Genomic DNA, 206187 nt, shown 5'->3' with positions numbered 1-206187 from the left:
AGCGCGCGAAGATCGCCGTCGGCAGCAGCAGTCCGCGCGCTTCCTCGCGCACCGCGAGTTCGCCGCATTCGACCTTGCCGGGGAGGTCGGCGAACAGCTGTGCGAGCAGCTCGCCGATCGCGAGCGCCGACATGCGCACGGCATAGACGGTCAGGAATAGCGCGCGGCTGTCGGCGTCGAGCAATTGCCGGCAGTCGGCGAGCAGCGGCGCCAGCCCCTCCTCCAGCTGCCAGCGTTCGCCGCCCGGGCCGCGGCCGAACTTGGGCGGGTCGAGCAGAATGGCATCGTAGCGCCGCCTGCGCCGCACCTCGCGCGCAGTGAACTTGCCGGCATCGTCGACGATCCAGCGGACGGGCAAGTCCGCCAGCCCCGCGAGCGCGGCATTCTCGCGCGCCTGCGCCACCGATTTCTTCGACGCGTCGACATGGGTGACCGATGCGCCCGCGGCGGCGAGCGCCTGGCTGCCGACGCCGGTATAGCCGAAGAGGTTGAGGAAGGCGGGGTCGGGCTTGCCGGCGACCGTCCCCCGCAGCCAGTCCCACACCGGCGCCATGTCGGGAAAGAAGCCGAGATGGCGGAAGGGCGTGCAACTCGCGGTGAAGCGCGTCTCGCGCCAGCCGAGCGGCCAGCCCTCGGCGGGGACCGGCTTGTTGAAATACCAGCGGCCGCCGCCGTCGTCGTCGGAGGCGGGGATGAATTCGCCGTCGGCAGCCTCCCATTCGCTGTCGGCAGCGCGGGCGCCCACATCGCCTGCGGTTCGGGGCGGATGAAGCGGTAGGGGCCATAGCGTTCGAGCTTGCGCCCGCCGCCGCTGTCGATCAGCCCGTAATCGTCCCACGCCTCGCCGATCAGCGTGACCAGCGGCGCGAGGTCAGCCACGCGCCGCTTCCGCGAGGATATAGGCCTTCACCGCGTCATAGTCGCCCGGCAGCTTTTGATAGCGCTCCTCGCGCTCGAAGATGTTGCCGAGGCGGGCGGGCAGCGCCGGGCGCACGCCGGTCGCGCGTTCGACCGCGTCGCGGAACTTCGCCGGATGCGCGGTCGCGAGAGTGACCACCGGCACGTCGGCGTCGATCTCCAGCCCGCGCGCGGCGGCGAGACCGACCGCGCTGTGCGGGTCGATGATCTGGCCGCCATGCTCCTGCGCCCAGCGCAGCGCGAGCGCCATGCCGTCGCCGTCGATGCGCGCGCTGGAAAAGAGATCGCGTGCGCCCGACAGCATGTCCGCGGGAATAGTCATCGCGCGGCTGCGGTCGAACTCGGCCATCATGCCGGCGATCGCCGCGCCGTCGCGGCCCGCGAGGTCGAAGAGCAGCCGTTCGAAATTGCTGCTGACCTGGATGTCCATGCTCGGCGTCGCGGTGGGGGTGACGCCGCCCGCGCTGTAGTCGCCGCTGGTCAGCGCGCGGTGGAGGATGTCGTTGACGTTGGTCGCGACGACCAGCCGCGCGACGGGCAGGCCCATACGCGCCGCGACATAACCCGCGAACACGTCGCCGAAATTGCCGGTGGGAACGCTGAAGGCGACGGCGCGCTGCGGCGCGCCGAGGCGGACGGCGGCGTAGAAATAATAGACGATCTGGGCCATCAGCCGCGCCCAGTTGATGCTGTTCACCGCCGACAGGGTCAGCGCATCGCGCGCCTCTGCGTCGCCGAACAGCCGCTTCACCATCGCCTGCGCGTCGTCGAAGCTGCCGTCGATCGCGATATTGTGGACGTTGGGGGCGAGCACGGTCGTCATCTGGCGGCGCTGCACGTCGCTGACCCGTCCGCGCGGGTGGAGCATGAAGATGTCGATCCCCTCGCGTCCCGCCACCGCGTCGATCGCGGCCGAACCGGTATCGCCGCTGGTCGCGCCGATGATCGTGAGGTGCCGGTCGGTGCCGGTCAGGAAGGTTTCGAACAACAGGCCGAGCAGCTGTAGCGCGACATCCTTGAACGCGAGCGTCGGGCCGTGAAACAGCTCGAGCAGGAAATGGCGATGGTCGAGCTGGACGAGCGGGGTCACCGCCGCGTGGCTGAACCGGCCATAGGCGCGGGCGCACAGGTCGCGCAGCTCCGCCTCGTTCAGGCTGCCGGCGACGAACGGCGCCATCACCCGCACCGCCGTCTCGACATAGGAAAGGCCGCGCATCGCGGCGATCTGGTCGGCGGTGAAGCGCGGCCATTCGACCGGAACATAAAGGCCGCCATCGCGCGCCAGCCCGGCGAGCGTGACGTCACGGAAATCGAGTTCGGGCGCGGCCCCCCGCGTGCTCTGGTAGCGCATGGCTGGCGGAGTTAGCCGCGCGACCGCGCGTGAGCAAGAAAGTCTAGCTTTGCGGCGATTCCGCGCGCCGTGCGCGCCAGCGCAACGCGAGCAGATAGATGACGCTGGCGACTGCCGCGAACAGGAACCACTGGATCGCATAGGCGAGATGATTGTTGGGGATCGATGCGGGATCGGGCCGCGCGCTTTCGGCGAGGCCCGGCGCCGGCGTTTCGGCGACGAGCATGAGCGGGCGCGGCGGGCGCTTGCCGAACAGCCCCGCAAGCAGCGGCGTCGCGTCGGGCGCATGGGTGATCGTGCCGGTCACCTGTCCGCCCTTCCAGATCGGCGTCGCACCCGGCGCCGTGCTGACGCCCATGTCGACCAGCACCGTCAGCGCCTCGACACCCTGGCGGCACCGCGCCAGATGGCGCCAGCCCGACTGGCCGTTTTCGGCCCGCCCCGCACCCTCCTGCCATCCGGCCACGGTGACGCACATCAGGCTCGCGCGGCGGAACAGATACTGGTCGCCGACCGGTGGATTGGGAAAGGCCATCGCCGGCAGCGACTGGTTGCCCGCATAATGGGCGAGCGCGGCGCCCTTTTCGGCGCGACGCTCCAGCTGCCAGATGCCGAGGCCGATCATCAGCGCGACCGCCGCCAGAACGACAAGGGTGGGCAGCACCGGCATCCTCATGGGCGGTCCTTCAGTCGCCCTTCGCGCGCGGCATTGCGATATTCGAGCGCGATCAGCGCGCCCTTTGCCCAGCGCAGCGAGAAGATGACGAGCGCCAGGGTGAGCGGCGGCCAGATCAGCAGATGGACCCAGACCGGCGGGCTGGCCGACAGTTCGAGCGCGATCGACAGGACGACGATGATGGTGCCGATGATGAGGGTCAGGAACGCGGCCGGCCCATCGCCGACATTGAACGCGGCGAGGTCGAGACCGCAATTCGGGCAGCGCGGCGCGAATTTCACCCAGCCGGCAAACAGCGAGGGCGCGCCGCATTGCGGACACGCCCCCTTGAATGCCGAATCGGTGACCGGAACCGGCGTGGGTTCACCCATGACCGGTTCCCGTCGCTCAGCCGCCGTGAACCGGCGCGCCCGAGCTGCCCCAGACATAGACGACCACGAACAGGAACAGCCAGACGACATCGACGAAATGCCAGTACCAGGCCGCCGCCTCGAACCCGAAATGCTGGCGCGGGGTGAAGTCGCCCCTATAGGCGCGCAGCAGGCAGACCATCAGGAAGATGGTGCCGACGATGACGTGGAAGCCATGGAATCCGGTCGCCATGTAAAAGGCCGAGGAATAGTTCGACTTTCCGAACACGAACGGTGCGTGGCTATATTCATAGGCCTGGATGCTGCTGAAGGTCAGGCCCAGGATGATCGTGAGCCACAGGCCCTTCTTCACGACGTCATTCTCACCGACGCCGATAAAGCCCCACAGCCCCTTCATCTCGCCGCCGCGCTGATTGTGGATCAGCCCGTGATGCGCCCAGGTGACGGTGGTGCCGGACAGGAGCAGGATAAAGGTGTTGAGAAGCGGCAGTTCGAATGCGTTCAGCACTTCCATGCCCTTGGGCGGAAAGGTCGCGACGGCGTTCTGCAACACCTCGACCACGCTGGCATGTTCGCCGCTGACCGAGATGGCGGCGGGAAACAGCGCGAAATCAAACCATGCCCAGAACCAGCCGACGAAGAACATGACCTCCGACGCGATGAAGAGGATCATGCCATAGCGCAGATGCAGCTGGACCACCGGGGTGTGATCGCCGGAATTCGCTTCCTTGATCACATCGACCCACCAGGAGGCCATGCAGAACAGCACCGCGGCCAGACCCGCAAGCGCGACCCAGCCGCCATGCGCGGCGCCCTTCATATACATGATGCCGCCGGCGGCGAGCAGCAGCGCGGCGAGCGAGCTCAGCATCGGCCACGGGCTGGGCGGGAGAATATGGTAGTCGTGGTTCTTGGCGCCGGCCATCGTCCGTCCCTGTTCTTATGGCGTGTTCCCAACGTCGCCTTAAGCGGTGAGCGGGGTGGGCGCAATGGTGGTTTGGCGCGCCCTTGCGCGCCGCGCCGGACAGGTGCGAAGCCCTGACGGCCGCGTCAGCCCGCGGGCTTGGCCTGATCGGCGGGGTAGAAGGTGTAGGAAAGCGTGATCTTCTGAACGTCCCGGGTATCGGGATCGTCCAGGATCTTGGGATCGACATAGTAGATCACCGGCATGCGGACGGTCTCACCGGGCTGGAGCGTCTGCTGGGTGAAGCAGAAACACTGGATCTTGGTGAAATACTTCCCCGCCTGCTCAGGCGTCACGTTGAACGTGGCGGTGCCGGTCATCGCCGTCTTGCCCGCATTGGTGGCGACGAAGAACGCCATGTCGCGCGCGCCGATCGCGATCCGGTCAGACGGCACTTCCGGCCTGAACTGCCAGGGCAGCCTGGGGCTGACATTGCTGTCGAACGAGACCGTCACCTGCCGGTCGGTCGCGCCCGGTGCGGTATCGGCGCGCTGCGTCGTCCCGCCAAAGCCGGTCACCTGGCAGAACAGGCGGTAGAGCGGCACGCTGGCAAAGGCGACCCCGGTCATCGCCGCGACGATCACCACGCCAAGCAGCGCGGTGCGCAGCTTCGGGTCGATCCGCGCGAGCGCGTTCACGATGCGCGCAGCGGCATGCCCGCCTGAATCTTGACGATGCTGATCGCAAAGACGAGCACCACGAACGCGAGCAGCAGCACCGCCATCAGCCGGGCGCGCGATTTCTGCCGCGCGCGGATCGTTTCTTCTTCCTCCGGGGTCATGCCAGCAACCTATCGGCGGCGACCGCGCCGAACAAGATGAAGAGATAGGAGATGGAATAGGCGAACAAGCGCTTTTCCGGCTTCATCGCATCGTCCGTACCGGCCATGCGGGTCGCCACCCGCAGCGCAAGCAGGGCGAACAGCGCGGTGGTGACGAGCGCGGTGGCGCCATAGAGCGCGCCGGTCAGTCCCAGCGGCCAGGGTGCGATCGCGGCCACCGCCATGGGGATGGTGTACAGGCCGATCTGCACCCGCGTCGCGCGCTCGCCGGCGACGACCGGAAGCATCGGCACGCCGGCATTGGCGTAATCGGTCTTCACGAACAGCGCGAGCGCCCAGAAATGCGGCGGCGTCCACAGGAAGACGAGGCCGAACAGCAGCACCGGCAACAGCGCGACGTCACCGGTCGCCGCCGCCCATCCGATCAGCGGCGGAAACGCGCCGGCCGCGCCGCCGATGACGATGTTCTGGGGCGTGCGGCGTTTCAGCCAGACGGTATAGACCAGCACATAGAACAGGATCGAAAGCAACAGGATGCCGGCGGCGACATAATTGACCGCCAGGCCCATCAGAATCACCGAAAAGGCGGCGACGCCGACTCCGAAATGCAGCGCCGATTGCCGGTCCATACGGCCCGCCGGCAGTGGGCGGCCGCGCGTCCGCTTCATCTGCGCATCCAGATCGGCTTCATACCACTGGTTGAGCGCGCCCGCCGCGCCGGCCCCCAGCGCGATGCACAGGATCGCGGTGAACCCGATCACCGGATGGATCGGCGCGGGCGCGGCGAGCATGCCGCACAGGCCGGTGAAGACGACGAGCGTCATCACCCGCGGCTTCGTCAGCGCAAGGAAATCGCGCCAGTCGGCGGGCAGGATCAGGGCGTGATTGGCGACGGACATCTGCGCGCGCCTATAGCGGGGCGTCCGCGTCGGGGAAAGGGCCGGAGCGGTCAGTCGCGTGCGGCGCGCTCGATCGGATCGATCAGCAGCGCGAACGCAAGCGCCACCGCGGCCGCCGCCCAGAGCGCGGAGAGGCCGAATCGGCCATGCGTCAGCCCGCCGGTCACCCCGCCACCGATCAGCCCCAGCCACAGCAGCGCGTGCGGCACCCATCCCCAGCGCGGGCCGCCGGTGAGCGCGGCGGCGATTCGCTGTCCCACCTTGACCAGCGTGCCGGTCATATAGGTGAGGCCGACCGTGTCCCCGCCCTCGGCAAAGACGCCGTTTTCCGCCCCCATCGCGCATGCGGCGAACGCGAGCGTCAGGGTCACCGGAACGATGCCTGCGCTCACCGCCGCCGCCGCGAGCAAGGCCGATACCAGCAGCAGCACCCGCATCCGCCGGCGCGGCCGGCCGGCCGGTGCGACCAGCGTCGCCAGAACGACCCCGGACAGGAATGCGCCGATCAGCGCGAGCGCGATGCCGATCACCTGCCCGCCGGCGATCGCCACGCCCAGCCGGGTCGAGTTGCCGCTCATGAACGAGGCGAAATAGCCGCCCGAGGCGATGAAACCCACCGAATCGACATAGCCGGCAAGCGCCGAAAGCAGCACCGCGATCATCTGCCGGCGGCGATCGAGCCGGGTCACCGCAGCGCCCCCGCGCGCGGGCCGGCGCACGCCCCCCGATGCGACGAAGCGCCCCGGTTTCCCGGAGCGCTTCGCCTGTGTTCGCGATGCCGCGACTCAGTGATGCTTGTCGTCCTCGATCACCGGCAGCGTTTCGAACTGGTGGAACGGCGGCGGGCTGGACAGCGTCCATTCCAGCGTCGTCGCGCCTTCGCCCCAGGGATTGTCCGGAGCCTTCTTGCCCGCGAGCAGCGACCAGATGATATTCACGAAGAAGAAGCCCATGCCGACCAGCATGATCGCATAGCCCACGCTGGAGATGTGGTTCCAATAGGCATAGGCATCCGGATAATCGGGGTAGCGGCGCGGCATGCCCTGAAGGCCCAGGAAGTGCTGCGGGAAGAACAGCACGTTCACGCCGACGAAGAACACCCAGAAGTGCAGCTGGCCCAGCAGTTCGCTGTACATCCGGCCCGACATCTTCGGGAACCAGTAGTAAAAGCCCGCGAACAGGCCGAACACCGCGCCCAGGCTGAGCACATAGTGGAAGTGGGCGACGACGTAATAGGTGTCGTGCATGTAGTCATCGACGCCGCCATTGGCGAGCACGACGCCGGTGACGCCGCCGACCGTGAACATGAAGATGAAGCCGATCGCCCAGACCATCGGGGTCTTGAACGTCATCGATCCACCCCACATGGTGGCGATCCAGCTGAAAATCTTGATGCCGGTCGGCACCGCGATGATCATCGTCGCGGCGGTGAAGTACATCTTCACGTTCACGCTCATGCCGGTCGTGAACATGTGGTGCGCCCACACGACGAATCCGACCACGCCGATCGCGACCATGGCATAGGCCATGCCGAGATAGCCGAACACCGGCTTGCGGCTGAACGTCGCGACGATCTGGCTGATGATGCCGAAGCCCGGCAGGATCATGATATACACTTCAGGGTGACCGAAGAACCAGAACAGATGCTGGTACAGGATCGGATCGCCGCCACCGGCCGGATCGTAGAAGGTGGTGCCGAAATTGCGGTCCGTCAGCAGCATGGTGATCGCCGCGGCCAGCACCGGCAGCGCGAGCAGCAGCAGGAAGGCCGTGATCAGCACCGACCATACGAACAGCGGCATCTTGTGCAGCGTCATGCCCGGCGCGCGCATGTTGAAAATGGTGGTGATGAAGTTGATCGCGCCGAGGATCGACGACGCGCCGGCGAGGTGGAGCGACAGGATCGCCATGTCCACGCTCGGCCCCGGCTCGCCATAGGTCGAGAGCGGCGCATAGACCGTCCAGCCGGTGCCGGCACCGCCCCCGAAAAAGGGTGAGGCGAGCAACAGCAGGAACGCCGGGATCAGCAGCCAGAAGGACAGGTTGTTCATGCGCGGGAACGCCATGTCCGGCGCACCGATCATGATCGGCACGAACCAGTTGCCGAAGCCGCCGATCATCGCCGGCATCACCATGAAGAACACCATGATGAGGCCGTGCGCGGTGATCAGCACGTTCCAGAAATGGAGCGATTCGTCGAAGCTCTGTTCGTTGCCATGCACGAAGCTGGCGATCGCGCCGAGATACTGGATCCCCGGCTGCGCCAGTTCGAGGCGCATGATGCCGGAAATGCCGCCGCCGATGATCCCCGCGACGATCGCGAAGATCAGGTACAGCGTGCCGATGTCCTTGTGGTTGGTGGACAGGAACCAGCGCGCGAAAAAGCCGGGATGGTGATCGCCGTGCGCGTCGTGGTGGTCATGATGCGCTTCAAATGCGGAAGCGTCGCGAGCTACGTCGGTCATGGCTGCTTATTCCGTAGTGCCGGTGGCGGCTTGATTGGTGGTCGCGGCCTCGACGGTCGCGTTGGTGACGGGGCCGAGGCCCGTGGCCGGGGTCGAGGTGGCGTCCGCCTTGTCGCTGCCCGGCTGAGCCGGCGCGGCGTCGGACGGCTTGCCCGGGGCGGGCATCTTGCCGCCCTTCGCCGCGACCCACTGCGCGAACACCGCCGGTTCCACGGCCTCGACCGCGATCGGCATGAAGCCGTGGCGCGCGCCGCACAGTTCGGAACACTGGCCGAAATACACGCCCGGCTTTTCGATGGTGAAGCTGGTTTCGTTGAGGCGGCCGGGGACCGCGTCCATCTTGATCCAGAAGGCCGGGATCGCCCAGCTGTGGATCACGTCGTTCGACGTCGCGATCAGGCGGATCGGCACGCCGACCGGCAGCACGATGCGGTTGTCGACCGCGAGCAGGCGGGGACCGTCGGCGTCGGTGCGGAACCGCTGCCCCGCCGGAACCTGATCCTTTTCCTTCAGCATGTTCGCGGTGATCGCGATGCCGCCATGATCGGGATATTCGTACGACCAGTACCACTGGTTGCCGATCGCCTTGATCGTCACGGCATTGTCGGGCGCCGGCTTGAACTGCTTGGCGAGCAGCGAGATCGACGGCCAGGCGATGAAGGCGAGGATGAGGACGGGGAACAGCGTCCACACGATCTCGATCGCGGTGTTGTGGCTGGTTTTCGACGGGGTCGGGTTCGCCCCGCGCCGATAGCGGACGATCGTCCAGGCCAGCAGGATCAGCACGAAGATCGAGATGACCGTGATGATCGGCAGCAGGATGTGGTTGTGGAAGCCGGCGGCGCGCTCACCCAGCTTCGTCACCTGGGGCTGGACGCCGATATGGCCAAGGGTCGGCATGCCGATGCCAGCGACCGGCGCGACCTTTTGCGAGCCGTCGGGGTTGAGCGTGGGATCGGCGACCGTCGCCGCAGCGGCAGCCGGCGCGGCTTGCGTGCCGGGCGCGGTCGCGGCGGCGGGCGTCGCCACAGCCACCGGCGCGGGCGTTGCCGGTGCGGCCGGCGCGGTCTGGCCCTGTGCGATGCCACCCGCGAGCGCGAGGCCCGCGGCAAGGACGATCGCCTTCAATCCATGCATACGCATCGTGTCGTTCAACCCCATGTTTCCCTGCCCCTGTGCGGGACGCGCCGGGTTTCCGGTCGCGCAGGCGCATTTCACCCGTTCGCGCTGGCCTATAGCACCAACAACGCGCGTCTCAAGCACGTCGGTTGCTCTTTTTGGTGCGCGGTTGCGGCACACGGGCCACACGCCTAGATGCGAACGCGACACGACGGGCCGGGAGGAAAGCGTGACCGACGAGGAGGTTCTGGACGAATTCCGCGCGGCGGAGGCGCTGCTGGAGGGGCATTTCATCCTGTCCTCGGGTCTTCGCAGCCCCCGCTACCTGCAATGCGCGCGCGTCCTGATGAACCCCGCCCGCGCGGCGCGGCTGGCTCAGGCGGTGGCGGCAACCATCCCCGCGGAGCTGCGCGCGCGGATCAGCGCGGTGGTCTCGCCCGCGATGGGCGGGGTGATCGCCGGACAGGAGGTCGCCCGCGCGCTCAATGTCGATGCGATGTTCGTCGAGCGCCCGACCGGCACCTTCGAATTGCGGCGCGGCTTTCGCCTGGCGCCGGGGCAGGAGGTGCTGATGATGGAGGATGTCGTCACCACCGGCCTGTCGAGCCGCGAGGCGATCCGGGCGATCGCGGACGCCGGTGGCACGGTGATCGCTGCCGCCAGCCTGGTCGATCGGTCGAACGGCACGGCGGATCTGGGCGTTCCCTTCTTCCCGCTGATCCGGCTCGACGTGCCGAGCTACGAACCCGATTCGCTCCCGCCCGAACTGGCGTCGATCCCGGCGATCAAGCCGGGCAGCCGGGCCGCAGCCTGATGGGCGATCTGCGCCTTGGCGTGAACATCGATCATGTCGCGACGGTGCGGAACGCGCGCGGAAGCGGCTATCCCGACCCTGTGCGTGCGGCATTGCTGGCGGCGCAGGCGGGGGCGGACGGCATCACCGCGCATCTGCGCGAGGATCGCCGGCACATCACCGACGACGATATCGCGCGCCTTTCCGCCGAACTGCCGGTGCCGTTGAACCTCGAAATGGCGGCGACCGACGAGATGCTGGGGATCGCCCTGCGCCACCGGCCGCACGCCGCGTGCATTGTCCCGGAAAAGCGCGAGGAACGCACGACCGAGGGGGGGCTGGACGCCGCCGGGCTGCATAACATGCTCGCCCCGATGGTGGCCGAGTTGCGCAATGCCCGCATCCGCGTGTCGCTGTTCATCGAACCCGATCCGCGCCAGATCGAGGCGGCGATGAAGCTTGGCGCGCCGGTCGTCGAAATCCATACCGGCCGCTATTGCGAGCTGGAGGGCGAGGCGCGGACGGCCGAGCTGCGCCGCATCGCCGACGCCGCCGCGCTGGCCGCGAAGAACGGGATCGAGGTGCATGCCGGCCACGGCCTCACCTTCGACAATGTCGTGCCGATCGCCGCAATCCCGCAGCTGCGCGAGCTGAATATCGGCCACTTCCTGATCGGCGAGGCGATCTTCGACGGGTTGGCCCCGGTGGTGACGCGGATGCGCGAATTGATGGACGCGGCGCGGTGAGCGTTTTCGCGCCCGACGGCAGTGCGGCACCGGCCCGCGCCCCGACATGGTCACCCATTTCAGAATATCCTGCCGATGGGTGGCCGGGTGGGGGCGCGGGCCGGTGCCGCACTGCCGATCGCCGGATCGGGAGAAACGCGGCATGATCATCGGGATCGGCTCGGACCTCTGCAATATCGAGCGGATCCAGGCGTCGCTCGACAGGTTCGGTCTGCGGTTCGAACGGCGCGTGTTCACCGATGTCGAACTGCGCAAGGCGGCGAAGCGGCCGCTCAACTATGCCGCGACGCTCGCCAAACGCTTCGCTGCCAAGGAGGCGTTTTCGAAGGCGGTGGGGACCGGATTCAAGGCCGGTGTCTTCATGCGGGACATCGGCGTGGTCAACGCCCCCTCGGGCGCGCCGACATTGGCGCTGACCGGCGGGGCCAGGGCGCGGCTTGACGCGATGACGCCGGCGGGTCACCTCGTAAAGGTGCATCTGACGCTCACCGACGACTTTCCCTGGGCTCAGGCGTTCGTGATCATCGAGGCCCTGGTCGAGCAATAGGGCCTGATGCGAGAGGAAGCGTAATGGCCGAGGAGTTGGCGTTGGAGGCAGGTGAAGCGGAGGCCGGGCGCGGCACCGACTGGTGGGGCGAGGTGAAGGGCATCTTCTGGCTCGTCATCGCGGTGCTGGGTTTTCACAGCCTGGTCGCCAAGCCGTTCTACATCCCGTCCGAATCGATGATGCCGACGCTGCTGGTCGGCGACCGGCTGGTCGTGAGCAAATATCCCTATGGCTATTCCTACGTCACCCCCACCTTTCACGTGCTGCCGTTCATCCACGGGCGGCTGTTCGGGCATCTGCCCGAGCGCGGCGACATCGTCATCGTCACGCCGACCGATGCGCGCAGCGACTATATCAAGCGCGTGATCGGCCTGCCGGGCGAGGTGGTCGAGATGCATGGCGGCATCGTCTATATCAACGGCCGCCCCGTCACCCGCGAGAAGCTGGGGACCCGCGCGCTGAAGGTTGACGTCAACCTTCCCTGCGACGGCACCCACTATCCCGGCATGCTGGGCCGCGATGCCGCCGGCGATCTGGTCTGCAACGTGCCGATCGTCCGCGAAACGCTGCCCGGCGGCGCCAGCTATGACACGATCGACATCGGCTCCACCACCGCCGACAATTTCGCGCCGGTGCGGATTCCCGCCGGCCATGTCTGGCTGATGGGCGACAATCGCGACAACAGCGCCGACAGCCGGGTGAGCCTGGCGGAGCAGGGGCTGGGCGGGCCGGTGCCGATCGAGAATATCGGCGGACGCGCGGAGTTCATCACCTTCAGCCTCGACGGCACCGCCGGCTGGAATCCGCTGACCTGGTCGCAATCCTTCCGTTCGGGCCGCGCCGGAACGTCGCTGCATCCCGACCGCGCGGGGGCCAAGATCCGATGAGCGAGGACCATGTCTCCGTCGTCCATGAACCCGGCCCCAACGAGCTACGCGACCCGCTGGTCCGTGCCGAGATGCGGCGGGCGTCGGTATGGTTCGGCATGGCGATCGCGGCGGCGCTCGTCGTCCTGCTGATCCAGCCGCTGCTGCTGATCTTTGCGGGGCTGGTCGTCGCGTCGATGCTGGACGGCGGCACCCGCCTGATCCGGCGCGCGCTGCCGATCCCGCGCGGGGTGGCGCTGCTGATCGTCGTGCTGCTGGTCGTCGCCTTCGTCGCCGGGGTCTTCTACCTGACCGGGGTCGAGATCGCGAGCCAGGCCGAACAGCTTCGCGCCACGCTGGAGGCGCAATCGGTGCGCGTCACCGCCTGGCTCAGCCAGCTTGGCGTCATGCCCGAAGCGTCCGACCTGACCGGCCTCGCCCAGCAGGCGCTGGGGTCGGTGGGTAAGGTGACGTCGTTCATCGGCGGCGCGATCGGTGCGATCGGCAGCTTTTTCCTGGTGATGGTGATCGGCCTGTTCGTGGCCATGGAGCCGCGCCTGTACGAGCGCGGGTTGCAGTGGATGGTGCCGATGGGATCGCGCGACCAGTTCGCGATCACCCTCGCCCGGATGGCCCGCACCATGCGCATCCTGCTGGCCGGACGGCTGGCGGGCATGGTGTTCGAGGGGGCGCTGACCTGGATCCTGCTCTCGGTCGCCGGGGTGCCGATGGCGTTGCTGCTCGGCATCCTGACCGGCATGCTGGCGTTCATCCCCAATATCGGCGCGTTCATTTCGGGCGTGCTGATGGTCGCGGTGGGGTTCAGCGCCGGCGCGAATGAAGGGCTGTGGGCGATCGCGATCTATTTCGGGGTCCAGACGTTCGACGGTTATGTGCTGCTTCCGCTGGTCGCGAAGCATACGGTCGATATGCCGCCGGCGCTCACCATGTCGTCGCAGATCCTGATGAGCACGCTGTTCGGATTTCTGGGCCTCGCGCTGGCCGATCCGATCGTCGCGATGATCAAGGTGGCGCTGGAGCGCAGCGCGGAACAGGCCAAGGCGGCAGGCGTCGCCCGGGACGCCGCCACCGCGAAACGGCGGCGCGTGCGCGGGAAAGCGGCATCATGATCCTTTACGACTATTTCCGGTCGTCGGCCGCCTATCGCGTGCGAATCGCGCTCAATCTCAAACAGGTCGAACATGAACGGGTGCAGGTCCATCTGGTGAAGGGGGATCAACGCGAGGCCGACTATCTGGCACGCAATCCCCAGGGGCTGGTGCCGGCGCTCGACATCGGCGGCGGGGTGGTGCTGACGCAGAGCCTGGCGATCATCGAATGGTTGGATGCGACCTATCCGGCGCCGCGCCTCATCCCGGCGGAGCCGCTGGCGCGCGCGCGCGCGATGGCACAGGCGCTCACGATCGCGGCCGACATCCACCCGATCGACAATCTGCGCGTGCTGCGCCGGCTGAAATCGCAGTTCGGCGCGGACGAGGACGCGACCGGCGAATGGTATCGCCACTGGATCGCGCTCGGCTTCGCGGCGCTGGAAACGATGGCCGGCAGCGGCGCGGGACCGTTTCTGGGCGGTGAGGCGCCCGGAATCGCCGACGTCATGCTCGTCCCGCAGATGTTCAACGCCCGACGATACGATCTGCCGCTCGACGCCTATCCGCGCCTGGTCGCCGCCGATGCGGCGGCGCGCGCGCTCGAACCGTTCGCCGCCGCCAGCCCCGACCGGTCCGCGCCCGAATGAGGGCGCTGGCCCGCCTGCTGATCCTCACCCCGCTTCCCGCCCTTGCGCAGGAGATCGTCGTCACCGGCCGCGGGCTGGATCCCGTGCCGGGCGAGGATGCCTATGCCGTCGCACAGATCGACCGCGATCAGATCGCGGCGAGCGCGAGCGCGCGGCTGGAAGACCTTCTGGACGAGGTTGCCGGCACCGCCCAGTTCCGCCGCGCCGATTCGCGGTCCGCCCACCCGACCGCCCAGGGAATCACCCTGCGCGGGCTGGGCGGGAACGCGTCGAGCCGGGCGCTGCTGCTGCTCGACGGCGTGCCGCAGGCCGATCCGTTCGGCGGGTGGGTGCCGTTTCCCGCCTATCTTCCCCAGCGGCTGGCCGGGATCCGCGTGACGCGCGGTGGCGGCAGCGGACTGGCCGGCCCCGGCGCGCTGGCGGGGACCATCGACCTCACCAGCGCGGACGCCGCGATGATGGGACCGCTGACCCTCGACGCGGCGCTGGGCAGTCGCGACTCGGTCGATCTGGTCGCGACAGGTGGCGCGACGCTGGGCGCAGGCAGCGTCGCGCTGGCGGGGCAACTCGCGCGCGGCGCCGGTTTCATCCCGATCGTCGCCGAAGATCGCGGCCCAGTCGATCGTCCCGCGCCGTATCGCCAGGCGAGCGTGGCGATGCGCGCGGTGTTCCCGGTCGGCGAGACAACCGAATTGCAGGCGAGCCTGTCCGGGTTCGATGACCGGCGCGCGCGTGGCACGCCCTTTACCGATATCCGCAGCCAGGGCGCCGATGCCAGCCTGCGCGCGGTCGGGCGCGGCGCGTGGCGATGGTCGGCGCTCGCCTATCTGCAACAGCGCGCCTTTGCCAGCGGCTTTGCCAGCATCGACGCCCAACGGATCACCGCGTCCCCGGTGCTCGATCAGCAGCTTCCCTCCACCGGCACCGGCGCGCGGATCGAGGTGCAGCCCCCGTTGAGCGCCGGCTTCACCCTGCGCGTCGGAGGCGATCTGCGCCATGTGAGCGGACACACGCAGGAACGCTACAGCTTCGTCGCGGGCAGCCCGACGCGGGGGCGCCGGGCGGGCGGGAGCGCGCTGACCGCAGGCCTGTTCGCCGACCTCAGTCGCGCGGCGGGTCCGCTGACGCTCGACGTCGGGGGCCGGATCGACCGCTGGCGCCTGAGCGATGGCACGCTGTTCGAAGCCGCGCTGGCGGGCGGCGCGCCGATCACGGACACCCGCTTTCCGGACCGGAGCGGGTGGGAAGCGACCGGCCGGGTCGGCGCGGCGCTGAAGGCATCGGCCGCCATTACCCTGCGGACCGCCGCCTATCTCGGCTGGCGACTCCCCACCCTCAACGAACTGTATCGCCCGTTCCGTGCCGGCGCGGACGCGACCGCCGCCAATGCGGGATTGGCGCCCGAACGCCTGCGCGGCGCGGAAGTGGGGATCGACCTGGCGCCGGCCCGCACGCTGACGCTGCGTACGACCGCCTATTGGAGCCGGATCCAGGGCGCGATCGCCAATGTCACCCTGGCGACCGGTCCGGGCAATTTCCCCGGGGTCGGCTTTGTCGGGGCGACCGGCGCCTATCGTCAGCGACGCAATCTGGATGGGGTGCGCGCGCGCGGGATCGAGGTCGATCTGCGCTGGAGGTCCGGGCCGTGGCGTGCGAACGCGTCCTGGGCGTTGACCGATGCGCGGGTCGATGCGTCGGGCGTGGCGGCGCCGCTGAATGGATTGCGACCGGCGCAGACGCCCCGGCACCAGCTGTCCCTGGGCGGGGGATGGACCCGGCGGGGAACAGCGATCGCCGTCGCCGCGCGCTATGTCGGCCGGCAGTTCGAAGACGATCGCAACAGCCAGGCGCTGGCGGACGCGCTGACGTTCGACGCGCGGATGGCGGTTCCACTGACGGGGTCGGTCACGATCGAGGCGCGCGGCGAGAATCTGGCCGATGCACGGGTCGAAACGGCGATCACCGGCGCGGGGACCGTCGAACGAGCGACCCCGCGCACGCTGTGGATCGGGCTGCGCTATCGCCCGCGCTGAACGACGCATTCGTCGAACAGCGCCAGATAGGCCGTCACCGGATCGGCACCGGTTTCGACCAGCGGTTCGGGCCGCGACCGCCCCGGCGCCAGCCAGTGGTTCAGCGCCGTCACGAGTCGCGCACGATCGCCCGGTGGCACCACGGTGCCACGTTCGTCGCTGTCGATCAGTTCGCCGATGGCGACGCTCGAATCGGTCGCGACCACCGGCGCGCCGAGCGCCAGCGCTTCGCGAACCACACCGGGAACGCCTTCAAATTCGGAGGTGAGCGCCACCACGCTGGCACGCGCGATCGCCGGCAACGGATCGAGCACATGGCCCGGCATCGACACGCGCGCGCCCAGATCGAGTCGGTCGATCAAACGCGTGAGGGCATCGCGCTCCGCCCCTTCGCCGAGGATCACCAGCCTGACCTCGGGATCATGCAGTCGCGGCATCGCCGAGATCAGCCGGTCCCAGCGCTTCTGGGGCGCCAGCCGGCCGACGCCGAGGATGAACCGGCCCTCCGGCAAGGGCGGCGGGGGGGCGCCGGGAATCGGCAGCGCCGGTGGATTGGGAATCACCCGCAACCGCGCGGGCGGCATGCGCATCGCGGCGGCCGCTTCGCGCGCCATGCCGGGCGTCATCGCCACCGCGACGTCGAGGAAGGTGGGATGCATGCGCAGCCACAGGCGATAGGCACCCCCGGCGCCACGCGGCAGATCGGGGCGGTCCAGCGCATTCGATACCTTGCCGACGATCGGCGGGCAGGCGCGCCCCAGACGGCGTCGCAGCCACCAGGCCGCAGCGCTATAGTGGTTGCCCGGGCAAAAGATGATGTCCGGCGCGGCCCGGCGGACGAGATGCGGCAGGCCAAGCAGCGCCCGGTACGCGGCGTCGCCAAGGTCGTGCAGATCGACCCCCTCCGGCAACTCGTCCGCCAGCGCGCCGCGCGCGTCCCCGACGATCAGCGTGACCCGCCGGCCCGCCCGCGCCCAGCCGCCCGCCATGCGCAGCATCGCGCGCTCGACGCCACCACCGCGCAGCGTCTGTGCGAAGCTCAGAATATGGGCGGCGGGGGGTGGCATGAAATCGGACATGGGGTTGCAGCCTGCCTTGCTAAAGCCCAAATCCGCCCGCGAATAGGCCGATATCTATCGATAACTGCGTCCCGATGTTAAAGGGTGCGCCGCAACACTTGGTAATCTGGCCGCAACGTTTCCCGGAGAAGGGCGAATTTGCTTGGCCTATATTGAACAGCCGGGAGCGAAGGCTTCAGTGAATATGACCGTGGCCGACGCCCCCCCGCTCGGCGGGGACCTGGCGGGATTGGAACCCATCCAGAAGATCAGGCGACGCTGGCCGATGCTGCTCGGCGCGGCGGTGTCGCTGCTGCTGGTCGCGGGACTGGCGCATGAACTGTTCGACAAGGGGCTGGCCGGCCTGTCGCGGACGGCGCCGGGAAACTGGCTGTTCTATCTGTTCTTTCTGCTCTTCTACCTTGGCCCGCCGACCTTCGACTATGTGATCTTCCGCAAGCTCTGGCAGATCCCGCTGTCGGGGATGATCGCGCTCCATCGCAAGCGGATCGCGAACGAGGTCGTGCTGGGCTATTCGGGGGAAGCCTATTTCTATGCCTGGGCGCGGCAGCGGACGAAGATGGTGGCGGCCCCGTTCGGCGCGGTGAAGGACGTGTCGATCCTGTCGGCGATCGCGGGCAATGCGATCACGCTGGCGATGCTGATGCTGGCCCTGCCGCTGTCCACCCGGCTGCTGACCCCTGCGCAATATGACACCGCGCTGGTCTCGATCGGCATTCTGGTGGCGATGTCGGTCCCCTTCCTGATCTTTTCCAAGCGCGTGTTTTCGTTGCCGCGCGGGACCTTGTGGTGGATTTTCGGCGTCCACGCGCTGCGCATCGTGCTCGGCTCGGTACTGGTCGCCTGTGCCTGGCACTTCGCGATGCCGGGCGTGTCGCTGGGCATGTGGCTGATCCTGGCCGCCGCGCGCATGCTGGTGTCGCGCCTGCCGTTCGTGCCGAACAAGGATCTTCTCTTCGCCAATTTCGCGATCCTGCTGATCGGCCAGGGGGCCGCGCTGTCGGAGCTGCTGGCGTTCACCGCCGCGCTCACGCTGCTCGTCCATGTCGCGATCATCGCCGTGTTCACCGTCGTCGGCCTGGTCCGGAAGGAGCTTTGACCGTGTCCCGCCTTGCCTATCTTCTCGCCGCCGCAGCGATGGTCGCGGCGGCGCCTGCCTCTGCCCAGATCTGGACCGATGGCGACGCGGCCTGCACCGCCGGCAGCCCGGCGGTGCGGGTCAACGTCACCGGCCTGAAGGACCGCAGTGGCCGGCTGAAACTCGAACTCTACCCGGCGACCGAGGATGATTTCCTGAAGGACGATCGCGACCTGAAGAAGGAGGGCAAGTTCTTTGCCCGCATCTGGTCGCCCACGCCGAAATCGGGACCGGTGACATTGTGCATCCGCGCGCCGCGCCCCGGCCGCTATGCGCTGCTGTTCACCCATGACCGCGACGGCAAGAACAAGTTCAATTTCTGGAAGGACGGCGCGGGCTTTGCAAGCAACCGCAATCTGGGCCGCAGCCGCCCCAAGCTGAACGAGGCGGTGATCACCGTCGGCGCGACCGGCGCGACGGTGTCGATCCGCGCGCAATATCTGCGCGGCCTGTCGGGCTTCGCGCCCTATGACGGGAATTGAGCTGCGATGCGCATCGTCGATGTCAACGAATATTATTCGCCGACCGGCGGGGGCGTGCGCACCTATCTCGACCGCAAGATGCGGATCATGGCGGAGCTGGGCCACGAGCTGATCGTGATCGCCCCCTTTGACGAGGACCGGATCGAGGACCGACCCGATGGCGGGCGCATCTTCTGGGTGAAATCGCCCCCGCTGGTCGTCGATCGCAACTATTGGCTGTTCAACAATCCGGGCGCGGTGACCCGCCTGCTCGACGAGCTCGATCCCGATGTGGTCGAGACCAGTTCGCCATGGCGGCCGGCATGGTTCATCGGTGCATGGCAGGGCCGCGCGCTCAAGGTCTTTTTCGCGCACAACGACAATATCGGCGCCTATCCGCAGCGCTGGCTGGCGCCGTTTGCAAGCGCCGAGCGGATCGAACGGATGTTCGGGTGGTACACGCGTTACATGAACCGGTTCCTCGAACGCTATGACGCGTTCGTGACCAACGGGCCGGCGCTGGCGAAACGCTATCGCCGACGCGGCACCCATGTCGATGCCGCGATGCCGCTGGGCATCGACACCGCGCGATTTTCACCCGATCTGCGCGACGAGGGGCTGCGCGCGTCGATGCTGGCGCAGCTCGATCTGCCGCCGGAGGGCCATCTGCTGATCGGTCTTGGCCGCCACCATCGCGAGAAGCGCTGGCCGGTGGTGATCGACGCGGTGGAAAAGGCCGGCGCGGACATGCCGGTCGGCCTGATGCTGCTGGGCGACGGGATGCAGCGCGCCCAGCTGGAACGACAGATCGCCGGAAACCGTCACATCCGCCTGTACCGCCCGGTCTATGACCGCGAGCGCTTCACCCGCATCCTGGCGAGCGCAGACGCGCTGATCCACGGATCGGATCAGGAACCGTTCGGGCTGGTCGCGTCGGAGGCGCTGGCATCGGGCCTGCCGCTGATCGTGCCGAATGACGGCGGCTGTGCCGAAGTGGCCGATCCGCTGTTCGCCGAAACCTATCAGGGGGGCGATTCGCGGTCCGCGGCGGCGGCCATTCGCCGCCTGTTCGCGCGCGAGCCCGCCATCCTGCGGGCGGCGGCGCGGCACGCGGCGGGGCAAGTGCTGTCCGACCATGACCATGCGGCGGCGCTGGTGGACCTTTATTCCGAGATGCTGGCCGATCGCGCCGGCGGGGTCGCACGCCGCCAAAGGGCATAGCGTTCGTTGCCGAGCGGCAGGATCGCGACCGGACGATAGCCCCAGCGAAGCCCGCGCAGCATGCGCGCGCGCACCTCTGGCCGTTCGCCGCGATAGGGCTTTCGCATCACCACCCATTCGGGTCGCCGCGCAAGGATGCGGTCGATCTCCGCATCCTGATCGACGCCGATCGCGCCGCGCTCCCGCACGCGGCTGAGATGGCTGGGGAACATCCATCGGGTGACCGCGCAGCGGCCGGTCATCGGATAGAGCATCACCGACCCGGAATAGACGTGAAGGCAGCCCGGCCCCGTACCGATCGCGCGCGCGATCGCGGCGATCTGTTCAGGCGTGCCGCGCGTCGCCCGCTTCGCCACGAGCGTCGCCTGCCCGCCGAGAAAGACCAGCGCCAGGATCGCGATCGCGAAGCGGCGGTGCCGCATCCAGAAGCCGGCCGCACAGATCGCGAGCGGCGGCACCAGCGGCAGCGCGTAATGATCGAAATAGGAGCCGAAAACGAGCAGCCCGCCCAGCGCCGCCGCGCACCAGGCGAACAGGAAGCGCGCGGCGATCCCGGTATCGCCCACCCGCTCGCCCCGGCGCCACGCCAACACCGCCGAAGCGAGCAGCGGCGAGAGGATCAGCACGATGATCGCCAGATTGCCCGCCTGTTCCGCCAGCGAATCGGGCCTGCGGTCAAGGATCGAGAGGAAATTGGCGTAGAGCCAGGCCGGTCCCTGGCCCGCCATCGCATAGGCGGCCCATGCGGCCGCGGTCGGCAGCAGCGCGACACCGGCCCAGCACAGCGCCATCGCCGCAATCCCGGCAATCGGAGTGCGCGCGCGCCATTCGCGCGCGATCAGCCACAGGCCCAGAAAGCCTCCTTCGAACACCACCGAATATTTGATCTGTAGCGCCAGCCCGACCAGCGCCATTGCCGTGATCCCGCCCAGGAAGCGGCGGCCGCACCGATCCTCCCATTCGCCGCGCAGGACCAGCGCGGCGGCGGCGATCATCGCCAGATCGTAGAAAATGGGCGCCTGTCCGCCCTGTCCGTCGATCAGGTTCGGCCAGAGGATGACCGCGAGCCCGGTGAAGAGGGCGCCGTCCCGCCACCCCGCCCGGTCGGCCAGCCGCGCGGCGAGCGTCGCGGTGGCGACCAGGCCGGCAAGCGCCATCGCCTGATACGCCCAGATGCCGAGCGGATAGCCAAGGGCGCCGGCGGGGGCGTAGAGCAGGAACAGCCCGATCGGCTTGCGGTCCCAGATATCGACGAACGGCACCGCCCCGCCGGTCATCGCGCGGGCGAGCGTGAAATAGAATTCCTCATCGACGTGCAGGATCGGATTGCCGAAGGTGATCGCCCGCGCGACCAGCGCGACGGCGAGCAGGATCGCCCAGCGTGGGACCCGCTCAAGCGGCCAGCTGCGCGCGTGCGTCAAATTCGATCCTCCCGACCTGATACCGGGCGCATCCGGTGGCGACCCCGCCCCCATCGATCGCGTCGCGTCGTCGCACCGTTCACACAGGCGCGCGGAAGCGACCTGCGGACCGGCGTCACACCTTGTCCGGATAGACGGGCAGGATATCGACCGGAATGTTCGTCATCGAACCGATCACCGACCTGGCATGATCGTCGAGCACCGCCCATTTGGTCATGAACGCCTTTACCCCCGCATAATCGCCATTGCCCTGAAGCACGATCATGTCGCGCAACAGATCGCGCAGCCCATTTTCGAACTTCGCATCGTCGATGCGATAGCGGCCGGCCTGGTCGTCCCAGGTGAAGGCGCCCTTTGCCTTGAGGTATCCGAACTGCATCGCCGCGCCGCGGCCATGCGCTTCCTCGATCCCGAACCGCATCGCGCGGAAGGTGCCGGCAAGATAGGTGGCGAACAGCTGCTGCTTCTCCGCGGCGGGCAATTCCCCCTTCTGCATCATGAAGAGGATGTTCCAGGCGCCCATGACGTCCGCCTTGGCCTCCTCGATCGCCGAATATTGATCCTTCAGCGCTTCGCCGACCGTCGTCTGCTTGCCGTTCAGCGTGATCGTTCCCGGCCCCAGGCTGTGCGACAGTTCGTGGAACAGCGTTTCGAGCTGCATATATTTCTTCGCCACCAGCTTCGCCTGGTCCGGGACCAGGACCAACGGCGCCATCGGTGAGAGAATGCGATCATATTTCGCGCCCAGGACGTTGGAGAGGATCACCTTCTTCGCGCCCTTCGCCTCGCGCACGCGTTCGTCATTGGGCAGGTTGAAGGCGATGGTCTGGACGCCCGGCACATTATCGCCGCCGCCATGGACCTGTTCGGCCACCGCGATCGGCGATTCGAAGCCGCGCTTGAAGTTCTTGTATTTCTCATCGACCGGAAGGTTCGCCTCCATGTCGCGCAGATAATGTTTGTATTTGGCGAGCGCGGCCGATTCCTTGGGATCCTTCAGCGTCACGAAGCTCTCGAACGCGGTCTTCTGGCCGTACAGCTTGTCGGTATAGGTCTCGTACGGACCGATCGCGACCTCGATCGGGGTGTCCTTGAGGTCCATCCACGCCAGCTCGCTCTGGAAATAATCGTCGGTCAGGAATGCCTTGGCGCGCAGCGACAGGAACTTCTTGAGGCTTGCATTGGTGGTGATCGACGCCGCCTTGTTCAGCAGATCGGCGGCGCGGGTCAGCTGATCCCTGTACGCGACCGAATAGGGGATCGCCTCGAGCGCGTCGCCATCGCGTACCACGACCGTATAGGGGCTGAGCAACGCCTGTTTCTGCTCGGGATGGCTGGCGATATAGGCGTCGAGCTGCTCACGCGTCAGGTCGGTGGGATAGAATCCGCCGCCCTCGGGCATCTTGCCGGTTCCCCAGAACGGATGGAGTTCGGCGAGTTCGTCCCACGGGCCGTAATAACGGTCATACATTTCGAGCTTGAGGGTATCGCCCTCCTTCTCGATCGCGGCGCGGGTCTGCTTCCAGTTGGCGTCGCGTTGCGCGCGGTAGATTTCCGACATCACGTCCGACGCCTGGATCAGCAGGTTGACCACCTGACGCTCCTCGGCGGTGAGGAAGCTGACATCGGGCTTCATGTCGATCACCGCCAGCTTCGCCTTTTGCGCGGCGAGATCGTAGCTTCCGGTTTCGGCGGCGGCCGGCGCGGCGACGTTCGAGGCATTGTCGCCCCCTGGCGCCGCGGTGCAGGCCGCAGTGGCGAGGAGCAGGGCGATGACGGCGGGCTTGCGCATGGAGCACTCCGAAAAAACACAGGATTGCGCGACGGTCTAACGGTGCGAAGATGAACTGTCACGAACCCGTCGCACGGCGGGCGCAGACGCAGAAGGAGGAGGAGAGGGCCGTCATGACGATCCGTATCGACCGCCGGTCGCTGGTGCTGACCGGGACGCTGGGGCTTGGCGCATATGCCGTCCCCGGATTCGCGCGCACCCCGCAACTGGCCGGCGCGCGCGGTTTCAGCCACGGCGTCGCCAGCGGCGAACCGGCGGCGACATCGTTGTTGTGCTGGACCCGGTTCGTCGGATCGGGCGACACGGCGCGCGTGACGCTTCAGATTTCCACGAGCGCGGACTTCGCCAGGCCGGTCGCGGCGGGGGAACAGGTCACCGGTCCATGGCGCGACTGGACGGTGAAGATCACGCCGACCGGCCTCAATCCCGGCACGCGCTATCATTATCGCTTCGTCGGACCCGATGGCAGCTTTTCGCCGGTGGGACAGGGCAGGACCCTGCCCGAGGGTAATGTGGAACGGTTCCGCATCGCGGTCTTTTCCTGCTCGAACATCGGCTTTGGCTATTTCAACGCCTATGCCCATGCCGCCGCGCGCGGGGACATCGATCTGGCGCTGCATCTGGGCGACTATTTCTACGAATATCGCAACGGAACCTATCCCGATCGCGGAGAGACGATCGATGGACGCTTCCCGCTCCCGGCGAGCGAGGCGATCTCGCTCGCCGATTATCGGCTGCGCTATGCCAGCTATCGCAGCGATCCCGATCTTCAGGCGCTGCACGCGGCGGTGCCGCTGATCGCCAGCTGGGACGACCATGAATCCGCCAATGACAGCTGGGAAGGCGGCGCCGAAAATCACGACCCGGCGACCGAAGGGGCCTGGAGCACGCGCAAGGCCGCGGCGATGCAGGCATGGCGCGAGTGGATGCCGGTGTCGGACGCGCCGTGGGAAGCCTATTCGATCGGCACGCTCGCGACGCTGTTCCGAACCGAGACCCGGCTGCTCGCGCGATCACGCCAGCCATCCTTCCAGAGCCTGGCGATGGCCGCCGACCCGGGCCAGGCGATCCGCGCCTTTCGCGATGGCAGCTGGCGCGATCCGGCGATGACGATGATGGGGAGTGCGCAGGAAGCCTGGATCGCCGACGAAATGGCACGATCGGTCCGGGCGGGGGTCCGCTGGCAGCTTGCCGGCGTCGGCACGGTGATGGGCGCGATGAAGGCGCCGGGGATCGCGGCAAGCTGGCTGAAGCCGGATGCCAGCGCGCTGGCGCAGGCGCGGGTCAAGGCGGCGGTGCTGCTCGGCAGCCTGGGCCTGCCGCTCAATCCGGACAATTGGGGCGGCTATCCGGCGGCACGCGAACGCTTCCTGGATGCGGCGCAGCGTGCGAACGCGAACCTGATCGTGCTGTCGGGGGACAGCCACAATGGCTGGGCGTTCGATCTGGCCAATCGCGGCATGCCCGCCGGCGTCGAATTTGCCGGTCATGCGGTGACGTCGACCGGGTTCGAGACGGCGTTCGCGCCCGATCCCCGCGTCATCGCCGCAACGATGGTGGCGACGAACCCCGAGCTCAAATGGTGCGACACGTCTCGCCGGGGCTATATGGCGCTGACGCTGACGCCGGACACGGCGACCAACGAATGGATGTTCGTCGATACCGTGGCGCGGCGCGTGCCATCGGCGGCGGTCGGCCATGTCGCGACGGTCGCGCGCGGACGCAACGCGATGGCTTAACCCTCCAGGCTCTTGCCGACCTGTTCGGTCATGTCCTTGCTGAGGCCCGGCGTCGCGAGAATCCGCGCGAGTTCCGCGCGCATCTTCGCGGCACGATCGGCATCGTAGCGTTTCCAGCGGCCCAGCGGCGGCACCAGCTTGGCGGCGGTCTGGGGGTTGAGCTTGTCCAGCGCGATCAGCTGGTCCGCGACAAACCGGTAACCGCGCCCGTCGGCGACGTGGAATCCGCGCTGATTGACCGCGAAGGCCCCGACCAGCGCACGGGCGCGATTGGGGTTCGCCAGCGTGAAATCCGGATGCGCCGCCAGTTCCTCGACCGCATCCACCGTGTCGGCGCGGGTCGATAGCGCCTGGGTCTGGAACCATTTGTCGAGCACCAGCGCATTGTCGGCATAGCGATGATAGAAGATATCGAGCGCGGCGATCCGCTTGTCCGACGCGCTGTTGACCAGGCTGGAGAGCGCGCCCTGCCGGTCGGTCATATTGTCGGCATGTTCGAACTGGCTGAAGGCGAGATCGGGGCCGTCGGTCGCGCCGCTGGCGTTGATATAGCCGAGCGCGACGTTCTTGAGCCGGCGCGCGCCCTTGCCCGCGGGCGAATATTCGAACCGGTTTGCCTTCACCGCGTCATAGGCGTCGCGCCACTGATCCTCCAGCGTGCGGCCGAGATCGCGACGCAGCGCTTCCCGCTTCTGGAAGATGAGCTCGGGATCGACCACCGGCAACTGATCGCCGATGAAACTGTCCGACGGGAGCAGCACCGCTTCACCGACGAATGCGCGGTCCAGCGCGGGATCGGCGAGCGTATTGCGCACCGCATCGATCACCGGGCCGTGATCCGCATGGCCATGGGTGACCGCCGCGACGAGCGTGTCGAGCATCAGCTGCTGCATCGCCTCGTACCGCGCAAAGGGATCGTCGTCATGGGCGGAGAGGAAGGCGAGATCGGCGGCGCTGCGATTGCTGTCGATGATCACCGGCGCCGAGAAGCCGCGATTGATCGACAGCACGGGGCGTTCGCTCACCGCGTCGAAGGCGATCTCCGCCTCTGCGTCCGACAGCAGCACCAGCCGTTCCCCGGCGATCGGCGTGCCGGTTTCCGCGCCAAACAGCTTGATCCGCAGCGGCAGCACCATCGGCGCCTTTTCCGGCTGGCCCGGCGTGGGCGGCACCAGCTGGGACAGGGACAGATGCGCGCGATCGTCCCCCATATGATGGGTGAGGGTGGCGGTAACGCGCGGCGTGCCGGCCTGTGAATACCACAGGCGGAATTGCGCGAGATCGACGTCGCCGGCCTCTTCCATGCAGGCGACGAAATCCTCGCACGTCGCGGCGGTGCCGTCGAACCGGCGAAAATAGAGATCGGTCGCGGCGCGGAATTTCTGGGGTCCCAGGATCGTCGCCATCATCCGGATGACCTCCGCGCCCTTGTTATAGATGGTCGCGGTGTAGAAGTTGCTGATTTCGAGATATTCGTCGGGACGCACCGGATGCGCGAGCGGGCCGGCATCCTCAGGAAACTGGGCCGCGCGCAGGCCGCGAACATCCTCGATCCGCTTGACCGCAGCGGATCCCTGATCGGCGGAAAACCCCTGGTCGCGATAGACGGTGAAGCCTTCCTTGAGGCTCAGCTGGAACCAGTCGCGACAGGTGATGCGGTTCCCGGACCAGTTGTGGAAATATTCGTGCGCGACCACGGCGGCGATCGCGTCATAGTCGTAATCGGTCGCGGTGTCGGGATCGGCCAGGATGTAGCGGCTGTTGAAGATGTTCAGCCCCTTATTCTCCATCGCGCCGAAATTGAAATCATCGACCGCGACGATGTTGAACACGTCGAGATCATATTCGCGGCCATAGACCTGTTCGTCCCACGCCATGCTGAGCTTGAGCGCATGGAGCGCGTGGTCGGTCTTGGGCAGATCCCGTTCGCGGACCCAGATGCCCAGCTGAACCTCGCGCCCCGACCGGGTGGTGAAGGTGGCGCGATTGGCGGCAAGGTCGCCGGCGACCATCGCGAACAGGTAACAGGGTTTGGGGAACGGGTCGTTCCATTCGGCCCAGTGGCGCCCCCCGCCCACGTCACCCGAGGCGACTGGATCGCCATTGGCGAGCAGGACGGGGTAGCGCCCCTTGTCCGCCGTCATCCGCACGCGATAGCGGCTGAGCACATCGGGCCGGTCGGGGAAGAAGGTGATGCGGCGAAATCCCTGCGCCTCGCATTGTGTGCAGAGGTTGCCGCCCGAGGCATAGAGACCCATCAGCTGGGTATTGCGCTCCGGCTCGACCTCGACCTCGGTCTCGACGCGGTGCGCATCGCCGGGCAGCGCAACGACCAGCACGCCGCCATCCATCGTCCAGGCGGCGTCCACGCCATCCACGCGCACCGCAAGCGGGGTCAGGCCGTCGCCGTCGAGCCGAAGCGGCGCGTCATGCGCTCCGTTGCGTTCGACCGTCAGCGTGGCGCGCACCCGGGTCTTTGCCGGATCGAGGTCGAGGTCGAGCGCGATGTCGGGAACCAGCCAGTCGGGTGGGCGATAGTCCGCGCGGCGTGTGACGGTGGGGGTGGCGGCGAGTACGTCGATCATCGGACGGCCTTAGACGGGGTAGGGGGCGGGAGCATCCCAAAAATGCGTTGCGGCATATGGTTGCAATGCTACGCCTCGGCGCAGCTTTTGTTCAACTGAAGGTCCGTCCATGTTGCGTCCCGCGTTCGCCCTTGCCCTGCTGAGCCTGACGACAGCGCTCGCCGCCCAGGAAGCGCCGCCAGCGAAGGCGGGCGCGGAAAGCGCGACGGACGTCAACCGGCGGGTCAACGCGCCGCTGCCCGCCGCCGAAGCGGCGATGAAGGCGCATGTGATGTTCCTGGCGAGCGACGCGATGCGCGGGCGCGAGGCCGGATCGCCCGAATATGACATCGCCGCGCAATATGTGGCATCGCAATTCTATGCCGCCGGCCTGCGCCCCGCGGGCGACGAGGGCGGCTATCTACAGAAGGTGCCGCTGCTGAGCTATCGCGTGGCCGAGCCGGGAACGATGACGGTGACGCGTGGCGGCAAGCCGGTCAATCTGGTGTTCGGTGAGGACTATGTTCCGACCGGCAACCCCGAACGTGCCAGCACGCTGATCGAAGCGCCGGTGGTGTTCGCCGGATATGGCATCGTCGCCCCGCAATATGCGCGCGACGATTACAAGGGCATCGATGCGAAGGGGAAGATCGTCGCCTTCCTCGCCGGCGCGCCGGGTCAGTTCGACGGCGAAGAGCGCGCCCATTTCGGCAGCAACGCCAACAAGGCGGCGATCGCCGCGAACAAGGGCGCGGCCGGGGTCATCATCGTCGAAACGCCGACATCGGCACGGGTGCGATCCTTTGCGCGGCAGGCGGACGGCTATGACAGCTGGCGCATGACCTGGGCCGATGCGCAGGGGAACGGGCATCTGATCGCACGCGGCACGCCGACGCTGGGAACGATCAGCGCGGCGGGCGCGGACAAGCTGTTCGCCGGCGACAAGGGATGGGCGCTCGCGGCGAAGGCGGTCGAGGGCGGCAAGGCGAGCGTTCCCGCCTTCGCCGCCGGGACGACGCTGACCGTCGCGATCCGCACCGAGCGCAAGACGGTGATGAGTTCGAACGTCGCCGGCATCATCCCGGGCAGCGACCCGCGGATCGGCAGCGAAGTCGTGGTGCTGTCCGCGCATCTCGACCATGTCGGGGTCGGCCGGCCCGACGCGAAGGGTGACACGATCTATAATGGCGCGATGGACAATGCGATGGGGATCGCTTCGCTGATCGAGGAGGCGAAACGCTTTCGCGATTCGGGCAAGCCGCCGCGCCGGTCGGTGCTGTTCCTGGCGGTGACGGCGGAGGAAAAGGGGCTGATCGGCGCCGATTATTTCGCCAACAACCCGACCGTGCCGAAAGACCGTATCGTCGCCGATGTGAACCTCGACATGCCGGTCATCACCTACCGGTTCGAGGATATGATCGCGTTCGGCGCGGCACGATCGACGCTGGGCGAGACGGTCGCGCGGGCGACGGCGAGCGTCGGAGTGGGTGTCGGCCAGGATCCGATGCCGGAACAGGGCTTTTTCGTCCGTTCCGACCATTATCGCTTCGTCCAGCAGGGGATTCCCTCGGTATTTCTGTGGCCCGGCCAGGCAGGCGCCGGGGGCGAGGCGTTCAAACGCTTCCTGGCAACCCGCTATCACCGCCCGTCGGACGAGGTCGGCAACCCCGAAATCCTGTGGGATCAAGGCGTCCGGTTCATCGACGCAAACTATGCGATCGCGCGGGAAATCGCCGATGCCGACGCGCGGCCGCGCTGGAAAAAGGGCGATTTCTTCGGCCTGCTCTATGACGGCTACGGGGCCAGATAAACGAGGAGCTAACATGCGCTGGAAAAGGGTCGCGACAGGGGCGTTGGCATGCGGGCTGATGGTGGCGCTGACCGGCGCCGCACACGCCGCACAGTCCGGCGGCTTCGATGTGGAGCGGGCGAGCCGCGCCTATCTCGACCTGTTGCAGGGGCCGGCGCGGGCGAAGTCGGACGCCTATTTCGAGGGCGGCTACTGGCTGCTGCTGTGGGGTACGCTGGTGACCGTGGCGACCGAAGGCGTGATGCTCTTCACCGGCCTGTCGGCGCGCTATCGCGGCTGGGCCGAGCGGGTGACGCGCCGGCGCTGGCTGGTGCCGGCGCTGTTCGCCCTGCCCTATGTCGTGACGACGGCACTGATCGCCCTGCCCTGGACGATCTACACCGGCTATCTGCGCGAGAAACATTATGGGCTGATGAGCCAGAGCGCCGGCGCATGGGCGGGCGAGCAGGCGATCCAGTTCGGCATCGCGATCATCGTCGTCGCGCTGCTGTTGACCGCGGTTTTCGCGGTGATCCGCGCGTTTCCGCGCAGCTGGTGGTTGTGGGGCGCGGGAACGCTGCTGGGCTTTGCGGCGATCGGGGCGCTGATCGCGCCGGTGTTCATCGCGCCGCTGTTCAACACCTATAGCGAGATGCCGGCCGGGCCGCTGCGCGACCGCATCGTCGCGATGGCGAAGGCGCAGAACATACCGGCCGAGCACATCTATGTCTTTGACCAGTCGAAACAGCACAAGCGTATCTCCGCCAATGTCTCGGGCCTGGGTCCGACGATCCGCATCTCGCTCAACGACAATCTGCTCAACCGCACCGGCGCGGACGAGGTTGCCGCGGTGATGGGCCATGAGATGGGCCATTACGTGCTGGGACATGTGTGGAAGCTGCTGGGCGCGATGGCGTTGATCCTCGCCGCGATCTTCTATGCCATCTATCGCATCGCGCCCGTTCTGATCGCGCGATTCGGACGCCGCTGGGGGGTACGCGACGTCGCCGATCCGGCCGCGACATCGGTGTTCATGGCGCTGGCGGCGGTCGCCGGGCTGATCCTGGCGCCGGTGATGAACACGCTGGTCCGCACCAACGAAAGCGCCGCCGACGCGTTCGGCCTGGACGCCGCGCGCGAACCCGACGGCTTTGCCAAGGTGGCGATGCGCCTGTCCGAATATCGCAAGATCGAACCGGGACCTGTCGAGGAATTCCTGTTCTTCGATCACCCGTCGGGATCGACCCGTGTGCATCGGGCGATGCAGTGGAAGAAGGACCATGTCCCCGGCGCGACGATGGTCAAGCCGCAGATCGACCTGTCGAAGGAATGAGCGGCGCCGGCGTCCGGCTGTTCGTATTCGGGATGGGATACAGCGCGGGACGGATCGCCGCCGCGCTGCCGATGGCGCGGATCGCGGGGACCGGACGCGGCGGACAGGTCGCGTTCGACGACGCGGACCGGGTGCGGTTCGAACTGGCGCGGGCGACGCATATTCTGTCGTCGGTGCCGCCGGGCGAGGACGACCCGGTATTGGCCGGCTATGGCCGCGATCTGGCCGCGACACGCGCCTGGACCGGATATCTCTCCTCGACCGGGGTCTATGGCGACACCGGTGGAGCATGGGTCGATGAGCACGCGCCGACCGGGGGCGGGCGACGTCGCGCCCGGGCGGCGGCCGACGCGGCATGGCTGGCGCGCGGGGCGCGGGTGTTCCGCCTGCCGGGCATCTATGGCCCTGGTCGCTCGCCGCTGGACCGGATCCGGGCGGGCGACGCGCGGCGGATCGACGCGCCGGGACAGGTGTTCAGCCGCGTCCATGTCGATGATATCGCACGCGGCGTGATCGCGGCGTTCGACGCCCCGCCCGGTGCCTACAACCTGGCCGACGACCTGCCGGCGCCGCAGGCGGAGGTGATCGCGTTCGGGTGTCGGCTGCTCGGCATGCCGGTGCCACCGGTCGAGCCGGTCGATGCGGCCGAACTGTCGCCCGCGGCGCGGGCATTCTATGCCGAAAACCGCCGCGTCGCGAACGGCAGGGCGAAACGGCTGCTGGGCTGGCGACCGGCCTTTCCCGACTATCGGTTCGGCCTGCGCGCCCTCAACGCCAGCACCAGTCCGATGCCGGCGAGCAGCGCGCCAGCGGCGGCGAGCGGCGACCAGCGATAGCCTTCAAACAGGGTCGAAAGCAGCATCGCGATCACCGGGATGATGACGCTGGAATAGGCCGCCTTGGCCGGACCGATGACCCGGATGATCCCGAAATAGAGCGGGAAGGCGATCGCCGAGGCGACGACACCAAGATACAGCACCCCGGCGATATAGCCGGGCGTCCATTCGAACACCGGCGCCCCCACGGTCGCGAGGGCATAGAGCCCGTCCATCGCCGCGCCGGCCAGCATCGCCCAGGCGATGGTCGGCGCCATCGGATAGCGCTTTGCGGTCTCGGTCGCCTGCAAGACATTGGCGACCGAGGCGCAGCATACGCCAAGCAGGGTCAGCCCGATGCCGAGCCAAACCTGCCCACTGACCGAGGGATCGCGACCGATTTCATGCGCGAACAGCAGCGCGACCCCCGCCATCGCCACCGCCGAACCGAGCAGCAGCTGGCCGCCCATCCGCTGGCCGAGAAAGATGCGGGAGAGGAGCGCGTTCGGGACCAGCAGCAGTGCGAACACCACCGCCACCAGCCCCGAGGTGACGTGCAGCTCCGCGCGGTACACGAAATTGAAATTGAGCACGAACTGCATGAGGCCGATCAGCGCGGAGAACGCCATGCCGCGCCGGTCGAGCAACAGCGGCTGGCGCGAGAAGGCCGTCCAGGCGAGCATCGCCACGCCGCCGGTGAGGAAGCGGTACGTCACCGACCAGGTCGGCGGCACCACGCCAAGCTGTCCGGTGATGACCAGCCAGGTCGATCCCCAGATCAGCGTGATGATCGCAAACGGGATCAGGATGGCGAGCCGCGTCGAATTGGGCCGTGCCGGGTCGGAGGCCGCGTCGCTCACAAGGCGGCGATCGCGTCGGCGAGCGGGCGGACGGCGTCCTCCCCCTGATCCCATGACACGACGAACCGGGCCTGCCCCTCACCCCAGTCATAGAAGTCGAACCCCTGTTCGCGCAGCGCCGCCGCTTCCGGCACGGTGAGCCGTACGAACAGCTGGTTCGATTCGACCGGCTGCACCAGCCGCTCGGCGGCGCGCGCGGCCAGCATCGCGGCCCCGGCATTCGCGGCGCGCGCGTTGCGCAGCCACACATCATCGTCGAGCATCGCCAGCAACTGGGCGGCGAGAAAACGCCCCTTTGACTGGAGATGCCCCGCCCGCTTGCGGCGGCACAGACTCGCCTCGGCGAGATCGGGGCGGAAAAAGACCAGCGCCTCGGCGCCCATGCCGCCATTCTTGATAAAGCCGAAGCTGAGCGCATCGACGCCCGCACGCCACGTCATCTTCGCCGGCGAGCAATCGTGATGGACCAGCGCATTGGCGAAGCGCGCACCGTCCATGTGCAGGCCAAGGCCCCGGTCGCGCGCCAGCCGGCCGATCGCCGCCACCTCGTCCGGCGCGTAGGACAGGCCATGTTCGGTGGCGTTGGTGATCGAGATCGCGTGCGGCTGTACCCAGTGTACGCCGGGCTTCACCGCATGCAGCACCGCCTCGATCGCGTCGGGCGACAGCTTCGCGCCGTCGCCCTCGGCAAGCATCAACTTGGCGCCATGGGTGTAGAATTCGGGGGCGCCGCCTTCATCCATCTGGATATGCGCGTCGCGGTGACAGATCACGCCGCCATAGGGCGGGCAGAGCGCGGCGAGCGCAAGGCAGTTGGCCGAGGTTCCGGTCGGCACCCACAGCACCCGCACATGGGTTTCGAACAGATCGGAAAAGCGCTGGTCGAGCATCTGGCTCCACCGGTCGCCGTCATAGGCGGTGTCCTGCACATTCGCCTCGGCGATCGCCGCGACGACTTCGGGACAGGCGGGGGCGGCGTTGTCGGAGAAGAAGCGCATCCCCGCCCCATGCGCGCGGCATGTCGGCGCGTCAATCGGCCGGGCGACGCCCGCTCATCCGTTGACGATGATCCCGCCATTGGGATGCAGCACCTGTCCCGACATATAGCTTGAATCGGCGCAGGCGAGGAACAGGAATGCCGGCGCGACCTCATTGGGCTGCCCCGGTCGACCCATTGGCGTATCCTCGCGGAACTGCGCGAGCTTCTCGTCCGAGGCGCCGCCACACGGATTGAGCGGGGTCCAGATCGGGCCGGGCGCAACCGCGTTGACGCGGATTCCATTCCGGCCGGGGGTCGAGGGTGTGCTCATCACCGGGCAGCGCATCTTCGTGAATTATTTCAACGATCTGGGTCATCGGCCATCCTCCTCGCATTCGGTTCGACAACCGAATGGGGAAGCGGTGAGTTCCCAGAATGACCGGGCGAGGCGCCCGTTGCGGAATGCCGTTGAGGCCGGCCGTCACCGCATCGACGGCCAGGCCGGCAGGGTTCAGGCGAAGATGCCCGAACCCTGCGTGGCGCTGGTGACGACGAGCATCGCGGTCAGGCTGAGCGACAGGACGCTGATGAGGATATGACGGAACATGGTGCTTCTCCCGGTTCGAATGCGGTTCAGGCGACCAGATTCAAGCTGCCGCTGTTGGCGACGAGCACCAGGGTGAACGCGGCGGCGCCGGCGAACGAGACGGCGTAGCGGGCGAAGGATTCGAAACGAACGGCCATGATGTATTACTCCCTGCGGGCAACCGGTTCATCCGGCTGCCGATACCCAATAGTTTGCAGGGGGCGTGCCAATTCGCGTAACACACTGACAAATAACGAATTATAATTTTCTTGCGCTCTTTGTTGGCGATTTTCACCGATGCAATTGGTGATTTTCACCACATCTCAGGCAGCAATGACGCGGTTACGACCATCATTCTTTGCGTCATAAAGCAGCGCGTCGGCGCGCTGGAACACCGGGGCGAAGCCTTCGCTGTCGCGCGCCGCCGTCACACCGGCGGAAAAGGTCACTTCGCCCAACGGCGCATCGGACTCGCGCAGCCTGTAGCGTTTGGACGCGACGGTGGCCCGCGCATTGTCGAGCGTCACGCGCGCGACCTCGAGATCGCCGGTCGAGAACAGGATCGCGAACTCCTCACCCCCATAGCGGGCGACGAGATGCCCCGAACAGCTTTGCGAGAGCGCCTCCGCGATCGTCTTGAGCACGCGGTCCCCCACGGAGTGGCCGAACCGGTCGTTGACGTTCTTGAAATGATCGACGTCGCAGATCGCGACGCAGACCGGCTGCCCCGCGGCGATCTGCGCGGCATAGGCCTCTTCGAACGCGCGGCGGTTGGGAAGATCGGTCAGCGGATCGCGGCGGGCATTGTCGCGCGCCTCCTCCAGCTTGCTGCGCAACTCGCTCGCCTCACGCGTGACCGTCTCCAGCCGCGATTCGGCATTGTGGACGCGTTCGAGCATGTTGGCGGTGACCCGCGACACTTCCTCGAGGATCGTGCCGTCCAGCTCGTCACCGGATCGGCGAATCGCGTCGGCGCTTTCGGCGAGATGGCGGCCGAATCCCTCGGTCTCGGCGCGCATCGCCTGGACCATGTCCTGGAATCCCTCGACCTGCATCTGGGTCTGGGCGACCAGTCCATCGGCCTTTTCACGCGCGGCGCGGGCATTTACCGGCGGCTCGCAGCCGAGCGATTCGATATCGCGCTTGGTCAGGCGAATGCCGCCGTCGGTCAGTGCCGCGACCGCCTTTGCCAGCGGGCCTTCGGGATCGTGCAGCAGCGCATAGGCAAAGGCAAAATTCGCCGGATCCGGCTCCAGCCGCTGATCGAACAGAAATGTGCCGATCCGCTCATACAACTCGCGCGCCGGATCGGCGCTACCAGCAGATCGAGCGGCTCTCGCCACGCCCATAATCCCTGTCCCCACCCCTGGCGGAGCCGCAAGCCGCGGCCTCCGCAAAGTTCGTTACGCGATCGGATTTAGGGAACAGATGCTAAAAAGCGGTGAAATCCGTTTGCGGACCGGATCAGCCCTTCTTCGCGGATTTCCGCCACGCCTGAACCGCCGCCAGCGTATTCTTGATATGGTCCACCGGGCTCATGTCGGTATGGGCGTAGATGATCTTGCCATTGGGCGCGATGACATAGCTGGTGCGGCTGGTGACGGTCGTGGGCGTGCCGTCCGGACGGGTCAGCACGACGTCATATCCCTTCACCACCGCCGGGCTGGCCGCCGCCACCGCGAACTTGCCCGCGCAATGTTCGCTGGAGAAGGCGATCAGCTTGTCGGTATTTCCCGCGGTCATGCCGATCACCGTGGCTCCGGCCGCGGTGAAGTCGGGCAATGCCTTGGCAAAGGCGGCGGCCTCGACATTGCAGCCGCTGGTGAACGCCGCAGGGAAGAAATAGAGCACGACCGGCCCCTTTTTCAACGCCGCCTTCAGGCTGACCTTGATCGGTTGACCGGCCATGGCGCCATCGGCGGCGAAGATCGGCGCCTTTGCCCCGGGGGCGAGCGCGGCGGCGGCCGGCAGTGCGAACGGCAGAGTCGCGATGGCGAGGAAGAGCTTGAGGCGCATGGGGATTCTCCTGCTGTCCCGCCCCCTTATGCGCCGGCGGCGCGCCAACGCCAAGCGATCGTGTCAGCGTGTCAGCGCGATCCCCAGCCGGGCATGGCTGTCCCGCCGCCGAAACGCATCCAGCGATTCGCCATAGCCGGTAAATGCCTGCCCGAAGAGATAGATGCCAAAACCGCCCCCGAGCCGACCCAGTGGATAGGAGGCGAACAATTCCGCAGCATAACGCCCCGTCTCCGGATTGCCGCGCGCGGTGACATTGAGCTTCAGGCTGTCGGGCCGCATCACCGTGAGGCTGAGCGAGGCGTTCCCCCAATAGCGATCGAGATCGGGGGCCACGCCCTGCTTGCCAACGAACAGCCACGCCTGCGGCGTCACCTCGGCGCGCCATCCGTCACCCAGGTCGAACGCCTTGGTCACACGCGCGAACAGGCGGTTGGAATCGATCGAGCTGGCTGGTCCCTCACCGTTCGAATCGTGCCGCCAACCGATGCCGAATGCGGCGCTGTCACCCATCGGAATGTCGGCGAACAGCTCGGGCGAATAGGTGGTGTGGGTGAACGGCCCGGACGGCAGATCGAGCCGCCAGAACATTGTTTGCGTATAGGCAAAGCGCAGATGATCGAGCGCGCCGGCGCCATCGAACGGGCGGAAGGCGAAGCTGAATTGCAGCTTGGCACCCGCATCCTGCAACCCGAACGCGCCATAGACCGGCTCATGCGGGGAAAAGCGGTCGAGAAAGCCGGACGCGGTGCCACGGGAAGCGAGCACCTCTGTTTCCCCGGTAACCGACGGGGGGCGATCGGCCGGATAGGCGGCGCCGACGCCGGCGGGCAGCGGCGCGCCCGGCGTCGCGGGGACCGAGGGGCGGGCGGCATAGGCGGTCGGGACATAGCGCGCCTTGACGAAGCCGCCCGGCGCCACCGTCGCGACCGGAGCGGGCAGACGTTCGAGCACCAGCCGGGTTCCGTCGGCGGCGGTCACCTCGATCTGGCGCGGGCCTTCCGCCGCGACGGGGTCCGCCCCTTCGTTGATCAGGATCACCTCGACCCCGCGCAGCGCATCGCGCTCCGAAGCCGGCTGGGTCGGGACCGCGCGCAACTGGGCGAACGCCGGGGTGGCGCAAAGCGGGATCAGGCAGGCGAGCGCGCGCATCGCCATGCGATGCCATGCGAAGGTGACGATTGCGAGTCCCCCTCAGGCAGCGACGCGCAGTTCGAGCCGCTCCCAGATTTCCACCAGCGCTGCGGTGAGCTCCGCCATCATCGCCGCGTCATGCGCCGGCCCGGGCGTGAAGCGGAGCCGTTCGGTGCCACGCGGGACGGTGGGATAATTGATCGGCTGAACATAGACGCCATATTCGGCGAGCAGGATGTCGCTGATCCGCTTTGCCTTGACCGGATCCCCGACCATGAGCGGGACGATGTGCGTGGTCGATGACATCACCGGCAAGCCGGCGTCGGCGAACATCGACTTCAGCCGCGCGGCGGCGGCCTGCTGGCCATCGCGTTCCGCGCTCGACGCCTTGAGGTGGCGGACCGACGCCAGCGCGCCGGCGACCAGCACCGGCGAGAGCGACGTGGTGAAGATGAACCCCGGCGCGTAGGAGCGGATCACGTCGATGATCGTGCGGTCCGCCGCGATATAGCCGCCCATCACCCCGAACGCCTTGCCCAGCGTTCCTTCGATGATCGTGAGCCGCTTCGCCGCGTCGTCGCGTTCCGAAATCCCGCCGCCGCGCGCGCCGTACATGCCGACCGCATGCACTTCGTCGAGATAGGTGAGCGCGTTATATTTGTCGGCGAGGTCGCAGATCGCGTGGATCGGCGCGATGTCGCCATCCATCGAATAGACACTTTCGAACGCGATCAGTTTCGGCACCGCCGGATCGTCGGCCGCCAGCAACTCTTCGAGATGGGCGACGTCATTGTGCCGCCACACCCGCTTCTCGCATCCCGAATTGCGGATGCCCGCGATCATCGACGCGTGGTTGAGTTCGTCCGAATAGATGATGCAGCCCGGCAGCACCTTCGCCAGCGTCGAGAGCGTCGCGTCGTTCGACACATAGCCGCTGGTGAACAGCAGCGCCGCCTCCTTGCCGTGCAGATCGGCGAGTTCGCCCTCCAGATCCACATGATAATGGGTGTTGCCGCCGATGTTGCGGGTGCCGCCGGAGCCGGCGCCGACGTCGTGGAGCGCCGATTCCATCGCCGCGATCACGTCGGGATGCTGCCCCATCGCCAGATAGTCGTTCGAACACCAGACGGTGATCGGTTTCGGCCCGTTATGCCCGTGGAAGCAGCGCGCGTTGGGGAACATGCCCTTGTTGCGCAGGATATCGATGAAGACGCGATACCGCCCCTCGGCATGCAGCCGGTCGATGGCCTGGGTGAAGACGCGCGAATAGTCCACGGGGCGCGGCGAAGCGTCGGCGGGTGCGATGCTGTCCATGGCGCGCTCCGATAACGATTTTATGGCGGAAACGCCACATAAAGGATGCGATGACGGTGATCGAAGATGTCGGTCCCGCCTCGCCTGATCTGAATCACGACGAAAGCCGCGAATTATGCTATGTTCCCAACACCATGGGACGAGACTCCAAGCATTCTCGTGGCTGAGAGACGACGCGCTCCCGCTTCATTCTGAAGGGAGATTGCCCATGGAACGCGACGACATCGCATATTTCACCCGACGCGAACGCGACGAACGCGCGCATGCCGAACGCGCGGCAGAGGGGACGGCGCGGCGCGTCCACCGGGAACTGGCGAATCGCTATGCCGAGCGGCTGCGGGACCTGACGCCGAACATGCCCGATCCCGCCTAGGGCCGGTCGATCCGTCGCCACGGTACGGGATCGGCCATGTCGAGCCGGCATACGCCCGACAGGCGGTGCGCCGCGATATACCGGGCGGCGCGCGCGTCGTAATCGGGCGCGAGCGGCCGGTCGAATACCCAGTCGGCCGGCTGGAAGGTCGAATAACCGCCCAGGGTCGGCACACGCCACAGCTGGGCCAGCAACATCGAATCGTCATTATGCGGGTGCTTCGCCTGCATTTCCGGGCTGCGATAGAGCGGTTCGGCGCGGTGGGTACGCACCGCGTAAAAGCTGCGGCACCCGGCGGGCGGCGGGGGAATATGGGTGAGCGGCACCCAGTTCGCGGCCCGGCTGAGCTGTGCCGCCGGGACGGTATTGATCTGCTCGACCAGCAACAAAGCGACCAGCGCCAGCGCGGGCGCGCGCCGCCGTTCGAACAGCACGGCGAGCCGGTGGCGGAACACCGCGGCGACCAGCAGCAATACCGGCAGCACCAGGAAAATCTGATAGCGCGAAACGGTGCGCAGGCCCTTTGCACCCGGCACCAGATGGAACACCACCCCCCAGGGAGAGGCGACCCATAGCTGAAGCGTCAACGCCCAGCCGGCAAACACCGCCAGTGCGAACGCGAACAGCACCGGATCGGCCGGCGGCCGGCGGCGCAGCACCCGCCAGAGCGCCGCCACGGCGAGAACGAACAGGAAGACGGGGAAGCCCGATTCATGCTCGCCCCCGAACACCCGTCGTGGCAGATCGGGGTCCGCCGCAAAGGACCCGAGCAGCGCCCGCGCGCCGGAATTGACCCATCCCCACAACAGGTTGCCCGGGCCGCTATTCACCAGGTCGAGCGGCGTGACGAGATAACCGAGCATCTTCCAATAGCCATGGCCGCCGGTTTCCTGCGCCTTGGAGAGATAGACCGACAGGAACGGCACCACCGCGATTGCGAACGTCCCGATGCCGGTCGCGATCGTGCCGCCATGCGCCCGGATCAAACCGATCGCCCGCGCCGGTCGCCAGGCACCGGTGACGATCGACCAGCTCAGCACGAACAGACATGCAAACCACAATGTGAACCAGGCCATGTAATAGGCGGTGAGCAACCACGCGCCCATCAGCACCGCCAGGGCGGCGGCGAACCCCCGCGCTCGGGCGCGCGCGCCCGCCACCTCCGCCCGCACCGTTCCGATCGCGAGGATCGCGGCCACCGGAACGAGCGCGACCGACTGAAGCTGGGCATGGACGGCATGGATCGCCATCGCGTTCGAGATGGTGAACAGCGTCGCGACGAGCAGCGCCACGCCCGCCTGCCAGCCGAGGGTGCGGCGCGCCAGCCACCAGCTTGCGAAGAACCCGATCGTCTTGAACGTCGCGGCGTTCAGCGTGTCGGCCAGAAAGGGATCCGCCCAGTTCCGCCAGAAGGAATAGACCAACCCGAACAGCAGATAGCCGTCATTATAGCCAAGCGTATCCGCGTGCGGGTGGAAATAGATCGGCCGGTTCCACAGCGCATGGCCGGCCAGCACGTTGCGCCAATGTTCGAGCAGGCTGATCTCGATCACCCCGTCCGCGCGGTCGCCAAAGCCGAGATCGAACCCGCTGAGGATGGGATCACGGAACGCCACGCACATCGCCACGAGCCACACCAGCATCAGCCAGGGCAGCTCACGACGCGCGCTCACAAGGTTTCGATCACGGTAAGGCCATGGCGCGCGAATGCGGGCGCCAGCGCAGGATCTGCGGCGCCGGTGAAGACGGCAATCCCCGGCGGAAGGACATCGGGCCAGCCCTGACCATTCGTCAGCTGCGCGACGCGGCGCGCGATTCCCGGACCGCCATCGACGAACAGGACCGGGCGTGGCGCGGCCCTGGCGAGATCGTCGGCGACGAGCGGAAAATGCGTGCAGGCATTGACGATCACGTCGATCCGGTCGCCGCCGGGCTGATCGAACAGTCCGGCGAGCACCCCGGCAAAGCGGGCGGGATCGATCGACCGGTCGCGCAATCGCTGCTCCGCCAGTTCGACCAGATCGGCGCTGCCATGGCGCAGCACGGTGCAGTCGCCGGCGAATCGTGCCGCCAGGTCATCGACATAGGGCTGGCGCACCGTCGCACGCGTTCCCAGCACGCCGATCACCCGGCTGCGCGAACGTTCGGCGGCGATCTTGATCGCAGGAACGGTCCCGACGATCGGCACGTCGAGCGCCGCACGGACATGCGCGAGCGCGATGGTCGAGGCGGTATTGCAGGCAATGACGATGAGGCGTGGGCGATAGCGCTCCGCCAGCCGGCCGAGCAGCGCCGGGACGCGCGCGGCAATCTCTCCCTCGCTGCGCGTGCCATAGGGAAAGCCGGCGCTGTCGGCCGCATAGACCAGTGCCGCCTGCGGCAACAGTGCGCGCGTCGGCGCAAGCACCGACAGACCGCCCACGCCGGAATCGAAGAACAGGATCGGACGCGGGTCGGCCATGCCGCGCGGGGATGGCGCGCGCGCGCCGGGCCGTCAACCTGCCGGCCCGCGCGGCTTCCGGTTCTCCGGGATGCCCCGCGCGGTCAGGATCGGCAGGCAGAAGACCAGATACTCGTCGCGATCGACCCGCCCGTCATCATTGGCATCGCCCCGGGCGATCCACGCCGCCTGGCCCACTTTGTCGTGCAGCAAGGGTCACGTCGTGACGTGCGGGCGAACCCTTGGGGCAGGGCCTTCCGCGTCCGCGCCATCTTCAGTCTCTTGTCGATGGCGTGCGGCGAAATGCCGAGATCGATTGCCATTTCCTTCGCGGTCTGCGGAACGAACCGGCGGCGCAGGCACATCTTCTCCGCCTCGGTCAGCCGGTCGAGCGCCGCCCGTGTCGCATCGTCGATCATCGTCACCGCGATCCGCGCTGCATCGTGCCACCGCGATCCGACGACAGACCCCGCCCCAAGCCCCCGCGCCCGCTACCCCGTGACCGATATTGTTGCGCGGGCGGCGCGAAGCACCTAGCCTTCGTCCGACCAATTGGGGGACCGCACCTGACCACCGAAATTCTCTGGATCGCGCCGGCGCTGTCGATCCTGCTCGGCTATCTGCTCGGGTCGATCCCGTTCGGCGTGCTGCTGACGCGGTTCGCCGGGGCGGGCGACCTGCGGCAGATCGGGTCTGGCAATATCGGCGCGACCAACGTGCTGCGCACCGGTCGAAAGGGGCTGGCGGCGGCGACGTTGCTGCTCGATCTGCTGAAGGGCGCGGCGGCGGTGTGGATCGTGTCCGCGATCTGGCCCGGCAACGCGCTGCTTGCCGCGATGGGCGCGTTTGTCGGCCATTGCTATCCGGTCTGGCTCCGCTTCCGCGGAGGCAAGGGCGTGGCGACGCTGATGGGCATCGTACTTGCCCTGCACTGGCCGTGCGCGATCGTATACGCCGTGATGTGGCTGGGCCTGCTCGCCACGCTGCGTATCTCGTCGGTCGCCGGAATGGCGGCGGCGGTGAGCGCCCCGGTCAGCGCGGCCTGGTTCGGCCGGTTCGACATGGTGTTGCTGTTGCTGGGCCTGGCGCTGATCGTGCTGTGGAAGCATGGACCGAATATCGAACGGCTGCTGGCCGGCACGGAGCCGCGCATCGGCCGCAAGGATGGCTGACGCCGACACGGCGTTCGACCGGCTGTGCCTGATCCGCTCGTCGCGAATCGGCCCCGTCGCCTATCGCCAGTTGATGATGCGCTTTGGCAGCGCGCGGGCGGCGCTCGACGCATTGCCGACGCTCGCCGCGCGCGGGGGCGGAGGCGTCCCCCGGCTTGCCGACGCGGGCGCGGTGCGGCGCGAGATGGCGACCGCGGCAAAGCTGGGCGCGCGCTATCTGTTTCTGGAAGACCCCGCCTATCCGCCGTTTCTGGCCGAACTGGAAAATGCGCCGCCCGCCCTGCTCATACGCGGTGAGATCGCGCTTTCCGCCCGGCCATGCGTCGCCATGGTCGGCGCGCGCAATGCGTCGGCGGCGGCGTGTCGCTTCGCGCGACAGATCGCCCAGGGCTTGGCCGAATCGGGGGTGACCGTCGTGTCGGGGCTGGCGCGCGGGATCGATACCGCCGCGCATCAGGGGTCACTGGCCGGCGGCACCATCGGCGTGATCGCCAGCGGGATCGACATCGCCTTCCCGCCCGAAAATCGCGAATTGCAGGAACGGGTGGCCGTCGAGGGCCTGCTGCTCGCCGAACAGCCCCCGGGCGCCGAACCGCTCGCCCGCCACTTCCCCGCGCGCAACCGCATCATCGCGGGGCTGGCTCAGGGGACGGTGGTGGTCGAGGCCGCGCCGCGTTCGGGATCGCTGATCACCGCGCGGATCGCGGCAGAGGCGGGGCGCGAGGTGATGGCGGTCCCCGGTTCCCCGCTGGATCCGCGCGCGCAGGGCTGCAACCTGCTGATCCGCGACGGTGCGACGCTGGTGCAGACGGTCGAGGATATATTGGAGGCGGTGCGCCCGATCGATCCGCGCGCGGTGCGGACGCCGGCGCATGATTTCGGCCATGGACCCGCCAGCGAACCGGACGAAGCGGGGCGCGGCCGGATCGAGGGGTTGCTCGGCCCGGTGCCGGTTCCGGTCGATGAACTGATCCGTCAGGCCGGCATGCCGGCGGCGGCGGTTCAGCTCGTCCTGCTCGAACTCGAACTGGCCGGGCGGCTGGAACGGCATGCCGGCGGGCGGGTCAGCCTGCGCTGACCGCGCGATTCAGGCGAAGCGCTGGATCAGGCGGTTGGCCGCCAGCGACCCCAGGATGAGGACCACGAGTACCCAGATCGGCGCGACGAAGGCGAGCGCCGCGGCAATCACGCCCAGCGCAACCGGCATCCACCCGCCGACGCGCAACCGCCGGACCACCGCGACATCATGGTCGATCGCCAGCATGTCGGGGCGCAACGCCAGCCGCAGAAGATTGAGATTGAGCAGCCCCAGCACCACCAGCCAGCCGGAATAGAAGAAGATCGCGGTCTTCAGATTGACATATTCGCTGAACACGGCGGTCGGAAAGGGCAGGAACACGACGCCCAGCAACAGCAGCAGATTGGCGAAGACCAGCCGGTCGTCGGTGCGGGCAAGCTGCCCGAACAACCGGTGATGACCCAGCCAGAAGCGGCCGATGACAAAGAAGCTGACGAGAAAGCCGATATAGTTGGGGAGGAGGTCGGCAAGCGCGCGTTGCAGACCCGCTTCGCTCTCCGGCGCCAGCACCGGCGGATGGATTTCGATGACGAGCAGCGTGATCGCGATCGCGAACACCGCATCGCTGAAAAAGGTCAGCCGCTCCAGCAGCGTCGTTTCCCGGCTTCTCTGCATCTGCCCCCCGCTCGACTCGGCCTGCGTCAGCCTAAAGCCTGTTTCACCGCGCCGGAACCGCTTGCACGAGCGCCGGCAAGTCCCACTTGACGACGCACGGCGTTTCCGCACCCTCGTGCGCGTACGCGAAAAAGGATCGAACGCAACCTCATGCAGCTTGTCATCGTCGAATCGCCCGCCAAGGCGAAGACCATCGAGAAATATCTGGGGAAGGATTATCGCGTCCTGGCGTCCTATGGCCATGTCCGCGATTTGCCGCCCAGAGACGGATCGGTGAAGCCGGACGACGGCTTTGCGATGGATTGGGAAACCTATCCGGATAAGGCGAAGCAGCTGAAGGCGATTACCGATGAGGCGAAGAAGGCGGATCGCCTGATCCTGGCCACCGACCCCGACCGCGAGGGAGAGGCGATCAGCTGGCACGTGCAGGAATTGCTGGCGAAGAAGAAGGCGCTGCCCAGGGAGGTCGAGCGCGTAACCTTCAATGCGATCACCAAGGCGGCGGTCACCCAGGCGATGGCGCATCCGCGACAGCTGGATACCGACCTGATCGACGCCTATCGCGCGCGGCGCGCGCTGGACTATCTGGTCGGGTTCACCCTGTCGCCGGTGCTGTGGCGCAAACTGCCCGGCGCCAAGTCGGCGGGCCGGGTCCAGTCGGTCGCGCTGCGCCTGATCGTCGAGCGCGAGCGCGAGATCGAGCTGTTCAGGGCGCAGGAATATTGGAGCGTCACCGCACATCTGGAACAGGACGGAACCGCCTTTGACGCGCGGCTGGTCCGGTTCGAGGGAAAGAAGCTCGATCGGCTTTCGATCGGCGATGAAGGCACCGCGATGCGGGCAAAGGCGGCGGTCGAGCAGGGCCGCTTCAGTGTCGCCAGCGTCGAGACCAAACCGGCGATGCGCAACCCGCCGCCGCCCTTCACCACCTCGACCCTACAGCAGGAGGCGGCGCGCAAGCTCGGCTTTTCGGCGAGCCACACGATGCGGATCGCCCAGGGCCTGTATGAGGATGGCGCGATCACCTATATGCGGACCGACGGCGTGCAGATGGACGGCAGTGCGATCGATGCCGCGCGCAAGGCGATCCACGATCGCTATTCGGGCAGTTACGTCCCCGACAAGCCCCGCCAGTACCAGACCAAGGCGAAGAATGCGCAGGAAGCGCATGAGGCGATCCGTCCGACCGACTTCACCCGCGATCGCGCCGGCGGGGGCGATCATGCGCGGCTGTATGAGCTGATCTGGAAGCGGGCGCTGGCGAGCCAGATGGCCTCGGCCCGGCTGGAGCGCACCACGGTCGAGCTGGAAGAGCCGACCGGACAGGACGCGCTGCGCGCTACCGGACAGGTCGTGCTCTTCCCCGGCTATCTGGCGCTCTACGAGGAAGGCCGCGACGATTCGGACGATGAGGATGGTCGCCGCCTTCCGGTGATCCGGCAGGGTGACACGCCCGCCAGGACCGGCGTCGATGCCGAACAGCATTTCACCCAGCCGCCGCCACGCTTTTCCGAAGCCTCGCTGGTGAAGCGGCTGGAGGAGCTCGGTATCGGGCGCCCCTCGACCTATGCCTCGATCATCCAGGTGCTGAAGGATCGCGCCTATGTGCGGGTGGAAAAGAACCGCTTCTTCGCGGAGGAGACCGGGCGCCTGCTCGTCGCCTTTCTCGAGCGGTTCTTCGAACGTTATGTGAATTACGATTTCACCGCCGGGCTGGAGGAAGAGCTGGACGATGTCTCGGGCGGGCGCGCCGGGTGGCAAGCGGTGCTCGACGCGTTCTGGCGCGACTTTCGCCCGCGCACCGAAGAGGTGATGGAGCGCAAGCCCAGCGAGGTCACGCAGGAGCTCGACGAATTCCTCGAGCCCTATCTGTTTCCCGACAAGGGCGACGGCAGCGATCCGCGCCTCTGCCCCAGCTGCGGCACCGGTCGCCTGGCGCTGCGCGGTGGCAAGTTCGGCGCGTTCGTCGCCTGCTCCAACTATCCCGACTGCAAGTTCACGCGCCGCTTCGGCCAGCCGGGGGGCGCCGACGGCGGCGACTCAGGGCCAGAGGTGATCGGCACCGACCCGGAAACCGGGGAGGAGATCAGCCGGCGATCCGGACGGTTCGGCCCCTATATCCAGCGTGGCGAGGGCAAGGATGCGGCCCGCGCGTCGATCCCGAAGGATATCCCGGAGCTGGACCTCGACTGGGCGGTAAAGCTGCTCAATCTGCCGCGAACGATCGGCGATCATCCGGAAACCGGGAAGCCGATCACCGCGTCGATCGGCCGTTATGGCCCCTATCTGGCGCATGACGGGAAATATGCCCGGCTGTCCGCGACTGCCGACGTGTTCGAAACCGGCATGAACGCCGCCGTCGTCAAGCTGGCGGAGGCAGCGGCGGGGGGCGGGCGTCCGCAGCGCGGATCGCGCGAGCCGCTCAAGAATTTTGGCGCGCATCCGGTATCGGGCGCGGAGATCAAGCTGATGGAGGGGCGCTTTGGCCCCTATCTCACCGACGGCACGACCAACGCGACCCTGCCCAAATCGGTCGATCAGGCCGCGCTGACTCTCGAAGAAGCGGCGCAGCTGATCGACGCCAAGGCGGCAGCCGGTCCACCGAAGAAGAAAGGGCGTAAGACGCCCGCCAAGAAGAAGGCGCCGGCGAAGAAAGCAGCGAAAAAATAACCGCGGGGGTTATCCGAATTCGACCGCTTCGAACCGGACTGGCTGGCCGATCGCGCTATCGGCCAGTTCGCTGTCCCACATCACGCGGTTGCCGCGAATGATCGTCCCCACCGGCTTTCCGGTGAGCGTCATGCCGGTAAAGGGCGACCAGCCACAGCGCGAAGCGAGCCAGTCCTCCCCGATCGTCCATTTCGCCTTCAGATCGACGATCGTGAAGTCGGCATCATAGCCGGGAACGATCCTCCCCTTGCCGACGATCCCGAATATCCGCTGTGGCCCCGAACACATAAGGTCGATCAGCCGTGGCAAGGTCAGCCGTCCACTGGCGACATGATCCAGCATCAGCGGCAGGATCGTCTGCACGCCCGGCATGCCGCTCGGACTTGCCGGATAGGGCCGCGCCTTCTCCTCGATCGTATGCGGCGCGTGATCGGATCCCAGCACGTCCGGCACCCCCTGGTTGAGCCAGTGCCATAGCCCGTCGCGATGCGCACCGGATCGGATTGGCGGGTTCATTTGCGCATGACTGCCAAGTCGCGGATAGGCGTCCTCCGCCGCCAGCGTCAGATGCTGCGGCGTGACCTCGCACGTCGCGATATCCTTGTTCCGGCCGAGCAGTTCGAGCTCGGCCGGCGTCGTCACGTGCAGCACATGGATGCGCCGCCGTGCCGCCCGGGCGAGCGTCAGGATGCGCCGCGTCGCCAGCATCGCGCTTTCGTCATCGCGCCACACCGGGTGGCTCGACGGGTCGCCCACCACACGCTCGCCGGCGCGGGCGTTCATGCGCTCCTCGTCCTCGGCATGAATCGCGACCCGGCGATGGCCGGATGCGAGTACCCGCGCAAGGTTCGCATCATCCGATACCAGCAGGTCGCCGGTCGATGCGCCCATGAAGATCTTGACGCCCGCCGTGCCGGGCAGCCGTTCCAGCTCGGCGAGATGCTCGGCATTATGGTTGGTCGCGCCGACATAAAAGGCGTGGTCGCACCACATCCGGTTCGCCGCGCGCTTCAGCTTGTCCGCGACCGCATCGGCGCTGTCGGTGTTGGGCTTGGTGTTCGGCATTTCGAACACCGCGGTCACACCGCCCAGCACCGCCGCGCGACTTCCGCTCTCCAGATCCTCCTTGGCCTCTAGTCCCGGTTCGCGAAAATGAACCTGGCTGTCGATGACTCCGGGCAGGATGTCGAGGCCGGTGCAATCGATCACCTGCGCCGCATCGCCGTGCGCACCGATCGCGACGATCCTGCCATCGCGCACGCCGATGCCGGTTTGCGCCGCTCCTCCCGGCAAGTGGACGGTGCCGCCGGTCAGCAGGAGATCATATGTCGCCATGTCAGCCTCTTTCGGTCGCCCCTGGGCCGTCCTACCTGTTCGGTATGACTGAGGCTACCCTGCTTGCCGATCGCGCGCTGCTGCGCGTTTCCGGAGACGATTCGCGCGGATTTCTGCAAGGCCTGGTGACACAGGACGTCGGGGCGGTGCGCCCGGACATGCCGCAATGGGCAGGCCTGCTCACACCACAGGGCAAGGCGTTGTTCGACTTCATCCTGTGGGACGATGGCGATGCGGTGCTGATCGATTGCGAGAGGAGTCAGGCGGAGGCGCTTGCCCGACGGCTTGGCATCTATCGGTTGCGGCGTGCGGTCGCCATCGATCAGATTGAGGGGGGCGTGCATTGGGCCGCTGGCACGGATGCCGGCGTGCCGGACCCCCGACTCGCTGCGCTTGGGATGCGCTGGCTCGGTGCTGCCGAAGGGGCTGATGCGTCGCACGCATGGCGCGCGCATCGCTTGCGGCGCGGCGTTACCGAGGGGATCGGCGAATTGGGGCAGGACCGGACATTGTGGCTGGAGTGCAACGCGGGTGAACTGAACGGCGTCAGTTATGCCAAGGGCTGCTATGTCGGCCAGGAGAATACCGCACGGATGCATCATCGCGCGAAGGTGACTCGCCGCCTTGTCGTCGCTCCGCTGGGCGAAGCGGGGGAGCGGACGCGCGCCGTCTATCCGGAACTCGGGCTGATGATCGAGCATCGGCGCATCGACGCGCTCGGAGACGCGCGCACGCCCTCCTGGCTCGTAGCGGCGCTGAATTCAGATGCCTGACCATTCGAGACCGCAGGGCAGGTCGAAATCGGCATAGTCGATCTGGAGGACCCGCCGTCGATGGGGAATGCGCGCAGCCTGCGACGCATGGAGGATAGGGGTTGAATAGACCCACGCATCGCCTGCCATGGCGTGGCACGCTCTTATGCCAAACCGCGCAACAACCGCGTCGATCTGATCTTCCGGGATACGTCCGCACCGGTGCGATCCGGGCGCGATGAGCAGGGGCGCATTATCGGCATCGACATCGTCGAGGTGGAAGCGGACGGTGAGCATGTGCTCCAGCACCGCGATCGGCGGCGCGACGTGCAACATCCCGGCCTTCACGGTCCAGGGGCCGAAGCCCGGCGCTTCGCGCCGGTGCTTCACACATATCGTGCGATCCTGGTGCCAGGCGAGCGACCAGTTGATCGCGGCGCTCTTGTCGAAGCAGATAGCGCGAACCGGACGGGTGAGGTCGGAGAAGCCGGGTAGCCGCCGAATGGCGGCGGATCGACCGGGGTGAACAAGCGCCTCAAGATCGCGCCTCCCGGACAGGCGGATTCCGGCACGACGATCGGGAAGGCCAGTGAGGAGAGCGCGGAACGCGTCCACCTCCGGCGCGATTGCCGCAGCGATGTGTTCAGCACCATCGGTTGGCAGCGTACATCCATTTGCGGGATCGATCCGATGTCCCATCACATCGCGCTTCCATGCCGGACTCGCGGCGCACCCATCGTTTGGAACCGCAAGCATATCGCTGAAACCAACTCGCGTGCGCGCAAGTAAGCGCGCAGAAGAATCGCTGGATAACGAAAAAGGGAGGCCGGTTGCCCGACCTCCCCAATTCGTTCGATCCGCAAGACGGACCGCGTGGCTTACATGCCCGAACCCGGACCGTAAGTGATTTCCACGCGACGGTTCTGCAGTTCGCGGACGCCATCGGCAGTCTCGACGCGCGGACGGCTTTCGCCGAACGCTTCCGTGCTGATGACGCCGTCCGGGATGCCCCGACCGCTCATATAGGCACGGACCGAGTCCGCACGACGCTGCGACAGACCGACGTTGTAGCTCGCCGAACCCGAACGGTCGGCGTGGCCCGCCAGCATGACCTGCGCATTGCCGCAGTTCTGGTACGCCGAGATCGCGTTGTCGAGAATGCCGGCCGCCTCGGGCGTGATGTCCGACTTGTCCCACTCGAAGAACACGATGTACGGCCCCGGAGTGCAGACCACCGGAGGCGGCGGCGGCGGCGGGGTCGGCGCCGGAGGCGGCGGGGGAGGCGGGGGAGGCGGCGGCGGCGGCGGAGCCGGCGGTGCGCCGAAGTTGAACGTGACGCCACCCATCAGGCTGTGCGAACGGAAGCCACCATTGAAGGAGCGACCGGTTACATCGACCAGGCGGACATTGTCCGCATTGAAGAAGCGATACTTCAGCGTCACGTCGATGTTGTCGGTGATCGGCTGACGCAGGCCAGCGATGACCTGCCACGCGAACACGGTGTCGGAATCGTCGAGGAACGGCCCACGCGTGTTGAGACCGACGGTCTCCTTCACGCGCGCCACACCGACGCCACCGCCCAGGAAGCCCTGGACGCCGTCATCGGCGCCGAAATCGACCATGCCGTTGACCATGAAGCTGAGCGCCGAAGTGCGGCCACCAGCATAGTCATAGGTACCCGCCGGGGCATTCACCAACGCGTTCGCGGCATTGCGAAACGGCGTCGTGACCGTCGAGCGGTACGATTCGATGCCGGCCCGGCGATAGCTGACCTCGGCCTCGGCACGGAAACCACCAAAGTCGTAACCGACGGTGCCACCGACATCCCAGCCATAGTCGTGATCGACAACGCCCGCTTTCGTGGCCGCGCCGATATCGTAATTGATGTCTTCGACGATCATCGCGCCGCCTTCGACGCCCACATACCACGCATCATCGCGGGCGAGGGCGGGCGTGCTGAGCGCAGTCGAAGCGAGTGCCAAAGTAACGGCAAGCTTCCGCATCATAATCCCCTTTCTTGGTTGTCACGTCGGACAGCGCTAACTTCCTACTCGCTCGAAAGTTTCCGCGCAAGCGAACAAAATCCGGGGACTGTTGCCGTAACGTCACAGTTCTGTGGTGGCGATCAACCCGTGCGTGCGCAGCGCGAAAAGGATCGAATCGATCGCCGCGCGGGCCTCGACATCGACGGTCGAACCGCCTGCGGGGGCGGCGATCGCCGATAGCCTCGCGCCGACCACCTGGTCCCCGCCGATTCGTAGCGCCGATCCCGCGAGGACACCGATCGACCATCCCGCATCGCCATACGCCGCCACGAGGCCGTTACCCTCCATCGTTATCCTCAGCCCCAAACGCGGCGACACGAACCGCCAGCCGCCATCGGTCCACATCGCCAGGGCCTCGGCCCACCCCGCCCACGCGCCGGTCGGCGCCGTCCCGACGATCCAGCACTGTCCCGGTTCCGGCGTGTCGGGCGGGACGTTGATACCCGCCGCGATCGCCGAAGGCGCGAGCATCGCGTCAATCAGGACGATCGCCTCGTTATGAGACACTTCCTTCTGCGCTTGCCCCGCATTCAGCAGGGGCAGCGCAAAGCGCGGCGAATCGGACATCGGTCTCTCCTTCAGATCGCAGGAATGAGCGCAAACAGCGGCAGCGAGGCGCCATGGTCGCCCTGCTGGCGAATCTCCACCGTCAGCGGCCCCGCATCGCGCCACGCGGTGGGGACGGTGAACAGGGCCTCGGATGTCGATTCGATCCACGCGTCCTCGCCCGACCGCGAGAAGTGCAACGTGTAACGCTCCGCCTCCTCGCCGATCGGCGCGTCCACGCCGTCGATCCACTGCCATCCACCCCGGCTTCGCCGCACCCACCGCAGGACGATCGCGCCATCGGGCTGAACCTGCTGGCGCGGCGCCACTGGCGATGGCGGCCGCGTCGAAGCGCCATCCGCCACCGCATCGGCGGTCGCGGGTTCCGCCGCGTTCGCGGACATCGCCATGATCGCAACGGATCCGCGAAACCCTGCCGGCAGGTCCAGCGGCTTCGCGCGGTCCTGCTCCAGCAGCACGAAGCGATCGCCAGCGCTCGCGCCGCCGATCGCATGCTCGGTTCCACGCCGCCCGCGCCACAGGGTCGAAAGTCGCCAGCGACCCGCTCCCAGCGGCTCCGCACGCCCGAACTGCAACAGTTCGTCGCCGACCAGCGCCAGGTTCGCGCCGGCGTCCAGCGCGGCCGGCGACGCGTCGTTCAGCTGCATTGCGCCATGGCCCAGCTGGACGACGACGACATTGTGCCGGTCCTCTACCGGCAGCGTACAGGCGCCCGGGCCGCTTTCGACGGTCCCCATGATCGCCGGCGCCGCCGTCGCGCCGATCGCCTCCCAGCTCGCGCCGCCGTCCATGCTCATCGACAGCGCCGCGCGCCGCCACCCCGCCTCGGTTCCACTCGCAAAGACAAGCAGGCGAGGCGCGGCAAGCGAAGCTGCGGTCGGATTCGGCATCTCGCACGCGTACAGCACGGTCGTTCCCTCGATCAGGTCGGGCGCACCCAGCACACGCCCGGACGCGGCGACCGGCATCAGCTGGGCGGGCGCGATGGCGATCAGTTCCAGCGTGGGTCGCGCGTGATCGAGTGCTGCGACGCCGACGCGCCAGATGCCGCTCTCGCCCTCAATCCGGACGCGGTTTCCGGGCGCGATCGCCAGCCCGGACCAGCCGGGGCAAATGGTCCGCCGCTCGCGCTCCGCCATCATCTGCGCGAGGCGCGAGTCCGCGACATGCTTGGCGGCCGCTGCCGACAGCGCCGCCGGCAATTCGATCGCTTCGTTGCGATAACCGCTTCCGGGGCGTGTCGAGGATTGCAGGCCCGCCTGGTAATCGCGAGCTGGATCGTAATGGCTGACCGTCACCCGCGTCGGCACGCGATCGGCGGGTGTCAATGTGCGGATCGCCCCGGCGCCACGATCGTGGTCACGGACATTTGTCGCCGCGCCGGACCCAACCGCCAGCTGCACCCCGGTGTCCCCCTGCATGGGCCACGCCCCTGCGGCATCGGCCAGCCGCTCGATCACCGCGCGCGCCGATCCGCCATAGGCCGAATAGCCGTCCAGCCACAGGCCCGCGTCGCCCCCCGCGTCGGCGATATCTCCCACATCCCGCGCGATCGCGCCGATGGAAACCGGCTCGGAGTCCGCAACGATTTCGAAGGTGAGCGAGGGGATCCGATTACCGAAATCCGCCAGTTCCATATTCTCGAACACGCATAGGCGACACCGCGATGCGCCGGACACAGCCCATTCCCTCGGCCGATGCGATCAGGGGTCGGCCACACCTGCGTCTCTCGCTGCCGGTATAAGGAGACGAAACCCGGTCGAGCTCGCCAGTCGCCGCCGCCCGCGCAACAGCTTGCCATCTGCCCAGATCGGCCAACCGACAGGATCGGCCGCGCCATTTCAACGCCACTGCAAGCGACGCGCTGGCTGGCATCAACTCGGTCATCGGGCTGCCGCCATCGCGTGCACTGTTCGTCAGGTCGGTCGCCCAGATCTCACCGATCCGGCAGCGCGCATCCTCGTCCCCGGGCAATCACGGGACCAGGCGCTGTAGCTCGACGTCTGAATCCGCCGCTCAGTCCAGGCGCGGCCCCTCACGCCCACTTTCGGCAGACAGCAGTTCGCGATCGACGCTCTGGCCGATCAGGCCGCCCAGCATCGCGCCGATCGGCCCGCCGATCGCGCCACCGACGGTGGTCAGAACCAGTGTCGCCATTCAATCCTCCGCTCGCCAACGCGCCAGTTCGGGCCAGGGCGCCGCGCCCGGACGCTCAACCACCCGACGCAGGGCGGCATCCGCGTGGATCACGCCATCGCCGCAATCGATCGCCAGGTGCAGCTGCCCTGGCCCCGCCTCGAACAGCACCAGATCGCCCGGACGCGCGACGGACGCGTCCGGCAGCCCAGCGGCGCCTACCGCGCGCCGTACCGCGCCGATGTCACGGCTTCGCAACGCGTAGCCGCTCGGCACCCCCGCTCCATAAGCGAGCGCGGCGAGTCCGACGCAATCCAGCCCTTCGGACACGTTCCGCCCGTGCAGCCGAAACCGCGTTCCGATCGCTGCCCGCGCGCGCGTCAGCGGCGTCATGCCCCCGGATACCGGGTCAGCAGGTCGATCCCCGGCAGATAGGGTTCACCGCGAAAATTCGCCGCATTTCCGAATCGCGTGGCACAGGTCGCGATCGACTTGTCGCACCCCTCGCTCACCTCGACCAATGCGTCCGACGCGTCGAAGCGCGGCGACTCCCTCAACGTCACCCCCGCCCCATCCGATAGTGCGATCCAGCCCGTCAGCCCGGTATTCGGCCCGGTCAACCAGCGGACCCTGCCGCCCGTCCACGCCCCCGCCAGGGGTTCGGCCCGATCCAGCATCAGCGCCGCACCCTCCGCCGCGATCACCCGGGCAATGCGCTTTCGGCCCGCCATCGGCACCCGGCATCGCCTGTCGCCCAGTTCCGCGCGGCATTCGGGCGACGTCACCTCGCATATCGGCGCCTCCAGCCGCGCGGCGATCCCGCGCAGTTCGGCGGTCAGCGTCCCCGCCCGCGTCTCCACCGCACCGATCGCGCCCTCGCCCAGTGGCACCGGCGCCACCGGATCACTCCAGTCGACCGCGAACAGCGCAACGCGCGCGCCGTCCCAGCGCCCGGCCAACAGGTCGGTTTCACCGATCGCAGCGCCGCTCAGTGCGCCGGTCACGTCCATGCTGTCGGCGTCGAAATCGGCGCTGCGCCGGATCGCCGAAGGGGTCATCCCCGGCGCGGCGCGATACAGAAAGCCGTCCACTACCAGATCGCGGTCATGCGCGGTGAGACCGATCGCCACCCCGTCCAGCCGCTCGATCCGCCAACACAGCGCGATCGTCGCCAACGGCTCATCCAGCCAGGTCATACTCACCCTCTCCCCTGCTGCGCCATGCCGAGTCATCACGACCGTCGTGACCACCACCCGCTCGCGCCCGGTCGGCCGGCGCGCGTTTTGAACGGATTCGTCAAACCCGCTTGCGCGCCTTCCCTAAGCCTCCCGAACCTCCACCAGCGGCACATGCATCGCCGCCCCGGCCATGAAGGTCGCGCGGTTCACGCTCAGCGAATCCTCTGCAAATCGCACCACGACATCGAATCGGAACCCTGCGGTCACCAGCGACTCGGCCTCGGGCGCCTCGTCCAGCATCACCATGCCCCGCTCGCCAAGCGCGAAGGCAGTCGTCTCGACGCCGTCGATCGCGACGCGGACGGTCCCGGCGACCGGCCGCGTGATCCGCCGCCTCACCTCGCCATAATGTTTCACCAGTGCGAACATCTGGGTCGCGTCGTCGCCGGTGCCGATCAACTGATCGATCGGCGTCGGGGCGCCATCGGCATTCGAACACGCATCGAACGGATCGCGCAGGCGAAACGCGCGCGCCGGCCCCATCCGCGCGCGATAGAATGCCAGCAACGCGCGAATGTCGGCCTCTCCGCGCACTCCGGGTCCCACATCGTACCGGGTCCGCGCCTCGGCCCAGGCGGCGCTGCGTGCTTCATGACCGCCCGCGCTCGTCAGAATCGCGGTCGATACTTCCGGTGCCACCTCGGCTTCTTGTCCCAGGGCGATCGGGAACAGCACATCGTCGAACGCCTGCATCTCTTCCTCCTGATCGAACGCGACGAAGCCGTCGCGGATCACCTGAGGCAGCGCCCAGATGAAGGTCGCCGCCACCCCCCGCGAGCGCGCCGCATCGGCCGCGGCCGCGATACCGCGCCACTGGTGTGCGTCCTCCGGATCGCGCACAAAGCCCGCGAAATAATGCTGACGTCCGGCCGGATAGCCCAACCGCTCCTGCGCCTGTGCCACGCCGCGCGCCGTCGCGACGGCGTTGCCTGCTGCTGCCCACTCATAATCCTCAAGCTGCAACACATCGAATGCCGGATATAGCCCTGCGGCGCCAGGCTCACGAACATCCGATCGACATCGCCTGCCCACACCGGATCGGCCTCGTCCGGCAACAGGAACCCGCCCGTCACGCTCGCGAAATCGATGGTGACGGCGCAATCCTCCGCCGTCCCCTGCGCATAATTCCACAGGCGCACATCCGCCCGCATCGGTCTCGACGCTCACCCGCTCCGGCCGCAGCGCGAACAGCTCGGCGACGCCCCCCGCTCCATCGCCGAGCAGCTGGATATAGGCGTTGCCGTGGAGCAGCAGCTGTGCGGCGACCACCTGGATCAGCTCCTGGCCCTGCGTCCGCGCATTGACCAATGCCGCCAGCGCCGGGTCCGACGCGTTGAGCGGCGCCGATGCCACCGCCTCTGCCACGATCCGCACCGCGCGTTGCGCCACCGGATTGGCGGTGTAGCCCGCGCGGATCTGCGCCTCATATGTTTGCGGCCAGTCTCCCCAGCTGCCCGGCGCGCTCTGCCCACGCGCCAACACCGGACGCGAGGCATCGCGCCCGGACTTCCGCCCGAACCATTTCATGGACTGTCTCCCTTGCCCGCCTGCCGGCGATCGCGCGGCGCGAACCCGCGTCAGCGGATCAGCTCAAACCGCGCCGAACCAGATCACGTGCCGCGGCCCCTTGCCGTTCTGACGCGCGCGCACCGCGACTTCCTCGACCCTGAACCCGGCTTCGCCCATGCGCCGGCGAAACCGGTCGTCGGGTGCCGCCGACCACACGGCCAGAATGCCGCCGGGTTTCAGCGCCGCTCTCGCCGCGCGCAGACCGGCAAAGGTATAGAGCCGGTCGTTCGCCAATCGCGTCAATCCATCCGGCCCGTTATCGACGTCGAGCAGGATGGCGTCATAGGCCCCGCGCGCCCGTGCGATCGTCGCACCGACATCCTCCATCACCACCGCGACGCGCGAATCGTCCAGGCACCCCGCGGCAAGTTCCGCCATCGGCCCGCGCGCCCATTCGATAATCCCCGGCACCAGCTCGGCAACGGTACAGCGCCCGTCCGCCCCCATCCGCCCGAGCGCCGCGCGCAGCGTGAAGCCCATCCCATATCCGCCGATCAGCAGGTGCGACGACGCGGGCCGCTTCAGCCGCGCCAGCGTCATCTCCGCCAGCGCTTCTTCCGATCCGCTCATCCGGCTCGACATCAGCTCGTTGCGCTCGAGCACGATCATGAAATCGCTGCCCCGTCGGAACAGGCGCAGCGGTTCGCCGCCCGGCACCTCCGCTTCACCGATCAGTTCGCGGGGCGTCATCCCCAGCTGAACCGCACGACGCTTTCGCCCTCCAGCGAACCGGTCGCATTGAACCGCCGCTCCGCGATCAGGCCGCGGCCCAGATGATCGACCGTCACCACGGTGCTCGCCCGCGTTCCATAGACCGGGTTGCGGATGAACACCGGCGAATTGACCGGCTCGTTCGCGTCGGGTTCATAGCGTTCGGCCGCCCCTGCGGGCCGCGCGTCGGCCAGTGCCTGGAACAGCGGCTCGACATTCGCGCTGCCCTCGTCCAGCCAGGCGCGCAACGCGGTCTGCATCCGCAGCGTCTTGGGCCATAACGTTCCCAGCAGCCCGTTCGACAGGCCATGCAAACCGGGCGAAAGCGGCCGGCGCACCGGATCGGGACGGTTGCTCATATACATCGGTCCGTCGCCATCGACGGCGATCAGGTTGAACGGATTATACCCCGCCAGATCGTCCGGCTCCTCGCCCGCCAGGAAATCGGTGACCAGCGTGCCGCGCGACATCGCGCCCTGCGCCGGCGCCTCGCCCCGCACATTGGTCACGGCGGCGAACCGACCGCTCTCGCTCACCCCCAGCCAGGTGCCGCCGGCCAGCGCGTCGCGGCCGGCGATCACCGGCTTTCGCGCCATCCAGCGACCGAGCGGCAGCGACGGGCGGTCATGCCGCTCGTCACGATTGCCCGCCGCAACCAGGATCCAGTGGGGATGCGCACGCCACGCAAGCGCCAGAACACACATGCGCGTGGCTTAGCGAGCGGACGGCCCCGCGGCTAGAGGTGCGTCGCGGCGAAAATCGCCCCGATACGCCGTTAGACCGCGGTGACACGCGCGCCGGCGCGCGGATCGGGGCGACGCCTCGATCGTCGGCCGTCACATCCCGCGTACCGCCGCCCGTCCGCCCCGCTCCAGCATCAATTCGCTCACCGCCCACACCAGCGCGTCCGCGCGGTCGGGCGATCGGCCCGGCCCTTCATAGCCCCCGCCGGTCGTCAGTCCGCACAGTTCATCCTCCAGTTGCGGAAAGCGACCGGCGTGCCGCACCCGTCCGGCCTCATAGAGTGCCGCCACCGGTTCTGCCCGCGCCGCCTTCCCCCGGCTCGCATGGACCAGCTTGACCGGCATCGCCACGTCGGCGGCGCGCAGTACGCTGCGCACCATGTCGCCGCCCTGATTCTTCTCGGCGACCACCCGGTCGGCACCCACTGCGCCGGCACAGGCGGCGACCGCCCGCGCCCATCCTTCGGGACGTTCGCCGACGACGCTCGCATCCGCCAGCACATGCGCGATTCCCGCACCGTCCAGCGCCACCGCAACGATCCCACAGGCATCGCCGGTCGCGCTGGCCGGCGGATCGACGCCGACCACCACGCGCTCGACCGACATCGGCACCGGTCCCCGACAGCGCTCGATCATCGCCCACGTCCACAACGCGCCGGCGACATCCTCGATCATCTCGCCGTCCAGTTCCTGCCGGCCCAGGCGCGTGCCGCCATATTCCGCCTCCATCGCCGCGACGAAGCTTTGCGGCAGGAACGGATTGTCACGGGTGCGCCCCAGCGTTTCGACCACCCCGGGCAGCGCCATCACCCGCCGCATCAGGTGCGTCGGGCGCGGCGTCGTCGTCACCAGCAGCCGGGGTCGCTCACCGCCGCGCATGCCCATCATCAGATTGTCCCACGCCGCCTCGCCGCCGCGACCCCATTTGCCCAGTTCGTCGCACCAGGCGAAATGATGTTCCGGCCCACGCAATCCCTCCGGCGATTCGGCCGAAAAGGGCGTCGCCACCGCCCCGGAGGAAAACAGCAATTCGCGCGCCGTCGCCCGCCATGCCGGCGCGCGGTCGCCGCGCGCCGTGGCGATCAGGCCGGCGCGCCCCTCGATCATCACGCGCCGCACCTCGTCCAACGTCGCACCGACCAGCGCGATCCGCGCGCCTGGATGCGCGTGCGCCATCGCATGCACCCATTCGCTGCCGGCACGCGTCTTGCCGAAGCCCCGCCCCGCACGGATCAGCCACACCCGCCAATCGCCCGGTGGCGCGGTCTGTCCGGCATGCGCCCATGCGTGCCAGCGTGCAGCCAGCTCGCGCCGCATCGGCACGGTCATCGCGCGGATCGCGATGCCCCGCTCGTCGTCCGGCAGCGCCAGGATTCTGTCGATCAGCGCATGGATCGAAACTGTGGTGCGATCGACCTCATTCGCGCGTTCGCCGGTCATGCCGGCTCCGGCCCGTTAGCGGGGGGTCGCGGATCGGAACGCGCGGGGGCGGGGCCGGGGGCCGCCGCCGCGTCGCGCATCCGACGCGCCTCGATCTGCTTCAGCTTTGCCAGCAGCACCTGGTCGGTCTGCTCGGGTTCCGCGAACACCGGGCCTCTGTTCCGGCGCGGCTTGCCCGGCGCGTTGCGATGCACGGTCAGCAGGCGGAACGCGGCCTCCAGGTCGATCGGCCCCGCCGTCGGATCGACGCCGGCGGTCAGCTTGTCCTTGATGCCGCCGCCGGCAAGGACGTGTCCCACCGCCAGCGTCTCCAGCATCTGATATCCCAGCGCCAGCGCCTCGTCCCATTGCGCCGCAAAGCGTGGCTCGCGCCGGCGCAGCGCATAGACCGATCCGGGGATCACCCCGATCACCGCCGCCGATTCGCGCACGTTGCAGGTGGCGGCCAGGTGGTCGAGAAACGTCTCGCGCATCGCCTTGGTCCAGCGGACCCATTTGCGCTTCTGGTCGAACGGCGCGTGCGCCGGATCGGTATAGGCGCGCCGCGTCCCCATCCGCCTTCTCCCCCGAAAAATGCCATGGCAAAGGGCCGGCTGGCGACGTCGCCCCGGCCCGGTCTTCCCGCCGATCAGTCAGATGCCGCCGAATGCAGATACCGGGCCGGCCATCACATGCCGGCCCCCGCCAATCCCGGGCGATCCGACCACCGGAACTCCCCGACCCGCAATTCCTCAGCGTTCACCTCATGTGCCATATCAGCGTGACGTTGTCAAGAATAATGTTCCTATATGGTTATATCCTGTTTTTTCGCGCCGACATACATGAGGCTGCTCAGCTGTCGTTCAGCCTGCATCCGACAGGGTGGCAGGCATGATCGCCAACCTCGCCCTTATCCTGGCCGCCGCGGCGCTTCCCGCCATCGGCCAGACACCGCCGCCCGCCCCCGCCACACCGGTCGAGGCGCGCATCCCCTTCGCGAGCATGATCCGCGATTTCCGCGCGGAGGATCGGCACGCCATTTATCTGCGCGCCGGGCGTCAATGGTATCGCGGCACCTTCTTTGCGCCGTGCGATGACCTTCCCTGGACCTGGCGAATCGCGTTCAACAGTCCTGCCGGCGCCAGCGCGGTCGATCGTTTCTCGACGGTCCTGCTCGGCAACGGCCAACGCTGCCAGCTCGATTCGCTCGTAAAGATCGACGGCGACCCGCCAAAGACGGCACGGAAGCCGGCAAAACCCGCCGCACGCTGATCGCGGGCGCGCCGGTCGGGATCACCCGCTCAGGCTGGCCCAGGCCGCGATCTCGTCCTCGCGACGCCGCACCACCTCCAGCGGGCCGGCCGCTCCGGTGGCAATGTCGATCTCGATCACGCCGTCCCATTCGAACGTCGCATTGCCCGCGATGCTCACAATGTCTCCGCCGCCCGGCCCCTCGGCACGTACACGCACGCGGCCGCCGGGATTGAAGACCGTCCGCTCGCGGCCGAACGCCAGCCGGCCGGTCAGGCCGGCGGCGTGGGTCGATGCCGCCATCGCGGTGCCGCACGCATTGGTCAGCCCGACCCCGCGCTCATAGGTCTGGACGAACAGATCCTCTCCACGCAGCTCGACAAAGCTCACATTCGCACGGTCCGCCAACAGCGCCGGACCCGATTCGCACCAATCGCCCAGCGCGCGCAGCTCCGCGACATCCACCGTATCGACGAACGCGATCAGATGGGGGTTGGGCATCGACACGGCGGTGAAACGGCGCCCGCTCGGCAGCCCCGGCACCTCCATCTCGATTCCACTTCCCGCTACGCGCAGCCCGATCGCCGCCGGGCCGACCGCCACCGGCCCCACCGTCGTCCGCACCGTCGCCACGCCCGGTGCCAGGTCGGTTTCGCGCGCAACCTGCGCGCTGCTGGTCTTCAGCTTCACCCGCGCCGCATCGATGCCGAATGCCTCAAACCCCGCCCGCGCCCCGCAACGCAGGCCGTTCAGGCACGTCTCGGGTTCCGATCCATCCGCATTGACCACCGAAAATCCAAATGCGTGCGACCTATCCCCTTGTTTCAGCAACAGAATCCCATCGGCACCGACCGGGCCGCCGCGATCGCACAGCGTCCGCGCGACCCGCGACCAGGCGCCGGACTCCACCGCGTGATCGCGCGCGTCGATCAGACAGAAATCATTGCCCGAACCATGGCATTTGATGAACTCGAACCGCATCCCCTGCATCTAGGCGCCGCTCCGGACGGCGGCAATGGGCGCGATTGCGCTGGCGCGTATCGGCCTGCCCTGCGAAAAGGGGACGATGTCGGGCCTTCTGTTCTTCGCCGTCGTCGTGCTCGGCGTCATGCTGGCAGCGCAGGGACAGCGGTTGCGCGATCTGCGCCGGCGACTCGATCGGCTCGAACGGGTCGGCGCCTTCGCCCCGGCCGCCACGCCACCGCCCGCCGACGCACCGGATGAAGCACCGGCGGCGCAGCGCGAGCGCGCCGACGCATGGGTCGCGACCCCCACTGCGCCACCCGAATCCACTGCCCCGCCCGGACCGCCCGCGCCCGAGCCAGAGGCAGCAATGGCCCGGCTCAACCTCGAATCGCTCGTCGGCGCCCGTCTTCCGGTGTGGATCGGCGCCATCGCACTGGTCGCGGCGGGATTCTTCCTCGTCCGCTACTCGGTCGAGTCCGGGCTGCTCGGGCCAGGCGTCCGCACCGCGCTCGCGGCGGCCTTCTCGGTGGTGCTCGTCGCGGGGAGCGAGGTTGCGCACCGCGCCACCCTCACCCGTTCCGATCCCCGCATCGCCCAGGCACTGGCGGGCGCTGGCATCGCGAGCGCATATGGCACGCTCTACATCGCCGCCGCCCTTTATCACTTCATCGCGCCGCTCCCCGCCTTCGTCGTGATGATCGCGGTGACCGGTGCCGGCCTTGTCCTCGCGCTGCGGCATGGGCCGCCGACGGCGGTGCTGGCACTTGCGGGCGGCTTTCTTGCACCGCTTGTCGCCGGCTATGATGCGGCGGGGATCGGTCCACTGCTGGTCTATCTCACGCTGTTCACCGGCGCGCTGTTCGGCCTGGCGATCCAGCGCGGATGGGCGTGGCTGGCGGTCGCGGCGACGCTGGCCGGCTTTGGATGGGTGAATTTCCTGTTGTTCGTGCTCGCGGGGAGTGCGCTGGCCGGCGCGGCGGCGTTCGTGCTCGTGCTTGCGGTCGGCGCGACGCTGGCGCTGCCACGCGCCGGGGTCGAGGCGGCGTGGCTGCGGCTGGCGCCGCTCGCGGGCGGCCTCGCGCAGCTGCTGGCCTTTGCCCCCGCACTCGATTTCAGCCCGCTCGCCTGGAGCTTCTACCTCGCGCTGGCGGCCGCCACGCTCGTCCTGGCCTGGCGGGATGCGCGCTATATTCCCGGCGCGCTCGCCGCGCTTGGCCTCGCACTGCTGCTGGTCGGGTTCGGCCTGTTCGGCGAACCGCACGGCACTTCTCTCTTCGCGACGGTGGCCGTCGCGGCGATCTTCGCTATCCCCGGCGCACTGCTCCTTGCCCGTTCGCGTGCCTGGGCGATTCTGGCGCTCGGCGGCGCTGCCGGTCCGGTGCTGATCGCCGACCTGCTCGCCAGCCCGCGCCTTGGCGACGGGCAATGGGCTGCGCTTCTGTCCGCCGCCGCCACGCTGGCGGGATGGATCAGCTGGCGACGCCGGGACCAATCCGGCACGCGCGACCCCGGGCTGATCCTTGGCGCCTTCCTGGCGGCCACGCTGGTGACGGTCGCGGCGGGGCATCTCGTCGGATGGGATCGGCTCGCCATCCCGCTCGCCCTCGTCGCGCTTGCGCTCGGCCTGTGGGCGCGGCGCGTGGGGGATCCGGCATTGTTCGGCTTGCCTGCCGTGGCGCTGCTCGCCGCCCTGGTCGCCGGATATGGGCCGCTTGGCGCCTATGCCGGGCTTCTCATCGATTCGCTCATCGGCGAACACCTTGCCTTCGCCCGGCTGCCCGCCCTCAGCGATTCGCTGCGCGACCTGTTTCTCCCGGCCGCCGCCGCCACGCTACTCTCGGTCGATCCGCGCCAATTCGGGCGGCAGCGCGCGACCGTTCTCGCCGTCGCTACCGCCATCGGGCTGATGCTGCTCTATCATCTCGCCAAGCTCCCGCTCGCGATCGGCGACACCACGGCGTTCACCCGGCACGGCTTTTTCGAACGGGCGTTCATCACACAGGGGCTGCTGGTCGGCGGCTGGCTCGCACACCGGCATCCGCCGCTGGTGCGACTGGCCACCTCGCTCTTCATCCTTGGTCTGGCGCGGATCATCTGGTTCGACCTGCTCCTGCTCAACCCGCTATGGGTCGCGCAGGATGTCGACGGCATCCCGCTCCTCAATGTCGCGGTAATCCACCTCGCGCTCGCCGCCGGCCTGGCCTGGACATTCGCGAGCGGGCAGGCATGGCGCGCGACCGGCATGGCGCTCGCGCTCGCCGCCGCGCTCGCCGCAGTCCGTCAGGCGACGCACGGCGCGGTCCTCACCGGCCCGATCTCCAGCGGCGAGAACGCGGCCTATTCGGTCGCGCTCCTGCTGCTGGCGATCGCATGGCTCGGCCTTGGCCTGCGCAGCGGCGAACGCGACCTCCGCCTCGCCGGACTTGCACTGCTCACCGCCGTCACCTTCAAGGTATTCCTGATCGATGCCGCCGCGCTCGACGGACTGTTGCGCGTGCTCTCCTTCCTCGGCCTCGGCATCGCGCTGATCGGATTGAGCTGGGTCTATACCCGCTTCCTCGCCGCGCGACCGAAAGCGTCAGTGGCGCCCGACTGACGGTTCGGGCCATCTCTGCGTCACACCAATCAGGGAGTGACACCAATGACCCGCACCGTCCGCATCGCCGATCCCGCCGAACTCGCCAGCGCCGAAACCCGCGCGATCGCCGGCGAACTGATCGCTTACGCCCGCAGCGCCGCCGACGCGGTCGCGATGCTCGAAGCGGCGCGCCTCCTCGCGACCCTCCCGCGCGAAGCATTCGGTCCCGGCGCCGCGACCCCCGCCACCGTCTTTGCCGAGGCGCGCCTGATCGCTGCGGGCGACCGCGCGATGCTCCAGGAAATCGACGCCATCCAATATGGCTACACCCGGCCGATCGCCGGCAATTACGTCGCCGACAGCTGGATCGTCCGCTACGCCGGCAACGGCATCGGCCTGTCGCCGGCCAAGCCGACCAATGTCCGCTTTCGCATCGGCGAGCCGGTGTGGACCGCCCCGGTCGCGATCCGGCACGGCTGAGCCATGTTCGTCCGTTCCTTCGCCGCGCTCGCGCTGATCGCCGCTCCCGCACTCGCTCAGGAAGCACCGCGCGCGGTCACCGCGGCCGAAATGCGCGCCGAGGCCCGGGTCCTGGCCGCCGGCGACGCGGTCCTGCTCGCCGAAATCGAGGATCTGGAGGCTGCCGCCAATCGCGGCGTGCTCGGCAGCGGGCCGACCTCGGTACGTCAGGCGGTCCCGGGCGGGCGCAGCTGGTCGCTACCGCTCGTCCGCCGCGCGGAGGAACCGCTGACGATCGCGGTCCGCCGGATCGGCCCGGGCCAGGTCACGCTCGCGGTGGTCGATGAAGGCGGACGACAGCTCTGCGCGGACGCGGGCGATGACGCGGTACTCACCTGCCGCGTGGCGCCCGGCGCGGGCAAGCTGGTCGCGCGCGTCGCCAATCCGGGTGCGACGGCGACCGACATCCTCCTGCTCGCCAACTGAAGCCACGCCCTCATTTCAGGCGATAATGATCGGCCAGCCGGTCAAGCGCGAGGGTCAGCACCAGCCGGCCCGCGCGCACCGGCCAGCCCAGCGCCTTTTCCGCACCGGGAACGGTTTCCCCGGCACAGATCACCCGCCACACAATGTCCGACAGCCCGCCGCCGACATCCGCGATCGCCGCGTCGAACCGGCGCTTTGCGGCGATCTGCGCGGTCGAGGCGTCGATCGGGGCCGATCCGGCATTGCGCCCGCCGGCGGGTGCCGCATCCCATCGCATCGTCACGCGCGGACCCAGCGCCGCCATCTCATAGTCGTCGCGCAGCCGCTCCCCCGCCTCGAACTGGCGCGCATCGACATAGCCGCGTGCGCGCAACCAGCCGAGCGGCGATTCGGCCAGGTTGACCGTCACCCGCCGGCCGCTCCGCCCCGGCGCCCGGTGGCGGATCACATGCCCATCCTCGATATTCCGTTCGACCAGTTCGCGCACCTTGTCTCTCCCGTTTGAAACGCGAATCGCGCTTGCCACGGCGTCACCTTTGTAGGAAAGTAATTTGACCAGATAGGTTACAGTGAGACGCCGATGATCACCGCAATCCGGGAAGTCCGCCGCGCAAAGGGCATGACTCTCGAAGACGTGGGACGGGCCTGCGACCCGCCGACCACGGCCCAGACGATCGGCCGTCTCGAAACCGGAACCCGAACCGTCTCGGTGGCGTGGCTCAACCGGATCGCGGCGGCGCTGGATGTCGATGCCGCCGATCTGGTGAAGCTGCCCGGCCGCCCGGATATCGATGTCGCCGCCGTGCTCGACGCGGCGGGCGCCACCGCGCCGCGTCGTGCCGCCACCGTCGCGCCACCGCATGCCGAACCGGGCCTGCTCGCGGTGACGGTCGCCGGCGGCATCGGCGACTATCGCGCCGGCGACGTGGTGTGGTGCCGCCGGCTCGCGCCGGAAGCGTTCGGCCAGGCGCTGAACCGCGACGTGCTGGTCCCGCGTCCTGCCGGCCGCTTCCTGTTCGGCCGGCTGATCGCGCATGAGGGCGAGGGGGGGCGCCTCAACCTGCTCCCGCTCGGCCCGGGCGCGCGGCAACAGGTGGTGACCGATCCGCCCTGGATCGCCGCCGCGATCCGGCTGATCCGCCCGCTTTAGGGTGCGCGACGCATCTTGCGGAGCACGCGGCGCGGGCGCATGCTGCATCGGGTCCTTTTAGGGGAGGGGATGACATGCGATTGACGATGGCGCTTGCGGCGGTCGCGCTGGCGATAACGCCGGCCTTTGCCGAGAACTGGGATTTCATCCTGATCAACGCGGCCGGCAAGCCGATCAAGCTGGTCGAACTCTCGCCCGCCGGCGCCAACAGCTGGAAGGCGAGCCTGAAGGAAGAGGATGTCGCCGATCGCGGGCCGGTCAAGGTCAACGGGCGGATGACCGTCCGCCTCGACAAACCCGCCAGCCAGTGCCGCTATGATATCAAGGCGACCTTCACCGACGATACCACCCAGGTGTGGAGCGGGGTCAACATCTGCGACAACAGCTATGTCACCGTCCGTCTCGTCGGGGACAAGGCGACGATCACGGTCAATTAGGCTGGGGCGCGGGTGCGCGGTGGTGGGCGCTGACGGGCTCGAACCGCCGACCCTCTCGGTGTAAACGAGATGCTCTACCAACTGAGCTAAGCGCCCGCGCGCCGATTTCGGGCGCTTTGACCTGCTTTTGGGACCAGGTCAACGGCTCCCGCGCGGCACGGGAGATCTCGGCGCAGCCGGAGCGAGCAGGGCCGACCAACGCAAACGGCCCAGCGAAGGGCAGACGACATGACCATCGAAACCCGCACATTCGACCCGGCGCGCTATATGCAAAATGCAAACGCGCGAGGATCTGGCCGATCTGCTGAGCGACGCGGCGGCGGACGGCGATCCGCGCTACATCGCGGTGGCGCTGGGCGCGATCGCGCGCGCGGGCGCCAAACGAGCGTGGCAAGCCGACGCTCGACAGGGCGCTAAAGCCCCGCGATGCGCTGCAGCGCGGACGTAACAAGCCCTCGACGCCGGCCGCGTGAACCGAGAGGGTTCACCAACTGCGGCACCAGCTGCGCAAGGCGTCCGCGCGCATCCCGTCACGGCCGGGCGGTGGACGCGAAGGGCGATGAGGTAAAGCGGCCGTTTCGCCGCCGGGCGAAATCGGCTAGCGGCCGGGCGATGAACGTCGTCACCCGCTTCGCCCCCAGCCCGACGGGCCGGCTACATGTCGGCAATATTCGCACCGCGCTTCACAACTGGATGTGGGCGCGACGCCATGGCGGGACCTTCCTGTTGCGCATCGACGATACCGACCGCGAACGCTCGCGGGAGGAGCATGTCGATGCGATCCGCGCCGATCTCGCCTGGCTGGGCCTGAATGCGGATCGCGAAGCGCGACAATCGGCCCGCTTCGACCTTTATGAGCGGCGCTTTGCGGAGCTGGTCGCGGCCGGCCGCGTCTATCCCGCCTATGAAACGCAGCAGGAACTGGAACTCAAGCGCAAGGTCCAGCTGGGCCGCGGCCTGCCACCGATCTACGATCGCGCCGCCCTCGCCCTGGACGCGGCGGATCGTGTCCGGCTGGAGGCGCAGGGTATCGCGCCACACTGGCGGTTTCGCCTCGACGAACGCGCGCCGATCGAGTGGCACGACCTGATCCGCGGTCCGCAGCGTTTCGACCCCGCGACGATGAGCGATCCGGTCGTGCGCCGCGCCGACGGCTCGTGGCTCTATCTGCTGCCGTCGGTGATCGACGATATCGACCTTGGCATCAGCCATGTCGTGCGGGGCGAGGATCATGTCTCCAACACCGCCGCGCAGCTGCAGATGTTCGCGGCACTCGACGCGGCCCCGCCTGCCTTCGCGCATGAAGCGCTGCTGACCGGCAGCGAGGGGAAGCTGTCCAAGCGGCTGGGTTCGCTGGGGGTCGAACAGTTCCGGGACGATGGCATCGAGCCACAGGCGATTATCGCGCTGCTCGCCCGGCTGGGAACCAGCGATCCGGTGGAGCCGGTTGCGGACATGGCGCCATTGCTCGGCTCGTTCGATTTCGCGCGCTTCGGCCGCGCCCCCGCCCGCTTCGACGAGGGCGAGCTTGCCCAGCTCAACGCGCGGCTGTTGCATCAGACGCCGTTTTCGGCCGTCGCCGCCCGGCTTCCCGCAGGCATGACCGAGCCGGTGTGGCGCGCGATCCGTCCGAACATCACGACGCTTGCCGACGCCGAAAGCTGGTGGCGCGTGGTCGATGGCGCGGTGACTGGCGGGGTCGATCCGGACGATCGCGCCTTTCTGGACCAGGCCGCCGGCATCGCCGAGACGATCGACTGGGACGCCGACCCCTGGCACGCATTGACCGGCGCGCTGAAGGTGGCGACCGGCCGCAAGGGGCGCGCGCTCTTTCACCCGCTCCGCCGCGCGCTCACCGGGCAGGATTCGGGTCCGGACATGGCGGCCCTCCTCCCCCTGATCGGCCGCGAGCGCGCGATCGCCCGCCTCCGCGCCACCAGCTGATCGCCTGCGCCAGCGGAGGGCCGGCGTCGCGACCGACTCCTCTTGGCGTCTGAAATGATATGGTGTATCATCTCAAAATCCGGCGCCAGCCCGGAGGATGAGGAGAGCCACCATGTATGCCGATCGCTATCACAGCTCGCGCACCAGCCGTCCGGTCAGCGCGGGCGCCGCTCTGTTGCTCAACGGCGCGTTGATCGCCGGACTGATCTTCGCGGCGCCGGACATCGTCCGTGTCCAGCGCGACTCCATACTCGAAACCCGGAATGTTCCGATCCCGGCCCCGCCGCCGCCCGAACCGCAGCCCAGGCCGCCCGAGCCGGCGACCAGGACCGTGACGACGACGCTGCCGCATCAGCCGCCGCCCCTGATTCCGACGCCGCCCAGCGGCCCCGCGATCGAAAGTTCGCGCGACCCAGGGCCGGTCACCCTCGACCCGCCGGCGCCTCCCGGCCCACCCACGCCACCGGTCGCCATCGATCCGCCCCGTGCGCCGGTCATGGTCGATGCCATGCCCGATCCGCGCTATGCGCGCGATTTTCAGCCGGACTATCCCGCGTCCGAACTGCGTGCCGAGCGCGAGGGGCTGGTGCGCGTGCGGATCCGCATCGGCGCCGACGGTCGCGTCAAATCGGTCGAACAGCTCGCCAGCCCCAGCGCCGCGCTGTTCGACGCGACCCGCCGCCATGCCCTGTCCGCCTGGCGGTTCAAGCCCGCCACCCGGGACGGCGTGCCGGTCGAGAGCATGAAGGTGATGACCGTGCGGTTTCAGATCACCGGTTGATGGCACGCGCGGGCTGGCCCCGGCGGCGACAGGCGCCTATCTTGAGCGGATGAACTTTCTCCGCTTCCTGTCGCCGCTGCGCGCCGCGCGCGATCTGCGCGGCTTTCTGCGGCTGCGCCACCGGTACGAACTCGGCTTCATGCTCGCCGCGTTCGTCACCACAATGCTGATCGTGTTCGGCGTGGCCAAGGATTCCTATTTCGAAAAGGAGTATAAGCGCGACATCATCTATGTGCAGAACTGGCGCGCCGACCGTTCGCTCAAGGAGATCATCGCCCAGCAGAAGATCGACCAGGCGATCCGCGACAAGCGTGAGGCGGAACTGCGCGCGAAGCAGGAAAAGCGGCGCAGGGAGTTTCAGCGGATCGACAACAGCCTGACGGAGTGGGGCATCTGAACGACGACGCGCGCTGGATGGGCGCGGCGCTGGCGCTTGCCGCGCGCGGTCACGGGCGCACCGCCCCCAATCCCAATGTCGGATGCGTCCTGGTGCGGGGCGGCGTGCCGGTCGGTCGCGGCTGGACACAGCCCGGCGGACGCCCGCATGCCGAAGCGGTGGCGATCGCCATGGCCGGCGCCGATGCGCGCGGCGCGACCGCCTATGTGACGCTCGAACCCTGCGCGCACGATTCGCCTCGCGGACCGGCCTGCGCCGATCTGCTGATCGATGCGGGGGTGGCGCGCGTCGTGGTGGCGCTTCAGGACCCCGATCCGCGCACCGATGGCCGGGGGATCGCCCGGCTGCGTTCGGCGGGGATCGACGTGGCGACCGGGGCGCGTGCCGAACAGGCGGAATCGGCCATGGCCGGCTTCCTCACCCGCCGCACCCGCGAACGCCCATTCGTCACGCTGAAGCTCGCGCTCTCGCTCGACGGCGGGCTCGCGATGGCGGACGGGCGCAGCAAATGGATCACCGGCGATGCGGCGCGTGCGCACGCCCATCTCGAACGGGCGCGCCATGACCTGATCCTGGTGGGACGCGGCACGCTCGACGCCGATGCACCCGCGCTCGACGTCCGGATCGACGGGCTGGAGGATCGTGCGCCCCGGCGCGTCCTGCTTTCGGCGACCGCCACGGCGCCGGACGGGTGGCTGCACATCGGCGCGCCCGCCGATATCGCCGCGCTCCCGGGCGACCATCTGATGGTTGAGGGAGGGGGCGCCACCGCCGCCGCCTTTCTCGCCGCCGACCTGGTCGATCGGCTGCTGGTCTACCGCGCCCCGATCGTCATCGGTGACGCGCGCGGCATTCCCGCGATCGGTCTTGCCGACCTTGCCGATGCGCATGGCCGCTGGCGGCTGGTGGACACGCGCGCGCTTGGCAGCGACCGGCTCGAAGTCTACGAGCGCCGAAGAGGTTAGGCCATGTTCACCGGAATCGTCACCGACATCGGCACCATCACGGCGATCGACGATCGCGGCGATCTGCGCGTGCGCATCACCACCGCCTATGACATGGCGGGGGTCGCTCTCGGCGCGTCGATCGCCTGTTCCGGGGTGTGCCTCACGGTCGTGGACAAGGGGCCGGGCTGGTTCGCGGTCGATGTCTCCGCGCACACCATTTCGCGCACGGCGGATCGCTGGCGCGCGGGTGAGCGGCTCAATCTGGAGCGCGCACTGCGGGTCGGCGACGAACTTGGCGGGCATATCGTCACCGGCCATGTCGATGCGACCGGGACCGTGCTCGGCATCTGTCCCGATGGCGAATCGAAACGGATCGGGGTCGCGGTGCCTGCCGCGCTTGCACCGTTCATCGCGGCCAAGGGGTCGATCACCATCGACGGCGTCTCGCTCACCGTGAACGAGGTCGCCGACCAACCCGACGGCACCGCGCATTTCGCAATCAATCTCATCCCGCATACCCAGGCCGTCACGACCCTTGGCGCCCTTGCCCAGGGTCAGGCCGTCAATCTCGAGATCGACGTGCTCGCACGCTATCTCCAGCGCATGGAGGCCGCCCGTGGCGCAGCCCAACACAAATCCTGAACTGACCCGTCTGCGTCACGCGTTTCTGTCCTCGCCCGAGGAGATCATCGACGAAGCGCGCAACGGGCGCATGTTCATCCTGGTCGATGACGAGGATCGCGAGAATGAGGGCGACCTGGTCATTCCGGGCCAGATGGCGACGCCCGACGCGGTCAACTTCATGGCCCGGCACGGGCGCGGCCTGATCTGCCTCGCCATGACCCAGGCGCGCGCCGACCAGCTCGGTCTCGAACCGATGGCGCGGCGCAACGGCACCAGCATGGGAACCGCCTTCACCGTCTCGATCGAGGCGCGCGAGGGCGTGACGACGGGCATTTCCGCCGCCGATCGCGCCCGCACGATCGCGGTCGCCACCGATTCGGCCAAGGGCGCCGACGACATCGTCTCGCCCGGCCATGTCTTTCCGCTGGTCGCGCGTGAAGGCGGGGTACTGGTCCGCGCCGGCCATACCGAGGCTGCGGTGGACGTCTCCCGCCTTGCCGGGCTCAGCCCGTCGGGCGTCATCTGCGAGATCATGAAGGACGACGGCACGATGGCGCGGATGGACGATCTCGTCGCCTTCGCCCAGCTCCACAATCTGAAGATCGGCACGATCCGCGACCTGATCGCCTATCGCCGGCGTCACGACCATCTGGTCGAACGCCGCGCGGAAACCACGTTCGTCAGCCGCTGGGGCGGCGAATGGCGGGCGATCACCTTCTGGAACAAGGCGACCGGCACCGAACAGATCGCCCTGTTGAAGGGGCGCGTCGATCCCGCCAGACCCACGCTGGTGCGCATGCACGCGCTGTCGCCCTTTGGCGACCTGTTCGGCGAAGCGGGCGCGCGCGGTCGGCTGCTCCAGCGTTCGATGGAAATCATCGGCACCGCCGGCTCCGGCATCGTCGTCGTCATCAACAAGCCGCGTGCCGACGCCTTCACCATGGCGGTCGAGCGCAAGGCGGGGAAACGGTCCGACGCCGACATGGACGAATTGCGCGACTATGGCGTCGGCGCGATGATCCTCAACGATCTTGGCGTCGAACAGATGGAATTGCTCACCAACACGCATCACACGCTGGTCGGTCTCGACGGCTATGGCCTGTCGATCGTCGGCGAGCGTGCGATCGACCTGGAGGGCGAATGATGGCGAAGGTCCTGCTGGTCGAAGCGCGCTTCTACGACCATCTCAACGACATGCTGCTGGCCGGTGCGCGCGCTGCGGTCGAGGCGGCCGGTCACAGCCATGAGACGATCACCGTTCCGGGTGCGCTGGAGGTGCCGGGCGCCATCGCGCTGGCGGTCGAAAGCGGTCGCTACGACGCCTATGTCGCGCTCGGCGTGGTGATCCGGGGCGAAACCTATCATTTCGAGATCGTCGCCAACGAAAGCGCGCGCGGGATCATGGCCCTGACGATGGACGGGATTCCGATCGGCAACGGCATCCTGACGACGGAGGATGAGGCGCAGGCGATCCGCCGCGCCGATCCGGCCCAGCTCGACAAGGGTGGTGGCGCGGCAGAGGCGGCGCTGGCCATGCTGGCGCTGCGGGACTCGCTGGGATGACCCGCCGGTGGTGAACGGCCCGGTCCTTTTCGCCGATCGCCGGATCTTGCGTCACCCGGCAGCGGAGAATCTCGACGCCTGGGGCCAGAGTGCCGACCCACGGCGCAGTGAACGGAGCGCGCGATGACCACCATGCCCCCCAGCCGCTATCGCGTCATCGAAAAGGACCGCCGTCTCATCGTCATCGATACCGAGACCGGCCAACAGGTCACCCACGGAGGACCGGTCGCCCCGGCAGCGCCGACCCGCGATCGCGCGCCGGCGGGCGACCCGCTGTCGCGGCGAACGCGCACCGTCGATGATCGCAGCGGCAGCGGGGTGATCCGCACCTCGCGCCTTTATGACGACAAGGGGCCGCGCGACATCGTGGTCGGTCCCAACGGCACCGGCATGCTGGGCAGCGGCGCGGCGGTGGCGATGATCGTCGGCGTGGTCTTTGTCGGGATCGCGATCGCCTTTCCCGCCATTCTGCTCGTGCCGGCGCTTCTGTTCGTCAATCCAAAGGCGCGCAAGGCCATCCGATCGGCGGTCACCGTGTGGCTCGATTCGATCGATCAGGCCGGCGGCAGCCCCGACAGCGCCGGATAATCGACATAGCCCTCCGGCCCCTGGCTGTACCAGGTCGCCATATTCCCTTCGTTGAGCGGCGCGCCGACGCGCAGCCGTTCGGGCAGGTCGGGATTGGCCAGGAACGCGCGACCGAAACTCACCGCATCGGCGACGCCATCGATCGCCGCCTGCGCCGCGTCGCGGGTAAAGAAATCGCTGTTCACCACCAACGGCCCGTCGAACACCTTGCGGATATCGGGGCTCAGCTTCGGCACGTCGCTGCTGCCAAAGGTGCCGTGCGGACCCGGTTCGCGCAGCTCCAGGAACGCGATCTTCAATTCCGACAGCCGCTTCGCCGCCGGCACGAACAGCGACAGCGGATCGCTGTCGTCCACGCCCTGCGACATGCCGTTGGGCGACAGGCGCACACCGGTCCGGTCCGCGCCGATCGTCGCCGTCACGCGTTCGGCGACCTCGCTCAACAGGCGGATGCGGTTTTCGACGCTGCCGCCATAGCCATCGGTGCGCAGATTGGCGCCGTCACGCAGGAACTGGTCGATCAGATAGCCGTTCGCCGCATGGATCTGCACCCCGTCGAACCCGGCCCTGCGCGCATTCTCCGCCGCGCGGGCATAATCGTCCAGCAGTGCGGGGATCTCTGCCGCATCGAGCGCGCGCGCCTGCTCGAACGGCTGCCGCCCGTCATAGGTGTGGACCTTGCCGGGGCTGGTCGTCGCCGATGACGAGACCGGCTGTTCGCCGATGACCGAGGAATGGACCTGCCGCCCCATATGCCACAATTGCGCGACGATCCGTCCACCGGCGTCGTGGACCCGCGCGGTCACCGACTTCCACCCTTCCACCTGCGCGTCGGTCCACAGCCCCGGCGCGAATGGCCAACCCAGCCCCTGGCGGCTGATCCCCGTCGCCTCGCTGATGATCAGCCCGGCGCTCGCGCGCTGCGCATAATAATCGGCCATGATCGGCGTCGGCACCGCCTCACGCGTGGCGCGCCCGCGCGTCAACGGCGCCATCAGGATGCGGTTGGGCGCATCGATGGCGCCCAGGCGGATCGGGTCGAACAGATCGGTCATCGGGAATTTCTTTCGTAACGGGTTGCGCTTTGCAACAGATAGGTCGCTAACGACGCGATGCAGGATCGTGCCGGGTCAAGAAAACCTGTTTTTGGACAAAGCGCCGCTGCGCTGCCGTTCGTCGCGCTGCTGATGGGCAATGTCGCGCTCGCCTTTGGGCCGTGGTTCGTCCGTTCCGCCGATGTGGGGCCGGTCGCGGCGGGCTTCTGGCGGCTGGCGCTGGGCGCGCCGGTGCTGATCGCCTTCGTCGCGACGATGGACGGAAACCCGTTGCGCATGGCGCGGGGATTTGGCTGGACGCTTGCCATCGCCGGCATCGCCTTCGCCGCCGATCTCGCGTCCTGGCATATCGGCATCCTGCACACTACGCTCGCCAATGCGACGTTGTTCGGCAATTCGGCAACGCTGATGTTTCCGGTCTGGGGGTTCCTGGTTGCCCGCGCCTGGCCGACCCGGCGTCAGGGGGTCGCACTCGCGCTTGCCGCAATGGGGGCAGGGCTGCTGCTCGGACGATCCTACGATCTGTCGCCGCAGAACCTGATCGGCGACCTGCTCTGCCTGCTCGCCGGCGCGCTCTACACCGTCTATTTCGTGATGATGGCGCGGGTACGCACGGCGATGCACGCGCTGCCCGCGCTCGCCCTGTCGAGTATCGCCGGGACGCTGCCGCTGCTGCTGTTCGCACTCGCGCTCGGCGAGCGTGTCTGGCCCGGAAGCTGGACCGCGCTGATCGGACTTGCGCTGGCGAGCCAGGTGGTCGGCCAGGGGCTGATGATCTACGCGCTCGGCCACCTGACCCCGCTGGTGGTCGGGATCGCGCTGCTGGTACAGCCGATCATCGCGGGAACCGTCGGCTGGATCGTCTATGACGAGCGGCTGGGCATCCCCGATCTGGCCGGCGCGATCCTGGTCGGCATCGCGCTCGTGCTGGTCCGTGCCGGCCGCACCCCACCGGGACAGGTTGCGTCGAGCGAATCCGAGGCTAAGTCATAGGTCATGATCGCGGTTTCCGACATGACGCTCGACGAGCTGCGCGCGGCGCTCGCGCCCCAGCTTGCCGCCAATGCCGCGTTCGACGGGTGGAGCGCCGGGGCGATCGATTCGGCCGCGGACGCGATCGGTGCGGACCGGGATGTCGCGCGGCTTGCCGTTCCCGGCGATCCGGTGGCGATGATCGACCTGTGGTTCGCCGATATCGACCGCCGCATGGTCCAGGCGTTTCCCGCCGACCGGATCGCGGCGATGAAGATTCGCGCGCGTATCACCGCGCTGGTCGAATTCCGCCTCGATCTGCTGGCACCCGATCGGGAGGCGCTGCGCCGCGCCGCCGCCATCCTGGCGATGCCCCTGAACACGCCCCGCGCCGCCCGGCTCGGCTGGCGGTCGGCCGACGCGATGTGGCGCGTCGCCGGTGACAGCGCGACCGACTATAATCATTATACCAAGCGCGCGATGCTGGCCGGCATCTACGCCGCGACGATCGCGGTATTCCTGAACGACGAAAGCGACGGAGAGGGCGACACGCGCGCCTTCCTCGCCCGCCGGATCGATAACATCATGCAGTTCGAAAAGGCGAAGGCGCGGCTCGCCGGACGCAAGGATCACCGGTTCAGCCTGTCGCGCTTCGTCGGCCGGCTGCGCTATCACGCGCGGTGATCGCGCTTCCCTATCCGGCCCTCCACGCCAGTCATGGCGGCATCTGGATCGCGACTGAAGACGGAACGCGCAGCGTCAGCCGGGGCGAGGCGGTGCGGATGGCGGCCGACACGCCCATGGTGTTGCTCAACGCGCCGCTCGCCGCCCAGCGGCTGGGCTATGGCGACCTTTCGGGCCTCGATCTGCTCGAACTGTTCGCCTTTCTGCGCCCGGCGCGCTTCATGGTGCCGACGCCGCATGGCGTCGCCCGAGCGCTCGACCTTGCCGCGCCGGCGGACGAAGCCGGGGTCGCTGCCTTTCTGCGTCGTGCGGCCGTCGCGATGCTCGCGCTTTGCGATGGCGAATGGCCGGAGCGCGAGGGGGCCTGGCATGCCGCCCAGTCGCTCGCCCGGTTGCGATGGAGCTGGGCGCCGCTCGTCGCGGAGCGGTTGAGCCGGCCCGAACGTGCCGAACGCTGGCTGTTCTCGCGCTTGCCCGAATGGAGCGAACAACCGCCCCGCGCCCCGCCCCGCACCGTCACGCTCGACCCGGAGGATGTGCGCGCGCGCCTCGATTCGCTAACCGGCCGCAATGCCGAGCCGCGCGAGGGCCAGCACCGCTACGCCCAGGCGGCGGCCAGCGCCTTCGCGCCGCGCACGATGCGCGATTCGCCCAACCTCGTGCTGGCGGAGGCGGGGACCGGGATCGGCAAGACGCTGGGCTATCTCGCGCCCGCCTCGCTCTGGGCGGCGAGCGCCGGCGGCGCGGTCTGGGTATCGACCTACACCAAGGCACTGCAACGGCAGCTGGGCCAGGAGGGCGAACGACTGTTCGCCGACGCCCGGATACGCAAGGAGCGCATCGTCACCCGCAAGGGGCGTGAAAACTATCTCTGCCTGCTCAATCTGGAGGACGCGTTGCAGGGGGGTTTTGCCGGACGCGCGGCGATTCTGGCGCAGCTGGTCGCGCGGTGGGCCGCCTATACCGCCGATGGCGACATGGTCGGCGGCGATCTTCCCGGCTGGCTGCCGTCGCTCTTTCGCCGCAACGGATCGACCGCGCTGACCGACCGGCGCGGCGAGTGCGTCTATGCCGGCTGCCCGCACTATCGGAAATGCTTCATCGAGCGCGCGGCACGGGCCAGTGCGGAAGCCGATATCGTCATCGCCAATCACGCATTGGTGATGGTCAACGCCGCACGCGGGCGCGAAACCGCGACCCGCCCGACCCGCTATGTCTTCGATGAGGGGCATCACCTGTTCGATGCCGCCGATGCGATGTTCGGCACCGCCCTGTCGGGGCAGGAGGCCATCGAGCTGCGCCGCTGGGTCACCGGCCCCGAATCGGGCGCGCGCGGTCGGCGGCGGGGGCTTGCCGCGCGTCTGTCCGACGTCGCCAGCTATGACGATGCCGGTGGACAGGCGATCGCCGAGGCGGTCGATGCCGCCCGCGCGCTGCCGTCCGACGGGTGGCTCGCGCGCCTGGCGGAGGGGCAGCCGTTCGGGCCGATCGAGCATCTGCTCGCCGGGGTTCGTGGCCTTGTCTATGCGCGCGACGCCAACGGGGCGGGCGATGCGGGCTATGGGCTGGAGACCGAACTGGCCGAACCCGATCCCGCGTTGGTCGAAGCCGCCGCGCCCGCCGCCCAGTCGCTGGAGGCGCTGCTGCGGCCGCTGATCGCGCTCGGTCGCCGGCTCGAAGCGGTGCTCGACGAATCGCCCGACTGGATGGACGGCGCCGCGCGCGCCCGGATCGAGGGAGCGATCGCGTCGCTCGGCTGGCGGAGTGAAACCGTCGCCGCCTGGCTCGCGCTGATCGCCCGGATCGGCGGCCCGGCGGACGCCGCGTTCGTCGATTGGCTCGCGGTCGATCGGATCGAGGGGCGGGAAATCGACATCGGCCTGCATCGCCGCTGGCTCGATCCGTCCAAACCCTTTGCCGAAACCGTGCTCAAGCCGGCGCATGGCGTGCTCGTCACCTCGGCGACCCTGCGGGCCGGCGGCGATTGGGACGTGGCCGAAGCGCGCAGCGGGGCGACCCACCTGCTCCATCCCGCCGCCCGGTTCGAGGCGCCGTCCCCCTTTGACTATGCCGCCCGGTCCGAAGTGATCATCGTCACCGACATCCGGCGCGGCGACATGGGCGCGCTCGCCACCGCCTATGCCCGGCTGATCGCCGCGGCACAGGGTGGCACGCTCGGCCTGTTCACGGCGATCCGCCGGCTGCGCGCGGTCCATGCCCGGATCGCCGACCGGCTCGCCCGCGACGGCCTGCCGCTCTATGCCCAGCATGTCGATCCGATCGATACCGGCACGCTGGTCGATATCTTTCGCGACGATCCGCATGCCTCGCTGATCGGGACCGATGCGCTGCGCGACGGGGTCGATGTTCCGGGCGAGTCGCTGCGCCTGGTGGTGATGGAGGGGGTCCCCTGGCCAAAGCCCAGCGTCCTGCACGCGGCCCGGCGCCTGGCCGGCGGCGGCAGCGCCCATGACGACCGCATCGTTCGCGCCCGGCTGGCACAGGCGTTCGGCCGGCTGATCCGCCGTGCGGACGATCGCGGCGCGTTCGTGCTCCTCTCCGCCGCGATGCCCTCACGGCTCCTCTCCGCCTTCCCGCCCGGCACGCCAGTGTCGCGCATTCCGCTCGACGAGGCGATTGCGCGGATCGAACGTCTTTCTTCTGTCGCACCCATCGGGCAAAAGCCGGAAACGGTTGCCGAACCGGAGGGCCGATGAAGACGCTGACGTTGCTGCGCCACGCCAAATCGAGTTGGGACGACCCCGTCTCGCGCGATTTCGATCGTCCGCTGAACGCGAAGGGGCAGCGCGCTGCGACGGTGGTCGGCAAATATATGCGCGGCGCGGGAATGACGTTCGATCATGTGGTCGCATCGCCGGCGGTGCGGATTGTCGAGACGGTCGAACATGTCGAACAGGGCTATGGCGGTGCGCTGGCGCCGGAATGGGACCGGCGTATCTATCTCGCCTCGGCGTCCAGCCTGCTCGACGTGATCCACGAACTGCCGGCAGGTGCGGGCAGCGCGTTGCTGATCGGCCATAATCCTGGTCTGGAAGACCTCATCCTGACGCTGATTCCCGATCGCGCGGGCGACACGTTGCGCGATTCGGTGGAAGAGAAATTTCCCACCGCCGCCCTCGCGGTGATGACCTTCGACATCGACGACTGGGGCGCGGTGCGCGCCAATGGCGGCACGCTGGCCGGGTTCATCCGCCCGCGCGATCTCGATCCCGCGCTGGGGCCGGACGGCGGCTGATCACGGCTTGTCTTCGGCAAGCGCGCGCGCCAGCGCGTCGCGCACCGCCTTCAGCGCGCCGCCGGGCATCGGCCCGCCCCCGCCGGCACCGCCTTCGCCGTCAAGCAGTCGCTGCACGCCGCGGATCGTATAGCCCTCGCGCCCCAGCAGCGCGTCGATGCGACGGACCAGCGCCACATCCTCGATCCGGTAATAGCGCCGACCGCCGGCGCGTTGCAGTGGCCGCAGCTGGGGAAACCGCGTCTCCCAATAGCGCAGGATATGCTGGGGCCGGCCGATGTCCTGGGCAAGTTCGCCGATCGTCCTGAGCGCGCCGGGCTTCTTGCCCGAACCGTTCCGATCCGCGCCGGACGCCATCCTAATCGCCGTCGATGATCCGATCGCGCAGCATCTGGCTGGCGCGGAACGTCAGGACGCGGCGGGGCGCGATCGGCACCTCGACCCCGGTCTTGGGATTGCGTCCCACGCGCTCTCCCTTGTCACGCAGGACGAAGCTGCCGAAACCGGAAATCTTCACATTCTCGCCATTGGCGAGCGCGTCGCACATATGGCGCAGGATCTGCTCGACCAGCCGGGCGGCATCGGCACGCGACAGTCCAACATCCCGATGCAACGCATCGGCAAGATCGGCCCTCGTCAGCGTCGCCACGCTCACCATTTTCTGGTCACTCCCCGAAACAAGGTGTCTGCCACCCCTAACACATCACTGCCGTCGCGCAACCGTCGTTACGACCTCGTGACAATCGTCAATAGCGCACCACCGCGGCGCCCCAGGTAAAGCCGCCACCCATCGCCTCGAGTACCAGCAGGTCGCCGCGCTTGATCCGTCCGTCCCGGACCGCCGTGTCGAGCGCGAGCGGCACCGAGGCTGCGGACGTGTTCGCATGCCGGTCCACCGTCACCACGACCTTTTCCGGGGCCAGTCCCAGCTTCTTGGCCGTCGCGTCCAGAATGCGCGCATTCGCCTGATGCGGCACCACCCAGTCGATATCCGCAGCTTCCAGCCCGGCCGCCCCCAGTCCTTCCTGCATGACCGACGCCAGGTTGACGACGGCATGACGGAACACTTCCTTGCCCTTCATGCGCAGCTTGCCGACGGTTCCGGTGGTCGAGGGACCGCCATCGACATACAGGAGCTGATTGTGCCGGCCATCGGCGTGAAGGCGCGTGGCGAGGATGCCGGCGCCGCCCTCGGTCGCGCTGTCCTGCGCCTCAAGCACGATCGCGCCGGCGCCATCGCCGAACAGGACGCAGGTCCCCCGGTCTTCCCAGTCCAGGATGCGGCTGAATGTTTCCGCACCGATCACCAGCGCCCGCTCCGCGCTTCCCGCGCGGATCATGCTGTCGGCAACCTGCAACGCATAGAGGAAGCCCGAACAGACGGCGGCGACGTCGAACGCCACGCAATCGTCGATGCCCAGCGCCGCCTGCACCTTGGTCGCACTCGCGGGAAAAGTCTGGTCGGGGGTGGCGGTCGCCAGCACGATCAGGTCGATCTCGCCCGCGTCGATCCCGGCGGCGGCGATCGCCGCCCGGGCGGCATCGGCCGCCAGCGTCGATGTCGTCTCGTCGGGGCCGGCGATATGGCGAAACCGGATGCCGGTACGTTCGACGATCCATTCGTCGGACGTGTCGATCTGCTCGGCCAGTTCGGCATTGGAGACGCGGCGGGGCGGCAGGGCCGAACCGGTCCCGGTGATCACCGCGCGCCTGGTCGTTTCGCTCATGCCGCCTTCGCCTCGAAATTGCGCAGGTCCTCGCCGATCCGCCGCGTCAGATCGTCGCGCACCAGTTTGGCGGCGACGCCGATCGCGGTATCGACGCCCAGTTCGTTGGCGCTGCCGTGACTCTTCACGATGATGCCGTTGAGGCCCAGAAATACCGCGCCATTATGGTTGTTCGGGTCAAGATGGTGGCGCAGCAACTCGGTCGCGGGGCGCGAGATCAGGAATCCGATCTTCGACCGCGTCGAACTCGAAAAGGCGCGGCGCAACAGATCGGCGACGAACCGCGCGGTCCCCTCGACCGTCTTGAGCGCGATATTTCCGGAAAATCCGTCGCACACGATCACATCGACATCGCCGCGCGACAGCGCGTTGCCTTCGACGAAACCGGTAAAGGCAAGCGGCAGGTGCGTCGCCGCGCGCAGCTTCGACGCGGCATCGCGGATGATGTCGGTCCCCTTCAGCTCTTCGGTGCCGATATTGAGCAGCGCGACGCGCGGGGACTGAAGGTCGAGCACGGTGCGTGCATAGGCCGCGCCCATCACCGCGAACTGCACCAGATTGCGGCTATCGACCTCGGTATTGGCGCCCAGGTCGAGCATCACGACGTCGTTCGCGCCCAGCGTCGGCATCCGCGCCGCCAGCGCCGGACGATCGATTCCGGGAAGCATCCGCAGCGCCAGTTTCGACATCGCCATCAGCGCGCCGGTATTGCCCGACGACACGGCGGCGGCCGCCTGCCCCTGTTTCACCAGGTCGATCGCGATTCCCATCGACGTCGTCTTGGCGCGGCGAATCGCCTGGCTGGGCTTTTCGTCTGCGGAGACGGTTTCGGGCGCATGGACGATTTCCGACGCGGCAGTCAGGTTGGGATGCGCCTTCAACCCTTCGCGGATCGCGGCTTCATCGCCGACCAGCAGGAAACGCATGCCATCGAACCGGCGCCGCGCACGCGCGACACCGGCCAGCATGACCGCCAGACCCTCGTCGCCGCCCATCGCATCGACGGCGATTCGCGCGCTGGAGGTCATGACGAACGGCCCCTGTTGCTTTTCGGTCAGCCCTCGACCGAGACGATCTCGCGGCCATTATAATGGCCGCAGGCGCCGCACAGCACGTGCGGACGCTTGAGTTCGCCGCAGTTCGGACATTCCTGAAAGGCCTCGGCCTTCAGGGCGTCGTGCGCGCGGCGCATGCCACGGCGGCTCGGCGAAACTTTTCTCTTGGGGACGGCCATTTCGGCAACCTTCTTGGAAACGTGCGTGTAAAAACCTGGATCGCGATACGCCGGTGACGACGAACGGGCAAGCGCCGGGGGACCGGCACGCGCCGGACGCGGCAGAGGCCAGTCGCGAAGCGAGCGAGCGCCTATAGCGAATTTCGCGCCTGTTGCAAGGCGGCGCCGGGCGTGGCAGCCACCGCCGTCTCATCGGGGGAGCGACTTCAATCATGGACACGATCATCCTGCCGGTGGCGCTTGCCACCACCGCCGCCTGCGCGCTGCTCAACCTGTGGCTGGCGATTCGCGTCGGCCAGGTTCGCCTCTCTGAGCGGATTTTGATCGGCGACGGCGGCAACGACCGACTGATCGCGCGGATGCGGGCTCAGGCGAATTTCGTCGAATATGCGCCCTTTGTCCTGATCCTCATCGCGCTGGTCGAACTCGCGACCGGCACCGCGCCATGGCTGTGGATCGTCGCCGGCCTGTTCGTGCTGGGGCGCATCCTTCATCCGATCGGCATGGATCGCGGCTGGGCGCCGGGGCGCCCGATCGGCACGGCACTGACCTTCCTGATCCTGATCGGGCTCGCCGGCTATGCCGCCAGCATCCCGTTTTTCAGCTTCGGCGCAGTCGAATCGGTCGAGGTGGTGAGCGGCAGCTAACCCGCCGGCGATTCGGCCCAGGCGGTCAGCAACGAATGCGCGATGGCGTAGCGCGGCGGCGCACCGAACCGCGCGTCCGGCGCCCCTGCCAGCGCCGCGCGCACCTCGTCCCGCGTGACCCACATCGCATCCTCGATCTCATTCCGGTCGAGGTCCAGCGCATCGTCCTGCGCCTCGGCGATACAGGCGATCATCAGCGACGAGGCGAAGGGCCAGGGCTGGCTGGCGACATAGCGCACGCTGCGCACCTGTACCCCCGCCTCCTCCAGCGTCTCGCGCGCGACCGCCTCCTCGATCGATTCGCCGACCTCGACGAAGCCGGCCAGTGCCGAATAGCGGCCCGCCGGCCATGCCTTCTGCCGCCCGACCAGCGCCCGCCCGTCATGTTCGGCAAGCATGATGACGACGGGATCGGTGCGCGGGAAATGCTCCGCCCCGCACCCGCCGCAGCGGCGCGCCCAGCCGGATCGAAAAATCTCGGTCGCGCTGCCGCATGCGGCGCAAAAGCCGTGCCGCTGATGCCAATCGACCAGGCTGCGCGCGGCCGCATACAGGCTCGCCTGATCCGCCGGCATCAGCGCCAGCATGCCGAACAGCGCCGGCGAGCGGACCGCGCCATGGCGCCTGTGCATGTCGAGCGGGGCGAAATGCGGGATGCCGTCGATCCGGCCGAGGAACAGCGGCTCGCTTCCCTCGGGCAAGTCCGCCAGGCTGGCCCAGATCAGCCGCCCCGCCGCGTCGATCCGCGGGTCGAGGCCATCGAGCACCAGCAACCGCGCGCGCCAGTCGCCCAGCGCCGCCGACAGCGCCTCGGGATCGTTGCGTTCGCGGTCGGCGCGGTCGAGCGTCGCGCCGGTAAAGCCGACCTCCCGCATCAGCGGGTCAGATCGGCATAGACCGCCGCCGTCACCTCGGGCCGCAGCGGCCATTTTTCGCCGGGGAAGTAATTGACCATCGCCGTCGCACGCACCTTGTTGACCGGATCGACCCAGGCGATGGTTCCGGCCGCGCCGCCCCAGCCATAGGTCCCCTTGCCCGGCCCGCCCGGCTCCGATTCGAGATAGACCGATCCGCCCGCACCGAAACCCCGTTTCGGCGCGTCGCCACCGCCGGTCCCGGCCGGCGCACCTCCGAAAAACACGCCCGGCGGCAACAGGTTCGACATCGCCAGCCGCACCGTTTCGGGCTTCATGATCCGCACCCCGTCCAGCGTCCCCTGGTTCAGCAGCATGTGGAGGAACCGGTCATAATCCCGCGCCGACATCACCAGGCCGGCACCGCCATAGGGAAAGGACGGTGGCTCGGCGAATACCGATCCCCGGCCCGGATCGATCGGCATGCGATTGTCGCCCGCCCACAGATAGTTGGTCGCCAGCCGCCCCGTCTCGCTCGCCGGAACGGTGAAGAAGCTCGATTTCATCTTCAGCGGGTCGAAGATGCGGGTCCGGACGAACGTGTCGAACGGCATGCCGGCCGCCACCTCGATCACGCGGCCCAGTACGTCCAGGCCGATCGAATAGCTCCATTTCGTCCCCGGCTCGGCGATCAGCGGCAGGGTCGCGACGCGATCCGCGAATTCCTTGAGCGTCGCGGGGCGCGCCGTCCGCGCCTCCTTCTCCATCGCCAGGTTCACCGCCGCCGGATTGATGCCCAGCCGCTCATATTCCTTAAGCAGCGGCCCGGTCGTGATGATCGTGTACCCCAGCCCGGCGGTGTGGGTCAGCAGGTTGCGGACGGTGACCGGCCGGGTCGCGGGGCGGCTCGCCAGGCTCTTGTCCGGTTCGATCAGCACCCGCATCGATTTGAATCCGGGAATGAAATCACCGACCGGCTGATCGAGCTTCAGCTTGCCCTCCTCGATCAGGATCATCGCCGCCATGCCGGTGATCGGCTTGGTCATCGAATAGACGCGCCAGAGCGAATCGGCATCCGCCGCCGCCGCGCCCGGATCGGAGGCGATCCTGCCCGCGGCGGCGATCGTCGGCGCCCGATCGCCCCGGGCATAGGCGACGACGATGCCGGGCGTGCGGTCCTGCGCCACATAGTCGCGCACCAGCGTCGAAATGCGACCGGCGGGGGCAGGAGCCGGAGACGCCGCCGATGGCGCGGGCGCCGCGACCTGTGCCAGCGCGGCCGTCGTCACCAGCGCGGTCGCACCCGCTGCAAGCCAGATCTTCCTCATCGCATCCCCTTCATCAGTTCCGCCGCCTTGGCGAACAGGCGCGGCAGGCCCGCCGCGGACAGGCCGTCGATCGGCCACCATTCGCCATCCGGAAACGGGTCTTGCCGCTCCACGGTCGCGCTCGCAAGCGCACAGATGAGTTCGAAATGGGTAAAGACATGGGTGACGCGGTCGTTGCGCACCGTCCATGGCGTGGAAAGGTCTGGCGCACTGCCCAGCGCCGGCGGCGCGGCGCTCCACGGCCCGGTCGGCAGCGCCCGCATGCCGCCGAGCAATCCCCTGGCCGGGCGGCGGACCAGCAGCACATGCCCGTCGCTCTCCGCCCAGAAAATCGTGCCGTATCGTGTCGGCCGCGCCTTTTTCGGCGCCTTCACCGGAAAGGAGTCCGCTGCTCCTGCCGCGCGTGCGTCGCACTGGGCGGAAAGCGGGCAGCGCGGGCATCTGGGGGATCGCGGCGTGCAGACGGTGGCGCCCAGATCCATCATCGCCTGCGCGAAATCGCCGGCCCGCGCCCCAGGCGTGATCGAATCGGCAAGCGCCCGGATTCGCGGCTTCGCCCCGGGCATCGGTTCGGCGACGGCGAACAGCCGCGCGACCACGCGCTCGACATTGCCGTCGATCACCACAGCACGATGCCCGAATGCGATCGCCGCGACCGCCGCCGCCGTATAGGGGCCAAAGCCGGGCAGCGCGCGCAGCGCCGCTTCGGTGTCCGGCAGCTGGCCGCCATGTCGATCCGCCACCATCCGCGCCGCCGCCAGCAGGTTGCGCGCCCGAGCATAATAGCCCAGCCCCGCCCATGCGCTCATCAGGTCGGCATCGTCCACCGCCGCCAGGCTGGCGAAATCGGGCCAGCGTGCGGTGAACTTCTCGAAATAGGGGATGACGGCCGCGACCTGCGTCTGTTGCAGCATCACTTCCGACAGCCAGACGCGATAGGGATCGGGCGGCGCGCTTCCCGGCGGCGCGCGCCATGGCAGCGCGCGGGCATGCGCGTCGTACCAGCGGAGCAGCAACGCGGCGATGTCCTTGCCGCCCGCGCGAGAAACATTGTCGGACACGCGTCGGCTATGGCATGGACGACCGCGATGAGTAAGCCGCGTTCCCCGATCGACGAACCCAAACGCAGCAACCGGGTCCGCCAGGTGGCGGATCTGGTCCCCGATGTCGGCCGCGTCGCGTTCCGCAAGTTCGGGTTCGTCCAGAGCGCGGTGGTCCGGCGCTGGAGCGAGATCGTGGGCGAGCGCTATGCGGAGGTTTCAGCGCCCGAATCGATCCGCTTTCCGCATGGCGAGCGGACGAACGGCGTGCTCAATCTGGTCGTTCAGGGCGCACACGCGCCGATGATGCAGCATATCGCGCCGGAGATCACGGAGCGGGTCAACCGCTTCTTCGGCTATCCCGCCGTGGCGCGGGTCGCGATCCGGCAGGGCGAGGTGCCACGCCCGCCGCGTGCCGCAGCGCCGGTCCAGCCGGCCCCCGTTCCCGCCGAACTGGGCGCCAGCCTGCGCGCGATCGCCGATCCCGAATTGCGCGCCGTGCTCGAAGGACTCGCTGCCGGGGTCGCCGCGCCGGTGCGCAAACTGGGAAAGATCGACTGATGCGCCCGATTCACCTGCTCCTCGCCCTGCTTGCGGGCGGCATGCTCGCGGCTGCGGCACCGGTCCCGCCCCAGGCGAAGCCCGCGGCCAGTCCCCAGGCGCGCGACTGGCGCGCCACCGTCGTCCGCACCCCTGCCGGCGCCTATGTGATCGGCAACCCGGCGGCGAAGGTGAAGCTGATCGAATATCTCAGCTATACCTGCCCCCATTGCGCGCATTTCGTCGCACAGTCGAAGGCGCCGCTGAAGGACGACCTCGTCCGCCGCGGGGTCGTGCGGGTCGAGGTCCGCCACGCGGTGCGCGATCCGCTCGACATGGCTGCGGCACTGCTCGCGCGCTGCGCCGGCCCGCGCGGATTCGCCGGCGCGAGCGAGGCGATCTTCGCCGCCCAGCAGCAATGGTATCAGCAGGGCGCCGCCTGGTGGCAGGCGAACGCGGCCCAGCTTCAGTCGCTGTCCGAACCGGCCCGGCTCAAGGCGGCGGCACGCGCTTCGGGCCTGATCCAGCTGATGCGCGGGCGCGGCATGACGCCGGCGACCATCGACCGGTGCTTCGCCACCCCCGCCGACGTCAACCAGCTGGCGGCGATGGCCGACGCCGCCTGGGCGGCGATCGACGGCACCCCCGCCTTCGTCATCAATGGCAAGCCGGGCGGCGGCGGCACATGGGAGACGCTGGAGCCCGAACTGCGCGCGGCCGGCGCCCAATGAACGGCACGACATCGAATGGAGTGAAGCGTTTGAGACGAATTGTCATCGGACTGGCGGCGACGATCGCCCTTGCGGGCTGTGGTGGCGGCACGGGCGAGAATGAGAATATCAGTGTGCCGGAAGCGACCTCCACCCCGGTCGCGGCGGCAAGCGCGCCCGCCGGCAAACAATGGGTCGATACCGTCGAACAGACCGCACAGGGCGGCTTTCGGATGGGCAATCCCGACGCGCCGATCAAGCTGGTCGAATATGGATCGCGCACCTGCAGCCATTGCGCGGCGTTCGCGCTGACCGGTTTCGAACCGCTCAAAGCCTATGTCGCCAGCGGCAAGGTCAGCTACGAATTCCGCGACTTCCTGCTCAACCCGATCGATCTCGGCGCCTCGCTGCTCGGTCGCTGTGCCGGGCCGGGGCCGTTCTTCCCGATCCTCGACCAGATGTACCAGCAGCAACAGCAGATCCTTGAAAACGGTCCCAAGGAGGGCGATCCGTTCTTCGAGAAGGTCAAGTCGATGACCCCGCCGCAACAGATCGCGGCGGCGGCCGAACGCTATGGCTATCTCGAATTCGTCAAGCAGCGCGGCGTGTCCGAGGCGCAGGCGCGCCAGTGCCTCACCGACGAGGCGGCGGCCAAGGCGCTGGTCGAGCGCAACCAGGCCGACGCAAAGAAGTACAATATTCCCGGCACGCCGACCTTCATTCTCAATGACAAGGTGCTTGAGAATGTCGGCACCTGGCCGCAGGTCGAAGCCGCATTGAAGGGAGCGGGCGCATGAAGTTGAAGGGTTACGCAATGGCGGCGCTGGTCGCCGCGACGGTCGCGCTGGCGGGATGCGGCGGGAAATCGGACGAACCGCCGACGGCACCGGCCAATTCGGTCGCCGCCGTCGCCGCGCCCGCGGGACAGGACTGGACGCAGGTCGTCGAGCAGACGCCCGAGGATGGCTATCGCATGGGCAATCCCGCCGCGCCGCTGAAGCTGGTCGAATATGGATCGCGTCTGTGTCCGGGCTGCCGCCAATTCTACATGACCGGATACCAGCCGCTGGTCGAACAATATGTGAAGACCGGAAAGGTCAGTTACGAATTCCGCGATTTCCCGGTGCATGGCCCGGTCGATATCCCGGCGATCCTGCTCGGCCGCTGCGTCGCCAAGGAAGCCTATTTCCCGATCCTCGACCAGATGTTCGAGAATCAGCCGAGCTTCCTCGACAAGCAGTCGAAGCTGTCGCAGGAGCGGTACGCGTCACTCCAGAACAATCCGGTCGGCCTGGCGTCCTATCTGGGCGAGGATATGGGGTTCATCGCCTTCATGCAGCAGCGCGGCGTGCCGGAAGCCAAGGCGAAACAATGCCTGGGCGACATGGCGGCGATCGAAAGGATCGCGAAGAATGCCGAGGCGGCGGGCCGCGAGGGCGTGGCCGGCACCCCCAGCTTCTTCCTCAACGGCCGCAAGCTGGACGGTGGCGACTGGGGCAGCGTCCAGACCGCGCTGAAGGCGGCGGGCGCCTGATCCCATGGTCGGGCGGGGCGGCTGACCGATGCAGATCAAGCGCCTCCGCCTGACGGGGTTCAAGAGCTTCGTCGATCCCGCCGACCTGCGCATCGAACCGGGACTGACCGGCATCGTCGGTCCCAATGGCTGCGGCAAGTCGAACCTGCTCGAAGCGCTGCGCTGGACGATGGGCGAGAACAGCGCGAAGTCGATGCGCGGCGCCGGCATGGAGGACGTGATCTTCGCCGGCACCGCCAGCCGCCCGCAACGCGATTTCGCCGAGGTGTCGATCCTCGCCGATCAGCCGGGCGACGACGGCGAACTGGAAGTCGTGCGCCGGATCGAGCGCGGCGCCGGCTCCGCCTATCGCATCAACGGCCGCGACGTGCGCGCCAAGGACGTGGCGCTGCTGTTCGCCGATTCGGCCACCGGCGCCCATTCGCCGGCGCTCGTCAGCCAGGGACGGATCGGCGCGATCATCCAGGCCAAGCCGGGCGAGCGGCGACAGATGCTGGAGGAGGCTGCCGGCATTTCCGGCCTGCACGTCCGCCGCAAGGATGCCGAACAGAAGCTGCGCGCGACCGAGGCCAATCTGACGCGGCTGGACGAGATCATCTCCGATCAGGAGGCGCGCGCCGCCGCGCTCAAACGGCAGGCGCGGCAGGCCGAGCGCTATCGCGAGCTTTCCGATCGCATTCGCACGGCCGAGGGGCGGATGATCTTCGCCCGCTGGCGCGACGCGGCAGCCGCCGCCGACGCCGCCCGCGCCGAATCGGCCGCCGCCGAAGCGGTGGTCGCCGAACGAACCGCTGCACAGGAAGCGGCGCTGGCGAAGCAGCAGCAGCTGGCCGAAACGCTCGCCTCTGCCCGCGGCGCGGCGCTGGCGGTGCGCGACCGGGCGAGCGAGGCGATGCATGCCCTTGCCGGACTGCGCAGCGAGCGGGCGGCGGTCGAACGGCGGATCGCCGATCTGACCGATGCCGCCGCGCGCCTGGAAGCGGATAAGGCGCGTGAAGGCGCGCTCGCCCGCGATGCCGCCGACGCGCTGGCACGGCTCGAGGATGAGGCGAAGGCGCTCGACGCGCGGCTCACCGACATCGCGGCGCGCATGCCGGCGCTCGATACCGCCCTGGCGCGCGCGGAGGCTGAGTCGCGCGACGCCGAAGTCGAGTTGGCGCGCCTCCTCTCGACGCAAGCGGGTGAGCAGGCCGAAACCCGCGTGGCCGAAGCGGCGGTCACCTCTGCGCGCGCGCGCCTCGACCGTGCCGAGCGGGAGGCGGCGCGGGTGCGCGCCGAAGCCGGCGCGATCGCCGATCCCGAACCGCTCCGCGAAGCCCGCGCGCATGCCGGTCAGGCCAAGGCACAGGCAGAGCGGCAGGCGGAAACCGCGCGCACAGGTCTGGCCCGCGCGGACGCGGCCGAGCGCGGCGCGCATGAGGCGCGAACCCGCGCCCAATCGACGCGCGCGACCGCGCATGCCGAACTGGCAGCGCTCGACAGCGAATCAGCAGCGCTCGGCAAGGCGACCCGGCCAAGCGGCAAGGACCGGCTGCTCGACCGGTTGCAGGTCGATGCCGGCTATGAGCGCGCGTTGGCGGCCGCGCTGGGCGACGATCTGGAAGCCGGGCTGGATCCGGCCGCCGAACGCCATTGGGCGGGCGCGGCGCGACAGGCGGGCGATCCCGACGCGCCGGCGGGAACCACGCCGCTCGGCTCCCATGTCCAGGCCCCCGGGGCGCTCGCACGGCGATTGGCCCAGATACTGGTCGCGGCGGACGACGAGGGTCAGCCGCTCGCGGTCGGCCAGCGCCTGGTGACGCTCGACGGGGTGCTGCGGCGCTGGGACGGCTATGTCGCGCGCAGCGGTGGCGCGGCGGCGGCGGAGCGGCTGGAGCGGGTGAACCGGCTGCACGCCATCGAAAAGGCACGGCCGGCAGCGGTGCGCGCGGTCGAGGCGGCCGATGCCGAACTGGCAAGGATCGACGGCGACATCGCCGAGGCGCGGCGCAACGCCGCCGATTGCCGCCGTCTGCTCGACGCGAGCGAGAGCGCGGGGCGCGAGGCGGCGCGTGCCGAGGACCGGGCGGCCGCCGCGCTCGAACGGATCGAGGCGCAGCGCGCCGAACTCGAGGGGCGCCGGGGGCGCACCGCCACCGAGCTGGAGGAGGCAAGGGCGGAGCAGACCCGCGCCGATGCCGCCCGCGCCGCGCTGCCCGATGGCTCACAGACCCATGCGAAGGTCACCGCCGCCAGTGGCGAGGCCGAGCGGCGACGCACCGCCGCCGGCGCCGCCCGCGCCGAACGCACGGCGATCGATCGCGAAGCGGGCGCGGCGCGCGAACGGCTGGCGGCGGCGCAGGCCGAGGCGGGGGGCTGGACATCGCGCGCGGGCGAGGCTGCCCGGCGGATCGCGGAGATGGATGCGCGCGGCGTCGAGCTGGCGGGGACGATCGCCGCGCTCACCGATCGCCCGGCGCAGCTCGATACCGCAGTCACCGCCGCAGAACAGGCGAGCGAAACTGCGCGGATCGAGAGCGCGGCGGCCCAGCTGGCCGAGCGCGAGGCGGAAGCGGCGCTGCGCGCGGTCGAGGGCGCGGTGCGCGCCGCCGGCGACGCGCTGGGCGAGGCGCGCGAAGCCCGCGCCGGTGCAGTGGCGCGCGCCGAAAACCAGGAATCGCGCCGCATCGAAATGGGCCGCCTGTCAGGCGAGCGGTTCGAATGCCCGCCACCGCTGCTGCCGCAGCGTGCCGGATTTCAGGAGGACACGGTCCGTGGTCCGCAGGATGAATCGGCGGCGCACGACCGGCTGATCGCCGAACGCGAACGCATCGGCCCGGTCAATCTGGTCGCCGAGAGCGAGCTGGCCGAACTGACCGAAAGCGCGGCGAACAGCGCACGCGAGCGGGACGAACTGATCCAGGCGGTGCATCGCCTGCGCGGCAGCATCGGCACGCTCAACCGCGAAGGGCGACAGCGCCTGCTCGCCGCGTTCGAGGCGGTGGACCAGCATTTCCGGCGCCTGTTCACCACGCTGTTCAATGGCGGGCAGGCGCATCTGGAACTGATCGACAGCGACGACCCGCTGGAGGCCGGGCTGGAAATCATGGCCCAGCCACCGGGCAAGAAGCTTCAGTCGCTGACCCTGTTGTCGGGCGGGGAACAGGCGTTGACCGCCGTCGCGCTGATCTTTGCCCTGTTCCTCACCAATCCGGCGCCGATCTGCGTGCTCGACGAGGTCGATGCGCCGCTGGACGACGCGAATATCGAACGTTTCTGTGACCTGCTCGACGCGATGACCCGCGAAACCGCGACCCGCTATCTGATCGTCACCCACAATGCCGCGACGATGAGCCGCATGCACCGATTGTTCGGCGTGACGATGGTCGAACGCGGCGTCAGCCGGCTGGTCTCGGTCGATCTGGGCGGAGCGGAAAGCCTGCTGGCGGCGGAATAGGCAGGGGGACGACGATGGCAAACTGGCAATTGGCCGCGATGGCGATCCTGGCCTTGCTGTGGCCCGGCACGGCGCGGTGCCAGCTCGTCCAACCCTCCCCTCAACTCAAGGCCGCGATCGCCAGTGGCAATCACCCGCAGATCGCGCAGATCGCGCTCCGGGAGATGCTGGCCTGTGAGCGCCAATATGCGAGCCGGCCGACCGTCTGCACCGACCTCCAACTCTACGCGGCCAATTCACTGGCAGCGTCGGGCGCGATCGATGCCGCAGAGCGGATCGCGCGCAAGACCGTTGCGATGCACAGCGTTCCCGGCGGCGATCCGCGACAATTGGGTACCGCCCTGATCGTCCTGGGAAACGTGCTGGAGGCGGGTCAGCGCTACCTTGAGGCGGAGGCCGTCCTTCGGCGAACGGCGGCGCTGTTCAACACCCCGGCAACCCCTCTCGAATCGGCGATCGCGCAGCATAATCTGGCGATCAATCTGATGCGGCAGGGGCGTTATCGCGAAGCTGATCCGTTGATCCGCGATGCGATCAATACGCTCGATCGCGCTCGTAATGCCCCCGCTACCACCCGGCTGCGATTCATGAGCACATTGGCGTCGAGCCTGGAGCGGCAGCAGCGGCTGAACGAAGCGGCGCGCGTGCTGGTCGCGCTCACGTCCGAAGAGCAGCGCGTGCTCGGCTCACGCCATTTTCAGCTCGGACTCGATCTCTACAAGCTCGCCCAGATCTATCTCAGCCAGAAGAAATTTGCCGCCGTGCTGCCGCTTGCGATGCGCGCGCATCTCATCCTCTCCGAATCGCGTGGTCCTGGCGACGGCGACACGTTGCTGGCAGTCAGCGCGATCGCGGCTGCGGCGGCCGAGCTGGGTCAGGTGGACGACGCGATCCGCTACTACCGGCTGGCGGTGGCCGGCCTGTCGCGACGCTACGGCACCTCCCATCATAGCGTCGGGTCCGCTCGTGCGGGTCTGGCAAAGGCCCTCGTCCTTGCCGGACGCACTCAGGAGGCTGAAGCCGTGTTGCAACAGGCAATGCCCGCTTTCGCGGCGCTGCGCCCGGACCATCCGATGCGCCTCGACGCCGAGCAGAGTCTCGCGATGACCCTCCGGCACAATGCCCGATTTCCAGAGGCCCGCACCGCCTTTCGGCGCGCCGCCGCAGGAATCGCGCTGCGCATCCGGAGCTATCGTGAATTCGATGCCGCAGCGCGGCAGGAGTTGCGCGAGCGCCGGTTCGTTTTCACGGGCCTGGTCGGGACCGACTGGACCCTGTCCAGGCCCCGCTGAGTTCGAACCGTCGTTGTAGCCGCGCGCGACAGCGCCTAGAGCCGCGCCATGATGCTTCGCCTCGGCACACGTGGTTCCCCGCTCGCGCTGGTTCAGGCGCATCTGGTGCGCGATGCGCTCGCCGTCGCGCATGGCTGGCCGCTGGCCGGTATCGAGATCGTCACGGTGCGCACCACCGGCGACCGGGTGCAGGATCGGCCGCTCGCGGACATCGGCGGCAAGGCGCTGTGGACCAAGGAGCTGGATCGCGCACTGCTCGACGGAGAAATCGATCTGGCGGTGCATTCGATGAAGGATGTCGAGACGATCCGCCCGGACAGCATCGCGGTGGCCGCGATGCTCCCGCGCGCCGATGTCCGCGACCGGCTGATCGGGGCCGCCTCGATCGAGGCACTGCCGGATGGCGCGCGGATCGGCACCAGCTCTCCGCGCCGCGCCGCACAGATGCGCCGGCTGCGCCCGGACCTGCGGATCGTGCCGCTGCGGGGCAATGTCGATACCCGCATCGCCAAGGTGGCGAACGGCGAAGCGGACGCGACGCTGCTCGCCGCGGCCGGGCTGGAGCGGCTGGGGCGTGCCGAGGTCGGCACGGCGATCCCGCTCGACCAGCTGTTGCCCGCGCCATCGCAGGGAGCGGTCGGGATCGAGGTGCGCGCCGACGATGCCGCCACGCGGATGCGGGTCGCCGCGATCGGCGATCCGGCGACCGAACGCTGCGTCTGGGCCGAGCGCGCGCTGCTCGCCGCGCTGTCCGCCGACTGCCATTCGCCGGTCGCGGCGCTCGCCCGGATCGAGGGCGACGCGCTGCGCCTGCGTGCCGAGATTTTGAGCGGGGATGGCGCCGAACAGGTCGGGATCGATCGCGCCGGGCTGACCGGGTCCGCCGAGGAAGCGGCGGAAATCGCCGGCGCGCTGCTGGCAGGCGCGTCGCCGCGCCTGCGCGCCCTGTTCGGCCATTGACCCGGCAAATCGCGATCCTGCGCCCCCAGCCGGGCAATGACGCGACCGCCGATCGGGTGCGGGCGGCGGGGCTGGAGCCGCTGGCACTGCCGCTATTCGCCCTCACCCCGATCGCCTGGCACGCGCCCGATCCGGCGGGGTTCGACGCGCTGTTGCTGACCAGTGCCAATGCCGTGCGCCATGGCGGCGCGCAGCTGGCACACCTGCGCGCCTTGCCGGTGCTTGCGGTGGGTGAGGCGACCGCAGCGGCGGCGCGCGCCATGGGCTTCACCGTCCGTCGCACCGGCGCGCGGGATATCGCCGCGCTGTTGGTGCAGGAGCCCCGCACGAGCCGGCTGCTGTGGCTGGCGGCGCGCGATCGCACCACGATCGATCATCCCGCGATCGCCGCGACCATCCCGGTCTATTCCAGCGACCCCGTCATACCGACGCGCGCGCAGCTGCGAAGGTTGGCCGGCACCGTGGCGCTGATCCACTCCGCGCGCGCCGGGCGGGCGCTTGCCCACGCACTGGACGAAGGCGGCATCGCGCGCGCCGCGCTACGCATCGCCGCGATCAGCGCGAGGGCAGCAGCAGCAGCCGGTCCCGGCTGGGGCGCGGTCGCGATCGCCGAACGGCCCGAGGACGGGGCGCTGATCGCCGCCGCGCGTGGACTGGCGATTGACCCCTGACGGGTTCGGGAGAATAAGCGGGCCATGACCCCCGACACGCCGATCCCTGCCGTGCCGCCGCGCACCAATGCCCTCGCGACCGTCGCGACCGCCGGTCTGATCGCGTTCGTCACCGGGCTGGCGGTGATGGCGGCGATCTTTCGCTTCGGCGGCTGGTGGCAGACGCCGGCGCAACCCGCCGCGCCGCTGGTCCAGCCGGTGAGCGCTCCGGTCGCGGCGCCGATGCCCGATACCGATGTGCCGACCCTGGCCGCGCGCGAACAGGCGCTGGCGGCCCGGCTCGACGCGCTCGACCAGCGGATCGGCCAGAGCGAGGGAGATGCGCGTGTCGCCGCCAGCTATGCCGGCCGCGCCGAGGCGATGATGCTGGTGTTCGGCGCCCGCCGCGCGATCGAGCGGGGCCAGCGGCTCGGCTATATCGACGGGGAATTGCGCCGGCGGTTCGGCGATATCGAGCCTGACGCCGTCGCCACGGTGACGCGCGCGGCCGGCGATCCGGTCACGCTGGAGGATTTGCGGGTCGCGTTCGACCAGATCGCGCCGCGGCTTTCCACCTCCAGCCCCGATGACAGCTGGTTCGACGCGATCCGTCGTGAGGTGTCGTCGCTGGTGATCGTGCGCAAGGAGGATGCGCCCAGCCCGCACCCGCGCGAGCGACTGGCGCGCGCGAAACGCCTGCTGGGCCAGGGCCATGTCGAAGCCGCGCTGGCGGAAGTCGCACGGCTGCCGGGGGCGCAGGGGGCGGAGAGCTGGATGGCCGCCGCCAGCCGCTATATCGAGACGCGCACCGCGCTCGACACGCTTGAGCGCGCGGCGATTCGCGGCGCAGTGCGGCCGGCCACCGGGGCGAGCGCGACATCGCCGCGCCCGGCGACGCAGCAACCGGCGGCGCAACCGCCCTCGGGCCAGCCGGCGACGGCACCGGCGCCGACAGCTAGATAATCAAGGGAGAGACGGGATGGCCGGAATGGGCCGGTTCGACTGGCAGGATCCGTTCGCGCTCGACGCGCAGCTCACCGATGAGGAACGGATGGTCCGCGACGCCGCGCGCGCCTATGCGCAGGAACGGCTGCTGCCGCGCGTCACCAGCGCGTTTCTGGACGAGCGGTTCGACCGCGAGATCATGACCGAAATGGGTGCGCTGGGGCTGCTTGGCCCGACCATTCCGGAAACCTATGGCGGCGCCGGCCTCGGCTATGTCGCCTATGGTCTGGTCGCGCGCGAGGTAGAGGCCGTCGATTCGGGCTATCGCTCGGCCATGTCGGTGCAGTCGAGCCTCGTGATGCACCCGATCAACGCCTATGGGACCGAGGCGCAGAAGCGGAAATATCTTCCCAAGCTCGCCACCGGCGAATGGGTGGGCTGTTTCGGCCTGACCGAACCCGATGCCGGCAGCGATCCCGGCGGAATGCGCACCCGCGCGACGGCGATCGACGGCGGCTACCGCCTGTCGGGGTCAAAGATGTGGATCACCAACTCTCCGATCGCCGACGTCATGGTGGTGTGGGCGAAAAGCGACGCGCATGGCGGCGGGATCAGGGGCTTCGTTCTCGAACGCGGGATGAAGGGGCTGTCGACCCCGAAAATCGAGGGCAAGCTGTCGCTCCGCGCGTCGATCACCGGCGAAATCGTGATGGACGGGGTCGAGGTGGGCGAGGACGCCCTGCTGCCCGAGGTTCAGGGGCTGAAGGGTCCGTTCGGTTGCCTCAACCGCGCCCGGTACGGGATCGCCTGGGGCAGCATGGGCGCGGCCGAAGCGTGCATGAACGCGGCACGCCAATATACGCTCGACCGCCAGCAGTTCGGCCGGCCGCTCGCCGCGACCCAGCTTGTCCAGCTCAAGCTGGCGAATATGGAGACCGAGATCGCGCTGGGGCTTCAGGCGGCGCTGCGCGCAGGGCGGATGTTCGACGACGGCACGCTGTCCCCCGAAACGATCAGCATCATCAAGCGCAACAATTGCGGCAAGGCGCTCGACATCGCCCGCGTCGCCCGCGACATGCATGGCGGCAACGGCATTTCGGCGGAATTCCACGTCATGCGTCACGCGATCAACCTCGAAACCGTGAACACCTATGAGGGGACGCACGACGTCCATGGCCTGATCCTGGGGCGCGCGATCACGGGGATCGCGGCGTTCGCATGACCGGCACGACGGCGGCGCCCGACCGCCAGCCGGTTCTGACCGGCGACCTGGTGTCGCTCCGGCCCACGCGGGCGGCGGATTGGGACGCGCTGTTCGCGGTCGCGTCCGATCCGCTGCTCTGGGAAGTCCATCCCGCGCACGATCGCTGGCGCGAACCGGTGTTCCGCACCTTTTTCGATGCGGGGCTGGCGTCCGGCGGCATGCTCACCATCCATGACCGTGCGAGCGGCGCCGTCATCGGGTCGTCACGCTACGACAATTGGCGGCCCGAGGCGGACGAGATCGAGATCGGGTGGACCTTCATCGCCCGCGCGTCCTGGGGCGGCGCGGTCAACCGGGAGGTCAAGGCGCTGATGCTCGGCCATATCCATCGCCAGGTGGAAACCGTGATCTTTCAGGTGGGAGAGGACAATGTCCGCTCGCGCCGGGCGATGGAAAAGATCGGCGGGCGCCTGCGTCCGGGGAGGGAGACGCGGATGATGGCCGGGCTGCTCCGCGACCATGTCGCCTATGAGATCCGCCGTGGCGAGGGGCCGGCCGCATGAGCGTCGCCTTTCGCCGTGAAGAGGATGACGCGCATCGCGAACCGGAGTTCGAACTGCCGATTCCGGTCGGCCCGAACCTGGTCACCGAACGCGGCCTCGCGCTGATCGCGGCAAAGGTCGCCGAGCTGAAGGCGGCGGCCGAGCGCGAGGATGACGCGGACGCGCGCAAGAAGCTGGCGCGCGACCTGCGTTACTGGACGACGCAGCACGCCACCGCCCGCATCGCCCCGGCGCCGGATCCGGGTGAGGCGGGCGTCGGATCGCGCGTGACCGTGCGTCGCGATGGCAGGGTCCAGCGGTTTCGCATCGTCGGCCATGACGAGGCGGACCCCGCCGCCGACCTGCTGGCCTTCACCGCCCCGCTCGCCCGCGCAGTGATGGGCGCGATGGCGGGTGAGCGCGTCGATTTCGGCGGCAGGGTCGAGGCGGTCGAGGTGGTGGAGGTCGAAGGACCGGGCGCATGAACCGCGCGTGGCAGGCAACCCTGATTCGACCGTTGCGCATCCCCGCGCGCTTCCCCAGTCTCTCGCATCCAGGATCGGAAGGAGGCCAGGATGATCCGGCGTCTGATTACCGGCTGCGTGATCGCATCCGCTTTCGCCATGCCGGGCGGCGCGGCGGCATCGGCATCACGCGTTCCGGCATCGACCGGAGCAGAGGCGGCGCGCTTCGCCGGCGTTGCGCCCACGCCCATCCGCGTGGTGATGGAAATCGATGGCGAGGCGCGCGCGACGATCGTCGGTTCCCACCCCATCTGCGTCCGCCCCTTTCGCAGGATGCCAGCGATCGGCCGGTCATGACGGACAGGGCCGACAGGATATGCACATGAAGCCCCTGGCCGGAATCCGGGTCGTCGAACTCGCCCGCATCCTCGCCGGGCCGTGGTGCGGCCAGTTGCTCGCCGATCTGGGCGCCGATGTCGTGAAGGTCGAGCGACCTGGCGCCGGCGACGATACCCGACATTGGGGACCCCCGTTTCTTCACGATGCGGCCGGCAATGATCGCGACGCGGCCTATTACCACGCCTGCAACCGGGGCAAGTCGAGCGTGGCGATCGACATCGCCAGTGCGGCGGGACAGGCACAGGTGCGCGCGCTGATCGCCGATGCCGATGTGGTGATCGAGAATTACAAGGTCGGCGGCCTCGTCAAATATGGTCTCGATCCCGCCAGCCTGCGTGCCGCCGATCCGCGGCTGATCGTGTGCTCGATCACCGGCTTCGGACAGACCGGCCCCTATGCCCATCGCGCGGGTTATGATTTCATCATCCAGGGGATGGGCGGAATCATGAGCCTGACCGGCGAACCGGACGGACCTCCGCAAAAATCCGGCATCGCCTATGCCGATATCTTCACCGGCGTCTATTCGGCGGTGGCGATCCTGGCGGCACTGCGCCGGCGCGACGCGAGCGGGGTGGGCGCGCATATCGACATGGCGCTGCTCGACACCCAGGTCGCTGTGCTCGCCAATCAGGCGATGAACTGGATGGCCGACCCCGCGACGGTGCCGCACCGGATGGGCAATGGTCACGCCAACCTGGCCCCCTATCAGGCGTTCGCGTGCCGCGACGGCGATCTGATCGTCGCGGTCGGCAATGATTCGCAGTTTCGCAAATTGTGCGAGGTGCTCGACCTTCCACTCGCCGACGATCCGCGATTCGCCACCAATCCGGCACGCGTCGAACATCGCGCCGCGCTGATCGCTGCGGTGCAGACCGCGATCGCGCCCTGGACGAAACAGGCACTGTACGAGGCGTGCGAGGCGCGCGGTATCCCCGCCGGCCCGATCAATTCGGTCGCGGAGGTGTTCGCCGATCCCCAGGTCATTGCGCGCGGCATGCAGATCCAGCCCGACGGCCTGCCCGGCGTGGCCGGCCCGATCGTGATCGACGGCGAACGGATGGTTTCGGGACGGGCCAGCCCGCCCCGTCCGGTGGAGGATGATTCTGGGGCGGCTTGAAATCGCCGTTGCCGGTTGCGGCACCGCCGGCCTGGCGGCCGCCCTGCTGCTGCATCGCGACGGGCATCGCGTCACCCTGTTCGACCGGTTCGATGCGCCGCGCCCGATCGGGTCGGGCCTGCTCATTCAACCAAGCGGTCAGGCGGCGTTGCGCGCGATTGGGCTGGAGGCCGAGTTGCACGCGCGCGGCGCACGCATCACCCGGCTGGTAGGCGAGGCGGAGGGCCGCACGGTGCTGGATGTCCGCTACGCCGCGCTGCGCGGAGCGCGGCTCGGCATCGGCATCCACCGCGCCACCCTGTTCGACATTCTCCACGATGCGGTGCGCGCGGCTGGCATCACGATCGCGACCGGACATGACGTCACCGGGCTGGAGGACGGCCGGCTGCGCTTCGCCCGGGGGATGTCGGCGGGCGGGTTTGATCTGATCGTCGATGCGCTCGGCAGCCACTCGCCGCTCGCGCCCGCCTGTGGCCGCTGGCTCGATTATGGGGCATTGTGGGCCGATCTCGACTGGGCCGGCGATCTCGACCCCCATGCGCTGCAACAGCGATACCGGCGGGCGAGCATCATGGCCGGCGTGCTGCCGATCGGGTCGCCCCGTCATGCCGATCGCCCGCACGCGGCGCTGTTCTGGTCGCTGCGCGCCGACCGGCTGGCCGCGTGGCGCGCGGCCGGGCTGAACGCGTGGAAGGATCAGGTGCGCGCGCTCTGGCCGGCGACGGCGCCGCTGCTCGATCAGATCGCCGATCCCGGGCAGCTGACCTTTGCGCGCTACGCGCATCGCACGCTCGCCCGTCCCGCCGAACCCGGCCTCATCCATATCGGCGACGCCTGGCATTCGACCAGTCCCCAGCTGGGGCAGGGCGCCAACATGGCGCTGCTCGACGCGCACGCGCTCGCGATCGGGCTGCGGCGCGGACGCACGCTGGGCGACGGGCTTGCCGAAACGGTACGGCTGCGGCGCGACCAGATCGCGCTGTATCAGGCGCTCAGCCGCTGGCTGACCCCGGTCTATCAGTCCGATGGGGCGATCCTGCCCTGGCTGCGCGATCGGGTGATGGGGCCGGTATCGAAACGCTGGCCGTTCACCGCGATACAGGCGGCACTGGTCAGCGGGACGGTCGGCAACCCGCTCGCCCGGCTGAACCTTTAGCGCACCCGCGCGATCACCGCCTGCGCCGCCGCGGGCGCGCGCACCTTGCCGCCATGAATGAAGAAGACGAATGTCTCGCGCGGGCGCACCGGCGGCGCATCGTCCTCCACATAGGGAAGGCCCGCAGGTACGCCGCCCGAGGCCCACAGCTTCGCCGCGTCGGCCCAGCGATCGATCTCGCCCTCGGGATAGCAGAGCGGGTTGTCGTCCGCGCCACGCTCGAGCCGGGTATAGACGAAATCGGCGGTCACGTCGGCGATCGCGGGATAGTCGGGCGAATCGGCAAAGACGATCGCCGCCCCCACCGCGCGGCACATCTCCACGAATTCGGGTACTGCGAAACTCTCGTGCCGGACCTGGATCGCGTGGCGCAGCTTCACGCCGCCATGTTCGGCGGGAAGGAGCTTCAGGAACGCGCCGAAATCGTCGGCGTCGAACTTCTTCGTCGCCATGAACTGCCACAGGATCGGGCCGAGCTTCTCGCCCAGTTCGACAATGCCCTGTCCGACGAATTTGGCGACCGATTCGCCGGCATCCGCCAGCAGCTTGCGGTTGGTGCAGAACCGCGACGCCTTGACCGCGAACACGAACCCCTCCGGCGCGGTCGCGGCCCAGCCGGCGAAGGTTTCCGGCTTGAAACCCGAATAATAGGTGCCGTTCACCTCGATCGCGGTCAGCTGCCGGCTGGCATGCTCCAGCTCGCGCTTGTGCGGCAGGCCGGGCGGATAAAAGGTCCCGCGCCACGGCTCGAACGTCCAGCCGCCGATGCCGACTCGAATGGGTGCTTGCGTCATGCCCGCGACCCTAGCCGGCGCGGCGCGCGCTCACATCACGAAAGACGCGTCCAGGTCTGCGATTTGCAGATCAGGCCGGCCAGAACGCATCCACGACCGGTCATCGAATCGCCGTCGATCCGCATATGCCCCGAAAAGCTTCGATTGAGGTCCGGTACGAACACCCGCCCCCGATACTCGCCCGGGGCGACCCGCCGGAATTCGCGGAACAGGTTCGCGCCGATCAGGCGGGCGGTGCCGCCCCGGCGCGCGTCGGCCTTCGCCTTCTCGCTCGCCCAGATCACCTTGCCGCACATCGCATCGTCGCCGCAGGGGGCGATGCGGATATGAACCGTGTTGTCCGGATTGCGCCATTCGGACGCGACCGGCAGCGCGCCGCCCCCGCCCGCCCCGGCACCGGCGGTCGCGGCCATGGGGAGCGTGAGGATCACGGCGCCGATCAGCGCCCTCAACCGGTAATGCCGACGCGCCGCGCGCCGCGCCGTTGCGAAAGCCTGCATGGACAAATCCTTTCCGATGCGCGTCCCAACCGCCCGAATCGATCGTCGGCGGTACCACCATCAGGGCCGGGACGCTCCTTCAGTGTCCGAAGATGGCCAGCCGACAAGGCGACAAAAGGGCAAAGGCGCGGCGATCGCGCGAAACGGGGTGACGACTGCCGCGCATGCGGGCGAGCGGAATACCGAATGGCGCAGGCCGTAGCGTCGCAACGCCTTTTGCCGATACATGCTGTCTGCCCAGAGCGGTATTTCGCTGTCTGCCAACACCGAGATTGCAGCCAATGGTGAGTGGGTCAAACTTTAGGCTGGCATTGACCGGCAGCAGGTAAGCCTTCGTCTCAGAATACTAAACTGAAATTCCCATTACGACGTCGTTCCATCCCTTCCGATGCTCGTGCGCGATCGCTTTGTCACTTTGGAGCAGATCGACATATGCCGGGAACACAGCACTCGGGTCATCGAGCAGCCTCAGATAGTACCGGAATGGATGGCACTCACGCCGTTGGCGATTACCTGACAGTCATAACGGACTTAATGTTGTCGATGACCCGCTTGGCACCCTCGTCCGGTTCGCAGTTCTGGCGTCGTCAAATGTAATAGCGGGCGATCGCCTTATCCATTACCTTGAGCTGCACATCGACGGCACCGCCTCTGTGATGCTCAGATTGTGTTTGACCTCAACGGCCTCGAAAATTTCCAAGGTGTCGTCGTCAGAGACTTCGATATCTCCGATCGATCCGGTTTGAGAATCCGGCAGCGGAGTGTTCATTCAACGGCTTCACCGACCTCCCGGAATACCGCCGCAGCTCAGGCACCATCACTGTGTAGATGGCGTGAAGTGCCAGGAACCGGTAGACGTGAAGCGCCTGGGTTCCCCTTATAGGACCTGGAGCGAAGACGGAACAGCTCAAAGATAGTGCCTATATCCTGCGTCTTTTGGGATCGAAAGGGTGATGTGAACCTCCTCGCCGCACCACCTGCTTCCAGACGAGATAAGTCAGAGCATAATCGCAGACCGCTCTTTTTCCTCAATCTCATCAAATACCGCTAGAAACTCAGTTTTTACGTGAGCGATGTTCTCATCATAGGTCAGAAGATAGCGGTTTAGACGCCCAAGGTTCGCGTCTGCCACCCGATTTAGTCTCTTCAAACGATTTCTGCTAAGCCATGGATAGACAATATCCTCACTCGATCCCGCGAAAATTGACCCCGGCTGGTCGATCAGTACTTCCTTTTCTGACTTGGGTTCGATGATAGCGCATTGAACCAACATCGGGCCGTGCAGACTTTATCGCCAGGCATGTGACGATATTCGTGAACACAGCCGAGGCTGCTTGAGCGCGTGCATGAAGTCCATCAAGCGAGGTCTGCAAACTGATCCGATAGACCGCACTAGGTTGAACCAGCAGCAGAACAACGTTCCGCCAACACAAGGGCGTCGTCCAGTTTAGTCAGCGCGTCCGCTGCGATATCCCCGCTCACGCCATTGCATTCCGCAGCACGACGCCGGTCTCGCGTTCGCGCACACGGAAATTCATCTGGCGACGCGATGATTGAAAGGATATGCCACCATGTAAGCATCTGGCGAAATTGCAATATTGGTTTCATGAGAACGAATATCGAACCGATACTTTCTAAGGTAAGCGGCAATCTCGTTGAAGTTTTCGGTTTTCAATGACCGCCTAAAAATGACCAAATGCTCCTTTGAAAATATCTCGAGCAGTTTTCAAATCGCGCCGCGTGCTCAGCGAAGCGAGCAACAGGATGCAAGTGGCCTATACTCGTCAACAGAAAACAGCGGGGTGAGGTTCGGTGAAATGCCCATAAAGCTCAAAGCGAATGAAAATCGCTGGTGCGACGTACCCATTCATCCACCGCGTTCCACATTGCCTGAGCAGTCCCGGGGTCCCCACCAAAGCCGAAACTGTGACTTTGAGAACCGGCGCGGTAATCGCCGATGATTGGCGAACCGACAGCACCATTTTTGCAAACGGCTCGCCGGAGTTGTCCGTTTCCACTTTCAACGTGACACCGCGCGCACCGACTGATGCTCGCACTGACGGGGCTGGGCAGACGGACCTGCGCCCATTTCCGTGGCCTTGTAAGGAACCGGCGTGAAGAACGGCGCAAAGCGGCGACTGACGGTGCTTGCTTAGTTATCGCATCGTGTTCGCCCTGGTTTTCTGAGCCTTTGCGCCCTTCCGGCCGTCAAATGTGAGGACCCGATCAGCATCGAGAAGGCGAACACTGGATGCCGCACCAAACACTTGCTTGGCGATTGCCCGCGCTATTTGAAGGCGATATATGGGCTGACAGAGTTACCAATCTGCCGGATTACATCCGCTCGTTCGCCGCTGAATTTGTAATCATCCGGGAAGCCTTGAAGGCGCATGTATTCCTTGAGAGAGAAATACCGATTTTCCAGTGAAGTAACAGTATACTCCTGTGGGCTTGCGATAATGGTTTTAACAGGTGCCCCGGGATTAGCCTTGTATAGAAAACTGAAAACCTCGAGCGATAAGCAAAATCGGGCGTAAACCGCGCTTGGCTGTAAAATGCAGGTAGTTTTCGCCGGGAGGGACCAGAGGCAACAAGTGCGAGTATTTGCCTCCCTCGAGAGCCAATGCCTCTAAATCCTCTGTCTCTTGGATACCGTGAAAAGCTTTCCCTGCCGTAAGATGCGGAGCACCGGAAGTCGAGTCCGGGCCGGGTTGGCTCCGAAACAGAAATGGCTCGCCAAGTTGATGGCCTACTAGGAACATACGTTCGCGCTGCTGTGGAGCGCCGTAATCAAGCGCATCGAGCAGCCGATAGCTTATTGCATATCCCAGACGTCCAAACGCTTTAAGAATAGCCTTCCAGTCCTCTCCTCTGTTTGTCCCGAGAATCCCGCGCACATTTTCAAAGACAAAGGCCTTGGACGGACATGTTCGATGATCTTGCAATATGCCTCGCAAACAGTCGTCCACGCGATCCAAACGGCCTGCTGCACCACCCGCGTGGCGCCCCGAAGGAAAAATCGGCAAGGCGGCCCGCCGATGATCAGGTCAATGTTCGGCAATGCCAGGCCGGAGTTCGACAATATCCGCTCGCTCAATCCTAATGTTCGTTGAAGTATCGCCCTACGTTCAGTCTCAATGTTTCGCACGAATCTGCGTCGATATCAGTCGCATAAACTGTCTCGAAACCGGCTCGCTCAAAGCCCAAATCAAGGCCACCGCACCCGGTGAAGAAACTGAGGATACGAAGCCCTTGCCCCGCTGTTCGGATAATGCCGACTGTAATTCGCGCGCAGCCCTTCTCGACTTTGTTGCGCCAGCCAACTCATTGGGTCCCCGCGCCAGCTGGAAAGCGGGAGTGTCAGTTGATTATAGATCCTCCTGAGCACGCCCAATAAAGCATATGGCGTGTCTACCAAAGCCGCTATGACCGCCCTGTGCCAGCTGCCAAGCGCTGAAGTGCAGCGTATTTCGTTAGGTTCAAGATTGATCGTGATTCTGATTTTACGCTCATGACAGCAGGCCTTCCGCATCATTTTGCAGCATTGTGATGCACGTAGCAACCGATTCCCCCAATCGCTTATGGGAATCCGATGGCAATCGAAGGCGGCAGCATGTTCTTGATCTGCTATTAGAGACGGGACCAAAGCGTAAGATCGGCAAGAAATGGCGATTTCATTTGCGATCCGCTTTCGCCAGCACCGCAGCGTAGCCGCGCAACTCTCTGCCGCGACATCGGCGTTCGTGCGCTCGACAAGGTACGTTCATCCACGTCGGCAGGGAAAGCGAGACTGGAGCCTCGTGGCGGCATGGTGGGGACACGGATTGAAGGCGCGAATTCGCCTCGCCCGGAAGGCGATTATCTCAATGATTTTTATCTAGAAAAAAACTTCTCGAGCGGGCGAAGGGATTCGAACCCTCGACCCCAACCTTGGCAAGGTTGTGCTCTACCCCTGAGCTACGCCCGCTCTCTGGCGCCATATGCCCGCTCGGACAGGCCGAGGGGGCGGGGCAAGGTGGCGGCCTCTAGCAGCGGTCTTGCTGGTCCGCAAGCCCCCCTGATGCACCGCGTCCCGCCATGTCGCACGCGAAGCGCAGGCGCGGCCGGAAAAGGGGGTTGGCCCGCGCCGGCCCAGCGCCCACATAGGACGCGGATTTTCGCGATACAGGGATTTGCCGTGGCCACGCTTGGACTTTCCGCCGCCGACAAGGATGCCGTCGAGGCATTCCGCAAGGATATCGTCGAACCGTCGATGACGAAGCTCGTCATTCTGGATTTCTGGGCGGAATGGTGCGGCCCGTGCAAGGCGCTGGCGCCGGTGCTCGAGAAGGTCGCGGCGGACTATGCCGACAAGGGCGTGCTGCTGGCCAAGATCGATGTCGATGCGAACCAGTTCATCGCCGGCCAGTTCCAGGTCCGGTCGATCCCCACCGTCTATGCGATGTTCCAGGGCCAGCTGGTCGCCGACCTGACGAACGCGCGCACCGAATCGCAGCTTCGCGCCAATCTCGACCAGATCTTGCGCCAGATTCCGGTGCAGAGCGACGCCGCGGATCAGGCTGCCGAGCTGGAGCCGTTGCTGGCGATGGCGGAGGACGTTCTGGCGGGCGGCGATGCCGAACGCGCGCTCTCGATCTTCGAGCAGATCGGCGACATGGCACCCGACAATGCGCAGGCCGCGGCCGGTCGCGCGCGGGCACTGATCGCGCTTGGCCGGCTGGACGAAGCGGGCGCGGTGCTCGACGCGCTGCCCGGCGATGCCGCGGCGTCGCCCGAGGTCGAACGCGCGCGCGCCGCGCTGGGGATTGCGCAGGAGGCACCATCGGGGGCCGATGCCGGAGAGCTGGACGCGTTACGCGCCCGCGCGGCGGGCGGTGACATGGACGCGCGCTACGAACTGGCCGGCGCGCTGATGGGAAGCGATCGGGAGGGCGCCGCGCAGACGCTGCTGGCGATGATCGCCGAGGATCGCGAATGGAACGAGGGCGCGGCCCGCCAGCGGCTGCTCAAGCTGTTCGAGGCGGTCGGCCTTGAGGACCCGTGGGTTTCGGCGCAGCGGCGCAAGCTGTCCGCCATCCTGTTCGGATGAGCGGCACGCGGCTTTCGATCTTTCCGTTGCCGGGGGCGCTGCTGTTCCCGCGCATGCAATTGCCGCTGCACATTTTCGAGCCGCGTTATCGCGCGATGGTGAGCGATGCGCTGGCCCGCGACCGGCGGATCGGGATGGTTCAACCGCGCGGGACCGGCGATCGACCGCCATTGTTCACGATCGGCGGTGTCGGCCGGATCGCAGAGGTCGAGACGCTGGAGGACGGCCGGTTCAACCTGGTGCTCGAAGGACTGGCGCGCTTTCGCATCCTGCGCGAACTCGACGTCACGACGGCGTTCCGCCAGGTCGAGGCAGAGCTGATCGCCGAGTCCGGGGACGAGCTGCTGTCGATGGGCGAACGCGCCGCGCTTGAAATCGAATCGCGCCGCTTCGCCGATGCGCAGGGCTATGCCGTGGACTGGAATGCGGTGTCGCGGCTCGACGATACCAGCCTGGTCAACGGCATCGCCCAGATCGCCCCGTTCGACCCGGCGGCAAAGCAGGCACTGCTGGAGGCGGACACGATCGGCGATCGCGCCGAGCTGATCATTCAGCTGATGCAGTTTTTCGGTCGGCACGAGGGCGACGAGGGTACGTTGCAATAGCCCACTCGGCGGTTATGCCATCTCTCCGGCCAGCAACCGCGGCACATTGCCGCCCTCGCCCCGCGCCTCGGCCATGAACCAGTTTTTCAGCGTCGGCACCTTGTCCACCGCCGACAGGCCGAAGCGCCGCGCCGCGTTCGGCAGGCGGCCGGGCATGCCGAACAAATGGGTCAGCGCGTCGGTGGCGACGCTCACCATGAACGTGTCGAGACTGCGCCAGCGTTCGTAGCGGGCGAGCAGCTGTGGATCACCCGGATCCATGCCCAGCCTCTTGCCCTCGACCAGCACCTCGACCAGCGCGGCGACGTCGCGAAAGCCGACATTGACCCCCTGTCCGGCGATCGGGTGGATACCGTGCGCGGCGTCGCCGACCAGCGCCAGCCGCTCCGCCGTGATGCGCGCGGCATGGTGAAAGCCGAGCGGATGGCTGAAGCGCGGCCCCAACGGGCCGAGCCGGCCCAGAAATCCGCCCATCTTCTTTTCCGCCTCTGCAAGGAAGCCGCGCTCCGACAGCTTCATCATCCCCGCCTCCTCCGCGCGCTTCACCGACCACACGATGGCGGAGCGATGCCCCGCCGCGTCATCCACCAGCGGCAGGATGGCGAACGGCCCCTGGGGGTAGAAAATCTCGAACGCGGTGTTCTCATGGGGGTATTCGTGATGGAGCGAGGTCACGATCGCCGAATGGTCATAGGTCCAGCGCGCACTGCGCAGGTGCGCGGCATCACGGGTCGGCGAATTGCGCCCCTCCGCCCCGATCAACAGGCGCGCGCGCACGGTCTCGCCGCTGCTCAGCGTTGCGGTGACGCCATGACCGTCACGCGCGACCGACAGTGCGCGGGTCTTCATCCGGATGTCGGCGCGCGGCGCCTCGCCCGCCGCCGCCATCAGCGCGGTGCGCAGGTGGCGGTTTTCGAACATGGTGCCGAGCGCGCCCTCGCCCTCCTGCGGTTCGAAATCGAGCTTGCCGGGGGCCAGGCCGTCGCTCACGCGGATGCTTTCGATCGGACAGCCCTGTCCCTCGAGCCGGCCGGTAACGCCGATCGCGTCCAGCATGCGCATCGGCGCCGCCGCGATCGCGGAGGCGCGGCCGTCATGGGCGGCGGCCAGGATGGTTTCCGGATCGGCGGGATCGATCACGATGCTGGAGATGCCATGCCGGTCGAGCGCGACCGCGAGCGCGCTGCCGACCAGTCCGCCGCCGAGGATCAGAAGCTCCGCCTGAATCATGTTCCGCCCTTTTTCGACCTTGGCGGGCCGGCGCCGCCGTCAAATGAGCCGCCTAGCCGACCGCTCGTCTTGACGCCAGAGTCCCCAGGGTGGAAGAGTCGGAACGAAGCGGGAATATGAAGCGGATTTCAGGGGCGTAACATGGCGAGCCGGGTGCAGCCGACCGAGTGGCGGAACACGATGAAGGCGGGCGCGCGGCGCAGCGGCGCGCTGGTCGGCGCGATCGCGCTGTACGTGCTGACGGCGGCAGCGGTACTGGCGGTCGGCACCTATGACGGGGGCGATCCGTCGTGGAACACCGCCGCCGGCGGACCCGCGAAGAACCTGCTGGGCGCGCCGGGGGCGTGGCTCGCGGATCTGTTGCTCGCCCTGGGCGGACTGCCGGTGGTGATGCTCGCCCCGGTCGGGCTGATCGTCGCGACCCGATTGTGGAAGGGGGAGGGGGCGGGCGCGTGGGGCCGGATGCTGGCCGGCGCGTGCGCGGGCGTCGCGCTGATGGGCGCGGCGCTTGCCGTCGTGTCCAGCCGCGCGGTGATGGAGCTTCCCGGCGGCTGGGGCGGGATCGCGGGCCTGTCGATCGCGCGGGCGCTGCATGCGCTGCTCGATCTGGCGGGGGAGCCGACGGTGACCTTGTGGGGCGGGCGCGTGTTCGGCCTTGTCTGCGGCCTGACCGGCGTCGTCCTGTGGGCGCGCAGCGTCCAGTTCGACATGCGCCAGCATATCCGCCTGCCCAAATTCGAGCGCGCCGCCCGTCCCGCCGAGGATGACGCGCCGGTCGATGACGCCGTCGATGCCTTTACGCCCGCCGCGCCGAAGCCGCGCAAGGTCGCGCTGCCGGATGCGCGGCCGGGACCGGTCATCGCCGATCGCACCCCCGCGCCCGCGCCGCCCAAGGCGAAACCGGTACAGACCAGCCTGGAGTTCAAGGGGACCTATCAGCTGCCCCCGCTCACGCTGCTCAACGCGCCGGCGGCGGGCGGCGGCGGCGCAGTCGACAAGGCCGCGCTGGAGCGCAACGCCCGCCTGCTCGAAAGCGTGCTCGACGATTTCAACGTCAAGGGACAGATCGTCGAGGTTCGCCCCGGCCCGGTCGTCACCATGTACGAACTGGAACCGGCGAGCGGCATCAAGGCGAGCCGCGTCATCCAGCTGGCGGACGACATCGCGCGCAACATGTCCGCCGTCTCCGCGCGCGTCGCCACCATTCCGGGGCGCAGCGTCATCGGCATCGAACTGCCCAACGCCAAGCGCGAGATGGTCAGCCTGCACGAACTGATCGGCAGCGAGACGTTCGAGGATATGGGCGCCCAGCTGCCCATCGTGCTGGGCAAGAATATCGCGGGCGATCCGGTGATCGCCGATCTGGCGCCGATGCCGCATCTGCTCGTCGCCGGCACCACCGGGTCGGGCAAGTCGGTCGGCCTGAACTGCATGATCCTCTCGCTGCTCTACCGGCTGACCCCGGATCAGTGCCGGATGATCATGATCGATCCCAAGATGCTGGAACTCAGCATGTACAAGGACATCCCCCATCTGCTGGCGGACGTGGTGACCGACCCGCCCAAGGCGGTGCGCGCGCTCAAATGGGCGGTCGAGCAGATGGAGGAACGCTATCGCATGATGGCGTCGGTCAACGTCCGGTCGCTGGGCAGTTTCAACGACAAGGTGCGGCAGGCGCTCGCCAAGGGGCAAAAGCTGGGGCGCAAGGTGCAGGTGGGCTACGATCCCGACACGCGCCAGCCCATGTATGAGGAGGAGACGCTCGACCTCACCCCGCTGCCCCAGATCGTCATCATCGTCGATGAGCTCGCCGACCTGATGATGACCGCGGGCAAGGAGGTGGAGTTCCTGATCCAGCGGCTGGCGCAAAAGGCGCGCGCGGCAGGCATCCACCTCATCATGGCGACGCAGCGCCCGTCGGTCGATGTCATCACCGGCGTCATCAAGGCGAACCTGCCGACCCGCATCAGCTTTCACGTCACCAGCAAGATCGATTCGCGCACCATCCTGGGCGAACAGGGCGCCGAACAGCTGCTGGGCAAGGGCGACATGCTCTACATGCCCGGCGGCAAGCAGATCGCCCGCGTCCACGGTCCGTTCGTCAGCGACGAGGAGGTTCAGGCGGTCGCCGATCATTGGCGTGCGCAGGGCGCTCCCGACTATATCCAGGCGGTGACCGAAGAGCCGGAGGGCGGCGAATTCGCGCTGGACGGCGCGCCGACCGGCGAGGACAGCCCGGAGGAGCAGCTGTACCGCCGCGCGGTCCAGCTGGTCGCGGAAAGCCAGAAAGCATCGACGTCGTGGCTGCAACGCCAGCTGCGGGTCGGCTATAACAACGCCGCACGCCTGATCGAACGGATGGAGAAGGACGGCCTCGTCTCGCGCCCGGACCATGTCGGACGGCGCGAGGTGCTGATGGATCCGGACGGCCGGCCTCTGTGAGCGGGCGGGCGCGGTGATCGCCCGGTCCCGGAATCGCCCCGTCCGTGTGACCGGATAGTCGGGATAATCGCGGTGATCGCGCGATCGCTCGCCGGGGCGCTGTTCGTCGTGACCTGTGCCGGATGCAGCCCCGCCGCGCGGCACGTCGCCGGCCCCTTCTACCTGATCGAGCGGCCCGAATCGCGCGAACTCGCCCTCTATCGCTGCCCCGACGGGCCGCCCGGCTGCGCGATAGACGAACTTCCGGTGCTCAACGTCCTCGCCGCCGGCGGGAACGACCACTTCGTCGCGGTGCAGAGCGATCGCGGCTACTATTATTTGCGGCGGATCGCGCAGGAACGATCGGGATGGGGCAACAATCCCGAAAAGATCGTAGGTCCGCTGTCAGAGGCCGACTTCACCGCCTCCCGACGCAGGCTCGGCCTGCCCGATCTCGACATCCGCCCCTGATCGGCGACGATCAACCGTCGAGGCCGATCATGTGGATCATCCAGTCGTGGAACAGCTTTACCGGCCGTTGCTCCAGCGCGCGGGGGCGGCAGACGAACCAGTAGCTGTAGGGACTGGTGACCGTCGGTTCGCCGAACAGCGTCGCGATACGCGGATCATCGGGATCGATGCGGTGCGAATCGAGCATGAACGCCACCCCGACGCCCTGCGCCGCCGCCTCCAGCATCAGCGACCCCGAATCGAACAGGTCGATCGACACCGGCTCGACATCCAGACCCTGCGCCGTGCGCCAGATCTCGAAACTGTCGGCCATGTCGCGATGCGCCAGGACGCTGACCCCGGCGAGCTGGGCAGGGTCGCGAATCGCGTCCACGCCGCTGGCCAGCCGGCGCGCGGCCACCGGGCGGATGCGGTTGCGATCGAGCCGGCGGCCGTACAGCGTCGGCTCGATGTCGCGCGCCAGCACGATCGCCGCATCCAGCCCGTCGCCGAGCCGCGACATGCCGTGGCCGCCCGTATCGATGTCGAGATGCAGTTGCGGATGCCGGGCGCGCAGATCGTTAAGGTGGGGCAGCAGCCGCTGCGTCGCGAACAGCGACGGGGTGCCAAGGCGCAGGCGCAGCAGTTCGCTGCCGCTGGTCATCCCCTCGATCGCGTCGCTGATCGAATCGAGCGCCGGGGCGATCAGGCCAAGCAGCCGCTCGCCATCGGCGTTCAGCCTGATCGCCTGGTGCCGGCGTTCAAACAGCTGCCGCCCGATGAACCGTTCGAGCGCCTGCACCCGGCGGCTGAGCGCGGGGGAGGACAGCGCCAGTTCCTCTGCGGCGGCCTTGACCGATCCGAGCCGGGCGACCTGGACAAAGGCTTCGATGGCCGTGAGGGGGGGCAGGCGGCGCATGGCATGACTTTTGTGTGGTGCGACGAATGGATTGGCAACCATCTAGCCAGCGAAATGTGGCAGCTCCGCGACAGATTTTGTGTGACGCAGCGTTTCGCTTCGAAACTGGTGCCGCGTCTGCCGATTTTCTGGCAACGATGTCATCACCGGAAAACGTGGCAGCTTACGATTGCGTCAAGTGCAATCACTCATGTTTCTTTTCGCACTTGCACAAATTCTCGCCGCACTGCACATAGGACGTGCCTTTCAGGCATCCTCTCCTAAACCTTTCATGGGCTGGTCCTCGGACCGGCCCTTTTTTTTGCCCGAATCGTCCGCGAAACGATCACTGCCCTAGCTGCGCCGGAACCGCATGCCTATCTGGCGCGCTCAACCTCGCAAGCCGATCGGACCAGTGCCGGACGGTTCAGGGAAGGAGAGTTCATGGCGGACAGCGAAGACGCCCCCGCACGGAAATATCAGGTCGCCAATTCGCGGCCCGAGGATAGCGGCCGGGGCCTCGCCCATCTGCCCCGCGCGCTGATGACCGAAATCGGCGTTCAACAGGGCGACGTGATCGAAATCGTCGGCAAGCGTTCGACCCCGGCCCGCGCAGTGTTTCCCTATCCCGAGGACGAGGGGCTGGAGATCGTCCGGATCGACGGGCTTCAGCGCGCCAATGCCGGTGTCGGCTCGGGTGATTTCGTCGAAATCCGCCGCGCCGAATCGCGCCCCGCCACCCGTGTCGTCTTTGCGCCCGCCCGCCGCGACCTGCGGCTCGAGGGATCGGCCGGGGCGCTCAAGCGCATCTTTCTCGGCCGCCCCCTGTGCCAGGGCGATACCGTATCGACCGTGGGGCAACAGCGGGTTCCCGACGTGCCGCCCAACGTGCTTCAGCATCTGCGCGGCGCGCCGGCCTATGCGTTGCAGGAAATTCGCCTGGCGGTGACCTCCGCCACGCCGCGCGGCATCGTCCATATCGACGAGAATACCGAAATCGAGCTGCGTTCCGATTTCGAGGAGGCGAAGGAGCTGCGCCGCGCCGACGTCACCTATGACGATATCGGCGGCATGGCCGCGACGATCGATCAGCTGCGCGAGATGGTCGAACTGCCGCTGCGCTATCCCGAACTGTTCCAGCGGCTGGGCGTCGATCCGCCCAAGGGGGTGCTGCTCCATGGCCCGCCCGGCACGGGGAAGACGCGGCTCGCCCGCGCGGTCGCGAACGAATCGGATGCACAGTTCTTCCTCGTCAACGGTCCCGAGATCATGGGATCGGCCTATGGCGAATCGGAAAAGCGCCTGCGCGACGTGTTCGAGGAGGCGAACGCCAACGCCCCGTCGATCATCTTCATCGACGAGATCGATTCGATCGCGCCCAAGCGCGGCCAGGTCCAGGGCGAGGCGGAAAAGCGGCTGGTCGCCCAGCTGCTGACGCTGATGGACGGGCTGGAGGCGCGCGCCAATGTCGTGATCATCGCCGCGACCAACCGGCCAGAGGCGATCGACGAAGCGTTGCGCCGCCCCGGCCGGTTCGATCGCGAAATCGTCGTCGGCGTTCCCGACGAGCGCGGCCGGCGCGAAATCCTGGGCATTCACACCCGCGGCATGCCGCTGGGCGACAAGGTCGATCTTGCCGAACTGGCGCGCACGACCTTTGGCTTTGTCGGCGCCGACATTGCCGCGCTGGCGCGTGAAGCGGCAATCGAGGCGGTGCGACGCATCATGCCGCGCCTCAACCTTCAGGAAAAGACGATCCCGCCCGAGGTGCTGGAAACGCTGGCCGTCACCCGTGAGGATTTCGTCGAGGCGCTGAAACGCGTCCAGCCGAGCGCGATGCGCGAGGTGATGGTGCAAAAGCCGAACGTCAGATGGGAGGATGTCGGCGGCCTGGACGATGCGCAGATGCGCCTGAAAGAAGGCGTCGAGCTGCCGATGAAGGATCCGGACGCGTTCCGGCGCCTGGGCATCCGCCCGGCCAAGGGCTTTCTGCTCTACGGCCCGCCCGGCACCGGCAAGACGCTGCTCGCCAAGGCGGTCGCGCGCGAGGCGGAGGCGAATTTCATCGCCACCAAATCGAGCGACCTGCTCTCCAAATGGTATGGCGAGAGCGAACAGCAGATCGCGCGCCTGTTCGCCCGCGCGCGACAGGTGGCGCCCTGTGTCATCTTTATCGACGAGCTCGATTCGCTGGTCCCCGCGCGCGGCGCCGGCCTGGGCGAACCACAGGTGACCGAACGCGTGGTCAACACGATCCTTGCGGAGATGGACGGCCTGGAGGAATTGCAGTCCGTGGTCGTGATCGGCGCGACCAATCGCCCCAATCTGATCGATCCCGCGCTGATGCGGCCGGGCCGGCTCGACGAACTGATCTATGTCGGCGTCCCCGACGCCCCGGGCCGCGAGCGGATCCTGAAGATCCAGACCGCGCGCATGCCGCTGGCCGACGATGTCGATCTGGCGGCGGTGGCGGCGCGGACCGATCGCTTCACCGGCGCGGACCTGGAGGATGTCGTGCGCCGTGCCGGCCTTGCCGCCCTGCGCACCACGCCGCGCAGCGATCAGGTGACGATGGCGCATTTCGAGGCGGCGCTGGCCGATTCGCGGGCTACCGTCACGGCGGAGATGGAGCGCGACTATGAACAGATGGTCGCAAAGATGAAGCAGGACGCGGTGGCGCTGAATCCGATCGGCTTTATCGGTCCGGGTCAGCTTCAGGGTCGCGGGCCGAAGGGCGCAACGTGACCCAGCCATAGGCGATCAGCACGACCAACGCGGCGGCGGCGGCCAGATAGGGCAGCGGCCGCCACAGCTGGTACAGCGCGACGCCGACCGACGGGCCGAGGATGAACGACGCGCCGTTGATCGACGTCACCTTGCCGGCGACCGATCCCTGCGCGTCCTGCCCCACCGCCAGCGACGCGCCGGCGGTGAAGCCCGGGCGCGAAAAGCCGAAGCCCAGCGTAGTGAGGGCATAGCCGGTGGCGATGCCGTAGAGCGTGGTCGCGGTGCCGGTCGCGACGCTTCCCACCGCGCTCAGCACCAGCCCGGTGAGCACCAGTCGGCGCGGGCTGAGGTCGAGCAGCGGAATGATCCCCCATTGCGCCAGCAGCGCCGATCCGGCGCCCATCATCAGCACCAGCCCGGTGGACTGGATCGCCTCGACCGGGGCGAGCGCCAGGCGGTCGATGATCAGGAAGCCGATCACCTGACCCGCCATCGCCTGCGCGTGGCCGAGCACCAGCCCGCTCATCAGCCAAGACCGCACGCGGCGGTCGAACATCCCGATCTTGCGCGCGCGGGGCGCCGTGGCCGCCGTCACGCTCGCCCCGCTCGCCTGTCCGCCGATCGAGGGGTAGCTGGCGGCCGCGCCATGGGTCATCATGTCGTCCACCCCGTGCGGCAGCATCCGGATCACCACCACCAGCATCGCGGCGGCGGCGATGCCAAAGATGAATGCCGGCCCGGCCAGTCCAACCTCCGGCCCGCCGCGCCACAGATGGCCGATCACCAGATAGGGCGCGATCGCCGGACCCAGGATCGTGCCAAGACCAAAGGCGGAGGCGAGCAGGGTCAGCGCACGGGTCCGGGCGTCGCGGCTGGTCCCGGACGCGACGATCGCCTGAACCGCCGGTGGGGCGGCGGATCCGAACCCGCCATAGATCATCCGCGCCGCGATGAAGAAGATGAACGCCGATAGCGGCGTGATCCACCCGTTGATTCCCGCCACCAGAAATCCGCCGCACAGGAACAGCGAACTGGTAAGCCCGACCAGCCCGAGCAACACCATGTTCCGCCGGCCATGATGGTCGGACCGGTGCGCCCAGAACGGGGCGCTGAGCGTCCACAGCAGCGCGGACACCGAAAACGCCGCCGCGACCGCGCTGTCCGGCACGCGCAGCGACCGACCGAGCGCGGGCAGCACCGATTGCAGCGCGGTGTTCCCCGCCGCGATGGTCAGCATGACGCAGAACAGGATCGCGAAGCTGCGATCGCGGGGCAGCGCGCTCACCGCTCCCACAGATGGCCACGACGGATTTCCGCCACCATCAGATCGTATCGACGCAGCCATTTGCCACGCCCCTCATGCTGGATCCGGGCATGTTCGGGATGTTCGCGCCACGCCGCCGCGCTGGCGTCGTCGGCCCAATAGCTGATCGTGATCTCGCCCCCATCGGCATTCGCGATCCAATCGACGCCGCGAAACCCCGGTTGCCGCGCGACCAGTTCGCCCAGCTGGTCGGCAGCGGCGGTATAGCCCGCCGGGTCCGAACCGGTCGATTCGGACACGAAGATGACGGCGGTCTGTCCTTCGCGCGGATGCCCCATGGCTCCGCGCCATGAAACTTTCGGGACGATTTCGCAACCGGCCGGTCGGATAGGGCGTTGAGTTGCAACGTGGCTGATGACAGAGGCATGGCACCTGTCCTACAGACGCGTGACACCGCCAAAGGGAAATTGATGACCGGTTCGACCACGTTTGCCCGCGCGAAGCGCAAGCCCGCGCGGCCCCTCTCGGCCCAGGCGATGTTTCTTCAGGGGTTTTTCAAACATCCGGTGATGGTCGGATCGATCATCCCGTCCTCGGGCAAGCTGATCCGCAAGATGCTGCGTCCCGTCGATTGGGAAAACACGAAGGTGTTCGTGGAATATGGCCCGGGGGTCGGCACCTTCTGCCAGGCGATTCTCGACCGGCTTCCCGCCGACGCGAAATATATCGCGATCGATACCAATGCCGATTTTGTCGCCTATCTGCGCGGGGCGATCGTCGATCCGCGTTTTTCGGCGATCCACGGCTCGGCGGCCGACGTGAACGCGATCGTGGCCGATCATGGCGCGCGCGAGGCGGATTATGTGCTGTCCGGCCTGCCCTTTTCGACGCTGCCGCCCGGCGTAGGCGAAACCATCGCCCAGGCGACGCAACAGGTGCTGCGCCCGGGTGGCCAGTTCCTGGTCTATCAGTTCAATCCGAACGTCCGCAATTTCCTGACCCCCCATTTCCCGCGCATCGATCACGCGATGGAATGGTGGAACGTGCCGCCGGCGCAGCTCTGGTGGGCGTGGAAGGACGAGTCGGCCGATTGACGACGGCGCATCCGCGCCGCACATCGCCGCCATGGAGCATCTCAATCTTCCCGAATCGGAATGGCGCAAGCGCCTGTCACCCGAACAGTTTCTCGTCCTGCGCGAGGCGGGGACCGAACGCGCCTTTTCCGGTCGATTCACCGACAACAAGGCCGATGGCGTCTACCGCTGCGCGGGGTGCCAGCTCGAACTGTTCGACAGCGACGACAAATATGATTCGGGATCGGGCTGGCCCAGCTTCACGCGCCCGATCGCCGATGACCGGATTTCCGCACATGGCGACGCCAGCCATGGCATGGTCCGTACCGAAGTCCGCTGCGCGCGCTGCGACGGGCATCAGGGGCATGTGTTCCCCGACGGCCCGCCGCCGACTGGCCTGCGCTATTGCATCAACTCGGTCGCGCTGGAATTCCGGCCGCGCGGCGACGGCTGATCGGGCGGCGGCGCTGCGCGATTCGCTTGTGACATCTCCGGTTCACGCGTAGATCGGCAAGGACCGTCCGATGGCCATCCGCACGCCCGCGCTTTCCCCCAAGACACGCCGCATCCTGACCTGGGTGTTCGGCGGTGCCGGCGCGCTGATCCTCGCCGGCTTCGTCGCGCTGCTGATCGCCGTCTATACGGCCAAGGCGTCGCTGCCGAGCTTCGAGGCGCTGAAATCCTCGCCCAATGGCCAGATGATCCGCGTCCACGCCGCGGACGGATCGGTGATCGTCTCGCTCGGCCCCAGCTATGGCGAGTGGATCGACTATGCGAAGATTCCCGCCCCGATGCGCGACGCGATGGTGGCGATCGAGGATCGGCGATTCCGCTCCCATTGGGGGGTCGATCCGGTCGCGCTGGTCCGGATCGTCAAGTTCGCGATCGACAATCAGGGTACGGGGCGCCGCCTTCAGGGTGCATCGACCATCACCCAACAGGTCGCACGCACCATCTTTCTGTCGAACAAATATGATGTCGGTCGCAAGATTCGCGAGATGGTTCTGGCGCTCGCGCTGGAACGCAAGTTCACCAAGGACCAGATCCTCGAACTCTATCTGAACAAGGTGTATTTCGGTGGCGGCGCCTATGGCATCGACGCGGCCTCGCGCACCTTTTTCGGCCATCCGGCGACCAACCTCACCCTCTCCGAAGCGGCGGTGATCGCCGGGCTGGTAAAGGCGCCGTCGCGCTATTCCCCCACCGCCGATGCCCAGGCGGCGATCGGCCGGGCCAGCGTCGTGCTCGACGTCATGGTCGAAACCGGCGCGCTCACCCGCGAAGAGGCGGCGACCGCGCGGCCGGCCGATGTGAAGCTCGCCGCGCCCGCAAAGCAGAACAGCGTACGCTATTTCACCGACTGGGCTCTCCCCCAGCTCGAAGTACTTATCGATGAGACCGTCGCGCCGCTCGACGTGTGGACCACGATCGACCTCAAGATGCAGAACCTCGCCACCCAGGCGATTCAGGCGAACACCCCCGCCGGGGCGCAGGGGGCGCTCGTCAGCCTTGATCGTGACGGCGCGGTGCGCGCGATGGTCGGCGGGCGCGATTACGTCTCGTCGATCTACAACCGCGCGACCCAGGCGGTGCGGCAGCCGGGATCGGCATTCAAGCTGTTCGTATATCTCGCCGCGCTGGAGGCGGGACACAAGGTCGAGGACCGCGTCGTCGATTCACCCGTGACGATCAAGGGATGGACCCCGCGCAACAGTTCGGGCCGCTATGCGGGCGAGATGACGCTGCGCTCCGCCTTTGCCTATTCGGTCAATACCATCGCCGCGAAACTGGGCGAGGAGGTTGGCTTCGGCACCGTCGCCGACATGGCCCGGCGGTTCGGCATCACCACGCCGGTCAATACCCAGCCGGCAATGGTGCTCGGCACGTCGAACGTGCGGCTGATCGACATGACCCGCGCCTTTGCCTCGGTCTCGCAAAAGGGCGTGGCGGTGACCCCCTATGCGATTACCCGCGTGACCGCGAACGGCGCGGTCATCTACAGCCATGAGGTCGATACCTCACGCGTGCTCGTCGCCCCCTATGTCGCGGCGCAGATGACCGATCTGTTGCAGACCGCGGTCAACACCGGGACCGGCCGTGCGGCGCAGATCGGCCGCCCGGTCGCGGGCAAGACCGGTACCACCACCTCGAACAAGGACGGCTGGTTCCTGGGCTTTTCCTCGGGCCTCACCACCGGCGTGTGGATGGGGCGCGACGACGCGAAGCGGGTCGGCGGGCTACAGGGCGGCACCGCCCCCGCGCGCGCCTTCGCCGCATTCATGAAGCCGGCAGTCGCCAACCGCCCGGTCGAGCAGTTCGACACCCAGGTGACGCTCCCCGAATGGCAGGTCGAACCCGATCAGGAAGCCTATGCCGAGCCGGACAACGGCACCTATGTCGATGCCGACGGCAATCCGATCGCCCGCGACGAAAGCGGCTATCCCGGCGATACCCCGCCGGCTGCCGGTGGCGAGGGCGCCGAGGGCGACGGGCGGATCGATCAGGACTGGATCGACCGGATGACCGGCCGCCGCCCCGCGCCCGCCCCGACGGCGACCGCCCCCGCGCGTCCCGCACCGACCCCGACCGCCGCCGCGCCGCCGCGCGGCGAACCGGCCGATCGCGCCCCGCTACGCGATCCCGCGCGGGAGGCGCCGCGCCAGCCTCAGGTCATCCGCCCGAACGAATGAAGCCGCATCGCGTTGGCGCGCAGCCAGGCGCGCTCACGCGACGGATCGCGATCGAACAGCGTGCGTACCAGCGTGTGAAAGGCCGGGCCGTGATTCATATGGACGCGGTGCGCCACCTCATGCGCCACCGTCGCGCGGCGCACGGCGGGCGGAGCAAGGATCAGCCGCCAGCTATAGCGGATGACGCCGGAACTGGCGCAGCTGCCCCAGCGCCCCTTGGGATCGCCGATCGCCACCCGCGCGACACCTACTCCCGCGCGCGATGCATATTCGGCCGTTTCGGCGGAAAGGGTGATGAGCGCCTGCCGCCGCAGCCACCGCTCGATCCGCCGTTCAAAGCCCTCGCGCGGGCCGCCCGCGATCAACTGGCCGTCGTCCAGCACCGGCGTGCGCGGAAAGCCGCTGTCCCAGCCCAGCGCCACCTCTTCCCCCATGAACAGGATCCGCGCGCCCGGCTCGAATGGCTGTGCCTCCACCCGGCCCGCCAGCGCGCGGGCGATCCAGTCGCCCTGTTGCCGCGCCCATTCCATCGCCGGCCCCACCGGCGCACGCGGGGGTAGCGTCAGCCGCACCCGGCCGGTGACGTGATCGACCGACAATTTCATCCGCCGCGCGCGCGGGTGGCGGACGACGTCGATCTCGCCGTTCACAGGATCCGATCGACCATGTGATGCTCCAGATCGCCGGCGACATCCTCCGATATCGTCCATCCGCGCACCGATTCGCCCGCCCGATGCACCGCCTCGCGGTCCCCGCTCACCAGATAGTGCCAGTCCGGCAACGGCTCGCCCGCCGCCCGCAACCGATAGGCGCAGGTCCGCGGGAGCCAGCCGATCGTCTCGACATTTCCCGCGTTCAATCGCACGCATTCGGCGACATAGGCGTGGCGATGCCGATAGTCGCTGCACCGTCCAGCGTCCCGGTCGAGCAGGCGGCAGGCGACATTCGTCGCATACAGGTCGCCGGTATCGGCATCCTCGATCTTGTGCAGGCAGCATTTGCCGCACCCGTCGCACAAGGCTTCCCACTGCGCGCGGTCGAGGCTGGCCAGCGGCCGTTCCCAGAAGTTCAGTTCACCCATTTCCTGATCTCGGCGGCGACCGCCTCGCCACTCTGGTCCGATGGCAGCAACGCGATCGGCTTGTTGTCGGGACTCATCAGATAGGCAGCGCGCATGTGATCCACCAGATAGCCGGTGGATCCGGCCGGCGCCGGCTGTTTCTTGTAATAGACGCGATAGGCGGCGGCGGCATCGGCCACCTGACGTTCGGTCCCGGTCAGGCCGATCGCGCGGGGATAGAAGGCGGTGGCGAACTGCTTGACCACCGCCGGCGTGTCGCGCGCCGGATCGACGGTGACGAACACCGGCACGATCTTTGCCGCGATCGCCGGATCGCTCTTTTCCAGCAGCTTCATCCCCGCGCCGATATTCTGCATATCGACCGGGCAGACATCGGGGCAGAAAGTGTAGCCGAAATACATGATGCGATAGCGGCCCGCGAAGCTCTTGTCGGTCACCGTGCGTCCGTCGCCATCGACCAGCGTGAACGGGCCGCCGATCGCCGCGCCGGCCAGCGGCGGTTGCGCCTGGGCGGGCTGCGGCGTTCCACCCCCGCATCCGGGCAACAGGATCGAGAGGGCGAGCGCGAATGGGACAAACCTGTTCATGGCGTGGCCAGCCATGATCTGATAGGGACGCGGTTGCAAGGTCCGCATCCAGTTCAGGGGCATCGTTTAGATCATGGCATTCCGTCCGTCCCGGCCCGTATTCGCCGCGGCGCTGCTGGCGCTGGCGCTTCCCGCCACCGCCCAGCAATTTTCCGACAGCTACACCTTCCTCAAGGCGGTTCGCGAACAGGATGGGGACAAGGTGACCAAGTTCCTGAACGAACCGGGTCAGACGATCGTCAACACCCGCGATCGCAGCGGCGAGGCGGCGATCCACATCGTCATCAAACGGCGCGATCTGGTCTATCTGCGCTTCATCCTGTCAAAGGGCGGCAATCCCAATCTGACCGACGGGGCCGGCAACAGTCCGATGATGCTCGCCGTCGAATCGAGCTTTCCGGAGGGGATCGAGGTCCTGCTGCGCTATCGCGCCAATGTGAATCTCGCCAATAATGGCGGCGAAACGCCGCTGATCCGCGCGGTCCAGCGGCGCGACATCGACATGGTACGCAGCCTGCTTGCCGCCCATGCCGACCCCGATCAGGTCGATCGCCTGGCCGGGATGAGCGCGCGCGACTATGCGGCGCGAGACACCCGCGCGCCGGCGATCACGCAACTGTTGAAGGACGCGCCAAAGGTCACCCGCAAGGCGGTGTCCGGCCCCGGCTTTTAGCGGAGCCGCGCCGGCATATCGGCGGCACGCGCCAGTCAGCCGTGCCAGCCAAGCCCGTCTGCGTCGGGATCGGTCAGCGTGATGACCCGCCGCGCGGCGCGACGGGCAAAGGCGAGCGTGGATTTGCGGCGCGTCGCCGCCGCCAGCGGCACCGTTCGCGCCTCACGCACGATCGCCGCGTCATACCGGTCCGCAACGATCAAGCCGGCACGATCCGGAAGGAAATCGGGTCGGTGCAGCGGCGTCAGGTCGAACCCCTGCGGCACCGCCCAGAAATAGCGGTCGCAATGCTGAAGATAGTCCGGCCACTTGCCGTCTCCGAGCAGGTCGGCGCGTGAGGTCTTCACCTCGACGATCACGATCTCTCCGCGCGCGGTCAACGCCATCAGGTCGGCGCGCCGCCCGTCGCCGAGCGGCACCTCCGCCATGGCGATGCAATCATGGCGCAACAGCATCCGGCACACGCCACGCGTCACCTCTACGGTGAGCGTGGGCGCACCGGGCGCCGCATCGGTCGGAACGACAGAGGCCGGGGACGACGACATCCCCGGCCTCTAGAACATTTGTCGAACAGACAAAAGCCCGTCCGCGCGTCAGCGGTAGAAAATATGATTCCCCACCGCCCCGATCCGCGCGCGGCGCCAGCCGGGCGAAACATAACGGGCGTGGAAATACAGCGCCTTGGACACGCGGCTGTCCCACATGTCATCGCGGGCGACGCGGGCGACGGCGAGCGCCGTCTTCCATGCGCGCGATCCCTCGGGAGGCGTGGGCAGCGTGCCGCCGCGCACGAACGAAAACTGGCCACGCTGGGTCAGCACGCCGCACACGCTCGACGGGAACCGGCCCGATTTGGCGCGGTTGAGGATCACCTCGGCGACGGCCAGCTGCCCTTCGAGCGGCTCACCCTTCGATTCGTAATAGATTCCGACGGCCAAGCAGCGGTGCTGCGCATCTTCGGCCGCGACGGGCTGCGCCGCGACGGCGGCGGCCAGGGTCGCGTAATCGGCCGGATCGGCCTCATCCTGCGGATCGATGGCGGCCGGCGCATCCTGCTCAAGATCGGCGAGCGCTTCGGCCATGGTGGGAACCTGTTGCGATTCCGCTTCGTTGATGCTGGCAAGCGGCGTTTTTTCCGCTTCGGCAGCGGCACCGGGAGCGGTGGCGCCTACGCCTGCTGCAACGCAAAGAGACACAGCCGCGATGATCGCGGCGCGCACGGAAAAGGTCATTCAACTTCGACAAAATGCGGTTGGTGCGCGATCCAGCCGGTTCTGATCCCCGTGGGTCCAGGCGACTGGTCGGGCGATGCCCCCCGACTGCGTAACCGGCGGCTTCACACCCCGACGGCACAACGCGTTTCAATGTGCGCGGGCCTTTGGCCGGATGGTTACGGAGTGTCAACCACCGATGATCGTTTCAGCGGCGAACCGTTCTGCCTCAGCGATATCCAGTTCGACGACCCACAGGTCGGGATCGCGGCTGCGCCGGCGCTGCCAATACTCGCCGATCGCGCCGGCATCCGGCATCTCCATCGGACCGCTGCGCACCAGGGTGGGTGCGCCGTCAGGGCCAGGTCCGCGCTCGAAAAAGCGGGGATTCGCGCCACGCTCCATCGCCAGGATCAGGATCGCGCCAGCCTCGTGATGCCCCTTTGCCAGCACCGTTGCGAAGCCGCCGGCCGCTTCGATGCGGCGGATCAGTGCGTTGACGATCAGCCCGCTCGCCAGCCGCGGGGTCATGGCGCGGGGCGATAGCCGGGCAGGCCGGCAAGCGCGATTCGCGATTTCATGAAGGTGCCGGTTCCCCGCGCCGCCTCTTCACCCGTCTCGTCGATCAGCCGTGCCTCCGCCACGAACACCCGGCGCTGGCCGCTGATCCACCGGCCCTCCGCCACCACCGGGCCGGGGCCGAGCGGACGGGTGAACAGCAGATTGAACGCGGTGGTCAGCAGAAACCGGTCGGTCACCAGGCTGTTCGCGGCGTAAAAGGCCGCGTCGTCCAGCATCTTGAAATAGCTGGTGCCATGCGCCGCGCCGGCCGCGTGGAAATAGCGTTCGTCGAGCATGAAGCGGATGCGCGCATGCCCCGCTTCCGGGATCTCAAGCCGCGATTCGAACAGATTGTTGATCGGCGCGGCGGCATAGAGCGATTCGAGCGCGCGATAATGCGCCTCTGCCCCCACCTGTTCAGGCGGCGTCACGCGTTTCCAACCCCGTCAGCAGCACGAACAGCGCGTCCGCCGAACCGGCCCCACGCAATTTCGCGGTGAAGGCGCGGTCGCGCAGCCGACGCGACACCCGCGCCAGCGCCTTTAGATGATCCCCGCCCGCCTGAACCGGCGACAGCAACGCAAAGACCAGATCGACCGGCATGTCATCGATCGCGCCGAAATCGATCGCGGTTTCGGGGCGGGCAAACACGCCCACTACTCGATCCAGGCCGTCGATCTTGCCATGCGGGATGGCGATGCCGCCGCCAAAACCGGTCGATCCAACCTTTTCGCGGTCCGCCAGCCGCGCCGCCACCGCCCCGCGATCGAGGCCATAGGCGGTGGCGGCCGCATCGGCGATGACGCCGAACAGCTTTTTCTTGCTGCTCGCCATCGGCCCCGACAGCACCGCCTCGGGCTTCAGCAGGTCGCCAAGATCGTTCATCGTCCCGTCCGCGTCAGGCCGCGCGGTTCGGTTCGACCCAGCCGATCGTGCCGTCCATGCGGCGATAGACCATGTTGTAGCTGCCGGTCCCGGTGTTCTTGAACAGCAGCGCGTTGGTGTTGCGCAGGTCCAGCATCATCACCGCGTCGGACACGCTGGCATCGGGTACATCGACCCGCGTTTCGGCGATGATCGGCGGCGCATCGGTCGCCTCCTCCTCGTCACCGGCACTCTGGAACACAGTATAGCCGGCGTCATAGGCCGCATCCATCGCCGCCTGCGCCTGGCCATTGTTGCGATCCTTCAGCCGGCGCATGTAGCGGCGCAGCTGCTTCTCGATCTTGTCGGCGGCGCCGTCGAACGCCAGATGCGCCTCCTGCGCGGCATGCGCGCCCTTCAGCACCAGCCCCTGCATCACATGCGCCACGATGTCGCAGGTGAAGCCATGATCGTGCGGCCCCTTGCCGAACGTCACATGCGCCGAAATGGCGCGGGAGAAATATTTGTCCGCGATTCCCTGGAGCCGGTCGTCCACATGCTGCCTGATCGCATTACCCGTATCGACCCGATGACCCGAAACGCGGATATCCATATCAACCTCCGTCTTAACTCCTGAGCACCTAGGAAGGCGACCCGGCAGCGTCAACCGGACGCCGCGGACCCCCATAAGGGCTCATCGAACTGGGCCATAAAGGCCGAATGGCGCGCCAGTTCCTCAGGCGTAGGGACAAAGCTGCGCGCCGGACGCGCCGCACTCCTGGCGACTGGGACCTCGCCGCGTGCGCGCGCCGCCTCGTCGACCGACAGGCCAAGCGCGATCTGGCGCCCGCCGGTCAGTTCGATGAACACCTGCGCCAACAGCTGCGCGTCGAGCAGCGCCCCGTGCAGCTCGCGCGCGGACAGGTCGATGCCATACCGCACGCACAGCGCGTCAAGGCTATGCTTGGCCCCCGGATGCCGGGTGCGCGCCATCGTCAGCGTATCGACGATGCGATCGACCAGCAGCAATGGCCGCCCGCACGCGCCCAGCTCACCGTTCAGAAAGCCGAAATCGAACATCGCATTGTGCGCGATCAGCGGACAATCGCCCAGAAACGCGATCAGCTCGTCGCAAATCTCCGGAAAGCGGGGCTTGTCGGACAGGAACGCCTCCGACAGGCCATGCACGGCGAACGCCTCGGGCGGCATGTCGCGATCGGGGTTGAGGTAGCGGTGAAAGCTGCGCCCGGTCGGCACGCGGTTGACCAGCTCGACACAGCCGATCTCCACCAGCCGATGCCCGGCGCTGTAGCTGAGCCCGGTGGTTTCGGTGTCGAACACGATTTCACGCATGGCCGGATTATCCGCCTTCCGGCGCGATGAGGCAAGCGATCACCGCACGGACCGCGTCGCGCGTATCGTCCAGCGATCCGCCGGTCGGAATGACGAAATCGGCACGCGTGCGCTTTTCGGAATCGGGCATCTGCCGGGCCAGAATCGACTCGAACCGTTCGGCGGTCATGCCCGGCCGCGCGAGCACCCGCGCACGCTGAACCCCGGCGGGCGCGGACACGACCGCGATCCGCTCCACCTGCCGCCACCCGCCCGCCTCGAACAACAGCGGGACGTCGAGCACCACCAGCGGCGCATCGGCATGGCGCGCCAGGAACGTGTTGCGCTCATGCGCTACCGCCGGGTGGACGATCCCCTCCAGCCGCCTGAACGCCTCCGGGTTGCCGAACACCGCCTCGCCCAGCGCGGTGCGATCGACACCCCTGTCGCTCGTCGTGTCGGGAAACTCCGCCTCGATCGCCGCGACCAGCCGGCCGCCCGGCCCCTGTAGCGCGTGGACCGCCGCGTCAGCATCGAACACCGGCACGCCTTCATCGGCGAACATCGCCGCGACGGTCGATTTGCCCATGCCGATCGATCCGGTGAGGCCGAGGATGACGGTCATGCGGTCAGCAGCGCGCGCAGTTCGGCATCGTGCGCACGCGGCGGCGGCGCACCGAAAAACAGTTCGAACGCAAGCGCGGCCTGACCGATCAGCATCTCCAGCCCATCGACCGTGTCCAGCCCGCGCGCGCGCGCCGCCGCCAGCAGTCCGGTCTCGAGCGGCGCATAGACCGCGTCGTACACCACCGCATCGTCGGGCAGGCTGGAAAGGTCGAGGTCGAGCGCCGGCTGACCCGTCATCCCCAGCGAGCTGGCATTGACCAGCAACGCGACGGGCGGGATCGGCGCGTCGAGCGGCACCGCATCGCCCTTCAGGCCAAAGGTCGCGAGCAGCCCCATCGCCTTGAGTGGCGAGCGATTGAGGATCGTCACCCGCTCCACCCCCGCCCGCGCCAGCGCGAACAGCACCGCCCGCGCCGCGCCGCCCGCACCGACCACCGCGACCGGCGCACCCTCCAGGTCGAACTCGGCAATCGGCGCATAAAAGCCGGCAGCATCGGTGTTGGTGCCGATCATCGCGCCGTCCGGCCCGCGAAACACGGTGTTGATCGCGCCGATGCTCCCCCGCACATCACCGGGATCGGGAACATGGTCCAGCGCCGCCACCTTGTGCGGGACGGTGATATTGCACCCGCGCCAGGCGGGGTCATCGCGCCGTGCGGCGAAATAGTCGCCCAGCGCCTCCGCCGGCACCCGCGTCTTGCGATAGGCGGCGGCGATACCGAGCCTGTCGAGCCAGAATCCGTGAATCACCGGCGATTTGGACTGGGCGATCGGGTCGCCGATCACCTCGGCATAGGGGGTCGTCATGACGTCAGCACGCCTCTTGTCCGCAGATAGTCGAGGATCGGCAGCATCGGCATGCCGAGGATCGTGCTGTGACTGCCCTCGATCCGCGCGAACAGCTGTATGCCCGGTCCTTCGACGCGATAGCATCCGACGCATCCGGCGATCGCCGGCCATTCCGCGTCGAGATAGCCGGCGACGAACGCGTCCGACAACGGTCGCACCCATAGTCGTGCGCGATCGACATGGCGCCACACCGGCCGCCCCTGTTCGGCGATCACCGCCGCGCTGTAGAGATCGTGGCGCCGGCCCGACAACAGGCGCAGATGCCGCGCGGCCTCGCCACGGTCGGCGGGCTTGTCGAGCCGGGTGCCGTCTTCCACCACGACCACCGAATCGCACCCCAGCACCAGCGCGCCCGGAACCCGCTGGCTGACCTTCAGCGCCTTCAGCTCGGCGAGCGCGTCGGCCAGATCGCGGGGTGGGGCCTCGCCCAGCGCCGCCTTCGCCGCCTCTTCATCGACGTGGCTCGGCAGCGCTTCGTGCGGCACGGCGGCGGCGGTCAGCATCGCGCGGCGCGACGCGCTGGTCGATGCGAGCACGATCATGGCTGCGGCGCCGCCGCGTCGCGCTCGTTCGCCAGGGTGATGATCGCCGCCGCCGTCTCCTCGATCGAACGACGGGTCACGTCGATCACCGGCCAGCCATTGTCGGCGAACATCCGCCGCGCGAACGCCACCTCCTTCTGCACCGATTCCTGCTCGACATAGGCCGTCTCGTCGCGATGGTTGAGCGCGAGCAGGCGGTTGCGGCGCACCTGGATCAGCCGGTCCGGGCTGGTGGTCAGGCCCACCACCATCGGATTGCGCAACCGGTACAACAGGTCCGGGGGCGGCGATTCCGGGACGATCGGGATGTTCGCCACCTTATACCCGCGATTGGCGAGATAGATGGAGGTCGGCGTCTTCGACGTGCGCGACACGCCGGCGAGCAGGATATCGGCCTCTTCCCAATTCTCCCAATTCACCCCGTCGTCATGGGCGATGGTGAACTGGATCGCATCGACCCGGGCGAAATAGGCGGCATCGAGCATGTGCTGGCGGCCGGGCCGCGCCTTCATCTCCTGCCCCAGCAGGTTGGACAGCGCGTGATTGACCGGATCCATCGGCGCGACCGCCGGCAGCCCGATCGCGCGGCACCGGGTTTCCAGCTGGCGGCGGATCTCAGGATTGACCAGGGTAAACAGGACGAGGCCCGGATTCTGGACGATCTCCACCAGAATACGCTCGAGATGCGTCTCGCTGCGCACCATCGGCCAGAAATGGCGCAGCACCTCGACATCGTCGAACTGGGCGAGCGCAGCCTTGGCGATATTCTCCAGCGTCTCGCCGGTCGAATCGGATAGGAGGTGCAGGTGCAGTTTCACGCGACGCCACTCCACGCCGAAACGATGCCGTTCGCCCCAGCCATGGTCCATCGGCCGCGCCAGGGACCCGATGGGACCGCCCCCGGATCGCACCTTCCGCCGGTCAAAAGGCGGATACTGGATGGATCTGTGGAAAACATGCGGACCGTGGCTAGCGCAACCCGCATGGCACGCCAAGCGGGCCGATCGATCCCCGCAATGCGGCGCTCGTCCACAACGCATTCCACATCCATCGGATACCGTTCACAGAGTGTGGAAAACGGGGACGATCTGGGCGACTCCGCTGCGAATCGTGCGACTTCGTCCCGTCAATCTGTTGGCAGAATCGGCACGAGCGCCTAAGCCCCGGCATCCACGCACCAACACACAACAACATCCTTTCTAGAATCTTTTCTTCTTTAATGAAGTGGAACGAGCGGTCCCGTGAAATCCAAGCCGTTGCTTCGAGTGCTTTCGGGCGAACGCGTCGATGTCCCGCCCATGTGGCTGATGCGTCAGGCGGGGCGATACCTGCCCGAATATCGCGCGCTGCGGGCGGAAAAGGGCGGCTTCCTCGAACTCGTGAACGATAGCGAGGCGGCGGCGGAGGTCACGTTGCAGCCGATCCGGCGGTTCGGCTTTGACGGCGCGATCCTGTTTTCCGACATTCTCGTCGTTCCCCACGCATTGGGCCAGGACCTGTGGTTCGAGGCGGGGGAGGGGCCGCGCCTGGCGCCGAAACTGGCCGATCACGCGCTCGACAGCCTCGTCGCCGCGCCCGAACGGCTCGAACCGGTCTATGGCACCGTCCGGCGCGTTGCCGCCGCATTGCCGCCGGAGGTGACGTTTCTGGGCTTTGCCGGAAGCCCCTGGACCAACGCCACCTACATGGTCGCGGGGCAGGGCAGCCGCGATCAGGGGGAGACCCGGCGGATGGCGTATCGCGATCCGCAGGCATTCGGCGCGATCATCGACGCGATCGTCGGGATGACCGTCGATTATCTCGCCCGACAGGTCGAGGCGGGGGTCGAGGCGGTGCAGCTGTTCGACAGCTGGGCGGGATCGCTTTCGCCCGCACAGTTCGAACGCTGGGTGATCGCGCCCAATGCGGCGATTGTCACCGGCCTGCGCGCGCGCTGTCCCCAGGTGCGGATCATCGGCTTTCCAAAGGGAGCGGGGGGCAAACTTGCCGCCTATGCACGCGAAACCGGGATCGATGGCATCGGTGTGGACGAAACCGTCGATCCGGTCTGGGCGGATCGCGAGCTGCCCGCCGGCATGCCGGTTCAGGGCAATCTCGACCCGCTGGCGCTGATCGCCGGGGGGGCCGAACTGGATGGTGCGGTAGCGCGCATCCTTGATGCCTTTGGCGATCGGCCCCATATCTTCAATCTTGGGCATGGCATTCTTCCGGATACGCCGATCGCCCATGTCGAGCATCTGATCCGCATCGTTCGGGGCCAGGAGTTGGGGGAAACGCCATGACCGGATTTCTGGCCGCAACCTGGCCGTGGGTGAAGGCGGCGCATGTCATCTTCGTGATCTTCTGGATGGCGGGCCTGTTCATCCTGCCGCGCTATCTGGTGCATCATCAGGAGGCGCTGGGCGATCCGGCGCAGGCAAAGGCCTGGGCGGAGCGCGAGGAGAAGTTGCGCAAGGTGATCCTGACCCCCTCGCTGATTGTCGTATGGGTCCTGGGGCTGCTTCTTGCGGTCAATATCGGCCTGTTCGACGGGGCGCCCAATCTCGGCTGGCTGCATGCCAAACTGCTGCTGGTGCTGCTGCTGACGGGCTATCATGGCTGGGCGGTGGCCTATTCGAAGCGTTTGTCGACCGGGGAGGGAACGATTGCGCCGGCCCGGTTGCGGATGCTGAACGAGGTGCCGGCGATTTTCGTCGCGCTGATCGTCATTCTCGCGGTCGTTCGCCCCTTCTGAACCGGGCTGTGGCCAGGGAGACGGGGGAACGGCGGTCCTTACGGCATGGGACGCGCCGGTGCTGACGCGCCTTTTCCTCTGGTCGAACGGCAAGTGCGATTGCGGCCCGCATCAAAGCCGCCTGGCGTGCCGGCTTGACTTGACGACACGCGAAACCTAATCCGCGCGTGTCGCGTCGCCGTTCCACATGGCGGCCGGCATCCTTCCTTTTTCCTCAAGCCATCGCAGCGCGTTCCAACGCCCGGAAACCATTCCCAAGCGATCGCCAGACGGACCTTCCCCATGCATTTGAAAGATTTGAAGAAAACCGCCCCCGCCGAACTGGTGACGATGGCCGAGGAACTCGGCGTCGAAAGCGCCTCGACGCTCCGCAAACAGGATCTGATGTTCGCCATTCTGAAGGCCCAGGCCGAAAATGGCGAGCAGATCATGGGCGAGGGTACGATCGAGGTGTTGCCCGACGGCTTCGGCTTCCTGCGCAGCCCACAGGCAAATTATCTCGCCGGTCCGGACGACATCTATGTCTCGCCGAACCAGGTCCGCAAATTCGGCCTGCGTACTGGCGATACGGTCGAGGGTGAGATTCGCGCGCCCAAGGACGGCGAGCGCTATTTCGCGCTGACGAAGCTGGTCAGCGTCAATTTCGACGACCCCGACGCGGTGCGCCACCGCGTCAATTTCGACAATCTGACGCCGCTCTATCCCGACAGCAAGCTGACGCTGGATCCCGCCGATCCGACGCAAAAGGACAAGTCTGCCCGCGTCATCGACATCGTCAGCCCGCAGGGCAAGGGCCAGCGCACGCTGATCGTCGCACCGCCCCGCGTTGGCAAGACGGTGATGCTCCAGAACATCGCCAAGGCGATCACCGACAACCATCCCGAGGTGTTCCTGCTCGTCCTGCTCATCGATGAGCGGCCCGAGGAAGTCACCGACATGCAGCGCAGCGTGAAGGGCGAGGTCGTCTCCTCGACCTTCGACGAACCCGCGACGCGCCACGTCCAGGTCGCCGAGATGGTGATCGAGAAGGCCAAGCGCCTGGTCGAGCACAAGAAGGACGTCGTGATCCTGCTCGATTCGATCACCCGTCTCGGCCGTGCCTACAACACCGTCGTGCCGAGCTCGGGCAAGGTGCTGACCGGCGGTGTCGATGCGAATGCGTTGCAGCGGCCCAAGCGCTTCTTCGGCGCCGCGCGCAATATCGAGGAGGGCGGTTCGCTCTCGATCATCGCCACCGCGCTGATCGACACCGGCAGCCGCATGGACGAGGTGATCTTCGAAGAGTTCAAGGGTACCGGCAACTCCGAAATCGTGCTCGACCGCAAGGTTGCGGACAAGCGCATCTTCCCGGCGATGGATGTCGGCAAGTCCGGCACCCGCAAGGAGGAGCTGCTGGTCGAAAAGGGGACGCTCAGCAAGATGTGGGTGCTACGCCGTATCCTCATGCAGATGGGAACCGTCGATGCGATGGAGTTCCTGCTCGACAAGATGAAGGATTCGAAGACCAACGAGGATTTCTTCGATTCGATGAATCAGTAAGGATTACGGGGCGTTGCGATGATCGACCTGATGATGGTGGCGGCACAGGCGGCCGGCGGCGCGATGTCGCTGGGCGATATGTGGGCCAATATCGTCAAGGATTTTTCGAACCTGTCGGATCCCGCAGCACTGGCCGCGTTCGGACAGGTGCTGATGATCGATCTGGTGCTGGCGGGCGACAATGCGATCGTCGTCGGCGCACTCGCGGCTGGCCTTCCGGCCGAACAGCGGCGCAAGGTGATCCTGATCGGTATCGGCGCGGCGCTGGTGCTACGGATCGCCTTTGCGCTGGTGGTCACATGGCTGATGGGGATCGTCGGGCTGGTCTTTGCCGGCGGGCTGTTGCTGTTGTGGGTGAGCTGGAAATTCTGGCGTGAAATCCGCGAGGGGCATGATCTTGCCGACGGATCGGACGATACCCAGAGCGGGCTGAAGCCGGGGCGCAGTTTCGCGGCCGCGGCCTGGGCGGTGGCGGTCGCCGACGTGTCGATGAGCCTCGACAATGTGCTCGCGGTCGCGGGTGCGGCGCGGGCGCATCCCGGCATCCTGATCGTTGGTCTGCTGCTTTCGGTGGCACTGATGGGTCTGGCGGCGAACGCGATCGCGAAGCTGATCGATCGCTATCGCTGGATCGCCTATATCGGCCTGGTCGTGATCCTCTTCGTCGCGTGCAAGATGATCTATGAAGGGCTGATCGGCGGAGGCGAGACGATCGGGCTGCTGTCGGTGTTCGGCTGACGCCTGAAAGGAGCGCCGACGGCGGATCGGCCGACGCCCCATTTCACTGTGCGGTTCCAGTCGCTCAGCCGATATGATCGGCGAAGAATGCCTCGGTCCGGCTGTCGGCGAGCCGTGCCGCGGCATCGGAGCGCCGCTTGCCCATTTCGGTGGCGAAGCCATGATCTTCGCCGGGGTAATCGTAAAGCGTGACCTTCGGATGGTCGTCCAGCCCGGCATGCATCGCCGCCTGAACCTCCTTTGAAACGAACCCGTCGTCGCCAGCGATATGCAGCATCAACGGCCGGGCAATGGCGTGCTTTTCGTCCAGCAGCCCGTCGATGCCCACGGCATAATAGCCGACGCTGGCGTCGCTATCGGTCCGCGCGGCGGTCATGTAGGCAAGCCGGCCGCCCAGGCAGTATCCGGTGACCCCCACCTTGCCACCGCTGGCAATGCGGGCCGCGCGGATCGTTGCCTCGATATCGGCGATGCCCTTGTCCTGATCGAATTTGCCCATCAGGTCGAGCGCGGCCTGCATTTCCTGCGGAACGTCGGGATCGAGCTCGATACCCGGCTTGAGCCGCCAGAACAGGTCGGGGGCGAGGGCAAGATAGCCAAGACCGGCAAAGTGATCGCATTTGCGGCGGATTCCTTCGTTCACGCCGAAAATCTCCTGGATCACCACGATCGCGCCGCGCGGTGCGCCGGCGGGATCGGCGCGATATGCCGCGAAGCTGCCGCTGCCGTCCAGCGTCTCGATCATCATCTCTGCCATGTCATGCTCCTTCAACGAAACCGCCGCTCGTGGTCGAGCAGCCATTGTTTGGTGGCTGGGCCATCGCCCGCCGAATAGGATCCCAGGGCGCCGCCGGCCGCGACAACGCGGTGACAGGGGACGACAAGCGGATAGGGGTTGCGTGCGCATAGTTGTCCGATCGCGCGCGGCCCGGACCCGGTACGTCGGGCGAGTTCGCCATAGCTGAGCGTTTCGCCATAGCCGACGGCGATCAGGCCATCGCGCAACATGCCGCCGCGTGCGCTGGCCGCTGGTGCAAGGCGGAGGTCGAAGCGCTTGAGATCGCCGGCAAAATAGGCCCGAAGCTGATCGACCGCCGCCCGAACGGCCGGATCGGTGCCGGAAGCCGGCGGGCCGTCGCCACCCAGCGCGATGCGGGTCAGATGCCCGTCATGTCCTTCGACGCGGATCGCGCCGATGGGCGTTGCGATCAGGGCATGGTCGCGCGCATACATGGCGATAGCGTAGGCAGGGCAATCGTCCGCCTCAAGCGGAGAACGCCGATGAAGATCAATGTCGAAGTCGATTGCACCCCCGAGGAAGCTCGCCGAGCGATGGGTTTGCCCGATTTCACCCCGGTCCATGAGCGCTACGTCCAGATGCTGCTCGATTCGATGGACAAGGGCATGGTCAATCCCGAGATGATCGAGACGATGATGAAGGGGTGGATGCCGATGGGCGAGGCCGGAATGAATTTCTGGCGCGGCATGTTCGATATGGGCAAGCGCGGCGGCGAGTGAGCGATACGATCTTCGCGCTGTCGAGTGGCGCGCCCCCCGCCGCGATCGCGGTGATTCGCATCTCCGGGGCTGGGGCGTTTCCGGCTGTCGAACGGCTTGCCGGCGCGGTCCCGTCGCCGCGACGTGCTTCGCTCCGCCGGTTGCGGGACGCGGGCGGGGAACTCGATCGCGCGATCGTCCTGGTATTTCCGGGGCCGGAGACGGCGACCGGCGAAGACCTTGCCGAACTGCATCTCCATGGGGGTCGCGCAGTGGTTCGTGCGGTGGAGGTGGCGCTGGCGGCAATGCCCGGCCTGCGTCGGGCGGAGCCGGGCGAGTTTACGCGACGCGCGCTCGAGGCGGGACGGATCGACCTGACCGAGGCCGAGGGGCTTGCCGATTTGCTCGCGGCGGAGACGGAGGGGCAACGTCGCGCGGCGATGCGCACGGCCGAGGGGGGTGTGCGGCGCCGGATCGAGGAGTGGCAGGCCCGGGCGCTGACGCTGTCGGCCATGGTGGAGGCGATACTCGATCATTCGGATGAAGAGGATCTCGCGCAGGAGGCGGCGATCCTGAGTGACGTTCGCGCGCGCGCTGCATCGCTCGCCGATGAAATCGACGCGGTCGTCAACCAGCCGCCGGTCGAGCGGCTGCATGACGGGGTTCGCGTGGTTCTGGCCGGGCCGCCGAATGCGGGCAAATCGACGCTGCTGAATGCGATGAGCGGGCGGGAGGCGGCGATCGTTTCGGATATCGCGGGAACGACGCGCGACCGGATCGAGGTTCCCGTTACCCGCGAGGGTCTGGCCTATGTGCTGACCGATACTGCGGGCCTTCATGACCTTCCCGTCGATCAGGTCGAGCGGATCGGCATCGATCGCGCACGAGAGGCGCTGGAGATGGCGGATATCGTGCTCTGGCTGGATGAGGCGCGTTCACCGTCGGGACTGGCTGGAGCGGTGATCGAGATCGCCGCCAAGTCCGACCTGTCCGTACCCGTGCAGGGCGATCGGCTGGCAGTTTCGGGCCGGACGGGCGCGGGGGTCGCGGCGCTGTGGCGACATGTCGGAGAGATCGCTGCGGAGTTGGTTCCCGGTGCGGACGCGCTCGCGCTGAACCGCCGCCAGCGCGATCTTGCGTCCCAGGCGGGACACGCGCTCGGCTCAGTGGCTCTGGAGCCTGACCTGCTGCTGGTGGCGGAACAGCTGCGCACCGCGTTACGCGCGTTCGATCGCATTACGGGCAGGGCTGATACCGAAGCCATGCTCGATGCGCTGTTCGCTCGTTTCTGCATCGGCAAATAGTGTTTCACGTGAAACACGTGCTTTGACCACCGCTGGGGTCGCGGCTATTCCCCGTGCCATGCGGACATGGGATGTCATCGTTATTGGCGGAGGCCATGCCGGCACCGAGGCGGCTGCGGCTGCGGCGCGCTGTGGCGCGCGCGCGGCGCTGGTGACCTTCGACCCCGCAATGATCGGTGCGATGTCCTGCAATCCGGCGATCGGGGGGCTGGGGAAGGGGCATCTCGTCCGCGAAGTCGATGCGCTTGACGGGCTGATCGCGCGGGCGGCGGATGCAGCGGCGATCCACTATCGGCTGCTCAACCGGTCTAAGGGGCCTGCGGTTCAGGGGCCGCGCGTACAGGCGGATCGCAAGCGATACGCCGCCGCGATCCAGACCTGTATCGGCATGCAGCCTGACCTCGACGTGGTGACGGGTGAGGCGGTTGGCCTGCTCCTGGCTGGAGGGCGCGTGAGTGGCGTCACGCTTGAGGGTGGAGAGGTGCTGACGGCGCCGGCAGTGGTTCTCGCCAGCGGCACCTTTCTGGGTGGACGGATTTTCAGAGGCGAGGAACGCGAAGCGGGCGGCCGGGTCGGGGAGCGCGCCGCGACCGCGCTGGGGCTCCAGTTGCGCGATCTGGGGCTGCCGGTGACGCGCCTCAAGACCGGGACCCCGCCACGCCTCGACGGTCGCACGATCGATTGGGGTGCGCTCGAGGTTCAGCCCTCGGACACCGAACAGTGGCGGATGTCACCGATGACCACGTGCCGGCGGCTCCCGCAGGTCGCCTGCGCGATTACCCGGACGGGCGTTGAGACACACGAGATCATTCGGGGCGGCCTCGATCGGTCTCCGCTGTTCAGCGGCGCGATCGAGGCTGGCGGTCCGCGCTATTGCCCGTCCATTGAGGACAAGATCTTCCGTTTTGGCGACCGCGACGGGCATCAGGTTTTCCTGGAGCCGGAGGGGCTGGACACCCATCTCGTCTATCCCAACGGCCTTTCGACATCGCTGCCCACCGATGTTCAGGCCGCGATGATCCGCTCGATCGCGGGGCTGGAGCAGGCGGTGATCGAGACGCCTGGCTATGCTGTCGAATATGACCATGTCGATCCGCGCACGCTCTCCTTCGCGCTGGAGACCCGCGATATTCCGGGCCTGTTCTGCGCGGGCCAGATCAATGGCACCACCGGCTATGAGGAGGCGGCGGCGCAGGGCGTGGTTGCCGGCATCAACGCGGCTGCGCGTGCGCTCGACCGGCCGCAGACGCTGTTCTCGCGGAGCGAGAGCTATATCGGGGTGATGGTCGATGACCTGACCATTCAGGGCGTGACCGAACCCTATCGCATGCTGACCGCGCGTGCGGAGCACCGCCTCCATCTGCGCGCCGACAATGCCGAGCGCCGTTTGCGCGTAGCCGGTGAAACGGCCGGATGCCTCGGGACCGAGCGGGCCAGCCATATTGCGGAGCGCCAATCGCGCCGCGCGGCGCTCGATGCGCTGTTCGGCGTCGATCGCACCGCCCATGAGCTGGCGCGCAACGGTGCGGCGGTTGCGCAGGACGGGGCGAAGCGGAGTGCGTTCGAATGGCTGCGATTTCCAGGGGTCTCGCCGCTGTATCTGGGTATCGATATTTCGGGATATGATCCCTCGCTGCTTGCGGAGCTGGTGGAGGATGCCCGCTACACGCCCTATCTCGCGCGGCAGGCGGCGGAGCAGGAGGGGGTTGAGCGGGCAGGTGGTCTGGCGTTGCCGCCCGCGCTCGATTTCGCGAAGATTCCCGGCCTTTCGAACGAGATGGTCGAGCGGCTTTCTGCTGCCTGTCCGCCCACCATTGGCGATGCGTCGCGGGTGCGGGGGATTACGCCGGCAGCAATCACCGCGATCATGCTGCACATCCGCAGGCGCGCGGCGTGACCGAGGCGGAAGCGCGCCTCTGGATACGCGATGCCTATGGTGTTTCACGTGAAACACGGCTCGACGCCTTTGTGACGATGCTCAGGGAAGAGGCGGCTAGACAGAATCTCGTCGCGCCATCGACCCTGGATCATATCTGGTCGCGACACATCGTCGATTCGGCACAGCTATTGGCCAAGGGTTCGCCGGACGGGCGGTGGCTTGATGTCGGGAGCGGCGCCGGACTCCCCGGCCTTGTGCTGGCACTGCTCAGCGACGCGCCGATCGAGCTGGTCGAACCGCGTCGGCTGCGAACCGCGTTCCTCGAGCGAGTGGCCTCCGAACTGGGGCTGGGGAATGTGCAGGTCAAGACCGCGAAGGTGGAGCGCACGAGCGGTGTCGCGCGAACGATCACGGCGCGCGCGGTCGCCTCGCTCGATATGATGTTCCGGATTTGCGCCCACCGCGCCGATTCATCCACAATCTGGGTGCTGCCAAAAGGGCGAAGCGCGCAATCGGAGGTGGCAGAAGCGCGCCGCACATGGCAAGGTTCGTTCCACGTGGAACCGAGCATCACTGCTCCGGACTCGCACATCGTCGTGGCCACAGGGATCAGACCCAGATGATCTGCATTGCCATCGCCAATCAAAAGGGCGGCGTCGGAAAGACGACGACGGCGATCAATGTCGGCACCGCGCTTGCCGCCACCGGCCAACGCGTTCTTCTTCTTGATCTCGATCCGCAGGGAAATTGCTCGACGGGCCTTGGCATCGGCCGCGCTGAACGGGAGCGATCGACCTATGATCTGCTCATCGGGGAAACCAATCTGGAGGAGGTCGCGGTCCGCACCCGCGTGCCAGGCCTGGATATCGTACCGGCGACCGTCGATCTGTCAGGCGCGGAGATCGAGCTGATCGAGTTCGAAGCGCGGACGCATCGCCTCGCCACCGCGATTGGGCGGAGCGAGCGGCGTTGGGACGTGGTGTTGATGGATTGCCCTCCGTCGCTCGGGCTTTTGACGATCAATTCAATGGTCGCGGCGGACGCGCTGCTCGTGCCGCTGCAATGCGAATTCTTTGCGCTTGAGGGGCTGAGCCAGTTGCTCAACACGGTCGAGCGAATCCGGGGGCGATTCAATCCCGGCCTTTCCATCCTTGGCGTCGTGCTTACCATGTACGATCGCCGTAATCGCCTCACCGATCAGGTCGCCGATGATGTGCGCGCGGTGCTGGGAAAGGTGGTGTTCGATACGGTGATTCCCCGCAACGTCCGCCTGTCCGAAGCGCCCAGCCATGGGGTGCCGGCGCTGATCTATGATTATCGCTGTGCCGGGTCTGAGGCCTATATCGCGCTCGCCCGCGAAGTGATCGACCGCCTACCCAAGCTGAAGAAGGCCGCATGACCGACGAAGCTCCCGCGCCGAGACCCACGCCCACGGTCACGCCTGCCCCGCGCAAACCGCGTCCCGGCCTTGGTCGGGGACTGAGCGCGCTTCTCGGCGATGTCGAACGTGAGGAGCCGGTCCGCCCCGGTGCCGAACCGTCGAGCGGCGTGCGCATGCTGCCGGTCAGTTCGCTCGCGCCGCATCCCGAACAGCCCCGCCGCCATTTCGACGAGGATGCGCTGGAGGAACTCGCCAAGTCGATCGCGATGCGGGGTCTGATTCAGCCGATCGTGGTGCGCCCGCACGGCAAGGATTACCAGATCGTCGCCGGCGAACGCCGCTGGCGTGCGGCACAGCGAGCGCGGCTGCACGAAGTCCCGGTCATCGTTCGCGATCTGGACGAGGCCGAGACACTCGAAATCGCGATCGTCGAGAATATCCAGCGCGAAGACCTCAACGCGATCGAGGAGGCCGAAGCCTATGCCAAGCTGATCGGCGAATTCGGCCATACCCAGGAGGCGCTGGCGAAGATCGTCCACAAGTCGCGCAGCCATATCGCCAATTTGCTGCGCCTGCTCGATCTTCCCGACACGGTTCGACATCGCGTGGTCGAAGGGACGCTCAGCATGGGGCATGCCCGGGCGCTGATCGGATCGCCCGACCCCGAAAAACTGGCGCGGATCGTCGTCGAGCGTGATCTTTCGGTTCGCGATACCGAAAAGCTGGCACGCGATGCGAAGCCGAGGGCAGCGGGGAAGGGCGGCGCCAGGCTGACCGGCAGCGGCAATGCCGATATCGCCGCGCTGGAACGACAATTGGGCGACGTGCTCGGCCTCAACGTGCGGATCAGCTTCGGTGAAAAGGGTGGAGCACTGACGCTATCCTATTCGACGCTCGATCAGCTCGATATGATCTGCCAGCGGCTGACGGGCGAAAATATCTAATCAAAACATTCGGTTAGCGCGTCCTGGCCGCGCCGCGGGCAAGGGTCGTCAATGCCGCATCGGCCAGTACCACGCCGGCATTCCCGCCGCCCCGCGTCATCGCTCGTTCCGCTTCGCGCGCGATGACGATGCCGCGCGCCAGCATCGCGCTGTTCCACCGGCGCAGCGCCAATTTCGTGCTCTGCTCTTCCTTGAAGAACACCCGGTGCTTCTTCACCACCTCGTCGGCGGAAAGGCCGCGATCTATTTCTCCACGCATTTCCGCCAGCGCCATCAGTCGGCGGACCAGTTGACGCAGCAGCGGGATGGCGGACACCCCGGCCTGATCCAGCCGCGCGAGTTCGACACCGATCTCGGCCACGCGGCCCTCCACGACCGCCTCGATCGCGCCATACATCTCCGCTTCGCCCAGATCGGCACCGATCGCGTCCAGCGCGTCCATCCCCGCCTCGCGCGGGCGATCCGGCGCGGCATCGAGATAGAGCGACAGCTTCTCGATCTCGCGCGCGAGCACGGCGCGGTCCCCGCCCGACAATGCCGCCAGCCGCTCGGCGGTGCCGCCGATCAGGCGCAGGCCGTTTTCCCGCGCGATTCCCACGGCCAGCTGTGCCGCGTTGCGCGCATCGGGGATGTAGCAGGCGTGCGCCATCGCGCCCGGCGCGGCCAGGACCAGCTTCAGCAGCCGTCCGCTCGCCTTCAGCGTCCCGCCCACTGCCACGACCGGATTACCCGCGACCTCCGCATCGAGCAGCAGCCGCACCGCTTCCACGCCGTCATCATCGATCCCCGTGACCCGAATATAGCGCGCACCGCCGAACAGCGACAGCGAGGCGGCCTCCTCCGCCAGCCGGCCGGCATCGCCCTTCAGGCTCGATCCGTCGATATCGATCCGCTCCGCCTCGCCCATCGCGCGGGTGAGTCGCGCCGCCAGTTCGTTGGCCCCTGCCTCGTCCGGCCCATGCAGCAGGAACAGGCGGATATCCGGCCCCGGCTTGTCCAACCGGGCGCGGATCTGCGCTTCGCTGGCCTTCACTGGCCCTGTTTGGCGCGGGCGTAACGCGCCAGCCGGGCGACGATCTGATCCGCGATGATCCCCGACAGCCGCTCCAGCGCGCTCTTTTCGGCGGCGATCGTGGCATATTCGGACCGGGCGACGTCGATGCCGGCGTCCGATCCGGCAGTGGCGTCGAGCACCACCTGGCCGGTCGCGAGATCGACCAGCTGATACCGCGCGCGCAATGTCCGCCGTTCGCGGGTCACGACATCGTCGCGCCGCACGCCCAGCCCGACGATCTGGTCGTCGATCTTGATATCGAGGCGATAGGCCGGCGTACCGGCCCGCGTCGCGGCAATCCGATCGCGCACCGCGTTGACGACCAGCCAGCCGGCTTCGCCCTGGATCGGCGCCACCTCGACGCCGGACAGCATCGTCTGCACCGGTCCGGCAGCGCCGCCGCCGTAAAGCGGGCGCAATCCGCAGGCCGAAAGGCCCGGGAGCAAGGCGGCGAGCGCGAGCAGGGCAGCGGCACGCTTCATGCGACGATATTTACCAGACGGTCCGGCACGACGATCACCTTGCGGGGAGTGGCGCCTTCCAGAATGCGCTGCACATTGGCGTTTGCCAAGGCCATCGCTTCCAGATCGTCCTTCGCCGCGCCCTTGGCTGCGGTGACGGTGTCGCGCAGCTTGCCGTTCACCTGAAGCGCGATCGTCACCTCATCCTCCACCAACAGCGCAGGATCGACCAGAGGCCATGGCGCGTCGGCGATCAGGCCGTCATTCCCCATCGCCGCCCATGCTTCCTCCGCCAGATGCGGGGTCATCGGGGCGGCGAGCAGGATGATGGTGCGGATCGCCGTCGCGCGCGATGCGCTCGGCCGGGCGCGCTCGATCGCATTGACCAGTTCGTACAGCTTGGCGACCGCCTTGTTGAATTGCAGCGATTCGATATCGGCGGCGACCCCGGCGATCGTCTGGTGAAGCTTGCGATCGAGCGGCTTGTCCTCGCCCTCCCAGCTGTCCAATCCGTCGAACAGGCGCCACAGCCGCTGGACGAAGCGCCACGCGCCCTCAATGCCGTTCTCGGTCCATTCCAGGTCGCGCTCGGGCGGCGAGTCGGACAGGACGAACCATCGCACCGCATCGGCGCCATATTGATCGACGATCGGTTCGGGATCGACGGTATTCTTTTTCGACTTCGACATCTTCTCGATGCGACCGGTCGTCACCGGCGCACCGGTGGCGGTCTCGACCAGAATGTCGTTGCGGCGATCGATCTCCTCCGGCGAAAGCCATCGGCCATCGGCGGACTTGTACGTTTCGTGGGTCACCATGCCCTGGGTGAACAGCCCCGCAAACGGTTCGGCGATGTCGATCATGCCGATATGCCGCAGCGCGCGCGTCCAGAACCGGGCGTAGAGCAGGTGCAGGATCGCATGTTCGATCCCGCCGATATACTGGTTCACCGGCAGCCATTGTTCGGCGACCGTGCGGTCGAACGGCCTGTCGCCCGGCTGGCTGGCGAAGCGGATGAAATACCAGGACGAATCGACGAAGGTGTCGAGCGTGTCGGTCTCGCGTCGCGCGGGCCTGCCACAGGTTGGGCAATCGACGTGGCGCCAGGTCGGATGGCGGTCGAGGGGATTGCCCGGAATGTCGAACGAAACATCATCGGGCAGGACGACCGGCAACTGGTCCTTTGGCACCGGCACTACGCCGCACCCGTCGCAATGGATGATCGGGATTGGCGTACCCCAGTAACGCTGGCGGCTGACGCCCCAGTCGCGCAGGCGCCACACGGTGGTCCCCTTGCCCCACCCGCCCTCTTCGGCGCGGCGAATCACCTCGCGCTTGGCATCGGCCACGTCCATGCCGTCCAGAAAGTGCGAATTCACCAGCGTACCCGGACCCGAATAGGCCTCCGATTCGCCGAAATCGGGCGAGGTCCGGTCGCCGTCGGAAACGACGCGCCGGATCGGCAATCCATATTTGCGCGCGAATTCGAAATCGCGCTGGTCGTGCGCGGGGACGCCGAACACCGCCCCCGTGCCGTAATCCATCAGCACGAAATTCGCGATATGAACGGGAAGTTTCAATGCGGAATCAAAGGGATGGATCGCCCGGATTCCGGTGTCGAACCCCATTTTCTCCTGCGTTTCCAGTTCGGCGGCAGTGGTGCCGCCCTGTTTGCATGCGGCGATGAACGCCGCCGCCTGAGGGTCCGTCTCCGCGATCTTTCGCGCGATCGGATGATCCGCCGCGATCGCCACGAAACTGGATCCAAAGATCGTGTCGGGCCGCGTCGTGAACACCTCGACGGTTTCGGCGTCGGCAGCGTTCGGCGCCAGCGCGAACCGAAACTGAAGCCCCTGTGACCGCCCGATCCAGTTTTCCTGCATCAGCCGCACCTTGTCCGGCCATTTGTCCAGATCGTCGAGCCCGTCGAGCAGTTCGTCGGCGAAATCGGTGATCTTCAGGAACCACTGGTTAAGCTTTTTCTTCTCGACCAGCGCGCCCGATCGCCATCCGCGTCCGTCGATTACCTGTTCATTGGCCAGCACGGTCATATCGACCGGGTCCCAGTTGACCGACGATTCCTTGCGATAGACCAGTCCGGCGGCCAGCAGGTCCAGGAACAGCGCCTGTTCGTGGCCGTAATAGTCCGGCTCGCACGTCGCCAACTCGCGCGACCAGTCGATCGCCAGCCCCAGCCGCTTCAGCTGGGCGCGCATCGTCGCGATATTCGCGCGGGTCCAGTCGCCGGGATGGACCTTCTTTTCCATCGCCGCATTCTCGGCCGGCATGCCGAACGCGTCCCACCCCATCGGATGGAGCACTTCCATGCCCTTCATCCGGCGATAGCGGGTCAGGACGTCGCCCATCGTATAGTTGCGGACATGCCCCATATGGATGCGCCCGGACGGGTAGGGGAACATCTCAAGCACATAGCTTTTGGGGCGCGGCGCGCTGTCGTCGGCGACGAAGCTACGCCGTTCCTCCCACTGCTTCTGCCACGCGGCATCCGCCTTCAGCGCGTTGAACCGCGACATGATCTTCCTCTGGTCTCGGTGCCGGTCCGCCCCCGCGCGTCCGGCAAGCTTATCCTGTCGGTGACCGGAAGGCGGAGCGGACCGGCACCGCAGATATCAAAAAAGGCTCAATCCGCGATCGCCGCGCGACGCAGGTCGCGGGCGCGGGTCAGGATGATATCCTCAAGCTTCTGAACCGTGGCGGCCTCCACCGGCGCATCGACCCACTGGCCGCCGCGATTGACCTGGCGGACGGCGGCGACGCGCAGTGCGTCGGCGCGCAGATCCTGGTCCAGGATCGTCACGGTCACCTTCATCCGCTCGCTGGCGAGATTGGGGTTCACATACCAGTCGGTGACGATGACGCCGCCGTTCGAATCGGTCTGCACGATCGGCATGAACGAAATCGTCTCGAGCGCGGCGCGCCACAGATAGGCGTTGACGCCGATCGTGGTGACCTTCGACGCGGCAAGATCCGCGCGCGGCCGATCCTTGCCCCCGCCGCAGGCGGCGAGGCTAAGGGCAACACTGCCCAGGATCGCGGTGCGCAACAGGCGGTTCATCGGCATCTTCCTATGGGAAATTCAGGGTCGAGGGCTGCATCTATAGATGCTGGCGCGCCACCTGCAAGCATTGCCGCTGTGGGCGATGTGCAACACCTGCCACGAAAATGGATTCGCGTGGTGGAACATCACGGCCGAATCGTGGTAGTCGGATCGACAGGATTGGGGATGGCATGCGCTTTCGGCGATACATCACAGGCACCATGATCGGCGCGCTCGGCGCGACCGGTCTTGTCGTTGCGCCTGCGTTGTTCGCCCAGACGGCGCCACAACAACAGCGGGCAGTGACGCAAAAGCGCGCGCCCGCAACCTCCGGTATCGGTGCGTTTACGCCCGCGGCGGCGGATCCCAAGCTCGCCGCCGCGTTGGCGCGTGCCGGGCTATCGGGCAGCGGCTTCCGCTTCACCCCGGCCGATTCGGCGCGCGCGACCAGCCGCAGCGTCACGGTCGCGGTGCGCGCGCGCAACGATCGCCCGGCTGCCGCCGTGGCGGATCGCGGTGCCGCCGCGCCGGCGTCGGTCACGCTTCAGCCGATTTCGTACAATCTGGGCGTGTCGGTCGGGTGGAAGCGCTTCGCGATTTCCGGCGACCTGTCCAAGCTCGACCTGGCGGGACAGCCGGGCAGCCGCGAATCGACCGAACTGGGCGTTACCTATACCGGCAAGCGCGCCTCGGGCCGGATCAAGGCAGAGGCGGATCGTCCGCTGGAGAGCACGCCGCGCCTGATCGCCGCCGATCCCAGCTATTCGATCGATGTCGGCGGCGCCTATTCGATCACCCGCAATCTCGATGTGACGGCGGGCGTGCGGTACAAAACCGAACGCAATCGCCTGAACGAGCTGACCGACAACCGCCGCGACAGCCAGGCGGTCTATGTCGGGACCGCGATCCGCTTCTAAACGCGCCGCGCCCGGCTGCGCCAGGCATCGATCCCCGCCCAGCCATGAACGTCGAGCGGGCGCAGCGCGCGCCAGCGCCGCGCGTCCATCCCGCCCAGCGCGACGACCGGTATCGGCAGGTCGCGGATCAGCAGCGCCAGCCCCAGCCTGCCCAGCGGTCGCGCGCCGGGATGCGATCGCGTGGCATGGACGGGTGAGGCAAAGACGAGCTTCGCCCCGGCCCGTATCGCCGTCATGGCCTCGCGCCGCGAATGAACCGGGGCGGTCAGCGCTCCGCGATGGCGACCGTGCCGCCCCGCCGCGCCGGGGCCAAGCCGCTCCTTACCCGCCACCACGAGCACCAGTCGCCGCTGCCGTGCGATTGCGCGAAGGTCCCTGAACAATTGCCGCCGCACGTCGATCGGCCAGTCATAGTGCCGCATCACGATGCCGGTCCCGATCGGCAGCCGCCGCGCGATCACCCGCGGATCGACCGTCAACCGCGGGTCGGTGAACAGCCACTGACGGGGAAGCTGTCGTGGCGGGCGAGGGGACTGGCGAGCACGCATCGCTCCTCCTATAGCCGCGCGCATGCCGTCCGACACTGCCGCCACGCGCCTCGCCTCGATTCGCGACCGTATCGCCCGCGCCGCGCGGCTTGCCGATCGCGAACCGTCCGAGGTGACGCTCGTCGCCGTCTCAAAGACGCATGACGCCGACGCGATCCGTCCCCTGATCGCCGCCGGCCAGCGCGTGTTTGGCGAGAATCGCGTTCAGGAGGCGATGGCGAAATGGCCCGATCTGCGCGCCGAAACGCCCGATCTGGTCCTCCACCTCGTCGGGCAGCTGCAATCGAACAAGGCGCGTGAGGCGGTCGAGACGTTCGACGTCATCCATGCGGTCGATCGCCCGTCGCTCGTCACCGCGCTTGCCCGCGCGATGGCGGAAAGCGGGCGCAGGCCCGACTGCTTCATTCAGGTCAATATCGGCGACGAGCCGCAAAAGGGCGGATGCGCGGTCAATGCGCTGCCCGATCTGCTCGCGGCGGTTCGCGCGGCGGACCTGCCCGTTATCGGACTGATGGCTGTCCCGCCCGCCGGCCTTGAACCCGCGCCCTATTTCGCGCTTCTGGCGAAGCTGGCCCGCGATTCGGGCCTGCCGGGACTCAGCATCGGCATGTCGGACGATTTCGAGACCGCCGTGACGCTCGGCGCCACCCATGTCCGGGTCGGCACGGCCCTGTTCGGAGCGCGTGCATGAGCCTGGCCGTACGATTCGACGCGCTGATCTTCGATTTCGACGGCGTGCTGCTCGAAAGCGAATATGAGGGCAATCGCCACGTTGCCGACTATCTGACCGCGATCGGCCATCCGACCACGCCGGAACAATCGATGGCCAATTTCATGGGTCTGGCCGGGCGCGAATTCATCGACGCGATCGAAACATGGATCGGGCGCGACCTTCCCGCCGATTTCCACCCGGCGCGTGAGGCAGAAAACGCCCGCGTACTGGCGCAGGGGGTCGCGGCGGTTGCCGGCGCGGTCGCCTTCGTGCGCGCGTTGCCCGCCGATCTGCCGCGCGCGATCGCCTCATCGAGCGGCACCGATTGGATCGACGCCCATCTGAACCATCTGGGCATTCGCGACGCGTTCGCGGACAAGATTTTCAGCGGGCGCGAGCATGTCGCGCGGGGCAAGCCGGCGCCCGACATCTATCTCCATGCCGCGCGGGCGCTCGGCGTCGATATTGCCCGCTGCGCGATCCTGGAGGATTCGCCGGTCGGCGCGACCGGCGCCGTCGCATCCGGCGCGACCGTGATCGGACTCTGTGCCGGCGCGCATTGCGGCGTCGGCCATGACGAACGGCTGCGCGCCATCGGCGTCGATGCCATCGCCCATGATTTTAACGAGGTCGCGCGGCTGATCGCCTGAGCCTTACCGGCACGGATGCGCCAGCATGTGGGTGCGCAGCGCGATCGCGTCCTCCAGCGCATTGTGCGGGATCGCGCTTTCCCGCGCCGCGTCGAACCCGACCGGATCGCACAGGTCAAAGGTGATCCGGTCGATCGGGTGACGGCGCCCCGGCCCGGCGATCAGCGCGCTCGCCGCATGGGCGATGTCCTCGGGCCAGTCGGCGACGAGCACCGGATGCGGATCGTCGCGCAGATAGGCGGCGAGCATGGCCCCCAGCACGGGCATCGGGACCGGTGCGATCCCGATCACCGGAATCACATGCGCGGCGACCCACGGAATCGGATCGTCACACGGCACCGCGGCATAGAACGGCACGCCCCCATCCTCCGGCGCGAGCGCGAGGGCGATCAGCGGGCCGCCAAAGCCGTTGAATTCGACGTCCAGATAATAGCGCATCAGAGCTGGTGGCCCGTCCGGTCGCGCTTCGTCGCCAGATAACGCGCATTGTGCGGGTTGGCGGGCAGATGATGCGGCACCCGTTCGGACACCGCGATCCCCGCCGCCTCAAGCCCCGAAACCTTTGCCGGATTGTTGGTCAGCAGGCGCACCCGGCCCTGACCCAGCAGCGCCAGCATCCGCCCGGCGACACCGAAATCGCGCGCATCGACGGCAAAACCCAGTCGGGTATTGGCATCGACCGTGTCGAATCCCTGATCCTGCAAGGCATAGGCGCGCAGCTTGTTGATCAGGCCGATCCCGCGCCCCTCCTGCCGCAGATAGAGGAGGATGCCCCAGCCCGATTCGGCGATGGCATGGATCGCGGCGTGGAGCTGCGGCCCGCAATCGCATTTCAGGCTGCCGAGTACATCCCCGGTCAGGCATTCGCTGTGCAGCCGCACCAGTGGCGGGGCGCCGGTCGGCTGGCCGATCACCAGGGCCACGTGTTCGTCGGGCGATTCGGGGGTCCGGAACGCGACGATCTCGGCATTTTCCGCACCCGCGACGGGCAGCCGCGCCCGCGTGACGATGCGCAGCCGCACCGGATCCTCATGGGCGTCGAGGTCGGCGGGCGTTAGCGCGTCGGTCTCCGCCTCTCCCGCGCGCGCGAAAAATGCGGGCAGCAGCCCGGCAACCCGTGCCAGCCGCAGCGCGGCGGCGGCCGCATCGGGCTGGGCGACCGGAAGCGCGCGGAACGGCCCCTTGAACGGGGTCGCGAGGTCGAATTGCGGGTCGGCGAGCGCCGTAGCCGCGTCGAAATCGAGCCAGGGCGCGCGTTCGACCAGCACCGGCGCGTCCGGCACCGCCGCCTCGCGCTGGTTGGCGAGCTTCAGCGTCGCGGCCCGGCCGGCGGACAACAGCACGCCCGCCCCCCCCTCGGGATCGAATGCGGTCAGGCGCGCCGCATCGGCGGTCTCCACCGCGAGCAGCGAGAGCGCCCCGCCGGCCCCGCGAATCGTTACCGGCCAGCCGCGTCGCAGCGCATCGATCGCCCGCGCGGCGGCTTGTGGCCCGGCTTCGCTCAAAAATCGAACTCGGTCACGATCGGCACATGGTCCGACGGCTTTAGCCAGCCGCGGCACGGCTCGCACACGCGATGCGCGCTGGCCCGCGCCGCGACATCGCGGCTCGCCCACATATGGTCCAGCCGCCGTCCGCGATCCGATGCCGCCCAGTCCTTCGCGCGATAGCTCCACCAGGTGAAGCAGCGTGCGGGCGCCGGAATGAACTGGCGCCCCAGGTCCACCCAGTCGTTCGCCCGCTGCAACCGGTCCAGCGCCTCGACCTCGATCGGCGTGTGGCTGACGACGCCCAGCAGCTGCTTGTGGCTCCACACGTCACATTCCAGCGGCGCGACATTGAAATCGCCGGTCAGGATCGCCGGCGTGTCCGCCAGCCCCTCCGACCACCGGGTCATCCGCTCCAGAAAATCGAGCTTCTGGCCGAATTTCGGATTGGCGTCGCGGTCGGGAATGTCGCCGCCGGCCGGAACATAGACATTTTCGAGCCGTACCCCGCCGGGCAACCGCACGCCGACATGCCGCGCCTCGCCATTCGCCTGCCAGTCGAGCCGGTCGTCCTCGATCAGTGGCACCCGGCTGATGATCGCGACGCCATGGTGCATCCGCTGGCCATGAACGACGATGTGCTTATAGCCCAGCGCGCGCAGAGGGCCGTGCGGAAAATCGCCGTCGATGACCTTGGTTTCCTGAAGGCAGAGGATGTCGGGCGCTTCCTCGCGCAGGAACTGCTGGACGATGTCCATGCGGAAGCGGACGGAATTGATGTTCCACGATGCGATTTTCATGTCGCCGTCCGTCTAATCACCTTGTGCGACCGGCACCAGCCCACTCCCGGCCGGATGCGTCTCGTCTGCCTGTCCCGGGCCAATCGCCGACCGGGCCGATGCGACCGCTTCGGAAAAAGGAAAGGCCCCCGCTCCGGGGGCATGGAGCGAGGGCCGACCTGGCGTTCGTCACGCAGGCAGGATGAGACACACATTCGGGCAACAGGGGGAAAAATCCCGAACGCCCCATCCGCAGGTCCGGTGTTACGCCCGGAAAGCTGTCGCGAACATGAACGCCGTTGTCAGGCGCGTGTCAGGGTCGCCCGCCACGCTTGCGCGGGTCGTTCCACCGGAACGCGCCGTCGCTCACATCGACGTTGAACCGCTGGCCGGACAGCCGCACCGTGGTGCGGTTGTTCTGCGAATCGAGCGCGACCCAGCCTTGCAGCATCAAACCGCCCGGGGCAGCCGCGTTGCGCGCGAAAACCATCGTGATTCGGCCATATTCGGGCTTTTTCGGATCATGCGCCTCGATGCTGATCACGTCGGGATTGCCGGTCGGGACGACCTTCGCATAGCCCGAAATGTCGCGATCCGGGTTGAGCAGCACGCCGAGCGGCGAATTCTTCACCGGCCAGCGCGACACCTGCTTCACCGAATAGTCGATGAACCACAGCGAGCCGCCGTCGCCGACGATCAGCAGCGGCACGCCCTTTTCATACTGGAACCGGATCTTGCCCGGTCGCTTCAGCGTCAGCATGCCATCGACGGTCTTGCCGGCGCGGTCGGTCTGGGTGAACGACGCGGTCATCGTCCGGGTTGCGCGCAGATGCTGTTGCACCTGCGCCAGGGTTCCCTGCTGCGCCGTGGCGGGCAGGGCGAGCGGAAGGGTGACGGCCGCGATCGCGGCGAGAGGACGTGTCATCATGGTCGTGCCAAACATGCGCGCCACCCTGTCGGTTCCCGGTTGAACTCGCCCTGAACCCGCGTCGCGGTCCGGCGGGTCGGCGTTCAGGCCTCGGTGCGCGCCTTCACGATCTTGCCCGGCTCGCGCGGCGGCTCGCCCTTGGGCAGCGCATCGACATGCTCCATGCCCTCGGTCACTTCGCCCCACACGGTGTACTGGCCGTCGAGAAAGGTGGCATCGTCCAGGCAGATGAAGAATTGCGAATTGGCGCTGTTGGGATCGTTGGTCCGCGCCATCGAACACACGCCGCGCACATGCGGTTCGCGGCTGAATTCGGCGGGCAGGTTCGGCTCCTTCGACCCGCTCATGCCGGTCCCGGTCGGGTCGCCGCCCTGTGCCATGAAGCCGGCGATCACCCGGTGAAAGACAACCCCGTCGTAAAAGCCGCTATCGGCCAGCTTGGCGATGCGCTCGACATGCTTGGGGGCAAGGTCGGGGCGCAGCTTGATCTGCACGTCGCCCGTGTCGAGGGTCATGATCAGGCGCGTGGGAAGGTCGGACATTGGGAACGGGTCTCCGGTCAATCGAATGTGATCGGGTCACCTAGGCCGGAGTTGGCGCGGTTGCAAACCGCGCGAATGCGCGTGCGGATTGGCAGCGCGATTCGAGCGCGTTAGAGGGAGGTCGTTCAGTGCCATCGGGGAGGGCTCGAATGACCAGCGAGACCGAAACCGCCGACGTCGCGCAGCATGACGCGCACGACCGGATCAATCCCGATTTCGTCCGCACCGTCCTCGACCTGGTCGAGGCGGGCGATGCAGAGGCGGTGCGCGAAAAGGTCGAGCCGCTTCATCCCGCCGACATCGCCGACCTGGTCGAGCTGACCCCGGCGGATCAGCGCGCCGCGCTCGCCGCCGCGATCCCCGGACTGATCGACGGCGAAGTGCTGTCGGAGATGAACGACTGGGTCCGCGACGCGCTGATCGAGGCGCTCGAGCCGCACGAAGTCGCCGACATCGCCGCCGAACTCGATACCGACGACGCCGTCGCGATCATCGAGGACATGGAGGAGGAGGACCAGCGCGCCGTCCTCCGCGCCCTCGATCCCGACGATCGCGCCGCGATCGAGGAAGCGCTCTCCTATCCCGAGGAATCCGCCGGCCGACTGATGCAGCGCGAGCTGATCGCGGTGCCGGAACACTGGACCGTCGGCGACGTGCTGGATTTTTTGCGCGGCGAAGAGGAACTGGCGACCGATTTCTGGGAAATCTTCGTCGTCGATCCGGCGCACAAGCCGCTCGGTACCTGTGCGCTGTCCTGGATCCTGCGTACTCCGCGCGCGGTTTCGATTTCCGATGTGATGAAGCGCGAACAGACCTTGATCCCGGTCGAGATGGATCAGGAGGAAGTCGCGCTGATCTTCCAGAAATATGCGCTGATTTCCGCGGCGGTGGTCGATGACAGCGGCCGGCTGGTCGGCGTGATCACGGTCGATGACATCGTCCACATCATTTCCGAGGAAGCGGGCGAGGATACGCTGAAGCTCGCCGGCGCGGGCGATGGCGATATCAACGAACCGATCGGCGTGACGGTGCGGACCCGGCTCACCTGGCTGGTGGTCAATCTCGCCACCGCGATCCTCGCATCCTCGGTGGTCGGCCTGTTCCAGGGCGAGATCGCGGCGTTCGCGCTGCTTGCGGTGCTGATGCCGATCGTTTCGGGCATGGGCGGGAATGCCGGAACGCAGACGCTGGCGGTGGTGGTGCGCGCGATCGCGACCAATCAGCTCACCGATTCGAATACCTGGCGCATGGTCGGGCGCGAATTGCGGATCGCGATCGCCAACGGTCTGGCGCTGGGGCTGCTGATCGGGGTCGGCACCTTCGTGATCTTCGACAATCGCGATCTGTCGCTGGTCATCTGTCTGGCGATGATCCTCAACAATCTGCTCGCCGGGCTGGGCGGCGTGCTGGTGCCGGTGACGCTCGATCGGATGCGGGTCGATCCGGCGGTCGCCTCTGCCGTCTTCGTGACGACGCTGACCGACACCGGGGGGTTCCTCGCCTTTCTGGGTCTCGCCACCTTGTGGGGCCTTGGCGGCTGACACACATAGCGGTCATGCCGCTTCATCTTACCAAAGTCGCGTTCGGGGTCACGGGAATCGATCATCTGCGCGATCGGCTGGCCGAACGCGGCCGCGCCGGGCCGGTCGCGCTGACCACCCGCTATCTTCCCAAGCGGCATGCGGAGATCGCCGGCGGCTCGCTCTTCTGGATCTTCAAGCATCAGCTCGTCGCGCGCTCGCCGATTATCGGCTTCGGCGAGGCGGAGGGCGGGCGCACATCGATCCTGCTCGACCCCGATCTGGTGCTGGTGATCCCCAGTCCAAAGCGCGCGCATCAGGGGTGGCGCTATCTCGACGATCAGGATGCGCCACGCGACCTGGGTTCCGCAGAGATGGGGTCGCTGCCCGTCGATCTGGCGGGAAAGCTGGCCGAGCTGGGGCTGGTCTAGCTGGCGAGGGCGGGGAACGCGGCGCGGAACGCCGCGATCTTGGGTTTGTCCCACCGCACGATATAGGGATGGCCGGGATTGCGCCGGGCAAAGTCCTGATGCTCGGCTTCGGCGGGGTAAAAGCCGCCCTGCTCGATTTTCGTCACGATCGGCTTGTCGAACACCCCGGCTTTGCCAAGCTGGTCGATATAGGCACGCGCGACGCGGGCCTGGCCGGCATTCTGGGGAAAGATCGCCGAGCGATAGCTGGGGCCGCTATCCGGTCCCTGGCGGTTGAGCTGGGTCGGATCGTGCGCGACCGAAAAATAGATGCGCAGCAGCGTCGCATAGCTGACCTGACGGGGGTCATAGGTGATTCGCACCGCCTCGGCATGGTTCGTCCGCTCGGTCGAAACCTGGGCATAGCGGGCGGTCGCGCGCGCCCCGCCGGCATAGCCGCTCACTACCGCGCGCACGCCCTTCACCTGTTCGAACACCGCCTCCATGCCCCAGAAGCACCCGCCCGCGAGCACCGCGACCTGCGCCCCGCGGCCGGGTGCGACGTCGATGGTCGATGCCGGAATTTTCACTGCGGTTTCCGACGTGCCCGCCAGACCGGCGGTGGCGGTGAGGATGCCGAGACCGGCGATCCCGATCACAAGGGGACGGGTGCGCATGCCCTAAAAGATGGGGGCTGCGGAAACCTGTTCAATGTGCAGCGCGACCATGGCGACCGCGCCGAGCGAGAACCCGGCCAGGAACCGATGAAGGAAGGGAGAGGACAATAGCGCGCGCATCGATGATCTTTCCTGCTGGTTGCGGCGGCAGATGGGGCGCCCGCCGCCGGAACCAAGCAAAGATATCCTACCAGCCGATGAACGCACGGTGAGCGCGCCTGTCATCGCGCGTTTTGGGGGAAGGTGGCGCCCGGCGCGCGCGTCGTCGCCCGTCGATGAGGAGCACCCGCTGCGGCCGGATGCGCGTCCGCTCAACGCAGCGCCGCGCACGCCTCCTGGATGCGGCCGCACGCCTGCGTCAGCACATCCTCGCTCGTGGCGTAGCTGATCCGCAGCGCGGGGGAGAATCCGAACGCCGCGCCATGCACCGCCGCGACGCGCGCATCGTCGAGCAGATAGCCGACCATCGTCTCGTCGCTGTCGATCACCAGCCCCTTGGGGGTCGTCTTGCCGATCAGGTCGCTGAATTCGGGATAGACGTAAAAGGCACCCTCCGGCCGTGGGCAGTGCATGCCGTTGATTTGGTTCAGCATCGACACCACCAGGTCGCGCCGCTTCTGGAACGCGGCGGCGCGGTCCTTCAGGAACGACTGGTCGCCATTGAGTGCCGCGACCGACGCCGCCTGGCTGACGCTGCACGGATTGCTGGTCGATTGCGACTGGAGCTTGCCCATCGCCTTGATCAGCCATTGCGGCCCGCCGGCAAAACCGATCCGCCATCCGGTCATCGCATAGGCCTTGGACACGCCGTTCGCGGTCAGCGTGCGATCGTACAGCGCCGGACAGACCTGCGCGATCGTGGCGAATTCGAATCCGTCGTACAGGATGTGCTCATACATGTCGTCGGCATAGATCAGCACCTGCGGATGGCGCTCCAGCACCTCGCCCAGCGCCTTCAGTTCTGCCGCGCTATACGCCGCGCCGGTCGGGTTGGACGGCGAATTGAGTACGACCCACTTCGTCTTAGCGGTGATCGCCGCCTCAAGCTGTTCGGGCTTCAGCTTGTAGCCCTGATCCGCGCCCGCCGCGACGAACACCGGCGTGCCGCCCGCAAATTCGACGACATCGGGATAGCTTACCCAATAAGGTGCCGGCACGATCACCTCGTCGCCCGGGTCGATCGTCGCGCAGAACGCGTTGAACAGCGTGTGCTTGCCGCCCGAATTCACGCTGATCTGGTTCTCGGCATAGGTCAGGCCGTTGTCGCGTGCGAATTTGGCGACCACCGCCGACTTCAATTCGGGCGTGCCATCGACATTGGTATATTTGGTCGCGCCCTTGCGGATCGCCTCGATCGCCGCTTCCTTCACGAAATCCGGCGTGTCGAAATCGGGTTCGCCCGCGCCCAGGCCGATCACGTCGATCCCCTGGCGCTTCAGGTCGAACACGCGGCTCGTCATCGCGAGCGTCGCGGAAGGCTGGATGCGATTGAGCGCGGCGGAGGTCTGCATGGGCGTCGCCTTCTGGCTGGAAACGCGCGCCCTATAGGTCGGCGGTCGCCTCTTCCGCAACCGTAACAGCGGCAACCAGTCCGCGCAGCGCGTTGCCGATCAGCAATCCGTCGCGCAGATCGTCGGGGGTCAGCTCGCCCTCCACCGCTTCGCCGCGCGCGATCAGTTCGGCGCGCAGCACGCCGGGCAGGACTGCCCGAGTCAATGGTGGGGTGACGAGCCGCCCGTCCCGCCGCACGAAGATCGAGGTGAAGCTGCCCTCGGTCAGATACCCTTCGGCATCGACATACAGGGTCTCGAACGCGCCGCCGACGCGCGGATAGGGGCGCCGGTCGCTGGTCTTGTGCGCCAGGCGAATGTCGTGCGGCGCGACGGGCCGGCGCATCAGCGCGACCCGGACCGGCCCGGCGGGCGCAGCCGGCATCGGCGCGGTGCCGATCGCGACGGTGCCGCCCGGCGACAGCAACAGCCGCACCCGCGCCGGATCGCGCAGGCGAAAGGTCGCGGCCTGTAGCTCGTTGCGTACCGCGTGCCGGTCGAACGCGATGCCGAACGCGGCGGCACTCTCCTTCATCCGCGCCAGATGCCGTTCGAGCAGCGCGATGCCCTGTGCCGGGTCGAACGCCATCGTCTCGATCAGGTCGGACCGGCGCTGTCCGCGCGTCAGGAACGCGCTCTTGGTCAGGCACTCGTCCCACTCTTCGCGCGCGCGCGAATCGGCGACTACGCCCGATCCCAGGCCGATTTCGGCGATGCCGGCGCCATCGGCCAGCCGCAGGGTGCGGATCGCGACGTTGAACGCGGCATCTCCATCCGGGTCGATCCGCCCGATCGAACCGGTATAGGCGCCGCGCGGATCCGGCTCGACCGCGCCGATCACCTCCATCGCGCGGATCTTGGGCGCGCCGGTCACCGATCCGCAGGGAAAGGTCGCCGCGATCGCGTCGCCCACGCTCATGCCCGCGCGCAACCGGGCGGTGACGGTCGAGACCATCGTGTGCAGCGTCGGATAGGTTTCGACCTTGAACAGCTCCGGCACCGCCACGCTGCCCGGCTGTGCGATCCGGGTCAGGTCATTGCGCATCAGATCGACGATCATCAGATTTTCGGCGCGCTGCTTCTCGTCGCGGGCAAGCGTCTCGCGCACCTGTGCATCCTGCTCGGGCGTGGCGCCGCGCGCGGCGGTTCCCTTCATCGGCCGCGCCATCAGCTCGCCGTCGCGCAGCGCCAGGAACAGTTCGGGGGAAAAGGACAGCAGCCAGTCGCGTCCGGTCCATATCACGCCGCCATAGCCCGCAGCCGCGCGCCCGCGCACGGCGGCGTAGATGGCCAGCGGATCGCCCATCACCCGCACCGTCGCGCGAAAGGTCAGATTGGCCTGATAGATGTCGCCGGCATCGATCCATTCGCGCACCCGGGCAAAGGCCGCATCATAGTCTGCGCGCGAGATGCCGGGCCTCGCCCCGCCGATCCAGGCGCCGCCCGGATCGGGCAGATGCGCCGGCACCTCGGCAGCGGCGATCCGCACATGGCCGTCGAACAGCCCGAACCAGAGCAGCGGACCATCGCCCGCCGCCGGCGCGCCCAGTCGCGGCTCCAGCGCATGTCCCGCCTCATAGGCGATATAGCCTGCGGCATGCAGGCCTTCGCCGCGCGCGGCGTCCAGCGCGGCGAGCGCGGGCCGCACCTCATCGCCACGCATCGCGACGATCGTCCGTACCGGCGCACGATACAGGCGCGCATCCTCACCCCCCGGCCGGGCGTCGTCGAGCAGCACGAAGGGGGCGTCGCGGCGCATCGCGTCAGCCATGCAGGTCCGCGCGGTCGCCCGCAAGCCTTGGTTGCCGCGCTTCCCGCCCGCGCCTATCTGCTGACAGCCATGACCACGCCTCCGCTCCGCGCCGCGATCGTCCCCGTCACCCCGCTACAGCAGAATTCGACGCTGCTATGGTGTACCAGGACGATGCGCGGCGCCTTTACCGATCCGGGCGGCGATCTCGACCGGTTGAAGGCGGCGGCGAAGCAGCATGGCGTCACCATCGAAAAGCTGCTGATCACCCATGGCCATATCGATCATTGCGGTCAGGCCGGCCTGCTGGCCGAAGAGCTGGGCGTTCCGATCGAGGGGCCACACGAGGCGGATCGCTTCTGGATCAGCCGGCTCGACGATGACGGGCGCAACTATGGCATCGAGGGTCGCGTGTTCGAACCCGATCGCTGGCTGGAAAATGGCGACACCGTCACGGTCGGTGAGCTGACGCTCGACGTCTATCACTGCCCCGGCCACACGCCGGGCCATGTCGTGTTCCATCACCCCGATTCGAAGCTGGCGATCGTCGGCGACGTGATCTTTCAAGGATCGATCGGCCGCACCGACTTTCCGATGGGGAATCACCAGGACCTGATCGACGCGATCACGGGCAGGCTGTGGCCGCTGGGCGGCGATACCGTCTTCGTTCCCGGCCACGGCCAGCCCAGCACCTTTGCGCAGGAGCGGCAGACCAACCCGTTCGTCGCCGATGCGGTGCTGGCAAGAAGCTAAACCAACAGGTTGACAATCACATGCGGCGCGCGTAGTTAAACCAAATGGTTGAACGACTCGACGCGACCTTCCACGCGCTCTCCGATCCCACCCGCCGCGGCATGCTCGCCAGCCTCGCGCGCGGCGAAAAATCGGTCGGCGAACTCGCGCAGCCCTATGCGATGAGCTTCGCGGGCGCATCCAAGCATGTGAAGGTGCTCGAAAGCGCCGGCCTCGTGGCGCGGCGCAAGGCGGGCCGGACGCAGCTGTGTACGCTCCGGCCCGAACCGCTGGCCGAGGCCGATGCATGGCTCCGACAATGGGCGTCCTTCTGGAACACCCGCCTCGACAATCTCGAGGCGCTGCTCGCGAACGATGGGGAGAAGGACGCATGACCACCGCAACCCCGTTCCTCATGTTCCAGGGCGGCAAGGCGCAGCCCGCGCTCGACTTCTATGTCGCGCATGTTCCCGACAGCCGGATCGATTCGGTCCAGCGCTTCGGCGCCGACGGACCTGGGCCAGAGGGTACGATCATCCGCGCCCACGCGACGATCGCGGGGCAAAGCGTGATGGCGCACGACAGCTTCATCGCCCATGATTTCGACTTCACCCCGTCCTGGTCCTTCTATCTCGACTGCGCCGACGCCGCCGAGTTCGACCGCCTGTTCGAGACGCTGTCGCAGGACGGCCAGGTGCTGATGCCGCCCGGCAATTATGGCTGGAGCACATGTTTTGCGTGGATCAGCGACCGCTTCGGCGTCTCCTGGCAGCTGAATCTCGCCTGACCTTCACGGAGTGACGCCATGAGAAGCGATCCTGCTCCCGTCGAAATTCTCGCGCCCGATACGCTGCGCATCGAACGCATCCTCGACGCTCCGCCTGCGACCGTCTGGCGCTACCTTGCGGAAGCGGAGCTTCGCCGCCGATGGTTCGCGGGCGGGACCGATGCGGCTGCGGGCGGGGAGGTCGGGCTGGTGTTCGACCATGAAAACCTCTCCGCCAACGACGTCCCCTATCCCGAGAAATACGCGAAATATAAAGGCGCGTCGGCGCGCGAGCGCGTTGTGGAATTCGATCCCCCGCGCGTGCTGGCGATCGGCTGGGACGGCGGCAAGGAGGGGGTCGCGCGCTTCGAGCTGTCCGACGCGCCGGGCGGGCGTACGCGGCTGGTACTCACCCACAGCGGGATCAGCGGCCCCGCTCCGATGGCCAATTTCGGCGGCGGCTGGCACTCGCACCTCGCCGTGCTGGAAGGGCTGCTCAATGGCGAACCGGTGCGCGATTTCTGGGCGCTGCATGCCAGTTCGGAGGCGAAGGTCGCGGCCGCGCTTGCGGAATCTTCGACAAGCTGACCCGCAAACCCTAGATCGGGCCGATGCTGATCCTCGGCCTCGAATCGAGTTGCGATGAAACCGCCGCCGCGCTGGTCACCGACGCGCGCGACATCCTCGCCCATCGCCTTGCGCGGCAGGATGAGGCGCATCGCCCGTTCGGCGGGGTCGTTCCCGAAATCGCCGCGCGTGCGCATGTCGAGGCGCTGGAGCCGCTGATCGCCGCGGCGCTGGACGATGCCGGGGTGACCCTGGCCGATGTCGATGCGGTCGCCGCGACCGCCGGCCCGGGGCTGATCGGCGGGGTCATGGTGGGGCTGGTCACCGGCAAGGCGCTCGCGCACGCCGCGAACAGGCCGCTGGTCGCGGTCAACCATCTGGAGGGGCATGCCCTCTCGCCCCGCCTCGCCGACCCCGATCTTGCCTTCCCCTATCTGCTGCTGCTCGTGTCGGGCGGGCATTGCCAGCTGCTGCTGGTCGAAGGGGTGGGCCGCTATCGGCGCCTTGCCACGACGATCGACGACGCGGCGGGTGAGGCGTTCGACAAGACCGCCAAGCTGCTTGGCCTCGGCTTTCCCGGCGGCCCGGCGGTCGAGCGCGCCGCCGCATCGGGCGATCCCCGCGCCGTCCCGCTGCCGCGCCCGCTGGTCGGATCGGGCGAGCCGCATTTCTCGTTCGCCGGCCTCAAGAGCGATGTCGCGCGCAAGGTCGGCAAGTTCGCCCCCGCCGATCTTGCCGCCTCGTTCCAGCAGGCGGTCGTGGACTGTCTGGTCGATCGCACCCGCATCGCGCTCGGCAAGGCGGTGGGCGCCACCGCCCTCGTCGTGGCGGGCGGGGTCGCGGCCAATGGCGCGGTGCGCGCCGCGCTGACCGCGCTGGCCAGCGAACACCGCCTGCCCTTTGTCGCACCGCCGCTCTGGCTCTGTACCGACAATGCCGCCATGATCGCCTGGGCCGGGGTCGAGCGGTTCGCGCTCGGTCTCACCGATCCGCTCGACCTGCCCGCGCGCCCGCGCTGGCCGCTCGATCCGGACGCGGAAAAGGTGCGCGGCGCGGGAGTGAAGGCATGAAACTGGGTGTTCTGGGCGGCGGCGCGTGGGGAACCGCACTGGCACAGGTCGCGGCGCGCGGTGATGAACCGGTGACGCTGTGGGCGCGGGAGGATGAGGTCGTCGCTGCGATCAATCACGCGCATGAAAACCGCCTGTTCCTGGCCGGGGTTCCGCTCGCCGCGTCGATCCGCGCGACCGGCGATCTCGCCACGCTCGACGATTGCGATGCATTGCTGGTGGTGGTTCCCGCCCAATTTCTGCGCACCGTCCTGTCGGCCGCTCCGGTCGCCGGGCGTCCGCTGGTGCTCTGCGCCAAGGGGATCGAGGCGGGAACGCGGATGCTCGTCGCGGAAATCGCGCGCGAGCGTCATCCCGATGCGCCGGTCGCGGTGCTGTCCGGCCCCACCTTCGCGCATGAGGTCGCGCGCGGCCTGCCCACCGCGGTCACGCTGGCGTGCGAGGACGAGGCGCTTCGCGACCGGCTCGCCGCGCGGCTCGCCGGTCCCGCCTTTCGCACCTATGGCTCCTCCGACGTGATCGGGGCGGAGATTGGTGGCGCCGTCAAGAACGTTCTCGCCATCGCCTGCGGGGTGGTCGAGGGCGCGGGGCTGGGCCTCAACGCGCGCGCCGCGCTGATCGCGCGCGGATTTGCCGAGATGACCCGGTTCGGCATCGCGCGGGGTGGCCGTGCGGAGACGCTGGCCGGCCTGTCAGGGCTGGGCGATCTCGTCCTCACCTGTTCCTCGACAAATTCGCGTAATTTCTCGCTCGGCGTCGGCCTTGGCCGGGGCGAACGCGCCGCGGACCTGCTCGCCGATCGCCGCACCGTGGCGGAGGGCGCGGCGACCGCTCCGGTGCTGCGCGATGCCGCACGTGCCGCCGGCGTCGATATGCCGGTTACCGACGCGGTGTGCATGTTGCTCGACGGCGCGGCGGTCGGCGACGTGGTCGATGCGCTGCTCAGCCGCCCGCTGCGCGAGGAAGGCGCATGAGGTGGGCGGCGATGCTGCGGGGCATCAACCTCGGCAAGCGCCAGCTCAAATCGGCGGAGTTGAAGGGGGTGGTCGAGGGGCTGGGCTTTACCGATGTCCGCACGCTGCTCGCATCAGGCAACGTCGTCTTCACCGCGCCCGGCCGGGACGCGGCCGGCCTGGAGGCGGAAATTCACCATGCGCTCAAGGAGGAAACCGGACTGGAGTCCGAGGTGTTCGTCCGGACGAAGGACCAGCTCGACGCCGTGGTGGCGGCCAATCCCTATCCCGATGTCGCGCGGGAGCGTCCCGCGTCGCTGGTGGTGATGTTCCACCGCGACGACATTCTCGCCGCGCCGTTGGACCGGATCGCCAAATGCTATGACGGCCCCGAGCGCCTGCACCGCCATGGCCGCGACCTGTTCATCGATTTTCCCGACGGACAGGCTCGCTCGAATCTGGGTCCGGCGATGGCAAGGGCGAAATTCCCGCGCGCCAGCACCGCCCGCAACTGGAACACGCTGCTCAAGATCCGCGACGCGCTGTAGGGGTCGAACCGGCGCTCCCGGCTATCGCATCGCCCGTGCGGCCAGCGCGCCGCAATCGGCGTCGGTGGCCAGGGGCGGGCGATCCCCCGCGATCGCGTCGCCGACCATCTTCAATATGCCGCCGACATTGGTCTTGCCGCCCGGCACCTTGGGGTCGGGCGACTTGATGGTGCCGCGCACCGGCACCGGCTCTGTCAGGCGCAGGATGCTGTCCTTCTTCGGCGCGCCGGTCATCGTCAGGTCCAGCCGCTCGTTCGCCAGATCGATCGTGCCGGCGACATGCGATTGCGATCGTGAGGTGTCGATCAACAGCGGGCTCATCCGCGCGCTACCGTCGCGCACGTCCATATGGACGATCAGGCAGCGCAGCGTGGCGACCGCGTCCTTGTCGGCAAAGACCCCGCGCCCGACGTCGAGGCCGATGAACGACGCCAGTTTCGACGGGATCCGGCCGCTGCCGGAGGCCAGCGCCACCTCTCCGCTCGACCGGCCGATCGCCGCGCGCACGGTTTCGCCGGTACCGGTCAGCCTGGCCATGCCGCGTAGCGGCGCGTCGATGGTGCCGCCCCCGGCCAGCGTGCCGATCGTGGTGTCGGCGAGCTTCAGGTCGAGCGCCAGCATCGGACGCGGCTTGCCGTCACGCTGATCGACGACGATCCGGCCGCCCAGCGTCCCGCGCGTCATCCCGACGGTGAACGGATCGACGGTCAGGCGCGCATTCTCCAGCGTCAGCGTGCCGGCGATGCGCCGGAATGGTGAGTCGAAGCGTGAGAGCAGGCGATCGGCACGCACCCGCAGCACGCCATCGATATCCGCGACGTTGCGCAGATCGATGCGCGTATCCGGTACGATCCGGGGACCCGCCTTCGCTCGCTTGGCGGCGGCGATCGCCCGGCCGCGCGTGTTCGACAGGTCCTCGAAATCGAGTTGCGCCAGCCGGATGTCGCCGTCGATCCGGGTCCGACCGGGGGTCGATTTGTCGATCGTCGCGTCCGCGGCCGACAGGCGTGAGCGTCCGATCGTTCCGTTGAGGCCGGCGATCTTCCAGACCTCGCCCTGGCGCGACACCTTGCCGTTCAGCGCGACCGGCTGGGTGCCGAACAGCCCCGCCTCGATCACCCGGTCGAGGTCGAGCAGATCGTGGCCGCGCGCATGCATGTCGAACCGCATGTCGTGGGTGTCGAGCGCCCGCGCCATGGTGCCGCTCGCGGTGATCCGCGTTTGTGGACCGACGATCCGGGCGACGAACGGCCAGTTCGCACGGCCGTCGATCGGCGCCCCGGCCAGGACGACGCGAACCGCCTCGTCGGCCAGCGCGCCGGTCCCGCGGACGCGCAGGCCGTTGCCGTCCGAATCGACGCGCACCCGCGCACGCCGGTCGCGCTTCGCGTCGCGATACGCGATCGTCAGGTCGCGGATCGCGAGCCGGGCAAACCCATCGCCGGTCGATCCGCCGCCATCCTTTGGCCCACCCCAGTTCGTCCGCCCGTCCGACGCGCGCACCAGTGTCGCGACCCCGTTTTCGATCGCGATCGGCTGTGGCCGCACCTGCCCGATCAGCAGCGGCAGCACCGGCAGGCGCACCCGCGCGCGCGCCACGCGCAGCATCGCGCCGTTCCCGGCCCAGCCGGGCTGGGCGATGCGCACATCGCGCAGCACCAGCACCGGATGGAGGGACAGGATTCCTTCACGTTCGATGGTGCCGATCGTCGCCGGGGCGCCGATGCGCGCGCTGATCGCCCGTTCGGCCTGGGCGCGAAACACGCCCCACGGGAAACAGGCGAGCACCAGCAACAGGATCGCGACGGCGGCCGCGACGATGGCGGCGATCCTGGCGGGGCGGGAACGGGGCGGCAGGATCATCCCGGCACGGACGCGCGACCCCCGCGCTTCGTTCCCTCCGCCGGGTCAGAAATCGACCGCGATCCCCTTCAACTCCCAGTCGCCATAGCGGACCGGATCGGTTCCCAGCGGATCCGCCTTTGCCGTCTTTCCCGGAGCCGGGCGCGGGACCGGCTTGTTCTTGGCCAGATAGGCCGGCGGCTTCACATGGTCGGGGCGTTTGCCCATGGTCGGTTCTCGATTGCAGCGGATCGGGTTCGCCCCCACATTGGGGCGGTAAAGGAGCAGGTTCAAGTGAACGGGTTCAAGACGACGATGCTGCTGGCGGCGCTGACGGCGCTGTTCATGGCGCTTGGCTTCACGATCGGCGGACGCGGCGGAATGGTGATCGCGCTGCTGGTCGCGGTGGGGATGAACCTCTTCACCTACTGGAACGCAGACCGGATCGTGCTGTCGATGCACGGCGCGAAACAGGTCGATGGCGCCAGCGCGCCGGAATTTCACGGCCTGGTCGCCGATCTCGCGCGGCGCGCCGGGCTGCCGATGCCAAAGGTCTATGTGATCGATTCGCCGCATCCCAATGCCTTTGCCACCGGCCGCAATCCCGAACATGCCGCGGTCGCGGCGACGACCGGCCTGTTGAACATGCTGACCCGCGACGAGATCGCCGGGGTGATGGCGCATGAACTCGCGCATGTCCGCAACCGCGACACGCTTATCATGACAATGGTTGCGACGATCGCCGGGGCGATCTCGATGCTCGCCAATTTCGGCCTGTTCTTTCGCGGGAACGACAATCGCGGCGCGCTGCTCGCGACGGTGCTTGCGGTGATCGTCGCGCCGTTCGCGGCGATGATCGTCCAGATGGCGATCAGCCGCACCCGCGAATATGGCGCGGATCGCGGCGGGGCAGAGATTTCGGGCAACCCGCGTGCGCTCGCCTCGGCGCTGGCGAAGCTGGCGCGCGGCGCCGCCGCCGTCCCGAATCCGGTAGCCGAGCGCGTGCCGGCGGCGGCCCAGCTCTATATCGTCCCGGGATTGTCGCGCGGCGGTGACAGCCTGTTCTCGACCCATCCCGATACCGGCAACCGCATCGCCGCGCTGGAGGAGATCGCGCTGGCGATGGGACAGAGCGCGCCGCGTGACGCGCTTACCGCGCCCCGGTCCGCTCTTGCGGCTGACGCTGCGGCGGCACGCCCCTCCGCGCTCGGCAGGCGTCCCGCCCCACGCCGGTCCACCAGCGCGCTCGACCCCAATCGCCGGGGATGATCGACGCCGCGATCGGGGATGCGTCTCCGCGCCCGGCGGTTCGACTGGATCACCCTGTGGGCGGGAGTTGTCCTATGGGTCGCGCTGTTCGTCGCGGCGTGTTCGCCGTCCATGCCCTGATTTGAGAAGGGGGTGATCGCGCGCCGGAAAGCGCGTAGGGGCCGGGGATGCCCCGGCCGCCCCACCCTCGATCACGCCGACATTCGCCAGGCCAACGTCCACCCGCCGATCCCCCGGGCGTCCCGGCGCGCCGGGCGGCGCTGCGGCTATTGGATGCGGTGCTGCGGCGCGGGCTTGCGATCGAACAGGCGCTCGCTGCTGCCACCGCCGGCCTGTCTCCGCCCGATCGCGGCCTCGCCCATGCCATCGCGGCAGAGGTGCTGCGCCGGCTCGCCGATCTCGACGCGCTGATCGATGGCGCGACCCGCAATCGCCTGCCCGACGATGCGAAGGCGCGGTTCGCGCTGCGCATCGCGCTGGTCCAGGCGCTGCGGCTCGGTACGCCGCCGCATGCCGCGATCTCGACCGTGTTGCCGCTGGTCGATGGCGGCCCGCGCAAGCTGGTCCATGGCGTGTTCGGCACGCTGCTGCGCGGCGACGCGGCCCTGCCGGACACGCCCGCGCTCCCGCCCCCGGTCCATGATCGCATCGCGCGCAACTGGGGCGATCGGGTGGCGCGCGCCGCCGGTGAGGCGATCGCCGCGCCGCCGCCGCTCGACCTTACCCTGCGCGGCGACCCGCCGCTTGCGGGCGTCAGCCTGCTTCCCGGCCATGTCCGGCTGACCACCGACACGCCGGTTCCCGATCTGCCGGGCTATGCCGCGGGCGATTGGTGGGTCCAGGATCTCGCTGCGTCGCTCCCCGCGCGCCTGGCCGGCGGTGGCGGCGGTCATGCGCTCGACCTGTGCGCCGCGCCGGGGGGCAAGACGCTTCAGCTCGCCGCCGCCGGCTGGGACGTGACGGCGGTCGATATCTCGGAAAGTCGTCTGGCGCGACTTTCGGAAAATCTCGCCCGCACTGGCCTGTCGGCGACGATCGTCACCGCCGACCTGCTCGACTGGCAGCCGCCCGCGCCCGCCGATGTCGTCCTGCTGGACGCGCCGTGCAGCGCGACCGGCATCTTCCGCCGCCACCCCGATGTGCTCCACCGCGTCGGCCCCCGCGTGATCGCAGAGATGGCGGAGGTCCAGGCGCGCCTGCTTCCGCGCGCGGCATCCTGGGTGCGGCCGGGCGGGCTGCTCGTCTATGCGACCTGCTCGCTCGAACCCGAAGAGGGGGAGGCGCAGATCGCGGCGTTTCTGGACAGCCACCCCGATTTCGCGATCGACCCGGTGCTTCCCGACGAGCTTCCGGAGGGGCTGGTCGCGCACGAGCGCGGCTGGCTGCGCACGCTGCCGGGCATGCTCGCCGAACAGGGTGGCCTCGACGGCTTCTTCATGGTGCGGATGATGCGTGTTGCGGGCGATTCGCCAGGGACGTAAGGGGACGACATGACCGCCATCCGCATCGCCCCCTCGATCCTCTCCGCCGATTTCGCGAAGCTGGGGGAAGAGGTGCGCGCGATCGACGAAGCGGGCGCCGACTGGATCCATATCGACGTGATGGACGGCCATTTCGTGCCAAACCTCACCATCGGCCCGGCGGTGGTAAAGGCGCTGCGCCCGCATACCGCCAAACCGTTCGACGTCCACCTGATGATCGCGCCGGTCGATCCGATGCTCCAAGCGTTCGCCGATGCCGGTGCCGACTGCCTGTCGGTCCATCCCGAAAGCGGCCCGCACCTCCACCGCACGCTTCAGACGATCAAGGCACTCGGCAAGCGCGCGGGCGTGGTGCTCAACCCGGCGACGCCGGTCGATGTCGTCGATCACGTGCTGGACATGGTCGATCTGATCCTGGTGATGAGCGTCAATCCCGGCTTTGGCGGGCAAAAGTTCATCGAAAGCCAGATCGCGAAGATCGCCGCGCTGCGCGCGCGGATCGATACCAGCGGCCGGCACATCGATCTTGAGGTCGATGGCGGCGTCGATCGCGCCACCGCGCCCCGGGTGATCGCGGCGGGCGCCGATGCGCTCGTCGCCGGCACCGCCGTGTTCAAGGGCGGTCCGGCGGCCTATGCCGACAATATCCGGGCGTTGCGGGGCGCGTGAGCGATGCGGGTGACGACCCCGCCGCCGACGGGATCGATCAGGGCAAGCGGCTGATCCGGATGGGCGGCGACAGGGGGCTTTCCCTCGCCGACCGAATCGCCGAACATTTCCACCGCATGACCTGGCGCACCCCCCTCCACCATCTCCGGCTGCGCGGCCGTCATCCGCTCAAGCTGATCGCGGTCGCCGACGATCCGTTCCTGGGGGATCCCGCGCGCGGCAATGCGCTGCTCGAGGGACAGATGCGCTTTCGGGGCGAAAGCCATGACGTCACCGCGCTGGGAACGGCCCGGCCCGACTGGTCGGCGGCGTTCGGGGACTATTTCCACAGCTTCGCCTGGCTGCGCGATCTGTCGACCGTCGCCACCCGGCAACGGGCGGCGCCCGTCGCCGAACAGGTGATGCGCCTGTGGCTTGCCACCCATGCCGATCGCGTGCGCGATCCCGCCTGGCGTGCCGACCTGTGGGGGCGGCGGATCCTGTTCTGGACCGCGCATGCCCCGCTGATCCTGTCCAGCACCGATCTGGTCTACCGGTCCCAGGTGCTCAACGCGCTGGCGCGGGGTGCGCGTCATCTCGATCGCGCGGCGGATCGCGTTCCGCCCGGCGCGGCGCGGATCGCCGCCTGGTGCGGCGTGCTCGCCGCCGGCCTCATGATCCCGGGTGGCGATCCGCGTCGCGCCTTTGGCGAGGCCGGACTCGCGCGCGCGCTCGACGGTGCGATCAGCGGCGATGGCGGCATCATCGGGCGCGCGCCGGCGGCGTTGCTGGATGCGGTGATGCTCCTGACGCTGTTGCGCGAAACCTATGCCGCGCGGCGCATGGATCCGCCGGCGGCCCAGACCGACGCCCTCACCCGGATGGTCACCGCGCTGCTGGGCGTATGCCATGCGGATCGCGGCCTTTCCAGCTGGCAGGGCGGGCTGCCGGTCGATGGCGATACGATCGACGCGATCGTCGCGGCGACCGGCGCGCGCGTCCGGCCGCTGCGTCAGGCGCATGAATGGGGGTATCAACGGCTGGCGCAACAGCGCACCGTTGTCATCATGGATGCCGCGCCGCCGCCGATCGCGCGGGTGATGGAGGGCGGGTGCGCCTCCACCCTCGCCTTCGAATTCTCGGACGGACCGGAACGCATCGTCGTCAGCTGTGGCGGCGCGCGGGGGGCCGATCTGCGCCTGCCCGCCGCGTTGATCGAGGGGCTGCGCACCTCCGCCGCCCATTCGACGCTGATCGTCGGCGACAGCAATTCGACCGCGATCCATCCCGACGGCACGCTCGGTCGCGGCGTGGTCGAGATGGAGCTGGCGCGACACGAGACCGAAACCGCCAGTCGGATCGAGGCCAGCCATGACGGCTATGCCCGCCGCCATGGGGTGATCCATCGCCGCACCATCGCGCTTGGCGCCGACGGGCGCGACGTACGCGGTGAGGACAGTCTGCTTCCCGCCGCGCGGCGGGGGCGGCAGAACGCGGCGCCCTTCGCGATCCGCTTCCACCTGCATCCGGGGGTCGAGGTAACCCCTACCGCCGACGGTATGGGCGCCTTGCTGCGCACCCGGGGCGGGGCGGCGTGGCAGTTCCGTGCGCGCGGCGCGACGCTGGCGATCGAGGAAAGCGTGTGGATCGACGACCGGGGCATGCCGCGTGAAACCCAGCAGCTGGTCCTGACCGGTGAGGCACCGGCCGGTGGCGGCAGCGTCTCATGGCTGTTCCATCGCGCGCGATAGGTTCGAACCGCAACTCGGGGGTTGCGGCACCGGCCCCGCACAGTAAAGCCGCGCGCATGACCAGCATCCCGATCCGCCGCGCGCTCCTTTCGGTTTCCGACAAGACCGGGGTCGTCGAACTCGCCACCGCGCTCGCCGGCCGGGGTGTCGAACTTGTCTCGACCGGCGGCACCGCCAGGGCATTGCGCGACGCGGGGCTGGCGGTGCGCGACATTTCCGATCTCACCGGCTTTCCGGAGATGATGGACGGGCGCGTCAAGACGCTGCATCCGGTGGTCCATGGCGGCCTGCTCGCGGTCCGCGACGACGCCGCGCACATGGCGTCGGCGTCCGATCACGCGATCGGCATGATCGATCTGGTCGTGGTCAACCTCTACCCCTTCGCGCAGACCGTCGCAAAGGGCGCCAGCCGCGACGAGATCATCGAGAATATCGATATCGGTGGCCCGTCAATGGTCCGATCGGCGGCGAAGAACCACGCCTATGTCGCGATCGTCACCGATCCCGCCGATTATGCGATCGTCGCGACCGGCGAGACGACGCTGGACGATCGCCGCCGCTTCGCGGCCAAGGCCTATGCGCTGACGGCGCAATATGACGCGACGATCGCCAGCTGGTTCGCCTTCGCCGATCAGGGTGAGCGCTTTCCCGCTACGCTTCCGCTCGTGTTCCGGCGTGGCGCGGAACTGCGCTATGGCGAGAACCCGCATCAATCCGCTGCGCTCTATCTTCCCACCGGCCCCTCTGCCCACGGCATCGCCCAGGCGCAGCAGGTGCAGGGCAAGGAGCTGAGCTACAATAATTACAATGATGCCGACGCCGCGCTGGAGCTGGTCAGCGAATTTCGCGACGGCCCGCCGACCGTTGTCATCGTCAAACATGCCAATCCCTGCGGCGTGGCGACCGCCGACACGCTGGCCGACGCCTATCGCGCGGCGCTCGCCTGCGACAGCGTTTCGGCGTTCGGCGGCATCATCGCGCTCAACCGCCCGCTAGACGCGGAAACGGCGCGGGCGATCGTCGAGATCTTCACCGAAGTCGTCGTCGCGCCCGGCGCGAGCGAGGAGGCGAGGGCGATCTTTGCGTCGAAAAAGAATCTGCGCCTGCTCATCTGCGACGATCTGCCCGATCCGATGCGCCCGGGCCTGATGCTCAAGACGATCGCCGGCGGTGCGCTCGTCCAGTCGCGCGACAATGGCCGCGTCACCGGCGATGACCTTCAGGTCGTGACGAAGCGCGCGCCGACCGACCGGGAACGCGCCGACTGCCTGTTCGCCTGGACGGTCGCCAAGCATGTCAAGTCGAACGCGATCGTCTATGCCCGGGACGGCAGCACCGCGGGCGTTGGCGCGGGACAGATGAACCGGCTCGAATCCGCGCGCATCGCCGCGTGGAAGGCGAAGGATGCCGCCGAAAAGGCCGGCTGGGATCAGCCGCGCACGATCGGCAGCGCGGTCGCTTCGGACGCCTTCTTCCCGTTCGCCGACGGCCTGCTCGCCGCGGTTGAGGCTGGCGCGACCGCCGTGATCCAGCCCGGCGGATCGATCCGCGACGATGAGGTGATCGCCGCGGCGGACGAAGCCGGCCTGGCGATGCTGTTCACCGGAATGCGCCACTTCCGCCACTGAACGGGCGGCGTTACAGCGCCTCGATGTCGGTGCGGCCGAACGGGATGTTGAGCGGCAGATGATGCCGCGCCATCCACGGTGCGATGTTGCGGCTGAGCAACGCGATGCTGGTCATGCCGCGCCACCTGTCGAGTTCGAGCATCAGATAGGCGATCATCGGCGATCCGGCGAACGGCGGGGCCTGATAGTCGCGGTGCGGGACGAGATATTGTCGGTCCGTCGCCGTTGCGGGCGTGCTGGCCATGCCAGTGACGGCAGCGTCGCGCGCGCCGAAACGCAGGTCGTCGATCACGTCACCCGAATGGGAGAAGGCGAACAACAGCACGACCGTCGCGCCTTTGCGCCGGATCGCCTCGACCGCGCCCGCGATTTCGTCGTCCGTGATGGCGTTGCGCGGCACATTGGCGGCGTCAGCCGGCCCCGTGTCGGACGGCAGATATGCGCCGTCGAGTCCATCCGCCTCGGCCCTGCCACTGATCTGGAGGCCGTGTCCCGACAGCATGATGACGACCCGCGAACCGGGCTTGGCGTTGCGCGCCAATCGCGCGAAACCCGCCATGATCGCGGCCCTGGTCGGTGCCGCGATCGGCGTCGCGAGCGCGGGCATGTCGCGCAGCTTCGGGTTGCCGCGCGCCGCGATCAGCGCCGCCGAGGGTGTTTGCGTGAGAACCGTGACACCGCTGCCCGGGATGCCGCGGTCGAGCAATGTCCGGGCGGTGATCGCGGCATCGTTATAGGCGCCGATCAACGGGGCCGCGACCCCCTCGGCATATTCGACACTGCCCACGATCAGCGCCTGGTCCAGGCTACGATCGGGGCCGGCGGGCGCGGCGCCGGCCAGCAGCAGCGCCGACCCGGCGGCGATCATCGCGGTGACCCACGTTTTCATGCAGCTGTCTCCCTCTGCTCAAACCCAGGCTGGCGGCGATGGCGGCACGCTGTCAACGGTCGATCGTCAGGCTGCTTCCGGCACCTCCGGCTTGGGCAGCTTTCGGAACAGCTTGCGGTCCTCCTCCCCGAACGCCCATCGCGCGATCACCGCGAAATAGGCGGCGAAGATCGCCGGGATGCCGGCGGCCAGCTCCAGCCATTCATAATGCGGCGGCAGCAGCGTGAAGGCCCAGCCGACCGCACCCGCGACCACGATCGCGGCGAGGAAGCCGCCGCGCAGGCTGAACACCGACGCGCCGGTCAGCGTTGCCAGCATCCAGCATTTGATCACCGAACCCAGCGCCAGCGTCAGCATCAGCGCTACCGCCGGACCCACCGCCTGGTGGTTCACGTCCCACCCCATGTCGCGCATCAGAAAGATCAGCGCGAACGACAGCGCCGCCTGAAACGCGATCAGCAGCATCGACACCACCAGGTTGCGGTGCCGCGCCATATAGACCAGCCCGACCTCCGACACCGCTGCGGGCGATGCCACCACCTCGCCGGCCAGCAGGAAGCACAGGGCGGCGGTGCCGGCGACGAATTGGGGTCCGATCATCCCCATCACGCCCTCTGCCGGAATCCCGAACATCAGCAGCAGCGCCGCCTGTAGCGTGATGATCCAGAATCCCACCTGCCGCACCTGCGCCGCGATCGCCGCGCGGTTGCCGGCGGCCAGGTTGCGCGCGATGACCGGCCCCAGCACGGGATCGAAACTGGTCTTCAGCTTCTGAGGAACCGACGCCACCTGCTGCGCCATGTAATAGATGCCGACAATCGCCGGCGGGAACAGATAGCCCAGGATGAACCGGTCGATGTTGCGCGTTCCCCATTCGATCGCGTCGGCGCCGGCCAGCGGGGCGTTGCGCCGGGCCAGCTGCATCAGCGGGCGCACGCGCGGCGACCATCCGCGCGGCAGGCCATAGCTGCGGACGAAGGGGATCAGGCTGGCGACCAGCGCCGCCGCCATCGACAGGACATAGGCCATGATGAGGCCGTCGCGCGTGGAGACATAATAGAATGCCCAGGCGGCGATGCTGATCGTCCAGGGTTCAACGATCGCCCGCGCGGTCACCGATGCCTGGACATTGTGGCGATAGGCCAGCGCCGCCAGGCTGACATCGGACCAGGCGATGGCGAACACGATCACCGCCAGATAGCGGTCGAGGCCGGTGGTGCCGGTACTCGGGAACATGATGACGGGGAAGGCGAACAGCACCGCGCTGGCGATCACCGACACGATGAACGCGACCACCATTCCGTCCCACACCACATGGACGTGCGGTCGATCGGTCGAGGCGAGCGCCTGCGCCAGCCCACGCTTGAGGCCCAGTGTGCCGAGCAGCGCCGCCAGCTCGACCACCACCACCGCCAGCGCGAACCGCCCGACCGTGTCCGCGCCGTACAGCCGCCCGGCGATGAACAGGAACGGGATGCGCGCGGCCAGCCGCAGGATGAAGCCCAGGATATTGGTCCGCCCGCCCTTGGCGAGCGCGTTCAGGTCCTCCCGCGACGATGCCGGTCGCCCGTCCGTGCTCATCGCCGGCCCCGCACCGGCGCACGGCGCCGCATTCGTTCGCTGTTCCCCATCGCGTCCGTGGTTTCGCCCGAAACGAACGAAAACGCCATCCTCAATGCGCCGCGCCCCAGCTGGGGCCGGTGCCGATTTCCACGCCCAGCGGGACGGACAGGGTGACGGCGGGTTCGGCCGCGCCCTCCATCACCGTGCGGATCACGCGCGTGGCCGCCGCGACATCGGCTTCGGGCAGTTCGAACACCAGTTCGTCATGCACCTGCATCAGCATCCGCACATCGGTCAGGCCCGCATCCGCCAGCGCCGGCCCCATCCGCGCCATCGCGCGCTTGATGATGTCGGCGCTCGTCCCCTGGATCGGCGCGTTGATCGCCGCGCGCTCGCTTCCCGCGCGCTCATGCTGCGTCTTGGACCGAAGGCGTGGGAAATGCGTCTTTCGCCCGAACAGGGTGGTTGTGTATCCGCGCTCCTTCGCTTCGGTCAGCGTGTCGGCGATGTAGCGGCTGATGCCCGGGAAACGTTCGAAATAGCGGTCGATCATCCCCTGCGCTTCGTCCGGCGTGACATCGAGCCGGCCGGCCAGGCCCCAGCGTGAAATGCCGTAGAGGATCGCGAAGTTGATCGTCTTTGCGCGAGCGCGGGTGTCGCGATTGACCTCGCCGAACAATTCGGTCGCGGTCATGTTGTGGATGTCGTCGCCGCGCTCGAACGCCGCGCGCAGCTGCGGCACGTCGGCGATGTGCGCCGCCAGCCGCAGTTCGATCTGCGAATAGTCGGCGGCCAGGATGACATTGCCCGGTTCGGCGACGAACGCATCGCGAATCTGCCGGCCCACTTCGGTGCGGATCGGGATGTTCTGAAGATTGGGGTCGGTCGATGACAACCGCCCGGTCTGGGCGCCGGTCAGCGAATAGCTGGTATGGACGCGTCCCGTGGCCGGGTTGATCTGCGCCTGCAACGCATCGGTATAGGTGGATTTGAGCTTTGAGAGCTGGCGCCAGTCGAGCACCTTGAGCACCATTTCGCGCCCCGGCGAATCCTTGTCCGCCGCGATCCGCTCCAGCTCGTTGACGTCGGTCGAATAGACGCCGGACTTGCCCTTGCGCCCGCCCTTGATCCCCATCTTGTCGAACAGCACGTCGCCCAGCTGCTTGGGGCTGCCGATGGTGAACTTGAACCCGGCAATCCCGTGAATCTCTTCCTCCAGCGCGGCGATCTGCCGGGAAAACTCGTCGGACAGCTTCGCCAGCACGCCGGCATCGACCTTCACCCCCGCCAGCTCCATGTCGGCGATGACCCGCGCCAGCGGCCGATCGACCATCTCATAGACGCGGGTCGATGCTTCCCAGGCCAGCCGCGGCTTCAGCCGCCGCCACAGCCGCAGCGTCACGTCGGCATCCTCGGCGGCGTAGCGCGTCGCGGCCTTCAGATCGACCTCGTGAAAGCCCAGCTGCTTCTTCCCCGTCCCGACCACGTCCTTGTACGCGATGCAGCTGTGCGACAGATGCGTCGCCGCCAGCTCGTCCATGCCATGGCCATGCAGCCCCGCGTCGAGGTCGAAGCTCATCAGGATCGTGTCGTCATACGGCGCGACCGCGATCCCCGCGCGCGACAGCATGATCAGGTCGTATTTGATGTTATGCCCGATCTTGAGCACCGCCGGGTCCTCAAGCAGCGGCTTCAATGTCGCCAGCACCGTTTCGCGATCGAGCTGCACCGGCTTTTCGGCGAACATGTCGGTGCCGCCGTGCGCGATCGGGATGTAACAGGCCAGGTTGGGATGCAGCGCCAGGCTCACGCCGACCAGTTCGGCGCGGGTCGCGTCGGTGCCGGTGGTTTCGGTATCGACCGCGACCCATCCCTGATGCCGCGCCACCGCGACCCACCGGTCGAGCGCCGCCGCGTCCACCACCGTCTCATAGGCGTCGTGATCGCAGGGCGGATCGGGTTCGACGCCCGGTGCCTGTGGCGCCTCCACCGGCGAATCGGCGACGCTGGTATCGGCATTGCCCAGCCGGGCGAGCAGCGACTTGAACCCGTGATGCTCCAGAAACGCGCGCAGCGGCGCGTCGGGAATCCCGTTCAGCTCCATCGATTCGAGCGGATCGGGCAGCGGCACGTCGCACGCCAGCTCGACCAGCTTGCGCGACAGCCGCGCCATGTCGGCATGCGCGATCAGATTGTCGCGCATCTTCGACGGTTTCATGTCGGCGGCGGCGGCCAGCACCGCTTCGACATCGCCATGTTCCAGGATCAGTTTCGCCGCCGTCTTCGGTCCCACCCCCGGCACGCCCGGCACATTATCGACGCTGTCGCCCATCAGCGCCAGCACCTCGCCCAGCTTGTCGGGGCCGACGCCGAACTTCTCGACCACCGCCTCGGGACCCATGCGCCGGTCCTTCATCGTGTCGAGCATGTCGATGCCCGGCTCGGTCAGCAGCTGCATCAGATCCTTGTCGGAGCTGACGATCGTCACCTGCCATCCCTGTGCCAGCGCCGCCCTGGCATAGCTGGCGATCAGGTCGTCGGCCTCCCAGCCCAGTTCTTCGATGCACGGCAGGCTGAACGCGCGCGTCGCCTCGCGGATCATCGGGAATTGCGGCACCAGATCCTCGGGCGCGGGTGGCCGGTGCGCCTTGTACTGGTCGTACAGCTCGTTTCGGAAGGTGTGCTCGCTCTTGTCGAGAATCACGGCCAGATGGGTCGGCCCGTCGGCGCGGTGCAGCTCGTCGGCCAGCTTCCACAGCATGTTCACATAGCCATAGACCGCGCCCGCCGGCTCGCCGTGCCGGTTCGTCAGCTTGGGCAGCACGTGATAGGCGCGGAAGATGAAGCTCGAACCATCGACCAGATAGAGATGAGGCATGCGCCCCGCTTAGCAGCGCAGCCGCGCCGGGGCGAGAGGCCGCGAACGCGGTGCGTGACCGTTGCGCAGCCGGTTCGACGTTCCTACCTTTCGGCATCTGGCCGGCCTTTTGGGGGTGCGTGACGATGGACGAACATGGCTGGTGCGCGGCGCCGATCATTCCCGGCGACTGGAGCGAGCTTCACGGCGCCGACGCGCTTACCATGACCTTCGAAATCGGCGCGGGGTTCGACCGGCTTGACGCATCGCCGGACATTGCGGGCGCGCAACCGTTCGACGATCTGCGCATCGAACGGCTGCGCGCGCGCCCGCTCGCCTGCTATCCCGGCGGCCTGCTGATCGAGGTGCAGGCGCGGATCGGCGAGCAGCTGGGCCTTTCCAACCATCTTTACGGCCCATGGGGCATGCACCTGCTCGATGGCGGCAGCGCGGTGCTCCACGATCTCAACGATGTGGACGGCGCGCTGTCGCTCGAAACCCTGCCCCAGGCGCTCGATTACCACCGGCTGTTCTGCAACGTGGTGCGCGGCGATGAAGGCCGGTTTCGGGTGATCGCCGCACCCGAACAGGTGGCCTGGCATGCCGGCGCCGATCCTGGGGCGGAGACGCTGGCGCTACTCGACCGCCCGGTCCAGGCGCGCGGCGTCCCTGGGTTCTGGAGCATCGCCAGCCCGGTCTTCTATGGCGGGGCGCTGTTTCGCGCGCGGTTCGAACTTCAGCGCAACGGCATGATCGAAATGGTCGATGACGAACCGCTCGAAACGCCCTTCCCGGCGGAGGCGGAAAGCTGGATCGGCCCGTTCCGCATCCCGCACTGGGGGGTGCCGGCATGACCGCGCGCGACCCGTTCCGTCGCCTGGCCGTTCCCGATCGCACGATCCGCCTGCCCGACCTGGCGGAGGAAAAGGGGCTGCTCGTCGCCTGGTCGCTCGAACGCTCGCACCGCGATCCGCGCGTGGGTTTCGGCTATGGCGACCCGTCGAAGCGCCCGGAAACCGGCTTTCTCGACCCGATCCTGCTGGAGGGGGAGGGGCATATCATCACCTTTGCCCCCACCGGTCAGGGCAAGGGGCGCAGCTGCATCATGCCCGCGCTGCTGCGCCATGAAGGCCCGGTGATCGCGATCGATCCAAAGGGTGAGAATGTCGCGGTCACCGCGCGCCGGCGGCGGGAAATGGGGCATCAGGTGGTGATCCTCGATCCGATGTGCATCGCATCGGACGGCGGCGGGCGGTTCAACCCGCTCGACCTGATCGACGGGGGAAGCGTCGATGGCGTCGATCTCGCCGCGATGTTCGCCGCGGCGATGATCGATGGCAAGGACGATCCCGAAAACACCTATTGGTATCAGCGCGGCCAGCAGTTGCTGATCGGCCTGATCCTGCACGTCGTCACCACCGCCGCGCCCGCCGATCGCACCTTCGCCACCGTGCGCAAGCTGCTCGCCCAGCTGATCGGGGAGGTGAATGACGGCCCGCCCGAACCGGGATCGGCGCGCGAGGAACTGGAAAACTCACCGCATCCCGAGGCGCGGATCGCCGCCACCATCCTGCGCCTGGGGTCCAGCCAGGGGGTCGGGTCGATCCTGTCGATGGCGCAGGACGGCACCGATTTCCTGCGCGGCCCCCAGGTCGAGGCGTCGATGTCCTCCAGCGATTTCGATATCGATGCGGTGACGCGCGGCGATCCGCTGTCCATCTATCTGGTGCTGCCCCCGCACATGATGGAAAGCCATGGCAGGCTGCTCCGGCTCTGGGTGATGGCGCTGATCTCGCTCATCACCCGGCGCCGGGCGCGGCCGCCGGCATCGACGCTGTTCCTGCTCGACGAATCCGCCCAGCTCGGCACGCTGCCGCAGTTGCGCCAGGCGATCACGCTCCTGCGCGGCTATGGCGTCCAGACCTGGAGCTTCTGGCAGGACGTCAGCCAGCTGCGGCTGCTCTACCCGCTCGACTGGGAAACGATGCTCAACAATTGCGAGGTGATCCAGTGTTTCGGCCCGCGCAACATGCGCGCCGCCGCGACGATGGCGGACATTACCGGCTATCGCGAAGAGCGTGAGGTGCTCGATCTCACCGATGACGAGATGCTGCTCCAGATCTCGGGTGAGGAGGTGGTCGTCGCGCGCAAGCCCGATTACCTCAACGATCCCGCCTTTGCCGGGGCGTTCGACGTCAATCCGTTCCACGATACCGCGCGTGCCGTGCTGCCGCCGCCCAGCCCGCGGATCAAGCTGTTCGAGCGGCGCCCCGACGGACCGCCCCGGCGTGAACCGGTCGAACTGGCGACGATGCCGTTTTTCCGTGAGGAGGGCGATTCGCACGCGCGCCCGGGTGCGATGCCGCCCGCAGCGCCACCGCCGCCGCCCGCGCGCCGGCGCGATCGCCGCAATCGCGGGCTCGACGCGCTGATCCGGCGGCTGGGCGGGGAGTCGGACGGGGAAGGAGCCGGCGAACCCTGACCCGCGCCCCGCTCCGCCCGGCGGTGCGGGACCGATCGCGGATCAGCGGTGGTTGGCGACGATCGACGCGACCACGGCCTGCATCAGTTCCTGTCGCTGCGGGATCGGGCGCGGCGTATCGCCGATCATCACCGCGATCGTATAGGCCTTGCCATCGGGCGCGGTCAGGATACCGACATCGTTATAGCCGGCGGTGCGTCCGCCCAGATCCTGGCCGGTGCCGGTCTTGTGGCCAAAGGTCCATCCCGGCGGCACCGCACCGCGCAGCCGCATCCGGCCGGTATGCGAGCCCTCCATCACGTTCATCAGCCAACGCGCCGAATCGGGCTTGAGCACCTCGCCCGCCTTCAGCCGTGCCAGCGCCAGCGCAATCGCCGATGGCGCGGCGCCGTCGGGCGGATCGGCGACATAGGCGTCGAACGCCGCCCGCCGCACCGCCGGCGGCAGGGCCGCGCGCGCCTGTTGGAACGATCGGCCCATCGAATATTCGGGCTTCCAGGTCAGGCCTGCGGTCTTGGCCTGCAACAGCTTCTCGCCGGGGCCGAACCGGATGTCGCCCAACCCCTTTTCGGCGATGAAGGCGCGCACCGCCTGCGGACCGCCGGCCAGCCGCAGCAACGTGTCGTTGGCGGTATTGTCGCTCTGCTGCATCGCGCGCAGCAGCAGTTCGCGCACCGTCGTCTGATACATGCCGTTCTTGACGATCAGCGTCGCCAGCGGCTGGTGGAACACGGTGAGGTTGTCGCGGGTCAGCGTCACCGGATCGTCCAGCGTCAGCCTGCCCTCGTCGCGCGCGTTCAGCACGGTCATCGCGACCCACAATTTGCTCACGCTCTGCTGGGGCATGCGGCGATCGGCATTGGCATCGACCTGCCAGCCCCATTCCAGGCTGCGGACCGCGATCCCCACGACCCCGCCGAAATCGCGCGCCAGCGCGTCGATCGATGTCGTCAATGCGGCGGGCGCGGGAAAGACGGGGAGCGGTGCGGGCGCGGGCGGCACCGCGACGCGATAGGTCGGCGGCGTCAGATCGGCGGGCAGGTCGTCGCGATGCGTTCCCGCACCGATCAACAGCGCGGGGGCCAGCCCCGCCAGCGTCAACGCTCTCTGCAACACCGTGAATTCCTGCATCGCCAACACGATAAGCCTTACCCCTGCCCATTTCGATCATGCGGTACGGCACCGGTCGCGCTCAAGCCGTTTCGGCCCGATCTGCGACGAACGCCCATAATATGTCGGCAAAGCGTGAATAAATCGCAAGTACGGTTTCGCGTTCGGACTGTGGCGTAAGCCGTTGATTCCGGTCTAAAGGGTCCCAGCGCGAAACAGGGGGGACGATCGTGGAGCAGCTGGACATCCCGTTCATCGGCCTCTTGCTGTTCGTCGCCTCGCTGGTGGCGATCGCGACGCACCGGCTCAAACTGCCCTACAGCGTCGGTCTGGTCACCGCCGGAATCGCGCTGGCCTTGCTGCCGCTGGGCCTGCCGCTGACGCTCAGCACCGAACTCATCATGATCGTGTTCCTGCCGCCGCTGGTGTTCGAGGCGGCGATCCAGATCCCGTGGAAACCGTTTCGCCGCGAACTTCCCCTGTTGTTCGTGCTGGTGACGCTCGGCGTGGTGCTCGCGGCCGGCGTGGTCGCTGCGGGAATGCACTGGTTCGCCGGGTGGAGCTGGCTTGGCGCCGCGTTCTTCGGCGTGCTGATCGCGGCGACCGATCCGGTCTCGGTCATCGCCGCCTTCCGCGCGATGAAGGTCGAGCACCGCCTTCATCTGCTGGTCGAATCGGAAAGCCTGCTCAACGACGGCGTCGCCGCGGTCGGTTTCGCGGTGCTGGTCGCGATCGCGGCGGGACAGGGGGCGGGGCCGGCGGCGATCTCGCTGAAGCTGCTGACCACGGTGGTCGGCGGCATCGCGGCCGGCGCGGCGGTGGCGGTGCCGCTGGTGCTCATCGCCGGACGCACAACCGATCGGCTGATCGAGGTGACGCTCACCACGCTGATTGCCTATGGGTCGTTCCTGCTCGCCGAACATTTTCATTTTTCCGGGGTGCTGGCGACGCTCACCGCCGGGCTGATCGTCGGCAATTACGGCTTTCTCGGCTCGATCTCGGACGAGGGGCGGCCGGCGGTGCTCAACCATTGGGAATATGTGGCCTTCCTCATCAACTCGTTCATCTTCCTGCTGATCGGCGGGCGCGAGGCGCAGATGCCGATCCTGGCGGTGATCGAGGCGGCGGGGCTGGCCGCGCTGCTCTCGCTCGCCGGGCGCGCCGTCGCGATCTATCCGGTGATGGCGGCGTTCGCGAAGACGCGGCTGCGCGTGCCGTGGCGCTACAAGCATGTGCTGTTCTGGGGCGGTCTGCGCGGCGCGCTGGCGCTCGCCCTGGCGCTGGCGCTCCCGGCGAACATCGCGGAGCGTGATTCGATCATCACCGTCGCCTTCGCCGTGGTCGCCTTCTCCATCTATGTGCAGGGGCTGACGATGCCGTGGCTCATCCGCCGGCTCGGCCTGCTCGCGCCGCGCGGGGACGGGGAAACCCTGCATTGATCGGCGACATCATCCTGATCGTCGCGGCGATCGGCATCGCGCTGGTCACGCTCAATCCCCGGCTGCTGCGTTCGGCGATGTGGCGCGCGACGGTGACGCCGCTCGCCTCGATCATCGGGTCGGGGTTTCTGGTTGCCGGGCCGATCCTGGGCCATGCCGCCGGGCATTGGGCGTTTCTGGGCATGGCGGGGCTGTGCGCGGTCAGCTGGGTGTTCGGCCTGGCGATCCGGGAGAATATCCGCCGTGCCGAACCGATGCTGGCGGACAATGAATCGAACATCGTCGACTGGATGGACTGGGCGGCCAGCCTCGCGCTCGCCTTCGCCTATTTCGTCTCGGTCGCCTATTATCTCGACCTGCTCTCGGCGTTTGCGCTCAAGGGGCTGGGAATCGTCGACGCGGATATAGGCCGCATCCTCACCACCGCGATCATCGCGACGCTGGGTGTGCTCGGCCTGTTCGGGGGGTTGCGCTGGCTCGAACATGTCGAGCTGGGGTCCGTGGGGGTGAAGCTGGCGCTGATCGGCGGGATCATCGCGGCGCTGCTGTGGACCGACGCGTCGCACCTGGCGGCGGGAACGCTTGACCTGACCAAGACCGCGAATGTCGATGGCTTTGAATCGGTTCGCATCCTGCTCGGCCTGGTCATCCTGGTGCAGGGGTTCGAAACCTCGCGCTATCTGGGCGATTCCTATGACCGCGAAACACGTGTGCGCACGATGCGCAATGCCCAGCTGATCGCGTTCGGCATCTATATCGCCTTTATCGGCCTGTTGACGCCGTGGCTCGACGGCCGGCTGCCGCCCCAGGGTGGGGAAACGCACATCATCGAATTGCTGCGCCCGGTCGGTGCCTTCATCCCCGCCTTCGTGATCGGCGCCGCGCTGATGAGCCAGCTGTCGGCGGCGGTGGCGGACATGAACGGTGGCAGCGGCCTGCTCCATGGCGCGGCGCCGAAACGGGTGCCGGTCGGCATCGCCTATGTCGTGTGCGCCGTCGCGTCGATCGCCATCGTGTGGTCCACCGACATTTTCGGAGTGATCGTATGGGCGTCGAAAGCGTTCGTCCTGTATTACGGCATCCAGGCGGTGACCGCGATCACGGTCGAAATCGTCGCGCGCGACACCACCCGCTGGGGCCGCGTCGCGCTGTTCACCGCCGCCGCGCTGCTCGCAGTCGCGGTGCTGATCCTGGGGAAATCGGCGGAGGGGTGAGGGCGTTTCGGCTTGCTGGTGCCGGTCAGCGCAAGCTGACGCTTAACCAACTAAGGCACCAGCACCGTGTCCACCGCCTCGGGCAGCGTTTCGGGATAGTCCAGCGTATAGTGCAGTCCCCGGCTCTCGTGCCGGTGCAGCGCGCTGCGCACGATCAGATCGGCCGCCTGGTGCAGGTTGCGCAGCTCGATCAGGTCCGGGGTCACGCGGAAATGGCCGTAATAGTCGGCGATCTCCTCGCCCAGCATCTTGATGCGGTGCGCCGCGCGCTCCAGCCGCTTGGTCGTCCGCACGATGCCGACATAGTTCCACATGAACCGGCGGATTTCGGTCCAGTTCTGCTTGATGACCACTTCCTCGTCCGAATCGGCCACGCGGCTTTCGTCCCAGGGCCGGATTGCCGGCGGCGGCGGCAGGTCGGCCCAATGCGCCGCAATGTGCTTGGCCGCCGCCTCGCCGAACACGAAACATTCGAGCAGCGAGTTGGACGCCAGCCGGTTCGCGCCGTGCAGGCCGCTCTCGGTACATTCGCCCGCCGCGTACAGGCCGGGTAGGTCGGTCTTGCCGTCCAGATCGATCACCACCCCGCCACAGGTATAATGCTGGGCCGGCACCACCGGGATCGGTCCCGTGGTCATGTCGATGCCCAGCCCCATCAGCTTTTCATAGATGTTGGGGAAATGCCCCTTTACGAATTCCGGCGGCTGATGACTGATGTCGAGATGGACATAGTCCAGGCCGTACCGCTTGATCTCAGCATCGTTCGCGCGCGCCACCACGTCGCGCGGGGCCAGCTCCATCCGTTCGGGATCATATTCGGTCATGAACCGCTGGCCGGTCGCCGGGTTGATCAGCCGCCCGCCCTCGCCGCGCACCGCTTCGGTGATCAGGAAGTTCTTGACCTCCAGATTGTACAGGCAGGTCGGGTGGAACTGCATCATCTCCATGTTCGAGATGCGGCATCCCGCGCGCCATGCCATCGCGATGCCGTCGCCGGTCGCCCCGCGCGGCGCGGTGGAAAACAGATAGGTCCGCCCCGCGCCGCCGGTCGCCAGCACCGTGGCGTTCGCGGTGAACAGCTCAACCTGCCCGCTCGCGCGGTTGACGGCATAGACGCCCCACACATTGCCTGCGCCCGAATAGCGGATTTCGTGCCGGCTGGTCGCCAGGTCGATCGCCACCATGTCGGGGACCAGGGTGATGTTGGGATTGGCGCGCGCGGCGCGGATCAGGGCCTCCTGCACCGCCCATCCGGTCGCATCATCGACATGAACGATGCGGCGATGGCTGTGGCCGCCCTCGCGCGTCAGGTGCAGCGCGCCGCTGCCGCCCGCGCCCTCATGGTTGAACGGCACCCCCAGCTGCTCCAGCCGCGCGATCGCGGCCGGCGCATTCTCGACGACGAACTCCACCGTCGCCCGATCGTTCAGCCCCGCGCCGGCGATCATCGTGTCGCGGATATGGTTTTCGAACGTGTCGCCGGCGTCCAGCACCGCAGCGATCCCCCCCTGCGCCCAGGCGGTCGATCCCTCGTCCAGCGCGCCCTTGGCCAGCACGGTCACTCTGAACCGTTCGGCCAGGTTGAGCGCCGCGGTCAGCCCCGCCGCGCCCGATCCGATCACCAGAACCTCGCTTTGATGGACCATCTATCCCTATCCGAAATCGTCAGCGCAAACCTGTTCGCGCGCTCTCCTCTACCGTGCTAGCGGCGAAACATGGATGCCGACAAGCGCGCCGAACTGGTTGCCCGCCGCGCGGCGCTTCAGGCGTCGCTCGCCAGCGGGGGCGAACGGGCCAGCGACATTGCGAACCGCCCGGAATATGCCGCGATGCTCGATGCGCTCGACCGGGCCGGGGTCGCGTATTTCTTTGGAGACCTCAACGCGGTCGGCGACTGGATTCCGCACTGGGTGCCATCCGGGTGGGGCGAGATGCCCTGGCACCTTTCGATCTCTCCCCACATCGTCGAAACCGGCACCGATCCGTGCGCCCGCGCAACGGCCGCGCGCGCGATCCTCACCGAACTTGCCGATCCCGACGCGCCTGTCGCCATCCTCTATGAAAATGACTGGGTCGGCCTGCGCCTGTCCACCGCCGCGCTCGCCGCCGCGCATCTCAACTCGCTGCTGACCGGCGTCCCGCGCTGGGGCGAGGTGTGGATCGTCGCGCTTCCCGGCGACTGGTTGATCCGCATCGACGGCGACTGGGTGGTGTCCTGTGTCCCGGGAGAAGATGCCAGCGCCGAATTCGCCCGCATGCGTGCCGTCAATCGCGACCTGCGCCGCGCCGCCGCCCCACTGCGCCGGCTGCTGGTCGCGGCGGGGGTGCGGGTCCGATTGCTCTATCCGCACGACATGACCTCGCTCAGCTTTCGCGGCGCCGCGCCGGTCCGGATCGACTGGCACCGCACCCGCGCCGATCTCAGCGTCCCGATGCCCGGCGATCGATCGGCGCGCGACACGCTCGTGCGCGATTTCCTTGCCGCCCGCCTCCCGCCCGGGGGGCGGCTTCGCCTCGCGCCCTGGCCCGGCGGCCTGGCGATCGAACTCGCACGCGCCGATTTCGATTCGCATGCCGGCGCGATCCTCGATCGATGCCACGATCCCGTGTTCTTTTCGGAAGGAGAGGATTGGGTGCTCGAACTGCGGCCCCGCTGGGTTTACGGCAAGGCCTGATCGCGCGATCCGCTTGCGCTGCCGCCTTCGTCCGGTAGATCGGGGGCGTCTTGTGGGAGATTGCCCGATGCGCGTCGCATGGATTGCCGCCGCCCTGACCCTGATGTTCGCGGGACTGGCGCCGGTCCGTGCCGCGCCCACCTGTTCGCTCGGTGCGCCGGGGACGACCCAGCGCATCGCCATCGCCGATACCGGCCGCGCATTGCTGTTGCACGTCCCGGCCGGCGCGTCCGTCCGCGCGCCGCTTCCGCTGCTCTTCGTCCTGCACGGCAGCGGGGGCGACGGTGCCGGCATCCTGCGCCAGTCGCAGCTTGAGGGGACCAGCGACCGCCACGGCTTCCTGCTCGCCGCGCCCGATGGCGGCATCCCGGTTCAAACGGGCTTCGTCTGGAACATCCCCGGCGTTCCCACCATCACCGGCAAGGTGCCGGGTCCGGGCGACGCCGACGATGTCGCGTTCATCCGTACCGCGATCCGCTTCCTGTCCGATCGGGGGTGTGCGGATCGCGCGCGCGTCTATTCGACCGGCCTGTCGGGCGGCGGGCGAATGACGTCATGGCTGGGCTGCGTCGCCTCCGACGCGATCGCCGCCATCGCCCCGGTGGTCGGCCTGCGCGCCGGCAACCCGCTCGCCAATGACCCGACGCGCCCCGATCCCGCGACCTGCCGCCCCGCGAACCCGGTCCCGGTGATCGCCTTTGCCGGGGACAAGGACGGCACCAACCCGATCCAGGGCGGTGGCGCGGGTTATTGGCAATATCCGATGACCGCCGCGCTTGCCCGCTGGGCGCAGCTGGACGGTTGCGCCAGCACGCTGCTGTTCCGCGACCTCGCCGCAAACCGCTACGAACAGCTCTACACCCGGTGTCGCGGCGGCGCGGAGGTGATGGGCCGCATCACCCGCGGCGCCGGCCATGTATGGACCGCCGACAACGACGCGATGTGGAATTTCCTCAAGCGCTACCGGCGTTAGTCCGCCGCCAGAATTCTATCGACGCATTGCTCGGCGTTTTCGACTTCGGCATCGCGGTAGATCGCGATCATCGCCGCTCGGTCCCGGGTCCGACGCGCGGCGTCGAACGCGCCGAGCGTACCCAGTGCGTAGAAACGCTCGTTCGCTGTCATGCCCGCGAGTTCGTCCGAGGTAGGGCGAGCGCTCATCTCAGCCTGCCCGCGTCAGGCTCAGGAACACATCCTCCAGGTCCGCTTCGCGCGTGCTGACGTCGACGATCCCGAACCCGGCCGCCTGCACCGCGCCCAGTACCTCGCCCGCATTCGCCTGGTCCTTGCGATAGGTGATGACGAGCGTCCGCTCGCCCTTCGCCTCGATCTTCTGGAAACAGCCATTGTCGGGCAGCGCGGCGATGTCGCGATCGACCACCAGTTCGACCGCCTTTTCCTGGGTCCTTCCGACCAGCGCGCGGGTCGGTTCGTTCGCGATCAGCCGGCCATGGTTGATGATCGCGATCCGGTCGCACAGCTCCTCGGCCTCCTCCAGATAGTGCGTCGTCAGCACCACGGTCACGCCGCGCTCGTTCAGCCCGCGCACATAGGCCCATAGCTGCTGCCGCAATTCGATATCCACGCCCGCGGTCGGCTCGTCCAGCACCAGCACCGGCGGCGAATGGACCATCGCCTTGGCCACCATCAGCCGCCGTTTCATGCCCCCCGACAGGGTACGCGAATAGGCGTTCGCCTTGTCCTCCAGATGCACCGCGCGCAGCAGTTCCATCGACTTGCGCTCGGCTTTCGGCACGCCATACAGCCCGGCCTGGATTTCCAGCGTCTCGACCGGGGTGAAAAACGGGTCGAACAGGATCTCCTGATTGACGATGCCGATCGCGCGCTTGGCGTTGCGCGGGTGGGCGTCGATATCGAACCCCCAGATGCTGGCCCGCCCCGCCGTCTTGTTGACCAGCCCGGCCAGGATGTTGATCAGCGTCGATTTGCCGGCGCCGTTCGGACCCAGCAGGCCGAAAATCTGTCCGCGCGGCACGACGAAACTGACCGCGTCCAGCGCCTGCTTGCCGCCCTGATAGACCTTGGAAAGGCCGTCGATCTCGATCGCCGCGTCGCTCATCGCGCCGACTTGGGCCGCGCCGCGCCGCTTGGCAAGTGAAACAGGTTGCCAAGCGGCGCGCCGGCGTCCACGCTCGGTGCCTAAGCTGTTGGGGAACCTGCCAATGTCCGTCCTGCTCGCCGCCCTTCTGCTCGCCGCCCAGGCCGCGCCGTCCGCCGCCGATATCGCCGACGGCAAATGTGTCGCCGCGATGAGCCTGTTGGAGGACCAGGTCGAGGAGGCGGACAAGCCCGGCCTGCAATCGACGATGCTGTTCTTCATTGGCAAGATCGCCGGGCGCAGTGGCGATGCCGCGGTCGGCCCGGCGGTGAAGGCCGGGGTGGAAGCGCTCAAGCCCGACGGGGCGGGGGGCGCGGCTGCGCTCGCCGAACCCTGTGCCGACCAGGTTCAGGCCGCGACCAAATCGATGTGATGCGCCGGCATCGTGCGGGCGACGCACAGCCGATTGCCGCGCCCGCGCCGCTTTGCTAACGCGCATGGCATGATCGCGCCGCCCGAAACCACCCGCGTCACCCACCGCCGCGTCGCCTGTGACGGCGCGCAGGCGGGAATCCCCGCCGCGCTCGGCCATCCGCGCGTGTTCCTCGAGATCGACGAGCATGGCTATGTCGATTGCGGCTATTGCGATCGCCGCTTCATCCTGGTCGGGGGTCCCGCCGACGGGGTCGATCAGGGCGATCTGCCCGACATCGCCTCCGGCGCCAGCCTTTAGGGGCGGCCGCAGTCCTTAAGGCCCGCCGCAAGGATCGCCGCGCGCGCGATCTGGCGCTTGCGCCCGTCCAGCCTATATTCGGGGCATGTATAAAGATCCTCGCGGCTTCCTGTATCGCGACACGCTCGATCCCGATGCGACGGAACGGCTGACCGCCGATCTGCTCGCGCGTGCCGACGATGGCGAACTCTATCTCCAATATCGCAAGTCCGAAGCGTTCGGGTTCGATGACGGGCGGCTGAAGACCGCGTCCTACAACACCGATTCGGGCTTCGGGCTGCGCGCGGTCAGCGGGGAAACCACTGCCTTCGCCCATGCCAACGAGCTGACCGAGGCGGCGATCCGTCGTGCGGGGGAGACGATGGCGCTGATCGATCCGGCGACCGCGCCCCGCGCCGCGCCGCCGCCGCGCACCAACCGCCATCTCTACACCGACGCCGATCCGCTCGACCTGGTCCCCTTCGCGGACAAGGTGAATCTCTGCCAGACGATCGACGCCGCCGCCCGCGCACGCGATCCGCGCGTCGTACAGGTCTCGGTCGGCCTCACCGGCGCATGGAGCGTGGTCGAGATCGTCCGCCCCGACGGCTTTGTCGCCACTGACATCCGCCCGCTCACCCGGCTCAACGTCTCGATCGTCGTGGAAACGAACGGCCGGCGCGAAACCGGCAGCTTCGGCACCGGTGGCCGCGCGCTCTACGACCGGCTGTTTCAGCCCGAAACATGGAACCGCGCGATCGACGAGGCGCTGGCCCAGGCGCTGGTGAACCTTGAGGCGGTCGATGCGCCGGCGGGCGAGATGACGGTGCTGCTCGGCCCCGGCTGGCCCGGCGTCCTGCTGCACGAAGCGGTTGGCCACGGCCTGGAGGGCGATTTCAACCGCAAGGGGACCAGCGCCTTTTCCGGACGGATCGGGCAGCGCGTCGCCGCGCCGGGCGTCACCGTGGTCGATGACGGATCGATCCTCGATCGGCGCGGCTCGCTGTCGATCGATGACGAGGGGACCCCGACGCGTGAAACGGTGCTGATCGAGGACGGAATCCTGCGCGGCTATATGCAGGATCGGCTCAACGCGCGGCTGATGGGGGTCGAACCGACCGGCAATGGCCGCCGCGAAAGCTACCAGCACGCCCCGATGCCGCGCATGACGAATACCTTTATGAAGGCGGGCGGGGACGATCCCGCCGAACTGCTCTCGCGCGTGAAGAACGGCATCTTCGCCAAATCCTTTGGCGGCGGGCAGGTCGATATCGTCTCCGGCAAGTTCGTCTTTTCCTGTACAGAGGCCTATCGGATCGAGAACGGCAAACTCGGCGCGCCGATCAAGGGGGCGACGCTGATCGGCGACGGGCCGACCTGCCTGACCAGGGTGACCGGCATCGGCAATGATTTCGCGCTCGACGAAGGGGTCGGCATGTGCGGCAAGGGCGGGCAGAGCGTTCCCGCCGGCGTCGGCCAGCCGACGCTGCTGGTCGATGGGCTGACCGTCGGCGGCACCGCCGCATAAGTCTTTCCGGAATGGCGAGCAGGATCGCCGCGAACGGGGGTGGAGCAGGTGTAGCGAAACGCTCGCCCCCCTCCCGTTCCTTCCACGCACGGGGCGATTGTCGGTCACGCCTGACCGGTGCGCGCGACGATCGCGAAATCCCGTGCGCACCGCCCATGCTTGCGGCTAGATGGCGTCATGGTCCTTGCCATCCTTCTTTCCGCGCTCGCGATGACGCTGATCGTCGGCGTGCGGTATCTGATCGTCTCGGGCGGTTTCGCCTGGGCGACGCGGGTGCGACATCCCGGCCTCTATGCCGGTCTTGACCGGCAGATGCGCCGCGAGATCGGCTGGAGCCTCGCCAGTGCGGCGATCTATGGCGTTCCGGCCGGCATCGTCGCCTGGGGGTGGCGCAATCTTGGCTGGACGCTGATCTATACCGACGTCTCGGCCTATCCGATCTGGTGGCTGCCGCTCTCGATCCTTCTCTATCTCTTCGCGCACGACAGCTGGTTCTACTGGACGCATCGCTGGATGCACCGCCCGCGCCTGTTCCGCATCGCCCATGCCGTCCATCACGACAGTCGCCCGCCCACCGCCTGGGCGGCGATGAGCTTTCACCCGATCGAGGCGCTGACCGGCGCCGTGGTGATTCCGACACTGGTGTTCCTCATTCCGATACAGGTCGGCGCATTGGGCTTTGTGCTGGGAATCATGACGGTTATGGGTGTGACCAATCACATGGGGTGGGAGGTGTTTCCGCGGGTGATGTGGCGGGGGCCACTCGGGAACTGGCTGATCACGGCCAGCCATCATCAGCGGCACCATGAGCATTATGGGTGCAATTATGGGCTGTATTTCCGTTTCTGGGACCGGGTTTGCGGTACGGACCGTGGCATCGGCGATTTCACGCGCGCGCATGGCCGCGCCGCGGCCCGGGTTGGCGCTGCTCCCGGTGGCGGCGCTGCTGCTTCCGGCGGCCTCGCCGGTGGCGACGCTTGAACTCGACGTTCAGGGGCTGCGCTCGGCAAAGGGTGTGCTTCAGCTGTGCCTGACCACGCGGCCGGACAGCTTCCCCGACTGCAAGGGCGATCCGCGCGCGGTCACCCGCACCGTGCCGGCCGCCGCGCCGGTCATCCGGATCGACGGTCTGGCACCGGGCAGCTATGCCGCCGCGATCATCCATGACGAAAACGGCAACAAACGCCTCGACACGGTGATGGGCATTCCGCGTGAAGGGTTCGGGTTCAGTCGCAATCCGCGGATCGGCTTTGGGCCGCCAAAGTTCGACGCCGCCCGCTTTCCGCTTGATAACGGTTCCGCGCCACAGCCGGTGAAGATGCGCTACCTTCTGTAACGCTTCCTGCATCCATTTGCGCGATACCGCGTTGCGAAGCTGAAACGGTCTTCAGGAAGCCCTCCCAATGCGCACGCCCATGTTCATCGCCGCCGCCCTCGCCGCGACCCCTGCCTGGGCGCAGGACGCCCCTCCGTCCGAAACCGTCAATCCGCCGGGTCAGGAGGCTGCGGCCGCCCCTGCCGCCACCGCCGAACAGGCCGATGTCGCGCAGGAGGGCGCGGCGCGGCTGACGATCGGCGTGGGTGGTGCGTGGATTCCGGATTATGAAGGGTCGAACGACCATCGCTGGACACCGCTTCCCGCCGCCAACGGCACGATTGCGGGGATGAGCTTCACCGTGCTCGGCAATCGCGCCAGCCTCGACCTGATTCCGGAGGTTGCCGGGCGCGACTGGGATATCCAGCTGGGTCCGGTCGCGGTGGTGAACCTCAATCGCACCAACAAGGATGCGATCCACGATCCCCGCGTCCGCGCGCTGGGCGAGGTCGATACCGCGGTTGAGGTCGGCGGCTATATCGGCATCGGCAAGACCGGGCTGATCACCAGCGACTATGACAAGCTCTCGGTCAGCCTCAGCTATCGGCACGACGTCACGCGCATCCACAATACCGGCATCTGGACGCCGTCGATCAACTATACGACGCCGCTCAGCACCCGGGCGCTGGTCGGCCTGTTCGCGTCGGCCGAAATCGTCCAGGATCGTTACGCCCGCACCTATTTCGGCGTCACCCCGGCGGGGAGCGTCGCCAGCGGCCTTCCCGTCTTCACGCCAAAGGGCGGGCAGAAGGACGTCACCTTTGGCGGCGTCTTCACCTATGCGCTGACCGGCGATCTGACCAAGGGCCTCGCGCTTGTCGCGGGCGGCACCTATCGCAAGCTGATCGGCGACTTCGCCGACTCCCCGCTCGTCGCGATCGCCGGCTCGCGCCACCAATTGACGTTCGGCGCCGGACTTGCGCTCACCTTCTGAACGCTGCGGCGCCGGCACCCGAACCGTCGCGCCGACACCATGTGCGCATCGCCCGTGGCACGCGTCGCTGGACGCCCTCGCCCAACCTGCTAGAACGGCGTCATCCCCGGGGGAGCGCTGAGCGGCGCTTGAGAGGGCGGTACGAGCCGCCGACCCGCTGAACCTGATCCGTCCCATTCCTGGCAAATGGGCACCGGCGTAGGGAGGGAGCGGCCTTTCCCCGAAGTCCGTCCTCTCCCCTTTGGAGTAGAGACGAATGGCCGACATCCCCGCGCGCAGCGAACTGAAGGTAACCACCGGCCCGATTCGCGGGTCGAGGAAAATCCACGTCGGACCGCTCGGCGTTGCGATGCGCGAGATTCATCTCGAACCGTCGAGTGGCGAGGCGCCGGTCCGGGTCTATGATACGTCCGGCCCCTATTCCGATCCCGAAGCGCGCATCGACATCATGGCCGGCCTGCCCGAACTGCGCCGCGAGTGGATCCGCGCGCGCGACGATGTCGAGGAGGTGGACCAGCGCGAGGTTCGCCCTGAGGATAACGGTCAGCTCGGCCCCGACCGTTCGGGCGGCGTCCAGCCCTTCCCCAACGTCCGCAAACAGGTCCTGCGGGCAAAAGCCGGCATGAACGTGTCACAGATGCACTATGCCCGTCGCGGCATCGTCACGCCCGAGATGGAATATGTCGCCACCCGTGAAAATCTCGGCCGTGAACGCCTCGCCGAATATGTCCGCGACGGCGAGAGCTTCGGCGCGGCGATCCCCGATTACGTCACGCCCGAATTCGTGCGGGACGAGGTTGCGCGCGGCCGCGCGATCATCCCGAACAACATCAATCACCCCGAATCCGAACCGATGGCGATCGGCCGCAACTTCCTGGTCAAGATCAACGCCAATATCGGCAACAGCGCGGTCGCCAGCGACGTTGCTAGCGAGGTCGACAAGATGGTCTGGGCGATCCGCTGGGGCGCCGACACGATCATGGATCTGTCCACCGGCCGCAACATCCACGACACCCGCGAATGGATCATGCGCAACGCGCCGGTGCCGGTCGGCACCGTGCCGATCTATCAGGCGCTGGAAAAGGTCGGCGGCATCGCCGAGGAGCTGACCTGGGAAATCTTCCGCGACACGCTGATCGAACAGGCCGAACAGGGGGTGGACTATTTCACCATCCATGCCGGCGTCCGCCTGCCCTATATCCCGATGACGGCGAAGCGCGTCACCGGCATCGTCTCGCGCGGCGGTTCGATCATGGCCAAATGGTGCCTCGCCCATCACCGCGAGAGCTTCCTGTATGAGAAGTTCGACGAGATTACCGAGATCATGAAGGCGTATGACATCGCCTACTCGCTGGGCGACGGCCTGCGCCCCGGCTCGATCGCCGACGCCAATGACGAGGCGCAGTTCGCCGAACTCTACACGCTGGGCGAGCTGACCAAGCGCGCCTGGGAACAGGATGTTCAGGTGATGATCGAAGGCCCCGGCCATGTGCCGATGCACAAGATCAAGGAGAATATGGACAAGCAGTTGCAGGCGTGCGGCGAAGCCCCCTTCTACACGCTGGGGCCGCTCACCACCGATATCGCGCCGGGCTACGACCATATCACCAGCGGCATCGGCGCTGCGATGATCGGGTGGTACGGCACCGCGATGCTCTGCTACGTCACGCCCAAGGAGCATCTCGGCCTCCCCGACCGCGACGACGTAAAGGTCGGCGTCGTCACCTACAAGCTCGCCGCCCACGCCGCCGACCTGGCAAAGGGCCACCCGGCGGCGAAGGTCCGCGACGACGCCCTGAGCCGCGCCCGTTTCGAATTCCGCTGGCGCGACCAGTTCAACCTGTCGCTCGACCCCGACACGGCCGAGCAATATCACGACCAGACGCTCCCGGCCGAAGGCGCGAAGACGGCGCATTTCTGCTCGATGTGCGGGCCGAAATTCTGTTCGATGAAGATCACGCAGGAGGTGCGGGACTTTGCCGCGAAGCAGAATGCGCCGGTCGAAACTTTCGTCGCGGCGGAGGAAGCCGAGGCGGGGATGGCCGCAATGTCAAAATTATATCATGAGACCGGGCGCGAACTATATATGGGCGCGGGTGATCGAGAGCATGATTGAGAGCTGAGAATTATGTCTGACACACCGTTCGGCCGAACCATCCAGCTGTTCCTAGTTGATGGAACGCCGAACGGCTTACGAAAGGTCACGATACACGGTTGGACCGGGCTAACTTTCGTCGCGACAGATTCGACTTTTGGTGCCTTGCTCTCAAGGTCAGAGCTTGATCGAACAGGCATATACATTCTTCATGGTCCTGACCCGCAGAGACCGGGCGGTGCACGAGCGTATATTGGATCTGCGAACAGTGTCGTGGAGCGAATTAAGCAGAGCGCCGGACAGCGTGAGTTCTGGGAAACTGCCATCGCGGTGACAACAAGCGATGATGATTTGTCCAAGGGGCATGTCGAGTATCTTGAAGCTCGCCTAATTGAGATGGCGGCTTCAGCTAAGCGAGTTGAGCTTGATAATGGCACGTATCCGTCAGGCTTGCGGCGACGACTGCCGGAAGCCGACCAAGCGAACATGGAACAGTTTCTACTCAACCTACAGGTAATTTTGCCTGTGATTGGGCTGGATTTGTTAAAGCCACAGCCCAAAGCGGCCGCTCAGACCTCTACGCCGCCTGAGCAGAGAACCTTCGGCGAGATCAAATTCGAAATTCGCCATAAAGCTGGGGCCGCAGCTGACGCCGTAGAGGAAGACGGCGAATTCATCGTCTTGGAGGGTTCCTTGGCGCTCAAAGACTCCGGTTTTCAGGCTAACACATATTCCAATTTGAGAGCGGCGCTGATTTCACAGGGCGTTCTCCAGGATAATGGAGAGAACCTATATCGATTTGCTTCGCCTTTTTCCTTCAATAGTCCCTCCGCAGCTGCCGCGGTCGTGTTGGACCGAAACGCGAATGGTCGAACTGAGTGGAAGGTTAAGGGAACGAAGCGAACGTATGCGGATTGGAAAATTGAGCAAAGCGAACCTGCATTGCGGATCGTGGTTTCAGATCAGGTCGGCCCATAGGGGTCGTTTTCGCGGCCATGTTGCCTCATCCCGCGCGCAACGCCGCTGGTACTCCCGGAAACCGGATCAGCTTCGGATACGCCCGTTCCGGTCGCGTGCTCGGCAAAGCCGGGTTTGTCCATTGCACGAACCTCCAAACCGCCCCGGCCACTTTCAACAATAAGCGCATTTCGTGAAAAGTGATCGGGCCGGTCAAGATATCCGTGAAATCCGGCCGCCCTGACCGCGCCCGGCGCGCCCTTGCCGGGCGACCGCGATGAACCCGCGCACCGGATGCCGCGTTCATCGCCACGCAATCGTGTAAGGATGCCGCGATGGATGCAGTCGAAACCGCCACGCACATGCTCGCCGACACCCCGGTCACCCCGGACCGGTCCGCGCCCGATCCCGCGCATCCGCCGTTCGTCCTGATCGCGATGGCGGCGCTTGCCGGGGCGGTGGGGCTGCTGGCGCTGATCGGGCGGACGGTCGCGGGCGGGCATCTCGTCGCGTTCGACAGCGCGCTGATGCTGGCGATGCGGGAGGGCGGCAATCCGGAGATCCCCGACGGCCCGGTCTGGCTGAAACAGGCGATGATCGACATCACCGCACTGGGCGGCGGCACCGTGCTGACGCTCGTCGTGGTGCTGGCGGTCGGTCTGCTGCTCGCCGGGCGCCATTTCCTCACCGCCGCGCTCGTGATTGCGGGTACGGTCACCGGGTCGATCGCGGTCGGCCTCGCCAAGCGGATCTTCGGCCGCGAACGCCCCGCGCTGATCGACCATCTGGTCGAGGTCGGCTCGGCCAGCTTTCCCAGCGGTCATTCGGCGAACAGCGCGATCGTCTATCTGACGGTGGCGCTGCTGGGGATTCAGGTGGTGCCGGATCGGCCCGCGCGCATCTTCCTGCTTGCCGCCACCATCGGCCTTGTCACCGCGATCGGGGTCAGCCGCGTCTATGTCGGCGTCCACTGGCCCAGCGACGTGCTGGCCGGATGGAGTTTCGGTACGCTCTGGGCGCTCGCCTGGTGGGCGGGGGCGGGGTGGCTGCGCCTGCGTCTTGCCGCGCGCCGCCGCGTGGGATGAGGGCGCGGGTCAGGCCGGCCGCAACCGCCCGACCATCGTCACGAAGAATGCGGTGGACCAGCCGAGCAGGATCACCCCGTTCACCCCCTCGATCGCGGCGACCAGCTTCCACGCCTCGCCCAGCCCCTGATCGTCATAGCCGATCGTCGCATAGGTGATGGTCGAGAAATAGACCGCATGTTCAAGACCGGCCATCGCCCCGGTCATCAGATAGACCAGCGCATAGAGCCAGATCTCGATCCCGTGCAGCGTGAACAGCGCCAGCACGATCGCCATCGTCGCGGCAAAGGCGCGGGTCGCGAGGCGCAGGCCGGGTCGCCCATGCGCCGCCCGCCGCTCGTCCGTCGCCTCAAGCCGCATGACGCGGCTCAGCGCCATCAGGCCCGCCCCATGGATCGTCACCGTCAGCAGGACCATCAGTGTGGCAAGGGCAAGCTGTACCAGCATGCCGGCGATGTTCGGCGGTCGTGCCGCGCGCGTCAATCGCCACTTGCCGCGCCGTCCCGGCTTTGCCAGACCGCGCCGATGTCCCCCGCCTTCGTCATGATCGACGATTTCGCCGCCAATCCGCTCGAACTGCGGCGGCAGGCGCTGGCGCTCGGCTATGAGGCACGCGACGCGGGCGCGAATTATCCCGGGCTGGTGTCGCATCGCGCGCTGCCGATTCCCGGCCTCGACGCCTATGTCTCACGCATCGCCGGGCGCCCGCTGGCCGGCGCGCCCGGTACGCTGCACGGCCATTGCCGGCTGACGCTGAAGGGCGATCGGGGGCGCAGCGGGGTGCATATCGATCCGGCCGCCTGGTCCGGCATCCTCTATCTTTCCCGCCCGGGCGATTGTCGCGGCGGCACCGATTTCTTTCGCCACCGCCGCACCGGGCTCGAACGCGTGCCGGCGACGATCGATGGGATGGTGGCCGCCGGATATCCGAACGGCACCGCGCTGGTCGAGGATGTGGTGAACCGCGACACCACCCGCCCGGCGGCGTGGGAACGCGTGTTCACCGCGCCGATGCGCTTCAACCGGCTGATCCTGTTCAGCCCGTGGATGTTCCACAACAGCGCCCCGGGTTTTGGAACCGGGCCAGAGGACGGGCGTCTGGTCTATCTCATGTTCTTCGCCCCCGCACCCGCTACCGCTGCCGGGCAGGGGGCTGGTTGAAGGGGGAGCGCCAATGTTCGTCGCCGCCTATTGGTGGAAGGTTCATGCCGGGAAGGAAGCGCAGTTCCGCGCCGCCTGGCGCCGCGGGACCGATCTGATCCGCGAGACCTATGGCAGCCTCGGCTCGCGTCTGCACGTTGATGACCAGGGACGGTTCATCGGCGTGGCCGAATGGCCCGACCGCGCGACGTGGCAGGCCGCGTTCGATGCGAAGATGGTCTATGACGATGCAGAGGCCCGGGCCGCCTTTGTCGATGCCATCGCCGAGGCCGCGCGGGAACCGCTGCTGCTGATGGAGGTGACCGACGACCTCCTCGACCGCCGGCCACCGGGATGAGTTCAGCCGGTTGATCTCAGCGCGAATTCTCCATCCGCGCATCGTCCTGCCGATCGATCGCGTCGGCCTTGTCCTCGCCGGCTTCGCGCACATTGTCTGCCTGCTGGTCCAGCGCCTCTTCCATCGTCTCGTTGGGCGCCATGTCGGCCTGTTCCTCCAGATTGTCGGCGACATTGTCCGCCGCCGCCTCGACATTCGCCGCCGCCTTGTCATCGGCACCTCCGCCACAGGCGGACAGGGCGACAAGGCCCGCGCCGGCGAGCGCGGCTTTCACGATCATCTTCATAGGGTTGGCCTCCTGTTGGTCCAGCGGCACACAATGTCCCAGCATGCAGGAGGTTCCCCGCCAGTCGCGATCAGGCGGAGCCATGCGAAGGCGCCGGAGGAACGGCGGCCAACCGTAAGCGGATATTTGAAGGTTTATCGATGGCGGTGCTGTCAGTCCGACGCGAACCAGTCTTCCCAGGGTGCATTGCGGGTAGCGCGAGGAGGAGCTTCAGGCAGCGAGATTTTGCCACTCAGCGATCGCGGCGGAGCGGCGTTCCTTGTAGATTTCGCGGCTGACGAGATGGCGTTCGAGGTTGAAGTGATTGCCGATATTGGCGTGGACCGAGGTGAATTTCTGTAGCGATTTCATTTGCCGGAATCTGAGCATCGCGCGCTCGCGTCGTCGGAATGGAAGGGTGGCTTCACTCGGCGCGGTTGTTGGCGTGACGCCCGCCCCCCCGTTTACCCGCGTTGCCCAGATCGCTCATTGCCGCGCCGTATGAACGCAGGCCGTCGGTGACAATTGCCTCGGGCGAGCCGTGGCGCTTGAACGCCTTTTTCATGAAGGCCAGCACGGCGGTCTTGTCGCGCGTCCGGGCGACGAAACGCTCGAGAATCTCGCCCTCGTGATCGACGGCGCGCCAAACACATGCTCGCCGTTAAGCTTCACGAACATCTCGTCCATATGCCATCGCCAGTGTCGAAAGCCGCGCATCGCCTGGACGCGACGGTGTCGAATGTCGCCGGCGAACATCGGCCTGGGTCGAGGTACCCGATAGTTATGACGATGGCGGCCTGTCGGACGGCACGCTCGAGCGCCCCGCCCTCCAGCGGCTGCTGGCCGATGTGAAGGACGGCAGGATCGACATCATTGTCGTCTACAAGGTCGATCGCCTGACCCGTTCATTGCTCGACTTCGCCAAACTGGTCGAGGCGTTCGACACCTCGAACGTCAGCTTCGTCTCGATCACGCGGTCGTTCAACACCGCCACCTCCATGGGACGGCTCACCTTGAACATGCTGCTCTCGTTCGCGCAGTTCGAGCGCGAGGTCACCGCCGAGCGGATCCGCGACAAGATCGCCGCCTCCAAGGCCAAGGGCATGTGGATGGGTGGCACCCCGCCGCTGGGCTATCGCCCCGATGGCCGCGGCCTTGCCATCGTCGAGGACCATGCACAGCTGATCCGCGATATCTTCGCGCGTTACCTTGCCCTCGGCAATGTCCGGCTCTTGGCGGAGAGCCTTGCGCGCGATCGGATCGGGGCGCCCATCCGGCACTATGGCAATGGCCGGGCCTTTGGAGGACGGCCGTTCACCCGGGGTCAGCTCTACTTCATCCTCTCCAACCCGACCTATATCGGCAGAATAGCGCACCGCGAGGACACCCATGACGGGCTGCACCCCCCGATCATCGCTTTGGACCTGTGGGAACAGGCCCAGCAGCAGCTTAAGGCGAACCGTCAAGGCAGCCGGGCGGGGAGGGGGACCAGCACCAGCCCGCTTGCCGGCAAGCTGATCGATGACCGGGGGGAGCCCTTGATCGCGGTGCACGCCAGCAAGGGCAAGCAACGCTATCGCTATTATGTCAGCCGCGATCGGCATCATGGGATCAACTCGGATGGCTGGCGCGTGCCCGCCCGTGAAATCGAAACCCTCGTCGCAGGCGAACTCGCCCGCTTGTTCGAGGACCCCATCGCGCTGACCGTACGGGCGCATCTCGTTCCAACGCCGGAGCTGATGGCCGCGATCGGCGATCGCGCCGCCGCGCTTGCCCGAGCCATGGCCTCACCGCGCTGTCCGCATCTCCCAGAGCTGATCCACCAGATCAGGGTGGATACCGGGCGGGTCGAGATCGATATCGATACCGATACCGCCACCATCGCCCGGTTGCTCGAGGCCGGGGGCGCCCAGCACGCCCCCGATAGTCTGATCCTGACTGCCCCGGTGCGGCTGACCCGGACCGGCAGGGTCGTTCGGCTGATCCATCAAGACGGCTAACCGGCCCGGGTGACCGCGCCCGATCCCGGGCTGCTCAAGCTCATCCTCACCGCCCGGCGCTGGTGGTCGATCCTTGCCCAAGGCGAGCTGCGCGTCAGCGAGCTTGCCGCGCGCGAAGGGGTCAGCGCGTCCCGGGTGACCCGCGCGGTACGGCTGGCGTTTCTGTCGCCACAAGTGCTGGACGCCATTCTTGCCGGACGGTTGCGGGTCGATATCGGCGCGCATGCGCTCACCCGCGGCGATGTTGTGTCCGCCCGCTGGGAGGCGCGGCGGGCGAAGTTTGCGGCGGGTGTATAACGCAGGTGACCGGCGCATCTGCAAAGCACCCCAAAATCAGTGGTCAGTGATCTGGGCGCTCAATTCCGAAAGCTGCCATCCGCGCTACATCATTCAGCATCCGTTCTACGCCGCTTTAGAATGATGGATCCGCTTACCGGCATGGTCTCGCAAATAGACGTTGTGCTCCAGCTGTTGCCGGCGCAGCTCGTCAATATCGATATCCGCGGGCGTGCGGTTGCCACGTACCGAAATCTTGGCGGCGCGTCCGGCGGCTTCGCCCATCGCCATGCAGGTCGCCATCACCCGGATCGCGCCCATCGCCTCGTGCGTGGCGGAGATGCTGCGGCCCGCGACCAAGAGATTGTCGACCCCTTGCGGCACCAGCGAACGATACGGGATGTCGTAGCAATCGCCGCACCAGATCAGCGTGCAATCCTCGTCACCGGGACGGTGGATGTCGATCGGATAGCTCGCGACCGCGATCGCGTCGTCGAAGTGGCGGCAGCCTAGCACATCCTCCTGTGTCATCATATACTGGCCGACGATCCGCCGGGTCTCGCGGATGCCCAGGAACGGTGCGGTCTTGGTGAAATAGGCGTGCTCGAACCCTGCGACATAGTGGGTCAGATAGGTGACGATATCGTCGATCTGCCGCCGACCCTCGATCTCGCCTTCGGTCAGGCTGCGGGCGCTGGTGCCGTCGGTACCCTTCACCCGGGTCATATTGATCCAGACCTCGCCCTTCTTCAGCCCGGTGATGATGATCGTCCGGTCGTTGGGGATTTCGAGATTTCGTTCCTCACGGGCCTTCATCACCAGTTCGCGCAGGCCGACGACGATGAACTGGTGGTTCTGGCCGAAATATTCGGCCGGGATGAAGTCGGTCAGGTAGGTGCGCGCCGCCGGGGGTGCCTCTGCGATCGCCATGCGCAATTTGTCGGTATCGACCCCGGCCAGGCAGAACATCAGCGTCGGCGGCTGCATCCCGCCCTCGGCATTGCCCTTCTCGGTCGGGACGCCGGCGTTGTAGGCGACGTCCGCATCGCCGGTGCAGTCGATCACGACCTTGGCCAGGATCGCGCTCCGCCCGCTCTTGCTCTCGGTGATGACGCCCTGGATCGCACCGTTCTCGACAATCGTGCCGGCGAAGAAGGTATAGAGCAGGATATCGACGCCGGCCTCGATCAGCATCTCCATCGCCACGGTCTTCACCGCTTCGGGTTCGACCAGGGTGATGCCCATGTGGAGCGGGCATGGGCGATGCTCGCTCGCGCCGTCACGCTCGCTGCGGAGGCGGTCGATGAACTTCTGCGGCAGGCCGTCGATGATCTGGTTGCCCTTCTGCCCCAGAAACCCGAGCACCGGCAGGCCGATCGTCATGTTGCCGCCCAGGAAGCTGCGGCTGTCGATCAGGCCGACGCGCAGGCCGTCCTCGGACGCCGCCAGCGCCGCAGTCAGTCCTGACGGCCCGCCGCCGACGACGAGCACGTCGTAATTGGCGGTCACCGGCAGAGTGCGGGCCGGTTCCTGGACGGTGCTGGCGAAGGTCATGAAGCCGAATTCCCATTTAGCTTGCGACGATTGAATTTGATGTGGGGGCGCGCTCCTCGCGGACCATGGTCCACAGGATGACCATGGCGATCGGATGCAGGAAGGCCATCACGAGGAAGACCTGACCCGCGCCGACGCTGCCGATCAGCTGCCCGACGAAATAGTTGAAGATGACCGCCCCCGCTGCGCCGCATCCCCCCGCGATGCCGAGCACGCTGGCGGCATTGGTGGCGGGAAAGGCCTCGGCGATCACGACGCTGAGCGTGAACAGCCAGCTAAGCGCGGCGACCGCGACCAGGCTGAAGATGGCGAGCGTGGCGAAGGCGTTCGGCAGGGAGGGGGTTAGTACGCAGAGCGGCGCGAGGAAGCCGACGATCGTCAGCATCCGCTTGCGAGCGATCAACGGGGTCGTGCCGCGTCGGACCATCCGGTCGGACCATGCGGCGCTGGCGATGCTGCCGAGATCCGCGGCGAGGAACGGGATCCAGCCGAACATGCCGACCTGCGCGAGCGTCAGCCCCGAATCCTCCTGCAGATAGCCGGGCAGCCAGAACATACAAAAATACCAGACCGGATCGCTCACGAAGCGGATCAGGAGAATACCCCACAGGCTGCGCGTCCGCCACAGCTGGGGCCAGGTGAACGCGGTGTCGTTGCGCTTGATCGTGGACGCTTCGGTTTCGGCTGCGATCTCGGCGGGTGGGTCGCGATACACCAGCCACCAGGTCACCGCGATCAGCAGCCCGATCGCGCCGGATACAAAAAACACGGTGCGCCAGCCGTAGGCGGTCGCGATCCAGGTCACGAGTGGCGGGGCGACGATCGCGCCGAGCGAGCCGCCCGCGACGCACAGGCTATTGGCGGTCGCGCGCAGCTTGCCCGGGAACCAGACGGTCACGACCTTAAGCTGCGCGGGGTAATTGGTCGGCTCGGCCAGCCCGAGTATGGCACGGGAAGCGCCGAGCGCGCCGAAGGTCCGCGACAGGCCGCCGCCGATGCACGCCAGCGACCAGCCGACGATCCCCATGCCCATTATAACGCGGGGGCCGAAGCGATCGACCAGCCAGCCGCTGACCGGATACATGACGGCGTAGCAGACGGTAAACAGATTCAGCAGGATCGCGTAGCCGGCATCGTCGATCTTAAACTCCGACTTCAACACCGGCTTCAGGATCGCGACGATCTGCCGGTCGAGATAGTTGAACAGCAGCGCAACGAACACGACCGCGACGATCAGCCAGCGGCGGCGCTCGGGGGTCAGGACGCCGGTCATGCGCACGCCCGCATCGCCAGGCGCTGGCGATAGTGTTCGGCATCCCAGTTCATCAGGACGGCGATGTCTTCGGTGGTCAATGGCGCTAGCTGCGCGCCCGCCGGTATCCGCGCGGCGACGTCGGCCAGGCAGCGCAGCATCTCATCTCCACCGCGCGCGATATCGTCGGCGACCAGCACGCCTGCGCCGTTTACGATAACCCAGCGGGGCGGCTGCCGGCCTGCGGCTGCGTGGCGCGCCAGCGCAGCACCGAGTTCGGCATCGTGTTCGATGACCACCGGTTCGGCGCCGAGGAACACAACGTGATCCGGATAGAGCGCGCCGGCGGTTGCGACCCTGAAACTGGCCGGGTCGGTCGCCAAGGAATGGGTGACCGGGTCGGCGACCGGATGGAAACCGTGTCCGGCGCTAGGCAGCGCGGTTAGGGATGGCGTCGCGCGAGGTTCGATCGCAAGCTGATGCATAACGCTGCGCAGGAGGGCTTCGGCGGTCGCGATACCCTCAGCGGCGACGACCAACCCGTGGTTGGCCAGAACGAATACGTTCACGCCGGGCCGCATCGCGTGGCGGAGCGCAGCGGTCAGCTTAGGCCCCGGCTGGCGGTATGGGACATAGGCCCAGGGCAGGTCCGCGAGCCGTTCCGCCAAGCTTCCGCGCGCGTCGGCACGTACAGCCCAGGCGATCACATCGACGCTATGGATGTGCAACACGACCGCCTGCGGCAGCGCGGCGTGCAGCGAAGTCTCGATCGACGGACGAAGGCGGGAAGGGTTGGGGCCGCTGACGGCGAACTCAGATTTGGCCGAACTCGGCAACGCGACAGGCACGAATATGTCGGCGGCGTCCGCATCGGCGAGCCAGGTACCCGACGCCTTCACCCACATCAAATCGCCAAGCTTGAGAGAGACATTGCCGCCCGCGCCCTGCACGAGCGTACGGTCCTGTCCGATCCGGGCGGCCAGCCGACGCAAAGCGCGAAGGGCGTCGCAATCCTGCACGTAAATCCCCTCCGTCTTACGGTGCCTACAACACGTCAACCCGCAGCGACTATCTCGCATATATGACGTTATTGCGTCAATAACTGATCGATGTCGATCATTTTATGATTGCTTGCGCGCATCTTTTGCACTAACTCAGTCTTCGAAAAGAAGCGGATTGCCGTCGGGGAGGGGCAATTTGAGCGACTCGCATCGTCATGATCTGATCCTGGAGCATCTTCGTGCGTCGCCCTTCGCGTCGGCGCGCGACCTGTCGGATCATCTGCGGGTGTCGGTGGCGACCGTCCGCCGCGACATCGACAAGCTCCATGACCAAGGTCTTGCGCGCAAGGTCTATGGCGGCATCTCCGCCATCGACGGCGCGACCGCGCACGGCGTGTTCGCGCGCACCTATGCCGAGCGCAGCGACGTCGATGTCGCGGCCAAGAACGCGATCGCCGCCGAAGCCGCGGCGATGGTGCAGGACGGCGACGCGATCATCGTCCACGGCGGCTCGACCTGCTTCCGGCTCGGCGAGCAGATTGCTCGGCGCAACATCCGCTTGTTCACCAATTCGATGCCGCTCGCCGCGATGGTGGGTGAAGTCGGCACTTGTGCGCTGACGGTCGCGGGCGGGGAGCTCCACCGAGAGCCGCTGATCCTCCACGGACCCGCGAGCGGCGCCCCGTTCTTTGCGTCCAAGTTCTTTCTAAGCGCTCAGGGGGCGGACGAGCGCGGTCTGCTCGAATCGCACCCGCTGCTGGTCGATGTCGCCAGCCGCTACGCCGAATGCGCCGACCGGATCGTCGTACTGATCGACAGCTCCAAGTTCGCGGTCGGCGCGCGGCAGGTGTCGCTACCTTGGTCGCGGATCGACACGCTGATCGTCGACGACGGGCTCGCGAAGGAGCACCGCGCGATGCTGGAGGGCAAGGGTGTCGATGTACGCATCGTCGCCGTCAGGTCGAGCGACGCATGACGATCGCCGTCCTCGACTTCGGCAAGACCAATACCAAGTTGCTGGTGTTGGACACGGACGGCAGCGTGACTTTCACGGCGCGCACGCGGCCAGTGTGGAAGGTCGTCGACGGCATGTCGGTACTCGACGATGTCGCGCTCGCTGCCTGGGTACGCAAGGCGCTCGACGCCGCGGAAGCCGAGCGGCCGGGCGAAATCCAGGGCGTGATGGTCTCGGCTCACGGCTGCACCTTCGCGCTGGCCGACGACCGCGGCCTGGTCCGGCCGATCCTCGACTATGAGCAGGAATTGCCGGGCGAACTGGTCGCAACCGTCGCCGCAGAGTTGCCGCCCTATGCGGAGACATACGCGCCGCCGCGGCCTCAGGGGTTCAACTATGGTCGCCACCTGGTCTGGCTCGCGCATCTGGAGCCGGCGGCGTTTGATCGCGCAACCGCGATCCTCGGCTATCCGCAATATTGGAGCTGGCGGCTCGGCGGCAGACAGGCGGCCGAGTACAGCTACATGGGCTGTCACTCACATATCTGGGCGCCGGCGCGGGCTGACTATGCGTCGGTGATCGGCGCGAAGGGCTGGCGTGGAAAGCTGCCGGCCTTCGCACGCGCAGGCGAAATCGTCGGCAGCACGACGATCGGCGGACGTGCGGTCGCGGTCCACAACGGTGTGCACGACAGCAACGCCGCGCTCCACGCCTATCGCTC

General features: G+C 67.6%; 212 protein-coding genes, 2 tRNA genes and 2 pseudogenes (1 of these 216 running past the window's edge). 110 read left to right on the top strand and 106 right to left on the bottom strand.

The window, feature by feature from the left end; genetic code table 11:
* The 11 genes and pseudogenes from KF783_RS04760 to coxB form a co-directional block, all read right to left on the bottom strand.
* A pseudogene (locus KF783_RS04760) lies at window positions 1–879 on the bottom strand (class I SAM-dependent methyltransferase); the annotation flags it as partial.
* A complete protein-coding gene (gene thrC / locus KF783_RS04755; protein ID WP_294076946.1) occupies window positions 872–2269 on the bottom strand; it encodes a threonine synthase in 1398 nt (465 codons plus the stop codon). The gene thrC and the pseudogene KF783_RS04760, both read right to left, overlap by 8 nt.
* 43 nt (window positions 2270–2312) lie before the next feature.
* Complete coding sequence (locus tag KF783_RS04750) at window positions 2313–2945, bottom strand: SURF1 family protein (protein ID WP_294076945.1); 633 nt, start codon at window positions 2943–2945, stop codon at window positions 2313–2315.
* The gene (locus KF783_RS04745) at window positions 2942–3316 is read right to left on the bottom strand and encodes a DUF983 domain-containing protein (RefSeq protein WP_294076944.1); all 375 of its coding nucleotides are present in this window, start codon (window positions 3314–3316) and stop codon (window positions 2942–2944) included. Before KF783_RS04745 ends, KF783_RS04750 begins: the two co-directional genes overlap by 4 nt.
* A 16-nt stretch (window positions 3317–3332) precedes the next feature.
* Entirely contained in the window at window positions 3333–4241 is a 909-nt protein-coding gene (locus KF783_RS04740; RefSeq protein WP_294076943.1) for a cytochrome c oxidase subunit 3, read from the bottom strand.
* 125 nt (window positions 4242–4366) lie between these two features.
* Window positions 4367–4921 (bottom strand): cytochrome c oxidase assembly protein, encoded by a 555-nt coding sequence (locus tag KF783_RS04735; RefSeq protein WP_294076983.1) that lies wholly within the window; start codon window positions 4919–4921, stop codon window positions 4367–4369.
* Entirely contained in the window at window positions 4915–5061 is a 147-nt protein-coding gene (locus tag KF783_RS04730) for a hypothetical protein (protein ID WP_294076942.1), read from the bottom strand. The genes KF783_RS04735 and KF783_RS04730 overlap by 7 nt, the downstream gene beginning before the upstream one ends.
* The gene (locus tag KF783_RS04725; RefSeq protein ID WP_294076941.1) at window positions 5058–5960 is read right to left on the bottom strand and encodes a heme o synthase; all 903 of its coding nucleotides are present in this window, start codon (window positions 5958–5960) and stop codon (window positions 5058–5060) included. The genes KF783_RS04730 and KF783_RS04725 overlap by 4 nt, the downstream gene beginning before the upstream one ends.
* Before the next feature lie 50 nt (window positions 5961–6010).
* On the bottom strand, window positions 6011–6649 hold the full coding sequence (locus KF783_RS04720) for a YoaK family protein (RefSeq protein WP_294076940.1): 639 nt from the start codon (window positions 6647–6649) through the stop codon (window positions 6011–6013).
* Between the two features lie 96 nt (window positions 6650–6745).
* The gene (gene ctaD / locus KF783_RS04715) at window positions 6746–8425 is read right to left on the bottom strand and encodes a cytochrome c oxidase subunit I (protein WP_294076939.1); all 1680 of its coding nucleotides are present in this window, start codon (window positions 8423–8425) and stop codon (window positions 6746–6748) included.
* A gap of 6 nt (window positions 8426–8431) precedes the next feature.
* Window positions 8432–9586, bottom strand: a complete 1155-nt coding sequence (gene coxB / locus KF783_RS04710) for a cytochrome c oxidase subunit II (RefSeq protein ID WP_294076938.1) — start codon at window positions 9584–9586, stop codon at window positions 8432–8434.
* Between the two features lie 187 nt (window positions 9587–9773).
* Here coxB and pyrE point away from each other — a divergent pair, with 187 nt between their 5' ends.
* From pyrE to KF783_RS04675, 7 genes are all read left to right on the top strand, one after another.
* Window positions 9774–10358, top strand: a complete 585-nt coding sequence (gene pyrE / locus KF783_RS04705; RefSeq protein ID WP_294076937.1) for an orotate phosphoribosyltransferase — start codon at window positions 9774–9776, stop codon at window positions 10356–10358.
* Window positions 10355–11083 (top strand): pyridoxine 5'-phosphate synthase, encoded by a 729-nt coding sequence (locus tag KF783_RS04700; protein ID WP_294076982.1) that lies wholly within the window; start codon window positions 10355–10357, stop codon window positions 11081–11083. Before pyrE ends, KF783_RS04700 begins: the two co-directional genes overlap by 4 nt.
* 142 nt (window positions 11084–11225) lie before the next feature.
* Complete coding sequence (acpS, locus tag KF783_RS04695) at window positions 11226–11630, top strand: holo-ACP synthase (RefSeq protein ID WP_294076936.1); 405 nt, start codon at window positions 11226–11228, stop codon at window positions 11628–11630.
* Between the two features lie 23 nt (window positions 11631–11653).
* The gene (gene lepB, locus KF783_RS04690) at window positions 11654–12517 is read left to right on the top strand and encodes a signal peptidase I (RefSeq protein WP_294076935.1); all 864 of its coding nucleotides are present in this window, start codon (window positions 11654–11656) and stop codon (window positions 12515–12517) included.
* Window positions 12514–13626, top strand: a complete 1113-nt coding sequence (locus tag KF783_RS04685; protein ID WP_294076934.1) for an AI-2E family transporter — start codon at window positions 12514–12516, stop codon at window positions 13624–13626. The genes lepB and KF783_RS04685 overlap by 4 nt, the downstream gene beginning before the upstream one ends.
* Complete coding sequence (maiA, locus tag KF783_RS04680) at window positions 13623–14255, top strand: maleylacetoacetate isomerase (RefSeq protein ID WP_294076933.1); 633 nt, start codon at window positions 13623–13625, stop codon at window positions 14253–14255. The genes KF783_RS04685 and maiA overlap by 4 nt, the downstream gene beginning before the upstream one ends.
* Window positions 14252–16288, top strand: coding sequence for a TonB-dependent receptor (locus tag KF783_RS04675; protein ID WP_294076932.1), 2037 nt, complete (start codon window positions 14252–14254; stop codon window positions 16286–16288). The genes maiA and KF783_RS04675 overlap by 4 nt, the downstream gene beginning before the upstream one ends.
* On the opposite strand, the gene KF783_RS04670 is transcribed toward KF783_RS04675, so the two are convergent.
* The gene (locus KF783_RS04670) at window positions 16273–17367 is read right to left on the bottom strand and encodes a glycosyltransferase (RefSeq protein WP_294076931.1); all 1095 of its coding nucleotides are present in this window, start codon (window positions 17365–17367) and stop codon (window positions 16273–16275) included. The genes KF783_RS04675 and KF783_RS04670 overlap by 16 nt on opposite strands.
* A gap of 184 nt (window positions 17368–17551) precedes the next feature.
* Here KF783_RS04670 and KF783_RS04665 point away from each other — a divergent pair, with 184 nt between their 5' ends.
* Genes KF783_RS04665 through KF783_RS04655 form a run of 3 tightly spaced genes read left to right on the top strand, consistent with a single transcriptional unit; the run spans window position 17552 to window position 20187 of the window.
* A complete protein-coding gene (locus tag KF783_RS04665; protein WP_294076930.1) occupies window positions 17552–18466 on the top strand; it encodes a hypothetical protein in 915 nt (304 codons plus the stop codon).
* 38 nt (window positions 18467–18504) lie between these two features.
* Window positions 18505–18987 carry a DUF2141 domain-containing protein gene (locus KF783_RS04660; protein ID WP_294076980.1) on the top strand — a complete coding sequence of 161 codons (483 nt, stop codon included), beginning with the start codon at window positions 18505–18507 and terminating at the stop codon, window positions 18985–18987.
* Window positions 18988–18993: 6 nt separating this feature from the next.
* Window positions 18994–20187, top strand: coding sequence for a glycosyltransferase (locus tag KF783_RS04655; RefSeq protein ID WP_294076929.1), 1194 nt, complete (start codon window positions 18994–18996; stop codon window positions 20185–20187).
* Here KF783_RS04655 and KF783_RS04650 read toward each other — a convergent pair.
* The gene (locus tag KF783_RS04650) at window positions 20130–21608 is read right to left on the bottom strand and encodes a hypothetical protein (protein WP_294076928.1); all 1479 of its coding nucleotides are present in this window, start codon (window positions 21606–21608) and stop codon (window positions 20130–20132) included. The genes KF783_RS04655 and KF783_RS04650 overlap by 58 nt on opposite strands.
* A gap of 115 nt (window positions 21609–21723) precedes the next feature.
* A complete protein-coding gene (locus KF783_RS04645) occupies window positions 21724–23400 on the bottom strand; it encodes a hypothetical protein (RefSeq protein WP_294076927.1) in 1677 nt (558 codons plus the stop codon).
* Window positions 23401–23513: 113 nt separating this feature from the next.
* Between KF783_RS04645 and KF783_RS04640 the strand changes: the two genes are divergently transcribed.
* Window positions 23514–25139 (top strand): alkaline phosphatase D family protein, encoded by a 1626-nt coding sequence (locus KF783_RS04640; RefSeq protein ID WP_294076926.1) that lies wholly within the window; start codon window positions 23514–23516, stop codon window positions 25137–25139.
* Here KF783_RS04640 and pepN read toward each other — a convergent pair.
* Entirely contained in the window at window positions 25136–27724 is a 2589-nt protein-coding gene (pepN, locus tag KF783_RS04635) for an aminopeptidase N (RefSeq protein ID WP_294076925.1), read from the bottom strand. The two genes, KF783_RS04640 and pepN, sit on opposite strands and share 4 nt — an antisense overlap.
* Window positions 27725–27833: 109 nt before the next feature.
* On the opposite strand from pepN, the gene KF783_RS04630 reads away from it, so the two are divergent.
* Genes KF783_RS04630 through KF783_RS04620 form a run of 3 tightly spaced genes read left to right on the top strand, consistent with a single transcriptional unit; the run spans window position 27834 to window position 31661 of the window.
* A complete protein-coding gene (locus tag KF783_RS04630) occupies window positions 27834–29513 on the top strand; it encodes a M20/M25/M40 family metallo-hydrolase (protein ID WP_294076924.1) in 1680 nt (559 codons plus the stop codon).
* Between the two features lie 13 nt (window positions 29514–29526).
* The gene (locus tag KF783_RS04625; RefSeq protein WP_294076923.1) at window positions 29527–30825 is read left to right on the top strand and encodes a M48 family metallopeptidase; all 1299 of its coding nucleotides are present in this window, start codon (window positions 29527–29529) and stop codon (window positions 30823–30825) included.
* On the top strand, window positions 30822–31661 hold the full coding sequence (locus tag KF783_RS04620; protein ID WP_294076922.1) for an NAD(P)-dependent oxidoreductase: 840 nt from the start codon (window positions 30822–30824) through the stop codon (window positions 31659–31661). Before KF783_RS04625 ends, KF783_RS04620 begins: the two co-directional genes overlap by 4 nt.
* Here KF783_RS04620 and KF783_RS04615 read toward each other — a convergent pair.
* From KF783_RS04615 to hemA, 7 genes and pseudogenes are all read right to left on the bottom strand, one after another.
* Window positions 31571–32500: an EamA family transporter gene (locus KF783_RS04615; RefSeq protein WP_294076921.1), complete on the bottom strand. Its 930-nt coding sequence runs from the start codon at window positions 32498–32500 to the stop codon at window positions 31571–31573. The genes KF783_RS04620 and KF783_RS04615 overlap by 91 nt on opposite strands.
* Window positions 32497–33498: a beta-eliminating lyase-related protein gene (locus KF783_RS04610; RefSeq protein WP_294076920.1), complete on the bottom strand. Its 1002-nt coding sequence runs from the start codon at window positions 33496–33498 to the stop codon at window positions 32497–32499. The genes KF783_RS04615 and KF783_RS04610 overlap by 4 nt, the downstream gene beginning before the upstream one ends.
* Before the next feature lie 54 nt (window positions 33499–33552).
* A pseudogene (locus KF783_RS04605) lies at window positions 33553–33780 on the bottom strand (SDR family oxidoreductase); the annotation flags it as partial.
* A 608-nt stretch (window positions 33781–34388) separates the two neighbouring features.
* Window positions 34389–35414: a GGDEF domain-containing protein gene (locus tag KF783_RS04600; RefSeq protein WP_294076919.1), complete on the bottom strand. Its 1026-nt coding sequence runs from the start codon at window positions 35412–35414 to the stop codon at window positions 34389–34391.
* A gap of 115 nt (window positions 35415–35529) precedes the next feature.
* The gene (locus KF783_RS04595) at window positions 35530–36081 is read right to left on the bottom strand and encodes a redoxin domain-containing protein (protein ID WP_294076918.1); all 552 of its coding nucleotides are present in this window, start codon (window positions 36079–36081) and stop codon (window positions 35530–35532) included.
* A gap of 63 nt (window positions 36082–36144) precedes the next feature.
* On the bottom strand, window positions 36145–37233 hold the full coding sequence (locus tag KF783_RS04590) for a phospholipase A (protein WP_294076917.1): 1089 nt from the start codon (window positions 37231–37233) through the stop codon (window positions 36145–36147).
* 42 nt (window positions 37234–37275) lie between these two features.
* Window positions 37276–38529, bottom strand: a complete 1254-nt coding sequence (gene hemA / locus KF783_RS04585; protein WP_294076916.1) for a 5-aminolevulinate synthase — start codon at window positions 38527–38529, stop codon at window positions 37276–37278.
* Between the two features lie 208 nt (window positions 38530–38737).
* Between hemA and KF783_RS04580 the strand changes: the two genes are divergently transcribed.
* Window positions 38738–38902, top strand: a complete 165-nt coding sequence (locus KF783_RS04580; protein ID WP_294076915.1) for a hypothetical protein — start codon at window positions 38738–38740, stop codon at window positions 38900–38902.
* On the opposite strand, the gene KF783_RS04575 is transcribed toward KF783_RS04580, so the two are convergent.
* From KF783_RS04575 to KF783_RS04565, 3 genes are all read right to left on the bottom strand, one after another.
* Window positions 38899–40575 (bottom strand): hypothetical protein, encoded by a 1677-nt coding sequence (locus KF783_RS04575; RefSeq protein ID WP_294076914.1) that lies wholly within the window; start codon window positions 40573–40575, stop codon window positions 38899–38901. The genes KF783_RS04580 and KF783_RS04575 overlap by 4 nt on opposite strands.
* Window positions 40572–41363, bottom strand: coding sequence for a glutamate racemase (gene murI / locus KF783_RS04570; RefSeq protein ID WP_294076913.1), 792 nt, complete (start codon window positions 41361–41363; stop codon window positions 40572–40574). Before murI ends, KF783_RS04575 begins: the two co-directional genes overlap by 4 nt.
* 83 nt (window positions 41364–41446) lie before the next feature.
* Window positions 41447–41761 (bottom strand): hypothetical protein, encoded by a 315-nt coding sequence (locus KF783_RS04565; protein WP_294076912.1) that lies wholly within the window; start codon window positions 41759–41761, stop codon window positions 41447–41449.
* Window positions 41762–41908: 147 nt separating this feature from the next.
* On the opposite strand from KF783_RS04565, the gene plsY reads away from it, so the two are divergent.
* Window positions 41909–42514 (top strand): glycerol-3-phosphate 1-O-acyltransferase PlsY, encoded by a 606-nt coding sequence (plsY, locus tag KF783_RS04560; protein WP_294076978.1) that lies wholly within the window; start codon window positions 41909–41911, stop codon window positions 42512–42514.
* Entirely contained in the window at window positions 42507–43592 is a 1086-nt protein-coding gene (gene dprA / locus KF783_RS04555; RefSeq protein WP_294076911.1) for a DNA-processing protein DprA, read from the top strand. The genes plsY and dprA overlap by 8 nt, the downstream gene beginning before the upstream one ends.
* A gap of 9 nt (window positions 43593–43601) precedes the next feature.
* Here the strand turns inward: dprA and KF783_RS04550 are convergent, their stop codons facing one another.
* Window positions 43602–44207, bottom strand: a complete 606-nt coding sequence (locus tag KF783_RS04550; protein WP_294076910.1) for a TMEM175 family protein — start codon at window positions 44205–44207, stop codon at window positions 43602–43604.
* A 150-nt stretch (window positions 44208–44357) separates the two neighbouring features.
* Here KF783_RS04550 and topA point away from each other — a divergent pair, with 150 nt between their 5' ends.
* Window positions 44358–46877: a type I DNA topoisomerase gene (topA, locus tag KF783_RS04545; RefSeq protein WP_294076909.1), complete on the top strand. Its 2520-nt coding sequence runs from the start codon at window positions 44358–44360 to the stop codon at window positions 46875–46877.
* A 9-nt stretch (window positions 46878–46886) separates the two neighbouring features.
* On the opposite strand, the gene KF783_RS04540 is transcribed toward topA, so the two are convergent.
* Window positions 46887–48212: a dihydroorotase gene (locus tag KF783_RS04540; RefSeq protein WP_294076908.1), complete on the bottom strand. Its 1326-nt coding sequence runs from the start codon at window positions 48210–48212 to the stop codon at window positions 46887–46889.
* Between the two features lie 44 nt (window positions 48213–48256).
* Here KF783_RS04540 and KF783_RS04535 point away from each other — a divergent pair, with 44 nt between their 5' ends.
* On the top strand, window positions 48257–48985 hold the full coding sequence (locus KF783_RS04535) for a folate-binding protein (RefSeq protein ID WP_294076907.1): 729 nt from the start codon (window positions 48257–48259) through the stop codon (window positions 48983–48985).
* Here the strand turns inward: KF783_RS04535 and KF783_RS04530 are convergent.
* The 12 genes from KF783_RS04530 to KF783_RS04475 form a co-directional block, all read right to left on the bottom strand.
* Entirely contained in the window at window positions 48974–49663 is a 690-nt protein-coding gene (locus KF783_RS04530; protein WP_294076906.1) for a phytanoyl-CoA dioxygenase family protein, read from the bottom strand. The two genes, KF783_RS04535 and KF783_RS04530, sit on opposite strands and share 12 nt — an antisense overlap.
* Before the next feature lie 179 nt (window positions 49664–49842).
* A complete protein-coding gene (locus KF783_RS04525) occupies window positions 49843–50967 on the bottom strand; it encodes an OmpA family protein (RefSeq protein ID WP_294076905.1) in 1125 nt (374 codons plus the stop codon).
* Window positions 50968–51069: 102 nt separating this feature from the next.
* Window positions 51070–51576 (bottom strand): DUF2793 domain-containing protein, encoded by a 507-nt coding sequence (locus tag KF783_RS04520; protein WP_294076904.1) that lies wholly within the window; start codon window positions 51574–51576, stop codon window positions 51070–51072.
* 11 nt (window positions 51577–51587) lie between these two features.
* Complete coding sequence (locus KF783_RS04515; protein ID WP_294076903.1) at window positions 51588–53255, bottom strand: phage tail protein; 1668 nt, start codon at window positions 53253–53255, stop codon at window positions 51588–51590.
* 337 nt (window positions 53256–53592) lie between these two features.
* Window positions 53593–53733, bottom strand: coding sequence for a hypothetical protein (locus KF783_RS04510; RefSeq protein ID WP_294076902.1), 141 nt, complete (start codon window positions 53731–53733; stop codon window positions 53593–53595).
* Window positions 53734–54105, bottom strand: a complete 372-nt coding sequence (locus tag KF783_RS04505; RefSeq protein WP_294076901.1) for a peptidoglycan endopeptidase — start codon at window positions 54103–54105, stop codon at window positions 53734–53736.
* Window positions 54102–54908: a DUF2163 domain-containing protein gene (locus KF783_RS04500; RefSeq protein WP_294076976.1), complete on the bottom strand. Its 807-nt coding sequence runs from the start codon at window positions 54906–54908 to the stop codon at window positions 54102–54104. Before KF783_RS04500 ends, KF783_RS04505 begins: the two co-directional genes overlap by 4 nt.
* A gap of 123 nt (window positions 54909–55031) precedes the next feature.
* Window positions 55032–56477: a TIGR02217 family protein gene (locus tag KF783_RS04495; RefSeq protein ID WP_294076900.1), complete on the bottom strand. Its 1446-nt coding sequence runs from the start codon at window positions 56475–56477 to the stop codon at window positions 55032–55034.
* A 63-nt stretch (window positions 56478–56540) separates the two neighbouring features.
* On the bottom strand, window positions 56541–57209 hold the full coding sequence (locus KF783_RS04490) for a spermidine synthase (protein ID WP_294076899.1): 669 nt from the start codon (window positions 57207–57209) through the stop codon (window positions 56541–56543).
* A complete protein-coding gene (locus KF783_RS04485) occupies window positions 57206–57934 on the bottom strand; it encodes an NRDE family protein (RefSeq protein WP_294076898.1) in 729 nt (242 codons plus the stop codon). The genes KF783_RS04490 and KF783_RS04485 overlap by 4 nt, the downstream gene beginning before the upstream one ends.
* A 132-nt stretch (window positions 57935–58066) precedes the next feature.
* Complete coding sequence (locus KF783_RS04480) at window positions 58067–59302, bottom strand: terminase family protein (protein ID WP_294076974.1); 1236 nt, start codon at window positions 59300–59302, stop codon at window positions 58067–58069.
* Between the two features lie 107 nt (window positions 59303–59409).
* The gene (locus KF783_RS04475) at window positions 59410–59967 is read right to left on the bottom strand and encodes a hypothetical protein (protein ID WP_294076897.1); all 558 of its coding nucleotides are present in this window, start codon (window positions 59965–59967) and stop codon (window positions 59410–59412) included.
* A 316-nt stretch (window positions 59968–60283) separates the two neighbouring features.
* On the opposite strand from KF783_RS04475, the gene KF783_RS04470 reads away from it, so the two are divergent.
* Window positions 60284–60664 carry a DUF6491 family protein gene (locus KF783_RS04470; protein ID WP_294076896.1) on the top strand — a complete coding sequence of 127 codons (381 nt, stop codon included), beginning with the start codon at window positions 60284–60286 and terminating at the stop codon, window positions 60662–60664.
* Window positions 60665–60685: 21 nt separating this feature from the next.
* Here KF783_RS04470 and dapF read toward each other — a convergent pair whose 3' ends face one another.
* Window positions 60686–61624 carry a diaminopimelate epimerase gene (gene dapF, locus KF783_RS04465; protein ID WP_294076895.1) on the bottom strand — a complete coding sequence of 313 codons (939 nt, stop codon included), beginning with the start codon at window positions 61622–61624 and terminating at the stop codon, window positions 60686–60688.
* Window positions 61625–61658: 34 nt separating this feature from the next.
* On the opposite strand from dapF, the gene KF783_RS04460 reads away from it, so the two are divergent.
* From KF783_RS04460 to KF783_RS04450, 3 genes are read left to right on the top strand one after another with little or no spacing between them, the layout of a single operon-like run.
* The gene (locus KF783_RS04460) at window positions 61659–64205 is read left to right on the top strand and encodes a DUF2339 domain-containing protein (protein WP_294076894.1); all 2547 of its coding nucleotides are present in this window, start codon (window positions 61659–61661) and stop codon (window positions 64203–64205) included.
* A 45-nt stretch (window positions 64206–64250) separates the two neighbouring features.
* Window positions 64251–64667, top strand: coding sequence for a hypothetical protein (locus tag KF783_RS04455; RefSeq protein ID WP_294076893.1), 417 nt, complete (start codon window positions 64251–64253; stop codon window positions 64665–64667).
* Window positions 64668–64670: 3 nt separating this feature from the next.
* Window positions 64671–65132 carry a hypothetical protein gene (locus KF783_RS04450; protein WP_294076892.1) on the top strand — a complete coding sequence of 154 codons (462 nt, stop codon included), beginning with the start codon at window positions 64671–64673 and terminating at the stop codon, window positions 65130–65132.
* Window positions 65133–65142: 10 nt separating this feature from the next.
* Here the strand turns inward: KF783_RS04450 and KF783_RS04445 are convergent, their stop codons facing one another.
* Window positions 65143–65619 (bottom strand): DUF6456 domain-containing protein, encoded by a 477-nt coding sequence (locus KF783_RS04445; RefSeq protein ID WP_294076891.1) that lies wholly within the window; start codon window positions 65617–65619, stop codon window positions 65143–65145.
* Between the two features lie 93 nt (window positions 65620–65712).
* Between KF783_RS04445 and KF783_RS04440 the strand changes: the two genes are divergently transcribed.
* Window positions 65713–66282 carry a helix-turn-helix transcriptional regulator gene (locus tag KF783_RS04440; protein ID WP_294076890.1) on the top strand — a complete coding sequence of 190 codons (570 nt, stop codon included), beginning with the start codon at window positions 65713–65715 and terminating at the stop codon, window positions 66280–66282.
* Between the two features lie 74 nt (window positions 66283–66356).
* A complete protein-coding gene (locus tag KF783_RS04435) occupies window positions 66357–66719 on the top strand; it encodes a hypothetical protein (RefSeq protein WP_294076889.1) in 363 nt (120 codons plus the stop codon).
* Between the two features lie 20 nt (window positions 66720–66739).
* Here the strand turns inward: KF783_RS04435 and KF783_RS04430 are convergent.
* A tRNA-Val gene (locus tag KF783_RS04430) sits at window positions 66740–66815 on the bottom strand.
* Between the two features lie 516 nt (window positions 66816–67331).
* On the opposite strand from KF783_RS04430, the gene gltX reads away from it, so the two are divergent.
* The 8 genes from gltX to KF783_RS04390 all read left to right on the top strand — a co-directional run bounded on the left by gltX (window position 67332) and on the right by KF783_RS04390 (window position 73563).
* On the top strand, window positions 67332–68663 hold the full coding sequence (gene gltX, locus KF783_RS04425; protein WP_294076888.1) for a glutamate--tRNA ligase: 1332 nt from the start codon (window positions 67332–67334) through the stop codon (window positions 68661–68663).
* Window positions 68664–68775: 112 nt separating this feature from the next.
* On the top strand, window positions 68776–69444 hold the full coding sequence (locus KF783_RS04420; protein ID WP_294076887.1) for an energy transducer TonB: 669 nt from the start codon (window positions 68776–68778) through the stop codon (window positions 69442–69444).
* A gap of 49 nt (window positions 69445–69493) precedes the next feature.
* On the top strand, window positions 69494–69841 hold the full coding sequence (locus KF783_RS04415; RefSeq protein WP_294076886.1) for a hypothetical protein: 348 nt from the start codon (window positions 69494–69496) through the stop codon (window positions 69839–69841).
* Window positions 69838–70806, top strand: coding sequence for a bifunctional diaminohydroxyphosphoribosylaminopyrimidine deaminase/5-amino-6-(5-phosphoribosylamino)uracil reductase RibD (gene ribD, locus KF783_RS04410; RefSeq protein ID WP_294076972.1), 969 nt, complete (start codon window positions 69838–69840; stop codon window positions 70804–70806). The genes KF783_RS04415 and ribD overlap by 4 nt, the downstream gene beginning before the upstream one ends.
* Before the next feature lie 3 nt (window positions 70807–70809).
* A complete protein-coding gene (locus KF783_RS04405) occupies window positions 70810–71430 on the top strand; it encodes a riboflavin synthase (RefSeq protein WP_294076885.1) in 621 nt (206 codons plus the stop codon).
* Window positions 71405–72556, top strand: a complete 1152-nt coding sequence (ribB, locus tag KF783_RS04400; RefSeq protein ID WP_294076884.1) for a 3,4-dihydroxy-2-butanone-4-phosphate synthase — start codon at window positions 71405–71407, stop codon at window positions 72554–72556. The genes KF783_RS04405 and ribB overlap by 26 nt, the downstream gene beginning before the upstream one ends.
* Window positions 72556–72975: a 6,7-dimethyl-8-ribityllumazine synthase gene (gene ribH / locus KF783_RS04395; RefSeq protein ID WP_294076883.1), complete on the top strand. Its 420-nt coding sequence runs from the start codon at window positions 72556–72558 to the stop codon at window positions 72973–72975. The genes ribB and ribH overlap by 1 nt, the downstream gene beginning before the upstream one ends.
* A gap of 123 nt (window positions 72976–73098) precedes the next feature.
* Window positions 73099–73563 carry a hypothetical protein gene (locus KF783_RS04390; RefSeq protein WP_294076882.1) on the top strand — a complete coding sequence of 155 codons (465 nt, stop codon included), beginning with the start codon at window positions 73099–73101 and terminating at the stop codon, window positions 73561–73563.
* Here the strand turns inward: KF783_RS04390 and KF783_RS04385 are convergent.
* Window positions 73530–74618, bottom strand: coding sequence for an alkene reductase (locus KF783_RS04385; RefSeq protein ID WP_294076881.1), 1089 nt, complete (start codon window positions 74616–74618; stop codon window positions 73530–73532). The two genes, KF783_RS04390 and KF783_RS04385, sit on opposite strands and share 34 nt — an antisense overlap.
* 57 nt (window positions 74619–74675) lie before the next feature.
* Here KF783_RS04385 and KF783_RS04380 point away from each other — a divergent pair, with 57 nt between their 5' ends.
* Genes KF783_RS04380 through KF783_RS04365 form a run of 4 tightly spaced genes read left to right on the top strand, consistent with a single transcriptional unit; the run spans window position 74676 to window position 79530 of the window.
* Window positions 74676–75611 (top strand): DMT family transporter, encoded by a 936-nt coding sequence (locus KF783_RS04380; protein WP_294076880.1) that lies wholly within the window; start codon window positions 74676–74678, stop codon window positions 75609–75611.
* A 3-nt stretch (window positions 75612–75614) separates the two neighbouring features.
* Window positions 75615–76274, top strand: a complete 660-nt coding sequence (locus KF783_RS04375; RefSeq protein WP_294076879.1) for a COQ9 family protein — start codon at window positions 75615–75617, stop codon at window positions 76272–76274.
* Window positions 76271–78991 (top strand): ATP-dependent DNA helicase, encoded by a 2721-nt coding sequence (locus KF783_RS04370; RefSeq protein WP_294076878.1) that lies wholly within the window; start codon window positions 76271–76273, stop codon window positions 78989–78991. Before KF783_RS04375 ends, KF783_RS04370 begins: the two co-directional genes overlap by 4 nt.
* Window positions 78988–79530 (top strand): histidine phosphatase family protein, encoded by a 543-nt coding sequence (locus KF783_RS04365; RefSeq protein WP_294076877.1) that lies wholly within the window; start codon window positions 78988–78990, stop codon window positions 79528–79530. Before KF783_RS04370 ends, KF783_RS04365 begins: the two co-directional genes overlap by 4 nt.
* On the opposite strand, the gene KF783_RS04360 is transcribed toward KF783_RS04365, so the two are convergent.
* The 5 genes from KF783_RS04360 to rpmF form a co-directional block, all read right to left on the bottom strand.
* On the bottom strand, window positions 79531–79887 hold the full coding sequence (locus tag KF783_RS04360) for a MerR family transcriptional regulator (RefSeq protein ID WP_294076876.1): 357 nt from the start codon (window positions 79885–79887) through the stop codon (window positions 79531–79533).
* 1 nt (window position 79888) lies between these two features.
* The gene (locus KF783_RS04355) at window positions 79889–80188 is read right to left on the bottom strand and encodes an integration host factor subunit alpha (RefSeq protein ID WP_294076875.1); all 300 of its coding nucleotides are present in this window, start codon (window positions 80186–80188) and stop codon (window positions 79889–79891) included.
* A gap of 88 nt (window positions 80189–80276) precedes the next feature.
* Window positions 80277–81257, bottom strand: coding sequence for a beta-ketoacyl-ACP synthase III (locus KF783_RS04350; protein ID WP_294076874.1), 981 nt, complete (start codon window positions 81255–81257; stop codon window positions 80277–80279).
* Window positions 81254–82285 (bottom strand): phosphate acyltransferase PlsX, encoded by a 1032-nt coding sequence (gene plsX / locus KF783_RS04345; RefSeq protein ID WP_294076873.1) that lies wholly within the window; start codon window positions 82283–82285, stop codon window positions 81254–81256. The genes KF783_RS04350 and plsX overlap by 4 nt, the downstream gene beginning before the upstream one ends.
* A gap of 26 nt (window positions 82286–82311) precedes the next feature.
* Complete coding sequence (gene rpmF / locus KF783_RS04340) at window positions 82312–82491, bottom strand: 50S ribosomal protein L32 (RefSeq protein WP_294076872.1); 180 nt, start codon at window positions 82489–82491, stop codon at window positions 82312–82314.
* 212 nt (window positions 82492–82703) lie between these two features.
* Between rpmF and KF783_RS04335 the strand changes: the two genes are divergently transcribed.
* Window positions 82704–83138 carry an MAPEG family protein gene (locus KF783_RS04335; RefSeq protein ID WP_294076871.1) on the top strand — a complete coding sequence of 145 codons (435 nt, stop codon included), beginning with the start codon at window positions 82704–82706 and terminating at the stop codon, window positions 83136–83138.
* Here KF783_RS04335 and nudC read toward each other — a convergent pair.
* The 3 genes from nudC to mutY are packed head-to-tail and all read right to left on the bottom strand — an operon-like array spanning window position 83135 to window position 86381.
* Complete coding sequence (nudC, locus tag KF783_RS04330) at window positions 83135–84013, bottom strand: NAD(+) diphosphatase (protein WP_294076870.1); 879 nt, start codon at window positions 84011–84013, stop codon at window positions 83135–83137. The two genes, KF783_RS04335 and nudC, sit on opposite strands and share 4 nt — an antisense overlap.
* Window positions 84013–85320 carry a serine hydrolase domain-containing protein gene (locus KF783_RS04325; RefSeq protein WP_294076869.1) on the bottom strand — a complete coding sequence of 436 codons (1308 nt, stop codon included), beginning with the start codon at window positions 85318–85320 and terminating at the stop codon, window positions 84013–84015. The genes nudC and KF783_RS04325 overlap by 1 nt, the downstream gene beginning before the upstream one ends.
* Window positions 85317–86381, bottom strand: coding sequence for an A/G-specific adenine glycosylase (gene mutY / locus KF783_RS04320; RefSeq protein ID WP_294076868.1), 1065 nt, complete (start codon window positions 86379–86381; stop codon window positions 85317–85319). The genes KF783_RS04325 and mutY overlap by 4 nt, the downstream gene beginning before the upstream one ends.
* A 27-nt stretch (window positions 86382–86408) precedes the next feature.
* On the opposite strand from mutY, the gene KF783_RS04315 reads away from it, so the two are divergent.
* From KF783_RS04315 to KF783_RS04245, 15 genes are all read left to right on the top strand, one after another.
* Window positions 86409–86921: a DciA family protein gene (locus KF783_RS04315; RefSeq protein WP_294076867.1), complete on the top strand. Its 513-nt coding sequence runs from the start codon at window positions 86409–86411 to the stop codon at window positions 86919–86921.
* Window positions 86921–87631 carry a thioredoxin domain-containing protein gene (locus tag KF783_RS04310; RefSeq protein ID WP_294076866.1) on the top strand — a complete coding sequence of 237 codons (711 nt, stop codon included), beginning with the start codon at window positions 86921–86923 and terminating at the stop codon, window positions 87629–87631. The genes KF783_RS04315 and KF783_RS04310 overlap by 1 nt, the downstream gene beginning before the upstream one ends.
* A gap of 29 nt (window positions 87632–87660) precedes the next feature.
* Entirely contained in the window at window positions 87661–88407 is a 747-nt protein-coding gene (locus KF783_RS04305) for a thioredoxin domain-containing protein (RefSeq protein ID WP_294076865.1), read from the top strand.
* Window positions 88404–89144, top strand: coding sequence for a thioredoxin domain-containing protein (locus tag KF783_RS04300; RefSeq protein WP_294076864.1), 741 nt, complete (start codon window positions 88404–88406; stop codon window positions 89142–89144). The genes KF783_RS04305 and KF783_RS04300 overlap by 4 nt, the downstream gene beginning before the upstream one ends.
* A gap of 28 nt (window positions 89145–89172) precedes the next feature.
* Entirely contained in the window at window positions 89173–92580 is a 3408-nt protein-coding gene (gene smc / locus KF783_RS04295; protein WP_294076863.1) for a chromosome segregation protein SMC, read from the top strand.
* A gap of 14 nt (window positions 92581–92594) precedes the next feature.
* Complete coding sequence (locus KF783_RS04290) at window positions 92595–93872, top strand: tetratricopeptide repeat protein (RefSeq protein ID WP_294076862.1); 1278 nt, start codon at window positions 92595–92597, stop codon at window positions 93870–93872.
* A gap of 48 nt (window positions 93873–93920) precedes the next feature.
* Window positions 93921–94832, top strand: a complete 912-nt coding sequence (gene hemC, locus KF783_RS04285; RefSeq protein WP_294076861.1) for a hydroxymethylbilane synthase — start codon at window positions 93921–93923, stop codon at window positions 94830–94832.
* A complete protein-coding gene (locus tag KF783_RS04280; RefSeq protein ID WP_294076860.1) occupies window positions 94829–95503 on the top strand; it encodes a uroporphyrinogen-III synthase in 675 nt (224 codons plus the stop codon). Before hemC ends, KF783_RS04280 begins: the two co-directional genes overlap by 4 nt.
* A gap of 24 nt (window positions 95504–95527) precedes the next feature.
* Window positions 95528–96445, top strand: coding sequence for a hypothetical protein (locus KF783_RS04275; RefSeq protein WP_294076859.1), 918 nt, complete (start codon window positions 95528–95530; stop codon window positions 96443–96445).
* 16 nt (window positions 96446–96461) lie between these two features.
* Window positions 96462–97649, top strand: coding sequence for an acyl-CoA dehydrogenase (locus KF783_RS04270; protein ID WP_294076858.1), 1188 nt, complete (start codon window positions 96462–96464; stop codon window positions 97647–97649).
* Entirely contained in the window at window positions 97646–98194 is a 549-nt protein-coding gene (locus tag KF783_RS04265) for a GNAT family N-acetyltransferase (RefSeq protein WP_294076857.1), read from the top strand. The genes KF783_RS04270 and KF783_RS04265 overlap by 4 nt, the downstream gene beginning before the upstream one ends.
* Entirely contained in the window at window positions 98191–98658 is a 468-nt protein-coding gene (locus tag KF783_RS04260) for a GreA/GreB family elongation factor (RefSeq protein WP_294076856.1), read from the top strand. The genes KF783_RS04265 and KF783_RS04260 overlap by 4 nt, the downstream gene beginning before the upstream one ends.
* A 90-nt stretch (window positions 98659–98748) precedes the next feature.
* Entirely contained in the window at window positions 98749–98994 is a 246-nt protein-coding gene (locus tag KF783_RS04255) for a hypothetical protein (protein WP_294076855.1), read from the top strand.
* 25 nt (window positions 98995–99019) lie between these two features.
* On the top strand, window positions 99020–100153 hold the full coding sequence (locus KF783_RS04250; RefSeq protein ID WP_294076854.1) for a CaiB/BaiF CoA-transferase family protein: 1134 nt from the start codon (window positions 99020–99022) through the stop codon (window positions 100151–100153).
* On the top strand, window positions 100134–101309 hold the full coding sequence (locus KF783_RS04245) for an NAD(P)/FAD-dependent oxidoreductase (protein ID WP_366511694.1): 1176 nt from the start codon (window positions 100134–100136) through the stop codon (window positions 101307–101309). Before KF783_RS04250 ends, KF783_RS04245 begins: the two co-directional genes overlap by 20 nt.
* Here the strand turns inward: KF783_RS04245 and KF783_RS04240 are convergent.
* The 6 genes from KF783_RS04240 to KF783_RS04225 all read right to left on the bottom strand — a co-directional run bounded on the left by KF783_RS04240 (window position 101306) and on the right by KF783_RS04225 (window position 106570).
* Window positions 101306–102103: a DUF72 domain-containing protein gene (locus KF783_RS04240; protein ID WP_294076853.1), complete on the bottom strand. Its 798-nt coding sequence runs from the start codon at window positions 102101–102103 to the stop codon at window positions 101306–101308. The two genes, KF783_RS04245 and KF783_RS04240, sit on opposite strands and share 4 nt — an antisense overlap.
* Before the next feature lie 35 nt (window positions 102104–102138).
* Window positions 102139–102603 carry a DUF2147 domain-containing protein gene (locus tag KF783_RS04235; protein WP_294076852.1) on the bottom strand — a complete coding sequence of 155 codons (465 nt, stop codon included), beginning with the start codon at window positions 102601–102603 and terminating at the stop codon, window positions 102139–102141.
* 2287 nt (window positions 102604–104890) lie between these two features.
* Window positions 104891–105061, bottom strand: a complete 171-nt coding sequence (locus tag KF783_RS15785) for a DNA cytosine methyltransferase (protein ID WP_366511697.1) — start codon at window positions 105059–105061, stop codon at window positions 104891–104893.
* 25 nt (window positions 105062–105086) lie between these two features.
* Window positions 105087–105629, bottom strand: a complete 543-nt coding sequence (locus tag KF783_RS04230) for a DNA cytosine methyltransferase (protein ID WP_294076851.1) — start codon at window positions 105627–105629, stop codon at window positions 105087–105089.
* 73 nt (window positions 105630–105702) lie between these two features.
* Entirely contained in the window at window positions 105703–105846 is a 144-nt protein-coding gene (locus KF783_RS15780; RefSeq protein ID WP_366511696.1) for a DNA cytosine methyltransferase, read from the bottom strand.
* Window positions 105847–106498: 652 nt separating this feature from the next.
* Window positions 106499–106570 (bottom strand) — tRNA-Gly (locus tag KF783_RS04225).
* A gap of 210 nt (window positions 106571–106780) precedes the next feature.
* Between KF783_RS04225 and KF783_RS04220 the strand changes: the two genes are divergently transcribed.
* Together KF783_RS04220 and KF783_RS04215 are read left to right on the top strand one after the other, a co-directional pair.
* The gene (locus KF783_RS04220) at window positions 106781–107692 is read left to right on the top strand and encodes a tetratricopeptide repeat protein (protein WP_294076850.1); all 912 of its coding nucleotides are present in this window, start codon (window positions 106781–106783) and stop codon (window positions 107690–107692) included.
* Window positions 107689–108297, top strand: a complete 609-nt coding sequence (locus tag KF783_RS04215; RefSeq protein WP_294076849.1) for an LON peptidase substrate-binding domain-containing protein — start codon at window positions 107689–107691, stop codon at window positions 108295–108297. The genes KF783_RS04220 and KF783_RS04215 overlap by 4 nt, the downstream gene beginning before the upstream one ends.
* A 12-nt stretch (window positions 108298–108309) precedes the next feature.
* Here KF783_RS04215 and KF783_RS04210 read toward each other — a convergent pair whose 3' ends face one another.
* Window positions 108310–109527, bottom strand: a complete 1218-nt coding sequence (locus tag KF783_RS04210) for an FAD-dependent monooxygenase (RefSeq protein ID WP_294076848.1) — start codon at window positions 109525–109527, stop codon at window positions 108310–108312.
* Window positions 109528–109668: 141 nt separating this feature from the next.
* Here KF783_RS04210 and KF783_RS04205 point away from each other — a divergent pair, with 141 nt between their 5' ends.
* Window positions 109669–111969 (top strand): DNA translocase FtsK 4TM domain-containing protein, encoded by a 2301-nt coding sequence (locus KF783_RS04205; RefSeq protein ID WP_294076847.1) that lies wholly within the window; start codon window positions 109669–109671, stop codon window positions 111967–111969.
* Window positions 111970–112041: 72 nt separating this feature from the next.
* A complete protein-coding gene (locus KF783_RS04200) occupies window positions 112042–112419 on the top strand; it encodes a hypothetical protein (RefSeq protein ID WP_294076846.1) in 378 nt (125 codons plus the stop codon).
* A 10-nt stretch (window positions 112420–112429) separates the two neighbouring features.
* On the opposite strand, the gene KF783_RS04195 is transcribed toward KF783_RS04200, so the two are convergent.
* Window positions 112430–113317, bottom strand: a complete 888-nt coding sequence (locus KF783_RS04195) for a LysR substrate-binding domain-containing protein (protein WP_294076845.1) — start codon at window positions 113315–113317, stop codon at window positions 112430–112432.
* Window positions 113318–113740: 423 nt separating this feature from the next.
* On the opposite strand from KF783_RS04195, the gene KF783_RS04190 reads away from it, so the two are divergent.
* The gene (locus KF783_RS04190; RefSeq protein ID WP_294076844.1) at window positions 113741–116041 is read left to right on the top strand and encodes a CDC48 family AAA ATPase; all 2301 of its coding nucleotides are present in this window, start codon (window positions 113741–113743) and stop codon (window positions 116039–116041) included.
* Here KF783_RS04190 and KF783_RS04185 read toward each other — a convergent pair.
* A complete protein-coding gene (locus tag KF783_RS04185) occupies window positions 115992–117260 on the bottom strand; it encodes an MFS transporter (protein WP_294076969.1) in 1269 nt (422 codons plus the stop codon). The genes KF783_RS04190 and KF783_RS04185 overlap by 50 nt on opposite strands.
* Before the next feature lie 44 nt (window positions 117261–117304).
* Entirely contained in the window at window positions 117305–117625 is a 321-nt protein-coding gene (locus KF783_RS04180; RefSeq protein ID WP_294076843.1) for an antibiotic biosynthesis monooxygenase, read from the bottom strand.
* Between the two features lie 132 nt (window positions 117626–117757).
* Between KF783_RS04180 and KF783_RS04175 the strand changes: the two genes are divergently transcribed.
* The 3 genes from KF783_RS04175 (at window position 117758) to KF783_RS04165 (ending at window position 121050) form a co-directional block, all read left to right on the top strand.
* The gene (locus KF783_RS04175; RefSeq protein WP_294076842.1) at window positions 117758–118381 is read left to right on the top strand and encodes a methyltransferase domain-containing protein; all 624 of its coding nucleotides are present in this window, start codon (window positions 117758–117760) and stop codon (window positions 118379–118381) included.
* A 31-nt stretch (window positions 118382–118412) separates the two neighbouring features.
* Window positions 118413–118814, top strand: a complete 402-nt coding sequence (gene msrB, locus KF783_RS04170) for a peptide-methionine (R)-S-oxide reductase MsrB (RefSeq protein WP_294076840.1) — start codon at window positions 118413–118415, stop codon at window positions 118812–118814.
* A gap of 70 nt (window positions 118815–118884) precedes the next feature.
* Entirely contained in the window at window positions 118885–121050 is a 2166-nt protein-coding gene (locus tag KF783_RS04165; RefSeq protein ID WP_294076838.1) for a PBP1A family penicillin-binding protein, read from the top strand.
* Here KF783_RS04165 and KF783_RS04160 read toward each other — a convergent pair.
* From KF783_RS04160 to KF783_RS04150, 3 genes are read right to left on the bottom strand one after another with little or no spacing between them, the layout of a single operon-like run.
* A complete protein-coding gene (locus KF783_RS04160) occupies window positions 121026–121700 on the bottom strand; it encodes a SprT family zinc-dependent metalloprotease (RefSeq protein WP_294076836.1) in 675 nt (224 codons plus the stop codon). The two genes, KF783_RS04165 and KF783_RS04160, sit on opposite strands and share 25 nt — an antisense overlap.
* Window positions 121697–122131: a YcgN family cysteine cluster protein gene (locus KF783_RS04155; RefSeq protein WP_294076834.1), complete on the bottom strand. Its 435-nt coding sequence runs from the start codon at window positions 122129–122131 to the stop codon at window positions 121697–121699. The genes KF783_RS04160 and KF783_RS04155 overlap by 4 nt, the downstream gene beginning before the upstream one ends.
* Window positions 122119–122718 (bottom strand): SCO family protein, encoded by a 600-nt coding sequence (locus tag KF783_RS04150; protein WP_294076832.1) that lies wholly within the window; start codon window positions 122716–122718, stop codon window positions 122119–122121. Before KF783_RS04150 ends, KF783_RS04155 begins: the two co-directional genes overlap by 13 nt.
* A 73-nt stretch (window positions 122719–122791) precedes the next feature.
* Here KF783_RS04150 and KF783_RS04145 point away from each other — a divergent pair, with 73 nt between their 5' ends.
* Window positions 122792–123391, top strand: coding sequence for an ankyrin repeat domain-containing protein (locus KF783_RS04145; protein ID WP_294076830.1), 600 nt, complete (start codon window positions 122792–122794; stop codon window positions 123389–123391).
* A 35-nt stretch (window positions 123392–123426) separates the two neighbouring features.
* On the opposite strand, the gene KF783_RS04140 is transcribed toward KF783_RS04145, so the two are convergent.
* From KF783_RS04140 to KF783_RS04090, 11 genes are all read right to left on the bottom strand, one after another.
* Window positions 123427–123936 (bottom strand): MmcB family DNA repair protein, encoded by a 510-nt coding sequence (locus tag KF783_RS04140; RefSeq protein WP_294076829.1) that lies wholly within the window; start codon window positions 123934–123936, stop codon window positions 123427–123429.
* Window positions 123937–123984: 48 nt separating this feature from the next.
* Complete coding sequence (locus KF783_RS04135) at window positions 123985–124623, bottom strand: cell wall hydrolase (RefSeq protein WP_294076828.1); 639 nt, start codon at window positions 124621–124623, stop codon at window positions 123985–123987.
* 168 nt (window positions 124624–124791) lie between these two features.
* Window positions 124792–125133, bottom strand: a complete 342-nt coding sequence (locus KF783_RS04130) for a DUF1491 family protein (protein ID WP_294076826.1) — start codon at window positions 125131–125133, stop codon at window positions 124792–124794.
* The gene (locus KF783_RS04125) at window positions 125130–125594 is read right to left on the bottom strand and encodes a PaaI family thioesterase (RefSeq protein ID WP_294076825.1); all 465 of its coding nucleotides are present in this window, start codon (window positions 125592–125594) and stop codon (window positions 125130–125132) included. The genes KF783_RS04130 and KF783_RS04125 overlap by 4 nt, the downstream gene beginning before the upstream one ends.
* Window positions 125581–126048, bottom strand: coding sequence for a PTS sugar transporter subunit IIA (locus KF783_RS04120; protein WP_294076823.1), 468 nt, complete (start codon window positions 126046–126048; stop codon window positions 125581–125583). Before KF783_RS04120 ends, KF783_RS04125 begins: the two co-directional genes overlap by 14 nt.
* A gap of 13 nt (window positions 126049–126061) precedes the next feature.
* Window positions 126062–126640 carry a ribosome-associated translation inhibitor RaiA gene (gene raiA, locus KF783_RS04115; protein ID WP_294076821.1) on the bottom strand — a complete coding sequence of 193 codons (579 nt, stop codon included), beginning with the start codon at window positions 126638–126640 and terminating at the stop codon, window positions 126062–126064.
* 50 nt (window positions 126641–126690) lie between these two features.
* Window positions 126691–127380, bottom strand: coding sequence for a DNA polymerase III subunit epsilon (dnaQ, locus tag KF783_RS04110; protein ID WP_294076819.1), 690 nt, complete (start codon window positions 127378–127380; stop codon window positions 126691–126693).
* Window positions 127381–127387: 7 nt separating this feature from the next.
* Window positions 127388–127984, bottom strand: coding sequence for a dephospho-CoA kinase (coaE, locus tag KF783_RS04105; protein WP_294076818.1), 597 nt, complete (start codon window positions 127982–127984; stop codon window positions 127388–127390).
* Window positions 127981–128793 (bottom strand): shikimate dehydrogenase, encoded by an 813-nt coding sequence (locus KF783_RS04100; protein WP_294076816.1) that lies wholly within the window; start codon window positions 128791–128793, stop codon window positions 127981–127983. Before KF783_RS04100 ends, coaE begins: the two co-directional genes overlap by 4 nt.
* On the bottom strand, window positions 128790–129377 hold the full coding sequence (locus KF783_RS04095) for a nucleoside triphosphate pyrophosphatase (RefSeq protein ID WP_294076814.1): 588 nt from the start codon (window positions 129375–129377) through the stop codon (window positions 128790–128792). The genes KF783_RS04100 and KF783_RS04095 overlap by 4 nt, the downstream gene beginning before the upstream one ends.
* Window positions 129374–130246, bottom strand: coding sequence for a pyruvate, water dikinase regulatory protein (locus tag KF783_RS04090; protein ID WP_294076813.1), 873 nt, complete (start codon window positions 130244–130246; stop codon window positions 129374–129376). The genes KF783_RS04095 and KF783_RS04090 overlap by 4 nt, the downstream gene beginning before the upstream one ends.
* Before the next feature lie 372 nt (window positions 130247–130618).
* On the opposite strand from KF783_RS04090, the gene hemE reads away from it, so the two are divergent.
* From hemE to KF783_RS04070, 4 genes are all read left to right on the top strand, one after another.
* Window positions 130619–131659, top strand: coding sequence for a uroporphyrinogen decarboxylase (gene hemE / locus KF783_RS04085; protein WP_294076811.1), 1041 nt, complete (start codon window positions 130619–130621; stop codon window positions 131657–131659).
* Window positions 131656–132111 (top strand): CopD family protein, encoded by a 456-nt coding sequence (locus KF783_RS04080; protein ID WP_294076808.1) that lies wholly within the window; start codon window positions 131656–131658, stop codon window positions 132109–132111. Before hemE ends, KF783_RS04080 begins: the two co-directional genes overlap by 4 nt.
* A gap of 282 nt (window positions 132112–132393) precedes the next feature.
* Window positions 132394–133650 carry a transcription termination factor Rho gene (gene rho, locus KF783_RS04075; protein WP_294076806.1) on the top strand — a complete coding sequence of 419 codons (1257 nt, stop codon included), beginning with the start codon at window positions 132394–132396 and terminating at the stop codon, window positions 133648–133650.
* Between the two features lie 18 nt (window positions 133651–133668).
* Window positions 133669–134388 (top strand): TerC family protein, encoded by a 720-nt coding sequence (locus KF783_RS04070; protein ID WP_294076804.1) that lies wholly within the window; start codon window positions 133669–133671, stop codon window positions 134386–134388.
* Window positions 134389–134452: 64 nt separating this feature from the next.
* Here the strand turns inward: KF783_RS04070 and KF783_RS04065 are convergent, their stop codons facing one another.
* Both KF783_RS04065 and KF783_RS04060 read right to left on the bottom strand, forming a co-directional pair.
* A complete protein-coding gene (locus KF783_RS04065; RefSeq protein WP_294076803.1) occupies window positions 134453–135145 on the bottom strand; it encodes a dienelactone hydrolase family protein in 693 nt (230 codons plus the stop codon).
* Between the two features lie 11 nt (window positions 135146–135156).
* Entirely contained in the window at window positions 135157–135621 is a 465-nt protein-coding gene (locus tag KF783_RS04060) for a methylated-DNA--[protein]-cysteine S-methyltransferase (protein WP_294076801.1), read from the bottom strand.
* Window positions 135622–135669: 48 nt separating this feature from the next.
* Between KF783_RS04060 and KF783_RS04055 the strand changes: the two genes are divergently transcribed.
* The 6 genes from KF783_RS04055 to KF783_RS04030 are packed head-to-tail and all read left to right on the top strand — an operon-like array spanning window position 135670 to window position 141393.
* Window positions 135670–135906 (top strand): DUF6489 family protein, encoded by a 237-nt coding sequence (locus KF783_RS04055; RefSeq protein WP_294076800.1) that lies wholly within the window; start codon window positions 135670–135672, stop codon window positions 135904–135906.
* Window positions 135903–137189: a tRNA uridine-5-carboxymethylaminomethyl(34) synthesis GTPase MnmE gene (gene mnmE, locus KF783_RS04050; protein ID WP_294076798.1), complete on the top strand. Its 1287-nt coding sequence runs from the start codon at window positions 135903–135905 to the stop codon at window positions 137187–137189. The genes KF783_RS04055 and mnmE overlap by 4 nt, the downstream gene beginning before the upstream one ends.
* Before the next feature lie 58 nt (window positions 137190–137247).
* Window positions 137248–139086 carry a tRNA uridine-5-carboxymethylaminomethyl(34) synthesis enzyme MnmG gene (gene mnmG / locus KF783_RS04045; RefSeq protein ID WP_294076796.1) on the top strand — a complete coding sequence of 613 codons (1839 nt, stop codon included), beginning with the start codon at window positions 137248–137250 and terminating at the stop codon, window positions 139084–139086.
* The gene (gene rsmG / locus KF783_RS04040; protein ID WP_294076794.1) at window positions 139083–139691 is read left to right on the top strand and encodes a 16S rRNA (guanine(527)-N(7))-methyltransferase RsmG; all 609 of its coding nucleotides are present in this window, start codon (window positions 139083–139085) and stop codon (window positions 139689–139691) included. Before mnmG ends, rsmG begins: the two co-directional genes overlap by 4 nt.
* Window positions 139688–140467 (top strand): ParA family protein, encoded by a 780-nt coding sequence (locus KF783_RS04035; protein ID WP_294076793.1) that lies wholly within the window; start codon window positions 139688–139690, stop codon window positions 140465–140467. Before rsmG ends, KF783_RS04035 begins: the two co-directional genes overlap by 4 nt.
* Window positions 140464–141393, top strand: coding sequence for a ParB/RepB/Spo0J family partition protein (locus tag KF783_RS04030; RefSeq protein ID WP_294076792.1), 930 nt, complete (start codon window positions 140464–140466; stop codon window positions 141391–141393). The genes KF783_RS04035 and KF783_RS04030 overlap by 4 nt, the downstream gene beginning before the upstream one ends.
* A 13-nt stretch (window positions 141394–141406) precedes the next feature.
* On the opposite strand, the gene holA is transcribed toward KF783_RS04030, so the two are convergent.
* The 4 genes from holA to KF783_RS04010 all read right to left on the bottom strand — a co-directional run bounded on the left by holA (window position 141407) and on the right by KF783_RS04010 (window position 145984).
* On the bottom strand, window positions 141407–142426 hold the full coding sequence (gene holA / locus KF783_RS04025) for a DNA polymerase III subunit delta (protein ID WP_294076789.1): 1020 nt from the start codon (window positions 142424–142426) through the stop codon (window positions 141407–141409).
* A complete protein-coding gene (gene lptE / locus KF783_RS04020) occupies window positions 142423–142929 on the bottom strand; it encodes an LPS assembly lipoprotein LptE (protein WP_294076787.1) in 507 nt (168 codons plus the stop codon). The genes holA and lptE overlap by 4 nt, the downstream gene beginning before the upstream one ends.
* Window positions 142926–145445, bottom strand: coding sequence for a leucine--tRNA ligase (gene leuS / locus KF783_RS04015; RefSeq protein WP_294076967.1), 2520 nt, complete (start codon window positions 145443–145445; stop codon window positions 142926–142928). The genes lptE and leuS overlap by 4 nt, the downstream gene beginning before the upstream one ends.
* A 104-nt stretch (window positions 145446–145549) precedes the next feature.
* Window positions 145550–145984 carry a DUF3576 domain-containing protein gene (locus KF783_RS04010; protein WP_294076785.1) on the bottom strand — a complete coding sequence of 145 codons (435 nt, stop codon included), beginning with the start codon at window positions 145982–145984 and terminating at the stop codon, window positions 145550–145552.
* A gap of 203 nt (window positions 145985–146187) precedes the next feature.
* Between KF783_RS04010 and KF783_RS04005 the strand changes: the two genes are divergently transcribed.
* Window positions 146188–146883: a hypothetical protein gene (locus KF783_RS04005; RefSeq protein WP_294076784.1), complete on the top strand. Its 696-nt coding sequence runs from the start codon at window positions 146188–146190 to the stop codon at window positions 146881–146883.
* On the opposite strand, the gene KF783_RS04000 is transcribed toward KF783_RS04005, so the two are convergent.
* Window positions 146880–147431, bottom strand: coding sequence for a thiamine phosphate synthase (locus tag KF783_RS04000; protein ID WP_294076782.1), 552 nt, complete (start codon window positions 147429–147431; stop codon window positions 146880–146882). The two genes, KF783_RS04005 and KF783_RS04000, sit on opposite strands and share 4 nt — an antisense overlap.
* A gap of 22 nt (window positions 147432–147453) precedes the next feature.
* Here KF783_RS04000 and KF783_RS03995 point away from each other — a divergent pair, with 22 nt between their 5' ends.
* Together KF783_RS03995 and KF783_RS03990 are read left to right on the top strand one after the other, a co-directional pair.
* The gene (locus tag KF783_RS03995) at window positions 147454–148122 is read left to right on the top strand and encodes a YggS family pyridoxal phosphate-dependent enzyme (RefSeq protein WP_294076780.1); all 669 of its coding nucleotides are present in this window, start codon (window positions 147454–147456) and stop codon (window positions 148120–148122) included.
* A complete protein-coding gene (locus KF783_RS03990; RefSeq protein ID WP_294076779.1) occupies window positions 148119–148793 on the top strand; it encodes an HAD family phosphatase in 675 nt (224 codons plus the stop codon). Before KF783_RS03995 ends, KF783_RS03990 begins: the two co-directional genes overlap by 4 nt.
* Before the next feature lie 3 nt (window positions 148794–148796).
* Here KF783_RS03990 and KF783_RS03985 read toward each other — a convergent pair whose 3' ends face one another.
* The 5 genes from KF783_RS03985 to KF783_RS03965 form a co-directional block, all read right to left on the bottom strand.
* Window positions 148797–149231: a hypothetical protein gene (locus tag KF783_RS03985; protein ID WP_294076777.1), complete on the bottom strand. Its 435-nt coding sequence runs from the start codon at window positions 149229–149231 to the stop codon at window positions 148797–148799.
* The gene (ribA, locus tag KF783_RS03980) at window positions 149231–150298 is read right to left on the bottom strand and encodes a GTP cyclohydrolase II (RefSeq protein ID WP_294076775.1); all 1068 of its coding nucleotides are present in this window, start codon (window positions 150296–150298) and stop codon (window positions 149231–149233) included. The genes KF783_RS03985 and ribA overlap by 1 nt, the downstream gene beginning before the upstream one ends.
* Window positions 150295–151080: an exodeoxyribonuclease III gene (locus tag KF783_RS03975; RefSeq protein WP_294076773.1), complete on the bottom strand. Its 786-nt coding sequence runs from the start codon at window positions 151078–151080 to the stop codon at window positions 150295–150297. The genes ribA and KF783_RS03975 overlap by 4 nt, the downstream gene beginning before the upstream one ends.
* Before the next feature lie 292 nt (window positions 151081–151372).
* Complete coding sequence (locus KF783_RS03970; RefSeq protein ID WP_294076771.1) at window positions 151373–151987, bottom strand: outer membrane lipoprotein carrier protein LolA; 615 nt, start codon at window positions 151985–151987, stop codon at window positions 151373–151375.
* Window positions 151988–152070: 83 nt separating this feature from the next.
* Window positions 152071–152529 carry a peptidylprolyl isomerase gene (locus KF783_RS03965; RefSeq protein ID WP_294076769.1) on the bottom strand — a complete coding sequence of 153 codons (459 nt, stop codon included), beginning with the start codon at window positions 152527–152529 and terminating at the stop codon, window positions 152071–152073.
* Window positions 152530–152678: 149 nt separating this feature from the next.
* Here KF783_RS03965 and mgtE point away from each other — a divergent pair, with 149 nt between their 5' ends.
* Complete coding sequence (mgtE, locus tag KF783_RS03960; protein WP_294076768.1) at window positions 152679–154070, top strand: magnesium transporter; 1392 nt, start codon at window positions 152679–152681, stop codon at window positions 154068–154070.
* 14 nt (window positions 154071–154084) lie between these two features.
* Window positions 154085–154480 carry a DUF1489 domain-containing protein gene (locus tag KF783_RS03955; RefSeq protein WP_294076766.1) on the top strand — a complete coding sequence of 132 codons (396 nt, stop codon included), beginning with the start codon at window positions 154085–154087 and terminating at the stop codon, window positions 154478–154480.
* On the opposite strand, the gene msrA is transcribed toward KF783_RS03955, so the two are convergent.
* The 3 genes from msrA to pabB form a co-directional block, all read right to left on the bottom strand.
* Window positions 154477–155136, bottom strand: a complete 660-nt coding sequence (msrA, locus tag KF783_RS03950) for a peptide-methionine (S)-S-oxide reductase MsrA (protein ID WP_294076765.1) — start codon at window positions 155134–155136, stop codon at window positions 154477–154479. The two genes, KF783_RS03955 and msrA, sit on opposite strands and share 4 nt — an antisense overlap.
* A gap of 311 nt (window positions 155137–155447) precedes the next feature.
* Complete coding sequence (locus KF783_RS03945) at window positions 155448–156647, bottom strand: pyridoxal phosphate-dependent aminotransferase (RefSeq protein ID WP_294076764.1); 1200 nt, start codon at window positions 156645–156647, stop codon at window positions 155448–155450.
* Between the two features lie 31 nt (window positions 156648–156678).
* A complete protein-coding gene (gene pabB / locus KF783_RS03940; RefSeq protein ID WP_294076763.1) occupies window positions 156679–158445 on the bottom strand; it encodes an aminodeoxychorismate synthase component I in 1767 nt (588 codons plus the stop codon).
* 81 nt (window positions 158446–158526) lie between these two features.
* Here pabB and KF783_RS03935 point away from each other — a divergent pair, with 81 nt between their 5' ends.
* From KF783_RS03935 to KF783_RS03905, 7 genes are read left to right on the top strand one after another with little or no spacing between them, the layout of a single operon-like run.
* Window positions 158527–159189 (top strand): MBL fold metallo-hydrolase, encoded by a 663-nt coding sequence (locus KF783_RS03935; protein ID WP_294076760.1) that lies wholly within the window; start codon window positions 158527–158529, stop codon window positions 159187–159189.
* A gap of 44 nt (window positions 159190–159233) precedes the next feature.
* Entirely contained in the window at window positions 159234–159563 is a 330-nt protein-coding gene (locus tag KF783_RS03930) for a metalloregulator ArsR/SmtB family transcription factor (protein ID WP_294076758.1), read from the top strand.
* Window positions 159560–159955, top strand: coding sequence for a VOC family protein (locus KF783_RS03925; protein ID WP_294076756.1), 396 nt, complete (start codon window positions 159560–159562; stop codon window positions 159953–159955). Before KF783_RS03930 ends, KF783_RS03925 begins: the two co-directional genes overlap by 4 nt.
* Window positions 159956–159973: 18 nt before the next feature.
* Window positions 159974–160522, top strand: coding sequence for an SRPBCC domain-containing protein (locus KF783_RS03920; RefSeq protein ID WP_294076754.1), 549 nt, complete (start codon window positions 159974–159976; stop codon window positions 160520–160522).
* Between the two features lie 23 nt (window positions 160523–160545).
* Window positions 160546–161571, top strand: a complete 1026-nt coding sequence (tsaD, locus tag KF783_RS03915; protein ID WP_294076752.1) for a tRNA (adenosine(37)-N6)-threonylcarbamoyltransferase complex transferase subunit TsaD — start codon at window positions 160546–160548, stop codon at window positions 161569–161571.
* Complete coding sequence (locus KF783_RS03910) at window positions 161568–162545, top strand: NAD(P)H-dependent glycerol-3-phosphate dehydrogenase (RefSeq protein ID WP_294076750.1); 978 nt, start codon at window positions 161568–161570, stop codon at window positions 162543–162545. Before tsaD ends, KF783_RS03910 begins: the two co-directional genes overlap by 4 nt.
* A complete protein-coding gene (locus KF783_RS03905; RefSeq protein ID WP_294076748.1) occupies window positions 162542–163072 on the top strand; it encodes a DUF1697 domain-containing protein in 531 nt (176 codons plus the stop codon). The genes KF783_RS03910 and KF783_RS03905 overlap by 4 nt, the downstream gene beginning before the upstream one ends.
* A 21-nt stretch (window positions 163073–163093) precedes the next feature.
* On the opposite strand, the gene KF783_RS03900 is transcribed toward KF783_RS03905, so the two are convergent.
* Together KF783_RS03900 and KF783_RS03895 are read right to left on the bottom strand one after the other, a co-directional pair.
* A complete protein-coding gene (locus KF783_RS03900; RefSeq protein WP_294076746.1) occupies window positions 163094–164935 on the bottom strand; it encodes an AsmA-like C-terminal region-containing protein in 1842 nt (613 codons plus the stop codon).
* A 45-nt stretch (window positions 164936–164980) separates the two neighbouring features.
* Window positions 164981–165142: a DUF1674 domain-containing protein gene (locus tag KF783_RS03895; protein ID WP_294076965.1), complete on the bottom strand. Its 162-nt coding sequence runs from the start codon at window positions 165140–165142 to the stop codon at window positions 164981–164983.
* Window positions 165143–165208: 66 nt separating this feature from the next.
* Between KF783_RS03895 and htpX the strand changes: the two genes are divergently transcribed.
* The 5 genes from htpX (at window position 165209) to purH (ending at window position 171691) form a co-directional block, all read left to right on the top strand.
* Window positions 165209–166183, top strand: coding sequence for a zinc metalloprotease HtpX (htpX, locus tag KF783_RS03890; RefSeq protein WP_294076744.1), 975 nt, complete (start codon window positions 165209–165211; stop codon window positions 166181–166183).
* 167 nt (window positions 166184–166350) lie between these two features.
* Window positions 166351–167664: an RsmB/NOP family class I SAM-dependent RNA methyltransferase gene (locus KF783_RS03885; protein ID WP_294076742.1), complete on the top strand. Its 1314-nt coding sequence runs from the start codon at window positions 166351–166353 to the stop codon at window positions 167662–167664.
* A gap of 9 nt (window positions 167665–167673) precedes the next feature.
* Window positions 167674–168333, top strand: coding sequence for a ribulose-phosphate 3-epimerase (gene rpe, locus KF783_RS03880; RefSeq protein ID WP_294076740.1), 660 nt, complete (start codon window positions 167674–167676; stop codon window positions 168331–168333).
* Window positions 168334–168392: 59 nt separating this feature from the next.
* A complete protein-coding gene (locus tag KF783_RS03875; RefSeq protein ID WP_294076963.1) occupies window positions 168393–170063 on the top strand; it encodes a heparinase II/III family protein in 1671 nt (556 codons plus the stop codon).
* A 56-nt stretch (window positions 170064–170119) separates the two neighbouring features.
* Window positions 170120–171691: a bifunctional phosphoribosylaminoimidazolecarboxamide formyltransferase/IMP cyclohydrolase gene (gene purH, locus KF783_RS03870; protein ID WP_294076737.1), complete on the top strand. Its 1572-nt coding sequence runs from the start codon at window positions 170120–170122 to the stop codon at window positions 171689–171691.
* Window positions 171692–171701: 10 nt separating this feature from the next.
* Here the strand turns inward: purH and KF783_RS03865 are convergent, their stop codons facing one another.
* The 3 genes from KF783_RS03865 to polA all read right to left on the bottom strand — a co-directional run bounded on the left by KF783_RS03865 (window position 171702) and on the right by polA (window position 177021).
* On the bottom strand, window positions 171702–172580 hold the full coding sequence (locus KF783_RS03865; RefSeq protein ID WP_294076735.1) for a caspase family protein: 879 nt from the start codon (window positions 172578–172580) through the stop codon (window positions 171702–171704).
* A 66-nt stretch (window positions 172581–172646) separates the two neighbouring features.
* Window positions 172647–174161 carry a lipopolysaccharide biosynthesis protein gene (locus KF783_RS03860; protein ID WP_294076733.1) on the bottom strand — a complete coding sequence of 505 codons (1515 nt, stop codon included), beginning with the start codon at window positions 174159–174161 and terminating at the stop codon, window positions 172647–172649.
* A gap of 91 nt (window positions 174162–174252) precedes the next feature.
* Complete coding sequence (gene polA / locus KF783_RS03855; protein WP_294076732.1) at window positions 174253–177021, bottom strand: DNA polymerase I; 2769 nt, start codon at window positions 177019–177021, stop codon at window positions 174253–174255.
* Between the two features lie 119 nt (window positions 177022–177140).
* Here polA and KF783_RS03850 point away from each other — a divergent pair, with 119 nt between their 5' ends.
* Entirely contained in the window at window positions 177141–177854 is a 714-nt protein-coding gene (locus tag KF783_RS03850) for a hypothetical protein (RefSeq protein ID WP_294076730.1), read from the top strand.
* Window positions 177851–179482: a type IV secretory system conjugative DNA transfer family protein gene (locus tag KF783_RS03845; protein WP_294076729.1), complete on the top strand. Its 1632-nt coding sequence runs from the start codon at window positions 177851–177853 to the stop codon at window positions 179480–179482. The genes KF783_RS03850 and KF783_RS03845 overlap by 4 nt, the downstream gene beginning before the upstream one ends.
* Before the next feature lie 42 nt (window positions 179483–179524).
* On the opposite strand, the gene KF783_RS03840 is transcribed toward KF783_RS03845, so the two are convergent.
* Window positions 179525–180613, bottom strand: coding sequence for a serine hydrolase (locus KF783_RS03840; RefSeq protein WP_294076727.1), 1089 nt, complete (start codon window positions 180611–180613; stop codon window positions 179525–179527).
* A 209-nt stretch (window positions 180614–180822) separates the two neighbouring features.
* Here KF783_RS03840 and KF783_RS03835 point away from each other — a divergent pair, with 209 nt between their 5' ends.
* Both KF783_RS03835 and KF783_RS03830 read left to right on the top strand, forming a co-directional pair.
* Window positions 180823–182031 carry a cation:proton antiporter gene (locus KF783_RS03835; RefSeq protein ID WP_294076725.1) on the top strand — a complete coding sequence of 403 codons (1209 nt, stop codon included), beginning with the start codon at window positions 180823–180825 and terminating at the stop codon, window positions 182029–182031.
* Window positions 182028–183245, top strand: coding sequence for a hypothetical protein (locus tag KF783_RS03830; RefSeq protein WP_294076724.1), 1218 nt, complete (start codon window positions 182028–182030; stop codon window positions 183243–183245). The genes KF783_RS03835 and KF783_RS03830 overlap by 4 nt, the downstream gene beginning before the upstream one ends.
* A gap of 50 nt (window positions 183246–183295) precedes the next feature.
* Here the strand turns inward: KF783_RS03830 and nadB are convergent, their stop codons facing one another.
* Window positions 183296–184891 carry an L-aspartate oxidase gene (nadB, locus tag KF783_RS03825; protein WP_294076723.1) on the bottom strand — a complete coding sequence of 532 codons (1596 nt, stop codon included), beginning with the start codon at window positions 184889–184891 and terminating at the stop codon, window positions 183296–183298.
* A gap of 69 nt (window positions 184892–184960) precedes the next feature.
* Here nadB and KF783_RS03820 point away from each other — a divergent pair, with 69 nt between their 5' ends.
* A complete protein-coding gene (locus KF783_RS03820) occupies window positions 184961–185920 on the top strand; it encodes a hypothetical protein (protein WP_294076720.1) in 960 nt (319 codons plus the stop codon).
* 67 nt (window positions 185921–185987) lie between these two features.
* A complete protein-coding gene (locus KF783_RS03815) occupies window positions 185988–186893 on the top strand; it encodes a PHB depolymerase family esterase (RefSeq protein ID WP_294076719.1) in 906 nt (301 codons plus the stop codon).
* Here the strand turns inward: KF783_RS03815 and KF783_RS03810 are convergent.
* Complete coding sequence (locus tag KF783_RS03810; protein WP_294076717.1) at window positions 186890–187081, bottom strand: hypothetical protein; 192 nt, start codon at window positions 187079–187081, stop codon at window positions 186890–186892. The two genes, KF783_RS03815 and KF783_RS03810, sit on opposite strands and share 4 nt — an antisense overlap.
* Window position 187082: 1 nt before the next feature.
* Window positions 187083–188000, bottom strand: a complete 918-nt coding sequence (locus KF783_RS03805; protein WP_294076716.1) for an ABC transporter ATP-binding protein — start codon at window positions 187998–188000, stop codon at window positions 187083–187085.
* Window positions 188001–188103: 103 nt separating this feature from the next.
* On the opposite strand from KF783_RS03805, the gene KF783_RS03800 reads away from it, so the two are divergent.
* The 9 genes from KF783_RS03800 (at window position 188104) to KF783_RS03760 (ending at window position 196665) form a co-directional block, all read left to right on the top strand.
* Complete coding sequence (locus KF783_RS03800; RefSeq protein WP_294076715.1) at window positions 188104–188412, top strand: hypothetical protein; 309 nt, start codon at window positions 188104–188106, stop codon at window positions 188410–188412.
* 69 nt (window positions 188413–188481) lie between these two features.
* Entirely contained in the window at window positions 188482–188712 is a 231-nt protein-coding gene (locus KF783_RS03795; RefSeq protein WP_294076713.1) for a zinc-finger domain-containing protein, read from the top strand.
* 85 nt (window positions 188713–188797) lie between these two features.
* Window positions 188798–190219 (top strand): metalloprotease TldD, encoded by a 1422-nt coding sequence (gene tldD, locus KF783_RS03790; protein WP_294076712.1) that lies wholly within the window; start codon window positions 188798–188800, stop codon window positions 190217–190219.
* Between the two features lie 177 nt (window positions 190220–190396).
* Window positions 190397–191200, top strand: a complete 804-nt coding sequence (locus KF783_RS03785) for a sterol desaturase family protein (RefSeq protein WP_294076710.1) — start codon at window positions 190397–190399, stop codon at window positions 191198–191200.
* Complete coding sequence (locus KF783_RS03780; protein WP_294076708.1) at window positions 191139–191555, top strand: DUF2141 domain-containing protein; 417 nt, start codon at window positions 191139–191141, stop codon at window positions 191553–191555. The genes KF783_RS03785 and KF783_RS03780 overlap by 62 nt, the downstream gene beginning before the upstream one ends.
* Window positions 191556–191622: 67 nt before the next feature.
* Window positions 191623–192528, top strand: coding sequence for a MipA/OmpV family protein (locus KF783_RS03775; protein ID WP_294076707.1), 906 nt, complete (start codon window positions 191623–191625; stop codon window positions 192526–192528).
* A gap of 256 nt (window positions 192529–192784) precedes the next feature.
* The gene (gene thiC / locus KF783_RS03770; RefSeq protein WP_294076706.1) at window positions 192785–194644 is read left to right on the top strand and encodes a phosphomethylpyrimidine synthase ThiC; all 1860 of its coding nucleotides are present in this window, start codon (window positions 192785–192787) and stop codon (window positions 194642–194644) included.
* Window positions 194645–194656: 12 nt separating this feature from the next.
* Complete coding sequence (locus tag KF783_RS03765; protein ID WP_294076705.1) at window positions 194657–195601, top strand: GIY-YIG nuclease family protein; 945 nt, start codon at window positions 194657–194659, stop codon at window positions 195599–195601.
* Window positions 195602–195915: 314 nt separating this feature from the next.
* Window positions 195916–196665, top strand: coding sequence for a phosphatase PAP2 family protein (locus KF783_RS03760; RefSeq protein WP_294076703.1), 750 nt, complete (start codon window positions 195916–195918; stop codon window positions 196663–196665).
* A 9-nt stretch (window positions 196666–196674) separates the two neighbouring features.
* Here the strand turns inward: KF783_RS03760 and KF783_RS03755 are convergent, their stop codons facing one another.
* Window positions 196675–197112, bottom strand: coding sequence for an ion channel (locus KF783_RS03755; protein ID WP_294076702.1), 438 nt, complete (start codon window positions 197110–197112; stop codon window positions 196675–196677).
* Window positions 197113–197190: 78 nt separating this feature from the next.
* On the opposite strand from KF783_RS03755, the gene KF783_RS03750 reads away from it, so the two are divergent.
* A complete protein-coding gene (locus KF783_RS03750; RefSeq protein WP_294076700.1) occupies window positions 197191–197826 on the top strand; it encodes a DUF6445 family protein in 636 nt (211 codons plus the stop codon).
* Window positions 197827–197839: 13 nt separating this feature from the next.
* Window positions 197840–198163, top strand: coding sequence for an antibiotic biosynthesis monooxygenase (locus KF783_RS03745; protein ID WP_294076698.1), 324 nt, complete (start codon window positions 197840–197842; stop codon window positions 198161–198163).
* 16 nt (window positions 198164–198179) lie between these two features.
* On the opposite strand, the gene KF783_RS03740 is transcribed toward KF783_RS03745, so the two are convergent.
* From KF783_RS03740 to KF783_RS03730, 3 genes are all read right to left on the bottom strand, one after another.
* Entirely contained in the window at window positions 198180–198449 is a 270-nt protein-coding gene (locus tag KF783_RS03740) for a hypothetical protein (RefSeq protein ID WP_294076696.1), read from the bottom strand.
* A 210-nt stretch (window positions 198450–198659) separates the two neighbouring features.
* Window positions 198660–198800: a hypothetical protein gene (locus KF783_RS03735; protein ID WP_294076694.1), complete on the bottom strand. Its 141-nt coding sequence runs from the start codon at window positions 198798–198800 to the stop codon at window positions 198660–198662.
* A 52-nt stretch (window positions 198801–198852) separates the two neighbouring features.
* Window positions 198853–199047: a DDE-type integrase/transposase/recombinase gene (locus KF783_RS03730; RefSeq protein ID WP_294076961.1), complete on the bottom strand. Its 195-nt coding sequence runs from the start codon at window positions 199045–199047 to the stop codon at window positions 198853–198855.
* Between the two features lie 73 nt (window positions 199048–199120).
* Between KF783_RS03730 and KF783_RS03725 the strand changes: the two genes are divergently transcribed.
* Window positions 199121–200428 (top strand): recombinase family protein, encoded by a 1308-nt coding sequence (locus tag KF783_RS03725; protein ID WP_366511695.1) that lies wholly within the window; start codon window positions 199121–199123, stop codon window positions 200426–200428.
* Between the two features lie 9 nt (window positions 200429–200437).
* Entirely contained in the window at window positions 200438–200725 is a 288-nt protein-coding gene (locus tag KF783_RS03720; RefSeq protein ID WP_294076692.1) for a hypothetical protein, read from the top strand.
* Between the two features lie 105 nt (window positions 200726–200830).
* Here KF783_RS03720 and KF783_RS03715 read toward each other — a convergent pair whose 3' ends face one another.
* From KF783_RS03715 to KF783_RS03705, 3 genes are read right to left on the bottom strand one after another with little or no spacing between them, the layout of a single operon-like run.
* Entirely contained in the window at window positions 200831–202258 is a 1428-nt protein-coding gene (locus KF783_RS03715) for an FAD-dependent oxidoreductase (protein ID WP_294076691.1), read from the bottom strand.
* A 16-nt stretch (window positions 202259–202274) separates the two neighbouring features.
* Window positions 202275–203531: an MFS transporter gene (locus KF783_RS03710; protein ID WP_294076690.1), complete on the bottom strand. Its 1257-nt coding sequence runs from the start codon at window positions 203529–203531 to the stop codon at window positions 202275–202277.
* Entirely contained in the window at window positions 203528–204529 is a 1002-nt protein-coding gene (locus KF783_RS03705; protein ID WP_294076688.1) for a class II aldolase/adducin family protein, read from the bottom strand. Before KF783_RS03705 ends, KF783_RS03710 begins: the two co-directional genes overlap by 4 nt.
* A gap of 178 nt (window positions 204530–204707) precedes the next feature.
* Here KF783_RS03705 and KF783_RS03700 point away from each other — a divergent pair, with 178 nt between their 5' ends.
* Together KF783_RS03700 and KF783_RS03695 are read left to right on the top strand one after the other, a co-directional pair.
* Window positions 204708–205487 (top strand): DeoR/GlpR family DNA-binding transcription regulator, encoded by a 780-nt coding sequence (locus KF783_RS03700; RefSeq protein ID WP_294076687.1) that lies wholly within the window; start codon window positions 204708–204710, stop codon window positions 205485–205487.
* Window positions 205484–206187, top strand: partial view of a hypothetical protein gene (locus KF783_RS03695; protein ID WP_294076685.1) — the 5' portion only. It continues 667 nt past the right edge of the window; the window shows 704 of its 1371 coding nt (coding positions 1–704); its start codon is at window positions 205484–205486; the stop codon falls past the right edge of the window. Before KF783_RS03700 ends, KF783_RS03695 begins: the two co-directional genes overlap by 4 nt.

The organism is Sphingomonas sp. (assembly GCF_019635455.1).
Lineage (GTDB): Bacteria > Pseudomonadota > Alphaproteobacteria > Sphingomonadales > Sphingomonadaceae > Sphingomonas.
Note: the sequence above shows the minus strand (reverse complement) of the source record. Positions and strands in the feature narration are given on the sequence as shown.

Coding starts and splice junctions, on each gene's coding strand:
- thrC (WP_294076946.1), bottom strand. CDS start 2,269: ATGCGCTACCAGAGCACGCGGGGGGCCGCGCCCGAACTCGATTTCCGT.
- KF783_RS04750 (WP_294076945.1), bottom strand. CDS start 2,945: ATGAGGATGCCGGTGCTGCCCACCCTTGTCGTTCTGGCGGCGGTCGCG.
- KF783_RS04745 (WP_294076944.1), bottom strand. CDS start 3,316: ATGGGTGAACCCACGCCGGTTCCGGTCACCGATTCGGCATTCAAGGGG.
- KF783_RS04740 (WP_294076943.1), bottom strand. CDS start 4,241: ATGGCCGGCGCCAAGAACCACGACTACCATATTCTCCCGCCCAGCCCG.
- KF783_RS04730 (WP_294076942.1), bottom strand. CDS start 5,061: ATGACCCCGGAGGAAGAAGAAACGATCCGCGCGCGGCAGAAATCGCGC.
- KF783_RS04725 (WP_294076941.1), bottom strand. CDS start 5,960: ATGTCCGTCGCCAATCACGCCCTGATCCTGCCCGCCGACTGGCGCGAT.
- ctaD (WP_294076939.1), bottom strand. CDS start 8,425: ATGACCGACGTAGCTCGCGACGCTTCCGCATTTGAAGCGCATCATGAC.
- coxB (WP_294076938.1), bottom strand. CDS start 9,586: ATGGGGTTGAACGACACGATGCGTATGCATGGATTGAAGGCGATCGTC.
- acpS (WP_294076936.1), top strand. CDS start 11,226: ATGATCATCGGGATCGGCTCGGACCTCTGCAATATCGAGCGGATCCAG.
- lepB (WP_294076935.1), top strand. CDS start 11,654: ATGGCCGAGGAGTTGGCGTTGGAGGCAGGTGAAGCGGAGGCCGGGCGC.
- KF783_RS04685 (WP_294076934.1), top strand. CDS start 12,514: ATGAGCGAGGACCATGTCTCCGTCGTCCATGAACCCGGCCCCAACGAG.
- maiA (WP_294076933.1), top strand. CDS start 13,623: ATGATCCTTTACGACTATTTCCGGTCGTCGGCCGCCTATCGCGTGCGA.
- KF783_RS04675 (WP_294076932.1), top strand. CDS start 14,252: ATGAGGGCGCTGGCCCGCCTGCTGATCCTCACCCCGCTTCCCGCCCTT.
- KF783_RS04670 (WP_294076931.1), bottom strand. CDS start 17,367: ATGTCCGATTTCATGCCACCCCCCGCCGCCCATATTCTGAGCTTCGCA.
- KF783_RS04665 (WP_294076930.1), top strand. CDS start 17,552: ATGACCGTGGCCGACGCCCCCCCGCTCGGCGGGGACCTGGCGGGATTG.
- KF783_RS04660 (WP_294076980.1), top strand. CDS start 18,505: ATGGTCGCGGCGGCGCCTGCCTCTGCCCAGATCTGGACCGATGGCGAC.
- KF783_RS04655 (WP_294076929.1), top strand. CDS start 18,994: ATGCGCATCGTCGATGTCAACGAATATTATTCGCCGACCGGCGGGGGC.
- KF783_RS04645 (WP_294076927.1), bottom strand. CDS start 23,400: ATGCGCAAGCCCGCCGTCATCGCCCTGCTCCTCGCCACTGCGGCCTGC.
- KF783_RS04640 (WP_294076926.1), top strand. CDS start 23,514: ATGACGATCCGTATCGACCGCCGGTCGCTGGTGCTGACCGGGACGCTG.
- pepN (WP_294076925.1), bottom strand. CDS start 27,724: ATGATCGACGTACTCGCCGCCACCCCCACCGTCACACGCCGCGCGGAC.
- KF783_RS04630 (WP_294076924.1), top strand. CDS start 27,834: ATGTTGCGTCCCGCGTTCGCCCTTGCCCTGCTGAGCCTGACGACAGCG.
- KF783_RS04625 (WP_294076923.1), top strand. CDS start 29,527: ATGCGCTGGAAAAGGGTCGCGACAGGGGCGTTGGCATGCGGGCTGATG.
- KF783_RS04620 (WP_294076922.1), top strand. CDS start 30,822: ATGAGCGGCGCCGGCGTCCGGCTGTTCGTATTCGGGATGGGATACAGC.
- KF783_RS04610 (WP_294076920.1), bottom strand. CDS start 33,498: ATGCGCTTCTTCTCCGACAACGCCGCCCCCGCCTGTCCCGAAGTCGTC.
- KF783_RS04600 (WP_294076919.1), bottom strand. CDS start 35,414: ATGGGCGTGGCGAGAGCCGCTCGATCTGCTGGTAGCGCCGATCCGGCG.
- KF783_RS04595 (WP_294076918.1), bottom strand. CDS start 36,081: ATGCGCCTCAAGCTCTTCCTCGCCATCGCGACTCTGCCGTTCGCACTG.
- KF783_RS04590 (WP_294076917.1), bottom strand. CDS start 37,233: ATGCGCGCGCTCGCCTGCCTGATCCCGCTTTGCGCCACCCCGGCGTTC.
- hemA (WP_294076916.1), bottom strand. CDS start 38,529: ATGGACAGCATCGCACCCGCCGACGCTTCGCCGCGCCCCGTGGACTAT.
- KF783_RS04580 (WP_294076915.1), top strand. CDS start 38,738: ATGGAACGCGACGACATCGCATATTTCACCCGACGCGAACGCGACGAA.
- murI (WP_294076913.1), bottom strand. CDS start 41,363: ATGGCCGACCCGCGTCCGATCCTGTTCTTCGATTCCGGCGTGGGCGGT.
- KF783_RS04565 (WP_294076912.1), bottom strand. CDS start 41,761: ATGATCGACGATGCGACACGGGCGGCGCTCGACCGGCTGACCGAGGCG.
- dprA (WP_294076911.1), top strand. CDS start 42,507: ATGGCTGACGCCGACACGGCGTTCGACCGGCTGTGCCTGATCCGCTCG.
- KF783_RS04550 (WP_294076910.1), bottom strand. CDS start 44,207: ATGCAGAGAAGCCGGGAAACGACGCTGCTGGAGCGGCTGACCTTTTTC.
- topA (WP_294076909.1), top strand. CDS start 44,358: ATGCAGCTTGTCATCGTCGAATCGCCCGCCAAGGCGAAGACCATCGAG.
- KF783_RS04540 (WP_294076908.1), bottom strand. CDS start 48,212: ATGGCGACATATGATCTCCTGCTGACCGGCGGCACCGTCCACTTGCCG.
- KF783_RS04535 (WP_294076907.1), top strand. CDS start 48,257: ATGACTGAGGCTACCCTGCTTGCCGATCGCGCGCTGCTGCGCGTTTCC.
- KF783_RS04530 (WP_294076906.1), bottom strand. CDS start 49,663: ATGGGACATCGGATCGATCCCGCAAATGGATGTACGCTGCCAACCGAT.
- KF783_RS04525 (WP_294076905.1), bottom strand. CDS start 50,967: ATGCGGAAGCTTGCCGTTACTTTGGCACTCGCTTCGACTGCGCTCAGC.
- KF783_RS04520 (WP_294076904.1), bottom strand. CDS start 51,576: ATGTCCGATTCGCCGCGCTTTGCGCTGCCCCTGCTGAATGCGGGGCAA.
- KF783_RS04510 (WP_294076902.1), bottom strand. CDS start 53,733: ATGGCGACACTGGTTCTGACCACCGTCGGTGGCGCGATCGGCGGGCCG.
- KF783_RS04505 (WP_294076901.1), bottom strand. CDS start 54,105: ATGACGCCGCTGACGCGCGCGCGGGCAGCGATCGGAACGCGGTTTCGG.
- KF783_RS04500 (WP_294076976.1), bottom strand. CDS start 54,908: ATGACCTGGCTGGATGAGCCGTTGGCGACGATCGCGCTGTGTTGGCGG.
- KF783_RS04495 (WP_294076900.1), bottom strand. CDS start 56,477: ATGAAATGGTTCGGGCGGAAGTCCGGGCGCGATGCCTCGCGTCCGGTG.
- KF783_RS04490 (WP_294076899.1), bottom strand. CDS start 57,209: ATGACGCCCCGCGAACTGATCGGTGAAGCGGAGGTGCCGGGCGGCGAA.
- KF783_RS04485 (WP_294076898.1), bottom strand. CDS start 57,934: ATGTGTGTTCTGGCGCTTGCGTGGCGTGCGCATCCCCACTGGATCCTG.
- KF783_RS04480 (WP_294076974.1), bottom strand. CDS start 59,302: ATGACCGTGCCGATGCGGCGCGAGCTGGCTGCACGCTGGCACGCATGG.
- KF783_RS04475 (WP_294076897.1), bottom strand. CDS start 59,967: ATGGGGACGCGGCGCGCCTATACCGATCCGGCGCACGCGCCGTTCGAC.
- KF783_RS04470 (WP_294076896.1), top strand. CDS start 60,284: ATGATCGCCAACCTCGCCCTTATCCTGGCCGCCGCGGCGCTTCCCGCC.
- dapF (WP_294076895.1), bottom strand. CDS start 61,624: ATGCGGTTCGAGTTCATCAAATGCCATGGTTCGGGCAATGATTTCTGT.
- KF783_RS04460 (WP_294076894.1), top strand. CDS start 61,659: ATGGGCGCGATTGCGCTGGCGCGTATCGGCCTGCCCTGCGAAAAGGGG.
- KF783_RS04455 (WP_294076893.1), top strand. CDS start 64,251: ATGACCCGCACCGTCCGCATCGCCGATCCCGCCGAACTCGCCAGCGCC.
- KF783_RS04450 (WP_294076892.1), top strand. CDS start 64,671: ATGTTCGTCCGTTCCTTCGCCGCGCTCGCGCTGATCGCCGCTCCCGCA.
- KF783_RS04440 (WP_294076890.1), top strand. CDS start 65,713: ATGATCACCGCAATCCGGGAAGTCCGCCGCGCAAAGGGCATGACTCTC.
- KF783_RS04435 (WP_294076889.1), top strand. CDS start 66,357: ATGCGATTGACGATGGCGCTTGCGGCGGTCGCGCTGGCGATAACGCCG.
- gltX (WP_294076888.1), top strand. CDS start 67,332: ATGAACGTCGTCACCCGCTTCGCCCCCAGCCCGACGGGCCGGCTACAT.
- KF783_RS04420 (WP_294076887.1), top strand. CDS start 68,776: ATGTATGCCGATCGCTATCACAGCTCGCGCACCAGCCGTCCGGTCAGC.
- KF783_RS04415 (WP_294076886.1), top strand. CDS start 69,494: ATGAACTTTCTCCGCTTCCTGTCGCCGCTGCGCGCCGCGCGCGATCTG.
- KF783_RS04405 (WP_294076885.1), top strand. CDS start 70,810: ATGTTCACCGGAATCGTCACCGACATCGGCACCATCACGGCGATCGAC.
- ribH (WP_294076883.1), top strand. CDS start 72,556: ATGGCGAAGGTCCTGCTGGTCGAAGCGCGCTTCTACGACCATCTCAAC.
- KF783_RS04390 (WP_294076882.1), top strand. CDS start 73,099: ATGACCACCATGCCCCCCAGCCGCTATCGCGTCATCGAAAAGGACCGC.
- KF783_RS04385 (WP_294076881.1), bottom strand. CDS start 74,618: ATGACCGATCTGTTCGACCCGATCCGCCTGGGCGCCATCGATGCGCCC.
- KF783_RS04380 (WP_294076880.1), top strand. CDS start 74,676: ATGCAGGATCGTGCCGGGTCAAGAAAACCTGTTTTTGGACAAAGCGCC.
- KF783_RS04375 (WP_294076879.1), top strand. CDS start 75,615: ATGATCGCGGTTTCCGACATGACGCTCGACGAGCTGCGCGCGGCGCTC.
- KF783_RS04365 (WP_294076877.1), top strand. CDS start 78,988: ATGAAGACGCTGACGTTGCTGCGCCACGCCAAATCGAGTTGGGACGAC.
- KF783_RS04360 (WP_294076876.1), bottom strand. CDS start 79,887: ATGGCGTCCGGCGCGGATCGGAACGGTTCGGGCAAGAAGCCCGGCGCG.
- KF783_RS04355 (WP_294076875.1), bottom strand. CDS start 80,188: ATGGTGAGCGTGGCGACGCTGACGAGGGCCGATCTTGCCGATGCGTTG.
- KF783_RS04350 (WP_294076874.1), bottom strand. CDS start 81,257: ATGAGCGAAACGACCAGGCGCGCGGTGATCACCGGGACCGGTTCGGCC.
- plsX (WP_294076873.1), bottom strand. CDS start 82,285: ATGACCTCCAGCGCGCGAATCGCCGTCGATGCGATGGGCGGCGACGAG.
- rpmF (WP_294076872.1), bottom strand. CDS start 82,491: ATGGCCGTCCCCAAGAGAAAAGTTTCGCCGAGCCGCCGTGGCATGCGC.
- KF783_RS04335 (WP_294076871.1), top strand. CDS start 82,704: ATGGACACGATCATCCTGCCGGTGGCGCTTGCCACCACCGCCGCCTGC.
- nudC (WP_294076870.1), bottom strand. CDS start 84,013: ATGCGGGAGGTCGGCTTTACCGGCGCGACGCTCGACCGCGCCGACCGC.
- KF783_RS04325 (WP_294076869.1), bottom strand. CDS start 85,320: ATGAGGAAGATCTGGCTTGCAGCGGGTGCGACCGCGCTGGTGACGACG.
- KF783_RS04315 (WP_294076867.1), top strand. CDS start 86,409: ATGAGTAAGCCGCGTTCCCCGATCGACGAACCCAAACGCAGCAACCGG.
- KF783_RS04310 (WP_294076866.1), top strand. CDS start 86,921: ATGCGCCCGATTCACCTGCTCCTCGCCCTGCTTGCGGGCGGCATGCTC.
- KF783_RS04300 (WP_294076864.1), top strand. CDS start 88,404: ATGAAGTTGAAGGGTTACGCAATGGCGGCGCTGGTCGCCGCGACGGTC.
- smc (WP_294076863.1), top strand. CDS start 89,173: ATGCAGATCAAGCGCCTCCGCCTGACGGGGTTCAAGAGCTTCGTCGAT.
- KF783_RS04290 (WP_294076862.1), top strand. CDS start 92,595: ATGGCAAACTGGCAATTGGCCGCGATGGCGATCCTGGCCTTGCTGTGG.
- hemC (WP_294076861.1), top strand. CDS start 93,921: ATGATGCTTCGCCTCGGCACACGTGGTTCCCCGCTCGCGCTGGTTCAG.
- KF783_RS04275 (WP_294076859.1), top strand. CDS start 95,528: ATGACCCCCGACACGCCGATCCCTGCCGTGCCGCCGCGCACCAATGCC.
- KF783_RS04270 (WP_294076858.1), top strand. CDS start 96,462: ATGGCCGGAATGGGCCGGTTCGACTGGCAGGATCCGTTCGCGCTCGAC.
- KF783_RS04265 (WP_294076857.1), top strand. CDS start 97,646: ATGACCGGCACGACGGCGGCGCCCGACCGCCAGCCGGTTCTGACCGGC.
- KF783_RS04260 (WP_294076856.1), top strand. CDS start 98,191: ATGAGCGTCGCCTTTCGCCGTGAAGAGGATGACGCGCATCGCGAACCG.
- KF783_RS04255 (WP_294076855.1), top strand. CDS start 98,749: ATGATCCGGCGTCTGATTACCGGCTGCGTGATCGCATCCGCTTTCGCC.
- KF783_RS04250 (WP_294076854.1), top strand. CDS start 99,020: ATGAAGCCCCTGGCCGGAATCCGGGTCGTCGAACTCGCCCGCATCCTC.
- KF783_RS04245 (WP_366511694.1), top strand. CDS start 100,134: ATGATTCTGGGGCGGCTTGAAATCGCCGTTGCCGGTTGCGGCACCGCC.
- KF783_RS04240 (WP_294076853.1), bottom strand. CDS start 102,103: ATGACGCAAGCACCCATTCGAGTCGGCATCGGCGGCTGGACGTTCGAG.
- KF783_RS04235 (WP_294076852.1), bottom strand. CDS start 102,603: ATGCAGGCTTTCGCAACGGCGCGGCGCGCGGCGCGTCGGCATTACCGG.
- KF783_RS04215 (WP_294076849.1), top strand. CDS start 107,689: ATGAGCGGCACGCGGCTTTCGATCTTTCCGTTGCCGGGGGCGCTGCTG.
- KF783_RS04210 (WP_294076848.1), bottom strand. CDS start 109,527: ATGATTCAGGCGGAGCTTCTGATCCTCGGCGGCGGACTGGTCGGCAGC.
- KF783_RS04205 (WP_294076847.1), top strand. CDS start 109,669: ATGGCGAGCCGGGTGCAGCCGACCGAGTGGCGGAACACGATGAAGGCG.
- KF783_RS04195 (WP_294076845.1), bottom strand. CDS start 113,317: ATGCGCCGCCTGCCCCCCCTCACGGCCATCGAAGCCTTTGTCCAGGTC.
- KF783_RS04190 (WP_294076844.1), top strand. CDS start 113,741: ATGGCGGACAGCGAAGACGCCCCCGCACGGAAATATCAGGTCGCCAAT.
- KF783_RS04185 (WP_294076969.1), bottom strand. CDS start 117,260: ATGCTGACCATCGCGGCGGGGAACACCGCGCTGCAATCGGTGCTGCCC.
- KF783_RS04180 (WP_294076843.1), bottom strand. CDS start 117,625: ATGGGGCATCCGCGCGAAGGACAGACCGCCGTCATCTTCGTGTCCGAA.
- KF783_RS04175 (WP_294076842.1), top strand. CDS start 117,758: ATGACCGGTTCGACCACGTTTGCCCGCGCGAAGCGCAAGCCCGCGCGG.
- msrB (WP_294076840.1), top strand. CDS start 118,413: ATGGAGCATCTCAATCTTCCCGAATCGGAATGGCGCAAGCGCCTGTCA.
- KF783_RS04165 (WP_294076838.1), top strand. CDS start 118,885: ATGGCCATCCGCACGCCCGCGCTTTCCCCCAAGACACGCCGCATCCTG.
- KF783_RS04155 (WP_294076834.1), bottom strand. CDS start 122,131: ATGGGTGAACTGAACTTCTGGGAACGGCCGCTGGCCAGCCTCGACCGC.
- KF783_RS04150 (WP_294076832.1), bottom strand. CDS start 122,718: ATGAACAGGTTTGTCCCATTCGCGCTCGCCCTCTCGATCCTGTTGCCC.
- KF783_RS04145 (WP_294076830.1), top strand. CDS start 122,792: ATGGCATTCCGTCCGTCCCGGCCCGTATTCGCCGCGGCGCTGCTGGCG.
- KF783_RS04140 (WP_294076829.1), bottom strand. CDS start 123,936: ATGTCGTCGTCCCCGGCCTCTGTCGTTCCGACCGATGCGGCGCCCGGT.
- KF783_RS04135 (WP_294076828.1), bottom strand. CDS start 124,623: ATGACCTTTTCCGTGCGCGCCGCGATCATCGCGGCTGTGTCTCTTTGC.
- KF783_RS04130 (WP_294076826.1), bottom strand. CDS start 125,133: ATGACCCCGCGGCTGGCGAGCGGGCTGATCGTCAACGCACTGATCCGC.
- KF783_RS04120 (WP_294076823.1), bottom strand. CDS start 126,048: ATGAACGATCTTGGCGACCTGCTGAAGCCCGAGGCGGTGCTGTCGGGG.
- raiA (WP_294076821.1), bottom strand. CDS start 126,640: ATGGATATCCGCGTTTCGGGTCATCGGGTCGATACGGGTAATGCGATC.
- dnaQ (WP_294076819.1), bottom strand. CDS start 127,380: ATGCGTGAAATCGTGTTCGACACCGAAACCACCGGGCTCAGCTACAGC.
- coaE (WP_294076818.1), bottom strand. CDS start 127,984: ATGACCGTCATCCTCGGCCTCACCGGATCGATCGGCATGGGCAAATCG.
- KF783_RS04100 (WP_294076816.1), bottom strand. CDS start 128,793: ATGACGACCCCCTATGCCGAGGTGATCGGCGACCCGATCGCCCAGTCC.
- KF783_RS04095 (WP_294076814.1), bottom strand. CDS start 129,377: ATGATCGTGCTCGCATCGACCAGCGCGTCGCGCCGCGCGATGCTGACC.
- KF783_RS04090 (WP_294076813.1), bottom strand. CDS start 130,246: ATGGACCATGGCTGGGGCGAACGGCATCGTTTCGGCGTGGAGTGGCGT.
- KF783_RS04080 (WP_294076808.1), top strand. CDS start 131,656: ATGACCGGATTTCTGGCCGCAACCTGGCCGTGGGTGAAGGCGGCGCAT.
- rho (WP_294076806.1), top strand. CDS start 132,394: ATGCATTTGAAAGATTTGAAGAAAACCGCCCCCGCCGAACTGGTGACG.
- KF783_RS04070 (WP_294076804.1), top strand. CDS start 133,669: ATGATCGACCTGATGATGGTGGCGGCACAGGCGGCCGGCGGCGCGATG.
- KF783_RS04065 (WP_294076803.1), bottom strand. CDS start 135,145: ATGGCAGAGATGATGATCGAGACGCTGGACGGCAGCGGCAGCTTCGCG.
- KF783_RS04060 (WP_294076801.1), bottom strand. CDS start 135,621: ATGTATGCGCGCGACCATGCCCTGATCGCAACGCCCATCGGCGCGATC.
- KF783_RS04055 (WP_294076800.1), top strand. CDS start 135,670: ATGAAGATCAATGTCGAAGTCGATTGCACCCCCGAGGAAGCTCGCCGA.
- mnmG (WP_294076796.1), top strand. CDS start 137,248: ATGCGGACATGGGATGTCATCGTTATTGGCGGAGGCCATGCCGGCACC.
- KF783_RS04035 (WP_294076793.1), top strand. CDS start 139,688: ATGATCTGCATTGCCATCGCCAATCAAAAGGGCGGCGTCGGAAAGACG.
- KF783_RS04030 (WP_294076792.1), top strand. CDS start 140,464: ATGACCGACGAAGCTCCCGCGCCGAGACCCACGCCCACGGTCACGCCT.
- lptE (WP_294076787.1), bottom strand. CDS start 142,929: ATGAAGCGTGCCGCTGCCCTGCTCGCGCTCGCCGCCTTGCTCCCGGGC.
- KF783_RS04010 (WP_294076785.1), bottom strand. CDS start 145,984: ATGAACCGCCTGTTGCGCACCGCGATCCTGGGCAGTGTTGCCCTTAGC.
- KF783_RS04005 (WP_294076784.1), top strand. CDS start 146,188: ATGATCGGCGCGCTCGGCGCGACCGGTCTTGTCGTTGCGCCTGCGTTG.
- KF783_RS04000 (WP_294076782.1), bottom strand. CDS start 147,431: ATGCGTGCTCGCCAGTCCCCTCGCCCGCCACGACAGCTTCCCCGTCAG.
- KF783_RS03995 (WP_294076780.1), top strand. CDS start 147,454: ATGCCGTCCGACACTGCCGCCACGCGCCTCGCCTCGATTCGCGACCGT.
- KF783_RS03990 (WP_294076779.1), top strand. CDS start 148,119: ATGAGCCTGGCCGTACGATTCGACGCGCTGATCTTCGATTTCGACGGC.
- KF783_RS03985 (WP_294076777.1), bottom strand. CDS start 149,231: ATGCGCTATTATCTGGACGTCGAATTCAACGGCTTTGGCGGCCCGCTG.
- KF783_RS03975 (WP_294076773.1), bottom strand. CDS start 151,080: ATGAAAATCGCATCGTGGAACATCAATTCCGTCCGCTTCCGCATGGAC.
- KF783_RS03970 (WP_294076771.1), bottom strand. CDS start 151,987: ATGATGACACGTCCTCTCGCCGCGATCGCGGCCGTCACCCTTCCGCTC.
- KF783_RS03965 (WP_294076769.1), bottom strand. CDS start 152,529: ATGTCCGACCTTCCCACGCGCCTGATCATGACCCTCGACACGGGCGAC.
- mgtE (WP_294076768.1), top strand. CDS start 152,679: ATGACCAGCGAGACCGAAACCGCCGACGTCGCGCAGCATGACGCGCAC.
- KF783_RS03955 (WP_294076766.1), top strand. CDS start 154,085: ATGCCGCTTCATCTTACCAAAGTCGCGTTCGGGGTCACGGGAATCGAT.
- msrA (WP_294076765.1), bottom strand. CDS start 155,136: ATGCGCACCCGTCCCCTTGTGATCGGGATCGCCGGTCTCGGCATCCTC.
- KF783_RS03945 (WP_294076764.1), bottom strand. CDS start 156,647: ATGCAGACCTCCGCCGCGCTCAATCGCATCCAGCCTTCCGCGACGCTC.
- pabB (WP_294076763.1), bottom strand. CDS start 158,445: ATGCGCCGCGACGCCCCCTTCGTGCTGCTCGACGACGCCCGGCCGGGG.
- KF783_RS03935 (WP_294076760.1), top strand. CDS start 158,527: ATGACCACGCCTCCGCTCCGCGCCGCGATCGTCCCCGTCACCCCGCTA.
- KF783_RS03930 (WP_294076758.1), top strand. CDS start 159,234: ATGGTTGAACGACTCGACGCGACCTTCCACGCGCTCTCCGATCCCACC.
- KF783_RS03925 (WP_294076756.1), top strand. CDS start 159,560: ATGACCACCGCAACCCCGTTCCTCATGTTCCAGGGCGGCAAGGCGCAG.
- KF783_RS03920 (WP_294076754.1), top strand. CDS start 159,974: ATGAGAAGCGATCCTGCTCCCGTCGAAATTCTCGCGCCCGATACGCTG.
- tsaD (WP_294076752.1), top strand. CDS start 160,546: ATGCTGATCCTCGGCCTCGAATCGAGTTGCGATGAAACCGCCGCCGCG.
- KF783_RS03910 (WP_294076750.1), top strand. CDS start 161,568: ATGAAACTGGGTGTTCTGGGCGGCGGCGCGTGGGGAACCGCACTGGCA.
- KF783_RS03905 (WP_294076748.1), top strand. CDS start 162,542: ATGAGGTGGGCGGCGATGCTGCGGGGCATCAACCTCGGCAAGCGCCAG.
- KF783_RS03900 (WP_294076746.1), bottom strand. CDS start 164,935: ATGATCCTGCCGCCCCGTTCCCGCCCCGCCAGGATCGCCGCCATCGTC.
- KF783_RS03895 (WP_294076965.1), bottom strand. CDS start 165,142: ATGGGCAAACGCCCCGACCATGTGAAGCCGCCGGCCTATCTGGCCAAG.
- KF783_RS03885 (WP_294076742.1), top strand. CDS start 166,351: ATGCCCCGGCCGCCCCACCCTCGATCACGCCGACATTCGCCAGGCCAA.
- rpe (WP_294076740.1), top strand. CDS start 167,674: ATGACCGCCATCCGCATCGCCCCCTCGATCCTCTCCGCCGATTTCGCG.
- KF783_RS03875 (WP_294076963.1), top strand. CDS start 168,393: ATGGGCGGCGACAGGGGGCTTTCCCTCGCCGACCGAATCGCCGAACAT.
- purH (WP_294076737.1), top strand. CDS start 170,120: ATGACCAGCATCCCGATCCGCCGCGCGCTCCTTTCGGTTTCCGACAAG.
- KF783_RS03865 (WP_294076735.1), bottom strand. CDS start 172,580: ATGAAAACGTGGGTCACCGCGATGATCGCCGCCGGGTCGGCGCTGCTG.
- KF783_RS03860 (WP_294076733.1), bottom strand. CDS start 174,161: ATGAGCACGGACGGGCGACCGGCATCGTCGCGGGAGGACCTGAACGCG.
- polA (WP_294076732.1), bottom strand. CDS start 177,021: ATGCCTCATCTCTATCTGGTCGATGGTTCGAGCTTCATCTTCCGCGCC.
- KF783_RS03845 (WP_294076729.1), top strand. CDS start 177,851: ATGACCGCGCGCGACCCGTTCCGTCGCCTGGCCGTTCCCGATCGCACG.
- KF783_RS03840 (WP_294076727.1), bottom strand. CDS start 180,613: ATGCAGGAATTCACGGTGTTGCAGAGAGCGTTGACGCTGGCGGGGCTG.
- nadB (WP_294076723.1), bottom strand. CDS start 184,891: ATGGTCCATCAAAGCGAGGTTCTGGTGATCGGATCGGGCGCGGCGGGG.
- KF783_RS03820 (WP_294076720.1), top strand. CDS start 184,961: ATGGATGCCGACAAGCGCGCCGAACTGGTTGCCCGCCGCGCGGCGCTT.
- KF783_RS03815 (WP_294076719.1), top strand. CDS start 185,988: ATGCGCGTCGCATGGATTGCCGCCGCCCTGACCCTGATGTTCGCGGGA.
- KF783_RS03810 (WP_294076717.1), bottom strand. CDS start 187,081: ATGAGCGCTCGCCCTACCTCGGACGAACTCGCGGGCATGACAGCGAAC.
- KF783_RS03805 (WP_294076716.1), bottom strand. CDS start 188,000: ATGAGCGACGCGGCGATCGAGATCGACGGCCTTTCCAAGGTCTATCAG.
- KF783_RS03800 (WP_294076715.1), top strand. CDS start 188,104: ATGTCCGTCCTGCTCGCCGCCCTTCTGCTCGCCGCCCAGGCCGCGCCG.
- KF783_RS03795 (WP_294076713.1), top strand. CDS start 188,482: ATGATCGCGCCGCCCGAAACCACCCGCGTCACCCACCGCCGCGTCGCC.
- tldD (WP_294076712.1), top strand. CDS start 188,798: ATGTATAAAGATCCTCGCGGCTTCCTGTATCGCGACACGCTCGATCCC.
- KF783_RS03785 (WP_294076710.1), top strand. CDS start 190,397: ATGGTCCTTGCCATCCTTCTTTCCGCGCTCGCGATGACGCTGATCGTC.
- KF783_RS03775 (WP_294076707.1), top strand. CDS start 191,623: ATGCGCACGCCCATGTTCATCGCCGCCGCCCTCGCCGCGACCCCTGCC.
- thiC (WP_294076706.1), top strand. CDS start 192,785: ATGGCCGACATCCCCGCGCGCAGCGAACTGAAGGTAACCACCGGCCCG.
- KF783_RS03765 (WP_294076705.1), top strand. CDS start 194,657: ATGTCTGACACACCGTTCGGCCGAACCATCCAGCTGTTCCTAGTTGAT.
- KF783_RS03760 (WP_294076703.1), top strand. CDS start 195,916: ATGGATGCAGTCGAAACCGCCACGCACATGCTCGCCGACACCCCGGTC.
- KF783_RS03755 (WP_294076702.1), bottom strand. CDS start 197,112: ATGCTGGTACAGCTTGCCCTTGCCACACTGATGGTCCTGCTGACGGTG.
- KF783_RS03750 (WP_294076700.1), top strand. CDS start 197,191: ATGTCCCCCGCCTTCGTCATGATCGACGATTTCGCCGCCAATCCGCTC.
- KF783_RS03745 (WP_294076698.1), top strand. CDS start 197,840: ATGTTCGTCGCCGCCTATTGGTGGAAGGTTCATGCCGGGAAGGAAGCG.
- KF783_RS03740 (WP_294076696.1), bottom strand. CDS start 198,449: ATGAAGATGATCGTGAAAGCCGCGCTCGCCGGCGCGGGCCTTGTCGCC.
- KF783_RS03735 (WP_294076694.1), bottom strand. CDS start 198,800: ATGAAATCGCTACAGAAATTCACCTCGGTCCACGCCAATATCGGCAAT.
- KF783_RS03715 (WP_294076691.1), bottom strand. CDS start 202,258: ATGACCTTCGCCAGCACCGTCCAGGAACCGGCCCGCACTCTGCCGGTG.
- KF783_RS03710 (WP_294076690.1), bottom strand. CDS start 203,531: ATGACCGGCGTCCTGACCCCCGAGCGCCGCCGCTGGCTGATCGTCGCG.